Source organism: Agrobacterium burrii (genome assembly GCF_017313405.1).
GTDB classification, from domain to species: domain Bacteria; phylum Pseudomonadota; class Alphaproteobacteria; order Rhizobiales; family Rhizobiaceae; genus Agrobacterium; species Agrobacterium burrii.
On record NZ_JAFLNA010000001.1, the window covers coordinates 502,811 to 695,788 of the forward strand.

Annotated in this window: 172 protein-coding genes, 5 tRNA genes and 4 pseudogenes (1 of these 181 running past the window's edge); 83 read left to right on the top strand and 98 right to left on the bottom strand. The window is 58.6% G+C overall.

Annotated elements, in window-relative coordinates; all coding sequences use genetic code 11:
* Nucleotides 1–98, top strand: partial view of a flavin reductase gene (locus JZX89_RS02600; protein ID WP_207132973.1) — the 3' portion only. 403 nt of this gene lie to the left of the window's left edge; the window shows 98 of its 501 coding nt (coding positions 404–501); the start codon falls outside the window, past its left edge; it ends in the stop codon at nucleotides 96–98.
* A 226-nt stretch (nucleotides 99–324) separates the two neighbouring features.
* Entirely contained in the window at nucleotides 325–1,005 is a 681-nt protein-coding gene (locus JZX89_RS02605) for a DUF2161 domain-containing phosphodiesterase (RefSeq protein WP_207132974.1), read from the top strand.
* A 26-nt stretch (nucleotides 1,006–1,031) separates the two neighbouring features.
* Here the strand turns inward: JZX89_RS02605 and ggt are convergent, their stop codons facing one another.
* From ggt to JZX89_RS02625, 4 genes are all read right to left on the bottom strand, one after another.
* Nucleotides 1,032–2,789, bottom strand: a complete 1,758-nt coding sequence (gene ggt, locus JZX89_RS02610) for a gamma-glutamyltransferase (RefSeq protein ID WP_207132975.1) — start codon at nucleotides 2,787–2,789, stop codon at nucleotides 1,032–1,034.
* Between the two features lie 250 nt (nucleotides 2,790–3,039).
* Nucleotides 3,040–3,243 (bottom strand): cold-shock protein, encoded by a 204-nt coding sequence (locus JZX89_RS02615; RefSeq protein ID WP_149901364.1) that lies wholly within the window; start codon nucleotides 3,241–3,243, stop codon nucleotides 3,040–3,042.
* Nucleotides 3,244–3,416: 173 nt separating this feature from the next.
* Nucleotides 3,417–4,196, bottom strand: coding sequence for a porin family protein (locus JZX89_RS02620; RefSeq protein ID WP_236776557.1), 780 nt, complete (start codon nucleotides 4,194–4,196; stop codon nucleotides 3,417–3,419).
* 88 nt (nucleotides 4,197–4,284) lie between these two features.
* A complete protein-coding gene (locus tag JZX89_RS02625) occupies nucleotides 4,285–5,733 on the bottom strand; it encodes a metal-dependent hydrolase family protein (RefSeq protein ID WP_236776534.1) in 1,449 nt (482 codons plus the stop codon).
* 374 nt (nucleotides 5,734–6,107) lie between these two features.
* Between JZX89_RS02625 and JZX89_RS02630 the strand changes: the two are divergent.
* Nucleotides 6,108–6,476: pseudogene (locus tag JZX89_RS02630) on the top strand (ATPase domain-containing protein); the annotation flags it as partial.
* Between the two features lie 330 nt (nucleotides 6,477–6,806).
* Nucleotides 6,807–7,355 (top strand): annotated as a pseudogene (locus JZX89_RS28470) (PAS domain-containing protein); the annotation flags it as partial.
* Nucleotides 7,356–7,911: 556 nt separating this feature from the next.
* Here the strand turns inward: JZX89_RS28470 and JZX89_RS02640 are convergent.
* Genes JZX89_RS02640 through JZX89_RS02655 form a run of 4 tightly spaced genes read right to left on the bottom strand, consistent with a single transcriptional unit; the run spans nucleotide 7,912 to nucleotide 12,869 of the window.
* Complete coding sequence (locus JZX89_RS02640) at nucleotides 7,912–8,811, bottom strand: hypothetical protein (RefSeq protein WP_207132977.1); 900 nt, start codon at nucleotides 8,809–8,811, stop codon at nucleotides 7,912–7,914.
* Nucleotides 8,808–9,764, bottom strand: a complete 957-nt coding sequence (locus tag JZX89_RS02645; protein WP_207132978.1) for a TniB family NTP-binding protein — start codon at nucleotides 9,762–9,764, stop codon at nucleotides 8,808–8,810. Before JZX89_RS02645 ends, JZX89_RS02640 begins: the two co-directional genes overlap by 4 nt.
* A 12-nt stretch (nucleotides 9,765–9,776) precedes the next feature.
* The gene (locus JZX89_RS02650; RefSeq protein ID WP_207132979.1) at nucleotides 9,777–12,044 is read right to left on the bottom strand and encodes a TnsB C-terminal domain-containing protein; all 2,268 of its coding nucleotides are present in this window, start codon (nucleotides 12,042–12,044) and stop codon (nucleotides 9,777–9,779) included.
* A gap of 18 nt (nucleotides 12,045–12,062) precedes the next feature.
* A complete protein-coding gene (locus JZX89_RS02655; RefSeq protein WP_207132980.1) occupies nucleotides 12,063–12,869 on the bottom strand; it encodes a hypothetical protein in 807 nt (268 codons plus the stop codon).
* A gap of 856 nt (nucleotides 12,870–13,725) precedes the next feature.
* Between JZX89_RS02655 and JZX89_RS02660 the strand changes: the two genes are divergently transcribed.
* From JZX89_RS02660 to JZX89_RS02705, 10 genes are all read left to right on the top strand, one after another.
* Nucleotides 13,726–14,199, top strand: a complete 474-nt coding sequence (locus JZX89_RS02660; protein WP_207132981.1) for a ribonuclease H family protein — start codon at nucleotides 13,726–13,728, stop codon at nucleotides 14,197–14,199.
* Nucleotides 14,200–14,397: 198 nt separating this feature from the next.
* Complete coding sequence (locus JZX89_RS02665; protein WP_246746645.1) at nucleotides 14,398–16,023, top strand: Eco57I restriction-modification methylase domain-containing protein; 1,626 nt, start codon at nucleotides 14,398–14,400, stop codon at nucleotides 16,021–16,023.
* A complete protein-coding gene (locus tag JZX89_RS02670) occupies nucleotides 16,023–18,791 on the top strand; it encodes a hypothetical protein (RefSeq protein WP_207132982.1) in 2,769 nt (922 codons plus the stop codon). The genes JZX89_RS02665 and JZX89_RS02670 overlap by 1 nt, the downstream gene beginning before the upstream one ends.
* Nucleotides 18,788–23,122, top strand: a complete 4,335-nt coding sequence (locus JZX89_RS02675) for a DEAD/DEAH box helicase family protein (protein WP_207132983.1) — start codon at nucleotides 18,788–18,790, stop codon at nucleotides 23,120–23,122. Before JZX89_RS02670 ends, JZX89_RS02675 begins: the two co-directional genes overlap by 4 nt.
* A gap of 19 nt (nucleotides 23,123–23,141) precedes the next feature.
* Nucleotides 23,142–25,334: a DUF8724 domain-containing protein gene (locus JZX89_RS02680; protein WP_246746646.1), complete on the top strand. Its 2,193-nt coding sequence runs from the start codon at nucleotides 23,142–23,144 to the stop codon at nucleotides 25,332–25,334.
* Between the two features lie 47 nt (nucleotides 25,335–25,381).
* Complete coding sequence (locus JZX89_RS02685) at nucleotides 25,382–25,894, top strand: phospholipase D-like domain-containing protein (RefSeq protein ID WP_369809524.1); 513 nt, start codon at nucleotides 25,382–25,384, stop codon at nucleotides 25,892–25,894.
* 193 nt (nucleotides 25,895–26,087) lie between these two features.
* Complete coding sequence (locus JZX89_RS02690) at nucleotides 26,088–26,702, top strand: hypothetical protein (RefSeq protein ID WP_207132986.1); 615 nt, start codon at nucleotides 26,088–26,090, stop codon at nucleotides 26,700–26,702.
* A gap of 216 nt (nucleotides 26,703–26,918) precedes the next feature.
* Nucleotides 26,919–28,667, top strand: a complete 1,749-nt coding sequence (locus JZX89_RS02695) for an AAA family ATPase (RefSeq protein WP_246746648.1) — start codon at nucleotides 26,919–26,921, stop codon at nucleotides 28,665–28,667.
* A 151-nt stretch (nucleotides 28,668–28,818) separates the two neighbouring features.
* Nucleotides 28,819–29,802 carry a trypsin-like peptidase domain-containing protein gene (locus JZX89_RS02700; RefSeq protein ID WP_207132987.1) on the top strand — a complete coding sequence of 328 codons (984 nt, stop codon included), beginning with the start codon at nucleotides 28,819–28,821 and terminating at the stop codon, nucleotides 29,800–29,802.
* Nucleotides 29,803–30,029: 227 nt separating this feature from the next.
* Nucleotides 30,030–31,202, top strand: a complete 1,173-nt coding sequence (locus JZX89_RS02705) for a hypothetical protein (protein ID WP_207132988.1) — start codon at nucleotides 30,030–30,032, stop codon at nucleotides 31,200–31,202.
* A 51-nt stretch (nucleotides 31,203–31,253) separates the two neighbouring features.
* On the opposite strand, the gene JZX89_RS02710 is transcribed toward JZX89_RS02705, so the two are convergent.
* Entirely contained in the window at nucleotides 31,254–32,390 is a 1,137-nt protein-coding gene (locus JZX89_RS02710) for a hypothetical protein (protein WP_207132989.1), read from the bottom strand.
* A gap of 692 nt (nucleotides 32,391–33,082) precedes the next feature.
* Here JZX89_RS02710 and JZX89_RS28475 point away from each other — a divergent pair.
* From JZX89_RS28475 to arsK, 3 genes and pseudogenes are all read left to right on the top strand, one after another.
* A pseudogene (locus JZX89_RS28475) lies at nucleotides 33,083–33,298 on the top strand (hypothetical protein); the annotation flags it as partial.
* Nucleotides 33,299–34,153: 855 nt separating this feature from the next.
* A complete protein-coding gene (locus JZX89_RS02715; protein WP_174372613.1) occupies nucleotides 34,154–34,525 on the top strand; it encodes an ArsR/SmtB family transcription factor in 372 nt (123 codons plus the stop codon).
* A complete protein-coding gene (gene arsK, locus JZX89_RS02720; RefSeq protein ID WP_153513690.1) occupies nucleotides 34,518–35,726 on the top strand; it encodes an arsenite efflux MFS transporter ArsK in 1,209 nt (402 codons plus the stop codon). The genes JZX89_RS02715 and arsK overlap by 8 nt, the downstream gene beginning before the upstream one ends.
* Nucleotides 35,727–35,730: 4 nt before the next feature.
* Here the strand turns inward: arsK and arsH are convergent, their stop codons facing one another.
* The 9 genes from arsH to JZX89_RS02765 all read right to left on the bottom strand — a co-directional run bounded on the left by arsH (nucleotide 35,731) and on the right by JZX89_RS02765 (nucleotide 42,321).
* The gene (gene arsH, locus JZX89_RS02725; RefSeq protein ID WP_236776533.1) at nucleotides 35,731–36,507 is read right to left on the bottom strand and encodes an arsenical resistance protein ArsH; all 777 of its coding nucleotides are present in this window, start codon (nucleotides 36,505–36,507) and stop codon (nucleotides 35,731–35,733) included.
* Nucleotides 36,434–36,865, bottom strand: a complete 432-nt coding sequence (gene arsC, locus JZX89_RS02730; protein WP_153514199.1) for an arsenate reductase (glutaredoxin) — start codon at nucleotides 36,863–36,865, stop codon at nucleotides 36,434–36,436. Before arsC ends, arsH begins: the two co-directional genes overlap by 74 nt.
* On the bottom strand, nucleotides 36,862–37,920 hold the full coding sequence (arsB, locus tag JZX89_RS02735; protein ID WP_153513692.1) for an ACR3 family arsenite efflux transporter: 1,059 nt from the start codon (nucleotides 37,918–37,920) through the stop codon (nucleotides 36,862–36,864). The genes arsC and arsB overlap by 4 nt, the downstream gene beginning before the upstream one ends.
* Nucleotides 37,920–38,447 (bottom strand): arsenate reductase ArsC, encoded by a 528-nt coding sequence (locus JZX89_RS02740; RefSeq protein ID WP_153513693.1) that lies wholly within the window; start codon nucleotides 38,445–38,447, stop codon nucleotides 37,920–37,922. The genes arsB and JZX89_RS02740 overlap by 1 nt, the downstream gene beginning before the upstream one ends.
* Before the next feature lie 15 nt (nucleotides 38,448–38,462).
* The gene (gene arsN2 / locus JZX89_RS02745) at nucleotides 38,463–38,906 is read right to left on the bottom strand and encodes an arsenic resistance N-acetyltransferase ArsN2 (protein ID WP_207132990.1); all 444 of its coding nucleotides are present in this window, start codon (nucleotides 38,904–38,906) and stop codon (nucleotides 38,463–38,465) included.
* Nucleotides 38,900–39,253: an ArsR/SmtB family transcription factor gene (locus tag JZX89_RS02750; RefSeq protein ID WP_153513695.1), complete on the bottom strand. Its 354-nt coding sequence runs from the start codon at nucleotides 39,251–39,253 to the stop codon at nucleotides 38,900–38,902. The genes arsN2 and JZX89_RS02750 overlap by 7 nt, the downstream gene beginning before the upstream one ends.
* Nucleotides 39,254–39,311: 58 nt before the next feature.
* Nucleotides 39,312–39,494: a hypothetical protein gene (locus JZX89_RS02755; RefSeq protein WP_153513696.1), complete on the bottom strand. Its 183-nt coding sequence runs from the start codon at nucleotides 39,492–39,494 to the stop codon at nucleotides 39,312–39,314.
* Between the two features lie 707 nt (nucleotides 39,495–40,201).
* Nucleotides 40,202–40,675, bottom strand: coding sequence for an RNase H family protein (locus tag JZX89_RS02760; RefSeq protein WP_207132991.1), 474 nt, complete (start codon nucleotides 40,673–40,675; stop codon nucleotides 40,202–40,204).
* 152 nt (nucleotides 40,676–40,827) lie between these two features.
* The gene (locus JZX89_RS02765) at nucleotides 40,828–42,321 is read right to left on the bottom strand and encodes an MFS transporter (protein WP_207132992.1); all 1,494 of its coding nucleotides are present in this window, start codon (nucleotides 42,319–42,321) and stop codon (nucleotides 40,828–40,830) included.
* 102 nt (nucleotides 42,322–42,423) lie between these two features.
* Here JZX89_RS02765 and JZX89_RS02770 point away from each other — a divergent pair, with 102 nt between their 5' ends.
* The 3 genes from JZX89_RS02770 to JZX89_RS02780 are packed head-to-tail and all read left to right on the top strand — an operon-like array spanning nucleotide 42,424 to nucleotide 47,382.
* Nucleotides 42,424–42,978, top strand: coding sequence for a TetR family transcriptional regulator (locus JZX89_RS02770; RefSeq protein ID WP_174372611.1), 555 nt, complete (start codon nucleotides 42,424–42,426; stop codon nucleotides 42,976–42,978).
* Between the two features lie 44 nt (nucleotides 42,979–43,022).
* The gene (locus JZX89_RS02775; protein WP_207132993.1) at nucleotides 43,023–44,222 is read left to right on the top strand and encodes an efflux RND transporter periplasmic adaptor subunit; all 1,200 of its coding nucleotides are present in this window, start codon (nucleotides 43,023–43,025) and stop codon (nucleotides 44,220–44,222) included.
* A gap of 4 nt (nucleotides 44,223–44,226) precedes the next feature.
* Entirely contained in the window at nucleotides 44,227–47,382 is a 3,156-nt protein-coding gene (locus JZX89_RS02780) for a multidrug efflux RND transporter permease subunit (protein ID WP_207132994.1), read from the top strand.
* A 694-nt stretch (nucleotides 47,383–48,076) separates the two neighbouring features.
* Here JZX89_RS02780 and JZX89_RS02785 read toward each other — a convergent pair.
* The 8 genes from JZX89_RS02785 to JZX89_RS02820 all read right to left on the bottom strand — a co-directional run bounded on the left by JZX89_RS02785 (nucleotide 48,077) and on the right by JZX89_RS02820 (nucleotide 57,385).
* Complete coding sequence (locus JZX89_RS02785) at nucleotides 48,077–49,858, bottom strand: chloride channel protein (RefSeq protein ID WP_174372607.1); 1,782 nt, start codon at nucleotides 49,856–49,858, stop codon at nucleotides 48,077–48,079.
* A 100-nt stretch (nucleotides 49,859–49,958) separates the two neighbouring features.
* Nucleotides 49,959–50,783: an MBL fold metallo-hydrolase gene (locus tag JZX89_RS02790; protein ID WP_207132995.1), complete on the bottom strand. Its 825-nt coding sequence runs from the start codon at nucleotides 50,781–50,783 to the stop codon at nucleotides 49,959–49,961.
* A gap of 1 nt (nucleotide 50,784) precedes the next feature.
* Nucleotides 50,785–51,567 carry a TatD family hydrolase gene (locus tag JZX89_RS02795; RefSeq protein WP_149897616.1) on the bottom strand — a complete coding sequence of 261 codons (783 nt, stop codon included), beginning with the start codon at nucleotides 51,565–51,567 and terminating at the stop codon, nucleotides 50,785–50,787.
* 11 nt (nucleotides 51,568–51,578) lie between these two features.
* Nucleotides 51,579–53,129, bottom strand: coding sequence for a methionine--tRNA ligase (gene metG / locus JZX89_RS02800; RefSeq protein ID WP_207132996.1), 1,551 nt, complete (start codon nucleotides 53,127–53,129; stop codon nucleotides 51,579–51,581).
* 103 nt (nucleotides 53,130–53,232) lie between these two features.
* The gene (locus JZX89_RS02805) at nucleotides 53,233–54,258 is read right to left on the bottom strand and encodes a DNA polymerase III subunit delta' (protein ID WP_207132997.1); all 1,026 of its coding nucleotides are present in this window, start codon (nucleotides 54,256–54,258) and stop codon (nucleotides 53,233–53,235) included.
* On the bottom strand, nucleotides 54,251–54,925 hold the full coding sequence (gene tmk / locus JZX89_RS02810; RefSeq protein ID WP_207132998.1) for a dTMP kinase: 675 nt from the start codon (nucleotides 54,923–54,925) through the stop codon (nucleotides 54,251–54,253). The genes JZX89_RS02805 and tmk overlap by 8 nt, the downstream gene beginning before the upstream one ends.
* Before the next feature lie 137 nt (nucleotides 54,926–55,062).
* Complete coding sequence (locus JZX89_RS02815; RefSeq protein WP_207132999.1) at nucleotides 55,063–56,229, bottom strand: D-alanyl-D-alanine carboxypeptidase family protein; 1,167 nt, start codon at nucleotides 56,227–56,229, stop codon at nucleotides 55,063–55,065.
* Between the two features lie 67 nt (nucleotides 56,230–56,296).
* Nucleotides 56,297–57,385 carry a septal ring lytic transglycosylase RlpA family protein gene (locus tag JZX89_RS02820; RefSeq protein ID WP_207133000.1) on the bottom strand — a complete coding sequence of 363 codons (1,089 nt, stop codon included), beginning with the start codon at nucleotides 57,383–57,385 and terminating at the stop codon, nucleotides 56,297–56,299.
* A gap of 317 nt (nucleotides 57,386–57,702) precedes the next feature.
* Between JZX89_RS02820 and JZX89_RS02825 the strand changes: the two genes are divergently transcribed.
* Nucleotides 57,703–58,047, top strand: a complete 345-nt coding sequence (locus JZX89_RS02825; protein WP_174372600.1) for a hypothetical protein — start codon at nucleotides 57,703–57,705, stop codon at nucleotides 58,045–58,047.
* A 145-nt stretch (nucleotides 58,048–58,192) separates the two neighbouring features.
* On the opposite strand, the gene JZX89_RS02830 is transcribed toward JZX89_RS02825, so the two are convergent.
* The 4 genes from JZX89_RS02830 to JZX89_RS28480 form a co-directional block, all read right to left on the bottom strand.
* Nucleotides 58,193–58,282: transfer RNA gene (locus tag JZX89_RS02830), tRNA-Ser, on the bottom strand.
* A 100-nt stretch (nucleotides 58,283–58,382) separates the two neighbouring features.
* The gene (locus tag JZX89_RS02835; RefSeq protein ID WP_207133001.1) at nucleotides 58,383–58,535 is read right to left on the bottom strand and encodes a hypothetical protein; all 153 of its coding nucleotides are present in this window, start codon (nucleotides 58,533–58,535) and stop codon (nucleotides 58,383–58,385) included.
* Nucleotides 58,536–58,890: 355 nt separating this feature from the next.
* A complete protein-coding gene (locus tag JZX89_RS02840) occupies nucleotides 58,891–59,118 on the bottom strand; it encodes a hypothetical protein (protein ID WP_149897608.1) in 228 nt (75 codons plus the stop codon).
* Between the two features lie 14 nt (nucleotides 59,119–59,132).
* A complete protein-coding gene (locus JZX89_RS28480; RefSeq protein ID WP_149897607.1) occupies nucleotides 59,133–59,396 on the bottom strand; it encodes a hypothetical protein in 264 nt (87 codons plus the stop codon).
* A 137-nt stretch (nucleotides 59,397–59,533) separates the two neighbouring features.
* On the opposite strand from JZX89_RS28480, the gene JZX89_RS02850 reads away from it, so the two are divergent.
* The 3 genes from JZX89_RS02850 to JZX89_RS02860 all read left to right on the top strand — a co-directional run bounded on the left by JZX89_RS02850 (nucleotide 59,534) and on the right by JZX89_RS02860 (nucleotide 62,217).
* Nucleotides 59,534–60,253, top strand: a complete 720-nt coding sequence (locus JZX89_RS02850) for a hypothetical protein (RefSeq protein ID WP_207133003.1) — start codon at nucleotides 59,534–59,536, stop codon at nucleotides 60,251–60,253.
* Between the two features lie 139 nt (nucleotides 60,254–60,392).
* A complete protein-coding gene (locus JZX89_RS02855) occupies nucleotides 60,393–61,874 on the top strand; it encodes a D-alanyl-D-alanine carboxypeptidase (RefSeq protein ID WP_149897605.1) in 1,482 nt (493 codons plus the stop codon).
* Between the two features lie 82 nt (nucleotides 61,875–61,956).
* A complete protein-coding gene (locus JZX89_RS02860) occupies nucleotides 61,957–62,217 on the top strand; it encodes a hypothetical protein (RefSeq protein WP_153513713.1) in 261 nt (86 codons plus the stop codon).
* A gap of 93 nt (nucleotides 62,218–62,310) precedes the next feature.
* Here the strand turns inward: JZX89_RS02860 and gyrA are convergent, their stop codons facing one another.
* Complete coding sequence (gyrA, locus tag JZX89_RS02865; protein ID WP_207133004.1) at nucleotides 62,311–65,103, bottom strand: DNA gyrase subunit A; 2,793 nt, start codon at nucleotides 65,101–65,103, stop codon at nucleotides 62,311–62,313.
* A gap of 217 nt (nucleotides 65,104–65,320) precedes the next feature.
* Here gyrA and JZX89_RS02870 point away from each other — a divergent pair, with 217 nt between their 5' ends.
* Together JZX89_RS02870 and JZX89_RS02875 are read left to right on the top strand one after the other, a co-directional pair.
* Complete coding sequence (locus JZX89_RS02870; protein WP_174372593.1) at nucleotides 65,321–65,950, top strand: MarC family protein; 630 nt, start codon at nucleotides 65,321–65,323, stop codon at nucleotides 65,948–65,950.
* Between the two features lie 132 nt (nucleotides 65,951–66,082).
* Nucleotides 66,083–67,231 (top strand): CBS domain-containing protein, encoded by a 1,149-nt coding sequence (locus tag JZX89_RS02875; RefSeq protein ID WP_207133005.1) that lies wholly within the window; start codon nucleotides 66,083–66,085, stop codon nucleotides 67,229–67,231.
* A gap of 115 nt (nucleotides 67,232–67,346) precedes the next feature.
* On the opposite strand, the gene JZX89_RS02880 is transcribed toward JZX89_RS02875, so the two are convergent.
* Nucleotides 67,347–67,925 (bottom strand): single-stranded DNA-binding protein, encoded by a 579-nt coding sequence (locus JZX89_RS02880; protein ID WP_207133006.1) that lies wholly within the window; start codon nucleotides 67,923–67,925, stop codon nucleotides 67,347–67,349.
* Nucleotides 67,926–68,190: 265 nt separating this feature from the next.
* Between JZX89_RS02880 and uvrA the strand changes: the two genes are divergently transcribed.
* The 3 genes from uvrA (at nucleotide 68,191) to JZX89_RS02895 (ending at nucleotide 72,685) form a co-directional block, all read left to right on the top strand.
* On the top strand, nucleotides 68,191–71,112 hold the full coding sequence (uvrA, locus tag JZX89_RS02885; protein ID WP_207133007.1) for an excinuclease ABC subunit UvrA: 2,922 nt from the start codon (nucleotides 68,191–68,193) through the stop codon (nucleotides 71,110–71,112).
* A gap of 57 nt (nucleotides 71,113–71,169) precedes the next feature.
* Nucleotides 71,170–71,970: a DUF72 domain-containing protein gene (locus tag JZX89_RS02890; protein ID WP_207133008.1), complete on the top strand. Its 801-nt coding sequence runs from the start codon at nucleotides 71,170–71,172 to the stop codon at nucleotides 71,968–71,970.
* A gap of 190 nt (nucleotides 71,971–72,160) precedes the next feature.
* A complete protein-coding gene (locus tag JZX89_RS02895) occupies nucleotides 72,161–72,685 on the top strand; it encodes a GNAT family N-acetyltransferase (RefSeq protein WP_207133009.1) in 525 nt (174 codons plus the stop codon).
* Between the two features lie 87 nt (nucleotides 72,686–72,772).
* Here JZX89_RS02895 and dusA read toward each other — a convergent pair whose 3' ends face one another.
* Nucleotides 72,773–73,768: a tRNA dihydrouridine(20/20a) synthase DusA gene (gene dusA / locus JZX89_RS02900; protein ID WP_369809525.1), complete on the bottom strand. Its 996-nt coding sequence runs from the start codon at nucleotides 73,766–73,768 to the stop codon at nucleotides 72,773–72,775.
* A 144-nt stretch (nucleotides 73,769–73,912) separates the two neighbouring features.
* Between dusA and JZX89_RS28485 the strand changes: the two genes are divergently transcribed.
* Together JZX89_RS28485 and JZX89_RS02910 are read left to right on the top strand one after the other, a co-directional pair.
* On the top strand, nucleotides 73,913–74,251 hold the full coding sequence (locus JZX89_RS28485; RefSeq protein WP_246746650.1) for a hypothetical protein: 339 nt from the start codon (nucleotides 73,913–73,915) through the stop codon (nucleotides 74,249–74,251).
* A gap of 343 nt (nucleotides 74,252–74,594) precedes the next feature.
* The gene (locus tag JZX89_RS02910) at nucleotides 74,595–75,443 is read left to right on the top strand and encodes an IS1595 family transposase (RefSeq protein WP_246746651.1); all 849 of its coding nucleotides are present in this window, start codon (nucleotides 74,595–74,597) and stop codon (nucleotides 75,441–75,443) included.
* Between the two features lie 565 nt (nucleotides 75,444–76,008).
* Here the strand turns inward: JZX89_RS02910 and JZX89_RS02915 are convergent.
* From JZX89_RS02915 to JZX89_RS02925, 3 genes are all read right to left on the bottom strand, one after another.
* The gene (locus JZX89_RS02915; RefSeq protein WP_174372576.1) at nucleotides 76,009–76,470 is read right to left on the bottom strand and encodes a hypothetical protein; all 462 of its coding nucleotides are present in this window, start codon (nucleotides 76,468–76,470) and stop codon (nucleotides 76,009–76,011) included.
* Between the two features lie 143 nt (nucleotides 76,471–76,613).
* Nucleotides 76,614–77,639, bottom strand: coding sequence for an SAM-dependent methyltransferase (locus JZX89_RS02920; protein ID WP_207133012.1), 1,026 nt, complete (start codon nucleotides 77,637–77,639; stop codon nucleotides 76,614–76,616).
* Nucleotides 77,636–78,424: a DUF1295 domain-containing protein gene (locus JZX89_RS02925; RefSeq protein ID WP_207133013.1), complete on the bottom strand. Its 789-nt coding sequence runs from the start codon at nucleotides 78,422–78,424 to the stop codon at nucleotides 77,636–77,638. The genes JZX89_RS02920 and JZX89_RS02925 overlap by 4 nt, the downstream gene beginning before the upstream one ends.
* Before the next feature lie 188 nt (nucleotides 78,425–78,612).
* Here JZX89_RS02925 and JZX89_RS02930 point away from each other — a divergent pair, with 188 nt between their 5' ends.
* The 7 genes from JZX89_RS02930 to JZX89_RS02960 all read left to right on the top strand — a co-directional run bounded on the left by JZX89_RS02930 (nucleotide 78,613) and on the right by JZX89_RS02960 (nucleotide 84,332).
* Complete coding sequence (locus JZX89_RS02930; RefSeq protein WP_207133014.1) at nucleotides 78,613–79,986, top strand: NAD(P)/FAD-dependent oxidoreductase; 1,374 nt, start codon at nucleotides 78,613–78,615, stop codon at nucleotides 79,984–79,986.
* Nucleotides 79,983–80,801, top strand: coding sequence for a DUF1365 domain-containing protein (locus JZX89_RS02935; protein WP_207133015.1), 819 nt, complete (start codon nucleotides 79,983–79,985; stop codon nucleotides 80,799–80,801). Before JZX89_RS02930 ends, JZX89_RS02935 begins: the two co-directional genes overlap by 4 nt.
* Nucleotides 80,788–82,020, top strand: a complete 1,233-nt coding sequence (locus JZX89_RS02940; RefSeq protein WP_207133016.1) for an SAM-dependent methyltransferase — start codon at nucleotides 80,788–80,790, stop codon at nucleotides 82,018–82,020. The genes JZX89_RS02935 and JZX89_RS02940 overlap by 14 nt, the downstream gene beginning before the upstream one ends.
* 27 nt (nucleotides 82,021–82,047) lie before the next feature.
* Nucleotides 82,048–82,425 carry a DUF2147 domain-containing protein gene (locus JZX89_RS02945; protein WP_174372572.1) on the top strand — a complete coding sequence of 126 codons (378 nt, stop codon included), beginning with the start codon at nucleotides 82,048–82,050 and terminating at the stop codon, nucleotides 82,423–82,425.
* Nucleotides 82,426–82,519: 94 nt separating this feature from the next.
* A complete protein-coding gene (locus tag JZX89_RS02950) occupies nucleotides 82,520–82,951 on the top strand; it encodes a DUF2177 family protein (RefSeq protein ID WP_174372571.1) in 432 nt (143 codons plus the stop codon).
* A 131-nt stretch (nucleotides 82,952–83,082) separates the two neighbouring features.
* Complete coding sequence (locus tag JZX89_RS02955) at nucleotides 83,083–83,625, top strand: sigma-70 family RNA polymerase sigma factor (protein ID WP_149898502.1); 543 nt, start codon at nucleotides 83,083–83,085, stop codon at nucleotides 83,623–83,625.
* Nucleotides 83,622–84,332 carry an anti-sigma factor gene (locus JZX89_RS02960; protein WP_153513727.1) on the top strand — a complete coding sequence of 237 codons (711 nt, stop codon included), beginning with the start codon at nucleotides 83,622–83,624 and terminating at the stop codon, nucleotides 84,330–84,332. Before JZX89_RS02955 ends, JZX89_RS02960 begins: the two co-directional genes overlap by 4 nt.
* Before the next feature lie 173 nt (nucleotides 84,333–84,505).
* Here the strand turns inward: JZX89_RS02960 and JZX89_RS28490 are convergent.
* A pseudogene (locus JZX89_RS28490) lies at nucleotides 84,506–84,940 on the bottom strand (sensor histidine kinase); the annotation flags it as partial.
* Between the two features lie 101 nt (nucleotides 84,941–85,041).
* On the opposite strand from JZX89_RS28490, the gene JZX89_RS02970 reads away from it, so the two are divergent.
* Both JZX89_RS02970 and JZX89_RS02975 read left to right on the top strand, forming a co-directional pair.
* Nucleotides 85,042–85,731, top strand: coding sequence for a fumarylacetoacetate hydrolase family protein (locus tag JZX89_RS02970; RefSeq protein ID WP_207133017.1), 690 nt, complete (start codon nucleotides 85,042–85,044; stop codon nucleotides 85,729–85,731).
* 35 nt (nucleotides 85,732–85,766) lie between these two features.
* A complete protein-coding gene (locus JZX89_RS02975; protein ID WP_207133018.1) occupies nucleotides 85,767–86,300 on the top strand; it encodes a gamma carbonic anhydrase family protein in 534 nt (177 codons plus the stop codon).
* A gap of 32 nt (nucleotides 86,301–86,332) precedes the next feature.
* On the opposite strand, the gene zur is transcribed toward JZX89_RS02975, so the two are convergent.
* Genes zur through znuC form a run of 3 tightly spaced genes read right to left on the bottom strand, consistent with a single transcriptional unit; the run spans nucleotide 86,333 to nucleotide 88,444 of the window.
* Complete coding sequence (zur, locus tag JZX89_RS02980; protein ID WP_149897594.1) at nucleotides 86,333–86,746, bottom strand: zinc uptake transcriptional repressor Zur; 414 nt, start codon at nucleotides 86,744–86,746, stop codon at nucleotides 86,333–86,335.
* A complete protein-coding gene (gene znuB, locus JZX89_RS02985) occupies nucleotides 86,743–87,561 on the bottom strand; it encodes a zinc ABC transporter permease subunit ZnuB (protein ID WP_207133019.1) in 819 nt (272 codons plus the stop codon). The genes zur and znuB overlap by 4 nt, the downstream gene beginning before the upstream one ends.
* Nucleotides 87,554–88,444 (bottom strand): ATP-binding cassette domain-containing protein, encoded by an 891-nt coding sequence (gene znuC / locus JZX89_RS02990; protein WP_207133020.1) that lies wholly within the window; start codon nucleotides 88,442–88,444, stop codon nucleotides 87,554–87,556. The genes znuB and znuC overlap by 8 nt, the downstream gene beginning before the upstream one ends.
* Before the next feature lie 104 nt (nucleotides 88,445–88,548).
* Here znuC and znuA point away from each other — a divergent pair, with 104 nt between their 5' ends.
* The gene (gene znuA / locus JZX89_RS02995) at nucleotides 88,549–89,526 is read left to right on the top strand and encodes a zinc ABC transporter substrate-binding protein ZnuA (RefSeq protein ID WP_207133021.1); all 978 of its coding nucleotides are present in this window, start codon (nucleotides 88,549–88,551) and stop codon (nucleotides 89,524–89,526) included.
* A gap of 20 nt (nucleotides 89,527–89,546) precedes the next feature.
* Here the strand turns inward: znuA and JZX89_RS03000 are convergent, their stop codons facing one another.
* Entirely contained in the window at nucleotides 89,547–90,599 is a 1,053-nt protein-coding gene (locus tag JZX89_RS03000) for a LacI family transcriptional regulator (protein ID WP_207133022.1), read from the bottom strand.
* Nucleotides 90,600–91,087: 488 nt separating this feature from the next.
* On the opposite strand from JZX89_RS03000, the gene JZX89_RS03005 reads away from it, so the two are divergent.
* The 3 genes from JZX89_RS03005 (at nucleotide 91,088) to JZX89_RS03015 (ending at nucleotide 95,225) form a co-directional block, all read left to right on the top strand.
* Complete coding sequence (locus JZX89_RS03005) at nucleotides 91,088–93,586, top strand: beta-mannosidase (protein ID WP_207133023.1); 2,499 nt, start codon at nucleotides 91,088–91,090, stop codon at nucleotides 93,584–93,586.
* Nucleotides 93,587–93,689: 103 nt separating this feature from the next.
* Nucleotides 93,690–94,721 (top strand): L-glyceraldehyde 3-phosphate reductase, encoded by a 1,032-nt coding sequence (gene mgrA / locus JZX89_RS03010; protein WP_153513734.1) that lies wholly within the window; start codon nucleotides 93,690–93,692, stop codon nucleotides 94,719–94,721.
* Between the two features lie 177 nt (nucleotides 94,722–94,898).
* Entirely contained in the window at nucleotides 94,899–95,225 is a 327-nt protein-coding gene (locus JZX89_RS03015) for an RcnB family protein (RefSeq protein WP_149897588.1), read from the top strand.
* A gap of 69 nt (nucleotides 95,226–95,294) precedes the next feature.
* On the opposite strand, the gene gnd is transcribed toward JZX89_RS03015, so the two are convergent.
* The 5 genes from gnd to ccoG form a co-directional block, all read right to left on the bottom strand.
* Nucleotides 95,295–96,725: an NADP-dependent phosphogluconate dehydrogenase gene (gnd, locus tag JZX89_RS03020; RefSeq protein ID WP_207133024.1), complete on the bottom strand. Its 1,431-nt coding sequence runs from the start codon at nucleotides 96,723–96,725 to the stop codon at nucleotides 95,295–95,297.
* A gap of 164 nt (nucleotides 96,726–96,889) precedes the next feature.
* Nucleotides 96,890–97,048 carry a cbb3-type cytochrome oxidase assembly protein CcoS gene (gene ccoS / locus JZX89_RS03025; RefSeq protein WP_207133025.1) on the bottom strand — a complete coding sequence of 53 codons (159 nt, stop codon included), beginning with the start codon at nucleotides 97,046–97,048 and terminating at the stop codon, nucleotides 96,890–96,892.
* Complete coding sequence (locus JZX89_RS03030; RefSeq protein WP_207133026.1) at nucleotides 97,045–99,333, bottom strand: cation-translocating P-type ATPase; 2,289 nt, start codon at nucleotides 99,331–99,333, stop codon at nucleotides 97,045–97,047. Before JZX89_RS03030 ends, ccoS begins: the two co-directional genes overlap by 4 nt.
* Nucleotides 99,330–99,830 carry a FixH family protein gene (locus JZX89_RS03035; RefSeq protein ID WP_207133027.1) on the bottom strand — a complete coding sequence of 167 codons (501 nt, stop codon included), beginning with the start codon at nucleotides 99,828–99,830 and terminating at the stop codon, nucleotides 99,330–99,332. Before JZX89_RS03035 ends, JZX89_RS03030 begins: the two co-directional genes overlap by 4 nt.
* Entirely contained in the window at nucleotides 99,827–101,410 is a 1,584-nt protein-coding gene (gene ccoG / locus JZX89_RS03040; protein ID WP_207133028.1) for a cytochrome c oxidase accessory protein CcoG, read from the bottom strand. The genes JZX89_RS03035 and ccoG overlap by 4 nt, the downstream gene beginning before the upstream one ends.
* A 119-nt stretch (nucleotides 101,411–101,529) precedes the next feature.
* Between ccoG and JZX89_RS03045 the strand changes: the two genes are divergently transcribed.
* The 3 genes from JZX89_RS03045 to JZX89_RS03055 are packed head-to-tail and all read left to right on the top strand — an operon-like array spanning nucleotide 101,530 to nucleotide 102,777.
* The gene (locus tag JZX89_RS03045; protein WP_207133029.1) at nucleotides 101,530–101,934 is read left to right on the top strand and encodes an SRPBCC family protein; all 405 of its coding nucleotides are present in this window, start codon (nucleotides 101,530–101,532) and stop codon (nucleotides 101,932–101,934) included.
* An 11-nt stretch (nucleotides 101,935–101,945) separates the two neighbouring features.
* Nucleotides 101,946–102,302 carry a VOC family protein gene (locus tag JZX89_RS03050; protein WP_207133030.1) on the top strand — a complete coding sequence of 119 codons (357 nt, stop codon included), beginning with the start codon at nucleotides 101,946–101,948 and terminating at the stop codon, nucleotides 102,300–102,302.
* Between the two features lie 16 nt (nucleotides 102,303–102,318).
* Nucleotides 102,319–102,777, top strand: coding sequence for a VOC family protein (locus JZX89_RS03055; RefSeq protein ID WP_153513740.1), 459 nt, complete (start codon nucleotides 102,319–102,321; stop codon nucleotides 102,775–102,777).
* Nucleotides 102,778–102,815: 38 nt separating this feature from the next.
* Here the strand turns inward: JZX89_RS03055 and ccoP are convergent, their stop codons facing one another.
* From ccoP to cobU, 5 genes are all read right to left on the bottom strand, one after another.
* Entirely contained in the window at nucleotides 102,816–103,679 is an 864-nt protein-coding gene (gene ccoP / locus JZX89_RS03060; RefSeq protein ID WP_207133031.1) for a cytochrome-c oxidase, cbb3-type subunit III, read from the bottom strand.
* Nucleotides 103,680–103,682: 3 nt separating this feature from the next.
* Nucleotides 103,683–103,835: a CcoQ/FixQ family Cbb3-type cytochrome c oxidase assembly chaperone gene (locus JZX89_RS03065; protein WP_006316283.1), complete on the bottom strand. Its 153-nt coding sequence runs from the start codon at nucleotides 103,833–103,835 to the stop codon at nucleotides 103,683–103,685.
* A 12-nt stretch (nucleotides 103,836–103,847) separates the two neighbouring features.
* On the bottom strand, nucleotides 103,848–104,579 hold the full coding sequence (gene ccoO, locus JZX89_RS03070; protein ID WP_052818411.1) for a cytochrome-c oxidase, cbb3-type subunit II: 732 nt from the start codon (nucleotides 104,577–104,579) through the stop codon (nucleotides 103,848–103,850).
* Between the two features lie 10 nt (nucleotides 104,580–104,589).
* Nucleotides 104,590–106,212 (bottom strand): cytochrome-c oxidase, cbb3-type subunit I, encoded by a 1,623-nt coding sequence (gene ccoN, locus JZX89_RS03075; RefSeq protein WP_207133032.1) that lies wholly within the window; start codon nucleotides 106,210–106,212, stop codon nucleotides 104,590–104,592.
* A 240-nt stretch (nucleotides 106,213–106,452) separates the two neighbouring features.
* Entirely contained in the window at nucleotides 106,453–106,974 is a 522-nt protein-coding gene (gene cobU, locus JZX89_RS03080; protein WP_207133033.1) for a bifunctional adenosylcobinamide kinase/adenosylcobinamide-phosphate guanylyltransferase, read from the bottom strand.
* A 505-nt stretch (nucleotides 106,975–107,479) separates the two neighbouring features.
* Here cobU and JZX89_RS03085 point away from each other — a divergent pair.
* Together JZX89_RS03085 and JZX89_RS03090 are read left to right on the top strand one after the other, a co-directional pair.
* On the top strand, nucleotides 107,480–108,172 hold the full coding sequence (locus JZX89_RS03085; protein WP_153514204.1) for a DUF599 domain-containing protein: 693 nt from the start codon (nucleotides 107,480–107,482) through the stop codon (nucleotides 108,170–108,172).
* 60 nt (nucleotides 108,173–108,232) lie between these two features.
* Complete coding sequence (locus JZX89_RS03090; protein WP_153513745.1) at nucleotides 108,233–109,198, top strand: heparan-alpha-glucosaminide N-acetyltransferase; 966 nt, start codon at nucleotides 108,233–108,235, stop codon at nucleotides 109,196–109,198.
* A 296-nt stretch (nucleotides 109,199–109,494) separates the two neighbouring features.
* On the opposite strand, the gene JZX89_RS03095 is transcribed toward JZX89_RS03090, so the two are convergent.
* Nucleotides 109,495–109,881: a MerR family transcriptional regulator gene (locus JZX89_RS03095; RefSeq protein ID WP_149897573.1), complete on the bottom strand. Its 387-nt coding sequence runs from the start codon at nucleotides 109,879–109,881 to the stop codon at nucleotides 109,495–109,497.
* Between the two features lie 74 nt (nucleotides 109,882–109,955).
* Complete coding sequence (mgtE, locus tag JZX89_RS03100) at nucleotides 109,956–111,383, bottom strand: magnesium transporter (RefSeq protein ID WP_207133034.1); 1,428 nt, start codon at nucleotides 111,381–111,383, stop codon at nucleotides 109,956–109,958.
* A 362-nt stretch (nucleotides 111,384–111,745) separates the two neighbouring features.
* Here mgtE and JZX89_RS03105 point away from each other — a divergent pair, with 362 nt between their 5' ends.
* From JZX89_RS03105 to JZX89_RS03115, 3 genes are read left to right on the top strand one after another with little or no spacing between them, the layout of a single operon-like run.
* Nucleotides 111,746–114,046, top strand: a complete 2,301-nt coding sequence (locus JZX89_RS03105) for an FdhF/YdeP family oxidoreductase (RefSeq protein WP_207133035.1) — start codon at nucleotides 111,746–111,748, stop codon at nucleotides 114,044–114,046.
* Entirely contained in the window at nucleotides 114,046–114,348 is a 303-nt protein-coding gene (locus JZX89_RS03110; protein ID WP_207133036.1) for a hypothetical protein, read from the top strand. Before JZX89_RS03105 ends, JZX89_RS03110 begins: the two co-directional genes overlap by 1 nt.
* A 17-nt stretch (nucleotides 114,349–114,365) precedes the next feature.
* Nucleotides 114,366–114,860 carry a peptide deformylase gene (locus tag JZX89_RS03115; RefSeq protein WP_153513749.1) on the top strand — a complete coding sequence of 165 codons (495 nt, stop codon included), beginning with the start codon at nucleotides 114,366–114,368 and terminating at the stop codon, nucleotides 114,858–114,860.
* 3 nt (nucleotides 114,861–114,863) lie between these two features.
* On the opposite strand, the gene JZX89_RS03120 is transcribed toward JZX89_RS03115, so the two are convergent.
* Nucleotides 114,864–115,292 (bottom strand): OsmC family protein, encoded by a 429-nt coding sequence (locus tag JZX89_RS03120; RefSeq protein ID WP_207133037.1) that lies wholly within the window; start codon nucleotides 115,290–115,292, stop codon nucleotides 114,864–114,866.
* A gap of 123 nt (nucleotides 115,293–115,415) precedes the next feature.
* On the opposite strand from JZX89_RS03120, the gene JZX89_RS03125 reads away from it, so the two are divergent.
* On the top strand, nucleotides 115,416–115,583 hold the full coding sequence (locus JZX89_RS03125; protein WP_003495928.1) for a Thivi_2564 family membrane protein: 168 nt from the start codon (nucleotides 115,416–115,418) through the stop codon (nucleotides 115,581–115,583).
* A gap of 67 nt (nucleotides 115,584–115,650) precedes the next feature.
* Here the strand turns inward: JZX89_RS03125 and JZX89_RS03130 are convergent, their stop codons facing one another.
* Nucleotides 115,651–116,076, bottom strand: coding sequence for a PAS domain-containing protein (locus JZX89_RS03130; protein WP_207133038.1), 426 nt, complete (start codon nucleotides 116,074–116,076; stop codon nucleotides 115,651–115,653).
* A gap of 196 nt (nucleotides 116,077–116,272) precedes the next feature.
* Here JZX89_RS03130 and JZX89_RS03135 point away from each other — a divergent pair, with 196 nt between their 5' ends.
* On the top strand, nucleotides 116,273–116,434 hold the full coding sequence (locus tag JZX89_RS03135; protein ID WP_149897567.1) for a hypothetical protein: 162 nt from the start codon (nucleotides 116,273–116,275) through the stop codon (nucleotides 116,432–116,434).
* Between the two features lie 199 nt (nucleotides 116,435–116,633).
* Here JZX89_RS03135 and JZX89_RS03140 read toward each other — a convergent pair.
* A tRNA-Leu gene (locus JZX89_RS03140) sits at nucleotides 116,634–116,718 on the bottom strand.
* A gap of 189 nt (nucleotides 116,719–116,907) precedes the next feature.
* Between JZX89_RS03140 and lipB the strand changes: the two genes are divergently transcribed.
* From lipB to JZX89_RS03155, 3 genes are all read left to right on the top strand, one after another.
* A complete protein-coding gene (gene lipB / locus JZX89_RS03145) occupies nucleotides 116,908–117,639 on the top strand; it encodes a lipoyl(octanoyl) transferase LipB (protein WP_174372550.1) in 732 nt (243 codons plus the stop codon).
* 66 nt (nucleotides 117,640–117,705) lie between these two features.
* On the top strand, nucleotides 117,706–118,773 hold the full coding sequence (locus JZX89_RS03150; RefSeq protein ID WP_207133039.1) for an NAD(P)-dependent alcohol dehydrogenase: 1,068 nt from the start codon (nucleotides 117,706–117,708) through the stop codon (nucleotides 118,771–118,773).
* 71 nt (nucleotides 118,774–118,844) lie between these two features.
* Nucleotides 118,845–119,780, top strand: a complete 936-nt coding sequence (locus JZX89_RS03155) for a DMT family transporter (protein WP_207133040.1) — start codon at nucleotides 118,845–118,847, stop codon at nucleotides 119,778–119,780.
* Between the two features lie 19 nt (nucleotides 119,781–119,799).
* Here JZX89_RS03155 and JZX89_RS03160 read toward each other — a convergent pair whose 3' ends face one another.
* The 5 genes from JZX89_RS03160 to yajC all read right to left on the bottom strand — a co-directional run bounded on the left by JZX89_RS03160 (nucleotide 119,800) and on the right by yajC (nucleotide 124,643).
* Nucleotides 119,800–120,258 (bottom strand): hypothetical protein, encoded by a 459-nt coding sequence (locus JZX89_RS03160; protein ID WP_153513753.1) that lies wholly within the window; start codon nucleotides 120,256–120,258, stop codon nucleotides 119,800–119,802.
* 129 nt (nucleotides 120,259–120,387) lie between these two features.
* Nucleotides 120,388–121,233 (bottom strand): phytoene/squalene synthase family protein, encoded by an 846-nt coding sequence (locus JZX89_RS03165; RefSeq protein ID WP_153513754.1) that lies wholly within the window; start codon nucleotides 121,231–121,233, stop codon nucleotides 120,388–120,390.
* A 22-nt stretch (nucleotides 121,234–121,255) separates the two neighbouring features.
* On the bottom strand, nucleotides 121,256–121,648 hold the full coding sequence (locus tag JZX89_RS03170; RefSeq protein ID WP_207133041.1) for an Mth938-like domain-containing protein: 393 nt from the start codon (nucleotides 121,646–121,648) through the stop codon (nucleotides 121,256–121,258).
* Nucleotides 121,648–124,212, bottom strand: a complete 2,565-nt coding sequence (secDF, locus tag JZX89_RS03175) for a protein translocase subunit SecDF (RefSeq protein WP_149897561.1) — start codon at nucleotides 124,210–124,212, stop codon at nucleotides 121,648–121,650. Before secDF ends, JZX89_RS03170 begins: the two co-directional genes overlap by 1 nt.
* Before the next feature lie 83 nt (nucleotides 124,213–124,295).
* Complete coding sequence (yajC, locus tag JZX89_RS03180; RefSeq protein ID WP_149897560.1) at nucleotides 124,296–124,643, bottom strand: preprotein translocase subunit YajC; 348 nt, start codon at nucleotides 124,641–124,643, stop codon at nucleotides 124,296–124,298.
* 207 nt (nucleotides 124,644–124,850) lie between these two features.
* On the opposite strand from yajC, the gene JZX89_RS03185 reads away from it, so the two are divergent.
* Together JZX89_RS03185 and fdhA are read left to right on the top strand one after the other, a co-directional pair.
* A complete protein-coding gene (locus JZX89_RS03185) occupies nucleotides 124,851–125,723 on the top strand; it encodes an ATP-binding protein (RefSeq protein ID WP_153513756.1) in 873 nt (290 codons plus the stop codon).
* A gap of 165 nt (nucleotides 125,724–125,888) precedes the next feature.
* Nucleotides 125,889–127,079, top strand: a complete 1,191-nt coding sequence (gene fdhA / locus JZX89_RS03190; RefSeq protein ID WP_153513757.1) for a formaldehyde dehydrogenase, glutathione-independent — start codon at nucleotides 125,889–125,891, stop codon at nucleotides 127,077–127,079.
* A 93-nt stretch (nucleotides 127,080–127,172) separates the two neighbouring features.
* Here fdhA and JZX89_RS03195 read toward each other — a convergent pair whose 3' ends face one another.
* Nucleotides 127,173–127,832, bottom strand: a complete 660-nt coding sequence (locus tag JZX89_RS03195; RefSeq protein WP_207133042.1) for a TetR/AcrR family transcriptional regulator — start codon at nucleotides 127,830–127,832, stop codon at nucleotides 127,173–127,175.
* 111 nt (nucleotides 127,833–127,943) lie between these two features.
* Between JZX89_RS03195 and JZX89_RS03200 the strand changes: the two genes are divergently transcribed.
* The gene (locus JZX89_RS03200) at nucleotides 127,944–129,317 is read left to right on the top strand and encodes a cytochrome P450 (protein WP_207133043.1); all 1,374 of its coding nucleotides are present in this window, start codon (nucleotides 127,944–127,946) and stop codon (nucleotides 129,315–129,317) included.
* 70 nt (nucleotides 129,318–129,387) lie between these two features.
* Here the strand turns inward: JZX89_RS03200 and JZX89_RS03205 are convergent, their stop codons facing one another.
* The 3 genes from JZX89_RS03205 to JZX89_RS03215 all read right to left on the bottom strand — a co-directional run bounded on the left by JZX89_RS03205 (nucleotide 129,388) and on the right by JZX89_RS03215 (nucleotide 131,513).
* Complete coding sequence (locus JZX89_RS03205) at nucleotides 129,388–129,591, bottom strand: DUF3126 family protein (RefSeq protein WP_003502851.1); 204 nt, start codon at nucleotides 129,589–129,591, stop codon at nucleotides 129,388–129,390.
* A 120-nt stretch (nucleotides 129,592–129,711) separates the two neighbouring features.
* Nucleotides 129,712–130,536 carry a serine O-acetyltransferase gene (gene cysE, locus JZX89_RS03210; RefSeq protein WP_153513760.1) on the bottom strand — a complete coding sequence of 275 codons (825 nt, stop codon included), beginning with the start codon at nucleotides 130,534–130,536 and terminating at the stop codon, nucleotides 129,712–129,714.
* Between the two features lie 200 nt (nucleotides 130,537–130,736).
* Entirely contained in the window at nucleotides 130,737–131,513 is a 777-nt protein-coding gene (locus tag JZX89_RS03215) for an alpha/beta fold hydrolase (RefSeq protein ID WP_207133044.1), read from the bottom strand.
* 170 nt (nucleotides 131,514–131,683) lie between these two features.
* Between JZX89_RS03215 and JZX89_RS03220 the strand changes: the two genes are divergently transcribed.
* A complete protein-coding gene (locus JZX89_RS03220; protein WP_045016369.1) occupies nucleotides 131,684–131,929 on the top strand; it encodes a zinc-finger domain-containing protein in 246 nt (81 codons plus the stop codon).
* A gap of 28 nt (nucleotides 131,930–131,957) precedes the next feature.
* A complete protein-coding gene (locus JZX89_RS03225; protein ID WP_207133045.1) occupies nucleotides 131,958–133,139 on the top strand; it encodes an FAD-dependent monooxygenase in 1,182 nt (393 codons plus the stop codon).
* On the opposite strand, the gene JZX89_RS03230 is transcribed toward JZX89_RS03225, so the two are convergent.
* A complete protein-coding gene (locus JZX89_RS03230; protein ID WP_207133046.1) occupies nucleotides 133,140–134,327 on the bottom strand; it encodes a cystathionine beta-lyase in 1,188 nt (395 codons plus the stop codon).
* Nucleotides 134,328–134,702: 375 nt separating this feature from the next.
* Between JZX89_RS03230 and JZX89_RS03235 the strand changes: the two genes are divergently transcribed.
* The 6 genes from JZX89_RS03235 to JZX89_RS03260 all read left to right on the top strand — a co-directional run bounded on the left by JZX89_RS03235 (nucleotide 134,703) and on the right by JZX89_RS03260 (nucleotide 139,904).
* Nucleotides 134,703–135,725 carry an amino acid ABC transporter substrate-binding protein gene (locus tag JZX89_RS03235; RefSeq protein WP_174372539.1) on the top strand — a complete coding sequence of 341 codons (1,023 nt, stop codon included), beginning with the start codon at nucleotides 134,703–134,705 and terminating at the stop codon, nucleotides 135,723–135,725.
* Between the two features lie 108 nt (nucleotides 135,726–135,833).
* The gene (locus JZX89_RS03240) at nucleotides 135,834–137,030 is read left to right on the top strand and encodes an amino acid ABC transporter permease (RefSeq protein WP_174372538.1); all 1,197 of its coding nucleotides are present in this window, start codon (nucleotides 135,834–135,836) and stop codon (nucleotides 137,028–137,030) included.
* 3 nt (nucleotides 137,031–137,033) lie between these two features.
* Nucleotides 137,034–138,191: an amino acid ABC transporter permease gene (locus tag JZX89_RS03245; RefSeq protein WP_207133047.1), complete on the top strand. Its 1,158-nt coding sequence runs from the start codon at nucleotides 137,034–137,036 to the stop codon at nucleotides 138,189–138,191.
* Between the two features lie 11 nt (nucleotides 138,192–138,202).
* On the top strand, nucleotides 138,203–138,976 hold the full coding sequence (locus tag JZX89_RS03250; RefSeq protein ID WP_046800084.1) for an amino acid ABC transporter ATP-binding protein: 774 nt from the start codon (nucleotides 138,203–138,205) through the stop codon (nucleotides 138,974–138,976).
* A gap of 328 nt (nucleotides 138,977–139,304) precedes the next feature.
* A tRNA-Glu gene (locus JZX89_RS03255) sits at nucleotides 139,305–139,379 on the top strand.
* 450 nt (nucleotides 139,380–139,829) lie between these two features.
* Nucleotides 139,830–139,904, top strand: a tRNA-Glu gene (locus JZX89_RS03260).
* A gap of 128 nt (nucleotides 139,905–140,032) precedes the next feature.
* On the opposite strand, the gene recJ is transcribed toward JZX89_RS03260, so the two are convergent.
* The 5 genes from recJ to JZX89_RS03285 all read right to left on the bottom strand — a co-directional run bounded on the left by recJ (nucleotide 140,033) and on the right by JZX89_RS03285 (nucleotide 146,233).
* The gene (gene recJ / locus JZX89_RS03265) at nucleotides 140,033–141,841 is read right to left on the bottom strand and encodes a single-stranded-DNA-specific exonuclease RecJ (RefSeq protein ID WP_369809526.1); all 1,809 of its coding nucleotides are present in this window, start codon (nucleotides 141,839–141,841) and stop codon (nucleotides 140,033–140,035) included.
* Between the two features lie 101 nt (nucleotides 141,842–141,942).
* Nucleotides 141,943–142,167 carry a hypothetical protein gene (locus JZX89_RS03270; RefSeq protein WP_174372537.1) on the bottom strand — a complete coding sequence of 75 codons (225 nt, stop codon included), beginning with the start codon at nucleotides 142,165–142,167 and terminating at the stop codon, nucleotides 141,943–141,945.
* Between the two features lie 210 nt (nucleotides 142,168–142,377).
* Nucleotides 142,378–143,688, bottom strand: coding sequence for a homoserine dehydrogenase (locus JZX89_RS03275; protein ID WP_207133048.1), 1,311 nt, complete (start codon nucleotides 143,686–143,688; stop codon nucleotides 142,378–142,380).
* A 61-nt stretch (nucleotides 143,689–143,749) separates the two neighbouring features.
* The gene (locus JZX89_RS03280; RefSeq protein ID WP_153513768.1) at nucleotides 143,750–144,970 is read right to left on the bottom strand and encodes an LL-diaminopimelate aminotransferase; all 1,221 of its coding nucleotides are present in this window, start codon (nucleotides 144,968–144,970) and stop codon (nucleotides 143,750–143,752) included.
* Nucleotides 144,971–145,273: 303 nt separating this feature from the next.
* The gene (locus JZX89_RS03285) at nucleotides 145,274–146,233 is read right to left on the bottom strand and encodes a nucleoside hydrolase (protein ID WP_153514209.1); all 960 of its coding nucleotides are present in this window, start codon (nucleotides 146,231–146,233) and stop codon (nucleotides 145,274–145,276) included.
* A gap of 184 nt (nucleotides 146,234–146,417) precedes the next feature.
* Here JZX89_RS03285 and JZX89_RS03290 point away from each other — a divergent pair, with 184 nt between their 5' ends.
* A complete protein-coding gene (locus JZX89_RS03290; protein ID WP_207133049.1) occupies nucleotides 146,418–147,221 on the top strand; it encodes a TSUP family transporter in 804 nt (267 codons plus the stop codon).
* A gap of 56 nt (nucleotides 147,222–147,277) precedes the next feature.
* Here JZX89_RS03290 and JZX89_RS03295 read toward each other — a convergent pair whose 3' ends face one another.
* The 8 genes from JZX89_RS03295 to hemN form a co-directional block, all read right to left on the bottom strand.
* A complete protein-coding gene (locus JZX89_RS03295; RefSeq protein WP_149897546.1) occupies nucleotides 147,278–147,976 on the bottom strand; it encodes a nitrogen regulation protein NR(II) in 699 nt (232 codons plus the stop codon).
* A 279-nt stretch (nucleotides 147,977–148,255) separates the two neighbouring features.
* Nucleotides 148,256–149,185, bottom strand: coding sequence for a lipid A biosynthesis lauroyl acyltransferase (locus JZX89_RS03300; protein WP_369809522.1), 930 nt, complete (start codon nucleotides 149,183–149,185; stop codon nucleotides 148,256–148,258).
* Between the two features lie 5 nt (nucleotides 149,186–149,190).
* The gene (locus JZX89_RS03305; RefSeq protein ID WP_149897544.1) at nucleotides 149,191–150,219 is read right to left on the bottom strand and encodes a zinc-binding dehydrogenase; all 1,029 of its coding nucleotides are present in this window, start codon (nucleotides 150,217–150,219) and stop codon (nucleotides 149,191–149,193) included.
* A 152-nt stretch (nucleotides 150,220–150,371) separates the two neighbouring features.
* On the bottom strand, nucleotides 150,372–151,655 hold the full coding sequence (locus JZX89_RS03310; RefSeq protein ID WP_153513771.1) for a beta-ketoacyl-ACP synthase: 1,284 nt from the start codon (nucleotides 151,653–151,655) through the stop codon (nucleotides 150,372–150,374).
* Nucleotides 151,656–151,667: 12 nt separating this feature from the next.
* Entirely contained in the window at nucleotides 151,668–152,864 is a 1,197-nt protein-coding gene (locus JZX89_RS03315; RefSeq protein WP_207133050.1) for a beta-ketoacyl-ACP synthase, read from the bottom strand.
* A 209-nt stretch (nucleotides 152,865–153,073) separates the two neighbouring features.
* On the bottom strand, nucleotides 153,074–153,553 hold the full coding sequence (locus tag JZX89_RS03320) for a 3-hydroxyacyl-ACP dehydratase FabZ family protein (protein WP_207133051.1): 480 nt from the start codon (nucleotides 153,551–153,553) through the stop codon (nucleotides 153,074–153,076).
* Between the two features lie 152 nt (nucleotides 153,554–153,705).
* Entirely contained in the window at nucleotides 153,706–153,990 is a 285-nt protein-coding gene (locus JZX89_RS03325) for an acyl carrier protein (protein ID WP_003495848.1), read from the bottom strand.
* Between the two features lie 114 nt (nucleotides 153,991–154,104).
* Nucleotides 154,105–155,454 carry an oxygen-independent coproporphyrinogen III oxidase gene (gene hemN / locus JZX89_RS03330; protein WP_207133052.1) on the bottom strand — a complete coding sequence of 450 codons (1,350 nt, stop codon included), beginning with the start codon at nucleotides 155,452–155,454 and terminating at the stop codon, nucleotides 154,105–154,107.
* A 213-nt stretch (nucleotides 155,455–155,667) separates the two neighbouring features.
* On the opposite strand from hemN, the gene fnrN reads away from it, so the two are divergent.
* Nucleotides 155,668–156,393 (top strand): transcriptional regulator FnrN, encoded by a 726-nt coding sequence (fnrN, locus tag JZX89_RS03335; RefSeq protein ID WP_149897539.1) that lies wholly within the window; start codon nucleotides 155,668–155,670, stop codon nucleotides 156,391–156,393.
* A 564-nt stretch (nucleotides 156,394–156,957) separates the two neighbouring features.
* Here the strand turns inward: fnrN and JZX89_RS03340 are convergent.
* A complete protein-coding gene (locus tag JZX89_RS03340) occupies nucleotides 156,958–157,383 on the bottom strand; it encodes a hypothetical protein (RefSeq protein ID WP_236776530.1) in 426 nt (141 codons plus the stop codon).
* A gap of 139 nt (nucleotides 157,384–157,522) precedes the next feature.
* Here JZX89_RS03340 and JZX89_RS03345 point away from each other — a divergent pair, with 139 nt between their 5' ends.
* From JZX89_RS03345 to JZX89_RS03370, 6 genes are all read left to right on the top strand, one after another.
* Nucleotides 157,523–159,382: a PHA/PHB synthase family protein gene (locus JZX89_RS03345; protein ID WP_207133053.1), complete on the top strand. Its 1,860-nt coding sequence runs from the start codon at nucleotides 157,523–157,525 to the stop codon at nucleotides 159,380–159,382.
* A 32-nt stretch (nucleotides 159,383–159,414) separates the two neighbouring features.
* Nucleotides 159,415–160,134 (top strand): DNA/RNA nuclease SfsA, encoded by a 720-nt coding sequence (sfsA, locus tag JZX89_RS03350; protein ID WP_207133054.1) that lies wholly within the window; start codon nucleotides 159,415–159,417, stop codon nucleotides 160,132–160,134.
* A 31-nt stretch (nucleotides 160,135–160,165) separates the two neighbouring features.
* On the top strand, nucleotides 160,166–160,999 hold the full coding sequence (map, locus tag JZX89_RS03355) for a type I methionyl aminopeptidase (protein ID WP_153513776.1): 834 nt from the start codon (nucleotides 160,166–160,168) through the stop codon (nucleotides 160,997–160,999).
* A 13-nt stretch (nucleotides 161,000–161,012) separates the two neighbouring features.
* Nucleotides 161,013–161,849, top strand: a complete 837-nt coding sequence (gene radC / locus JZX89_RS03360) for a RadC family protein (protein WP_153513777.1) — start codon at nucleotides 161,013–161,015, stop codon at nucleotides 161,847–161,849.
* A 148-nt stretch (nucleotides 161,850–161,997) separates the two neighbouring features.
* Nucleotides 161,998–162,420 carry a TadE/TadG family type IV pilus assembly protein gene (locus JZX89_RS03365; protein ID WP_153513778.1) on the top strand — a complete coding sequence of 141 codons (423 nt, stop codon included), beginning with the start codon at nucleotides 161,998–162,000 and terminating at the stop codon, nucleotides 162,418–162,420.
* Between the two features lies 1 nt (nucleotide 162,421).
* Nucleotides 162,422–164,161 (top strand): TadG family pilus assembly protein, encoded by a 1,740-nt coding sequence (locus JZX89_RS03370; protein ID WP_207133055.1) that lies wholly within the window; start codon nucleotides 162,422–162,424, stop codon nucleotides 164,159–164,161.
* Nucleotides 164,162–164,229: 68 nt separating this feature from the next.
* On the opposite strand, the gene JZX89_RS03375 is transcribed toward JZX89_RS03370, so the two are convergent.
* The 4 genes from JZX89_RS03375 to rpiA form a co-directional block, all read right to left on the bottom strand.
* Complete coding sequence (locus tag JZX89_RS03375; RefSeq protein WP_207133056.1) at nucleotides 164,230–165,606, bottom strand: class II 3-deoxy-7-phosphoheptulonate synthase; 1,377 nt, start codon at nucleotides 165,604–165,606, stop codon at nucleotides 164,230–164,232.
* Nucleotides 165,607–165,856: 250 nt separating this feature from the next.
* Nucleotides 165,857–167,245 carry a glutathione-disulfide reductase gene (gene gor / locus JZX89_RS03380; protein WP_207133057.1) on the bottom strand — a complete coding sequence of 463 codons (1,389 nt, stop codon included), beginning with the start codon at nucleotides 167,243–167,245 and terminating at the stop codon, nucleotides 165,857–165,859.
* Nucleotides 167,246–167,392: 147 nt separating this feature from the next.
* Nucleotides 167,393–167,962, bottom strand: coding sequence for a DUF2059 domain-containing protein (locus JZX89_RS03385; RefSeq protein WP_149897529.1), 570 nt, complete (start codon nucleotides 167,960–167,962; stop codon nucleotides 167,393–167,395).
* Nucleotides 167,963–167,978: 16 nt separating this feature from the next.
* Nucleotides 167,979–168,674 carry a ribose-5-phosphate isomerase RpiA gene (gene rpiA, locus JZX89_RS03390; RefSeq protein WP_207133058.1) on the bottom strand — a complete coding sequence of 232 codons (696 nt, stop codon included), beginning with the start codon at nucleotides 168,672–168,674 and terminating at the stop codon, nucleotides 167,979–167,981.
* A gap of 190 nt (nucleotides 168,675–168,864) precedes the next feature.
* Between rpiA and JZX89_RS03395 the strand changes: the two genes are divergently transcribed.
* Nucleotides 168,865–169,566, top strand: a complete 702-nt coding sequence (locus tag JZX89_RS03395; protein ID WP_207133059.1) for an HAD family hydrolase — start codon at nucleotides 168,865–168,867, stop codon at nucleotides 169,564–169,566.
* Between the two features lie 73 nt (nucleotides 169,567–169,639).
* On the opposite strand, the gene JZX89_RS03400 is transcribed toward JZX89_RS03395, so the two are convergent.
* Nucleotides 169,640–171,586, bottom strand: a complete 1,947-nt coding sequence (locus JZX89_RS03400) for a L,D-transpeptidase family protein (protein WP_246746652.1) — start codon at nucleotides 171,584–171,586, stop codon at nucleotides 169,640–169,642.
* Between the two features lie 410 nt (nucleotides 171,587–171,996).
* On the opposite strand from JZX89_RS03400, the gene fumC reads away from it, so the two are divergent.
* Complete coding sequence (gene fumC / locus JZX89_RS03405) at nucleotides 171,997–173,388, top strand: class II fumarate hydratase (protein WP_153513783.1); 1,392 nt, start codon at nucleotides 171,997–171,999, stop codon at nucleotides 173,386–173,388.
* A gap of 220 nt (nucleotides 173,389–173,608) precedes the next feature.
* Here fumC and pyrG read toward each other — a convergent pair whose 3' ends face one another.
* From pyrG to JZX89_RS03425, 4 genes are all read right to left on the bottom strand, one after another.
* A complete protein-coding gene (gene pyrG / locus JZX89_RS03410) occupies nucleotides 173,609–175,246 on the bottom strand; it encodes a CTP synthase (RefSeq protein ID WP_369809523.1) in 1,638 nt (545 codons plus the stop codon).
* A gap of 150 nt (nucleotides 175,247–175,396) precedes the next feature.
* Nucleotides 175,397–175,855: a preprotein translocase subunit SecG gene (secG, locus tag JZX89_RS03415; RefSeq protein WP_207133061.1), complete on the bottom strand. Its 459-nt coding sequence runs from the start codon at nucleotides 175,853–175,855 to the stop codon at nucleotides 175,397–175,399.
* Nucleotides 175,856–175,970: 115 nt separating this feature from the next.
* A complete protein-coding gene (gene tpiA / locus JZX89_RS03420) occupies nucleotides 175,971–176,741 on the bottom strand; it encodes a triose-phosphate isomerase (protein WP_207133062.1) in 771 nt (256 codons plus the stop codon).
* A gap of 216 nt (nucleotides 176,742–176,957) precedes the next feature.
* A complete protein-coding gene (locus JZX89_RS03425) occupies nucleotides 176,958–177,839 on the bottom strand; it encodes an alpha/beta hydrolase (protein ID WP_207133063.1) in 882 nt (293 codons plus the stop codon).
* 208 nt (nucleotides 177,840–178,047) lie between these two features.
* On the opposite strand from JZX89_RS03425, the gene parE reads away from it, so the two are divergent.
* Nucleotides 178,048–180,168, top strand: a complete 2,121-nt coding sequence (parE, locus tag JZX89_RS03430) for a DNA topoisomerase IV subunit B (protein ID WP_207133064.1) — start codon at nucleotides 178,048–178,050, stop codon at nucleotides 180,166–180,168.
* 43 nt (nucleotides 180,169–180,211) lie between these two features.
* On the opposite strand, the gene JZX89_RS03435 is transcribed toward parE, so the two are convergent.
* From JZX89_RS03435 to JZX89_RS03445, 3 genes are read right to left on the bottom strand one after another with little or no spacing between them, the layout of a single operon-like run.
* Nucleotides 180,212–180,823, bottom strand: coding sequence for an ATP-dependent Clp protease proteolytic subunit (locus JZX89_RS03435; RefSeq protein WP_149897521.1), 612 nt, complete (start codon nucleotides 180,821–180,823; stop codon nucleotides 180,212–180,214).
* 38 nt (nucleotides 180,824–180,861) lie between these two features.
* Nucleotides 180,862–181,221 (bottom strand): SRPBCC family protein, encoded by a 360-nt coding sequence (locus JZX89_RS03440; protein WP_207133065.1) that lies wholly within the window; start codon nucleotides 181,219–181,221, stop codon nucleotides 180,862–180,864.
* A complete protein-coding gene (locus JZX89_RS03445) occupies nucleotides 181,218–181,532 on the bottom strand; it encodes an ArsR/SmtB family transcription factor (protein WP_153513813.1) in 315 nt (104 codons plus the stop codon). Before JZX89_RS03445 ends, JZX89_RS03440 begins: the two co-directional genes overlap by 4 nt.
* A gap of 167 nt (nucleotides 181,533–181,699) precedes the next feature.
* On the opposite strand from JZX89_RS03445, the gene JZX89_RS03450 reads away from it, so the two are divergent.
* Entirely contained in the window at nucleotides 181,700–183,256 is a 1,557-nt protein-coding gene (locus JZX89_RS03450) for a phospholipase D family protein (protein WP_207133066.1), read from the top strand.
* 15 nt (nucleotides 183,257–183,271) lie between these two features.
* Here JZX89_RS03450 and JZX89_RS03455 read toward each other — a convergent pair whose 3' ends face one another.
* The 5 genes from JZX89_RS03455 to JZX89_RS03475 form a co-directional block, all read right to left on the bottom strand.
* The gene (locus JZX89_RS03455) at nucleotides 183,272–184,105 is read right to left on the bottom strand and encodes a response regulator (protein ID WP_153513814.1); all 834 of its coding nucleotides are present in this window, start codon (nucleotides 184,103–184,105) and stop codon (nucleotides 183,272–183,274) included.
* 159 nt (nucleotides 184,106–184,264) lie between these two features.
* On the bottom strand, nucleotides 184,265–186,778 hold the full coding sequence (locus JZX89_RS03460) for a GcvT family protein (RefSeq protein ID WP_207133067.1): 2,514 nt from the start codon (nucleotides 186,776–186,778) through the stop codon (nucleotides 184,265–184,267).
* 252 nt (nucleotides 186,779–187,030) lie between these two features.
* Nucleotides 187,031–187,351 carry a hypothetical protein gene (locus JZX89_RS03465; protein WP_153513816.1) on the bottom strand — a complete coding sequence of 107 codons (321 nt, stop codon included), beginning with the start codon at nucleotides 187,349–187,351 and terminating at the stop codon, nucleotides 187,031–187,033.
* The gene (locus JZX89_RS03470; protein WP_246746653.1) at nucleotides 187,348–188,637 is read right to left on the bottom strand and encodes a hypothetical protein; all 1,290 of its coding nucleotides are present in this window, start codon (nucleotides 188,635–188,637) and stop codon (nucleotides 187,348–187,350) included. Before JZX89_RS03470 ends, JZX89_RS03465 begins: the two co-directional genes overlap by 4 nt.
* A gap of 237 nt (nucleotides 188,638–188,874) precedes the next feature.
* Entirely contained in the window at nucleotides 188,875–191,535 is a 2,661-nt protein-coding gene (locus tag JZX89_RS03475) for a mechanosensitive ion channel family protein (protein WP_207133068.1), read from the bottom strand.
* On the opposite strand from JZX89_RS03475, the gene JZX89_RS03480 reads away from it, so the two are divergent.
* The 3 genes from JZX89_RS03480 to JZX89_RS03490 all read left to right on the top strand — a co-directional run bounded on the left by JZX89_RS03480 (nucleotide 191,429) and on the right by JZX89_RS03490 (nucleotide 192,167).
* Nucleotides 191,429–191,656 carry a hypothetical protein gene (locus JZX89_RS03480; protein ID WP_207133091.1) on the top strand — a complete coding sequence of 76 codons (228 nt, stop codon included), beginning with the start codon at nucleotides 191,429–191,431 and terminating at the stop codon, nucleotides 191,654–191,656. The two genes, JZX89_RS03475 and JZX89_RS03480, sit on opposite strands and share 107 nt — an antisense overlap.
* Nucleotides 191,657–191,682: 26 nt before the next feature.
* Nucleotides 191,683–191,937, top strand: a complete 255-nt coding sequence (locus JZX89_RS03485) for a GlsB/YeaQ/YmgE family stress response membrane protein (protein ID WP_149897515.1) — start codon at nucleotides 191,683–191,685, stop codon at nucleotides 191,935–191,937.
* A gap of 154 nt (nucleotides 191,938–192,091) precedes the next feature.
* Nucleotides 192,092–192,167: transfer RNA gene (locus JZX89_RS03490), tRNA-Lys, on the top strand.
* Nucleotides 192,168–192,332: 165 nt separating this feature from the next.
* Here JZX89_RS03490 and tolA read toward each other — a convergent pair.
* The gene (gene tolA / locus JZX89_RS03495) at nucleotides 192,333–192,773 is read right to left on the bottom strand and encodes a cell envelope integrity protein TolA (RefSeq protein WP_207133069.1); all 441 of its coding nucleotides are present in this window, start codon (nucleotides 192,771–192,773) and stop codon (nucleotides 192,333–192,335) included.
* Nucleotides 192,774–192,978 lie beyond the last annotated feature (205 nt).

Here is a 192,978-nt window from a genome sequence, read left to right on the forward strand (position 1 = left end):
CCACTCATCGTATTCTCTTTGGGCGCGTGATCGACATTCATGAGAATGAAGAACGGGCAACGCTGCTCTATTGCATGCGCCGCTATCTCACCGGATAGGTAATCAAGGTGGCCTTCCTCCAACGATGGGCAAAGGACAGATCAGTTGACTCTGTGCTGGCATTTTCCCCGAATTTCGATCAAGGAACGGGGAAACAGGGCGCTCTTTTCCTCCTCTCTGGATATTCAGCGCCGATAACTTGAACAGCACCGGCGGCAAAATGCTTGTCTGGCGCAGGCGGATCGATGTATTCAGGGCTGGATTTTCACTTGAACCTGCAGGCACATGGAAACTTCGCTTTATCTGCCCGTTAAAGGCTTTCTTGAAACGGCGGGTTACACTGTCAAAGGCGAAGTTGGCGGTTGCGATCTCGTCGGCTTGAGCGACAATGATCCGCCTGTGGTCGTGATCTGCGAGCTAAAACTAAGCTTCAATCTGGAACTTATTTTGCAGGCTGTCGATCGCGCCGCTATCGCAGAAGAAGTCTGGATCGCGGCGCGCATCTCAGCCAAGGGCAAAGGACGCGAGGCTGACAAACGCTACCGGGATCTCTGTCGCAGGCTCGGGATCGGCATGCTTGGCATTTCCGATGCCGGCGACGTCAGCATTATCGTCAGTTCCATATCACCGATGCCGCGAACCAATCCGAAACGGCGCTCTCGGCTCATGCGTGAACACCAGAGGCGACGCGGCGATCCGGCAGTAGGCGGGAGCACGCGCGCGCCGATCATGACCGCATATCGTCAACAGGCGCTCGGCTGCGCATTGGCGCTGGCATCAGGACCGATGCGCGTGCGCCATATCAAATCCAGCGTACCTGATGCCGGGAAGATTTTGCTTGCGAATGTCTATGGCTGGTTTGAACGTCTCGATAGGGGAGTTTATGGCCTGACCCAGACCGGGCATGAAGCACTGCAGCGATGGCCGCAGCAAGATTTGCCAGCAACAATCACCGTGTCAGGCTGATTTTTATTCCATGGTGCGGGAACGTATCAGTCTCCTACAGCCGCTCCCTCGCGCCGTGGATCGGCGCTGCCGGCCAAACCTTGGGCAGTCATCTCGATAGCATGCAAACCCGAGTTCATCTCACCCGGTTTGACCTCGTAACCCAGTGCCTTGAGCGGCCCGATCAGATCTTCCGCGCTGGTGCCGGCCTCGATGTCGTAGGTGCCGAACCGGTTGATGAGATGCGGCTGGGCGACGATCGCTTCCACCGGCATGCCCCAGTCGATATAGGCGATCAGCGCCTGGGCCACATAGCCGATGATCTGGCTGCCGCCGGGCGAACCAATCGCAAGCAGCGGCTTGCCATCCTTCATGACAATGGTCGGGGCCATGGAGGAGCGCGGCCGTTTGCCGGGCTCGACGCGGTTGGCGATCGGTAGTCCGCCATCATGGGTCTTGAAGGAAAAGTCCGTCAACTCGTTATTGAGCAGGAAGCCGTTCGTCATCAGACGCGAGCCGAAGCCGTTTTCGATCGTCGTCGTCATCGAGACCACGTTGCCCTCTTTGTCGACAATGACAAAATGGCTTGTGGAGGGCAACTCGAGCGCGGCATCCCGGCCGAAAAGGAGCGCGTGGTCCCATTCCGGATCGCCGGCCTTGACGACATCATTGGTCAACGCCCTGTCACCGTCGAGCAGTTTCGCCCTTTCGCTGAGATAGGTCTTGTCCAACAGGCCCTTGATCGGTAGCGGCATGAAATCGGTGTCGGCGACGTAACGCTCCCGGTCGGCGAAGGCGAGGCGCTGCGCATCGCCGATAATGCGCCAACTGTCGACATTTTTCGGTCCCAGGGCCTTGAGGTCGAAATTCTCCGCCATGCCGAGCATCTGGCCGATGGCGATGCCGCCCGACGATGGCGGCCCCATGCCGCAAACGTCAAGAGCCCGATAGAGGAAGCACACCGGCTCGCGCTCGATGACGCGATAGCTGGAAAGATCGGCCAGCGACAGCACGCCGGGATTGTCGGCCGCCCCGCGCACGGTCTCGACGATCGCCTCGGCAATTCTCCCCTTATAGAAGGCATCCGCACCATCTTTGGCGATTGCAGCAAGCGTCTCAGCATAGGCCGGGTTCTTCAAGAGGGCGCCTGTTTGCAGGGCGGCCCCGGAGGTGTCAAAGAAATAGGACCGGGCCTGCGGATATTTCTTCAGCCGGTCGCCCTCGGACGCGATCAGCGAGGCAAGGCGCGGTGATACCTGAAAGCCTTCGGTCGCCAGCATTTGCGCCGGCTTCAGCAGGCTTGCCCATTCCGCCTTTCCATAGCGTTTGTGGGCTTCCTCCAGCAGGCGCACCGTTCCCGGTGTACCCACGGAGCGACCGCCGACTACTGCGTCCATGAATTTTAGCGGCTGCCCGTTACCATCCAGGAAGAGCTTTGGCGTGGCTTCCATCGGTGCCGTCTCGCGGCCGTCCAACGTCGTCAGCTTGCCGCTTTTCGCATTGTAGTAGACGAGGAAGGCGCCGCCGCCGAGACCAGAACTCTGCGGTTCAACGAGGCCAAGCGCGGCCTGCACCGCCACCATAGCATCTATGGCGTTGCCGCCCGCTGCGATCACGTCGCGCCCCGCCGCAGCCGCGAGCGGATTGGCCGCCGCCACCATGAAGCTTCGTGACTCGACACGTTTGGCGACCGCAACATCAGTCGCTTTCTCGGGTGCAACCGTGTCAGACGCCTGCTGGGCGGAGGCGATCGCGGTGGAAAGCACTAAGGCGAGAAAAGCCTCACCGAGAAATCTCGTTTTCATTAGCCTGATCCTCCAGAACGACACACCGTTAATCTGAGAAGGGCATCCCACTGAGCCAGCAGGCAGATCGACCCCCAACCTTTTCAGGGGGTGAAGCGTCACAGTCTCGGGCCATAAACCGTTTGATGCCTTGGGTCTGCCGTGATGAAAATGGCGGGCTGCTTGTTCACTGCCCCCAAGACCCACAGGTGCAGGGTTTTCAGTCCAGGTCAGTTTCGGCCCCGACAAGTCGCCGGGGCCGTTCGCGCTATCAGAGAACGGTAACATTCTCTGCTTTTGACTTCCCAGTCTTGCGGTCTTGTCCGACATCGTAGCTGACTTTTTGCCCGTCGGTCAGAGCGCCACCGAAGCCTACAGCGGAGATATGAACGAACACGTCCGGCCCGCCGTTGTCCGGAGTGATGAAGCCAAAGCCCTTGTCCTGCGCGAAAAATTTTACTGTACCAGTTGCCATAATGTCCTCGTTTGTTGGATGCGACCGTATCCCATTACCGATCGTTGCAGGGAACTTCAAGGTTGTCCAGACTGTGCGATCCTGATCAAGCTCGTCAGGATCGCTGGTTCGAGTCCGCTCAAGGGCGAAACGACGAGGATAGCCGCCTAAGGGTTACTCTCAGTGAAAGCCGATCAGAACCGCCAAGTCATCCCAAGGACAGGCCCACTCAACATCGTGTCGTAGACATGACCATCACGATCATAATCGACTTTCAACGCCTTGTAGCCGGCAGACACCGAGAGGTTATCCGTCACCAGATAGTTGGCCGTTGCAAGTACCGACCAGGTGATGTCAGATCCTGCTCCAAAGCCACCGACATCGGCCTGGGCCTGAACGGACAGTTTCTCAGTTAGTAGAAGGAACGCTCGCAGGCCCACCACCGGGTCGACCCATCCAAACTTCTCATCATGAGCGGCCGTGCGGCTTCCGATGGCGAAATGACTTGCGGTGACCGTGACATCATTCGAAATATGCCAGAAACGTGCTCCAGCAAGAGCGTCCAGCGTAAATTGCGACGTGTCGACAACCCGGTATCCACCCTGCAACGTTGCCATGAACTGTCTTGTGTCAACTTTTCCGTCAATTGTAGCTCCAGGCGGTATCGTGACACCCAGCCCGGGAATCTGAAACGCGGAGAGCGGCCCGGTGGCATGACTATCAGTGGTGTCGACATACATGATGTCGCCTGAGAGGACGAAACGGTCGTAACGCCCCCACAGATTTACAAATCCGCCGAAGTTGAGATCGTCCATCACATCGGAGAAAGATTTGTCCAAATCTATCGTCGGACCGCGCCTAAAAGGCGACAGGCTGCCGTCAAGACCTGCCGCCCAAAGGTAAGGCGTTACCTGAAACGCCCAGCCCGGGTGAGAGGTCGCTTCCGAAACTGGTTCCGATGGTAGGTCGCGCATTGTGTCAGCGGCATGTGCAACGGGCATCCCGCATAGAGACAACGCAATAAAAAGAGAAAATCGTTTCAATTTTTTTCCTTGCTCGGGCTTAGATCGTGTTTTTATGGATCCGACCATCCTTGATGATGAGTTTCATCGTGCGATCGGGATCAGCGATTAACGAGATGTCTTCAAGCGGATTGCCATCGATCAGCAGAAGGTCCGCATAAGCACCGGCTTCAATGCGCCCGAGCTTTGCCGGGTAGGGGTTGCGCGGTCCCGAGAGACCTGCAAGCTCTGCGTTTCCACTTGTCAGCATGCGTAGCACCTCGGCATTGTCATACCAGCGAGCGAATTTGGCGAGTTGCCGACCTTGTGTCGCGGTTCCCTTTGGATTGAACAGGATGTCGGTGCCGAGCGCCATTTTCACCCCGCACTTGCGTCCGAGTTCCACCGCGCGGGCTGTGCCCTCGGCAATACTTTTCTGCTGCGCCCGCTGTTCAGGCAAAGGATAGGTATTCGCGTCTTCATCGGCGAGAAAAGGTTGGATGCTCCACCAGGCGCCAGCGTCAGCCATAAGCCTGACCGTTTTATCGTCGGCGAGCTGGCCATGCTCAATCGATTTGACGCCGCAGGAAATCGCTCTTTGTATCGCTGCCGACGTGTAAGCGTGGATACATACGTATGTTCCCCAATCTGCCGCAGCAGATACCGCAGCTTTCATTTCTGCCTCTGAATATTGGAGAGCATCGACCGGATCGTAACTCGAGGCAACACCACCACCGCCCATGATCTTGATCTGGCTCGCACCAAGCATCAATTGCTCGCGCACGCGGCGAAGAACTTCCGCTTCTCCATCGGCTATTGCCGAAATCCCGGCCTGCTCTGCAACGCTAAGAGTGTTTTGTGATGTACGCGGCAGATCGGTGCGCATACGAAAATCGCCATGCCCTGATGTCTGCGAAATCATCGCGCCGGAAGGGTATATTCTCGGCCCTGCGATGCGCCCCTCATCTATGGCCCGCTTGAGCGCAAAAGAGGGTCCGCCGACATCTCTGACGGTTGTAAAGCCGCGCAATACCGTCCGTTCGGCTTCCTGGGCGGCAACCAGATGGACGTAGGGAATATCAGCAGTCATCGCTGTCATTTGCGAAATGCCTGCAAGGATCGAGTGCCAATGCGCATCTATCATGCCCGGCATCAGGGTCCGCCCACCACACTCAATAACGTCTGCATCGGTAACGTCGTCGGCCGATGCTACAAGGGCTTTAATGAATTTGCCGTCGATGAGAACACTTCGGCCTGTGATCAGCCTGGAGTTTATCCCATCGAAAACACTGACGTTCCGGAGCAAAGTCGGCTTTTCAGCTTTTTGTCCGAATGCGGGGCTCGCTATACCAAGCGCAGGGACGGCGAGCGTTGCCGCGATGCCCTTTAGAACCGAGCGGCGCGACATTTCTTTGCCGATCCTTGAAAAAAGTTGCTGTGCATCGGGACTATGACACGCGCAACCCGCAGCATGATTGAGATGCTGGTATTGACGACCGAGGCTAAACAATCCGCATACTCCTCGTTTCACGCAAGGATTGTACTAGGCGGCAGGCAAAATTCGCGCAACCCCTAATATTGTGTCGATGCAAACATACAATCGGAAGATAAGGCTATCCTTTCCATAATGAACCGCTCCGGCTTCTGAAGGAGAGACCGATCATGAGCGCGACAAAGAACAAGCTTTCACCTGAAGTTAGCGAACGTGTGATCCGTATGGTGCTGGATCACGAGGCGTCATCGCCACCTCGACAACCCAGTCGAGTGATGATTAGAATGAAACCGCTGGGAGGGTTAAGACGTTAAGGGAACTATACGTGTCAAATTGAATTGCGGGCAACTGCTGGATTGGCCTAGTGCCCAATGGAGCAGACGGTCGAAGGGATGGAGATGGTAGGAACTTTAAAGGCAAGAACGGGTGTTTCCGGGTTGGACGATATTCTCGGAGGAGGCCTGTCCAAAGGCCACGTGTTCCTTCTCGAAGGCAACCCTGGAACGGGAAAAACAACGATTGCCCTGCAGTTCCTACGTGATGGCGCAGCGGACGGAGAACGAGGTCTCTACATTACCATGTCCGAAACCGACAAAGAATTGCGAGAAGGGGCAGACTCGCATGGAATGGAAATTCCCGACCTCATCGACGTCTTCGAACTTGTGCCGCCGGAAAGCCTGTTCGACGCTGAACATCAGCAAAGCCTTCTTTATTCGGCAGATCTTGAGCTCGGCGAGACGACGAAGCTGATTTTCGAAGCTCGTCGGCTTCCAGGGCATTCTGCGCGGCATACCCCATTTTGTTGGTGAGCAGAAAACCATGCTCGACATCGGAGGCGATTCCGATTCCTGACCGTGACGGTATCGCCCTCATCTACGCCCCTAACGGTCGTGACAGTATTGTCGCAGCGTCCATGCTGCTTGAGCGGGGGATTGCCTCCCAGCCGATGGCAAACCTTGAGGCCTTGGCCGAGCGCCTTGGAGAAAATGTCCTTTTTGTCGTCGTTGTGGAGGAGGTCCTTCGCTTCAGCAATCTCGGTCCTATCAACGCCTGGGTTGACATCCCAGCCGGGCTGGTCGGATCTCCCGTTTATGGTCCTGACACACAAAGGAGCGGGACCGGATAGGAACCCTGCTGCCGCAAGGGTTGCCCAGGCACTTGGAAACGTCTCCTTTCTTGAACGACCGTTCCATCCGACAACCTTCATCAGCGTCGTCGAATCCGCAGGCAAAAACCGTCGGCGGCAACTCGAAGCTCGTAACCGCATTGTCGAGCTACGCGAAAGCGAGCTTAACCTCAAGACTGCGTTGCTCGCCGGAAATCTTGGTACATGGAGCCTCGACCTTTCGAGTTGGGTGCTTGGCTCCTCGCCAGAGTTTCGTCAAATATTCGGCCGTTGCGCAAACAAGGAGCTGACTTACGATGAACTGACGGCATCCGTGCATCCCGATGACAGGCAAGGCCGTGAAGAAGGTCCTCGACGCAGCCTCGATGCAGGCGAAGACTACGTTGCCGAATACCGTGTTATCTGGCCGGATCACAGCATGCATTGGGCGGAAGTTCGCGGCCGTCTTGTCCATGATCAGCGTGGCAAGCCCCAGCGTCTTATCGGTGTCGGTTCGGACATCACATCCCGCAAACATGCCGAGGCGCTGAAGGCGCAGATAGCCCAGCGGCAGGACACCGAGCAGAAGTTGCTTCAATCTCAAAAACTGGAGGCGATTGGCCAGTTGCTAAGGCCGAGCTGTTCGGCAGCTTGGACAACGCTCAGGCGTCCGTCACGGATCTTCTTGATAAGTTCGAGGCGATGCAATTCTTTCTGCGACATGGTGATCATAAAGGACATGACGACTCCGACCGCTCCTGACCGAAGTCAGGCTGAACATCGTCGCATCCTTGCTCCCAACGTTGACATTGACCAGCGACGTCATGCGAGGAGAGTGTCGCATTTCTATCCAGCCCAAGTGTTGAGCGTTGCCGGATAATCTTGGATTCGAGGCGATTGTTTTTACGGAGAAATTTCCTGCAGTCCCCCTGATCAGTTTGGATTGTGTATCCGACAATCCTGGATCAGCCAGATATCCGCATCGATAATATTGGACTGGAATCAGGGGTAGAATCAGCGGCTCGATAGCGCTGTCCACAATGAGACAACGCCACAAACGCTACGTCAATGATCTACAGGATTGAAGGCTTTCAGCGAGCCAGCAGGCGCCCGCATTCCGCTTTGATGATCGCGGAGACCTCAAGCATGAGGGGGTTCGGGGCATCGTGGAAATCGGATTCGAGATGCTCCTCGTGATCAAGGAGGTATTCTTCAACCCATCCGAAGACATCTCGAATCCGGTATGCGTAAGGCGACGGCGGATTGATGGAGAGCCACTCAGAAAGCAGAGCTTCAATCCGGGAGGTGCCACCCTTCAGGGCATGATATCCAACGGATAGATCCGCGTTCGAGAACGGAGGAACTGAGGGTTGCTTCCGGTTGTTCAAAAAGCGGCCGACGAATTCCGCGGCCGCGATGAAATCACCCAAGTGCCTGTCGTACGCAAGTAGGCCAGGATTCAACAAGTGACGGATGATGTAGGACTCGACCGTATCCTCGGTGTCGCCCAGTTCTACGTCGGGCATTCGCTCATCGACCACCCGGTCCAGACGCGGCCACCAACGCCCAGTGGAATTCAGGCCATGGCCGATGAGTTCGAGGTGACATTGATGCACCGGGCACCGTCGAAAGAATTCCAGATGCCACCAGACACGCTGGTATGGAACCTCGGCAATACACTGCCGGCATTCAAGCTTACGAGCCCAACGGAATTCATTCCGTCGAAACGTCTGCCCGGCAAGGTGGACATGGCCGTTCCGCTCGATAGGTGTCCAGTGAGCGAGCCGCTTCTTGTCTGTCGCCGAAATCGGCAGCAGAAAGATGCGATCAAGCAGCTCCTGCGGTTTGAAGATCGGAGCGACCCCCACCTCGGACGCATACACACCTGGAAGGTGATTGCACTCGTCCATTACCAGGCGACTGAAGTAGCTGTTGGCAGGTTCACCAACGAGAGGGAGAACGCGCCAGAACGTGAACGGGCGCGCCGTCACTTTTGTCTGCCCAGTTTATCGCGCAGGGGTTTCTTGTAGCCGAAATAATCAGTGTCATCTCCAGGGCTGACCATAGGGCGGACGGCCTCGCGAAGATGCTCAATCAGAATACAGGCCGAACGGGCAGCGAAAGCTAGATTGCCAGCTTCGACCACGAGGTTCATCACGAAGCCGATCTGACCACCACTGAATCGGTGAAAGTGTTCGGCATAAGATTTCAGATTGCTTGGTTCTCGAAATGGAAGTCGCCGGTCAATGCTCGTGAGTAGATCTCCGAAAGAAACGAGATCTTCAGGGCTGTCAGTGAGCGGATGAAGGGTATCAGATCGATAACCTCGCCTTTTGAAAGCAGGGATATCGTGGACATACTGGTCGATTGCAGTTTCGCCAACAAGCAGGACGGCTACCCTCCTGGTGTCGATGATATCTTTCACGAACCCATATAGCTCTGCAGCAATCTGGGATGTCCTCTGATTGAAAAACATGAAGTGGGCATCATCCAAGATCAAAAGTTCTGTCTTACATTTCAATACCCGGTCGACAGACCATTCACTCGGGTCTTCCCGAGACATGATCCTATGCGGCGATTCTGTCGCTTTCCGGATTTTGTTGCCAAGCCTCTGCCGGGATCCGCCGAGCGAGGAGGGAACGTACAATACCGGAAACTCCCTTCCGGTCTCTCCGTCACGCGGCGGGAATCTATCCAGGTAAGCTTCGCAAACTGCGCTTTTCCCAGCCCCCGGATCTCCGAGCAAGCCACCGATCACGCCGACGCTCGGAAGCCCGTCCTCCATTGGACGATGGAGGCGGGCGATCAGCGCGAGGCCGCGGTTATAGGTATTGTATGGTACTCGCATGTTCCGGATAAGGAGTTGTCGCTGACTGACAGGAAGACTGCTCGCGCGATTTCTCTCTTCGGGGGTATCGAAAATCATGTCTGTCTGCATGGGCATTACATTGGCCTCCTATACGAGCCAACCGCCGAATTCATCGAAGTCGATGTCGGAGGAGTTGTCGGTGTCGCTGGCTTTTTCGCCCTCGATTTCAAAGCCCACCTGGGGGTCGTGCTTCTTGGCGTTGGGGATATCGAACGGCGCAACAAGGCCGGCACGGCTGCTCAGGACAGGCGGCGCTTCCTGCATGGCCGGATCTGCAAGATCTACGTAATCCTCGCCATATTCGACTGTCGCCATTTTGTAGCGACGGGACATCGCGAACTTGCCAACAGTGCGCGCGTAGAGTGATGCGAGAGTGCGACCTGTCTTGATCGTGCCATGGGCCTTGTGCGCGGCAATGACAGCTTTCGCGAGTTCAATCTTCGCCAGAAGGAGATTGGCGGCGTTGACCGCTTTCTTCATCTTTTCGCGCAGGTACTTCTTGATCCATTTGTGCTCATAGTATCTCAGCCCGTTTGCATAAGGCTGATCGGCCGGGGCGGCCGGAACCTCAAGCCAGCGCTCGGTCTTCGCGTAGGGATCTTGGATCCACGCCACACCGAGATTCCAAGGCGAGCGACGCGCTTTGAACTTCCGTCCCTTGCTCGCCCGCTGCGTCGCGAGAAACAGGAGTTCAGGAGAGACATAGGTGATATCGTTCCAGACAAAGCCCTTTTTCGAGTCAAGTCCGACATCTGCGAATTGCCCTGCGATGCGGACAAAAATCTCCGGATCGATCAACGGCGGCTCGGGCGCACGCTTGATGCCTTCGGCCCAGACATCCGCGGGGATGCCTTGGAACGTGGCCAAGTCTCCTAGACCCTGTGTCGGCTTCATATGATGGATGTAAGCGAGGTAATACGTGAGGAAGCCGCGAATTTGCGGCAACGTCATCTTCGGCATTGCCTTCTGCATTTCCTTGTCGAACTTGATCCGTTCCGCAATGGAATGGCCAGTCGCCCCGGGCAGTCGATTTGCGACAGCACGGTCGAGGATATGGAATAGATGCTCCTCGGCGCCCTTTTCCCATCCACGCGCCGGGCGGTACGCAACGGTTTCAATGCCCAATTCTTGCAGGGATTCTTTAAGATTGAGGCCAATTAGGTGCTTCGCGTTGTCGGTGCCTAACTTCAGTGGCCGCCCCCACCAGGGGTATTCCGCACCTGAAAGCGGGTCGATCTGCTTCTCGAACAGCATGTGCTGCAAGCCCTCGAAGAAGCTCTCGTACGACGGTGGCTGGAAGGAGATGGAGAAGCCGACAACGACTCCCGAGTATCGATCCCGGAACGTGAGGATATGCGGCCGCCCATATGCAATCGCTAGATCGGGGTCGATGCCAACAATGTTCATGACAGCATGATCAACATCGACAATCTCGAGAGGCGCGTCCGGCCGCAACTGCCGAAGCCTGATCATGTGTTTGGTTTCGGCGTAGTCCCGACCTGACTCGAGGACATCTCTTTCATACTCGTTCAGGTCATGCAGTTTTCGTTGGATTGTACGGTCACTGAGACGGCAACTTCCATCCTCGTTGAGAAGCAAGTCCCTGATGTGATGGAAGTCGCCGTCCGGTTGGGCGAGTGCCATAAGGATCGCCTGCACCATTCCCCACTGGCCGCCCGCCTGAATAGCGAGATCGACCGCCTCCTGCATCGCTCGAGCGACTTCACTTCCTTCTCGGGGGCCGTAGTTTCCCGAGTTGCCCTGCCGGACGAAATTGAGCAATCGATCGAAGCGGCCACCGTTCTTGTCGCGGTTCTGCCAGTTATAGACTGAGTTGACGCACGGCGGCTTGGGGTCGTTGATCTCGTCAGCGACCTTCCTGATTACATCAGCTCGCTGGCTTCTGGTCAGCGTCCGTTCTCTCAGTTCGATCATTCTGAGGTAACAGGCATCGATGTATGCCATCCGACGATGTGCGGATTTGTGCTGATCATCAGTCACCGTCGCCGCTGCGCCTGGCAGGTTCCTTGCGGCAGCACCTTTGCCTGAGATAGGCCGAATGCGCCCCTGTCGGTTCAGCTCACCAATCTGCCAGATCGACAATGTAATGCCGACGTTTGTGACGAGCTGTTGGAACTGTGCGACTGCCGGAAACTCCGGTGCTGGCTGGAGCCAGCCGGTGAACCTGAACGTCGCATATCGTGTCTTCTCCGCGTTGAAGATAGAGAAGGTATCTCCGACGCGGATATCCGGGCATTGCATGTCGAAGCCGCGCCCTGGATCCGGCGGGATGGCAAGTTCGTGGAAGGTCTTGACGGGTTGCAGATATCGCCCGTCGCCGTATTCAACTGACATTGTGGATCTCCTCGAGCGTCAAGCGACCTTGCCGAAGCGCAGCTCCGTTGTGGCAGGTGCGACAAACGCGACTCGGGGCTGGGCGATCATGGTGAATTGCGAGAACGGCTTACGGAGGTCGATCCCGACCTTTCCCTCCATCGCCAACTGCATGATTGCGGTGAACGCCGGATTGACCTCTCCCACCACCTTCCAGTCGTCTTCGTCTCGCCATCGACCGAGCAAGGCGTTCTGCTTCACGGAGCGCATGACAGCACCGATCCGGCTTGGGAGCGGGAGCGTCAGGATTTCGGCGGCGACCTCATCGATCCAGGCGTGCTGGCACGCGATGCGCTTGTGCCTCCACATCAGGCGAAGGTTGTCGATGAGCGGTCTCATATGGAGCGTGCGTTCGTCGAGAAGGCGGTATTCAGCGCCAAGTTCGGCAAACACCTTCACCATCTGAAGGGTTCGATGCTCTGGCCATCCAAGATAACGCTGGACATAGAACGGCATCACGTCGATGACGACCACCGAGCCATCCCTGCGCCTCACGGCGAAATCGGGAACGTGTTCCCGATATTTGCCGGACGCAGTGGGATATCCTACCGCGACCGGGAACTCCGCGACTGCCACATTGAACGGATTTGTGTCGACATGGATCATCGCGTCGGCCATCAGCGGCTCGCGTGTGCGAACGATGCCTCTGACCGACTTTCTGGTGGGATGCCAACCGGGCAGGGTGATATAGCGGCTACCCGGCTTGATCTCCTTCTTCGGCTCGTTGGCCTCGCTGAAAACCTCATCCCAGTATTTCTGGTTCTTGTTTCGCTCACGCAGTTCCATGGCGGACCTCCGTGGCTCTCATGTAAAAAGCCGACAGCCCAGCGACGGGATGGAATAGACACGCTACAGGCCTGGGCGAATTTAGGACTGCAAGCTCACGGAGGATATGCGACGGCACCCCCAGAGCCATTACGTCTTCATGCGACAGAGGGGTGGGGAGGCTCTGCTCTCTTGGAAGATTACTCATGACAAAACTTCTCCGTTCGCGCTCCGGGTGATCCGGGGACGCGTGAGACACGATTTCGGTTTGAAATGGCACGTTGCCTTGACGGCCTCGCTTGAAGGACCCTGACTCATAAGAAGCAACGAATCAAGCGGGCCACATGCGCACCAACTTGCGGATGTCTCTTACAAATCAGTTACTTGAAGCGGCTTCTTCTTGGGGAATCCAAGTCATCTCGGGACATCGAATCCTGCCTGGCTCACTTGGTACGGGTTGGTACGGGTTGGTACGGTAGTATTACCGAAGCAACTCCACGCACCAACGGCCAAGATGTTCTTAGTGACCGATAGTAACGTATAAGGGTCATCAATGGGCGGGGCGGATTTCTGGCATGGGATGACAAGCGACGACAGGATTCGATATGAATCCTGTGTTTCGACCGGTCGGGCCACATCTAGTGGCGTATTCGTAGACTCATCGTCATCACGTCATGTCTCCGAGCGAGGGAAACCTAGTCTTGCCTAGACAGCGCTCATCGCTGCACTTGCACGGCGCATATGTTCCTGGTTTGTTCGTGACGTCAAGCGAATTATGCGGTCTAGGTTCTTCGGGGTGGTGCCAGGGCTTTACCCACCTATAGCCGCCAAACTTGAGGCTGGAGCAGAGCGCAATCTACATGATAACTTTCCTCATATGACCGACATTCTCCACATCTATGCCGATGGATCCTTCGATGCCGCCTCCGGATCAGGAGGCTGGGCATTTGTGGTCATGGACGGCGACCAACAGATTCACGCGGCCGCAGGCTCCACACCGAGACCTTCGAACAACACCTTCGAAGTCCTGGCCGTCATCCAAGCACTATCCTGGCTTGAGCGCGAGGCACCGACGGTGACCGCCGTGATCTGGACAGACTCCGCTCATGTCGTTGAAGGATTCGATAGATGGCGGCACATCTGGCGCGGCAACGGCTGGAAGCGGGTGAGGGCGAATTATCACGAGCGGCGGCGGCCGATCCCAGATGCGGAGCTTTGGCAAGAACTCGATGACCTGCTACTCAGACACCGCGGGGTCAGGATTCAATTATGCAAGGGTCACTCCGGGATCGCTGGTAACCTGATGGCTAATAAGGCGGCTCGGGCGGCTGTCGCAAACTCTTTTAAGTAGCTTCGAGTCTGGAAATGCCCCCACATTCTGGGTCAAAGGAAGAGTCGGCTTGCTGTCTACCCGTTTGACTTCACGCAATATTTGAAACAACCTGCGGGAATATTTGGTGGGTAGAAGACTCAACCATTGTGACGTCCTCAGCGGAATTCATGACGTAAACAGGTTGCGTCGAGTCCCGCCGGCGATGATCCTTGGTTTATGGCGCTTGGGGTAATCGAATTGAGGGACAGGAGACAGGTCGAGCTGCCGATGCTTGCGTTGGCAAAGGCGGCCGCGCGAGCGTTGTCGAAATCCATTCCAGATGGGATTGATCTCGGGAAAGTCTGCCTTGACCTACGCTCGTATGATCTCCCAGAAGTAATCAGTTTCTGGTCCCGTTTGTCTGCAATCCGCTCCAGCGAACGCAACTACTGGATTGGCACGCTGTACACGCTGATGATCTCGGCAGAGAGACGCCGCGCGCAAGCCACCTACTTTACACGGCCAGATCTCGCTGAAGCTGTCATCAACCTTGCCATTGAACATGGGTTCGAACTGGACAAACACAGCGTGCTGGATCCCGCAGCGGGCGGTGCTGCCTTTCTTTCTCTCATAGCACAAAGAATGTACGCAGAGGGTGTCAGTCCTGCGATTGCCGCGTCGAGGTTGAATGGAAACGAGATAGATGCCTGCCTAGCAGAGATGTCTGAATCCTTGATTTCCGAGGAACTCGATGGATTCCGAGACCGAAAGATCGTGACGATTGGCGACAGCCTTCGATCGGAGTTTCCTGCGGCCTACGATCTCGTCATCGCAAATCCACCCTATGGAAGAATTCGCCCCAAGGATCTGGACAACGATTATTGGACACGGGTCTCGCACAGCGGCCACATCAACAAGTATGCAGTCTTTACTGAGCTTTGTTTCCGCGCTGCGAAACCTGGCGGTCTTATAGCTCTCGTCATCCCATCAAGCTTTAAGGGCGGCCCGCTTTACAATCTGATGCGATCATTCATCGCGAGTCAGGGGCAGATTCTCGTTCTCGGCACCGTTATCAATCGTGAAGACGTGTTTGCGGACGTAACACAAGATATCAGCGTTATGTTGGTAAAGAAGGGGGCTTCGCATCGCCACACTGCCCCCGTGAAGTTTCCTTCGTTTGTAGCCGGAGGCATTTCTCATCCGGTCCCGCAGGGTAGTCTCCCGGAAGACATGTCCTCGCCTTGGCTTGCTCCATGGGACGCAGGGCGTGACCGAGGAGGTGCGACCATTGCAACATATGGTGGCTCCGCAAAGGCTGGATACTTCGTCTGGAACCGTTCGCAAGACAGGTTCTGCGAGGCGAGTGATCCACTGGCTATCCCGCTCTTCTGGGCGAAGAACGTCCGCCCAGGTAAAGCATGCAGCCCCATCAACAGACGAGGCGACGGAATTGATTTCGTCCAGGTCCCCTCAGGTAGCCCGGCGATTATCTATGGTCCTGCCATGATTATCCAGCGCACGACCAACAGCAGCCAGCCCCGGCGGATCGTTGCAGCCGTTGTCGATCAGGATTCGATTGCTGGAAGGCAAGGATTCGTGAGCGAGAACCACACGATCGTCATCACAGGGGGCACCTCGGAGACTATCGAACTACTCGCCGCGCTTCTGAATACGAAGGCTGTGGACGAACGCTATCGGGCAGTTTCCGGAACCGCGACCGTATCAGTCACTCTACTCAGACAACTTGATTTACCGTCCCCCGAATCCTTCCGAGCGGCATTTAACCATTACCGCGACGCAGAAGATGCCGCAGTGATCGCTTATGAGGCCACTGGCCGATGCCGTCTGTCGGAGGCATCTTGATGAGCGGCAATCGTAAGAGCTTCGGTAGCGCCCCAGGTACTACGCTTTCCGATCGACTCCGGCAGCAGCAGGAGCAGTTGCGCCGCCGCTCGGAGATCGCCGCCGCTCAAGCGGCAAAAGCGGCCGCGCGCCTCTCGAGCACCGAGGATCCGGCAACTGACAACCCGATCGGCGGTGTCAACGCCGATGTCTGGATTCAGTCACTACGAAAGGTACCGCTGAAGGCCGTGGGCGGAGACGCGCTTCCACTCTCCGAGGTCTATGACAATGTCCTGCGTGCGGTGATCGGATCGATGAACAGCCGCGAACCAGTTGTCCTGATGACATGGCCTGCGCGAGACATCTGTCTGTCTGCCGTTACATCGCTGCTTGCGCTAGCCGATGTTGCCGCTTGCGCGGAGATCGAGGTCGCAGCATTTGGGAGTCTGCATAGATCGTTTGATCGGCCGCGAGGCATGAAAACCCTGATTTATCCTTACGCCCGCACCACCCACGAACCTGCACGTGATATCCAGGTTGACCGCGACTATTTATACCGCACGCATCTAGCGCATCTGACGAGGCATGCGAGTGGTAGTGACACCGACGGCACCCTAAAAGACTACCACCAGACCCTCAGCCGTGTGCGCACACTCGATGGACGAGGCCGGGACGGAACGGTTCGTCCCGAATACGAACATCCAACACTCGATGAGATCCTGCCGCACGGCAACTGTGAGGGCGTCGTTCATCCGAATGGCAGTCTGCTCTGGAGGACCAGTTCCAGAACGGATCTCAAGGAACACAACACTGTTCGCACCGACGTCAATGATGGAGACGGCGCCAGCTATTACCTGTACGGCGCTCGACGAGGCGACGAGATTCTTTTCCGCAAGATTCGAGGGAGCCTCGACCTGATCATCTTCGACCTCACCAGAACCGGGAGAGGAAGACTTGGTGACGACTGGGCTGCCACTACAGCCCGAATGTATCGTCATCTGCGCAAGCTGTTTCCAACGGCGGGGGTGGTTGCGGTAACGGAGGACCCATGGTCTTTCGACAAGGCCCGCTTTGAAATATTCGCAGACGAACCGTCCGATGTAAGACGTCGCAACATTCGACCGTCGAAGTCACTGACTATCACCGCAATGTCGTCTTCGATCCTGGCCAACCCATGTGAAAGGCCGGCCTGGTCGGGCGGTGGTACCATTGATGCTAAGGGGTTTAACGGCGACGGGACGGCGCTCGTCGAAAAGCTTCGTGCTATTCTCAGTCGTCTGCATAGGGCGCGGGATAGGGACGGGGCCTCGGTCATCGTGGATATCATAGCCAAGCTGAGGCGCTCGTCATCGTTGCCCGGATCGCTGCGTGCTTACGCCGACCACCTCGTCGATGAGAAGGGCGAGAACGTCGCTATCGATGTGATGAGCAACTACCGGATCACGGAGCAGGTTCAGCACTTGCAGCAAACCTCTTCTGCTGCCTCAATGATTGGCGGTGAAGATCTTGCGGCTGCATTGCGAGACGCCACGTCCGCCATGAAGCGCCTGAACAAGGCCACCCCGATGTCATTCATGCTCGAGGCAGTGATAACATCGATAATTCAGTCCTCGTCCAAATCCCTATTCATGTTTCGGAGCCAGATGCTCGCCGAGTTCGCTCGGGAGGCTCTCTGCAAACGGATTCCTGAACTTGTGAACCGCCTCGACAAGGAGATGATCGTCTTCTCGGGCCCTGGAGGGCTGTCCGATGTCACTGGTCTCCCGGTATCGGAGCGGAACAAATTCAAGCGTATATATGTCGTAGCTCCAGCTCGCGACGGCGTGCTGACCTTTTTTTCAAAGGAGTGGCTACCTTCGGAGGTCTACGTTCTCGCAGACGGTGACACGCTGACCTACTCGTCTCGCGATGCCTTTCGGCTAGCCGACCAAGTCAAGGAACCCGAAATCGCATCCCGCCTTAAGAAGTACGCGACGGCGGCAGCCAAAGATCTCTCCGGGTTGGGGATGGCTCCAATAGAGATCACAAAAACACCCGATCTCCCCGAGGAACTGCAATTCCCCTCAGAGTCGATCATCAACCTTGCGGGAGACGTTCGTAACGCCAGTGGAGATCTCCTCGAGTTCACTATGGAAAGCGGTCAGAAGATCATCGCCCGTTCGGGGACCGGCCTGGTCCGCCAGGATGGATCGAAATCCATGGTGTCGTTCCGCCAGATTGAGGCGAAAGACGTGAAGGCAGGCGAGAACATCTGCGTAATCAGCTCAAGCTTCGTAGATCGCGCGCGTGTTTTCCTCAGCATCCAAGCGAACGCCTCTGAGGCAATTCGCGGATACCATGAAGATGTCGTCAGGAGGTTCGCCCTGGTTCCCGGTTTTAGCGAGACTGACAAGATCCGTGCTCTGATCGAACGGATTGGGGATCCTAGCTTGCAAGTTCAGACGGTTCGCCGCTGGATAGACCTTGAACGGCAATTGCAGGTGCCACTCCATGAGGTGGTGACACACGCACCGAGAGACTGGGATGCCTTCCTAAAGTTCACCGCGGCTCTCGGTATGAGCGTCGATCTTGCCGGGCGCTTCTGGCACTGGGGAGTCAAAGCTCAGAGGAGCTTCCGGATGAAGGCAGGGATGGAGTTTCACGATGCATATCGGAACATCCTGACCGACCCTTACGCGGCACTTGCGTTCGCGGGAAATGCGAAGCGAGTTTCGGAAATCGAAAGGCTGCAGCGCCTCGCCGAGGAGAACGTGAGCCAAGTTACATCGGTTAGGAGGTTCAAGCCATGATGACCCCAAAGAGCGTCGCTGAACTTGGGAAGATCGATGTCGAGCTTAAAGAGGCCGTCTGCGATGCTCTCGTCAACATGGTCACGTCGAGGGCCAGCGGCACGGACGAGCAGGGACGCATCGTCTACGGCAAGTCGCCGCAACGCAGCGTGTTTTCCGGACAACTTCTGCCCCGCATATCGAGCGCAGACGCAGATGAGACGTCGGACATCAAGATCGCCGCCATAGGCATAGATTTCAGCATGGACTCGGCCTCGACATGTGTTCTTGAGGCGAAACCCAATTTCTCCGTTTATGTCCGCGTACTACCCTCATGGGAAGAGATTTCGACCGATCGATTCGGAACCAAGATCGACTTCAAGCTCCGAAAGGAGAAGAAGCAGGAGATCGATCAGAAGATCCGGGAACGCCGAGAAGCGCTTTACGCGAGCGAGAACCTCACCCAGCCTGACTGGACCGCATTCGACTCTCAGGGAACGGAACGGATCAAGCGACGCCGAGACGAGATCCAGAGCGAGGTTCGTACCTCCGTATACGCGGAGTATGGCATTCATCTCGACATTGGCAGCGCATTGCTTTCAGAACCGTCAGTCGCGGACGAGGACGACGCGGAAAGCGTGGTCACTACGGCCGACGACACCAGCTCCTCCGAGCCGGAGCCTACGCCGGATATCGGGAGCCTTGTTACAAGCGGCATCAAGATTCCCGAAACACTCTATTCGCCAGCTCCGATCCCTTCCAAATGGATCAGGCTGGATTTGGAACTGCCACCGTGCTCATGGGCATCAAACATCTCCGACGAAGATCTTGAGCTGGTTCTGTCAGATTACGCCGCGGCGATGAACGCCGTGATTGTAAAGCATTTCAAAGACTGGCTGGCGGGCGACGGCGTGCAGTTGGCTTGGCGTGACCGCACAGTGACTCAAACCGACGCGGACAGCGAAGAACATTGGAATGCATTCATAGAGAGGGTTCGGAGCGAGAAGGCAGATCCGAAAGTCCTGCCTATTCTCACGGGAGTGGCGATACGCATCGAGCGGCAACGCGATTTCCTGGATCCTAGCCGCACCTCCTTGCGCGTCACGTTGGACAATTCATGCAAGGTTCTCAGCAGGACTGATGCCCGGTTTCAGTGTAACTCCATCTTCGGCACCGCGATCTCGATCCGGCTTGCAGCGACTGCACATCGCCTGGCGAAACTCGATCGCGTGGAGTCCTCGTATCGGTTCCGCGACTACCTGACCTACCCAGCGATCGGCCTGAATTGCGGCGTTGAACAGACCGACTTATCAGATGGCACCATCCAGCTTTCCACCACGTGGGCCCCGAGGTTCAATCAGCCACGAGTGGTCCCCAGGCACATCAATCTGGAACGTCGGTTTCGGGCGCTTGCCGATGGCTATGACGTTTCCGGACTGCATGTCCTCGCTGACGAATACAGAGCATGGATCGATGATCAGGAGTCTAAGCTCAAGGATTCAATCACGCGCGATCTCATTCCTGAAGATGGAGATAGGGAACGTGTTCGCTTTGCGGAGGATGTCGCGGGGCAGCGCACCGAGGCTCGCCACATCGAACAGGGCGTTAGAATCCTCATATCTTCACGTGAGGCCGCGCTGGCCGTAGGTGCCGCCACCGATTCGGATCGTGAACTCCTGATCCGCAAGTCGATACCCTGGCGTGCGTGGTTGATGATGAACGAGTCCTTCGCGCGACGTGATGAAAACGCTAAGCTCACAGGACGAGGCTGGAGGTTGTTCCAGCTTGCCTTCATTCTCGCTCATATTCCCACATTCGCATCGAGACTCGAAGAATTCAACGAGTTCTTCGACGCGGATCGGGATGAGATCTCCGCCAGCCTACTCTATTTTCCAACCGGGGGTGGTAAGTCAGAGGCGTTCTATGGCGCACTCGTGTTCGCAGTTTTCCTCGATCGGCTTCGTGGCAAGGATCGTGGCATTACCGCGATGATCCGCTACCCATTGCGGTTGCTGACCCTTCAACAGGCCCAGCGGCTCCTGAAGCTGCTCGTGTGGAGCGAGATCGTCCGGAAGGAGCGCCACGTCGGGTCCTGGCCGATCGAGATCGGCTTCTGGGTAGGATCGTCAAACACGCCAAATCGGTTCGACGTGATCGGACCTGATCTGCCAGATCTCGCCACTCAGGCAACCGGCGATGACTTCGCTCAAGGTAATGCCGATGAAAAACGGTATCAAAGCGCCAAGGCAGCTTTCAACAAGGTCCCTGCGTGTCCGTGCTGCGGGAAAGCCACGGGATTGCGTAGCTTCAGGGAAGGCGGAGGCAAAGCCCGAGCCGCCATCGTCTGCTTCAACGCAGGGTGCGATTGGAACAAGGCAAGCGGCGGCATCGCGCCGCTTCCATTCCTGCTCACGGATGACACGATCTATCAACGAGCGCCGGCTGTTCTGCTTGGGACGGTCGACAAGCTTGCAATGATTGGCCAGACCACGACGACCATTACGTCAATCCTGGGAATGTTCGGACTCGCGCGATGGATCGGCCCAGACGGTCATCTCGCAAATCCATTCGAAGACAAAGAGCTGGCGCGGGGGCCGGAGAAGAGTGGAGCATCTGCCGTCTTCCCAGCCTACGGGTGCGGTCGGAAGGTTTTCAAGGATCCATTTCCAAGCCTGATCATCCAGGACGAGGCCCATCTCCTTGAGGAGAGCCTTGGCACCTTCAGTGGTCTTTTCGACACACTCCTTGAAAAGGCCTTCAGCACCATCGACGAAATATCCGGTGGTGAGTTGGAGGTGGCTCGGTATCGGGATGCAACGGGAAGTCTCTCACCGCGCCTACCGAAGATCATCGCTGCGACCGCCACCATCAGTGACCCTGAGCGCCAGATTAAAACCCTCTATCAGCGCAGGCCCCTCAGGTATCCCTATCCCGGCCCGGACATATATCGATCGTTTTTCTCAGAACCTGAAGAGTCGCCTCAGTCCAACAACGAACGCTTTGCCCTTTCCAAAAGTCTGCCGCCCCATGTTGCTCCCGAAGCAACGGCCCCTCTCATGAGACTGTATGTTTCGCTCATGACCAACGGGGCCACACACACGGTGACGACAGTGGGCGTGCTCAGTTCGTTTCATACGATCATTACCGGACTATGGGCGGACCTGCTGGATCCGACAAGGACTGAGGCTGCGACCGCGACGCTGATGGCAGCAGTGTCGTCAGGGAGGGAAGGCGGCTGGCGGCGGAGCGCTATCGACCGTGCCGTCAATGAAGGTCGGCTGGACGAGATCATGGCGCTAATCGATCTTCATCGCATCGCCTTGGCGTACGTTACGAACAAGAAGGGCGGAGATCAGGTGATTGACGCGCTCCATACCACAGTCGCGCAGAAGCACGAGATTGCGGGATTGCCGCATGAACGCTTCCTAAGCCGTCTGATCTCCGGTGGTATAGACATGCAGGAAATCCAGGACGTTATGAAACTGGCAGAACGATCTTTTGCTGGCGGCACGTACCCGGATGTGGGAGACACGCTGCGCAACATTGTCGCCACGTCAGCCATCAGTCACGGCGTCGACGTGGATCGGTTCAACAGCATGTTTTTTGCTGGTCTCCCATCCGATATTGCCGAATACATTCAGGCCTCCAGCCGCGTGGGGCGCACCCATGTCGGATTCGTTATGCTTCTTCCGACCCCGCAGAGCCGCAGAGATCGCTATGTGGTCGAAACCCACGACATATTCCACCGTTTCCTAGAACGGATGATCTCGCCTCCAGCAGTCGAGCGATGGTCAGAAACAGCGATCGAGCGTGTCCGACCGTCCTATGTCCAAGCGTGGGCAATGCTCAAGGATGCCCGGGCCTTCAAGGAGCTTCCTGACAATAGGAAACCAGAGTTCAGGACACATGACTCCACCCGCATGCTGAGCAGACTTGCCCAGGCCGACAATGTCAGGTTTTCCGAAGACCTCGGTCGATTCATGCTGGACGCACTTGGTGTGGCGGGGCGTGGTCCAGAGAAGATCGGCGAGCCACCGGCTCTTGAGTTCTATCGAGGCAGCACTGAAACAGCCACCCGTACCCTTGGGAGGACACTGAAGGAACTCGAGATCACAGCCAGGCTTCGAACGTTCTGGAAGGAACAGGATTCAAAGCTCCGGATGCCAATGACATCGCTCCGTGATGTCGATGAAGCCGGCACAATTCAGGCATCCGACTTCGACCAAAGCTCCAGGGGAGGATCGCGAATACTAAGCCAAGACGATGTCGCCATCGCCATGAAGATCATCAGGCGACAGCGCGGCGATGCAGCGGAAACAGACACCGATTTTGACGATTTTGCGGGAGACTAAGATGCGGGGAGGCGGCGGCATGCGTCATATGGGACGCTCACCGGAAAGACAGTTCGATGAGGGGGCAGATAATAAGTCGGGTCCGCCGAAGATGCAGCGCTCACGGGCGCAGATTGCGACCTCTTACGCTCCAGGCGTTCTCATGACGTGGGAAGGTGGGCGAGGAATCTGCAAATCGGTGCCGATTCGGAAGCCGTTTCCCGAGAAGCTTCCACGAAACGTCACCGACACTATCTTCGAGGGGGTTCAGCAGTTTGCTCAAAGCTGGCATGTCCGGGCAAAGGAAGCATGTCCTGATGCGCCCGATGACTTCATTCTGGATGGCGCATTCTACAATACGGAAAAGAAGGAGGTCGAGGTCGATCAATCGCACTTCCTTCTAAACCAGCCCAACGTTGTTGGCTACGTACCGTACCCGTTGCTTTTCAGGTGCGGGGACTGCGGCAGAGTGCACGAGTTCAAGAGTGTCGCAGAGCTGGCAAAGAAGAAACTGCCCGCGATGTGCAAGGATCATCCGTCACGATGGTCACAGGTGGATGTCGTCTACGCCCACTGGTATGGCACGATCCAGCCACTCAGCCCGTACAATTACACGGTTAGCAGCGACGGGACGGATGTCTACCCGATCGAGCGTTGCACATGCGGATGGCAGCAATTCATTCTGAAGAACAAGGCTCCTGTGTTCTCCGAATGGAAGTACGTCTGCGAAAGCTGTGGTGCTCAGCGCGACCTCAAAAAGGCCGAGAAGGATGTCTTCAAGAAATTGAAGAGCGACAGCCTGAAACCGGGCGGCAAATCCTTCGAAATGATCCAAGTCGACATGCTTCCGGTCTCGTATCGCGCAAGCAGCACCTTCTATCCGCAAAGAGGCAGCTTCATCGAGGTACGGGAGACGAAGGTCGTCCAACTAATGAAACCAGGCAATGAGAGCGATCTCATTCAGAAGCTGGCTGCCATCCACCACATTCCATACGAGGAGCCATCGGATTCCGAAATCGAGGCAGCGCTTTTCCGTGAACGGCGACAGGACGAATGGAGTCAATACCAGTCATTCCTGCTCGTGATGAAAAATATGAAACCCGGTTCACCAGGTTTCATCGACTTCGAGAACGGGGTACGGAAGCTGCGAGAACAATGGTTCATCGACGGCATTATCGAGCGAGGAAGGCTAGATAGCGACGAGATCGCAGCCGCAGTGCACGCTCGCCAGAATTGGGCACAGAAGTTCGACCCAATCCGACTTACAGTCGAGCACGCGGCTTTTGTCGAAGAGCATATCCAAGACGGTCAGGATGGTCCTCGCAAGACAGCAGTCGACGTGACCAAACCCGATTTGACGTTATACCAGAAGGCCGGGATCGCCGAAGAACTAGAGCGGTATCAGGCCGCGGTTCTCCGCGTCCTCAATGCGACCGGGATCAAGGAAATGTTCCTCCTGCGCGGGCTACCAATCTGCGAGTACAGCTTTGGTTTCACCCGAGTTTCTGCGACGCCCGTCTACGAGCGAGAATCGAATAATCGCAAAGTACCAATGCCTGTTCGTCTCGTGGCATTTGACCGTATGAAAAGCGGGGAGCGCCCGATCTACGTCACGCAGCAGAAGAACGAGGCTCTTTATATCAAGCTCGACGAGCAACGAGTCCTGCGATGGCTTTTGATGAACGGTGTTTCCGACCTGCCGTCGGACGGCAAAGGTCTAGCCCGCCGATATCTCGAATCCTATCGTGACTTCGGTCAGTTTCTTGATCGGTTCAAGGACAGGGAAAGGCATGGCATGTCCCGGGAGCTTGCGCCTTATGTGTTCATGCTCCTGCATTCACTCTCTCATCAGCTTATCCACTCCCTTGCAGACGCATCAGGGCTGGATAGGGACGGGATAGGCGAATACATCTTCCCAGCGGATCTCGCCTTCACGATCTACCGCAAGGGAATGACCGCCGATCTTGGCAACATTTCTGCGATGTGGCGAAATCATGCAATGGACTTCCTGCGGCGGTCAATTGAGCCGCGCATGCTGCGATGCGGGTCTGGCAGCCTCTGCGACAGCCGCGGGGGCGCTTGCCCTGCCTGCATCATGGTCAGCGAGGTCACTTGCAGTGCGTCGAACCTGCTGTTGTCGAGATCCGTTCTCAAGGGTGGACCGGCACCGCAATGGGAGGCTCTCGGTTCTCCGAATATAATCGGCTACTTCGACACGGATCTCAACCGATGACATCTATTTCCCTAGCGCCCCAAGGAACCGCCCGCCTCGTCGTGACTATGCCGCCGTCCCCGAGCCGGATCGAACGTGTCCTTCAGGACAGTCCCGCGAGTTCTTTGCTCGCTTTCACGGTAACTGCGGACGCCTTCCGGCATCTCGCCTGCAAGGCTCAAAGGCGCCTTGTGGTAATGACGCCGTACCTTGACGCCACGGGATGCGCCTGGGTCCTCGATATGTTCGCATACACCCCGGCGGAAGAACGCATCCTGATCGTGCAGAGACCCGGCGAGTTGGACAACTCCGGCGTGGACAAGATCGCGCTACAGGAAAGCGCGACCAGCATACACTTTTACGGCGGGGGCGAGACAGACGAAACTTTCCACTCCAAGATCGTGCTCGCGGATGGCAGTGATGCCTATATCGGGTCGGCAAATTTCCTCTGGCGCTCGAAGAACGCAAACCTCGAGTGTGGGTTGCTTGTCGATGGGCCCGTGGTTTCCTCTATCACGATCCTTGTGGAGGCGGTCATGTCCACGTTCCTAGAGCGACCCAAGTTACCAGAACTGGCATGAGATAGGGTCGGCGTTGAGCCGAACCCTCTGCTGGCCGTGGTGTTCGCAGCAAACTGGTCCTTGACGCCGTTTTGCATGTTCTATATTCGTTCCCGCCCATGAACACCTTTGCGCACCACTCGATACGAATACGCTGACGCACTCCGGCTAGCCCGGTGTCGCCCTGTTCTGCGTTTCGATTAAGAGGGATGCCATGACGGTAGTCTCGACTGACCGGAGGGACGATGGTGTCCCGCACAAGGTCACGCTTTCACCGATTTACTCTCCGATGGCGACCATCAAATGCGATGGCCGTGCGCAATTCCGATCCCAACAGGCGAGGGACTTCGCATGCCTGTTGGATATTGACCCAGATGTCGCACGATGGAGCACGGCACCGCCGTTGTTCCGGAATGGCGACGATGAATACCAACTCGATTTCGTCGTTCTGACCGATGACGGATCCTTCCTGATGGATGTCGGGCAAGAAGAACCATCTCCGCCAATCTGGCTGTCCAGCGCGATCGAATCCATGGGGCACCGATACCGTCCTGTGGCGATGATTGATTTCGCGGACAGCTTCCGACTCCGGAATGCGAAGGACTTGCTCCGATACGGTTTCTATCGGCCGCCACTCGGCGATAGGATTCGTCTGCTGGCAGGACTCGAGGAAATGGGATCGCTCACCATCGCGGAATGTCTGTCGGCGATCCAGGAGGGGCGGCCGATGCCGACGCTGGCATCGCTGATCCTTCAAGGATTCCTGGAGGTCGATCTGGATGACGCGCTTATCAGCCCGGAGACGCAGGTGCGCCGGATACGAGGATGACGTGACGCGCGACTGAGCGCCAACCCCATTATCTTCAATTCGGGATCACACAATGAAAACGTTCTTCGCGACCGGGCGGGCTTCTCGCTGCCGGAATTCCTTGCCTATGCCAGCATTAGCCGGGCGATCCGCCCATACAGGCGCGTACCCCATTTCGCCATCGGCATCGTTCTCGAAAACTGGCAACGCAAGACCAGCTATGTGCAGGCCGCGGTCATGTTCATCGACACGAAGTCAGACTATCGCTACCAGCAACACGTCAAGATCTTCGATGAGAAGCAATCCGACGATCACCTCGAATCCGTCATGGACATGCTCGAGCATAAGCAGACGATCATCTTCTTCCGTTCCGAGGAGGCTATTCCGCCTGATCTTCGGAATGCGCTCGACATCGTCGTAAAGGTGGATCCTCCCGACATCCGCCAAGCGCGCGGCGTTGTCTGGTGGGGTTACGGAACCTCGCTGTCCGACACACAGGCGGAAGCCCTCATGATGTGTGACTGGCGGCGGCTCAAGTTGGCAATGACTTGGGGTCGTCCCATGGCGCGAGTCCTGTCGATCGTCGAAAAGATGTCGCAGATCAGCGAGCCACCTGAATCCAGTATCGTGATCAAGCCGCAGGATGTTCTAGTCGGGAGCCGATTGGAGGACATGGAAGGCTACGGCGAGGCGAAGGACTGGGGTCTCGATCTTGCCCGTGATCTCAATGATTGGCGGGCGGGTGACATCTCATGGGATGATGTCGACCGCGGCGTACTGCTATCGGGGCCGCCCGGCACTGGCAAGACCATCTTCGCCAAGACGCTTGCGGCCACCTGCAAGGCCGAACTCGTCGTCGCCTCCTACGCGAAGTGGCAAGCGAAAGGACATCTCGGCGACTTCCTGAAGGCAATGCAGAAGAGCTTCCAGGATGCGAAGCGCAACGCACCTGCCATCCTGTTTATCGACGAGATCGATGCGTTCGGATCCAGAGGTGGCACGAACTCGAGCAACGAGTCCTATGACATGAAGGCGATCACCGGGCTGCTCGAGCAGTTGGATGGCCTTGAAGGACGGGAAGGGGTCGTTGTTGTCGCGGCATCGAACTATCCAGACAAGATTGACGACGCCATCCTTCGCGCCGGCCGTCTTGACCGTCACGTCAGGATTCCGCTTCCGGATCTCCGCGCGAGAACGGCTATCTTCCGAATGCACCTTCGTGGTGAATTCGATGACGTCGGGTTTCACACCTTCGCCGAACTCAGCGACGGCGTGACTGGCGCCGACATCCAGAAGATTGCCCGCGATGCCCGGCGTATTGCCCGGAGGGATCGAAGGCGGATTGAGATGGCGGATGTCCTTTTACAGCTTCCGATCCCGGCGCTCATTCCTGCGGAGACGTTGAGGGTGAATGCTGTTCACGAAATCGGCCATGCTGTTGTCGGTGTGGCTTTGGGCATGGAACTCGTCCGCGTCGAGATCTCGCCGAAGATCCTTATGACGACAGCGAAACAGTCCGTGGGCAAGGCGACGTTCGGCCGCCGACCATGGGCAAGGCGGACGAAGGCTTACTACCTCGATGCGATCGCCATGGGACTCGGCGGGATGGCGGCAGAACAGATGCTGCTGGGATCCCATGACGATGGGGTGGCCGGAGGCCGAGGATCAGATCTGCACGATGCGACCCGCGCCGCGATCATGCTGGAGAGAGCATTTGGCATGGGCGACGGCCTGGCATCGCTCGGGGACATCTCCGACGCACCAATGATCGACATCAGCCGGATGGACCGAAGCATCCTCCTGCGGGCCGACAGGATCCTGCAGAGGCAGCTTGAGCGGGCGACGAAGATCCTGAAGCAACATCGGTCGGCATGCGAGCGTCTGGTCGATGGATTGGTGGCGGCACTGGAATTGTCGGGGCAGGAGGTGCTGGATGTATTGGATACCGACCCCGATGGTGAAGTTCACATCCGAAGTGCCGGATAGCGACTTAGGAACAAGTGGCCGCGCCAGGACTGAAATGATCAACGCTTATTTGCGCCGCCGCTGGTGAACTACCCGGGTTTTCGATATCGGGAGTGAGAACCCGTCATCTCGGTACAATTTACAGATGGCCAGAAGGAAATAGGAGTAACCGATGAGCTTTCCTGTTGAACCGGATTTTGTAGACGAGCGCGGGTTGTTCGTGGTGCAGGATCCGTTTCTGCGATCAACGATTCTCCCGCTGTTCTCATTTGATCCGAACGATCCGGAGCAACGCCCACAAGGCCACGGCACGGCATTCCGTGTGGATCCGTGGGGATGCTGCGCCACCGCGTTTCACGTCATTGAGGACCTCCTCATAGTGCGTGACGGTTCACTTGTCCTCAAAGCGGACTTCCGTCTTGCTGCACTCGCTGTCCCACCACTGACGTTCGGAACGATGCCGGTCACCCGAGACCATTGGAAGCCGTTCCTGGGCATGTCGTCTCTGGGAGGGATCCACAGTCCTCCGTTTCAGGAGCCGCGTGTCATGAACATGACCGAGCTTGCGTCTATCTGGCTAAGCAGCCCCGACAACGCACAGCGCGGAAGATCCTTCCTGCACCTTGACGGGCGCTGGCGACCACGCATCGGCGAACGTGTGATGGCACTTGGCTTCGCCGGACTTGATCTTGACACCAAGGAGGAGGGAGATGATCGCGCCATCCGCCAGTACCTCTATGGTTCTGTCGGCGAAATTTCCGAGGTGAATCCCGTTCAGCCAAACAGCAGTCGACCATGGCCGAACTTCCGCGTGGAGGCGAACTGGCCGGGCGGCATGAGCGGCGGTCCGGTGTTCAACGAAGCTGGCGATGTCGTCGGACTGGTCAGCACGGGACTCGTCGGTGGTGGCATCGGCACGGCGACGCCGTTTGCTGGTTGGAATGTTGCAGAACGCCAGTTTCCAACCGTCGATTTCATAAATCCCGGACGATTGAAGTGCTGGATTGGTTTGTCCGGGGACGAAGACATAGTCGCTTGCGGCCGTACACGGGAAGAGCTCATCGAGCAGCTTGGAGACCGACAGGTGTCGGAAGTGAAGTATGTTTCTCTCGCCGTCGGCTCCGAGGAATACATCTCGATTCCAAATGACAGTTAGGGCAGAGCGCGGCAGCGTGTCATCATACTTGGTTTTCTGGAGCTTGTTTCCTGTGATATTCGCTCAGTGAAACTCGACGCGGAGGAAACGATTGGCAAGAACACTCATCAGGCAGAGCGGTAGAACTGAGCGGATCCAGATTGCGGTCCACGTCGCTCGTGTCGTGAAATTTTCCAGGTGTAGTTTGGACTAGCGGCCCGTGTTTCGATTCCGCTATCATCCAAAGTATGAACCTTGAAGAATTCACTGCCCATCTCAACGCCACCACGTTCTGGAAGGAATTTACATTCTCCCAGACGAAGTTCATGCCGCGCCCTCGGGAAGAAGTCGAGCTTGCGGACGGTATTGTAAGGATCGGCTCACTTGCCTTTGTCTTTCAGCTAAAGGAGCGGACGGAAGAAACAACAGATCCCGAAGCGGAGCGGCAATGGTTCCGGAGAAAAGTGCTCCGTAAAGCGAAAGATCAGATCAAAGCTTCCTTGCGATATCTGTCGGAAACTGAGGAAATCGAACTGGCAAACGACCAAGGCCATGCAGTGGTTGTCAGAGGACGCGATCTCGAGGATATCAAGAAGGTCATTGTCTTCCTTCCTGGCCGCGCCCTCCCGGAGGATTGCTGGCAAACGAAGTATCTGGTGTCCGGCGATGCAGGATTCGTCCACATCGTGGCCGCAAACGATTATCTTGGAATTGTAGACAAGCTGCGAGTGCCCGACGACGTCCGTTTGTATTTCGAGTACAGAGAGTCGGTGCTGCCGCGTTTGAGAGCTACCGGAACCGCAGTCGAGGAGCCAGACATCATGGTTAGTTTCCTCGCAGAACGAGACCTGCCTGAGCCAGGATCGATGGAGGTCTTGCGCCAGTTCGTCCAGGATCTGGATGCATTCGATCTCTCGCACATCATGCGCAATCTGAGAGATCATATCGTTCACACCGGTAAAGGTAACGATTACTATCGGATCATGGAAGAGTTTGCCCGTGTTCCACGGTCGATCTGGCGCGAGTACAAGACGCGCCTCCTGATATGCCTTGAGGCCGCGCGCGCTGGAAAGTTTCGCAAGCCGTTCCGGTTCGGATTTCCGCGATCGGATTGCACCTTCATGATCACCGCCCTCGATCCAGATTGGCCCGTGACAGGCGCGGAGGGTATTGAAATGCGCTCAAAGGCGCTGTCGATGTTCACCGAGGCTGCCAAATACGACCTCAAGACGAAAATCGGGGTTGGCCTTCTGATTTCGAAGGACTGTGATTTCGTGAACCTTGACTGGTGTTTCATTGATGCGCCGTGGAGTTCCAATAGCGAAATGGACAAGCTCCTTCGAGAGGCTGAGATGTTCGGCCCGGCACGTGAGAGAATGGTGGACAGCTTTCTGTTTCAAGGCGATCCACCAGCTAGATAGCTGGTGGATGTCTCCCTGTATCGCAGCATGTTGATGCCGGCAAAGCCCATCTCAAATTGGCAGATCAATAGCTTTCAGCTCGTTGAGCCGCTGGTCGTAAACGGCGTTCAGGCATCGCGCATCACCGCCGCAATCATTGCGATCCTTGAGCCAACTGCGCTGAACCTCGAGGAGACGCTTGCGGACGGATTTCTCGACGTTATTTCGAACCCACATGTAGATGGAGTTCATGGCCCGATCCTTTGCCCAGAGTTCCGGCTGGCGGCACAACGACAATTCAGTGGGTGTCGCGGCCGCGGCGCACGAAAAGCTAGGCCCGCTCACCCCCGTATCCTGCCCCTGCTGTCGTAGTTGTGCTTCCGTCTCTATGCAGAGCAGGAGCGTGCCCTTCTTGTTCAGGCCGGACTTCACCTGGTCGAGAAGTGGGGTCCAGAGATCTATCCACTTGTCGGATCCGACCAGCTTGTTGCCTTCGGCAAAGGCCGCCTCGTGGGCGCGCTTCACCGTGGCCAGATCCGGCTGAAGGAATGGAGCACACCGGGATTGCAGTAGCGAGTACGAAACGAACCTGTCGGCGTAGATGTCCACGGTAGGTGCCGCTGAAGGTGTGGTGATGTTTTCGCCATCGACCTTGTAGGTCTCGATACCCAGAGCGCGCGCCTTGTCGGGCGTGAGCAGAAGGAAGTCGTTCGGCCCGGCGATGGTGAAGTAGCGTATGGCTTCGATGCGTAGACCCAGATGGGTGAGATAGGATCCAATCTCGGCATTCGCTACGCCACTCTCCCGGTATTCGCCGTTCTCCTCTCTATAGGCCGCATGGAAACCGATCAGCGATGTATCGGACATGTATCGGCGGACACCGGATACCCAGATAAGGCCACATGCGGAGAAGCACTGCTTGTCGGCGGGCACTATAGTCGCGAAGCCCTCCATCCGGATCGTCGCTCCGATATGCAGAGCCTCCTTCACGAGGCCTCCGGGGCTTTGAAGAATGACCGATGCCCGTTTCAGCCCTTCGACGGCGGTTTCGAACTTTTCGCCATCGCCCGCCTCGATCGGGCCTCGTATGCTCACGAACGGCACCGCAATCCCTGGAAGATCGAACTTCTCGATTTCTGCCGCGCTTACGGCACCGACACAACAAAGAAGCATTACAGCCGCGGCCGCCAGCAATCCCGTTTTGACCATCCCCGACACCCCCATGCCACCGTACTGGAACTCACCCTAACTATGAGCATACGGTAGGACAATTACCAATACGCTCTCACTGATCGAGACACGGAAACCGTGTCCCACAACGGTCCCCATCCTCACTGACCAACCTCTCGCATCCCATCGCCGCCATCCGACGTAGTCTCCCGAAGGTAACAGCGGCTCCGTGCTTCTTGACCAATGCGGCCCGGTCGAGAGTTCCTTGACGGCCGCATGTCCGGCATTCGACCGCGATGACGGGATCGCGCACTTGAAGCAGTGTCGCCGTCAGATCGAGCGGAGATGGCTTGCGGCTCATCGGCCAGCCTCATCATCCGCGATGGCGGAGCAGTCGTTCCCGATTGCGCCGTTCGTCGACGGCAATCCGTGCTGTGGTGGCTGGCCGAAACCCGGCTTTAGCGAGAGCCTCGGCAAGCGACGGCTTTTTCCGTCGGAATAGTGCGGCGATGCGCTTGAGTGAGATGACCATGTTGTTGCTCCAGGGCCGACGGTGCGATGAGGACGGATCTCAGTACGAGCGGCAGACAATATCCTGGTAGAGAACTCGTTCAAGGTCCTGATGCCTCTCATTTCCGCGTCAACGAAATTTCTTCAATAAAGCCGGTGACTTACCGGCACGTCCTAGCCGGCTGATTCAAAAAGAAAATCCGCGAAATCGCTAAAGGAAACAGCAGCTTCTCGATCTTTCTGGAGACCTGTCAGGTCTGGCCGACCGGGACATCGATTTCAAGCTCCCCACGGGCCGCGGTGACGAGTTCGCCCATGGTGGCGCGAGAGGAGGGGATGCTCGGGATCGACCGAAGACGATGCCAGAGGCGCGGGAAATCTACGTCAGGGATTTGCACATCGATACGCTGAAAGTTAAAGCGCGGAACTTTCACTGAGACATTAGATAGGCAGGCTGCTTCACTTGGTGCGCACCACGTGAAGAGATGGGTTGGTACGCCTGGACTTGGTACGCACTTGGTGCGCACCAAGTGGCGAAGCACGCAACCTAAAAACTACCTGATGAATCTCAACAGGATTCATCATCGCTTTCTCCAGAAAATCCGCGCCGAATCCTTGATCGACGCAGCCTAAAGCTGCCTCCGACAGCCTTCCGTAATTGTTGACAATGACGTTGCTTATCAAATCCGAATTTATACAATATTTTACTTCATCAATACACGCGCACCAACCCGTACCAACTCCATTTATACAGAGCCATAGAGCCGGAAAATATCTGAGATTTCTGCCAAAAAAGATCAGGGAGCAGGCTCCACTTGGCAAACCGCCGAATCCAAAATTGTGGGTGCACAGTCCAAAAATAGGTGACGCGAATCCAAAATTATCTGGCGACGCTCAAGTGTCGCACTACTAAATGGGCGCCACATACAATAATCGCATAAGATAGATTATGGAACGTCAGAGCGGTTTCGTTGCTGTTGCTTTTTGCGCCCAAACCGCATTTTCCACGGCTGTGGAAAACTCGGCACCCTGCGGTTTGAAGTGTTGCTTCGGTGCGAACCGATGGCATGGTTGCGTTCATTGAAGAACGCGAGTCACCATGCCGATCATCAATATAAGAGATGCAACGCTACCGCCATCCGCACTCGGACTTGTCAGTATACCAGCGGCGCATCCGGCGCGACCGCGAGGACATCAAGAAGATGGCCGAGAGTGATGTCGGAAGAATGTGTCTTGTCGATCGCGTTCATGTGGGTTATCCATATATCCAATAGTTCAAGGATTATTGAATAATGGAAGAACGTCAAGCCCTCTCTTCATTCGCCGCACTCTCGCAGGAAACGCGCCTTGCCATCGTTCGAGCGCTGGTTGTCGCTGGTCCCGAGGGGCTAGCCGCTGGCGTGATCGCCGAACGCATGGGCGTCTCGGCGACGAATGTGTCGTTCCATCTCAAGGAACTGGAGCGATCAGGTCTCATATCTCAGCGGCGGGTATCGCGTTCAATCCTCTACAGCGCCAACTACGAAGCTCTCGCCGATCTTGTGAAATTCCTGATGGAAGACTGCTGTGCCGGACATCCAGTGATCCGGGAAAATGTCGAGCGAAACGATGGATGCTGCAATCTGGCTGAAACCTTGACTGACGGGGATAACGTCATTGCATAATTCGAAAGTACCTGCGGGCATTGTCTCTGCGCTTGGCCTGACGCAGATCATCGGTTACGGCACTCTCTACTACAGCTTCAGTATCCTCGCATCTGGCATGGCGAAGGATCTCGGCCTTACGCTGGCCGAGATATTTGGCATCTTCTCAGCTTCCCTGCTTATCGGCGGCTTATCCGCAATGTATATCGGTAAACAGATGGACCGTATCGGCGCTGCGACGGTCATGACGGTCGGCTCGGCCCTGGCCGCATTTACCCTGGCAATCTGTGCGTGGTCGCCATCCGTTGCTGTCTTTGCGTTCGCCATCATCCTGCTCGAGATATCGTCCGGCATGGTGCAGTATCAAGCCGCATTCGCAACGCTGGTCGAAAGCGAACCCCGATCAGCATCCCGCAGCATCACCTATTTGACCTTGATCGGCGGTTTCGCCTCGACCATCTTCTGGCCGATCTCGGCAGCACTTGCTGCGTATCTGTCGTGGCGCGAGATCTATCTCGTCTTCGCGGGATTGAATCTCTTTCTGTGCATGCCGCTTCATTACTGGATCATGCGCGTCGCGAAAACAGAAGTTAACGCTGATTCCACGATCCGAACGCGTGAGACGGTGATCGGGACGCTTCCTGCCCATGCGCGCCGGCGCAGCATGATGCTCGTTTCGTTTGCCTTTGCCATGCTGGGCTTTACTCTCTCTGCCATGCTCGCGCATATGGTTCCAATGCTCGGGTCGATCGGGCTTGGCGCTGCTGCGGTGGTGATCGGATCGCTCTTCGGCCCAGCCCAGGTGCTGAGCCGACTGATCAACATGGTGTTTGGTAAAAGCCTTTTGCCGCCGGCGCTTGCAGCGCTTTCCGCAATCCTCATCGTCGCCGGGGTGTTCATCTTGATGATGACAGGTGACTGGTTGCCGGGAGCGGTTGCCTTCGCGATCTGCCTTGGTCTCGGTTCCGGCATCAACAGTATCGCGCAGGGAAGCCTGCCGCTCTATCTGTTTGGCTCCGACGGTTATGGAGCGATTACGGGCAAGATGGCCGCCGCGCGATTGGCAGTGAGTGCCGCCGCGCCATTCGTCTTTGCCGCAGCGATGGAGAATGTCGGCATCAGTTTTGCGCTCGCTGCCAACGCCTGTCTCGGGGCGATCAGCATTGCCGCATTCGTTGCTGTGGCGACCTCCTCACGGCAAACCGCCACAGCAATGGCCTGAACCTTCAGATCGACTTCAACGAAACACGCTTCTCGAGTTCGTCCGCCTCTTCCTTGCGTTCGCTATAGCGGTCGGTCAGGTAGCCAGACGCGTTACGGGTAAGCATGGTGAACTTCACCAGTTCCTCGCAGACATCCACCACCCGGTCGTAATAGGATGACGACTTCATCCGGCCATTGGCGTCGAACTCCTGATAGGCTCTGGCGACCGAGGACTGGTTGGGAATGGTGATCATCCGCATCCATCGCCCGAGGATCCGCATCTGGTTCACGGCGTTGAAGGACTGGCTGCCACCGGAAACCTCCATGACGGCGAGCGTCTTGCCCTGTGTCGGGCGGACCGATCCAACCGAAAGAGGAATCCAGTCGATCTGCGACTTCATGATGCCGGTCATTGCGCCGTGGCGCTCCGGGCTGACCCAGACCTGCCCCTCTGACCATTGCGAAAGTTCACGCAATTCATGCACCTTCGGGTGACTGACAGGCGCTTCGTCGGGCAAAGGCAGGCCTTTCGGATCGAATATCCGAACCTCGCATCCAAGCCGTTCCAGCAGCCTTCCCGCTTCGAACGCCAACAAACGGCTGTAGGACACCTCGCGAAGCGAACCGTAGAGGATCAGAATGCGGGGCTTATGTGTCGAGAAGGCCGGGCGGAGATCGTCGAGATCAATCGCGTGCAAGTGCTGGCCCTTGAGGGCGGGGAATGTCTCAGACAATGCGCTTTCCTTCTTCGTCGAGAACCTGTTCGCCGTCCTCCTTGGTGAAAGGCCCTTTGAAGGCATCCGCAGGAAGGATGTCGAGAACGACTTCAGAGGGGCGTGACAGCCGCGTTCCCATTGGAGTGATAACGAACGGCCGGTTGATCAGGATCGGCGTCGCGATCATGGCGTCGAGCAACTGGTCGTCGGTCAGGTCCGGATTGTCGAGACCGAGTTCGGCATAAGGTGTACCCTTCTCGCGGATCGCCTGACGGACGGTCAGTCCGGCGTCGGCGATCATCTGGACGAGTTGCTCGCGGCTCGGTGGGTTCTTCAGATATTCAATGACGGTTGGCTCTATGCCGGCGTGCTGGATGAGCTCGAGCGAATTCCGTGATGTGCCGCAGGCCGGGTTATGATAAATGGTGACGTCCACGTTCAGTTCCTTTCGGTGATGGTGGTTCGGGAAACTGCAGGCGATGCCTCGTACCAATCTTTCGAACGGTTCACGATCCAGACAACCGACAGCATGACCGGAACCTCGATGAGGACGCCGACAACGGTTGCCAGTGCCGCGCCCGACTGAAAGCCGAACAGGCTGATGGCGGCCGCGACCGCAAGTTCGAAGAAGTTGCTGGCACCAATCAGCGCCGAAGGCCCGGCGACGCAGTGGCGTTCACCTGTCATCCGGTTCAGAAGGTAGGCAAGTCCGGAGTTCAGATAGACCTGGATGAGGATCGGAACCGCCAGAAGCGCAATGATGGTCGGTTGTGCAATGATCTGCTCGCCCTGGAAGGCAAAGAGCAGCACAAGGGTTGCAAGCAGAGCCACGAGCGACATCGGCTGAAGTTTGGCAAGCAAGCCGTCGAGCGCACGGGTTGTTCCGTCAGCAGTCAGGCGGCTTCGCACCAATTGCGCGATGATGACTGGCACGACGATATAGAGAGCGACGGACAAGGTGAGTGTCGCCCATGGCACAGTGATCGCCGAAAGACCCAGCAGCAGACCAACGATGGGCGCGAAGGCCAGGATCATGATCGCGTCGTTGAGTGCGACCTGCGAGAGCGTGAACAGCGGTTCGCCGCGTGTCAGGTTGCTCCAAACGAACACCATGGCCGTGCAAGGTGCTGCGGCGAGAATGATCAGCCCGGCGATGTAGGAGTCGATCTGGTCTGCCGGAAGGTATGGCCGAAACAGCCAACCGACAAAGAGCCAGCCCAGCAACGCCATCGAGAACGGCTTCACTGCCCAATTGATGAACAGGGTGACACCGATCCCGCGCCAGTATGACCCAACCTTCGCCAGCGATCGAAAATCGATCTTCAGCAACATTGGAATGATCATCAACCAGATCAGGATCGCGACCGGGATATTCACTTTGGCGATCTCGGCGGCTCCGACTACCTGGAACAGACCTGGCATGACGTGACCCAAGGCCACGCCGACGGCGATGCAGAGGAAGACCCAAACGGTCAGATATCGTTCAAACGTGGACATCAGGCTGTCTTTCCTTCGGGGTTGGTGGTCCCTTCCAGCATACCGATCTGCCGGAGCCTCGTTTGGAGCGCCATGCGATCGATCGATTCCAGGGGAAGACTAAGGAATGCCACGATACGATTCTTCAGGAAGCGTGCCGCTTGAGCAAAGGCACGCTGGATCTCCACTTCGGAGCCAATAACGGCTGCCGGATCTTCAACACCCCAATGGGCAGTCATCGGGTGACCGATCCAGACCGGGCAAGCTTCACCGGCAGCGCTGTCGCAGACGGTGAAGATGAAATCCATCCGCGGTGCGTCCGATTCGGCGAATACATCCCAGCTCTTCGACGAGAAACCTGTCGACGGATAACCAAGCGCACTCAGTTCCTTCAGTGCGTGAGGATTGACCTCACCCTTTGGCTGGCTGCCGGCTGAATAGGCCTTGAACCGTCCAGCACCTTCCTTGTTCAGAATGGATTCGGCGAGGATAGAGCGAGCGGAATTACCCGTGCACAGGAAGAGCACGTTGTAGGTCTTGTCAGTCATGGTCGTGATCCGTAGTTAGGCCGGAGGCCTGTTGAGCTTCATGATGGTCGCCGACGATGGGCAGAGCCCCGATAGCTGTTGGGTCGAAAGGACTGCTTCTGTAATGTTGTCGCGCGCCACTTCAGAGAAACCGAGATTAGAGAAGAACGGCGCCGCGGTCGTGGTCGCAAGATAAACGTCGCCACTGCAATCGAGGCTTTGCAAGGTTGCCTCAACAATCGCTTGGCCGAGGCCATTGCCGCGATGCTCTGGAAGCACCACCACCGACCGCAGCAGCAAATCGTAGGCGCAGAGTTCGATACCGGAATACCCGCCGGTCTGGCCTTCATCCGAAATAGCCTTGAAGAAGGTTCGGCCTTCTTCTTCGATGTCTTCTGCCGGAAGATGCGCAGCAACAAGCGCGCTCCGAAAACCCGGATCGCTGCCTTGCACTTCGGTCAACAGGATCGAATTCAACATGGCTTCGCCTCCGGAGCGCAGCATGGCATGAGTTCTGCGATGAGTGGCGCGCAAAGTTCTGTCGAGCCGCCGCAGCAATCCTTCAGCAGGAAAAGTGTCAGATCGCGCAGACCGTCGAGATCAGCGCGGTAAATGATAGATCGGCTCTGCCGCTCACTCTTGACTAGTCCCGCTCTTGAGAGGGTTGCAAGGTGTGCCGACATGGTGTTCTGAGGGACATCAAGCAGTCGGGCGAGTTCACCCGCCGGAACTCCATCAGGTTCATGCCGCACAAGTAGACGGAACGTCTCGAGTCGAGTGTTCTGGGCCAAGGCCGCGAGGGCCGTTACCGCAATGTTGTTTTCCATGCATCCAGATTAATGGATATAATGATGCTGTCAATAGGGCTGCTACCCCTTAGTCACCCTATATCTCATCGGTGAACATCTTCATGTCGAAGGGTTCCGGGTTCGGTCCCAAAATACCCGCGACTTCATCTTGTAGTTTCCCCACCATGTCCCTTAGTGGTGAAGATTGCTCCGCGCAGACAGGTTCAAGTTTAAAGGCGCTGCAGTCGGCGTCAATTAAGTCCTTAGTAGTTTCACCCATTGTAACAGATCCTTTAGCTCAGCCAACCAGCGTCACCCCCCAAGTATCGCATACATTCGCACCCAAGCACTCGATATGGGATGTCGTATTGAGATCGGCTTGTCCGTCTCTCCCATATTCGCGAACAGGACTGCCGTTGGCAAGGATACTCTCTTTGGCGTGGAGACCGTCGTCATCGTAGGCGATCCGGAAGTTCTGCGGCGCACGATAGAAAAGCCACCACGGGCCCTTGAACGAGACACGGCCAAGGCCCCTCCTCCGAAAGATGCTGGAGCGTTGCGGGACATCATCACTGTGGCAGGTTCGGACATCGAGAATCCTTAGGGCGGCGTTATAGTTCGCGGAACCTATCGGGCAATGCGTCGAGCGTCGAGTGAAGATTCCGTCACTCAAACGTCACGATCAAAAAGCAACAAACCGGTGTTCTTGCGGGCGCAACAGCGTTGCCAAGTGTAGTGAAATCGCGGCTCTTCAAAAGCAACAAAGGGGGCGGAAGCAGCGGTGCAACACCCTTTTGTCGGAAGAAAGCGCTGCTTCCCCTGCCAACAAGGGGGAATACTTCACTCACTCATCCAGCTTCAAAGCCGAAACCGCACTCTTTGGAACTAAATGCCATATCAGAAGTGCTGCGTTTAGCGACATATGACCTCTATCAGGCATAGAATCGACACATCGTCCGGCTTCGGACGAAAACAAGCGGCGTCAGATTAATTGCGTTCTGCGATCGTTGCGGCGCGGGCCAAAGCATCCGCGAGATCGTTACCTTCTATACCGGAATGTCCCTTGCACCACTCTATGGTCACGTTTGGATTACCAAGGAGCAAACGATCCACATTCCGCCACAGGGCTTCATCCGGTATTTGCCGCTTCCGCGCTCGCGAATTGGGGTTGATGCGTTTCCAGCCGTTGGTTCGCCAAATTTTGCACCAGCGATGGCAACCCTCGACAACATGAGCGGAGTCCGTCCAAAGAATGGCTGTCCGGCCAGAAGCGTGGGCATCCAGCCATAAAAGTGCATTCATGACTGCCATGACTTCAAACGAATTATTTGTAGGCCCGATTTCCATCCCACGCGCAGAATGGAGTTGTTGCCCGGTTTCAAACACGACGAATGCCCAACTCCCCGATATTGCAACGGGGTCGTAGGAACCATCCGCGTAGATTTTGAGTGGAACAGTCATCGGGCTCGTTTCCTCGCGTCAAAGCCGCTTCAAAAAAAGACAGCTTTTAAGTCATTTCTGTAGATGGCGTGTACCACCGTCCTCTCCGAGGTAGAACCACCCGTTCTTTGGATCCGGGCAGAAAGCGCCAGCAGAGCCGGTCGCTCCCGGCCTCAGTGAGAGACATGGCCTCCGCGCTTCATGTCACGAAGCGCGAGGAACACGGCCACTGCCAGTACAGCAATCATCGTGCCCGTGATAATCAGAACCGATCCGTGCGCCTGACTGAAGGCGTTGCGTGCCGCCATCCGTATCGTCTCGCCCTCATCTCCACCCAACCGCGCTGCCGCCGTCATCGCCTCACCGATGGATCCGCCCGCTTCTGCGGCTGGCGAAAACGAGCGCGAAACTGCGGAAAAATAGATCGAGTTCACAAGCACTCCAAAGAAGGTGATCCCGATGCCCCCGCCAAGTTCGTAGCCGGTGCCTTCCAGTGCACCTGCGGCGCCCGCCTTGTCCGCGGGCGCGCTTCCCATGATGGCGATGGACGATGCCAGAAGACCGATGCCGAGGCAAAGGCCAAGCATCGCCAGAAGCCCCGCAGTTATCGGCGGCGAAGCGATCAGATCGATGGATGCGAGACCGAACAGTGCAGCCGCCGCTCCGGCCATCGACAGGGTTGCGATCGGTCGAAGACCGAATCGGTTCGCCAGGTTGCCACCGAGCGGACCACCCACGGCCGCCGCGATGACGAGCGGCAGCATGAACAGACCCGCATCGAGCGGCGACATGCCGAGCACGTATTGGAGTTCCTGCGCAAGCACCAGTTCAAATCCTGCCAATGCGCCGGAGGCGACAAACGCCATCAGCATCCCCGCAGCAATCGCTGGTTTGAGGAAGAGCGACAGGTCGAGCATCGGATTGCGCGACGAGACCTGTAGCCTGCCAAACCAGCCGAGCAGAATTATACCCGCACATAGCGATGCAGCGACCATACCGTTGATGCCGCCTTTCATCCCGGTCTTGATGCCATAAACGGTGAGAACCAGGCCTGCGACCAGCAACGCCGCCTGCCCGATGTTCCAGGCTCCGAGACCGGTGCCAACCCTCTTCGGAACAAGGAACCAGACAAGGGTAATGACGACAGCCAACACCGGGAGATTGACGAGGAAGACCGATCCCCACCAGAAGTGCTCAAGCAGGATGCCTCCGACAAGCGGACCGATCGCGGCGCCCGCCATGCCGACCACACTCCACAGACCGAGCGCCCTCGCCCGCTCGCCATCATCCTCGAATGTCGTGCGAATGATGGCAAGGACGCATGGCATGATCATCGAAGCGCCAACGCCAAGCACCGCACGGGAACCGATCAACATCGCCGGCGACGTCGAAAAGGCGGCCGCAGCCGATGCTACGCCAAACACGACAAGTCCGGTCAGAAGCATCCGCCGGTAGCCCATGCGGTCTGCCAGCGTCCCCATCGGCACCAGCAGACCGGCCATGACAAGCGCATAGATGTCGATAATCCAAAGCACTTCGGTGCCGGAAGCACCAAGAGCGATTGTCAGTGAAGGCACTGCGATATGGAGAATGGTGAGGTCGAGCACGACGGGCAGAAAGGCCATCATGACGGCGGAAAGAATGAGCCAGCGATTGGCGGAAGACATGCAATACACCTGCAATACGAATTTTTATCAGAACGATCGTTTCACTATTGCATTAATACACGATCGTTCGTAAAATAATCAAGTGACAAATTGGAGACTAACGTGGGTCGTATTCGCAGGATTCAGAAAGACGACATCTTGGATGCCGCCGAGCGCGTGGTGTTGAAGCTCGGCGCCGCCGGGCTTTCAATCGATGCCGTCGCCCAGGAAGCTGGTGTCAGCAAGTCGACGGTCGTTTACGATCACAAGTCGAAGAGTGCATTGCTAGAGGCTCTGATCGACCGCCGTCTCTCCCAGGAACTGGAGCGACAGGCAAAATCCGTCGAAGATGCTGCCGACACCCCTCACCCCGAGCTTTTCGGGCGGATCAAGCTTGCCGAACGGGTTGTGGATGATACCGAACGCGCGGTCGCCATGGCGATCAGCGCCTCCGTTTCTTCCGAGGAGAAGCTTCAGCAGCAGATGCGTGACTGGACGCGGGCAGACCTCAAGGCCATGGCCGACGGTGCCCGTCCCGAGGCGGCGCTGATGGCTTACCTCTCCCTGTCGGGCTTCTATTTCACCGAACTCTTCGGCTTCCACCAGTGGAGCCAGGATGATCAAGCCAGAATTCTCGAAGGTGTGCGAACAATCTATACGTCCTTTCCCGAGAAGTAATCGTCGCCCGTAGGGGCCAGTAACAGCCGATCCAAGGAAGAAATATGTACCGCTGCAGCCGACTGCCGCGCCTGAAGGCGTGCCTTATTGCAACCTCGCTTCTCGCTCTGACGGCGACGACCGCCTTTGCCCAGGAGGGCGGGGAGATGCCGCCTGCGGCCGTTGGCGTCATCGATCTCAAGGCGCATCCGATCCCGGTTATCAGTGAGCTTCCAGGCCGCGTGGCCGCTACCCGCACATCCGAAGTGCGCGCCCGCGTGTCCGGCATCTTGCAGGAGCGCGTTTTCGAACAGGGCGCGCTCGTGAAAGAAGGTGACGTCCTTTATCGGATCGATCCCCGTCTCTTCAAAGTCCGCGTTGCCAGCGCCGAGGCAACACTGCGCCGGGCAGAAGCCACGCGCGACAATGCCAGGGTCCAGCTCGAACGCCAGAGGACGCTGCGGGAACGCAACGTTGCCAGCGGGATCGACTATGACACCGCGGCCGTCAACCTTGCTCAGGCAGAGGCCGATGTGGCGCTTCAGCAGGCGGCTGTCGAGGAAGCAAAGATCAATCTCGAATATACCGAGGTTCGTGCTCCGATCACAGGCATCATCGGTGGCGCCCTCGTCACCGAAGGCGCGCTTGTGACCGCGGACGGTACATCGAACCTAGCGCTGATTCAGCAGATCAATCCTGTCTATGCCGACTTCACCCAGTCCGCGCAGGATCTTCTGGCGCTACGCCGCGCCGTTACCGACGGCAAGCTGGTAAGCCCTGCCCCCGGACAGGCAAGCGTAGAGCTTATTTTCGATGGCGGTGATGTCTATGGCGGGAAAGGCAAACTGCTGTTTTCCAGCGCCAACGTCGACTCCACAACCGGGCAGGTGACATTGCGTGCCGAGTTTCCCAACCCCAACGGCGATCTTTTGCCCGGCATGTATGTGCGCGTCCGCATCGAGCAGGCCGTCCGTCAAGGTGCGATCACCATTCCCCAGCGTTCCGTGCTGAGAACCCAGGACGGCAAGGCGCAGGTCTACGTCGTCGAGGCTGACGACACAGCAAAGCTCCGTGATGTCCAGCTTGGACAGGCACTTGGCCAGGAATGGGTGGTCGAGAACGGCCTCAAGGAGGGTGAGAAGGTCGTGGTCGACGGTGTGCAGAAGGTTCAGCCGGACACCAAGGTCGCTCCCGAGGTCTGGTCGGCGGACGAACACAAGCAATCCGGCGGCGCAGTTTCCGCCACCTCGGGAAATTCAAGGTAACATCATGGCACAGTTCTTTATCAGCAGGCCGATCCTTGCCTGGGTCTTCGCCCTGTTCATTTCCATAGCGGGCATCATCGCCCTGCCCTTTCTGCCGATTGCGCAATATCCCAAGGTTGCGCCGCCGCAGCTCACCATTTCCACCTCCTATCCCGGTGCTTCACCGCAGGAAATCTATCAGGGTGTGACGCGCCTGATCGAAGAGGAACTGAACGGCGTCGCCAACATGATGTATTTCGAATCGACGTCGGACACATCAGGCGCCGTCAGCATCAACGCCACCTTTGAGGCCGGCACCGACATCGATCAGGCATCGGTCAACGTACAGAACGCCATCCGGCGCATTGAATCCCGCCTTCCGTCCGCGGTCACCTCGCAGGGCGTCAACGTCGAAGAAGCCGCATCGGGCTTCCTGATGATGATCACGCTGACGTCCACCGACGGTCGCATGGACGAGGTCGCGCTTGGTGATTATCTGAACCGAAACGTTCTTGGTGAAATCCGCCGTCTTGATGGCGTCGGTCGCGCCCAGATGTTCGCGGCCCAGCGTGCCATGCGCGTCTGGATCGACCCGGACAAGATGGTCGGCCTCAATCTGACGGCAGCAGACATCAATGCCGCCATAACCGCCCAGAATGCCCAGGTTGCTGCCGGCCAGATTGGCGCCGCCCCAAACCCGGTATCGCAGGATCTGACCGCCACGGTTCTCGTGCAGGGCCAGCTTTCCGACCCCAGGGCGTTCGGCGAGATCATCCTGCGCGCAAATCCCGATGGCAGCGCCGTCCTTCTCAAGGATGTCGCCAGGATCGAACTCGGCGCGGAGAACTACAACTTCACCAGCCGCCTGAACGGGCAACCGAGTGCTGCGGTCGGTATCCAGCTTTCCTCGACGGGCAATGCGGTCGCAACTTCGAACGCCGTCAAGGCGAAGATGGACGAGCTGTCGCAGTTTTTCCCCCAAGGGGTTGAATACGCCACGCCATACGACACCAGCCCATTCGTCTCGGCCTCTATCGAGAAGGTGCTGAGCACGCTGATCGAAGCCGTCGTGCTCGTCTTCGTCGTGATGTTCGTGTTCCTGCAGAACTTCCGTTACACCGTCATCCCGACCCTGGTCGTTCCCGTTGCGCTGCTAGGCACATGCGCCATCATGTTCGCGACCGGTTTCTCCATCAACGTGCTGACCATGTTCGCCATGGTTCTCGCCATCGGCATTCTCGTCGATGATGCCATCGTCGTGGTGGAGAACGTCGAACGCATCATGGCAGAGGAAGGCCTTTCACCCAAGGCCGCAACCCGCAAGGCGATGGGGCAGATTACCGGCGCGATCCTCGGGATCACCCTTGTCCTCGCATGTGTCTTCATCCCGATGGCTTTCTTCCCAGGTTCGACTGGCATCATCTATCGCCAGTTCTCGCTGACGATGGTTGTCTCGATCGGCTTCTCCGCTTTCCTGGCGCTATCGCTTACCCCGGCGCTCTGCGCCACTTTCCTGAAGCCGATTGCCAAGGGGCATCACGAGAAAACGGGGCTGGCCGGCTGGTTCAACCGCAATTTTGACGGTCTGACAAACCGCTACGTCAAGGTGACCAACGGCATGGCAAAGCGCGCCGGTCGGATGATGGTGATCTATCTCGCCCTCGTCGTTGGTCTTGGCTACCTCTTCATCAACCTCCCCTCGGCATTCGTGCCTGCGGAAGACCAGGGAACATTGCTGGTCGACATTCAGGGACCGCCGGAAGCCAGCGCCAATCGTACACAGGCGTCAGTCAGGCAAATCGAAGAAATCCTGAAAGCGGAGTCCGGCGTCAAGGATGTCATTGCGATTCAGGGATTCAGTTTTTCGGGTAGCGGTGCCAACGCCGCGCTGATGTTCGTCACTCTCAAGGACTGGAGTGAACGTGATACCGACAACTCGGCGCAAGCCATTGCGGACCGCGTCAACATGTCCCTGTTCGGCCTTAAGGATGCGACCAGTTTTGCCCTTTCTCCTCCGGCTATCGAAGGTTTCGGCGCCACAGGCGGCTTCGCATTCCGCCTTCAGGACCGCAATGGGGTTGGTCAGGCAGCCCTGTCTGCTGCGGGAGCCGAATTGATGCAAAAGGCGGGCCACAGTCCGGTGCTGACCGGCATGCGTGTGGAAGGCCTTCCGGATGCGGCGCAGGTTCTGCTGGTGATCGACCGCGAAAAGGCGAACACGTTCGGTGTGACCTTCTCCGACATCAACAACACAATCACTGCCAACCTCGGATCGTCCTATATCAACGACTTCCCGAACGCCGGCCGCATGCAGCGCGTCATCGTGCAGGCCAAGGATCAGAGCCGTCTTCAGGTCGAGGATTTGCTCAAGCTGAACGTTCGCAATGCCAGTGGCGGCATGGTTCCACTGTCGTCTTTTGCAATTGCACAGTGGCAGAAAGGTTCGCCGCAGATTGTTGGTTACAACGGCTATCCGACGATACGCATCTCGGGTGAACCAGCTCCAGGCAACTCATCGGGCGCGGCCATCGCCGAGATGGAACGTCTGGCGGGCGAAATGCCTGAGGGCATCGGCTTCGAGTGGACGGGTCAGTCGCTGGAGGAAATCAAGTCCGGTTCACAGGCGCCTTTCCTGTTCGGCATCAGCCTTCTCTTCGTCTTCCTGCTTCTCGCAGGTCTCTATGAAAGCTGGTCGATCCCGTTCTCGGTCATGCTCGTGGTGCCGCTCGGTGTCATCGGTTGCGTGCTTGCGGTCATGCTCGCCGGAATGCCAAACGACATCTATTTCAAGGTGGGCCTGATCGCGATCATCGGCCTGTCGGCAAAGAACGCGATCCTGATCATCGAATTCGCCAAGGATAATTATGCCGAGGGCAAGCCATTGCTGGAATCGGCGATCGAGGCTGCGAAACTTCGCTTCCGCCCGATCATCATGACCTCACTCGCCTTCACGCTCGGCGTCGTACCTCTGGCAATCGCCTCGGGTGCCAGCGCCGCCAGCCAGAACGCCATCGGCACGGCTGTTTTGGGCGGCATGATCGCGGCGACAGTCCTTGGCGTGTTCTTCGTCCCGGCCTTCTTCGTCTTCGTGCTGAAACTGTTCAGAACCAAGCGGCCGGAGACGGACGGTGCCGAAGCGGGATCACAGGCAACACCAATCGTTCACGGCTCGCACCCGTAACCCCCAAACCGGTTCGGGCTGCGCCTCCCGGACTGCGAAGCTCCACCCTCATTTGTCCCCCGGGGGTGGAGCTGACTGTTCCCACCGAGTGAAGATCCCATTTTGCATCGTCGGTCAGGATACGAGCCTGCCGTGTCACCGTTCGAAGACTATGAAGTTTTCCCATGCGCGGATGCGCAGCAGTATCTTACGGATGAGCGCGAACTCCGGCCAGTGATCCGTGTAGATCGCAACTTCGGCTGTCGCTCCACCCGGAAGCTCGAAAGCCGAGAGGTCATCGATCGGCTCGAGAACACACGACCGGAGCCAAATGGCGCCTTTGGCGTAAGAAGGGTACCTGAGGGTTCGAGTTCGCCTTCCGCCATGAACTTCAGCACGGTCTGAACCTTCGCCCCGAAGACTCGCCCGGGCACGCCGGCGAACGGCAAAGTGGGATTGAAGGTCACCGGGTAGCCGGCTCACACACCCCAAGTATGTGGCCGTCAAGGCTCGCCATTAATGAATGGGCTCAGAAGCAGGCGGAGGTCGGTCAAGTCGAAGCGCATTCGTTCCCTCCAGTCCGGACCCTTCGGATAATCCGAAGGGTTTCCTTGTATCTTCCGCATTGTGCGAAGTCACGGATAACGACCATTGTCGCCGTAGTTTAAAATTATTTATATGTATCAATACATAAAGACATTTTTCTAATCTAATATTACAGCTCTCCAGACGCCTCCCGACGTCTCAATTCCAGCTCTTCGCTATAGCGCCTGAGCGTATGGCTTTCGGTGAGTAGACCAACCGGTCGGTTCTCTATCTTGTCATTAACGACGACCAGCGCTTCGCTTTCCGTGGCATCGAAGGCCGCCGCTGCCTGTCGCGCATTCATGGTCGGCAGCAGCACGTCGTTCTTGTATTGCAGATAGGTCTCAAGGCTGATCTTGCTCGGATCACGATCCATCGGGTCGGCATAAATTTCCGGTACTAGGACAATGCCGGCATAACGCCCGTCATCATGGGTCATGATCACCCGCTGCGTCGAACCGAGTGGGAACTTCTCCTTGAAGGCCGGAAGCCCCATGCTGACATTGGCCTTGCGAATATCGGCGCGCATCATCTTGCCAACCGTCAGGTCGCGGATCCAGCCAATATCGTGGGCGCTGCGAATACTCTCTCCACGCAGGTGAAACCGCCAGGTGGCGAAGGAATAACCGAAGGTCGTGCGCACCACCAGCGACGTGGTGATGACGGCGGCAAGCACCAGCGCGGTGATCTGGAAATCTCCCGTCAGCTCCAGCGCCAGGAACGTCATCGTCAAAGGACCACCGATGATGGCGGCGGCAAAGGCGCTCATACCGATGACGGCATAAACGATGGGCGCCGTCGAGCCATAGCCGATATAGGGGGCGCAAAGCGCGAAAACTTTACCCAGAAGCGAACCCATGAACAGCGAGGCGAAAAACAGGCCGCCACGAAAATTGGAACCGATGGAAATGGCGCTGGCCGCCGCTTTCAGCAGAAAGAGCCCGACCAGCCCGTAAATCGTCAGTTCGGCATCAATATTGAGATGCAGCGCGCCATGGCCGCTCGACAGCACCTGCGGTGAAATCAGCGCAAGCGCGCCGACCGCCACGCCACCAATGGCCGGACGCAGCCAGCCGGGAATGGCGCTTTTGCGGGCTGTCTCCTCGATGAAGGAAACCGTCTGCATCAGCACGATGCCGATCGCCGCACACACGACACCAAGAAATATGGCGGGCACATAATCCGCAGGCGTAACGCGGCTGGCATCGACAATATCGATAGACAGGCCATGACCGCCGATAATCCCGATGACGGTGGTGGCCACCAATGCGGAGACGATGAGCGGCGCAAGCGTCACGACGGTATAGGTGCCGATGATGAGCTCGATGGCGTAAAACGCCCCGGTCAGAGGCGCATTGAAGGCCGCCGCGATCGCACCCGCAGCACCGCAGCCCACGAGGATGCGCATGTCCCCTCGCCGCAGTTTCAGCTTGATGCCGATCTTCGATGCCACGCCGCTGGCGATCTGCGTATAACCCGCCTCAAGCCCGACGGACGCGCCGAAACCGTTCGAGACGATGTTCTGCACGCAGACGATGATGCTGTCCGTCAGCGACAGGCGGCCGCCATGCAGGGCATTGGCCTCGATCGGGTCGACCATCGGTTTCTTGCGGGTCTTTGAAAGAATGAAGATGATCAGGCCAAGCAAGATGCCGCCGACGATCGGTCCGGCAAGCACGACGGGGCCTGAGAGGTCGCTGCTGCTCAGCCGCTCGGTACCGAAGACCAGCACATGCAGGGCCGTGCTCAACGCGCCGATCAGCGCCACCAGAAGACCCGCTGCAATGCCGATGAGAGCGGCAAGAGCGACCAGCCCCAGTTCGCCGCGCCGGAACATCGCCCGCAACCGGCTGGCGCGCAGATTGTCGAAGAAGCTCGCCATACTGGGTGCACGGAAAGGCCGGGTCGACATGCTGTTCCTTCTCAGGCAACGTCAAAGCGCGATGCGCCTGTACTAGTGTTTCAAAGCACGCCTCTGTCCCAAAACCGGAGACCGATCTTGCGAGACATGCTCAGGCCGCTTCGAACTCGACTTCGAAACGCATCTGGTCGTAAGCCGGTTCGACATGATCCGGCGTTTCACGCATGACCGTCTCATAATCCAGCGGAATATGCATATGGGTCAAGATCGCCCGTTTGGGTGCAAATCTATCGATCCAGCCAAGCGCCTGTTCCAGCGAAAGATGGCTGGGGTGGTAACGGTGCTGCAGCGCGTCGATGACGAGAATATCAAGGCCTGCAAGCTTGGGCACGCTTTCGGCCGGAAAATCGCTGACGTCAGTGCAATAGGCAACGTCACCGATGCGAAAGCCGAGCGAATGCACGTCGCCATGCTGCTGCATATGCACGTTGAAAGGTATCGGCCCACCTGCCCCGTCGATAGTCACCGGCGCGTCGATGTCGGCGATGATCCGTGGCTCTACGATTGGCGGATAACTGCTGCCCGGCGGTGTTTCCAGGCAATAGGCGAAACCGTCCCATATGCGCGCCATGGTGACAGGATCGGCATAGATTGGAATGCGGTTTTGCTGGATGGCGAAATAGATGCGCAGATCGTCGATGCCATGCAGGTGATCGGCATGGGCGTGGGTGTAGAGAACCGCATCGACGGACTCCACCTTGGCGGAAATCATCTGCTCGCGAAAATCCGGACCTGTATCCACAACGACGGTGGTCTTGCCGCCATCCGGTGCGATCTGCTCAACCATGAAGGCCGTGCGCGTGCGCCGGTTCTTCGGATTTTCGGGGTCGCAGGCACCCCAGTCGCCGTTGATGCGCGGCACACCGGGCGAAGACGCGCATCCGAGAACCGTGAAGCGACGACGGTAGATTGCCACGCTACACCCTTGTCATCTTCGAAAAGCAGCGGAAGGCATTTTCGGTGGTGATTTCGGCCATGCGCTCGAAAGAAACACCATGCGCCTCGGCCAGAACTTCCGCCGTATTGACCACATAGGAAGGTTCGTTGCGTTTTCCCCGCCAGCGCTTCGGGGCAAGATAGGGCGCATCGGTTTCGACAAGCAGCCGGTCAAGCGGCACGGTGGCGGCGATATCGCGAATATCCTGCGATTTCGGGAAGGTGAGAATGCCCGAAAAGGAAACATAACCACCAAGCTCGACACCGGTTTTCGCCAGTTCAGGACCAGCGGAGAAGCAGTGAAGGATGAAGGGAAAGGCGCCCTTGTCGCTTTCCGAACGCAAAATAGCAGCCATGTCGTCGTCAGCGCTGCGGCTGTGGATGACGAGCGGCAGCTTCGTCCGTCTTGCCGCTTCGATATGGCGAATGAGGCCGGTCTTCTGGTCTTCCGGCTTCTGCGTATCGTAGAAATAATCCAGTCCCGCTTCGCCGATCGCCACGATCTTGTCGTGGCTCTCCGCCAGCCGCACCAGATCGTCAGCCGAGATATCCAGTTCCTCGGCTGCGCTGTTGGGATGCGTGCCGACCGAGCAGAAAACCGACGGGTATTTCTCCGTGATCTTCAAAAGCTCGGGCAGACGGCGCACCCGGGTCGAGATCGTCACCATCTGGCTGACACCGGAAGCATGCGCACGGGCGATGATATCGTCGCGCTCCGCCTCGAAATCGGGAAAATCCAGATGGCAATGGGTATCGATCAGCATCGGTCTCGCCTTCACGCTTCCGGTGCGACGTAACGCGGGAAGACCGGCTTCGGTGCTTCGAGCGGCGTGCCCGGAACCAGACGACCGGCCTCGCCAAGGGCCGCAAAATCGCGTTTGTCAGCGGCAGCAGCAACGAGATCGAGCAACTTGTCGCAGGATTCCGGCATGAAAGGCTGAAGGAGAATGCCGATCTGGCGCACCACCTCCGCCGTGACGTAAAGCACGGTGCCCATGCGCTCCGGATCGGTCTTCTTCAGAGCCCACGGCTCCTGCGAGGCGAAATAACGGTCTGTTTCCGAGACGACGGCGATGATGGCCGCGAGCGCACGGTGAATGAGCTGCTTGCCCATTTCCTCGCGGCAGATCGCCAGCAGCCCGTCCGCCGAAGCCAACATCGCCTTGTCTTCTTCATTGAACGCGCCAGGCGTCGGGATCTGGCCGTCACAATTCTTGACGATCATCGACAGCGAACGGCTGGCAAGATTGCCGATGCCATTGGCGAGATCGGCATTGATGCGGGTGGCGATGCCCTCTTCGCTGTAGCTGCCATCCTGACCGAAGGAGACTTCGCGCATGAAGAAATAACGGATCGGATCGAGACCGAAGTGAGCAACCAGATTGACGGGGTCGATGACGTTGCCGAGCGACTTCGACATCTTCTCGCCCTTGTTGAGCAGGAAGCCGTGGGCGAAAACGCGCTTGGGCAGTGGCAGCCCGGCGCTCATCAGGAAGGCCGGCCAATAGACCGCGTGGAAGCGGATGATGTCCTTGCCGATGATATGCACGTCGGCCGGCCAATATTTCGCACGCGGGCCGTTTTTGTCTTCGATGTAACCCGTGGCGGTGATGTAATTGGTCAAGGCATCGACCCAGACATACATGACGTGCTTGGGATCGTTCGGAACCTTGATGCCCCAGTCAAAGGTGGTGCGGGAAATCGACAGGTCTTTCAGACCGGATTTGACGAAGGAGATGATCTCGTTGCGGCGCTCGGCCGGACCGATGAAGTCAGGGTTCTCTTCGTAGAGCTTCAGCAGCTTGTCCTGATATTCGGAGAGCTTGAAGAAGTAGCTTTCCTCCTCCACCCATTCGACCGGTGTGCCCTGCGGCCCGTAACGAACGCCATCAGCGCGCACTTCCGTCTCGTCTTCGCCGTAATAGGCCTCATCGCGCACGGAATACCAGCCGGCATAGCTATCCTTGTAGATGTCGCCGCTATCGGCCATCAGGTTCCAGATATTGCGCGAGGTCTCGTGGTGACGCTCTTCCGTGGTGCGAATGAAATCATCGTTCGAGGCGTTGAGCAGCTTGCCCATTGCGCGGAACTGGTCGGAATTGCGCTGCGCCAGCTCTTCCGGCGAAATGCCCTCCGCCCGCGCCGTCTGCTGCATCTTCTGGCCATGTTCGTCGGTGCCGGTCAGGAAGAAAACATCCATCCCATCCAGGCGCTGGAAACGTGCCATGGCGTCCGTCGCAATCAGCTCATAGGCATGGCCGATATGCGGCTTGCCGTTGGGATAGGAGATCGCGGTGGTGATGTAGAATGGTGTCTTGTCTGTCATGACGGTCTATCGACTTTACAGGCTGTTTTTTGGATAGACCGCTCTTAAACCATTGTTCGCAGCAGCGAAAGCAAAGAGTACGATTTGTACGATCCCCGCGCCTTCAGACGCCGCGAATATCTTCCAGAATGGAAAGCACCATCTGCTTCTTGTCGAGATTATAGGCCTGCGCCACGCTGATCCGTTCCGAAAGCGTCGAAGATAGCCGCGCATGTTTTTCCGCCGCCGTGATATCGCCCGCCATCGCCGCCGCCCTGGCCCGCTCCATCAACTCTTCCGTTACATGCTCCATGAAGAAGCCGAGGACGATATCGCCATCCTTCTGCGCCAGAACTTCGGCCAACTTGTGCATCTTCTTTCGTGCGCCCGGCCCTTCCGCAGACATCACCTCGGCAAAGGCCTCGACGATGTCGGAGCCGCCGTAATTCATCAGCTTGAGCGCCTGCGCCACGCTGCCCTTCGAGGCCGCAATCAGCGCGTCGCGCTTTTCGCCGGCGGAGCCGATGCTGAGATGATCGAGCGATTGCACCATAGCCGCATCGGAAAGCGGCAGGAGCCGAAGCGGCATGCAGCGCGAGCGGATGGTCGGCAGCAACTTGCCCGGCGCATGGGAGAGAACAAGGAACATCGCCCGCTTCGGGGGCTCCTCCAGTATCTTCAGAATAGCATTCGCGGCATTGCGGTTAAGATCGTCGGCCGGGTCGATAATGACGATGCGCCAGTTGCCGGTGCCTGATGTCTGGGAAAAGAAGTGTCCTGCCCGTCGCACCTCGTCCACGGTGATGGCGGATTTCACGCGACCAGTCTTTTCATCGACGGGGCGCGTCAAGTGCATGAGATTATGCGATGCACCAGAGGTGATTTGCCGGCTGACGAGCGATTCCGGATCGGGATCAGCCAGATTTTCAGGCGCCATAGCCGGATCGGGATGGCTGAGCACATGATTGGCAAAACGGAACGCCAGCGTCGCCTTGCCGATCCCCTCCGGCCCTTCGATGAGAATGGCATGATGACCCTTGCCGGAGCGATAGGATTGCGCAAGAAACGCTTCGACTTCCTCATGCCCGAAAAGCTTCGTGTTCTGCTGCGGCGCAATCGCGCCGTCGAGAACGCCCTGAACTTCACTCATGCGCCGTGCCCGCCGCAGTTCCCAATTGTTCGAGCAAGGGCTCGACAAAGGACATCACGTCCTCCGCCACCTTCTCCTCCGTCTGGTCGGCATTGACGATACGGCAGCGACGCGGCTCAGCAAGCGCTATATCGAGATAGGCTTCCCGCCGCTTCTCGTGGGTTTCGATTTCCTCTTTCTCGAACCGGTCGGGCGCAGCCCCCTCATCCGCCCGTTTTCTGGCGCGGGCCAGCCCCTTTTCGGCGGCGATATCGAATATCAGCGTCAGTTCCGGCACGACACCATCGATCGCAATGCGTTGCAGCGTCTCGATGAAGTCAGGCTCCAGATTGCCGGTCGTGCCCTGATAGACACGGGAAGAGTCAAGAAATCGGTCGCAAAGCACGATCTCGCCGCGCGCGAGCGCCGGGCGAATGACCTCCTCGACATGGTCGTTTCGCGCCGCCGCAAACAGGATTGCTTCCATGCGCACGCCGAAGGATTCCGCCGCACCTGACAACAGCACATGCCGAACAGCCTCCGCCCCCGGCGAACCACCCGGCTCACGCGTCACGACCACCTCGAAGCCGCGGCCACGAAGTGCTTCGGCAAGCGTGCGAATCTGCGTCGACTTGCCGGCACCCTCGCCGCCTTCGAAGCTGATGAACAATCCAGTCTTTTCGGCCAATGTCACGTCCTGCGAGGAATTCCCGGAAATATTGAAATGCCTGTTTACAGCATCGAACCAAAAAGTGTGAAGCGCTTTTCAGAAAATCCGGTGCCTGAACAAAAGCATAGGGGGTAAGTGGCGCAAAGCGTGGATTTTCAGAGCCAGAACAGCAGCAGTTCCTTCAACGCACCCGCCGCATTCTGGGTCAGCGAGCCCTTGCCGACCGAACCCTTGGTATAAAGCGGCACTTCGCGCAGCAGCCGCTCACCTGAAAAGACCTTGAGCGTTCCGACATTCGCGCCACTGTCCAGCGGCGCATTCAGAGGCCAGCGATAGACGATCCGCCCCGAAATACGATCAGGATTGTTGACCGGCACCAGCACGCTGATGTCTTCCTTCGGCGAAAGATCGATATGTGAGACATCACCGCCATAAACACTGACGGAACCGACGGCTTCGTCCTTTCCGAAAAGATGACGTTTTTCGAAAGCCGTCAGCCCCCAGTCCACCACCCGGCGGGCTTCCTCCTGCCGCGTCTTGTCGTCGGTGATGCCGGCAAGCGCCAGATAGACCCGCCGTCCCTCCCGCTCGGCCGAAACGACGGCGGCAAAACCGCTGCCTTCCGCAAAGCCAAGCCCAAGACCATCGATGCCGCTGCCAAGCAGTGTGTTCTTGTTCCGCTGGAATATCCGGTTCCACTCAAAATCCGGCTTGGTGAAAAGCCCATATCGATCCGGATAATTGTCATGCAGATGCTGGGCGAGACGCACCATATCCCTGGCGCTCGTCTGGTTGCCCGGATCAGGAAGCCCGGTGGAATTGGTAAAGGTGCTGCGGTTCATGCCAAGTTCGCCTGCCCGCGCCGTCATGCGCTTGGCAAATGCGGAGTCGGATCCCGCCATGCCTTCCGCGATGATGATGCAGCCGTCATTGGCGTTCTGCACGATAATGCCGGTCAGGAGATCGTTGATGCTGACGGAAGATTTCAGCGCCGCGAACATGGTCGAGGTTCGCGACGGCGCGCCGCCCGTGCGCCAGGCATATTCCGAGACCGGATAGGGCGTCTCCGGCATCACCTGCCCCCTGGAGAGCGCGTCCAGCACCACTTCCACGGTCATCAGCTTGGCAAGCGAAGCCGGCGGAAAAGACTGATTTTCATTTTGCGAAAGAAGCACCGTGCCGGTCTCGGCATCGATCATGTAGGCCTGTTCGGCCTTGGCGATGAAGGGCGTGGTCTGTGATTGCGCCGTGCCTGCACTGAAAAACGCAAGCCCGGCCGCCACGACGACCGAACAACAGGAGCGATAAATGGCTTTGCGCATGAAACCGCCCAGTTCTGCCTGCCGCAACCGGCCGCCCGAAACGGATGCAGCCCTACTCTTCAATCCGTCAGCGCGACTTCGCCTGCTGACGCTTCACATGGGCGAGTATCGATTGCTCGTTGAGCGCGCCACGGTCGACCAGCACGCTGTCGAAGACACGCGCGGTCCGGGAAACCGTAGCAGATTCTTGCGAATAAGCCGCCGCATATTTGGAGGATGGCGTCGGCACGCGCAGATAATTGCCGCCGGGCGCCGCCGGCTCACGCATGAAGTTTCCTTCGGGACGCTCGGCCAGGAACGGACCGATTTCCGGCAGGATCGCAAATTGCTCGAATACCGGCGCCGGACCATTGACCAGCGGCATGGCCTGCAGAGCGGCATTCTTCCTGGAACCGACCAGCGCCGTCTGCGTCGAACCGCTATAATTCGGATTGGAGGCAGGAGCCGGCACGAAATTCGGAGAATTCGAAGCCACCATGACACCCGTTGCGATCTGCCCCTCGGGCGCAACGCCCGGCGAGCGCGAGCCCTTCGGAATATAAGACGCCATCAAATAAGGCATGTCGTGACCGTCAAGCGGAGCGCGGCCGGCATATTGCACCCGCACATTCGCCGTACCTGTCGCCTTCATGTCGAGAAGATCGGCCGTCTTGCTGGAAACGTCGATCAGGCGGCCCTCATGAAAAGGTCCGCGATCGTTGACGCGCACCAGAACCGAGGCGCCATTTTCCGTGTTGGTAATGCGCGCATAGCTCGGCAGGGGAAATGTCGGATGTGCGGCAGAAAGATGTTCTTTATCGTACACTTCGCCATTCGCCGTCAGGCGACCGTGGAAGGCGGAACCGTACCAGGAGGCAAGACCGGTCTTGTTGTAACCCGGCTCTTCTTTCGGAAAATAACGACGGCCTTTTACGGTATAGGCGTTGCCGACGAGCTCTCGCCCGCCGCCTTTTGGAATGCTCTTGCCATCCGCCACGCGCGGACTGGCCTTCACGCCATATTCCGACTCGGAAAAATATTCCTTGCTGCGCTTGGGCTTCGGCTTCGTTTCAGTCGTGGTGGAACACGACGCTGTCGCAGCGCAAAGCACGGAAATTGCAAGCCACTTCGCACCCGATCTGGTGCTGATGCCGAGTTTCTTGACCGTAGAATTCAAATCTTCTGCCCCACGCTGCTATTGGCTCGGAGAACCGCACCCTCACTTGCCTCGATTTGCCCCTGCCATCGAAGCACCTAACAGTCGCTTAATCTTGTGCATAACGTGGCGAAAATGCGAACGACTTCTGCAAATTCGATAAAATTGTAATGAACGTGGTTAATGATTTATCTCTTTTTTGGGCGCCTGAAATCTACCGTCGACACTCATCCGCGCCTTCTCCGGCATCCGACATAACGGAACAAAGGGAGTGCGGCCGCGTTTCTTCCCCGCAAACAAACAAGCTTCCGCCGGTTTTTCGGCTGAGGGAGGAAACCATGATCAAGTCAATAAAAGCTGCAGGTCTGGCGCTTGGCATCGCCCTGGTATCCATCGCTGCACCCATCCAGGCCGGCGCACAGGATATGGAGTTAAGGATCGGTCCCGATGGCGTCCGCCCGGTCATCCGCGATCGAGATCGCGACAGAGACGTTGACCGCCGTGGCTCGCCCCGCATGCGCGGCTGCAGCGAACGCGAAGCCCGCGCCGCCGCTCGTGAAGCAGGCCTGCGTGATCCCGAAGTCGTGCGTGTCACCCCCGGCCGCGTCGTCGTTCAGGGCTTCACCCGCCGCGGCCCGGATCGCATCACCTTCGCCAACGAACGGGGTTGCCCCGAAATCTGATGACGAAATCTGATTAAATGTGAATTTGGAGCCCGCCGAAAGGCGGGTTTCTTCATTGTTGGTCACATCAAAGCAGCTCCGGCCGAACGACGCGACACGGATCGGCAATCGTTCCACTTTTCAAAATGGTCATTTTTGAGCTTAATGGCAGATGGGGTGGGATTCGAACCCACGGTACGCTCACACGCACGCCGGTTTTCAAGACCGGTTCCTTAAACCACTCGGACACCCATCCTTCGGTGGTGAGGCTTTATAGCGGTTTGAAAAAGGCCGTCAATCCCGCTCGAGGCTTGCCCTGCCAAACGGTCGCCGTCCATCTGCTGTCGCGCCGCAAATCATTGTCCCGGCGTTGTTGCCGGCGGCAATAAAGACCCCTCACCCGCAGGAACCGACGGCATTTGCTGGGCCGAATCAAACAGCGTCAGGCTGAGTACGATTGCAACAAGCACCAGCAAAAGCGCCACGAAGAAGATTCCGGATTTATCCATGCGTCTGCTCATGTCTCGTTATGTTAGGAGCAAATATGTGCAATTCGAGGCGAGGCGAAGAATAGGACGGCTTGCTGTCAAGTTGCCTGACAGATTTAGCGAGTTCATCTCCTCAAAATCCTCCTCACCTGAGCAAAATTTATGCGCCGGCGTACTGTTTGGGACGGAAGTGGCCTATCGCGTCAGCAATATTGTCGCTTATATAGTCACATCGCTCCCGGGCATTGCCCAACTTTCCCCGAGCGATCAACCTGCCCCGCCCGTTTGCGGGGCTTTTTTCTTTAATGCACCTCTAAAAAACGTCTGTATGCGAGAGGCCGGTCTGCGGACAGTACCCTATTGTCGGTTTGACTATTCAGACCCCGATGCTGGGCCCGCCATCACCGTGTCGTCCGCCACCCCGAAGAATATCCTCGAACAGGTTCAGCACCGCTGGCGGCAAGGTGTCGGACAGGTCGGCCAGGATTTCGTTGGCGCGATTATAGGAGTAGATGGCGCAGAGCGTCAGCACCAAAAGCACGATCCACGGCCAGATTGGCTTGCGCCTTGGCGGCGCGCCGTTCGGTTGTTGCGGCATGGTCATCCGGCACCTCCCGTTCAGGCCTTCACGCGCGGTTCGCCTCCGGGCGCATAGGCGGTTTTTTGCAGGAAACGAAATATGTTGCCGCACTGGCCGCAGCGGATCATGAAATCGGTCGGATCACCCGAGGCGCGTTCGGTGCGAAAACCCCGCGGCATTTCATCGACGCGAAAATCGACATCTGCGCGACCCTTTTCGTCGGATTCCGACACTTCGGCAAAACCCTGGTGGCCACATTTGGAACATTCGAGTTTCCGGGAATATCTGTCGCGCGCTGCCATATGCCGTCCTTTGCTTGCGCCCTATCAGGTAGCAGCGGCAAAACAGCATTTCAATGGCGATCGCCGCAGGTTAAAGCTTTGTCAGCCTATTTCCGGCCCGAAACCCACGCCCGCGACAAGAACGAATCTGGAAGCCCATGCAGAACGGAACACCCCTGCTTTCATCGTCGCTGATGCGCCGCGCCGCCATCATTGCCGGAGTTCTTCTCGTTTTAGTCATCGCACTTAATATCGGCGTCAAATTGTATGGTGAGCGGGTCCTGAAGGCAGGCCATACGACAGCAACCGACGAGGTGCAGATATCAATCGGCAACGACCGGCTGAAGCTCGTGAAAAACACGCTGCGCTTACCCTCGGGTCGTGAGGGCGGTGAGCAGGAGCAGATCGATCTTTACCTGACCTGGCCCGGCCTCAACGGATATGAGGAAGGGAATCGCGCCATATTCGACGATCCCGCCCAGGCGACGGGACTGATTTATATACAGCTGTCGCAAAGCACCATGTCACAGGACATGTCCGGCCGTTTCGGACCAATTTATGCCCGGCTGACGGAAGGAGACCCCGTGCCGCTGAAACACGGATTGCTGCTGCACCGCCTGCGCGCCGATTCCGGTTACGGCAAGGAAGTCATATTGACCGGAGCGCGCAATGGTGAAAGCGACTACGTGGTGCGCTGCCTGCTGCCGCAGACACAGCAGGAAGCCACAGGCAGCGACTGCCAAAGGGATATCCACGTCGGGCAGGATCTCAGTCTTTTTTACCGCTTCTCCGCCGGCCTTTTGCCGCAATGGCAAAAACTCGACACCGATGTGAAACATTATGTCGAGCAGCGCCTCGCAAAAGACGGAAATCCGTGAAACAGCATGGCACAGATTGCGTGCGAAAAGTCGCATTTTATGGAAGGCAGACACCTTTCATAAACCACTTGGTAACGCCATCCCGATAAAGTTTATCCCCGGAGCTATCGGGCGGGGCGTGTCCGAGCGGAACAGAAATATGCGATTGAAGAGTTCAGCAGTGTTGAAAAGTGTATCTGGGGTACATTCGCGCAAAGCGGGTGCGGCGTCTTTTGTAAGGTTTGTTGCGTTGACCCTTGCTGCGGCGTTCATAACCGCAGCATCCGTGGGCACCGCACAGGCGGATCCGAAATATGCCGGCATCGTCATCGACGCCAAGACCGGCAAGGTTCTCTACGGCGAGGATCCGGACGGTCTGCGTTATCCTGCCTCTCTGACGAAGATGATGACGCTTTATCTGACGTTCGAGGCGCTTAATTCCGGACGCATCTCGCTTGATTCCAAGGTGCCGGTCTCGGCCAATGCCGCCAAGGAGCCGCCATCCAAGCTTGGTGTGCGCGCCGGCGGCGCCATCACGGTCGAACAGGCCATTCTGGCTCTCGTCACCCGTTCTGCCAACGACATGGCGACAGCGCTCGGTGAATATCTCGGCGGCTCGGAAGACCGTTTCGCCAGGATGATGACCGCCAAGGCCCGTGCACTCGGCATGACCCGCACGACCTATCGCAACGCCAACGGCCTGCCCAACACGGCGCAGATGACGACGGCGCGCGATCAGGCCCGTCTCGGCATCGCCCTTCGCCAGCATTTTCCGCAATATTACGGTTATTTCTCTACCCGCACCTTCAATTTCGGCAAGCAGGTCATTGGCAACCACAATCGTCTCGTCGGAACCGTGAAGGGCGTCGACGGCATCAAGACCGGTTACACCCGTGCGGCCGGCAGCAATCTTGCGACCTCGGCGCAGAACGATGGCCGCTCCATCGTCGCCGTCGTTCTCGGCGGTCGCTCCAGCGCCGCCCGTGACGCCACCATGCGCAAGCTTGTAGCGACCTATCTGCCGCAGGCATCGCGCGGTGGCAACAGCAACCTGATCGCCCAGACGCGGTCCGCGCCGATTGAAGAACCGGTCGCCGTGGCGGCAGCTGTTCCTTCCGTTGCGGTTGCGGCTACCAATGCCGGCCTGCCCAATGCCGGACCGGTACCGCAGGCCCGTTACGAAGAGGCGCCGATTACGGCCTTTGCAGGCTCTTCTTCCAATCCAGCCGTCAAGGCGATGGAAGCAGCAACCTGGCAGAAGGGCAAGGATCCCGTTTCTCAGGCACCCATCCCGCCGGACCGCAAGTTGATCACCAACTCGACCAAGGTGGACAATATCGTTACCGCCTCCGTCGCCCCTGCTCCTTCGGTCGCGGCTAAATCAGAAGCTCCGCAGGGCGGCTGGGTAATTCAGATCGGCGCATCGCCGGATGAAAACTCCGCTCGCGGCCTGCTGCAGAGCGCACAGGAAAAGGGTGGTTCCGCCCTTCGTTCGGCAAAACCCTTCACAGTCGCCTTTAGTCGGGACGGCTCACAGGTCTACCGCGCCCGTTTCGGCGGCTTTGATGGCCAGAACGCCGCGGTAAATGCATGCAATGCATTGAAAAAGAAAGGCGTCAGCTGCTGGGCGTCACTCCAGTAACTGACGTTTCCGCAGGCGGCGTTCATTGTCGGAACATCGCCTGTCTCCTCGAATTGTGTAATGTGTAGCGAGGCTTTCCAAGATGGCAGTTAACGAGAATTATTCGGACATTGCGTCTGGCAACGGGCAAAGCAGTCTGTCGGTTCTGCATCCCATTCATGAAGCGGCGATGCGTATCGCCGATCTCGGTCTCAACCGCTCCAAGGCAAAGACGCGCGATCTGGTCAGCCTGCTCCTGTCGCATGGTGCCCGCGCCTGGCGCGCCAACCAGCCGGAAGCCAGCATCCACCTTCACGTCGCAGGCCGCTCCGGACGGACACCGATCCATATCCGAATTCGGTAAAGAGCCGGACCAACCAATAGACCCAAAGAAAAACCCCGCGGTGCCTGAGCGCCGCGGGGTTTCTGTTGACTGACGGTAAAAAAACGAGGCGGCTTACGCCTCGCTCTCCGGTGCCTCAGGCATATCCGGCAGATTGTTATCGGCCTCTTCGCCATTGCCGTTTTCAGCCTCGTCATCGCCTTCCGGCTCGTTGATGCGCTCCACGGACACAACCTTCTCATCCTTGGCGGTAGAGAAGATCGTCACGCCCTTGGTGGCGCGGCTGGCGATGCGGATGCCGTTGACCGGCACGCGGATCAGCTGACCGCCGTCAGAAACCAGCATGATCTGGTCGCCTTCGTCCACGGGGAAGGCAGCGACGAGTTCGCCGATCTCTGATGTCTTCGAGGTGTCGGTGGCGCGGATGCCCTTGCCGCCACGGCCCGATGTGCGGAAGTCGTAGGAGGAGGAACGCTTGCCGTAGCCCTTCACGGAAACCGTCAGCACAAATTCCTCGCGTGCCTTCAGTTCCTGATAGCGCTCTTCGCTGAGCTCGCCCTCTTCCATCACTTCTTCACCGACGAGTGCGATATCGTCTTCATCGACACCTGCCGCACGCCGCTCGGCGGCAGAGCGCTTGAGGTAAGCGGCACGCTCCCACGGTTCGGCTTCCACATGGCCAACGATGGTCATGGAAATGATGCGGTCGCCTTCGGCCATGTTGATGCCGCGCACGCCGACGGAGTTGCGGCCGGCAAAGACGCGTACATCCTCCACGGGGAAGCGGATGCACTGGCCAAGCGCCGTCGTCAGCAACACATCATCACGGTCGGTACAGGTTTCGACGGAGAGGATTTCATCACCCTCCTCGTCGAGCTTCATGGCGATCTTGCCGTTGCGGTTGACCTGCACGAAATCGCCGAGCTTGTTACGGCGAACCGTGCCGCGCGTCGTCGAGAACATCACGTCAAGCGTTTCCCAGGTGGTTTCATCCTCGGGCAACGGCATGATGGTGGTGATGCGTTCGCCGGGTTCCAGCGGCAGCATGTTGATAAGGGCCTTGCCCTTGGACTGCGGCGTGCCGATGGGCAGGCGCCAGACCTTTTCCTTGTAGACGATGCCGCGCGAGGAGAAGAACAGCACCGGCGTATGGGTGTTCGCAACAAAGAGACGGTTGACGAAATCCTCGTCGCGCGTCGCCATGCCGGAACGACCCTTGCCGCCGCGACGCTGCGCCCGGTAGGTGGTCAGCGGCACACGCTTGATGTAACCGAGATGCGAAACGGTAACGACCATGTCTTCGCGGGCGATGAGGTCTTCATCTTCCATGTCAGGACCGCCTTCGACGATCTCGGACCGGCGTGGCGTGCCGAACTCGTCGCGGATGGCGATAAGCTCATCCTTGACGATCTGCTGGATGCGGACGCGCGACGAGAGAATATCGAGATATTCGCTGATTTCCGCGCCGATCTTATTCAGCTCGTCGCCGATTTCATCGCGGCCGAGCGCCGTCAGACGGGCAAGACGCAATTCGAGAATGGCGCGCGCCTGCTCTTCGGAAAGATTATAGGTGCGGTCTTCGTTGATACGGTGACGCGGATCGTCGATCAGCAGGATCAGGCTTTCCACATCCTGTGCCGGCCAGCGCCGCGTCATCAACTCTTCACGGGCCGTAGCCGGATCGGGAGCGCGACGGATGACGCGGATGACCTCGTCGATATTGGCAACCGCAATTGCCAGACCCACCAAAACATGCGCGCGGTCACGCGCCTTGCGCAGCAGGTACTTGGTGCGGCGGCTGACCACATCCTCGCGGAAGGAAACGAAAGCGCGCAGCATGTCCAGCAGCGTCATCTGTTCCGGCTTGCCGCCGTTCAGCGCCACCATGTTGCAGCCAAACGAGGTCTGCAGCGGCGTGTAGCGATAAATCTGGTTCAGGATGACATCGGCATTGGCGTCGCGCTTCAGCTCGACGACGACGCGATAACCCTGACGGTCGGACTCGTCACGCAGGTCGGAAATGCCCTCAATGCGCTTTTCCTTGACCAGTTCGGCCATCTTCTCGATCATCGAAGCCTTGTTCACCTGATAGGGAACCTCGGTGATGATGATCTGCTCGCGGTCGCCGCGCATCGGCTCGATGGTGGCGCGACCGCGCATGATGACCGATCCGCGACCTGTCTCGTAAGCCGAGCGGATGCCGGACCGGCCCATGATCAGCGCACCGGTCGGGAAATCCGGGCCGGGAATGATCTGCATCAGTTCCGGCAGCTCGATAGCCGGATTTTCGATCAGCGCGATACAGCCGTCGATGACCTCAGACAGATTGTGCGGCGGAATATTGGTGGCCATGCCGACAGCAATACCGCCTGCGCCATTGACCAGAAGGTTCGGGAATTTCGCGGGAACAACGACCGGCTCCTGAAGCGTGCCGTCATAGTTGTCACGGAAATCGACCGTTTCCTTGTCGAGATCGTCGAGCAGCGAATGGGCGGCCTTGTCCAGACGGCATTCGGTATAACGTTCGGCCGCCGGCGGATCGCCGTCGATCGAGCCGAAATTGCCCTGCCCGTCGATCAGCGGCAGGCGCAGCGACCAGTCCTGCGCCATTCGCGCCAATGCATCATAGATCGCCGAGTTGCCGTGCGGATGGAATTTACCCATCACGTCACCGGTGACGCGGGCGCATTTGACGTATTTTTTGTTCCAGTCGATACCAAGTTCGGACATGCCGTAAAGAATACGGCGATGAACCGGCTTCAAACCGTCACGGACATCAGGAAGCGCGCGGGACACGATAACGCTCATGGCGTAATCGAGATAGGACCGCTGCATTTCCTCAATGATGGAAATCGGTTCAATGCCTGGCGGAAGTTTTCCGCCGCCGGGGGGGCTCTGGTCAGTCAAAACGGATCACATTCTCTGTTAAGAATCGGATGGATTTTTATAGCGGAAACAGCCACGTTACGCCAATTTCCCGGCGAGTTTTGAACAGTCTTTTGCGTCATTTGCAAGACATACACCGCTTTTCGCCGTTTAGGTCGGCAAAAGCGCCGCCGCTCCCTTTTAAAGCGTGTATGACTTGCGTAGGCTCCGGCCTAAAAATAGAATAGGCGGGGAAAAAATGGCCAGCAGCGAAACGCTCATCAACGCGCTTACCACACTTCTGGTCACGCTCGATCCGCCGGGTCTGGCGCCTGTTTTCCTCGCACTTACCGTCGGCATGACGCGCGCCCAGCGTGCCCAGGTGGCACTGCGCGGCTCCATCATCGCCTTCGGCATTCTCGCCGTCTTCGCCCTATTCGGCCTTGCCATCCTCAATCTGCTCGGCATCTCGCTCGGCGCCTTCCGCATCGCCGGTGGTCTGTTGCTGTTCTGGATTTCCTTCGAGATGATTTTCGAAAAACGCCAGGAGCGTAAGGAGAAGACCTCCGAGATCGCCATCACCAAGGATCATCTGCACAATCTGGCGGTCTTTCCGCTGGCGCTGCCGTTGATCGCCGGGCCGGGCGCGATTTCCGCCACCGTGCTTCTGGCGGGAACGATGAAAACGACGCTCGAAATGGTCGTGCTTATTCTCATTCTCGCCTTCGCCATGGCCCTTGTCTACGCGGCCCTCATCGTTTCGGAGCGAATGGACCGTTTTCTCGGCAATACCGGCCGCGCCATCCTCACCCGGCTGCTCGGCGTTCTGCTCGCCGCCCTTTCCGTGCAATTCGTGGTCGACGGCATAAAATCGGCCTTTGCTTTCTGAGCGCCAGTCTATTGCGATGCTTACGCAATAAAATCCTGCGACCGGCAGACATTGCGAAAAATATGCCCTTTAAACCGGCGACCCGCTTCGGTTAAAAGACGCGCATCTTTTCCGGATCAGAAAGTTCTCTCCATGCGATCCACGCTGCGCCGCCTCATCCCGGATGCCGCTCCCGTCAGCAACAGGGAAAGGCTGCGCGCAGCCACCGGCGCCTTTGTCGGCATTCTGCTGACCGGACTTCTGGGCAGCCTTGCCTTCCGTTTCGACCCCACCCTGCCCGCCATGATCGCGCCAATGGGCGCATCGGCGGTGCTTTTATTCGCCGTGCCGTCCAGCCCTCTTGCGCAACCCTGGTCGATCATGTGCGGCAATCTGGTGTCGGCTTTCGTGGGCGTAACGGTGGCGCTGCTTGTTCCGGATATATTCTTCGCCAGCGCGCTCGCCATCAGTCTTGCCATCGCCGCCATGATGGCGTTGCGGTGCCTGCACCCGCCAAGCGGCGCGGTGGCGCTGACAGCCGTTCTCGGCGGCCCCGCCGTGCACGGCCTCGGCTATGGTTTCCTGCTCTGGCCGGTCGCCGGAAACTCGCTGATCCTGCTCGCTCTGGCGCTGGTCTATAACAATGCCACCGGCCGCGCCTATCCGCATGGTCTGAAGCTCGGAAAGGCCGCCCACGGCACGACGGATCCGACCCCCATCCAGAAAATCGGCTTCTCCTCCGCCGATCTCGACGAGGTGCTGAAGGAATACGACCAGGTTCTGGATATCGACCGCGACGAGCTGGAAACCATCCTGCGCAAGACAGAGCTGCGCTCCTGGCGTCGCCGTGCGCTGCATCTCGATTGCGCCAGCGTCATGTCGCGGGATGTGGTCGGCGTCGCCCCGGATGACAGCCTTCGCCATGCCCATGCGCTGATGCAGAGCCATCATTTCAAGGCGCTGCCCGTCACCAACGACAAAGCCGAAATCGTCGGCATCGTCACCCAGACGGATTTTCTGGAAAAGGCGAGCTGGAGAAACGGCCGACCCTCCATCGGCTTCCTGCAGCGGCTGCGCCTCATTCTGTCCGGCGCCAGCGCCCCCAACGATACCGTCAAGGACATCATGACCTCGCCGGTCAGAACCGTGCGGCCAGAAACGGCGATCGAGGAAGCAATTATCCGCTTTGCGGAAGAAGGACTGCACTACCTGCCTGTCATCGACGCCAACGGCAAGATGGTGGGCATAGTGTCGCAATCCGATGTCATGGTCGCGATGCTGGCGGACAAGGCCGCAGCATAAGAAGAACCTGCGATACCGTCACAATATGGGCTGCAAGCCCTTTGGTGAGCAGCCTGTGACAGGCAAAAACGATGGAAGCCGACACGCGCAGCCCGCTCCCACCATCGTCACGCGATCAGAACGGGATATCGTCGTCCATATCGTTGGAGAAGCCGCCGGAAGGCTGGCCACCGCCGCTGCGGGAAGAGCCGCCGCCACGTGCCGGCTGCTGGTCGTAACCGCCGCTGCTACCATAATCACCGCCGCCGCCGAAGTCGCCGCCGCCGCTGCGACCGCCACCGCCGCCGCCGCCGCCTTCACCGCGACCATCAAGCATCGTCAGCGTCGAGTTGAAGCCCTGCAATACGATTTCGGTCGAATAACGGTCGTTACCGGTCTGGTCCTGCCACTTTCGGGTCTGCAACTGGCCTTCGATATAGAGCTTGGCGCCCTTTTTGACATATTGCTCGACAACCTTGCACAGGCCTTCGTTGAAAACCACGACGGTGTGCCATTCGGTCTTTTCCTTGCGCTCGCCGCTGTTGCGGTCACGCCAGGTCTCCGAGGTGGCGATGCGCAGGTTGGCGATGGGGCGGCCATCCTGCGTCCGGCGAATTTCGGGATCGGCGCCGACGTTTCCGATCAGAATTACCTTGTTTACGCTACCAGCCATCTCGTCATCCTGTCCGCCGACCATCATGACCGGCAATTGCATTTCAAAAAATCCCGCACACAATAACCATCGTGGACGTCAAAAGGCACCGCAACGGCGGAACTATCCACAGCGAATAATCACGACCTTCGAAGGGCGAATATTGGCGCTTGCTATTTGTTCCTTTTTTGTTCTATTTAATCGCGAAATTCGAGTCAAGTGGGCTGAAAAGCTCCGACCGACAGGGAATAGACCTCGACACCCCCGGCTGCGTCACTACATAAGGACGCGCTGCCATCAAGCCCGTTAATTTTGTCCGAGCCTTGCCATGAGTGAACTGAAGACGATTTCCATCCGTGGTGCCCGCGAGCATAACCTCAAGGGTATCGATCTGGATCTGCCCCGCAACAAGCTGATCGTCATGACCGGACTTTCCGGCTCGGGCAAGTCGTCGCTTGCCTTCGATACGATTTATGCCGAGGGCCAGCGCCGTTATGTCGAAAGCCTTTCGGCCTATGCGCGCCAGTTCCTCGAAATGATGCAGAAGCCGGATGTCGACCGGATCGAGGGTCTGTCGCCGGCGATTTCCATCGAACAGAAGACCACCTCGAAGAACCCACGTTCCACGGTTGGCACGGTTACCGAAATCTACGACTATATGCGCCTGATGTTTGCGCGTGTCGGCGTGCCCTATTCGCCCGCTACGGGCCTGCCTATCGAGAGCCAGACCATCAGCCAGATGGTGGACCGCATCCTCGCCTTTGAGGAAGGCACCCGTCTTTATGTTCTCGCGCCGATCGTGCGCGGCCGCAAAGGCGAATATAAAAAGGAACTTGCCGAGCTGATGAAGAAGGGCTTCCAGCGCGTCAAGGTGGATGGCCAGTTCTACGAGATCGCTGACGTGCCTGCCCTCGACAAGAAATACAAACATGACATCGACGTGGTGGTTGACCGTGCGGTGGTGCGTCCGGACATGGCCGCGCGCCTTGCCGACAGTCTCGAGACCTGCCTCAAGCTCGCCGACGGGCTGGCTATCGCCGAATTCGCCGACAAGCCTTTGCCGCCGGAAGAAACCGCCGCCGGCGGCTCCGCCAACAAGTCGCTCAACGAAACCCATGAGCGGGTGCTGTTTTCAGAAAAATTCGCCTGCCCGGTCTCCGGCTTCACCATTCCGGAAATCGAGCCGCGGCTGTTTTCCTTCAACAATCCCTTCGGCGCCTGCCCCAGCTGCGATGGCCTCGGCTCGCAGCAGAAGGTCGATGAGAACCTGATTGTTCCCGAGCCGGCGCGCGCGCTGCGCGACGGTGCGATTGCCCCATGGGCCAAATCGTCTTCGCCCTATTACAATCAAACGCTGGAAGCGCTCGGCAAGGCCTTCGGTTTCAAGCTGTCGAGCAAGTGGTCGGACCTCTCCAAGGAGGCACAGCACGCCATTCTTCAGGGCACCGATGACAAGATCGAATTCAATTATCAGGACGGCGCGCGCTCTTATAAAACGTTGAAAAACTTCGAGGGCATCGTTCCCAATCTCGAGCGTCGGTGGAAAGAGACCGATAGCGCCTGGGCGCGCGAGGAAATCGAGCGTTATATGTCGGCAGCGCCCTGCCCGGCCTGCAACGGTTTTCGCCTCAAGCCGGAAGCGCTGGCCGTCAAGATCAATAAGCTGCATATCGGTGAAGTCACCCAGATGTCGATCCGCAAGGCGCGCGACTGGTTCGAGACGCTGCCGGAAAACCTCAACGCCAAGCAGAATGAGATCGCCGTCCGCATCCTCAAGGAGATCCGCGAACGCCTGCGCTTCCTCAATGATGTCGGACTGGATTATCTCAGCCTGTCGCGCAATTCCGGCACGCTTTCCGGCGGCGAAAGCCAGCGCATCCGGCTGGCCTCGCAGATCGGCTCGGGTCTTACCGGCGTTCTCTATGTTCTGGACGAGCCGTCGATCGGCCTGCACCAGCGCGACAATGCCCGCCTGCTCGAAACGCTGAAACACCTGCGCGATATTGGCAATACGGTGATCGTGGTCGAACATGACGAAGACGCCATTCTGACGGCGGATTATGTGGTCGATATCGGCCCGGCCGCCGGCATTCACGGCGGTCAGGTGATCGCCGAAGGCACACCGCAGGAGGTGATGGCCAATCCGAAATCACTAACCGGCAAATATCTCTCCGGCGAACTCGGCGTCGCCGTGCCGGCAGAGCGCCGCAAGCCCAAGAAGGGCCGCGAGATCAAGGTTTATGGCGCACGCGGCAATAATCTCCAGAATGTCACGGCGGCTATCCCGCTTGGCGTTTTCACCGCCGTGACCGGCGTTTCGGGTGGCGGCAAGTCCACTTTCCTGATCGAGACGCTTTATAAGTCGGCGGCACGCCGGGTGATGGGCGCGCGCGAAATCCCGGCCGAACACGACCGCATCGACGGTTTCGAATTCATCGACAAGGTGATCGATATCGACCAGTCGCCGATCGGCCGCACGCCGCGCTCCAACCCCGCCACCTATACCGGCGCCTTCACGCCGATCCGCGACTGGTTCGCCGGCCTGCCGGAGGCAAAGGCGCGCGGCTACGCGCCGGGCCGTTTCTCCTTCAACGTCAAGGGCGGCCGCTGCGAAGCCTGCCAGGGCGACGGCGTCATCAAGATCGAGATGCACTTCCTGCCCGACGTCTATGTCACCTGCGACGTCTGCCACGGCAAGCGTTACAATCGCGAGACGCTGGACGTGACTTTCAAGAGCAAGTCCATCGCCGACGTGCTGGATATGACGGTGGAAGAAGGCGTGGAATTCTTCGCCGCCGTGCCGGCAGTGCGCGACAAGCTGCAGGCTTTGTTCGATGTCGGCCTCGGTTACATCAAGGTCGGCCAGCAAGCCAACACGCTTTCCGGCGGCGAGGCGCAGCGCGTCAAGCTCGCCAAGGAACTGTCGAAACGCTCGACAGGCCGCACGCTCTACATTCTCGATGAACCAACGACGGGCCTGCACTTCCACGACGTCAACAAGCTGCTGGAAATGCTGCAGGCACTGGTGGACCAGGGCAATTCCGTCGTGGTGATCGAACACAACCTCGAAGTCATCAAGACAGCCGACTGGATCATCGACATCGGCCCCGAGGGCGGCACGGGTGGCGGCGAAATCGTGGCGACCGGCACGCCGGAAGATATTGTCAAGGTCGAGCGCTCCTACACCGGTCATTTCCTGAAGGAACTTCTGGAACGCCGGCCGGCCGGGAAACGCGAGGCTGCGGAGTAATCCGCAGTCTTTCACAGCAAAGGTCGAATGGGCCAAAGGCCGGAGGAGGAACAGCATATGTCGACATCAGGCACGATCCGCACCGGTATCGGCGGTTGGACCTTCGAGCCCTGGGAAGGCACGTTTTATCCGGAAAAACTGCCGAAGAAGCGCCAGCTCGAACATGCCAGCCGGCAAATGACGGCAATCGAGGTGAACGGCACCTACTACAGCAGTCAGAAACCCGCGACCTTCGCCAAATGGGCCTCCGAAGTGCCTGACGATTTCATCTTCTCCCTGAAGGCCAGCCGCTTTGTCACCAACCGCAAGGTTCTGGCCGAAGCGGGTGAATCGATGACGAAATTTTTGACTCAAGGGCTGACGGAGCTTGGCTCTCACCTCGGCCCGATCCTCTGGCAATTTGCGCCGACGAAGAAATTCGATGCGGAGGATTTCGGTGCCTTTCTGGCGCTCCTGCCGGAAAAGCAGGATGGTATCCGGCTTCGCCATGTGGTCGAAGTGCGCAACCCGACATTTCAGGTGCCGGAATTCATCGATCTTATCGCCAGACACAAGGTCGCCGTCGTCTGCGCCGATCACCACGATTATCCGATGCTGCCGGATGTGACGGCCGACTTCGTTTATTGCCGCCTGCAAAAAGGCGAAGACGACATCGCCACCTGCTATCCGAAGGCCGAGATCGGCCATTGGGCAAAACGGGTCAAGACCTATGCGGCGGGCGGTGTACCTGATGATCTGCCGCTGATCGCGCCCGAGCGGAAAGCGGAAAAGACACCGCGCGACGTTTTCGCCTTTTTCATCACCGGCGGCAAGGTCAATGCGCCCAACGGTGCGCAGGAATTGCAAAAGGCTGTCTGAGTGATGCGGTGACACTGAACACCGGATGTTGCAGCCTCACCCGGCAGGTCGTCATGTCGGAAAACATTCGATATCCGGAGAATGAATAGCCTGCGTCTCACTCCCGTCATCTCACCCCGGCAAGAATGCCGATGATCGCCCAAGACGTTTCGTCGGCAAAAGGCTGTCGTCTTTAGAAGATTGAGCGGGTATGGATATGATCGAGACGGAACGTTTACGCCTGCGCCATTGGCGGGACGATCATTTTGACGCCTTCGCTGCAATGCAGACCGATCCGCAGGTGATGGCCGATCAGGGCGGGCCGGCGGACGAGGCGCGGAGCAGGGAAAAATTCGAGCGTTATCGCAGGGCGCAGCGCGAACAGGGCATCGCCCGCTGGGCGGTTGAAAATCCCGATGGCCTGTTTCTCGGTTATGCCGGCGTCATGCCACGCCTCTCCGAAGACCATCCGCTCGGCCCGCACCACGAAATCGGCTGGCGTTTCATAAGGCAGGCGTGGGGAAAAGGTTATGCGACCGAAAGCGCAAAAGCCGCCTTGGCGCATGCGAACGATTTCAAAGGAATAGATGGGATCGTCGCTTATACAAGCTCCGATAATTTCCGCTCCCGGGCCGTCATGTCGCGCCTCGGCCTGATCCGCAAACCATCACTCGATTTCTGCATGACTGGCGATACCGGGAGGGAATGGCACGGGCTGGTCTGGGTCGTCCCCTGAGAGATTACCCGATCCCGGCTGCGGAATTTCTCGCGATACCCCGGTCGCTAAGCGGCATGAAAATCGTAAGAAGGCCGTTTCCAGCCTTCAGCCCGCCAGCTCCTTTGTCGGATTGAAATCGATCGCAGCAAAAGCCGCCTCGATCACCTCCGGCCCTGCCCCCGGCCGGGTGGCATCGCTGGAGAGAATTTGCCGGAAACGGCGCGCGCCCGGCATGCCCTGAAACAGACCGACCATGTGGCGGGTAACGTGATTGAGACGCCCGCCCGCGGCAATATAATCGACGGCATAGGCCATCATGGCGTCGCGCAACCCCATCCAGTCGTACTGCGGGGCCTCTTCGCCATAGATGCGGTGATCCACATCGGCGAGGATGGATGTGTTGTGGTAGGCAGCACGGCCGAGCATGACACCATCCATACGCTGCAGATGATCGCAAGCCTGATCGAGATCGGCGATGCCGCCATTGATACCGACGAAGACGTCAGGATTTTCCCGTTTCATGCGATAGACGAGATCATAATCGAGCGGCGGCACCTCGCGGTTTTCCTTCGGCGAGAGCCCTTGCAGCCAGGCTTTGCGCGCATGGATCCACACGGCATCCGCGCCGGCCGCGACAACACGCGCCAGAAAATCCGGCAACACGGATTCCGGCTCCTGATCATCCACCCCGATGCGGCATTTGACAGTCACCGGCACAGTCGCAACCGCCTTCATCGCCGAAACGCATTGCGCCACGACTTCGGGCTCGCGCATCAGGCAGGCGCCGAAAGTGCCGGATTGCACCCGGTCCGAAGGGCAGCCGACATTGAGGTTGATTTCATCATAGCCGTAATCGCCGGCAATCCGCACCGCCTCAGCAAGCTTGGCGGGGTCGGATCCGCCAAGCTGTAGCGCAACGGGATGTTCCTGTGGATGGTAACCGAGCAGCCTGTCGCGCTGGCCGTGGATGATGGCATCGGCAACGATCATTTCGGTAAACAGCAGCGCGCGCTTCGACAATTGCCGGTGCAGAAATCTGCACCTCGTGTCGGTCCAGTCGATCATGGGAGCCACGGAAAAAATCTTAGCCCCTGATTTTATTGATTTTTCGTATAAATTCAATATTTTATACCCGTTATATTGATGTCGTTTATCATCTTGTTTCGTCCTACTTTTTCCACGCTGTTCCACCCGATTTTATAGTTAAGTATGACGATGTCGTTCCGAGAGAGGAATATTGTACCGATGAGCACCATCACCGCGAGAAAACGAAAAGACGGATCGCTTGGTTATACCGCGCAGATCCTCAGAAAAAAAGGCGGCCGTATAGTTTTCAGGGAGGCCAAGACTTTCGATCGAAAGCGCGAGGCGGAGGCGTGGGTTCGATTTCGCGAGACCGATATCGACAAACCTGTCGCGCTGGAGCGGTCGAATGCGGACCGCTTCACCTTAGCGGACGCCATTGATCGGTACGTCAAAGAGAAAGGAATGATGGGAGCCACCAAGAGCAGGTGCTCAGAACGATCAAAACCTTCAAGATTGCCACGATGGATTGCGCAGATATCCGAAGCGATGATATCGTGACATTTGCCACCCAACTGGCCGAAGGCCGTAAGCCGCAGACGGTTGGCAATTACGTTTCGCATCTGTCCTCCATATTTTCGATCGCTCGGCCGGCGTGGGGTATGCCGCTTGATCCCGTCGCCATGCGGGATGCGCAGACGGTCCTTCGTAAGCTGAACGACATCGCCAATTCTGAGAGCCGGTCGCACCGCCCTACCCCCGCAGCTCGACAGGATCATGAATTACTTCACCACCCGAAATTTGGCGACGCTACATGTCTCACGCATGGATCGGGTGGTCGCGTTCGCAATCTACTCGACACGCAGGCAGGAAGAGATAGTCCGGATAGAATGGGAATATCTAGATGAGCCTCACAGCCGCATACTCGTCCGGGACCTCAGGCATCCTGGACAGAAAAAGGATAATGACGTGTGGTGCGAGCTTCCGCCAGAGGCAATGCAGATCATCAAAGCTATGCCGAAGACTGGGCCGCAGGCAGGCCGACCTGCGTCCGCTGCGCGCATTCGAACTGCTGGGAGATCCGACGTCGCCGTTTCAAGTGCCAGGCTTGTCGCCGCGAGTTCTTAGTCACGCCGGAACGGTCTTCGTGTTCCGGAAGATGAGCTTCCGGGACATTCTGCCGGGACTCTGGTTCTCGGTGAATTCGGTTAAAGGCAAGAGCGCTCTCCAGCTCTCCCGCGAGCTGGGCGTCCAGTACAAAACCGCATGGGTGCTGCTGATGAAGATGGGTGAGGCGATTTCGACGCGGCGCTTCCGAATGATACTGGAGAGCGAGATTCATATCGACGGCAAGTACGCGGGCGGCCACATTAAGCCGGAGAATCGAAAGGAGGATCGCGTCGATCGGCGTCGTGCCGAGAACCAGAACTTCAAGCGCCTGACCATCCTGACGTTGCGTGAGAAGACGCCTTTCGGCCGCGGGCGCGAGCAGACCCTATCGCGCGTCATCCGGAGTGAAGACTCCGACGAGGCGTGGGAGATGGTCAAGAAGCACGTTCGAAAGGGTTCACGGCTGCACGCGGACGAGCATTTCAGCTACGACGATCTTGAAGGCCTGCAGGAACTGCACCGGGTCAATCACAGCAAAGAATACCAGACAGAAGGCGGGGTCAACACGAACCACGTCGAGAGCTTCTTCAGCCGCATCCAGCGTGCCTATGTCGGCATCCACCATCGCTTCTCGGTACGCTAATTCGACTGGTACGCGGCCGAAATCGCCTGGCGCGAGGACAATCGTCGTGTCGACAACGGCCTTCAGCTCTGGGGCATGCTCTACAAGGCGCTCTCAAGGCCAACGTCGAGAAACCTATGCGGATATTGGCAGGGCAACCATCCACCCGACCTTGTTTGGGAGGGCGGGGAGAACCCGGAGCGCCAGTGGCGGTGACTACTGAGGGGCCGCTAGGCCGTAGGGCATGGTGAATCTAGTAGCCAATCAAAGCTGGCGATCGCTTCACTCTCGGCCAAGTCGGCGCTTCCGAATAGTCCGAAATCGCCATATATGGGCTTCCAACCTTCGGCGACGATCTCCCCTTCGAACACGTTTTGATACCATTCTTCCGGTCGGAGAACGTACACACCATAAGATCGTTCAACGATCCGAACGCGCCTCAGGGCGTCGCCGCCCTGGAGAACTTTTACTATCTGATCTGCATTGCTGGGTTCAGATCTCATCTTTTAATATTCTCCTCGGCAACGACATTTACATTTTACGCTTCGTCAGCATGAGGATCAATGCCGGGTGCGCTGTCCCCATGCTATGCGGCGACCTCCCATAAATGCCGCTGCCCGTCGATCTTCCCCGCCCGGCGCACCCGATCAGCCTTGGCAAGCTGATCCAGCATCTGGGAGAAACGGTTGCCGATGAGGCCAAGCCTTGCGTCGTCTTCGCCGAGGCCGTTCTCGCGGGCGAAGGCCACAGCGAAGTCCGCTGTCGTGATCGGCCGTCCCGCCTCTCGGAGTGTCCGCAAAACGAAACCACGGCGATCAAAGCCTTTGAAGAGCATGGAGATGCTCCCCTTGTCGACACCATCCAGCTTGCGTCGACGGCGGGCGGATCCCTTCTCGATCAAGGGCGCATGATCCGGATCATAGGACCGAATGACGACATCGAATGCTGCCTGCTGCTGCTCCAGCAAGATGATCTGCGCCCGCAATTCACCGATGCGAAGGCCGATCTCCCCCTGCTTTCTCTTCAGTTCATCAACGATAAGAACCATGCTCAATCGCTCCATAGGATCGCGGCGATCCTATGCGTTCAGCGGCAGGAAGTCTGGTGGCAGTTGCTACCTAATTCCGCAAATTTTGTCAGCTCAAACGTGGTCCAAATGGGTAAACTCTGTTTTCAGCTGATGTTTTAGTCTTAGTTGGGCATCAGAACGTAGTGCCCGACGCCCCAAACCTCACCATCCTGATGCCCGAAAAGCCCCGCCGTTGCCAGAAAGAACAATCGCCAACGCCGTTCCCACAATCGGGCATCAACGCCATAAACCCGCTGCAGGATCGGTCGTACAAGCACGATCTCCCGGTCGAAATTCGCCAGCCAGTCGAGCGCTGTCCGACGATAATGCGATCCCGACCAGCGCCATTCCCGTTCGACGGTGAAAAGCGTGTCGAAACGATGCGGAAGGTCGAAGGCGGGCATGATGCCGCCGGTGAAGAAATGCTGCGCGATCCAGTCTGCCGGATTATTGTGGTCAAAACGGTAAGACCGGCTACGATGATTGAAGACGTGCAGGAAAAACCGGCCGCCCGGCTTCAGCCATGAATGAACACGCTCGAACAATGCGCGCCAGTTGGACATGTGTTCGAACATTTCCACCGAGACGACGCGATCGAAACGCGCGCCGGAGGTGAAATCATTCATATCGGCGGTCACCACCGACAGGTTGGAGAACCCGCGCGCCTGGGCGCAGCCGATTATATATTCGCGTTGCGATGTGGAATTAGAAACGGACGTGATCCGCGCGTTGGGAAACCGGCCCGCCATATAAAGGGAAAGCGAGCCCCAGCCGCAGCCGAGTTCGAGAATGTCCATACCATCCTGCAATCCGGCATGGGCAACGGTCTCGGCCAGCGCAGCAGTTTCCGCCTCCTCGAGGGTTGTCGCGGCATCGGGATAATAGCAGCAGGAATATTTGCGCTGGGACCCAAGAACGAGGGCAAAAAATTCCGCCGGAACCTCATAGTGCTGCCTGTTCGCCTCGTTGGTGTGGCTGGCGATGGGAAATTTTGCCATATCGGCGGCGAAATGCAGCTCCGCCTCTGCGGGAATACGGGCAAGTCGCCGTTTCGTTCTGGCGCAGAGCATATCTATCCCGGCGAGTGTGACGCTGTCGTTGAGCGGCGTACGTTCCGCGGCATTGATGGCGAAGGCGAGCATGTTCATGGCGTTTCCTCATTCTTGCGCGGCCCTGGAAAGAAGGCGTTGACGCGACGTTGCAAGGCACGGAATTTTTCCCCGCGCGAGTTCAGCATGTGCTCTTCAAGCGGCGGAATGCCGGAGACGTGGACGAGCAGCCAGTACATCATGACCGGCGCGGCGAGCGAGGCCCATGACAAGGCGTTCGTCTGAACGGCCAGCAGCGGCAAACTGCACCAGAAAAGCCATTCGAAGAAATAATTGGGGTGGCGGGAATAACGCCAAAGACCGGTTTCGCAGACGCCGGTTTTTGCTTCAGGAGTTTTCCTGAATTTCGAAAGCTGAGCATCCGAGAGTGCTTCCCCTGCCAGCGCAGCGACGGCAATCATGGTGGCAAGGAGATCGATGACACGCGGAAAAACCTGGCCGTTGCCGGCGGCAAGATAAACCGCCAGAACAAGCACGAAGGCGGCGACGGCCTGTATCTGGAGGAAGATGAAAAGCCGAAAGGAGGCCGCGCTGCCCCATTTTTCGATGAGCTTTGCATAACGGGGATCTTCCCCGCCGCCCCGCGTGCGCAGTCCGATATGGCCGGCAAGCCGCAGGGACCAGACGGCAATAAGGAAGAATACGATGGCGCGCCGCACGCCGTCACCCTCCGCCAACAAAACAGCCAAAACGCCGCCAAACCCAACGCTCGCCGACCAGACGGTGTCGATCCAGCCGCTGGAACCGGTTGCTCTCTGCAATGCCCACGCTCCGGCCATCAGGAGCGACATGAGAATGGCAAGCATCAGGATCACAGAAAACATCACTACTTCGCTCACCGTTTTGAACAGATCGAGGCCGGGTGTCGTGATGGGAAATACGACCGGACCGGCAAAAGAGTTTCAGGGTTCAGAAAAAATCTAAAAACCGTCGGCCGCTGAAACTTATCAGAGGGTTGCCTCGTATCTGCGCTGTCCCAAGGCAAATTTCTGTAATGCGATAGTGAGGATAGATGACCGACACCGAAGCAACATCAAGAGAAAGCCGGCGCCGCATCGCCATCGTGGGAACGGGAATTTCCGGCCTGTCGGCAGCCTGGCTATTGTCGCAACGGCACGATGTCACGGTCTTCGAGGCGGCGGATCGCATCGGCGGTCACACCAACACGGTAACATTCGATACGCATAATGGGCCGGTTCATGTCGATACCGGCTTCATTGTCTATAACGAATGGACCTATCCCAATCTCACCGCGCTTCTTCAAACACTGGACGTGCCGACCGCAGCCTCCAACATGTCTTTCGCCGTTTCCCTTAACAAGGGCGGCTTTGAATATTCCGGCGGAACCGGTCTTGGCCTGCTGGCACAAAAGAGAAATGCGCTGCGACCACGTTTCTGGTCGATGCTGGCGGACCTGCTGCGGTTTTACCGCAACGCGCCGCGAGACCTGCATGTGATGGGAGACGTGTCTCTCGACGACTATCTCACGCGCAACCATTACGGGGCGGCGTTCCGCAACGATCATCTCTACCCCATGGCCGCGGCCATATGGTCCACGCCAGCCATGGAGGTCGGCCGTTATCCGGCAGCGCATTTCATCAAATTTTGCCGCAATCACGGTCTGCTGTTGCTGCGCAATCGGCCAGTCTGGCGCACGGTCGTCGGCGGCGCACGCGAATATGTAAAACGCATCACCGCGCCGTTTGCGGATCGGATTCGCCTCTCGACGCCGGTGGCGCGCATCCACCGCCTGCCGGACGGGATCGAAATCACCACTGTGGACGGCGAAGTCGCGCGCTTCGATGACGTGGTGATCGCAACCCATGCGGATCAGGCGCTCGATATGCTCGTGGATGCAACGCGCGCCGAACGGCGCATTCTCGGCGCTTTTACCTACACCCAAAACCGCGCTGTGCTTCACACCGACAGCAGTTTCATGCCGCGCCGGCGCGCTGCATGGTCAAGCTGGAACTATGTGGCGGACACGCGCATTGAAGCGGGCCAGCCGAGCATCACCTACTGGATGAACAGGCTTCAGCCGCTGGGCGAAACCCAGGACACTTTCGTAACGCTGAACCCGACGCGGGAACCGGATCAGGGAAGAATCATCGCCGAGGAAACCTATCACCACCCGGTTTTCGACGCTGGCACCGAACAGATGCGTCAGGAACTATGGGCCTTGCAGGGCCTGCGAAACACCTGGTTCTGCGGCGCCTATTTCGGCTCTGGTTTTCATGAAGACGGTCTTCAGGCAGGCCTTGCCGTCGCCGAAGATCTTGGCGGCGTATCCCGCCCCTGGAAGGTTGCCAACGACAGCGCCCGGATCATTCGCCTGGATTTGGCGACGATTGCGACAGGCACACAACTCATGGAGGCGACGGCATGACCCCTCCCCTTAACTCAGCGCTTTTCCCGGGCCACGTGACCCATGCGCGCTTCAAGCCGAAAACCCACAAGCTGGACTACCGGATTTATTCGGTGCTTCTCGATCTCGATGAGTTGGAGACGCTCGACCGGAAATTACGGTTTTTCTCCGTAGACCGTTTCAACCTGTTTTCATTTCATCGCAAGGATCGCGGCAACGGCAGCACGATCGGGCTGCGCCAGCAAATAGAGACCGCCATGGCGGCGGCTGGCATAGCCGTCGATGGAGGGCCCATTCGCCTGCTCACCATGCCGCGCCTGCTTGGCTGGGCCTTCAACCCGCTCAGCGTGTTCTTCTGCCATGGGCGCGACATGTCGCTCAAAGCCATTCTCTGGGAGGTCGATAACACCTTCGGCCAACGACACTCCTATCTGATCCCGGTGGAGGCCGGCACGGGGACAGAGATCGTCCAGCGATGCGACAAGGCCTTTTATGTTTCGCCCTTCATGGACATGGACCTCCACTATGTTTTCCGCGTCATCCCGCCGAGTGACAGGCTGAAGATCGTCATTGAAACTTTCGACGACGACGGTGCCGTCCTGACGGCCCAGCATCTTGCCCGAAGGGTCGAGCTGACCGATGGCGCGCTCCTGAAAGCCTTCGTCACCATCCCCTTCCTCACGCTGAAAGTCGTTCTCGGCATTCACTGGGAAGCCCTGCAAATCTGGCTGAAGGGCGTGCGGTTTAGAAAGCGTCCGCTGCCACCAGTCGATCCCATCTCTTTCGTTCCCCCTTCATCGTCGCAAATCGAGGCCAGAATTCATGACCCCGTTTGAAAATCTCTCCCAATTGCCGGCACAGAATACCCGCCTCAACGGCCGCATAGGCATGGGGATATGGCTCATCAACCGGCTGCTGAACAATATCGAGCGGGGCCAGCTGTGCGTCGTCCTTCCCGGCGGCGGAACCATCGAAAAATCGGGTGGGTCTGAAGGCAGTCACGCCGTTATCGTGCTGCATAACTGGCGGGCAATTCGCCGGATGCTCGTCAACGGCGATATCGGCTTCGCGGAAGGCTTCATCGAGAATGACTGGTCTACGCCTGATCTGACGGCGCTCATCCGTTTCGCCGCTCAAAATCGCGACGCATTTGCAAGGTCGATGCGCGGCAGCCTGCCCATGCGCCTCATCAACCGGCTTGCACACGGGCTGAATGCCAATACCAGACGCGGCAGCCGCCGCAACATCGAGGCGCATTACGATCTCGGCAACGAGTTCTACCGGCAATGGCTCGATCCTTCGATGCTCTATTCGTCGGCGATTTTTGACGGCACCACACCCAGCCTTGAGGCCGCTCAACGCAAGAAACTCGAATGCATTGCGGAGAAACTCCAACTAACCGACAACAAAAGCGTCCTGGAAATCGGCTGCGGCTGGGGTGCGCTCGCCATCCACCTCGCCACGCAGCACAATGCCAGCGTGACCGGCATCACCCTATCGCCCTCCCAGTTGAGCTGGGCGAAAAACGCGGCGGAAAAAGAAGGCAAGGCCGGCCGGATCGATCTCAGATTGCAGGATTACCGCGATGTGACCGGCCAATTCGACAATATCGTCTCCGTTGAAATGTTTGAAGCGGTCGGTGAAGCCTACTGGCCAAGTTATTTCGAAACGTTGAAACGCTGCCTGAAACCCGGCGGTCGTGCGGTGCTGCAAATCATCTCCATCGAGGAAAACCGCTTCGATACATATCGGCGCAAGGCAGATTTCATTCAGAAATACGTCTTTCCCGGTGGGTTCCTGCCCTCCGATTCAGCGCTCGAAAAAGCCGTCGGGCAAGCCGGCCTGAAGCTCACGGAGACAGAACTTTTTGGCCAGTCCTATGCGCTCACGCTTTCGGAATGGCGCCAGCGTTTTCATGCCCGATGGCAGACGATTTCCCTGCTTGGTTTCGACGACCGCTTCCGGCGGCTCTGGGATTATTACCTCTGCTATTGCGAAGCAGGTTTTGCCGAAGGGACCATAAATGTCGGCTTGTACACGATAGAACATCGATGAGGCGGGGCTAACAGGTGGAGAAAGACAATGATAATCATTAGATTGGCAATTGTATCTGCCCTGTCCCCGATGCTGGTCGGCGCCAGCGCGACAGCGGCGGAGATCGACGGTAACTGGGCGCGTGGCGACGGCAAGGCAAAAGTGCTGATCGCGCCGTGTGGTGAAAAAATATGCGCCACAAACACCTGGATCAAACCCGGCACGCCGAAGGAAAAGACCGGCGACCGCCTGATCATGGACATCAAGCAGAGCGAAGCGGGCATCTATTCCGGCACCGCCTTTGATCCTCAGCGGGACAAATCCTACAGGATAACGGTGACCCTTTCCGGCAATAACATGACCACGAAGGGCTGTATCGTCGCCGGCCTTCTGTGCAAGGGCATAAGCTGGACCCGGATCGACTAGCGCAGGTCACGCTCCGTTCCATCCATTAGTTCCATTGTCTTCCGAACGAAAAAACACTCGCCGTCTTCTCAATGCCCGGCAAAGGAAAACACCGATGAAGACCTATTTCGCAGCCTATTTTTTCACGCTCGTCGCCTTTCTGGTGATCGATTTCATCTGGCTGAGCACCATGGCGTCGCGTCTTTACCGCCCGGCCATCGGCGATCTTCTGGCGGAAAATTTCCGGCTCGCTCCAGCGGTCGTCTTCTATCTCATCTACGCTGGCGGCCTCACCTTTCTCGCCGTGCGCCCCGCCCTGCTTTCCGGTGAATGGACGACGGCGCTGCTTTACGGCGCGATTGTCGGCTTCATGGCCTACGCGACCTATGATCTGACCAATCAGGCCACGTTGAAGAACTGGCCAACCACCCTCACCATCGCCGATCTTCTTTGGGGAGCCTTCGTTTCCGCAGCTGCGGCCATCATCGGTTATATCGTCACGGTGCGCCTCCTCGGCCCACTGGAAAATTCGGCGGGCATATCATGACAACGCTTCCTCTCGGCTACGGCGTAAGTGCGGCCCTCCTGTGGCCCCCACATCATGAACTTCCTCTTCCTCATCCCTTGTCTTCGTGTGAAGGACGACCTTATAAAGGAAGCGCAGCAAGGAAGGTTCGAATGCAGGGCACAGAGATCGCAAGCCTAATCAACCGTGTCGGCATGGGTGATCGTTCAGCATTCGTCTCGCTCTATCAGGCAACCAGTCCGAAGCTTTTCGCGATCTGCCTGAAAATCCTGCGTGACAGGACCGAAGCCGAAGAGGCGCTGCAGGAAATCTACATCAAGGTCTGGCAGCGCGCCCGCACATTTGCCGCAAGCGCCGGCAAGCCCGCAACATGGCTTGCCGCCATCGCCCGCAACCATGCGATCGATACGATCAGGGCGCGCAAGCCCCTCAACGACGACATCGACGACGCCTATGACATCGCCGACGACAGCATCCGCAATCCGGAGCAGCAGATCGTGCTGGCCGACGAGGGTCGCCGGATCGACAATTGCATGCGGGAACTGGAAACGGTTCACGCGCAGGCGGTACGCCGGGCCTATGTGGAAGGCTTGAGCTATATCGAACTCGCCGAGGAATTGCGGGTGCCGCTCAACACGATCAGAACCTGGCTGAGACGCAGCCTTCTCAAACTCAGAGAGTGCATGCAACGATGACGACGGGCGAACACAGCGACGGCATGCATTCGCGCGACGAAATCCTCGCCGGCGAATATGTGCTTGGCGTGCTGTCGGTCGAAAAGCGTCGCGAACTCGAGCGGCGCATGGAGAACGACAAAGCCTTCGCCCAGCTCGTCCAGCGCTGGGAGGCGGAATTCTCCGACTTCAATGCCGATTACCAGGAACAGGTGCCGAGCGCGACCATTCTTGCCCGCATCGAGGAGCGTCTGTTCGGCGCCAGGCATATCAATACCAATGGCAGCCTGTGGAGTTCGGCATCCTTCTGGCGGTGGATATCGGTCGCCACCAGCGCGACTGCCGTAGCGGCGGTCGTCTACGCCGCATTTCCCGAGAGATGGCAGGAAACCACACCGCTGGTGGCCGAACTCGCGACAACCGACAGTCAGGTCAACCTGCTTGCCTCCTACGATGCGGAATCGGGACGGATGCGCATCGTTCCTGTCGCAACCGGCAAGACCGACGAGAAATCTCTGGAGTTGTGGCTCGTGATGGATGGCGGCAAGACCCGCTCGCTCGGCGTCTTCCAGCCCGGCGCAAATGGCGATCTGATCATTCCCGCCGATATGCGCGGCAATATCAGCGAAGGCACCACCTTTGCGATCAGCGTCGAGCCCTTTGGCGGCTCACCGACCGGTCAGGCGACCGGTCCCGTCATCGCCGTCGGCAGCGCGCGTCACCTGTGAGGTTATCAATCGATAGTTGGGAGTGATGCAGAAGAACCTGCCAGCCTCAATCCCATGCTGGGTTCTCATAGGCTGAAAGATCAGTCAGCTTCCTGCAGCCAACTAGCAACAGGAAAATAGAGGGGTCAATCAATCCCTTGCACCTACACCGCCAATATACGTGGCTCTACGAGTTACGACTTCTCATCCCACGTCATAGCGAAACGGGTTCCCTTCCCCAAATCCGGATGCGTACGCGTTTGCTCAACGCGAGCGCCGATATTCTGCGCCATCGCCATGATGAGCTTCGTGCCAAGGCCGGTGCCGCGGGGTTTTGATTCTGCCTTCGAACCGACGCCATCGTCTTCCACAACGAGAAAGAATTGTCCATTTTGTTCGGATAGACTGTCACGGACCGTACCCGTTTGACCGGGATAGGCATACTTAAGCGCATTGGTCAGAAGCTCGGTTATGATGACACCAAGCGCAACGGCATGGTCCGCATTCAGGTAAACCTCACATTGTTTCGACCGTTATGGAGGAAGATCCGGGCACGGCCTGAAACAGATCGCTGAAGATGGAGGTCAGATACGAACCGAGGGATACAGACCCACATTGGCTGTATTATACCGCAAAATGCCAGTTTTGCGCTCGACAGCATTTTCAACTGGAAATCGGCCCGGAATCGCGGGACAAGAATTGCACCTTAAAGAGACGACAGGAAATTCCCATGGCCGCCACCGTCATCCCCGCCCCGAAACCCGTTCTCCTGCCCGTTGAGGGCAAGGACGACATGTTCCCCGTGCGGCGGGTCTATTGCGTTGGTCGCAATTATGCCGATCATGCCATCGAGATGGGCCACGATCCCTCGCGCGAGCCGCCCTTTTATTTCCAGAAGAACCCGGACAATCTACTGCCCGCCGGCAGTGATTTCCCCTACCCGTCGCTGTCGTCGAACGTGCATTACGAGGTTGAATGTGTTGTGGTTCTGAAAAGCGGCGGCGCAGATATTCCGGCGGACGAGGCGCTGAACCATGTCTGGGGTTATGCCGTCGGCATCGATATGACCCGCCGTGACCTGCAGGACGGGCTGAAGAAGATGGGCCGTTCCTGGGAAGGCGCCAAGGCGTTTGAATATTCCGCACCGGTTTCGGCCATCGTGCCTGCGGACAAGATCGGCCATCCCGCCACCGGTGCGATCTGGCTTGATGTCAATGGTGAACGCAAGCAGACCGGCGATCTTGCGCAGATGATCTGGAAGGTGCCGGAAGTGATTGCCGAGCTCTCCAAGCTCTTCACGCTTGCCGCCGGCGATGTGATCATGACCGGCACCCCGGCCGGCGTCGGCCCGATCGTGCGCGGTGATCGCATCGAGTGTGGCGTTGATGGTGTTGGCAGGCTGTCGGTCACGGTCGCCTGATCGCTGCCGGCGCATAATCCAGAGGGAGAAACCGAATGCCGCTTTACCGCCTCGCCGACCGGGTGCCGCAAACCCCAGCAGCGGATCGTTACTGGGTCGCCCCCGATGCCAATGTCATCGGCTCGGTGACGCTCGCTGAAGATGTCGGCATCTGGTTCGGCGCGACATTGCGCGGCGATAACGAGCCGATCAGCGTCGGGCGCGGCACCAATATTCAGGAAGGGGCGATGGTGCACAGCGATCCCGGCTTTGCCGCAACCATCGGCGAAATGTGCACCATCGGCCACCACGCCATCGTGCATGGTTGCAGCATCGGCGACAATTCGCTGATCGGCATGGGCGCTACGATCCTGAATGGCGCAAGGATCGGCCGCAACTGCCTCGTCGGCGCCAATGCGCTGGTGACGGAAGGCAAGGAATTTCCCGACAATTCTCTAATCGTCGGATCGCCCGCGCGGGCCATCCGAACGCTGGATGACGAAGCCGTCGCCGGCCTGCGTCGTTCCGCGGAAAAGTACATTGAGAACTGGAAGCGTTTTTCGAAAGATCTGGCGATTATCGAAGGGTGATCAATGGCGGGCAGCGATGCTCGCCCCGCAAACTACGACGCGCAATTAGCGCAGAGACCGCGAATCTCGATGGTGGTCTTTTCCGCCTTGAACTTGTTGTCCTTCACCCAGCGCTCAAGGCGGTGGTCGATCTCATGATCGTGGAATTCCGTCACCTGCCCGCAGGATTCGCAGATGGCAAATGCCACCGTTCCATGGTGTTGCGAGCAGCATTCGGCTTGAGTGTGCGTGCAGGCAACGAAAGCGTTGAGGCTCTCAAGCCGGTGCACGAGACCGAATTCCACCAGCTTTTCCAGCGCCCGGTAAACCTGCAGCGGCGCACGGAAACCATCGTCCCGCAGCTTGTCGAGGATCATATAGGCGCTGAGCGGCTGATGCGCGTTTGACAGGGCGTTCATGACCAGCGACTGGTTTTTGGTAAGGTTCTGCTGGGTTTGCGCATTCATGGCTTGCCTCCTTCATCCGCGGAGCGGGAAAAACCCGGCGCCGGCAACAGGCTTATAACGAACAGGATCACCGCGGCAACCACGATGGAGGGGCCGGACGGCGTATCGTAAGTCAGCGAACCGAACAGGCCACCGATAACGGCGATAGCGCCGATCAGCGAAGCCACCACCGCCATCACCTCCGGCGTGGCGGAAAACCGTCTGGCGGTCGCCGCCGGTATGATCAGCAGCGAGGTGATCAGCATGATGCCAACCACTTTCATGGCAATGGCGATTACCAGCGCCATCAACAGTGTGAAGATGAACTTCGCACGTTCCGGGTTCAGCCCCTCGGCCTCGGCAAGCTCCGTATTGACGGTGGAAGCCAGCAACGACCGCCACAGGAAAACCATGGAGACGACGACTACCAGCCCGCCGCCCCATATCAGGGCGATATCGCTGCGGGTAACGGCCAGAATATCGCCGAACAGGAATGAGACGAGGTCGATACGCACCCAGCTCATGAAGGCGACAATGACGAGGCCAATGGCGAGAGCCGAATGGGACAGGATGCCAAGCAATGCGTCAGACGACAGTGCCTGCCGCCGCTGCAGAAAAATCAGCAGGATCGAAACTGCGGACGCCACCAGAAAAACGCTGACGATGAGGTTGAGCTGCAACAGCAGCGAGAGCGCGACGCCAAGCAGCGCCGAATGGGCCATCGTATCCCCGAAATATGCCATACGCCGCCAGACGACGAAACAGCCGAGAGGCCCGGCGGTGAGAGCAACGCCGATGCCAGCGACCATGGCGCGAACGAAGAAATCGTCAAACATGCCGTTCTCCCTGCCCGTGGTTCGAGGGTGCATGGTCCCCATGTTCATGACCGCAGCCGCATTCGCCATGGTGATCGTGATGGTGACCATCTTCAGGATGGCAATGATCGGTCACCGAACCATCCGCGTGCTGCACCCGGCCATCGGGCAAATGGGTGTGGTCGTGATGGTGGCTGTAGACGGCAAGCGCCTTGGCGGCAGACCCGCCGAACAGCCGCATATATTCCGGGCTCTGGCTCACCGCCTGCGGTGTTCCCCGGCAGCAGACATGGCCGTTCAGGCAGATCACGGTATCAGTTTCCGCCATCACCACATGCAGGTCATGCGAGATTAACAAAATTCCGCAATTACTTGAATTTCTGATATTTTTTATCAGATCATAGAGCGCGATCTCGCCGGAGAAATCCACGCCCTGCACGGGCTCGTCGAGAACCAGCAGATCGGGCTTGCGGGCGATGGCGCGAGCCAGAAGCGCGCGCTGGAACTCGCCGCCGGACAGATGCTGCACCTCGGCATTGGCAAGATGCGCAATGCCTGTCGCATTCAGCGCCGCGTCGATCTCGCGCGCGGGCAACGGCCCGGTCAGCGTCATCAGCCGGCGCACCGAAAGAGGCATGGTCCAGTCCACCGAAAGCTTCTGCGGCACATAACCGACGCGCAGGCCGGCAATGCGCGTGACCTCCCCTTCGCTCGGTTTCACCACGCCGATCGCCATTTTCGCGCTGGTGGATTTGCCCGAACCGTTCGGGCCGATCAACGTGACGATCTCACCTTTACTGACGGAAAACTCCACGCCGCGCACCAGCCAGCGGCCATTGCGCTGCACGCCGGCATTGGCAAGGGAAACCAGTATATCGTTACCCTGACGGGCGGAATGAAGCATGGGATTGTCCGTTCGGCGATGTTGCCTACCGCTATTGCATACGTTATAGAGTTACGCAATAAATGTAATAACATAACTATACTTCTTCAAGTGGAGTGCATTTCATGAAATCGATCCTGATCCCGCTCATGGCGTCGGTGGCAATAGCGGCTGCCTCCTCCGGTGCTACGGCTGCGCCGGATGTCGTGGTCTCGATCAAGCCCGTCCACTCCCTCGTCGCGGCCATCATGCGCGGCGTGGGTGAACCGCAGCTTATTGTCGAGGGTGCCGCCTCGCCGCATACCTATAATCTGCGGCCCTCCAATGCGCGCAAGCTGGAAAAGGCCGATCTGGTGTTCTGGGTCGGGCCGGGGTTGGAAGCTTTCCTGGAAAAGCCGCTGGAGGCACTGGCCAGCAAGGCGACGGTGGTGGAACTGGAAGATGCCAAGGGTCTGGAAAAGCTGCCTTTCCGTGAAGGCGGTCCCTTCGAGGCACACGACCATGGCGAAGAAGGCCACGAGGACCATGCGGATGGCGAGGCGGCACACGACCATGGCCATGACCACGGCGACCACGACCATGAGCACGGCGCTTATGATACCCATCTCTGGCTCGATCCGGCCAATGCCAAGGCCATGGCCCAGACTATCGAAACCGCGCTGATTGCCGCCGATGCCGGCAATGCCGCAACCTATCAGGCCAACACCAAAAAGCTGATCGACGATCTGGATGCACTCGACACGGAACTGGCTGAAACGGTCAAGCCAATTAAGGACAAGCCGTTCATCGTCTTTCACGATGCCTATCAGTATTTCGAGCATCGTTATGGCGTGAAGACGGCGGGGTCGATTACCGTTAGCCCCGAGACCCTGCCCGGAGCAGATCGCGTCAAGCAGATGCAGGAGAAGGTTCGTCAGCTGGGCGCGACATGCGTTTTCGCCGAACCGCAATTCGAGCCTAAACTGATCTCGGTCATCACTGAAGGCACGGCGGCGAAGTCTGCGACGCTCGATCCGGAAGCGGCAACGCTGGAGCCCGGTCCAGACCTCTATTTCAAGCTGATGCGCGGCATTGCCGGCTCGCTGAAGGATTGCCTGTCCTGATCCGGACGGCGCCGGGCTCCTTACGGCTTCGGCGCCATGGAAGACCAGACCGGCTCGCTGACGCTCTGCAGGGTTTCCGGCGGAGCGCCGTTGATGCGTGCCAGAAGGGCTTTCGCAAGCTCCCTGCCCGCCAGCTTGATATCCTCGTTGACGGTATGGATTTGCGGCTTGATCCAGTTCAGGAACTCGGCCGACTGTTTCGAGACAATATCGATATCCTCACCGATCTTGACACCTGCCGCTTCAAAGCCCGCCACCAGCGCGATGGTGCTGCTGCCGCTGATCGACACGATACCATCGGGGCGATCATCCGATTGCATCAGCCTCTCGCCGAAATCACGGATTTTTTCGAGCGGCGTCTCGATTGTGACGACATCGATGGGGAATTCGGCAAGGCCGAAATCCCTGATCCCCCGATTGAACCCCTTGCGCGCGTGATCGTGGTAGGAAAATCGCGATGGCGGCATGATCACGGCAATCCTTTTGCGCCCGCATTGCGCCAGCCGCTCGACTGCCTCGTAGGCGTAAGCCTCATTGTCGAAATCGTGAAAGGCATGTTCGATGCCCATATCCGAACGCCCATGGGTGACGAAGGGCATGTTGCGCTCCGTCATGAAACGCACGCGCGGATCGTTCGGCTCGATTTTCGAAATAATGACCCCATCCGCCGAGCCGGTCTCGAGAATATAGCGGATCGGCACCATGGAATCCTTGGCGTGGATATGTGGCGTGACGACGAGGTGATATTGCGTGGTGGAGAGTATCTCGGTGATGCCGAACACCATCTGGCTGGTGAAACCCATCAGCTCTTCGTCGACACTCAGCACCAGCGCAATGACATTGGTCTTGCCGGTACGAAGCCGCACGCCGGCGCGGTTCGGCTGGTAGCCGATTTGCCGGGCGATCAGCCGCACGCGCTCCTTGGTCTCGGCGCCGATATCGGGCGCATCCTTCAATGCACGCGACACGGTGGTGATGCCAAGACCCGTCATATAGGCAATGGTCTTCAAGGTCGGGCGCTCGCCCGTCGTCGCGGGGATGTCGCCTCCGCCGGATTTACCAGTATCGTTCATGTCATTTCGCCACGCTTTACCGAACGATAATCATAGATAGCTTTTGCGCTGTTGCAAAGGCAAACGTCCCTTCGCACAGTTCGGTCTCATCCGATCATGCCTCGATTCAGCTATAACGATGCAGGTGCAGAAAATATTTCCGCCCATGAGACCGCTCCCGCAGCCATGAAACCCATGTTTCTTCAACATACCAAACTTAATTATTTAAATTAAAAAACAAACACAATTAATTGATATATAAATAAAAAATATCTAAGTATAAAAACAAGACCACTTCCTCGCCGTGTAGCGTTGATGACGGACGCTTTTAACCTCACAAGTCGGCAATCAAAGGCATGACGGCACGTTTGTTTTACGGTAACGTTGCCGGAGGGAGGAAATTGTGAAGCGGAGCGAACCGGCAAAAGCCGTTTTGCCGGCATCCAGTTCCCCCAGATTCTGACACAAGCCTGCTTCATAATGCCGGCCTGTCTTCTTCGAATTCATATATGCAGGGTCCGAACATGATCTCTTCCTCCACGCCCGAAACCACCATCGATCTGGCTGGGCTCTGGCGCCTCACATCGGTGGACGGAGATCATGCCACCGAGCTTTCCGTTCCAGGCGATGTTCATACCGCGCTCAAAAACGCCGGCATCATTCCCGACCCCTATCACGGCGCCAATGAAAACGCGGTGCAATGGGTGGCGCAGCGGGACTGGATCATTGAGCGCATATTCATCCTCGATGAGGCCGATGCCAGCTGGTATCTCGATATCGATTATCTCGACACCGTCGCGATCATCTTCGTCAACGATATCCCGGTGCTCAGCGCCGACAATTGTTTCCGCCGTTACCGCCCCGATATTTCGCGCGCCGTGCGGCCAGGCGAGAACACCATCCGCATCCATTTCCATTCCAACATCGTGGCCGGCGCAGAGCGACAGGCGCGGCAGCCCTTTTATATTCCCTATCACCCGGGCAATTCGCCGATCGCCAATGGCAACATGCTGCGCAAGCCGCAATGCCATTTCGGCTGGGACTGGAACATCGCCATTGCGCCGCTCGGCCTTTACGGCAAAATCCTGCTGAAGCGGCTCGATACGGCCCGCATCGAGCATGTCGTCACCTCGCAGCACCATGTCGAAGGCGGCGTGGAGCTGCATGTGGCCGTCACGCTGTTTGCCGAAGGCCCGGCAAGCCTGCCGGTCTACCTTTCCCTCAATGATGAAAGGCTGCGGCTCGATTGCGGTGTTGGCGCAGGCGAGACGGTGGTACGCCACGTCTTCTTCGTGGAGAACCCCGCGCTATGGTGGCCAGCGGGCAGCGGCGAACAGACGCTCTATACGCTCGCGGTAGAATTGCCCGACGAAACCGTCACCCGTCAGATCGGCTTCAGGACCATCGAACTGCTGACGGACAAGGATGAGGCCGGCAGCCGCTTCGCCTTCCGCATCAATGGCCGGGAAATCTTCTGCCGTGGCGCCAACTGGATTCCATCAGATGCGCTCTATTCGCTGACCAGCCGGGAAAAGACCGAAGACCTCCTCTGCTCCGCCGTCGAGGCCAACATGAACATGATCCGTGTCTGGGGCGGCGGATTTTATGAGGAAGACTGGTTCTACGATCTCTGCGATCGTCTCGGCCTGCTGGTCTGGCAGGATTTCATGTTCGCCTGCAATCTTTATCCCTGCAGCGAAGACTTTCTCGACAATGTCGAACACGAGGTCGATTATCAGGTGAAACGCCTGTCCTCGCATGCCTCCATCGCGCTCTGGTGCGGCGATAATGAGCTGGTGGGGGCGCTGACCTGGTTCGATGAATCCCGCAACAATCGCGACCGTTATCTCGTCGCCTACGACCGCCTGAACCGCACTATCGAAAGAGCCCTGAAAAAAGCCGCCCCCGAAGCGCTCTGGTGGCCATCGAGCCCTGCGTCGGGTTATCTCGATTATGGCGATGCCTGGCACGCGGATGGTTCCGGCGACATGCATTACTGGTCCGTCTGGCACGAGAACAAGTCGTTCGACAATTACCGGTCGGTCAAACCGCGTTTCTGCTCCGAATTCGGTTTCCAGTCTTATACATCCATGCCCGTCATCCGCACCTATGCCGAAGACAAAGACATGAACATCGCTTCCCCGGTCATCGAGCTGCACCAGAAGAATGTCGGCGGCAATGAACGGATCGCCGGCACCATGTTCCGTTATTTCCGCTTCCCCGGGGATTTCGAGAACTTCGTCTATCTGAGCCAGGTCCAGCAGGCGCTGGCCATCCGCACGGCTGTCGACTACTGGCGCTCATTAAAGCCCCATTGCATGGGCACGCTTTATTGGCAGCTGAACGACACATGGCCGGTCGCCTCGTGGTCGAGCCTCGATTATGGCGGCGGCTGGAAGGCGCTGCATTATGCTGCCCGCCGCTTTTTCCAGCCGGTCACGGTGTCGGCCATTCCCTCCGCGGATGGGCGTCGGGTGAGCTTCTCCATGGTCAATGACACGGCGGAAGACGTCGAGATCGACATGAACATCGTTGCGCTGACCATGGACGGCAACCGCGTGCCGCTGAAATCCGCCAACGGCACATGCGCGACGGATAAGGCCGCGACGCTGACTGAAATCGACATGGACAGCCTGCCGGATGGCGCCATCCTTGCGTGGAGCTTCATTGCCTCCAACGGCATGACCGGCGAAGGCCATCATGTTCGCAACACCTACAAGGCGCTGGAGCTTCAGCCCGCCGGGTTGGAACTTTCCGTCGCCCCGTTGAAAAACGGCCAGTTTGAAATCGATGTCACCGCCGCCGGTCTCGCCCTCTTCGTCATGCTGGAGGCAGACCAGCCGGGAAGGTACTCCGACAACCTCTTCGATCTTTCCGCCGGCGAAACGCGTCGCATCATCTTCACACCGAAGGCGGACGGCCCCCAGCCGCATTTCCGCATCTTCGATCTTCATACCTGCCAATCATCGCCCAATCCCGGCATTGAAACCATGCGGCGAAAGGCATAACCATCCCTCTCGGGAATGACAGGTGCGCCCGCGCCTGTCTTCATCGGTTCAAAGGGTTGCCGGGTTCTCCGGCAGCCAGTCATCAGCAAGTGGAGGAAGACCCATGGTTTGGCAACCGGCCGAAAACCGATACGCGTCCATGAAATACAATCATTGCGGCAAGACCGGCCTGAAACTGCCGGCGATTTCGCTGGGGCTCTGGCACAATTTCGGCAACGACACGCCGCACCAGACGAAACAGGCCATCTGCCGCCGTGCCTTCGATCTCGGCATCACCCATTTCGATCTCGCCAATAATTATGGCCCGCCGCCCGGTAGCGCCGAAACCGCCTTCGGTGAAATCCTGAGGACCGATTTTGCCGGCTATCGCGACGAGATGATCATCTCCTCCAAGGCCGGTTACAACATGTGGCCCGGCCCCTATGGCGAATGGGGCAGCCGCAAATATCTGATCTCCTCCTGCGACCAGAGCCTGAAGCGCATGGGGCTGGATTACGTCGATATCTTCTATTCCCACCGTTTCGACCCCAACACACCGCTTGAGGAAACCTGCGGCGCGCTGGACCAGATCGTGCGCTCGGGCAAGGCGCTTTACGTCGGCATCTCGTCCTATAATTCGAAGCGCACCCGCGAGGCCGCCGCCATCCTGAAAGATCTCGGCACGCCCTGCATCATCCACCAGCCGAGCTATTCGATGATCAACCGCTGGATCGAGGAAGACGGTCTGGTCGATACGCTGGAAGAGCTGGGCATCGGCTCCATCGTCTTCTCACCACTGGCGCAGGGCATGCTGACGACGAAATATCTGGGCGGCGTGCCGGATGGCAGCCGAGCATCGCAGAGCAAGTCGCTGAACCCGGCCTTCCTCAACGAACGCAATGTCGAAAACATCCGCGCGCTCAACCGCATTGCCGAGCGACGCGGCCAGACGCTGGCGCAGATGGCGATTGCCTGGGTGCTGCGTGGCGGCCGCATCACCTCGGCGCTGATTGGCGCAAGCCGTGTCGAACAGGTCGAGGATTGCGTGAAGGCGCTCGACAATGCCGAGTTCTCCACCGAGGAGCTTGCGGAAATCGACGGTTACGCCAAGGATGCGGATATCAACCTCTGGGCAAAATCCGCCGAACGGGTCTGATACAGAAACGGTCGCCCGGTCCGCCGGGCGGCCTGCTCGCTCCGAAAATCTCAAAATAAAAGATTAACTTCCTCCCCTAACCATTAACAACCATTACATAAATGTAATTTTAAATTCAGTTTCCGTTCATTCGTTTATTCGTAAGTTCTTCTCATCGAAACCCGAGAGGAAACTTCCATGAAAAAGTTCGTCACCATTCTTCTGGCAGCCACCGTTCTTGCAGCTCCGATGGCTCAGGCGCAGAGCCGTCACGACGATCGCCACCGCGGCGTCACCGTCGAGCGTCAGATCACCACCAAGAAAGTCATCGTCAAGAAGCACCGCTGGGATCGTGGCCAGCGCCTGTCGGCACGCGAGCGCCGCCAGATGGTGGATCGCCGTGATTATCGCCGTTACCGTCTTGCCGAGCCGCGCCGTGACCAGCGCTGGGTACGCGTCGACAACCAGTTCCTGCTTATCAACGCTGTGAGCGGCCTCATCGTCGGCCTCGCCGCCGCCCGCTGATCCAAGGCACCGGATGGAATAAAAAAGGCCCGCTTGCGCGGGCCTTTTGTCGTTTATCGTCTCAGCCGATCAGAAACTGTCGGCGCCGCTACCCCATGGGCCGTGCGGCTTGTCGACACCATCGGTGCGTTCGAAACCATGCGCACCGAAGAAGTCGCGCTGTGCCTGGATGAGGTTGGCGCTGCCACGGGCGCGGCGATAGGCGTCGAAATAGCCGAGTGCCGAAGCCAGCGCCGAAACCGGCAGGCCCGACAGGACGGCGTAGGAAACGACGCGGCGCAGCGGTGCGTCGGTATCCTTGACGATGCCGGAGAAGGCAGGCGTCACGATGAGGTTGGCCACATGCGGGTCCTTCGTGAAGGCCGAGGTGATCTCATCGAGGAATTCCGAGCGGATGATGCAACCGGCGCGCCAGATGCGGGCGATCGTCGGCATCGGCAGGTTCCAGTTGAACTCCTTGGAAGCCGCCGACATGATGGCGAAGCCCTGCGCATAAGCGCCGACCTTGGCGGCCAGCAGCGCGCTTTCCAGATCGGCGATGAAGGCCTTTTTGTCGGCAGGTGTCGCTGCGAGGGTCGGCAGGCCGAAAATCTTTTCGGCAGCTTCACGCTCGTCCTTCTGCGACGACAGGATACGGGCAGCTACGGCAGCCTCGATCGCGGTTGCGGCGACGCCCATGTTCTGCGCCTCGATGACCGACCACTTGCCTGTGCCCTTCTGGCCGGCCTTGTCGAGGATCAGATCGACCATCGGCTTGCCGGTGATCGGATCGGCGGCGCGCAGAACCTTTTCGGTGATTTCGATCAGGTAGGAATTCAGGCGGCCCTTGTTCCATTCGGCGAACACATCGGCGATTTCGACGGCGCTCATGCCAAGGCCATCACGCAGGATGCCGTAGATTTCGGCGATCATCTGCATGTCGGCATATTCGATGCCGTTATGGATGGTCTTGACGAAATGGCCGGCGCCGTCATTGCCGAGCCATGCCACGCACGGATCGTCATTATACTTGGCGGAAATGGAGGTCAGCACCTTTTCGACGCGCTTCCAGCTGTCCTCGGTGCCGCCGACCATGATCGACGGTCCGTGACGCGCACCTTCTTCACCGCCGGAAACGCCCATGCCGATAAACGTCAGGCCGCTATCCTTCAGATTGTCAAAACGGCGGATCGTATCGCGGAAATTGGCATTGCCGGCGTCGATCATGATGTCGCCATTGGCGAGATGGGGTTTCAGGATTTCCATCTGCTGGTCGACCGGATCGCCGGCCTTGATCATGATGATGATCGGGCGCGGAGGGCGAATGGCGGCGACGAATTCCTCGATGGTTTCGCAGGGAATGATCTGGCCCTGCAGTTCGCCCGCATCGGCGTAGAATTTTCGTGTAACTTCCGGGGTTCGGTTGAATACGGCAATCTTGTTGCCCTTTTCCGCGATGTTCAACGCCAGGTTTGAGCCCATGACGCCGAGACCGATCAAACCGATTTCTGCCTGTTCCACGGATGTGCCTCCATCTTGCTTTTAGGTGGTCGTGTTGTGGCACTGTAATAGGCAAACGGCAAGGCTAGGGGCGACTGAAACGATTAAATTTTGATGACGCAAGTCAGCTTTGCATATTTGCGACAGGTCGAGGCCGGTCCAGGGCTGACATTTGCGCTTCCGGTTTAAGAAGGCCGGGGATGATCGTCGCCGTCCTCTATCGCCCGCCAGGCCGCCCCGTCCATATCGTCATATTGGCCAGAACGAACCGACCAGAGAAAGGCGAAAAGCCCGAGCGCGCCGAGGAACAATGCGACCGGAATGAGATAGATCAGCATGTTCATGCCAGTTGCGCCCCCTCGCCCGCAAATCCTGCCTTCGCTTCATTTTGAGGACGGACAGTGTCAACCGCACCGGCAAGGCGCAAGGCATTGGCGACGACGATCAGCGACGATGTCGACATGGCGATGGCCGCGATCATCGGCGTGGCATAGCCGGCAATCGCGATCGGCACGGCAACGAGATTATAGCCTATGGCGAGGGCGAAGTTCTGCCGGATAAGCTTTCCGGCCCGCCGCGATGTCTCGATCGCGAAGGGCACGGCATCGAGATCCTCCTGCATGAACACAAAATCGGCAGCCTGCCGGCCAATATCGGCGGCGGTGGCGGGCGCCATGGAAACATGCGCGGCGGCAAGCGCCGGCGCGTCGTTGATGCCGTCTCCCACCATCAGCACCCTCCGACCCTCAGCAGCCAGCTCGGCGCAGCGCGCCGCCTTGTCCTTCGGCGACAGGTCCGCACGCCAGTTGCCGATCCCCAGCCGCTGCGCCATGGCGCTGACGGCAGCAGCCCGGTCACCAGAGACGATTTCCTGCACGAGGCCCCGCGCAGACAGGCTGCGCAACGCCGTAACAGCGCCCGGGCGCGGATTGTCCTCGAAGCCGAAGCTCGCCAGGTGCCGACCATCAAGTGACAGCACCACTTCCGACCGCGCATCGCCATTGTCGATCCCCACCTCATCGGGGCACGCGAAACGGCGATTGCCGAGCCGGTAGGTTCCGGCTTCTGTCTCCGCCTCAACACCCGACCCCGGGATTTCCCGTAACACTTCATAGGCCGGCAAGGCACCATTATAGGCGGCATGCAGGGCTTTCGAGAGAGGATGGCGCGAATGGGCGGCAAGTCCCGCCGCAATCGCCATGGTGGCGGGCTTCACATCTGTCTCGACTAATCTGGGCTTGCCAACGGTCAGCGTGCCTGTCTTGTCGAACAGCACAGTATCAATTTCGGCCAGCCGTTCCATGGCCGAGCCTTCCTTGACCATGATGCCGTGCCGGAAGAGCCTTCCAGCGGCCACCACCTGCACGACGGGAACGGCAAGGCCGAGCGCACAGGGGCAGGTGATGATCAGCACCGCAATGGCGATCAGCATCGCCTGTTTCCAGTCGCCGCCGAAAATGCCCCAGCCGAGAAACGTCACCAGCGCAAGAAGATGCACGACGGGTGAATAATAGCTTGCGGCGCGGTCGGCGATACGGCGGTAACGCGCCCGCCCGCCTTCGGCCGCCTCCATCAATCCGATCACTTCCGACAGGAAGGAATCCTTGGCCGAAGCGGTCACACGTGCGGTGAGCGAACCGGTGAGGTTGAGCGTACCGGCCTGCAGGCTGTCGCCTGCCGTAACGCGGCGCGGCGCGCTTTCACCATTGACGATGGACATGTCGAGATCGCTGCTGCCACTTATGACCACGGCATCCACCGCCACCCGATCGCCTGCCGCAATCGCAATCGACATACCGGGCTGCACGTCACCGAGTTGGCGATACTCACGCGTTCCGTTCTCACCGATGACGGTCGCTCCGCGCGGTGAAAGTCGCGCAAGCCCGGCAATGGCAGACCGCGCCTTGTCGCGCATGATATGGTCAAGTGTGCGGCCGATCAGCAGGAAAAACAGCAGTGACACGGTTGCATCGAACCAGACGTGTTCGCCATGGTGTATGGTCTCCCACAGCGAAACGCCATAGGAGAGCGTGATGGCAAGCGCGATCGGCACGTCCATATTGGTGCGGCCGTGTTTCAGCGCATTCCAGGCCGACTGATAGAAGAAACGGCCGCCATAAATCAGCGCCGGCGCGGCGATCATCGCCGAAATCCAGTGGAACATGTCACGCGTCGCCGCATCGGCCCCGGACCAGACGGACACGGACAGCAGCATGATATTGGCGGATGCAAATCCGCACAGCGCCACCGCCCTTATCAGCTGCGAGCGCAACGCGTCCGAGGCATCCTGTCCGCTGGCGAAAAGATGTGTGCGGTATCCCGTCGACAGGATTGCACGGGCAATGTCGGCGGGATCGGTCCTGACACCATTGATCTCTTCCTTCCAGACAACCGCCACACGTTTGGACGACAGGTTCACCCGCGCCCGCTCCACTTGGCGGAGACGGGCGAGCGCTGTCTCGATGGTTGTGATGCAGGCGCCGCAATAAACATCCGGCACGCTGAGATCGGTCTGGCGCAACCCCTGCCCCAGATCGCGGCTCGCCAGCATCAGTTCCTCTGATGACGGCGGATTGACCGTCTCGCCGAGTTGCAGCGAACCCTCCGTTCCCGGTGCGCAGCAGCTCATAATCGCCCCCTGATAACGGCGATCCGCGTGCCCTCATGCACGATGATCCGGCCGTCCCTGACGGCCGTGACCTCAACGATCCACTGGCCCGGCAGGATGTCATGCGCGGCCGTAAACACACCGGTGGAAACCGGCTTCAGCTCCATGTCGAAATTCTGATGTTCGCCAACCGGCCGGCGGAAATGCATCGTCACAGTATCGGTCTCGACGGGGCCGCTCTCAGCATGAAACACCTCGTAACGCACGCTCTTTTCATCTATCACGAGCCTACCCTTGATGCCGGTTGCAGCCCTTGCCTTGGCGGCCTCGGCCTTGGCATTGAACTGCTGGCTGGCCACATAGGTGTTGGGCACGACAAGCCCGCTCCAGCTGGTAACCGCGTTCCAGGCCATGATCATGTTGACGGTGATGATGGTGCCGAAGAACAGCACCATGACACCGAGCATGTGCCAGCCGGTGAAAACAAAGCCGGATGCTTGGCGATTATTCACTGTCATTTTTTCACTCCCGGAGCATTAAAGACCGCATCGTAACGGGCCGTCTCGTGGCCGGCCGTATCGCTGACGATGAATTCGAAATTTTCCGCTGCCCGCGCGACGTCCTCGCCCGGCAGGGTGACGAACACCTTCAGCGTCGTCGCCTCGTCCGGCTCCACCGTCACCTCAAAGGCACGCGCCGCCGTATCCGCCATGCCGTTTATCTTCATCACCGCATTCGGAAGGCCTTCTATCGTCAGGCTCATGGTGCGCGGCTGCGGCACCATGTTGAGGATGCGGACGGTATAGCCGTTGCGGATCGAACCATTCGATTCCAGCACATATTGCGGATTGCGGTCATGCAGGACATTCAGCGCCAGCCGCTCGCGCGTCACCAGCGCTACCAGCAGGCCAATGCCGACGGCGGCCCAGATTACCGTGTAAAGCAGCGTGCGCGGCCGGAAGACGATGCGCCAGTTGAAGTGGCGGATGCTCCTCTTGAAGCTGCCGTCCTCCTCGCGCACATTGGCTGGGCGGATGGAGTGCTCACCGTTGCCGGTCGCCAGCGCCATGTTGGACTGGTATTCGGAGAGCGTCGCATAGGCGATCAGCCCGCGCGGCTTGCCGATCTTGTCCATCACCCCGTCACAGGCATCGATGCAGAGCGCACAGGTGATGCATTCCAGCTGCTGCCCGTCCCTGATGTCGATGCCCATGGGACAGACCGCGACGCAGGCGTTGCAATCGACGCAATCGCCGATGCTCTCCCCGGCTGCGACGGCCTTTTTGGCATGCCGCGAACGCGGTTCGCCGCGCCAGTCATTATAAGTGACGACAAGCGAATTCTCATCCAGCATCGCCGCCTGAATGCGCGGCCAGGGACACATATAGGTGCACACCTGTTCCCGCATCAGCCCGCCAAAGACATAGGTGGTGGCGGTGAGCGTGGCGACGGTCGAGTAGGCGATCATCGGCGCCTGCCCGGTCATGAACTGCATTGCCAGCGTCGGCGCATCGGCAAAATAGAAAATCCAGGCGCCGCCGGTCAGAACGCCGATCACCAGCCAGATTGCATGTTTCAGCACGCGCTTGCGCAATTTGCCGAATGTAAAGGGCGCTGCATCCAGTTTCATCCGGGCGTTCCTGTCGCCTTCGATTGCCCGTTCGACGACCAGAAACAAATCGACCCAGACGGTCTGCGGACAGGTATAACCGCACCATGCGCGCCCGATGGCTGATGTGACTAGAAACAGCCCCAGCCCCGCCATGACAAGCAGCCCGGCAACAAAGAAGAATTCCTGCGGCCAGATTTCGATGAAGAAGAAATAAAAGCGCCGGTTGGCGATATCGATCAGCACGGCCTGATCCGGGGCATAAGGTCCCCTGTCCCATCGCAAAAATGGCGTCAGATAATAAATGCCGAGCGTGACCAGCATCACCAGCCATTTGAACCGCCGGAACCGGCCTTCGGCGCGCTTGGGAAAAATCTTCTTGCGCGCTTCGTAGAGCGGTTTGCGCGTTTTTGCCGAATTGACGGCTTCCGCCTCCAGCCTTTCGACGGGCTGTTGCGGGCGATCCTGTCCGGCGCGATAGATGTTCATGATAGGAGTCCATTTTTATCTCCTTGCTTTCTCCCACCTCACCGGCAAAACATCCTTGACTTACATCAAGTGACGACAAAGTGGCGCAGGGAGGGACCGCGCCGCAGAGGGAGGACGAGATGCCTGTCATGCAATCGAGAATCATTCATCTGTCGGTCGAAAAACCATGGAGCCATGTCTATGATTTCGCCTCCGATCCGCAGAACATGCCGCTCTGGGCCACCGGTCTTGCCGGCGGCCTGAAACCAGACGGTGAAGACTGGATCGCGCAGGGCGGACCGCTCGGTGAGGTGCGCGTCAATTTCGCACCCGCCAATGAATTCGGCGTCATAGACCATGTCGTCACATTGCCTGACGGCGTGAAGGTCTATAACGCCTTGCGGGTGACCCCGAACGGCGGCGGCTCGGAAGTCAGCTTCACGCTGCTTCGCCTTCAGGGCATGACGGATGAGGCTTTCGAACAGGACGCGCGCGCGATCACGGCCGATCTCGAAACGCTGAAGTCTCTGCTCGAAGCGGATTGATGGAGTAAACGATGACAGAGAATACCAACGACCGACGCATCGACTATGTCGAATTCAACGTCGCCGATATCGAACGCAGCAAGGAATTTTACGGCGGCGCATTCGGCTGGACCTTCAAGGACTACGGTCCGCAATATTGCGAGTTTTCCGACGGCCGCCTGACGGGCGGCTTCACCACCACCGCACCGGTCTCGGCCAAGGGCGGACCGCTCGTTATTCTCTACGCCATCGATATCGGGGATGTGCAGCGTCGCGTCGAGGCGGCCGGTGGACAGATCAGCGTCGCGCTATTCGAATTTCCGGGCGGACGCCGCTTTCATTTCATAGATCCGGATGGATACGAACTGGCCGTCTGGTCGAAAAACTGATCGGCAGGAGCCCGCCATGACTTTGACAACGCCGCCTTTTTTGTTGGTCGGTATCGATCATATCGTCTTCATCGTCGACGACATGACGCGGGCGCTCGATTTTTACCGGAACGTGCTGGGGTGTAGGGATGGTTACTCTTACCCTGCTCTCGGGATGGAGCAAGTCTGGTGCGGAAACGCCTTGATCGTGCTTTGGGATGCCACGCACCCCGGTGGCACAAAGGCCGCTCCGCCTGTCGCCGGAGGACGTAATGTCGATCACATCTGCATAGCGACCGGTCCTCTGAACCATGATGCGCTTCGCGCGCACCTGGCGAAATTTAACGTCAAGATAGAGCAGGAAGCCTTTCACGGCGGCGCGAGAGGCATGGGACATTCGTTCTATTTCCGTGATCCCTTCGGCAACAAGATCGAGTTGAAGGGACCAGCCGAATATCCGGATGGACGGGCGGAAAACGCCTCATCTGAACAATAAAAAGGGCGCCCCGGCGCCCTTCTTAAATTCTGCTCGCTTCACTCGCCACCACCAAGTGAATGCACGAAGATCGCCAGCTGCTTGACGGTCGTATCGCCGAGACGCTCCCCCCAGGCGGGCATGACGCCGTGCTTGGGCGAACGGATTTGCGCAACGATCCCCTCTTCGCCATGGGACTTCAGCCAGATCGCATCGGCAAGATTGGGTGCGCCGAACTCGCGGTTACCCTTGGCGTCCTCGCCGTGGCAAGAGGCGCAATTATCGGCAAAAAGCTGCTTGCCGGGTTCCACCAAAGCCGGGTTGGAAGGGGTGCCGGTGAGGCTGACGACATAGGCGGCAACTTCGCGGATTTCATCCGATTTCAGAATGTCACCGAACGCCGGCATTTCCGAAGCGCGCGTATCCGCATCGTCGGCAAAACGAATGCCGTGTTTCACCGTCGTGTAGATGTCGTCAACGCTGCCGCCCCACATCCAGTCGTCATCGTTGAGGTTGGGATAGCCCTGCCCGCCTTCCGCACCAGAACCGTGACACTGAATGCAATTCACCTTGAAAGCGGCTGCACCGCCGGAAAGGGCAAATTGCATCAGGGTTTGATCGGCCTGAATGTCGGCAAGCGACGAATTGGCGATTTTATCGACATAAACGCTCTGCGCCTGTTTCGCATCCGCGATTTCGGCGGCGATTTCGCCACGGCTGCTCCAGCCGAGCAACCCTTTCGTGGCACCCGATATCAGCGGGTAAGCCGGATAGGCGATGGTGTAGCCGATTGCCCAGAGGATCGTGAAATAGAAGGTCCAGACCCACCAGCGCGGCATGGGGTTGTTCAGCTCGCGAATACCGTCCCATTCATGGCCGGTGGTTTCGACGCCGCTGATGTCATCAATGTGTTTGTCGGACATATCCTAGTCCTCCCTGAGCGGAATGCTGGCGGCATCGTCCGCGGCTTTCTTGGAGCCGGGGCGAAGGGTGAAAACAACGACACCGGCAAAGAACAGGGTCATGGCAAGCAGGCCCCAGCTATCGGCGAAGTGGCGCATGGCCGTGTAGGTTTCCATGGCTTTCTCTCCTCACCGGTATCCGGCGGCATCGTCATAGGTCGAGAAATCGACCAGCGTGCCGAGCATCTGCAGATAGGCGACCAGCGCATCCATTTCGGTGAGCTTGGCCGGATCGCCATCGAAATCGCCGACCTTTGCCTTGGGATAACGCGCCAGCAGTTCCGACGAATCCGCATTCGGGTCGGCCTGCGCGGCAAGATCGGCGGCAGACTTCTCAATCATCTCGTCGCTATAGGGCACGCCAACGGCACGGTTGGCCTTGAGCTCCATCGAAACATCGGTGATCTTCAGCGACGTGGTCTTCAGGAACGCATAGGACGGCATGATCGATTCCGGCACCACCGAGCGCGGATCGGCCAGATGCTGCACATGCCATTCGTTCGAATAGCGATCACCGACGCGCGCGAGGTCCGGCCCCGTGCGCTTGGAGCCCCACTGGAACGGATGGTCGTACATGGATTCCGCCGCCAGGCTGTAATGCCCGTAACGTTCCACCTCGTCGCGGAACGGCCGGATCATCTGGCTGTGGCAGACGTAACAGCCCTCGCGGATGTAGATGTTGCGCCCGGCCAGTTCCAGCGGCGTGTAGGGGCGCATGCCCTCCACCTTCTCGATGGTGTTTTCGAGGTAGAAGAGCGGTGCGATTTCCACGATGCCGCCGATAGAGACGACCAGCAGGGAGCCGACCAGAAGCAGCGTGGCATTGCGTTCGATGACGCCGTGTTTGTCGAGTATGGACATCGGCCTCTCCTTATTCTGCAGGCTGCAGCGAAGGCGCGGCATCCTTGCGGACGCCCTCCTCGCGTTGATGACCAAGGATGGTCATCGTGACGTTGTAGGCCATGATCAGCGCGCCGCTGAGGAACATCAGACCGCCCAGTGCGCGCATGACGTAATAGGGGAACAGGGCCGCGACCGATTCCGCGAAGGAATAGACGAGGAAGCCCTGGCTATCATATTCGCGCCACATCAACGCCTGCTGGATGCCGGCCACCCACATGACGGCGGCGTAAACGACGATGCCGAGCGTGGCGAGCCAGAAGTGCCAGTTGACCAGTTGCAGGCTGTAGAGACGGTCCCTGCCCCAGAGTTTCGGCGTCAGGTAATAGATCGCGCCGAAGGTGATCATGCCGTTCCAGCCAAGCGCGCCCGAATGCACGTGGCCGATGGTCCAGTCGGTATAATGGCTGAGCGAGTTGACGGCCTTGATCGACATCATCGGACCTTCGAAGGTCGCCATGCCGTAAAAGGCCACCGCCATCACCATCATGCGCACGACGGGGTCAGTGCGGATCTTGTCCCATGCGCCCGAAAGCGTCATCAGGCCGTTGATCATCCCGCCCCAGGACGGCATCCACAACATGATCGAAAACACCATGCCAAGCGTCTGCGCCCAGTCCGGCAGCGCCGTATAGTGCAGGTGGTGCGGGCCGGCCCAGATATACATGAAGATCAACGCCCAGAAGTGGATGATCGACAGGCGGTAGGAATAGACCGGGCGGTTCACCTGCTTGGGAATGAAATAATACATCATGCCGAGGAAGCCAGCCGTTAGGAAAAAGCCGACGGCATTATGGCCGTACCACCATTGCGTCAACGCATCCTGCACGCCCGAAAAGGCCGAGTAGCTCTTGACGCCGAGGAAGGACACCGGAACCGCCAGATTATTGACGATGTGCAACATGGCGATGGTGACGATGAAGCCGAGATAGAACCAGTTCGCCACATAGATATGCGGCTCCTTGCGCTTCAGGATGGTGCCGAGAAATACCAGCAGATAGGCAACCCAGACGATGGTCAGCCAGATATCGACATACCATTCCGGCTCGGCATATTCACGGCCCTGCGTGATGCCGAGCAGATAGCCGGTCGCGGCCATGACGATGAAGAGGTTGTAGCCCCAGAAAACGAACCAGCCGAGATTACCACCGAACAGGCGCGCGCGACAGGTTCTCTGCACCACGTAGAACGACGTCGCGATCAGCGCATTTCCGCCGAAAGCGAAGATCACCGCCGATGTGTGCAAGGGCCGCATCCGGCCGAAATTGAAATAGGGCGCAATGTTGAGATCGGGAAAGGCAAGCTGAAGCGCCACGACGACCCCGACCAGAAAGCCGACGACACCCCAGAAAACGGTGGCGATGACACCATATTTCACTACCTCATCGAAATATTCCGACTGGAGACGGGCGCGCGCCACCGGGTCGGCGGGCGCGAAGGAAACGCGGCGCAACAGAAGCACCGTGCTGACCAGCAGTGTAAAGAACAACACCCACATATGGGCGGCGAAAAGACTGTCATGGGCAAAGGCTGCCCCGAGCAACGCGAGAAAGGCCCCGAGGGCCACGATCGCGGTTTCTAACGTGTAATTCATTGTTGGTTTCCCCCAACGTGCAAGCCGACCGACGAAAGGCAGGTTATGCGCCTGGGAGAGCGTAAACGCGCCTTTGCGTCGGTTGCAGCATTGCCACCGGCGGGAGAACGCCACCTTGATCCAGATCAAGAAAGCAAAGCTGTCGCAGCCCCGACAAAACAGGCAGCGGCGTTGCCGGAAGAATTGCTTAAGCGCAAAAGGACTAACGAGTGACGGCGACCGTCTTTTGCAGGGCCAAACTCAGCCCTTCATCTTCAAGGGTAACCCGGCGGCGACGAAATAAACCTCACCGGCAATGGCGGCGATGCGCTGGTGCAGCCGCCCGGCATGGTCGCGGAACTCACGCGCCATACGGTTTTCCGGCACGATGCCGAGACCGACCTCGTTGGAAACGAGGATTACCTTCGCTTTAACCAATGCGATTGCCGCCACCAAAACGTCAAAGGCGGCCTCGATATCGGCATTTTCCATCATCAGATTGGTGAGCCACAATGTCAGGCAGTCGATGAGGATGACATTGTCCGGCCGGTCGAGGCGCTCCAGCACCGCGACAATATCGACCGGCGCTTCATGGGTGGTCCACTCGCCGCCGCGCCGCGCCCGATGATGGTCGATGCGGTCACGCATCTCCTCATCCCATGGCCTGCCGGTGGCCAGATAATGCAGGCTTCCGCCGGCCGTTACCGCAAGCTCTTCCGCAAAACGGGACTTGCCGGAGCGCGCGCCGCCAAGAATGAAAACGGAGCGATTTTTATCTGTCATCGGAAACCTGAATGAGGAAATGAAACGGACCGGCGTCTTTGCATTGTCGCAAGCCGGAGACAGGCGGCCATGAAGGGAACGATTCGTAGAAAAAGGCGTTCCCCGGTTGCTCATGCCGGACTGCCGCTGATACCGGACCGGAGGCGTCAAAACCTGTCCGCACGATGCGAGACATATCAGAGCTATGACAACTCCGGATGCCGGCAACACCGGTCCTTCGAAGAAGGCTAGGTGCGAACGGCCATCCTGTCAATCTGCCGGAGATGGTATCGGGATATCAGGCGGAACCGGTACGCAAAACCTGACCCGGAACCGGCAGACCTGTCGTCCGCGAGAGCGATTGATAAAGCCACATGGTTACCGGAACGTTAGCAGAAAACGAAATGGCGACACGGCAACGCGCGGTGAGAATATTTGCTCACGGAGGTCGTCGCCATTGCCTTGCCATGGCCTTCAAATCAATATGCTTTCGAAGATTCGCAAACAGCAAGGTGGCCTGCCCGTGATGACCATCATGGACTACATATCGATCGTCGTTTTCGTCGTGCTGTGGGCTGCCTATACCTATATCACGACGGGATCGCGGCTGTTTTCGCGCGCCAGCCTCAACCAGGCCATGGCCGGGCGCCGGCGCGACTGGATCATGAATTCGCTGAAGCGCGACCTGAAGATGATCGACACGCAGATCATGGCCGGTTTGCAGAACGGCACGGCCTTCTTCGCCTCCACCTCCATCTTCGCCATCGGCGGCTGTTTCGCTCTGCTGGGCGCGACGGAACAGGTCGAATCGGTGTTTCGTGACATGCCTTTCGTCCATTATTCCGGGCGCACGGCCTTCGAGCTGAAAGTTATCGGGCTGACCTGTCTGTTCGGTTATTCCTTCTTCAAATTCGGCTGGTCCTACCGCCTGTTCAACTATTGCACGATCCTGTTCGGCGCCATTCCCATGGTCCATGATGCCGGTGCCGACCGCGAAGCGGCCGAGCGTGCCGCCGAAAACGTCATAAAGATGAACATCATCGCTGCTAAGAACTTCAATGACGGCCTGCGGACGATCTTTCTGTCCATCGGTTATCTCGGCTGGTTCATCAGCCCCTATGTCTTCATCGCCAGCACCGTCATCATCATCGTGGCATTGCTGCGCCGCCAGTTCTTTTCCGAGGCTCGTCGCGCCATCATGGAAGATGACAGGCCTTGAAATAGCCGCACTTCAAGGGCCAAGCCCGAATGAATACCGGTCTCGTGAAAAGCGGAAAACATGGACACAAACGCAGCCGTCACCGAAACAAGCCGCAGGGGCCGCATAGGCGGTCTCGATACCCTGCGCGGACTGGCGCTCATCGCCATGGCGTCCTATCACTTCACGTGGAATCTGGAATATTTCGGTTATCTCGAACCCGGCACGGCAACCACGGGTCTCTGGAAACTCTATGCGCGTGGCATCGCCTCCTCATTCCTGTTTCTGGCCGGTTTCAGCCTGTTTCTCGCCCATGGCAAAAGCCTGAACTGGCCGTCCTTCGGCAAACGGTTCGCCATGGTGGCAGGCTCAGCGCTGTTGATCACCGCCGCCACGTATTTCGCCTTTCCCGACAGCTTTATCTTCTTCGGCATCCTGCATAATATCGCCGCCGCAAGCCTCGTCGGGCTGCTGTTCCTGCGTGCCCCCGCGGTCGTGACACTGCTTTTCGCCGTCGTCGCCTTCGCGTTGCCGCAATATCTGCAATCCGACCTGTTCAATACAAAATGGCTGGCCTGGATCGGCTTTGCCACCATGCCGCCCCGCTCCAACGACTATGTGCCGCTGCTACCCTGGCTGGCACCCTTCCTTGCCGGACTTGGCGTTTCGCAATTCGTCACTCCCCGCAACTGGCTGGATCGTTTTCGCAACCCCAGCTCACCGCGCAACCTGGTCGCCAGCGCCGGCCGTCACAGCCTTGCCTTTTACCTCATACACCAGCCGGCACTGATCGGCCTCGTCTACGTCCTGTCGCTCGTCGCTCCGCCTCCTCCCGTCGATCAGGTGGAGCTCTACAAATCAAGCTGTGAGAAAAGTTGCGTCGAACAGGCTAACGGGGTGGAACTGTGCCAGCGTTTCTGCGGCTGCACGCTGGAGAAACTGCAGGCGGAAAGCCTGTTTGACATCATGATGGAAGGCAAGCTCAGTGCCGATCAGCAGACGAAGGTCAGCGAATTGGCACAGCAGTGCACGGTTGAGGCGCAGTAAGGGGCAGGTCAGGGCTTACCTCCCCGTTGCCGGACGCTCGATAAGGGCGACGACATTGCCTCGTATTTCTTCTCCCCGCCGGGGAGAAGGTGGCCCGAAGGGTCGGATGAGGGGGAAACGTTGCCGGATTTCGGGAGCAAGCCCCCTCATCCCGCTGCCGCGGACTTCTCCCCGGCGGGGAGAAGAAACAAGCGGCGATCGGCCGCCAGATATCACCTCGCAATTTGCTGTCTCAGAAGCGAAACCAGAGGCGCAGATGTTTCATCTTTTATGAAACGCGAACTATCGAGCTATGCTCAAGTCCCGACGCCGATTTCGGCGAGCCGCGTGAGACAGGCCTCTTCGACATTGTCGAGTTCCGCCAGCGTCTCCTCGATGTCCTTACGCTTCTGCCTGAGATCGGCGCGCTTTTCATCGACCTTCTTCATCAGCAGAATAAGCTGCCCCGATTCGCCCGGCGGCTCCTTGTAGACGTGAATGATCTCGCGAATTTCGGCGATCGTGAAACCGATACGGCGGCCGCGCAGGATTTCCTGGATAAGGCGTCGGTCAGCAGACCTGAAAAGCCGTGTACGGCCACGACGCTCAGGGTGAATGAGGCCCTCATCCTCGTAAAATCTCAAGGTGCGGGTGGAAACACCGAATTCGCGTGTCAGTTCTGTTATGCTATAATACTTGTCCAAGGGCCTATCCGATTCATAACCGGATGATATTATTTGACCTTCACGTAAAAGTCAATTTTGCCCGCAGCCCTCTCCTAGCCGGAAATTCCATACCACCAGGTCGCGATGCCGAGAAAGCTGAAAAAGCCGACAATATCGGTCACCGCCGTCACGAAGACCGCCGAGGAGACAGCGGGATCAGCCCCGAACTTGTCGAGAACCAGCGGAATGAGAATACCGGCCAATGCAGCCGCCAGCATGTTGAGACACATGGCCGTGGCGATGATACCGCCAATATGCACATCCTGAAACCACACGCCGGCGACGATCCCGATGGCGCAGCCAAACAACATGCCGTTCAGGATGCCCACCCCCGCCTCACGCCGGATGATGCGGGCGGCGTTATGAATATCGAGGCTTTTGGTGGCGAGCGCCCGCACCGACACCGTCATGGTCTGTGATCCGGCATTGCCGCCCATGCCGGCGACGGTCGGCATCAGGATCGCCAGGGCGATGATCTGCTGGATCGTTGCATCGAACAGGCTGATGACCGAGGCGGACAGAAAGGCGGTAAGGAGGTTGACGGCAAGCCACGGCACGCGCGAGCGCGAGGTGCTGACGATACTATCCGACAGTTCCTCGTCGCCCACACCACCAAGGCGTAGCAAATCCTCTTCCGCTTCTTCCTGAATGACGTCCACCACGTCATCGATAGTTAGCACGCCGACCAGCCGGCCGTTATTGTCGACCACGGCGGCGGACAAAAGGTCATATTGCTCGAAAAGCTGCGCCGCCTCTTCCTGGTCCATTTCGGCCGGAATGGAGTGGTTGGTGTCGTGCATGATCGTTTCGATCTTCACCTGCCGCTTGGCGCGCAGCACCCTGTCGAGATCGAGCGCGCCGACCAGCTTGAAGGTGGGATCGATGACGAAAATCTGCGAGAAAGATTCCGGCAGCTCCTCCTCCTCGCGCAGATAATCGATGGTCTGGCCGACGGTCCAGAAAGGCGGCACGGCGACGAATTCCGTCTGCATGCGCCGGCCGGCCGAGCTTTCCGGATAGTCCAGCGCCCGCATAAGCCGCACGCGTTCGGTAAACGGCAGCTGCGAGAGAATGTCCTCGCGGTCGTCGTCATCGAGATCTTCGAGAATATAGACGGCGTCGTCCGAATCCAGTTCGCCGATACCGGCGGCGATCTGCTCGTTCGACATCTGGTCGACGATATCGAGGCGGATGCCCTCATCCACCTCGGTCAGCGCCGTCATGTCGAAATCGGAACCGAGAAGCCGCACGAGTGCGTGGCGCTGTTCCGGCAGGATGGATTCCAGCACGTCGCCGAGTTCGGACTCATGCAGCCGCGCTACATTCTTTCGCAGGAACAGCAGGTCGCGGTCGGCGATCGCCGCGCCCACCATCGCCAGAAAATCCGAACGGACGGAGCCGTCCTCGGCATAGATATCGGAAAGTGCCTCTTTCGGCTTCAACTCTTCGGGAGCGGCAAGATCGTCGTCACGGTCTGTCATCTGGCGTCCCCCTGTTTTCGAAATGCCGCAGTGCACGAATGCGCAGGCAGAATGGCGTTAAAAAGCATATTGTCAACAACCGGATAGCCGGAAAACAACAAGCCTCGCGACTGCGACGAAAATGTCATGAACCGCGCTTTCGTGAGACTATAATTCACGAATATCGCACCCGCGTTAACGCGTCCTGCCGGTTCGGCGTCGCACCTGGCACAACGCCCCGCAACGCCCGACTGTTCCGCAGAAAACGGCAAGTTAAAGATTGACATATGTCGCCTAAAGGCGATTCTGAAGAAGCTTTTTTACATATGATCGGCCCTGTTCACCACATGGCCAAGCACGTAGATTTCAGGAAAAACACAGCAATGAGCAAGACGGATTTCATCGGCAAGGCCTCTTCGGCTGCAGGCGGCTGGGGCGCGCTGAAAAGCGTGGGCAAGCGGCTTATGGAATCCGGTGCGCCGATTTCCGGCGCGCGTGCGCTGCTGAAAGCGAACCAGCCTGATGGCTTCGATTGCCCGGGCTGCGCATGGGGCGACCCCGAACATGGCTCTTCCTTCGAATTCTGCGAAAACGGCGTCAAGGCGGTCGCATGGGAAGCGACGGAAGCCCGCGTACCGCCGGATTTCTTCGCCACCCGCACCGTCTCCGAACTGCGCGGCTGGTCCGACTACGAGCTGGAAAAACAGGGCCGTCTGACGCACCCGATGCGCTACGATCGGGCAAGCGACAAATATCTGCCAGTTTCCTGGGACGATGCCTTTGCCGAAATCGGCCGGATTCTCAACAGCCTCGACAGTCCGAACCGGGCGGAATTCTACACATCCGGCCGTGCCTCAAACGAGGCCGCCTTCATTTATCAATTAATGGTCCGGATTTTCGGCACCAACAACTTCCCCGACTGTTCCAACATGTGCCACGAGGCCAGCGGCGTCGGCCTGAAAGCCTCGATCGGCGTCGGCAAGGGAACGGTGCTGCTCGAGGATTTCGAACAGACGGATGCGATCTTCGTCATCGGGCAGAACCCCGGCACCAACCATCCCCGCATGCTGGGCGATCTGCGCCGGGCAGCCCTTCGCGGCGCAAGGATCGCCGTCCTCAATCCCATCCGCGAAAAGGGTCTGGAGCGCTTCGCCGATCCGCAGGACAAGATCGAGATGATCACCGGCAGCAGCACCAGGATCGCCACCAATTATTACCAGCCGCGACAGGGCGGCGACATGGCGGCGGTGCGCGGCATGAGCAAGGCGGTCTTCGCCGCCGATGACGCCGCAAGGGCGGCGGGCGAGCCCGCCATCATCGACTACGACTTCCTCGCCGAACATGCCGTCGAATTCGAGGCCTATCGCGCCGCTGTCGAAGCGACGAGCTGGGAAAGCATCCTCGACCAGTCGGGCCTCACCCGTGCGGAAATCGAGGAAGCCGCCGGCATCTACATGAATGCCGGTTCCGTCATCGCCACATGGGCCATGGGGGTCACCCAGCACCGGCACTCCGTCATCATCGTGCGCGAAATCACCAATTTCATGCTGCTGCGCGGCAATATCGGCCGGCCCGGCGCCGGCCTTTGCCCGGTGCGCGGCCATTCCAATGTGCAGGGTGACCGCACCGTCGGCATCGATGAAAAAGCCCCGCCCGCCCTTCTCGATGCACTGGAAAAGGAACTCGGCGTTCCCATGCCGCGCAAGCCCGGCCACAACACCGTCGAGGCGGTGGCTGCCATGCTGGATGGCGAGGCTCAGACCTTCATCGCGCTCGGCGGCAACTTCATGCGCGCGACGCCCGACAGCCCGCTGATCGTCAAGGCGTTCGAGAAGCAGAAGCTGACCGTCAACATTGCCACCAAGCTCAACCATTCGCATCTGGTGCCGGGCGAAACCTCCTTCGTGTTGCCCTGTCTCGGGCGAACGGAAATCGACCGCAATTCGACGGGCCGGTCGCAGATTGTCACGGTCGAAGATTCCATGAGCATGGTCCATGGTTCCGGCGGCATCAACCCGCCCGCGTCAGACGAATTGCGCTCGGAAGTCGCCATCGTCGCCGGCATTGCACACGCGACGCTCGGCGATGCCCAGGTAAACTGGAAAGCGCTCGCCGATGACTACGATCTTATCCGCGACATGATCGAGCGGGTCATTCCCGGTTTCGACAATTTCAACGAGCGCGTCCGTGCGCCACGCGGTTTTCATCTGCGCAACGCCGCATCCGAACGGGAATGGAACACGCCAGCGAAAAAGGCCACATTCTACAGCGGCCCACTGCCCGAACAGACCGAACACCAGCAGGCGCTGACGCGCGACGACCTCTTCGTGTTGCAGACCTTCCGCAGCCACGATCAGTACAATACGACGATCTATGGCATGGATGACCGCTATCGCGGCGTCTATGGCGAGCGAAACGTCATCTTCATGAACCCTGCGGACATGGAGACGCTCGGTGCCCATTCCCGCCAACGTGTCGATGTCATCGGCGAATATGGCGACGGCGCGGAACGCATCGCGAAAAATTTCCGGCTGGTTCCCTATAATATCCCGCGCGGCAGCGTCGGCGGTTATTATCCGGAACTGAACGTGCTGGTGCCGCTGTCGAGTTATGGCGAGGAAAGCTTCACCCCCACGTCGAAATCCGTGCTGGTCTCCGTGCGCCTGCTCGCCGATGCCTCCTGATGAATGATGAGAAATCCGCAGCCTCCTTCATGGCGATGGTGGAGCAGATGCAACAAGGGTCTTCGCAGGCGCTGACGGCCACAGGTGCGTCGATCCTTCTGGCGATACATCTTGAAATAGCCACCGACAGCCGCAGCATTGCCAACCGGCTGGGGCTTGCACATGCCCTCGTTTTGCGCGAAATCGCTGCCCTGTCGCCCCGCTTCCTGCTGGTGACGAGACGCGATGCACGCACCCAGCGCAGCTTTCTGGAGGCGACGGCGGAAGGACAGGCACTCGCCGCGTCCTCCTCCCGGATTTGAAACAAACGGAGCATTCCTTGGCAATCAGGTCGATCCTGCCCTATCCCCATGCCGGCCTGTCCGAAATCTGCGCGCCGGTCACTGTCTTTGACGACCATCTGCGAGATCTGGTCACGGACCTGATCGACACCATGCTGGCCGCGCCCGGCGTCGGCATCACCGCCGCTCACATCGGCGTAAAACAACGTGTTTTTGTGCTGGAACTGACGCCGGGAACCGTCCTGACCTACATCAACCCCGAGATTCTCAGCCAATCCGCGCAAACGATGCGGCATGTGGAGGGCAGCGTCTCGATGCCGGGTTTTACCGACGAGGTGGAGCGGCCGTCCGAGATCGAGGTGAGGTTTCAGGATATATCGGGGATCGAACACCAGCAGACCGCCGAGGGATTTCACGCCATCTGCATCCAGCACGAAATCGACCAGCTGGACGGCATTTTCTGGCTGAAGCGTCTTTCGAAGCTGAAGCGCGACCGGCTGGTGAAAAAATGGGATAAGTCCCGCAAGCCCTGAGGATCAGCCAGCAATCGACAGCACGAACTCAGCGTCACCCTTCAATGTGTTGCTAACGGTGCAGATATTCTCCGCCGCATGGGCGAGCGCATCGCGGGTCGCATCGTCGAAATCCCCGGCAAACGCAATCTTGATATCGAAACGGATGATACGATAGGGCTCCCCGGCGGATTTTTTACCCGAGACCTCTACGACGACACCCTCTAAACGATCAAGCAACCCCATATGGCTTGCTGCGATTCGGGCGCTGAGCGCCAAACAGGCGGCAAGTGAGGAGTAAAGGAGATCGATCGGGTTGAATCCCGGTTCAGAGACACCGGTGACGATCTCCAGCGCACCGCCGGTTACCGTCGAAATAACCGGGCGACCAAGCCGCCCGAGTTTGGCGGTGGCGCCAACCGGTCTCGATCTCACTTTCGCGCCATCGGCCATTCAAACAAATCCTAATTTAATCGCGTGCAACTGAATGCATGGAACAAAAGTCTATCTGGCGCTTTTTACTCACACAACGGTGAACGACCGTTGAAATCTTTATTTTACAGGGAGCTGGGACATATGGTTACATCTACGCTCGTCAGCATTCTGATCACCTTCCTGGTGATTGTGCTCGTCTTGTGGCTCATCGCACGCCTGCCCGTCGGCGGCGGCGCAAAACAGATCGCGCAGATCATCGTTATCATCATCGGTATTATTTCGCTGCTGAAATATCTCGCGGTCTTCTGATGTCCCGGTGACGCGCGAACGGAAAAAAGGCGGCGAAAGCCGCCTCTTTTTGTTCGAAAATCGCGACCTACTGGCGAGGCTCAAACTGGTAGGGTTTCTTGAGCGTAATATCCCGAACGCTGCCAATACCGAGAAAAGGCGTATTGTCGGCATCAAAAATCGCCCTTCCCTTCGCCACGATCCAGCGCACTGAACCATCAGGCAAATTGACCTTGTAGCGCTGATCGAAGAACGCACCCGTGGTAATGCTGTCGAAAATGGCCTGAGCCACCCGATCGCGCATTTCCACATCAATTTTTTCAAGAACTTGTTCGATCGTCACACCACGCGACGCCACCGGTTCGGAAAACCCGTGGCATTCCGCAGTCACGGCATCCATGATCAGCCTGTTATCGGCAATGCTCCACATGTAATAACCGAGCACATTGTCCGAATCCGTCTTGTCTCCCAGCACGAAAACCCCCGGACATTTTTTTCTGACAAAAGCTAACACCAGACCTCTCATATTCCACCCCTCGTTTTGTAGGGGTAACCGCCTGGCTACTGCAGCGTGTATCGATATCCACCGAAATTTATAACGATCGAATCCAGATATCGTTCTCAAAGGAGCGATAAATTCTGAAGAGACATCGCAAAGCCCCCCGCCTGCACCTAAATAGCCTTGCGATGATATTTCGAAGGAGGTGAATATGCTGCGGACCGCTCTTACTTTTGGACTGCTGACGGTGACCGTCGTTCTTACCGGTTGCCAGACGTGGCACAGCCCATATCGTGGAAATGAGTGGCGGATGGATCAGGTCATGGATGGCGACCCCTACCGTGTCGGTGACGGACAGCGAAACCGGCGCTGAGACCGTCCCATTCAATTGATCCGGACGGCGGCAATTCGATGTTTTGCCGCCTCCAAATTATAGCACTGTGGTGACGGGGTAAAAAAATCTTACGCGACCGGGGTGCCCGCAATGTGTGCCGACGGACCTTCCTGTTGAACAGGGACGTGAAGCTAACCAATTGGCTAAAAAAGAAAAAACCCGCCGAAGCGGGTTTCTTTGGTGCGGTCGAGAAGACTCGAACTTCCACGGGTTGCCCCACAGCGACCTCAACGCTGCGCGTCTACCAATTCCGCCACGACCGCATCGTGGTAGATGTCAACTTGCGCCGACGGGGGTGCATGTAGCAAAAGGATTTTCGGTGCACAAGAGCGTCGTGACAGTTTTTTGAAATTAAAAATCGCCCCGACCCACCCTATATGCAGGAAGCCCGGAAATGCTGGGGTTGCCGCCTTGTCGCCATTTTGCGAGAAGGCTGTGGAAAGGACTTTTTCATGCTCACACGCACGGATATCGAGACAAATATGTTCCCTCTCGCCGGTTCGCCGCCCGTTCGCTGGCGAATCTCGGAAGGTCTCGTCCCTTACGGACAGGCGATCGAGGAAATGGAGCGCGAAGTTGCGGCCATTGCCAGCGGCGAGGCCGACGAACTCGTCTGGCTTCTGGAGCATCCGCCGCTCTACACCGCCGGCACCAGCGCCGATGCCGCCGATCTCATCGAGCCGGATCGTTTTCCTGTCTTCGCCACTGGTCGCGGCGGCGAATATACCTATCATGGTCCGGGACAGCGGGTCGTTTACGTCATGCTCGACCTGAAACGACGCCGACAGGATGTCCGCGCCTATGTGGCGGCGCTGGAAGACGTGATCATCCGCACGCTCGACAAGATGAATGTCCGCGGCGAGCGGCGCGAGGATCGGGTCGGCGTCTGGGTCAGGCGGCCTGAAAAACCGTTGCTGCCGGGTGGCGGCATGGCTGAGGACAAGATCGCCGCACTCGGCATCCGCTTGCGCAAATGGGTGAGCTTCCACGGGCTGTCGATCAACGTCGACCCCGACCTCGGGCATTTCTCCGGCATCGTTCCCTGCGGTATCAGCGCCTATGGCGTCACCAGCCTTGTCGATCTGGGATTGCCGGTTATGATCGGCGATGTCGACGTTCTGCTGCGCGAAGCCTTCGAGGAGGTTTTCGGCCCGGCAGTGCCCGAGGCCGGATCCGGCGGCTGATCTCACCGCAACCTTTGCCTCCGGCCGGCGTTTGCAGCATCGATCACCACAAGAGGAGGAACGACCATGTTCACAACGTCCGCCTATGCCTGCGATGACGGTTCTTCGCCGATGAAGCTCGCGACGATCAAACGTCGCGATCCCGGTCCGCACGATGTCGAAATCGAGATTGAATTCTGTGGCGTCTGCCACTCGGATATCCACACGGCCCGCAGCGAATGGCCGGGGTCTCTTTACCCTTGCGTTCCCGGCCATGAAATCATCGGCCGCGTCGGACGGGTGGGTTCAGACGTCACGAAGTTCAAGACAGGCGACCGTGTCGGCGTTGGCTGTATCGTCGATAGCTGCCGCGAATGCGCAAGCTGCGCCGAAGGGCTGCAGCAATATTGCGAAAACGGCATGACCGGCACCTATAATTCGCCTGACAAGGCCATGGGCGGCGGCGCGCATACCCTGGGTGGTTATTCCGCCCATGTGGTGGTGGATGACCGCTACGTGCTCAATATTCCCGAAGGGCTCGATCCGGCCGCCGCAGCACCCCTGCTCTGCGCCGGCATAACCACGTATTCCCCGCTGCGCCACTGGAATGCCGGCCCCGGCAAGCGCGTCGGCGTCGTCGGTCTCGGTGGCCTTGGCCATATGGCCGTCAAAATCGCCAATGCCATGGGCGCGACAGTGGTGATGATCACCACCTCTCCCGGAAAGGCGGCAGACGCTAAGAAACTCGGCGCACACGAGGTTATCGTTTCGCGCGACGCTGACCAGATGAAGAAAGCCGCTTCCAGCCTCGATCTCATCATCGACGCGGTCGCCGCCGACCACGACATCGATTCCTATCTCGCTCTGCTGAAACGCGATGGCGCCCTGGTACAGGTCGGCGCGCCGGAAAAGCCGCTCTCCGTTCACGCCTTCAGCCTCATCCCCGGCCGCAAGACCTTTGCCGGCTCGATGATCGGCGGCATTCCTGAAACGCAGGAAATGCTCAATTTCTGCGCCGAAAAGGGCATCGCCGCCGAAATCGAGATGATCGATATCGATCAGATCAATGACGCTTATGAACGCATGATAAAAAGCGATGTGCGTTATCGTTTCGTCATTGATATGAAGAGCCTGCCGCGCCGACAAGCCGCCTGACTTTTAGGAAGGGGCGATCTTACGACGCCCCTTTCCTCATTGGACCTTCGGGTCGAAAGCGCAGCCTGCCCATGACCAGCCAGACCGGTTTCAACGACGTCGCCAAGGGTATGATCATCATGGCGGGTTGCATGTTCGTGCTGCCGATCATGGACGCCATCGCCAAATATATGGCGGTCAGCGGCGGCATGTCGCCCGCGCAGGTGACCTTTTACCGGTTCTTTTTTCAGGTGCTGTGCACCCTGCCCCTGCTCATTCTGGTCTCACCGAAAGCGCTGTTCAGCGCCAAGCGGCCGTGGATGAACTGCCTGCGCGGTGTGCTGCACGCCTCCGCCAGCCTGATGTTCTTCGCCGCCGTCAAATACATGCCGCTTGCCGATGTCTTTGCGATCTATTTCGTCGAGCCGTTCATGCTGACGATGATGTCGGCCCTCTTCCTCGGTGACAAAGTCGGCTGGAAGCGCTGGACGGCGATCGTCGTCGGTTTCGGCGGCGCGCTGATCGTCATTCAGCCGAGTTTTGAAATCTTCGGCTGGACATCGCTGCTGCCCGTCGCCTGCGCTTTTCTTTATACGCTTTACCTGTTCCTCAACCGCGCCATCGGCGATGCCGACAGTCCGCTCGTGATGCAGACCATGTCCGGCATTGCCGGCACGATATTCATGGGTGCAGTGCTTCTGGCCGGCGATGCGCTGGGCGATAAGGATTTCACGATGTCGTTCCCGCAATCCGGCTTCGCGCTTGTCCTGCTCATCCTGCTGGGGTCGATATCCGGCTACATGCACCTGCTGATCGTCAGGGCTTTCAGGCTTGCGCCGTTGTCGCTTCTGGCGCCGTTCCAGTATTTCGAGATCATCTCGGCAACCATTCTCGGTTATGCGCTGTTTTCGGATTTTCCGACGCCGTCGAAATGGCTCGGCATCCTCATCATCGTTGCGTCCGGCCTGTTCATCATCTGGCGAGAAAGCAGGCAGGCCCACGCCACCCCGCCGCTTGACGGGCAATGACGGTCAAAAGCGGCGCGCGTCAGGTGCCCGAGGGCAGCGGTCCTTCATCGTGATGGTCCTGCGCCTCCACAAGGCTGCCAAGCAGCCAGAGGGAAACCTCAGCCGCTTCACCGGCGGATTTGAAGCGGTATGAGCCGCTATATTTCGGCATGTCAAAAAAGGTGACGACAAAACCATCGCCGCTTTCCAGACTTTCGACCCTGATCCGCTCGGGGTCGATCATCACGCAAACATAATGGGAGCCCATGTTGCGCATGAAGCCGGCCTTGTTGTCGTGCAGCCGCACGAAGGCCGCCCCGCCGTCAACTGTCATATGCAGGCTTCGGATTGCCTCGTTGGGAAAGGCACGGGCGAAATCCATGATCGCCTGCCCCACATCATGGCTGTTATCCTCATCCGTTGCCCGCGTCATGCGCCAGGCATAAACGGCAAAGACCGCAAGCAGCACGAAGACGATAATCCAGATCGCCATATTCATCGGGGACGCTCCCTCAGCACCGAAACATCACGACTCGCGAATCGAAACGACGCGAACCCGCTTCAGGTTCATAGAGATCGAGGCTTGTGTGAAGTTTGGCTTGTCGGAAGACAAGGCGTGAACGGAAAATCAGAAGCGCTTCAGGAACGACGCCTTTGCAAGCGCCCACTGCCGGCGAAGCTGCGACAGCTGCAACTCGCCCTCGAACACGCCAACCCCGGCCTTTCTGGCGGCAAGGATGACCGGCCCGGACAGGGCAACAGGCAGATAGGCCGCAAAGACGGCCCTGGGAACCTTCGCGCGTCTTGCCCTTTCAAGATGATCGAGCGCATGGGCGGCAAACAGCTCGATGGCGATGCCGATACGTTGCCTGTCGTCGCCTTCGAGAAAGGTCTCGCGATCCAGCCCGGCGGCCGAGAGCATGTCAGCGGGAATATAGACCTGCCCGCGGCGGCGATGCAGCGGCATCAGGAGCAGAATGCCGGCCATGGCCTGCGCCACACCCGCATGTCCAGCCGCTTCCGCGCTCGCAGGGGCGTCCTCCGTCGAAAGCACGAGGCTCGCCAGCTGGATCAGGGCCGAGGCGGTTTCCCCGGCATAACCTTCAAGCGCATTGCGATCCTCGAACAGATCGTCATAGAGATCGAAAATGCGCGCCTCGATCATATTGGCCAGCACCGGGCGCGGCAGGCGGTATTGCTCGATAGCGGTCAAAAGAGCGGCAGCAACGGGATGGGACAGACTATCGCCATGTGCATTGCCCTCAAGCAGATCGCGCCACCATTGCATGCGCACTTCGCCGGGCAGCGCCTCGCGCACGGAATCGCGGATACGGGCGATTTCGGCATTAAAAGCGTAAAGCGCCGCCAGAGAATTGCGTTTATCGGCAGGCGACAGAAGACAGGCGAGATAGCGGTCGCGATCGGTGTCGCGCAGCGTCGCAAGGCAGACGTCGAGATTTTCTGTGGGTGCCATGGTTCCCGCCCGAAACGTCCTGTCAGCCTTCGACGGCAATCAGCGCCGCAGCCACGGCGCGCGATTCCGAAAGCATGATATTATAAGTGCGCACGGCAGCACCCGTGCTCATCGGATCGACCGAAATACCCGCTTCCTTGAAGGCCGCGCGCAACTCCTTCGGCAAAACACGCATGTCATCACCGGTGCCGATCAGAAGCACCTCGATATCCTGCGCCTGCGACAGAACATGATCGAAATGTCCGATCGTCAGTCCTTTAAAATCGACGGGGCTCCATCCGTGAATGCCCGAAGGCAAAAGCAGCAGCGAGCCGCGATGCGACATGTCGGCAAAACGGAAACCGCCATTGCCATAGGCATCGATGGGCGCCCGGCCGGGAAAATGGGCCGGGCGTATTTCTATCCCGCCGACCATCAGACGGCAGGCTTGCCGCCAATGGCGTTGCCGGGCTTTTCATCCTTCTCGTCTTCCGCGTCCTTGTTGTCGGGACGCAGCTTGAAGGCGATCAGCACCGGTGCCGCGATATAGAGCGAGGAGAACACGCCGATACCGACACCGAACAGCATGGCGAAGGTGAAGGACCTGATAACCTCGCCACCGAAGAGATAGAGCGCCAGCAGTGCCAGAAGCACGGTCAGACCGGTGAGGATGGTACGCGACAACGTCTGGTTCAGCGACACGTCGATGACCATCGACAACGGCATCTTTTTATATCGCCTGAGGTTTTCGCGGATACGGTCGTAGATAACCACGGTATCGTTCAGCGAATAACCGATAATCGTCAGGATGGCCGCGATACTGGTGAGGTTGAACTCTATCCCCAGGAAGACGAAAAGGCCGATGGTAAAGACCACGTCATGCACCATCGAGATGACCGCGCCCAGCGCAAACTGCCACTCGAAGCGGAACCAGATGTAGATCATGATCCCCGTCATGGCGAGCAGGATGCCAATCGTGGAGGTGAAGGTCAGATCGCCCGAGACCGCAGGACCGACGACTTCGACGCGGCGGAAGTCGTATTTGTCCTCAAGCTCGCCGCGCACCAGGGTGATAGCCGACTGCTCGGCATTTTCGCCGCCGTCCTGCGCCTGAATGCGGATCAGAACATCCTGCGGCGTGCCGAAGTTCTGCGCCTGGATTTCACCGAGATTGAGCTGATTCAGACGCTCGCGAATATCGCTAAGGTCCGCCTCGCCCTGCTTGGCGCGCACTTCGATGACCGAGCCGCCCTGGAAATCGATGCCGAGGTTCAGGCCCTTGCCGACGAAGCCGCCGATGCAGGCGAGCATGACCGCGCCGGTGATCATGAACACGACGCGACGGTAACGCATGAAGGGAATGTCGCGGCCATCGAACATGGCGGTGCGGACACCCTTCGGCAGATGCTTCGGACGGCTGCGGCGCACCCAATAACCGAACATCCACGCCGTCAGCGTGTAGGCCGTGAAGACGGTGGTGATGATGCCGACCGCAAGCGTGACGGCAAAGCCCTTGACCGGACCGGTGCCCATGTAGAACAGCACGCTCGCCACGATCAGCGTCGTCAGGTTGGCGTCGACGATTGTCGCAAAGGCGCGCGTGAAACCGTTATCCAGTGCCTGGATCAGCGGTTTTCCACTTTTCACCTCTTCGCGTATGCGCTCGTAGATCAGAACGTTGGAATCCACCGCCATGCCGATCGTCAAGACGATACCGGCGATACCGGGCAAGGTCAGCGTCGATCCGATCACACTGAGGACCGCCAGCAGCATGACGATGTTGACGATGAGCGCGATGTTCGCCAGCAGGCCGAAGAAGCCGTAGAAAACGAACATGAAGATGAGGACGCCGACAGCGCCGATGGCGCTTGCCGTCAGGCCGGCGGTGATGGAGTCGTTACCAAGGCTCGGGCCGACGGTGCGTTCTTCAACCACGGTCAGCGTCGCCGGCAGAGCACCCGCACGCAGCAGAACCGCGAGATCGTTTGCACCCTGTACCGAGAAATTACCGGAAATCTGCCCCGAACCGCCGATGATCGGCTCGCGGATGACAGGCGCGGAAATCACCTGGTTGTCGAGCACGATGGCGAAAGGCTTGCCGACATTCTGCTGCGTCGCCTGCGCAAAGCGCTGCGCGCCGCGGCTGTCGAAGCGGAAGGTGACGACCGGCTCGTTGGTCTGCTGGTTGAAGCTGGCCTGCGAATCCACGAGGTTATCGCCGGAAACGAGGGCGCGACGTTCCACCAGATAAGGAACCGGCGGATCGTCCTGCGAATAAAGAACTTCTGATGTCGCGGGCGGACGGCCGTTCATGGCTTCCTGCACCGGCATTGTCGTGTCGACCATGCGGAAGGACAGCTTTGCCGTCTGGTTGAGAAGCGATTTCAGGCGCTGCGGATCCTGAAGACCCGGCACCTGCACGATGATGCGGTCGGAACCCTGACGCTGGATGAGCGGCTCGGTGGTGCCCACTTCGTCGACGCGGCGACGCACGACTTCGATGGACTGCGCCACGGCCGAAGACAGGCGGTAATCGACGCCTTCATCCGTGAGGTTGAGCCGCAGCAGATTGTCGCCGCCGTCGCTCATCGTCACTTCGGTGATGGAACCGCCGACCAGCGTTCCGGCGGATACCGGCTGCGTCAGGTCGCGAAGCGCCGTCTTGGCGGCTTCCAGCTGGGCCGGGTCGCTGATGCGAACCTGAATCTGCTGGCCGTTACCGGTCAGCCCCGAATATTTGATATTGGCGTCGCGAAGCTGTGTGCGCACATCGCCAACGATCGTCTCAAGCCGTTCCTTGACAATGTCGGAACGCTCGATCTTGAGCATGATGTGCGAGCCGCCCTGAAGGTCGAGACCGAGCGTTACCTTGTTGTCCTTGTACCAGGCAGGCATGCTCTCCAGCTGTTTTTCCGAAAACAGGTTGGGAGAGGCGATGAAGACGCTTGCCAGCACAAGCAGCCAGATGAAGACTGTTTTCCAACGGGAAAAATGAAGCATTTCGATCTCGGTCAGGGTTGGGGGTCGCGCGGACAGCGCAACCCGTCAAAATTCGCAATCAGGCGTCCGGTTGTCCGGCAGGATCAGGAAGCAGCTTCCGTCTTGACCACTTCGCCCTTCACGCGCACTTCGGCGATGTAGGCACGAGCAGCACGGATTTTCACGCCTTCGGCGATTTCGACTTCGAGTTCATTGTCATCGATGACCTTGACCACCTTGCCGACGATGCCGCCACCGAGAACGACCTGATCGCCACGGCGAATGCTGGTCAGCGTTTCCTGGCGCTTCTTCATCTGCGCGCGCTGCGGGCGGATGAGGAAAAAGTACCAGACCACCATAAGCGGCGCAAACAGGAACAGCATTTCCAGGCCGGAACCGAAACCCGATGCAGCGCCTGTCGCGTCTTGGGCAAAAGCTTGACTAATGAACATATAAAACTCCTCAACGATTACAGCACGACCTCGTATGCCGCCCCAGCTTTCAAGCCGCCGGAATATAGTGGGGAACGCCGGGATTGCAACAGATGCAGGGCCCTCGCCGTACCGATTCCGGACCTCTTAACCTTTATGGTGCGGAAACGCCATGCTAGGCCGGGTCGAAAACATTGTTTTGAACATTACATAAGCGGAAGAAACCCCATGATTCGAGAAGAGACGGCCACCCTGCTTCTTGCTGAACTGCGTCGACTGAACGTCGCCGTGGAACGATTGGCCGGCCCGGCGCCTGCCATAAATGACTGGAATGCGGCCGATTGTTTCGTGTGGACGCCAGTCAATTCCTTTCTGCAACCGGTCCCCCGCCCCAACCGCATCGCGCTGAAGCTCATTCGCGGCGTCGATCATGTGCGTGATATCCTGCATGAAAACACCCTGCGTTTCGCCGAGGGTTTTCCCGCCAACAACGTGCTGCTATGGGGTGCGCGCGGCATGGGCAAATCCTCGCTGGTCAAGGCGGTTCACGAAGATGTGCGCACCGCAAGCGGTGTTCCCCTGAAGCTGGTCGAGGTGCATCGCGAGGATATCCACACCCTGCCCGCTTTGCTCGACATTCTGAAAATCTCGGACCAGCGCGTCATCCTGTTCTGCGACGATCTCTCCTTCGATCACGACGACACGGCCTACAAGTCGCTGAAGGCGGCGCTCGACGGCGGCATTGAGGGGCGGCCGGACAATGTCCTCTTCTACGCCACTTCCAACCGCCGCCACCTTCTGCCGCGCCACATGATGGAAAACGAGCAATCGACCGCCATCAACCCGTCGGAAGCGGTCGAAGAAAAGGTCTCTCTGTCCGATCGCTTCGGCCTGTGGCTCGGCTTCCACAAATGCGGTCAGGAAGACTATCTGACGATGATCGACAGCTATGCCGAACACTTCGATCTGGGGCTGGACCGAGAAACCCTGCATCGCGAGGCGCTTGAATGGGCGACCACCCGCGGCGGCCGCTCGGGCCGCGTCGCGTGGCAATATATTCAGGACGCGGCCGGGCGTTTGAGAAAATCCATCGACCGATAACGCCACAGTGACTTCCGGAGAGAGCCGGTGTCGTTGCGGCTATAGGCGTTGTCGTATTCCCGACCGCCACATCGCCCGCCAAATGGTTTGCTGCACATCTATGGATTCACCCTGTCCGCGGAGGAGCGGGCGGGTGTTTGTGTTCAACCCGAGGAGGAGATGGATATGAGCAGGAACAGAGGCGTCGTTTACCTGAAGCCCGGACAGGTCGAGGTCCGCGACATCGATGACCCGAAGCTCGAGGCGCCGGATGGCCGCCGTATCGAGCACGGCGTGATTCTGAAAGTGATTTCGACGAATATCTGCGGCTCCGACCAGCATATGGTGCGCGGCCGCACGACGGCGATGCCGGGCCTCGTCCTTGGCCATGAAATCACCGGCGAAGTCATCGAAAAAGGCGTCGATGTCGAGATGCTGGAAATCGGCGACATCGTCTCGGTGCCCTTCAACGTCGCCTGCGGCCGCTGCCGCTGCTGCAAGTCGCAGGATACCGGCGTCTGCCTGACGGTGAACCCTTCACGCGCCGGCGGCGCTTACGGTTACGTCGATATGGGCGGGTGGATCGGCGGACAGGCCCGTTATGTCACCATCCCCTATGCCGACTTCAACCTTCTGAAATTCCCCGATCGCGACAGGGCGATGTCGAAAATCCGCGACCTCACCATGCTGTCTGACATCCTGCCGACCGGTTTCCACGGCGCGGTCAAGGCTGGCGTCGGTGTCGGCTCCACGGTTTATGTCGCAGGCGCCGGCCCGGTCGGTCTTGCCGCTGCCGCCTCAGCCCGCATTCTCGGCGCCGCCGTCGTCATGGTCGGCGATTTCAACAAGGAGCGTCTCGCTCACGCGGCACGCGTCGGTTTCGAGCCCGTCGATCTGTCCAAGGGTGACCGGCTGGGCGACATGATTGCCGAGATCGTCGGCACCAACGAAGTCGACAGCGCCATCGACGCCGTCGGTTTCGAAGCACGCGGCCATTCCGGCGGCGAACAGCCGGCCATCGTTCTCAACCAGATGATGGAAATCACCCGCGCCGCCGGCTCTATCGGCATCCCCGGTCTATACGTCACCGAAGATCCCGGCGCGGTTGACAATGCGGCGAAACAGGGCGCCCTGTCCCTGCGTTTCGGCCTCGGTTGGGCCAAGGCGCAGTCCTTCCACACCGGCCAGACGCCAGTGCTGAAATATAACCGTCAGCTCATGCAGGCGATCCTGCATGACCGCCTGCCCATCGCCGACATCGTCAATGCCAAGATCATCGCACTCGACGATGCCGTGCAGGGCTATGAAAGCTTCGATCAGGGCGCGGCAACCAAGTTCGTGCTCGACCCGCACGGCGATCTGTTGAAAGCGGCCTGACGCCTCGATCAACAGGCAAGAATGATAGAACGCCCGCAACGCATCCCGTCGCGGGCGTTTTTGCATGACCAAGCATGTCTCCGGCCGGAGATATTACGCTTCGCTCTCGGCAAGCGCTTCAAGCTCGGCCACCGCCTCAGCCGAAAGATAAGGCCTGAACAGGCTGGAGACCTGCTGCAGCCCCCAATCCAGCTGCTGCTGCCCGAATTCGCTGACGCCTTCCTGCAGATTGAGATAGGCCGCCCAATAGGTCGAGACGATCCACAGATTCGTCAGAACCGCGTCGCGCTCGCTCTCTGGAATAGTCACCAAACCCGCATTCTGCATGCGGCCGACAATGTCGCCAACCGCCAGCCGCATGGCGGCACTTATGGTTCTGACCGGTTCCACCAGTGACGGTGCAAGTGCGATCAGGCCGACCAGATCGCGAAACAGAAAGCGGTAGTTCCACACCAGCGAGAACCATTGCCGAAGAAAACCGGCATAGGTGGCCGCCGCCCCCTCGTCTACCCCGTCAACAGTTGCGACCAGCATCATCGCATCGGCTTCGAACCGCGCAAACAGCGCGAGAACCAGCGATTCCTTGGTGCGAAAATGATAATAAAGATTGCCCTCGTTAATATCGACCGCAAGGGCGATCTCGGCCGTCGTTACGCGATCAGGCCCGCCCCTGTTGAACAGCTCAAGGGCGGTATCCAGAATTCTGTCCCGCGTGCGCGCTCTGCGTGGTGGCTCTGCCTCATTGCTCTTCATCAAAATCTTGCCCCGCCATTGAAACCTAAGGCATGTACCTTAAATACCTAAAATAAGGTATGCACCTTAACAGCAAAATCCCGTTGTTCAAACGTGAATAAGGAGCTGTCGATGATCGGAACTGGCCTTCACACCCCGCCCATGGATGAGACCGGGGCAGAGCCCCTGTCAAAACTCGCCACGGCGCGTCTTGCAATCTCGCTTGTCCGCAATCCATTAAAGGCTTTACCACCGGATATTTTCAGCGAACCGGCGGTTTTCACCCGGCTTGGCGGCACGATGCGCGTGCACCTCGCCGATCCCGTACTGATCCACGAGGCTCTGGTGAAGAACGCTCATGTGCTTGGCAAGGGTGAAGATGTGCGCCGGGTGCTCGGCCCCGCGCTCGGACAGGGTCTTCTGACCGCCGATGGTGACCACTGGAAATGGCAAAGGCAATCCGTGGCCGCCGCCTTTCGGCATGAAAAGCTGCTGGAATTGCTGCCTGTCATGATCGAGACGGCGCGGCGCACGCAAGCGCGCTGGCACTCCCCTTCAATTGGCGACATCGATATCGGCCATGAAATGATGCGCACCACCTTCGACATTATCGTCGAAACCATGATGTCCGGTGGATATGGCATCGACATTGCGCGTGTCGAACAGAGCATTACCGATTATCTGAAGCCGACAGGCTGGACCTTCGCGCTCGCCATGCTGGGCGCACCGGAATGGCTGCCCCATCCCGGCCGACGCAAATCCCGCGCCGCCGTCGGTTATCTGCGCGCCAGCCTCGCAACGGTAATCGCCGGCCGGCGGCAAAACCCCAGCGACGGAACCGATCTTGTCTCCATGCTGCTGGAAGCCAAAGACCCTGAAACCGGACGCATGATGAGCGATGAGGAAATCATCGACAATCTTTTGACCTTCATAACCGCCGGCCATGAAACGACGGCGCTCGGTCTTGCCTGGACCTTCCACCTTCTGTCGCAGAACCCGGAAACGGAAAGAAAAGTTGTCGAGGAAATCGAGGCCGTCACCGGCGGAGAGCCTGTCGCGGCCGAACATATCGCCAATCTCACCTATACGAGACAGGTGTTTTCGGAAGCGATGCGGCTCTACCCGCCTGCCCCGGTCATCACGCGCACCGCGCTGCAGGATTTCAGGCTCGGAGAGCACGACATTGCAGCCGGAACGGTTCTTTATGTGCCAATCTATGCCGTGCACCGACACACCGCATTGTGGGATGAACCCGAACGCTTCGATCCGTCACGTTTCGAACCCGACAAGGTCAAGGCGCGCCACCGTTATGCCTATATGCCCTTCGGCGCCGGCCCACGCGTCTGCATCGGCAATGCGTTTGCCATGATGGAGGCCGTGGCGATCCTTGCGGTTCTTCTGCAGACCGCTCATCTCGAGAACAGGTCCGCTACTGCGGCGGAGCCGCTGATGCGGGTGACATTGCGGCCGCAGGACCGGCTGATGATGAAGATCACGCAGCGCTAAAACAAATCGCCCGCGGCGTGAACACCGCGGGCGACTATTGTTGTTGAAATATGTCACCTGAAGGTGACGATCACAGATCGACGTCGAGGATCGCCATGGAGAAGTTGTACGAGCGGTCGCCGTCTTCGTCATCGATGTAGACGACGCCGAGAAACTCTTCGCCAAGATACACTTCGGCGGAATCGTCTTTGCGCGGACGCGCCTTGACAATCATCTTCTCGTTGAAGGTGCGCTTGAAATAGGCGTCGAGTTTTTTGATTTCGTCGGCTTTCACCAGTATTCTCCTGTGCGGTTCGGGTTGGGCCGCTTTTGGCATGGGACAAAGGCCAAAGTAAAGTGAAAGCGGCGCATCATCCGTGTCTTCCACACGGACGAGCGCAATATTCACGACCTGTCAGATATCGGCCCCGATAACCTGGTCCATCAGACGCGAGGGTTCCGAACACCCTGCTTCTCCTACCACGCGCGCCGGCACGCCGGCCACGGTGGTCTTCGGCGGAACCGGTTTCAACACCACCGAACCCGCGGCGATGCGCGAGCAACTGCCAATCTCGATATTGCCAAGAATCTTGGCGCCCGCCCCGATCATCACGCCATTGCCGATCTTCGGATGGCGATCCGCCCCCTCCTTGCCGGTGCCGCCGAGCGTCACCCCATGCAGGATGGAAACATTGTCACCGATGACGGCGGTCTCACCAACCACCAGCCCGGTGGCATGGTCGAGGAAGATACCCCTGCCGATGCGCGCGGCCGGATTGATATCAGTCTGGAAAATGCTCGATGAGCGGCTTTGCAGGTAAAACGCAAAATCCCTGCGGCCCTTCGCAAGCAGCCAATGCGCAAGACGATGGGTCTGGATGGCATGGAAGCCCTTGAAATAGAGGAGCGGCTCCATGAAGCGCGTGCAGGCCGGATCGCGATCATAAACGGCCTGGATATCGACACGCAGCACACTGCCCCATTCCGGCCAGTCATCCAGCATGTCCTGAAAGGTCTGGCGCAGAAGCACGGCCTGCATATCGGGATGATCGAGGAGTTCGCAGATACGATAGATCACACATTCTTCGAGAGATCGGTGATTGAGGATCGTCGAATAAAGAAAAGCGGAAAGCAGCGGGTCCTGAGCTGCGGCGCTACGCGCTTCATGCAGCAGGCTGCCCCAGATCGGATCGACGATCGCCAGCTGTTCGGGCTGACGGGCCTCGGTACGTGCGACCATGAATGGTCTCCTCGTTTGCAGTGGTCGTTCTTTATACAGAAAAAGACGCGCATTAGAAATGGGATTCGAATGACGACTTTAAAGGCGGCAAGGCTTCAGTTTTTCTTCATGCAGCATGAAAAACCGTTTCTTGGCCGTCCTGAGCGTTGCCGCATTCCCGGACGGAAAACCCGGCTCACTTTTCCTGGAAATGCTCCAGATCAAAGGCTGCGGTAAAATTCCAGCACCGCTGCCTTGAACACCCGGTCGCCAACCGCCAGCATATGGTCGCGGCCGGGAATGTCGATCGCCCGCGCATGCGGCATGATCGCGGCAAGTTCTGCGCCGGATCCGGCGATATCGTCATTCGTTCCGACCGCAATCAGTGTCGGCGCATCGATCTTTGCCGCCTGTTCGCGGGTCACGAGAACCCGTGAGGTCTCGATACAGGCGGCAAGCGCCAGCCGGTCGCTTTTTGTCTGGTCGGCAAAGGCCCGGAACATGCGGCCGCGCTCATGGGTAACCACATCCAGCGAAGGTGCAAGAAGCGCCTCGGCGATCGGATCCCAGTCGCCCACACCTTCAACCATGCCGATGCCGAGCCCGCCGAAAACCAACGAGCGCACACGCTCGGGATGAGCCATAGCCAGAAAGGCGGAAATGCGGGCACCCATGGAATATCCCACCACATGTGCTTCCGCGATGCCGAGATGATTGAGCAGCGCCACCGCGTCACCAGCCATGACCGGCGGATAATAGGCGTCAGAATCATGCGGCTTGTCGCTCGCACCATGGCCGCGATTGTCGATGGCGATCACCCGGTAACCCGCATCGCCCAGCGTCTTCAGCCAGCCGGGATGCACCCAGTTGACATTGGCACTGGAGGCAAAGCCGTGGATCAGCAAAACCGGATCGCCCGCCGGATCGCCCTCGTCGAAATAGGCGAGGCGCAGGCCGTCATGGGAAAAATCGGAAAATTGCGGCACGTTGAGATTCATCAAGGACATCCTTTTTGCCGGACCATATGGCAGGAAAGCACAAGATTGAACATGTTTTCCTGACGATTTTTATGGAGATGCAATGCGTTTGAGGCTACATATCCGCAACGAAGAGCCGCTGCGCGACGACGGATTGCGGCTCGATAACGATATTGCATTTGGAGACGAACATGGCCGGGCATTCCATTCCCCACTTCCAAAACGATGGCGGACACAGCGTAATCGAGATCGGCGTCAAGGAATTCATGTGCACCGGCGCTTCCGTGCCTTTCGACCACCCGCATATCTTCATCGATATGGGCGACGACAACGAGAAGGTCTGTTCCTACTGCTCCACCCTTTTCCGTTACAATCCGTCGCTGAAGGCCGAGCAGACCAATCCTCCGGGCTGCGTCTTCCACGTGAAGGCCGCCTGACCTCCACTTTTGCTGATCGGGGCGCGATATGCCCATAAAATCCGTAGCCATTGTCGGTGCCGGCATCGCCGGTCTCACCGCTGCCCTTTCTTTTGCCCGGCACGGTATCGATTGTGACATCATCGAGCAGGCAGGCGAGCTGACGGAAGTCGGTGCCGGCCTGCAGCTCTCCCCCAACGCCGCCCGCATTCTCGCCGAACTCGGCGTGTTGCCCGAGATCGAGGCGCGCTGGACCGAACCGGTCAGCGTCGATCTCGCCTCTGGTAAATCGCTGGCCACGTTATTGTCGCTGCCGATGGGCTCGGTGGCCCGCACGCGCTGGGGCGCACCTTATGGCGTGCTGCATCGCTCGACGCTGCAAAGCGCACTTCTGAACGCGGTAAAGGATAATCCGCTCTGCCGCCTGCATCTCGGCAAGCGCATCGAAAACGCGACAGTCGATGTCATCGCCGCAACCACGTTCCGCGATCACGACCTGATCATTGGTGCCGACGGCGTCTGGTCGGCGGCCCGCTTTGCCGTGCCTTCCGCGCCGACAGCCACCTTTTCCGGCAATATCGCCTGGCGTTTCACCGTGGCTGAAAACGATGTGCCTTCCGCCATCAACAAAAGCGCCGTCACCGCCTATCTCGGTTCAGGCGGCCATATCGTCGCCTATCCGCTGAAGGAAGTCGGCGGTTTCAATATCGTCGCCATCGCGCTTGGTGCCGATCCCGGCGCGACATGGCGGGCCGAATCGAGCGGGCAGCAGAAAGCCATGCTGCTCGAACAGTTTCGCGGCTGGAGCCCGGAACTGCTGCGGCTGCTGGAAAAGGCTGAGAACCCCACCTTCTGGCCGCTTTATCAGGCCGGCCCCGGACGCTGGCACAATGGCCGCGATACCGTGCTGATCGGAGACGCGGCGCACGCGATGATGCCGTTCGCGGCACAAGGGGCGGCCATGGCAATTGAGGATGCATTTGAACTTGCGGGAACAATGGCAGGCAGCGGCGGCGGAGCCTCCCTGCCCGTGCCCCAAGCCCTTGCCGCCTTTGAGGCTCTGCGCCTGCCGCGCATAGAAAAGGCCCGCAAGCGGGCCTCTCTCAATCGTTTTGCCTATCATGCGAAAGGCCCGGTCCGTATTGCCAGAGACTTCGTATTTTCCACACGTCCCACGGAAGCCTTCATGAGCGACTTCGACTGGCTCTACGGCTATCACGCAAAGGGCTGATTAAACCTCAGCCGCGGCTGCGAAGCCGACCTCCAGGTCCTTCTTCAGATCGGTTATATCTTCAAGCCCGATCTGAAGCCGGATGACCGGACCTCCCGACGGCCCCTTGGCGACGGTCCTGTCGATGAGCGATACCGAAACCGCAAGCGATTCGTATCCGCCCCAGGAATAGCCAAGCCCGAAGAAGGTCAGCGCATCGAGAAACGCTGCCGCCACCTGCTTGTATTTGCCCTCTTCCGCCTTCAAGACGAAGGAGAAGACGCCGCTCGCGCCCTTGAAATCGCGCTTCCAGAGTTCGTGCCCGGCAAAGCTCGGCAAGGCCGGATGCAGAACACGCACCACGTCGTCACGGCTCTCCAGCCACCCAGCGATATCGAGCGCGCTTTTCTGGTGGTGTTCCAGCCTGACGCCCATGGTGCGCATGCCGCGCAGGATCTGATAGGCGTCATCAGAGGTGACGCAGATGCCGAGATTGGTGTTGGCCTGATAAAGCGCCTTCCAGTGTTTTTCATTGGCCGAGACGAAGCCCATCAAAACATCGGAATGCCCCGAGGGATATTTTGTGGCGGCGTGAATGGAAATATCGACGCCGAAATCGAGCGGCTTGAAATAGAGCGGCGTCGCCCAGGTATTGTCCATCGTGACCACACAGTCATGCCCGTGGGCGATCTCCGTGATCAGCCGGACGTCCTGAATCTCAAACGTATTGGAGCCCGGCGCTTCCAGATGCACCAGCTTGGTATTCGGCCGGATCAACGCCTCGATGCCCGTCCCGATCGCCGGATCGTAATATTCGATCTCCACACCGAGCTTCTTCAGCATCGTGTTGCAGAAGCGGCGTGTAGGGAAATAGACGGAATCGACGACAAGCGCATGATCGCCCGCCCCGAGATAGGCAAGGAACGGCACGGTGATCGCCGCAAGGCCCGACGGCACGAGGATAGTTCCGAACGAACCTTCCAGCTCGTTGACGAGATTGCACAGCGCATCCGTCGTCGGCGTGCCGTGGGTGCCATAGGTATATTTCTGATTCTCGGTCGAAAGCGTTTCCGCGTCGGGGAAAAGCACGGTCGAGCCGCGCACGATGGGTGGATTGACGAAACCGAAACAGTCCGCGGGATCGTTGCCGCCATGGGTCAGGCGCGTATTCACACCTGCGGCGGAAAGCAGGTCATTTGTCTTGGTCATTTCAGATCAGCTTTCGAAGGAATATTGACGCGTGCGACAATGCTGAGAGCAGAAGGCAAGGTCAACCCCCGGAAAGTCTCGCCGAATGGCTCGATTGATCCATCGCAAAGCAGAATACAAGAAGTATACAAAAATCGTGCAAGTGCAAATTTTCGCAAAAATATGCTTATATTTTCACCCTTTGCACACTTCCCGACCAAAATTTCGAAAATTCCGTTTTATAGGCACAATTATCGCCGGCATGTCTTGACCCCGCTGCCAATTGCGATTGTGATAGAAAAAGCGGATCGAAAAGGTCTTGCTGAAGGGGGAGCTGGGGTAAAACAAACATGCCGGTCCTCTTCCATCGACGATAACAAACAAAGGTTGGGAAAAATGAAAAAGGCAATTCTGTCAGCCGCTATCGGCGCAGCAGTTTTGGGAGGAGCCTCGGTCGCTTCGGCTGCGACGCTTCAGGATGTGAAGTCGAAAGGTTTCGTCACCTGCGGCGTAAGTGCCGGCATTCCGGGATTTTCCAATCCCGACGACAAGGGCGAATGGTCCGGTATCGACGTGGACTATTGCCGTGGTATTGCCACAGCGGTTTTCGGTGATCCGTCGAAGGCGAAGTTTGTTGCTCTTTCGAGCAAGGACCGCTTTCCGGCTCTCCAGTCCGGCGAAGTCGACGTTCTGACCCGTAACACCACCTGGACGATCAGCCGCGACACATCGCTCGGCTTCAACTTCCGTACCGTCAACTATTATGACGGTCAGGGCTTCATCGCCAAGAAGGGCCTCAACGTGAAGTCCGCGCTTGAGCTTTCCGGCGCCGCCGTCTGCGTTCAGACCGGCACCACCACCGAGCTCAATCTCGCCGACTATTTCAAGACCAACAATCTGCAATACAACCCGGTCGTCTTCGAAAAGGAAGCCGACGCGACATCCGCCTATGATTCGGGCCGTTGCGACGTCTACACCACCGACCAGTCCGGTCTTTATGCCATCCGCCTCAAGCTGAAGAACCCGGAAGACAACATTGTTCTGCCGGAAGTCATCTCCAAGGAGCCTCTTGGACCGGCCGTTCGTCAGGGCGACGACCAGTGGTTCGACATCGTGACCTGGGTTCACTACGCCATGGTCAATGCCGAGGAACTTGGCATCACTTCCAAGAACGTCGATGAGCAGAAGACCAGCGCCAACCCGGACATCAAGCGTCTGCTTGGCACCGAGGAAGGCACCAAGATCGGTACCGATCTCGGCGTCACCAACGACTGGGCTTACAACATCGTCAAGCTGGTGGGTAACTACGGCGAAGTCTTCGACCGCAACGTCGGCGCCGGTTCGCCGCTGAAGATCGAGCGTGGCCAGAACGCGCTGTGGACCAAGGGCGGCCTGCAATACGCACCGCCGGTCCGTTGATCGGCCCCATCATCGGCTAGATCATGACAGGAGGCTGGGCAACGCCCGGCCTCCATTTAAAATTATATAAATAAGCTCGCAAAGAGCATATAAAAGGGAAAGGTGCCTATGGCAGGCAACGCGGTCAGTTCGCAACGATCGCGCGCGCAAAGCGCGTCGTCACTTATCAACGATCCACGCATACGCGGAATTTTCTATCAGGTTCTGACAGTCGTCATCCTGACCGCCTTCGTCTGGATCATCGTGACGAATACGATCACCAATCTTCAACGGTCAAACATTTCATCCGGCTTCGGCTTCCTCAATGGAAGAGCCGGTTTCGATATCGGCCAGTCGCTGATCGCTTACACCAGCGATGCGACCTATGGCCGGGCATTGCTCGTTGGTATTCTCAACACGATCCAGGTTGCATTTTTTGGCATCATCGCCGCCTCGATCATCGGTTTCATCGTCGGCATCGCCCGGCTGTCCAGCAACTGGCTGATCTCGAAACTCGCGCAGGCCTATGTGGAAATCTTCCGCAACATCCCGCCGCTGCTCGTCATCTTCTTCTGGTACAAGGGCGTCATCTCCGTTCTGCCGCAGGCTCGCGATTCACTGGAGCTGCCGCTTGGAAGCTATCTCAACAATCGCGGCTTCTTCTTTCCCAAGCCCCTCTGGGGAGAAGGCACCTGGCTGATACCGCTCGCCTTTCTGGTCGCAGTCGTCATCAGCGTGCTTGTCTATCGCTGGGCGAAGGCGAGACAGGAACAAACCGGTCAGCAATTCCGCACCGGCATCACCGCCACACTTCTCATCATCGGCCTTCCGGCCGCGACATTTCTGGCGCTCGGCTCACCGCTGACATTCGACTTCCCGATTGCCGGGCGGTTCAACCTGTCGGGCGGCGCAGTCGTCGCACCTGAATTCATGTCGCTGTTCCTGGCGCTTTCCTTCTACACCGCCTCCTTCATCGCCGAAATCGTTCGCGGTGGCATCAAGGCCGTGGCAAAGGGCCAGACGGAAGCTGCGGAAGCCCTGGGGCTTCGCTCCAGCACGACGACGCGTCTGATCATCGTGCCGCAGGCGATGCGCATCATCATCCCGCCACTGACAAGCCAGTATCTCAACCTGACCAAGAACTCGTCGCTTGCGGTCGCGGTCGGTTTTGCCGACATCGTCTCCATCGGCGGCACGATCCTGAACCAGACGGGTCAGGCAGTCGAAGTCGTCGCGATCTGGCTCGTCATCTATCTCTCGCTGTCCCTGCTCACGGCCGTGGTCATGAACTGGTTCAACGCGAAAATGGCCCTGGTGGAGAGATAATCGATGACATTAAGCAACCACGCTTTTGTGCGAGAGACCATCGAGGATGCCAGACCCGCTCCATCGAGCGCCGTCGGCTTCGGTCACTGGCTGCGCACCAAACTTTTCGCCACGCCGAAGGACACCGTCCTGACGGTTCTCGCCCTCGCCTTTCTGGCCTACCTTCTGCCACCGGTGGTGAAGTGGCTGTTCATCGATGCCGTATGGACCGGCAGCGATCGTATTGCCTGCCTCACCGCCTCGCAGGGCGGCGCGCTTCCGGACGGTCAGTCCGGGGCATGCTGGGCATTCGTCTCGGCAAAGCTCGGGCAATTCATCTTTGGCCGTTATCCGCTTGACGAACGCTGGCGTCCCATCCTCGTGATGGTGACGTTCGCCATCCTGCTCGTGCCGATGCTCATCCCCAAGGCGCCGTTCAAAAAGCTCAACGCCCTGGTGCTTTTCATCATCCTGCCCTTCATTGCGTTTTTCCTCCTCATCGGCGGCGTCTTTGGCCTGCCGAAGGTGGAAACGCAGCTCTGGGGCGGCCTGATGGTCACCCTCATCCTGTCATTCTTCGGAATAACGGTGTCCCTGCCCTTCGGCATCCTTCTGGCACTCGGTCGCCGGTCGAACCTGCCGGTGATCAAGATGCTCTGCGTGCTCTTCATCGAAGTCATCAGAGGCATTCCGCTGATCACTGTCCTGTTCTTCGCCAGCATCATGCTGCCGCTGTTTCTGCCCGACGGCTGGACCTTCGACAAGTTCCTGCGCGCGCTCGTCGGCGTGTCGCTGTTCTCCTCGGCCTATATGGCGGAGGTGATCCGCGGCGGCCTGCAGGCCATTCCCAAGGGGCAATATGAAGGGGCGGATTCTCTCGGCCTGAACTACTGGCAGAAAACGCGGCTGATCGTGCTGCCGCAGGCGCTGAAGCTTGTCATTCCGGGAATCGTCAACACCTTCATCGGGCTGTTCAAGGATACGTCGCTGGTTTCGATCATCGGCATGTTCGACCTGCTCGGCATTGTCACACTCAACCAATCGGATGCGAACTGGGCGACACCCGTCACCGCCATGACTGGATATATTTTCGCAGGCTTCGTATTCTGGATATTCTGCTTCGGCATGTCGCGTTATTCGCTGTTCATGGAACGGCACCTCGACACCGGGCATAAACGATAAGGGACGCTCAAATGGCAGAAAACCAAGCAAAAAAACTGGCCGTCTCGACAACGGACGTGGCAATCGAAATCACTGGCATGAACAAGTGGTATGGCGATTTCCACGTGCTGCGCGATATCAATCTCAAGGTCATGAAGGGCGAGCGCATCGTCATCGCCGGTCCTTCGGGATCGGGCAAATCGACGATGATCCGCTGCATCAACCGGCTGGAAGAACACCAGTCGGGCTCAATCCAGGTCGATGGCATCGAACTGACCAACGACCTGAAGAAGATCGATGAAGTTCGTCGCGAAGTTGGCATGGTGTTCCAGCACTTCAACCTCTTCCCGCATCTGACCATTCTCGAAAACTGCACGCTGGCGCCGATCTGGGTTCGCAAGATGCCCAAGAAGGAAGCGGAAGAAGTGGCGATGCACTATCTGAAGCGCGTCAAGATCCCCGAGCAGGCACACAAGTATCCCGGTCAGCTTTCCGGCGGTCAGCAGCAGCGCGTGGCGATTGCCCGCTCGCTGTGCATGAAACCGAAGATCATGCTCTTCGACGAGCCGACATCGGCGCTCGATCCGGAAATGGTCAAGGAAGTGCTCGACACCATGGTCGGCCTTGCCGAAGACGGCATGACCATGCTGTGCGTGACCCACGAAATGGGCTTCGCCCGCCAAGTCGCCAACCGCGTCATCTTCATGGATCAGGGCCAGATCGTCGAACAGAATTCGCCCGCCGAATTCTTCGACAATCCGCAGCACGAGCGCACACGCCTGTTCCTCAGCCAGATTCTGCACTGAGAAATAGCAATCGGTGACAATAAAAGACGGGGCTGCAAAGCCCCGTTTTTTTTATGACGTAGAGACGCATGGCTGCGGCGACCCATCCCGCATGGGAGCAAAAAAATGACACCGCGAAACAAGACAGATACGGCGATTCTTACGAAACGCCGCCCGAGGAGACGCTGAAACAGCGCTCGCCCCGCTTCTTTAACCATCTGTTACGAAACAAGAATCCTTGTTTTACAGGGCTTCCGGCCGCCCATGTCATTTTTTTGTCAAATCATGCATTTTTCCGCTTGCAGACCTTCGGGAGCCTGACTATAAGGGCGCCACACCGCAAGTGTACGCGCCCTTCGTCTATCGGTTAGGACGTCAGATTTTCATTCTGAAAAGAGGGGTTCGACTCCCCTAGGGCGTACCACTTGCTGTCGTGTTCCCCTCCTTCAAAAATGCATCGATATCTTTCGAGTGTGCAAATTCACCACACGTGACTGATGCGTCGGAACCGATTTCCGCTCGGTACGTTAGATTGCTGTCCCCCCGATGGAAGGCAAGCCGGGTGAACCGCCAGCGAGCAGATCGACCGGCTTGCCTTTCCCCATCTTCCAGATGACAGCGCCTGTTCGATCCCGCCGGCAGAGGATGCCAGCTAAGGGATAAAAACGACATCTCCCACCTCCCACGACGAAAAAAAGCATTGCCGACGTGCGGTGATAGGGGCGATATTTCAAAGCTTTGGCCCGATGCGGCGCAGTTTTCCACAGCCCTTCGGACTTCCTCAAAAAAACTCGCCACGAAGGGAAAAAAATCAATTTTTCCGCTTGCGGACCAACGGGAGCCTGACTATAAGGGCGCCACACCGCAAGTGTACGCGCCCTTCGTCTATCGGTTAGGACGTCAGATTTTCATTCTGAAAAGAGGGGTTCGACTCCCCTAGGGCGTACCATTGCTTCTCCTTGAAAATTAGTGGTCTGTATAAAAAACTTCACGTGACGCGTGAACGTATGGACAATTGCCGTTTGCAGCTCGTCCTTCACTTTTCTCTGTAAAATTTTGGCTCGATCCACAAACCCGTCAGGGTGCGAAAGCCGCGTCCAGAACGCGCAGCTGCACACGCCTCTGGCCCTGCCAGAGATCGGCACCCACGGTGCCTGCAACATGGATGGACCTACCACGCGCATTCAGCAGCATCTGCCCCAGAGGAGCCTCCGCAGCGCGGAATGCGATACCGTCCAGCCGTGAGCCATCCATGGCCTCCAGCGTGATCTTGACGTGGGCAGTGCCGACAAGCCGCACATCGCGCAGGCGATGGGCCGGAACGGCAAAGATCGGCTGGGAGTGGCCCGACCCGTAAGGACCGGCCTGCTCCAGCTGGTCGACAAGCTGCAATGTCGCGCCCGACGCACCGATGGCGCCATCGATCTTCAGCACGCTGCTTTCCACCAATTCGCTCACCGTCTTGACGGCCGCTTCTTCAAAGAAAGTCCTAAGCTTGCCGAGATTGGCGCGCTCCACCGTCAGCCCGGCCGCCATGGCGTGACCGCCACCCTTGATCAGCAATCCCGCATCCACGGCGGCACGCACCATCCGGCCCATATCGAAACCATTGATCGAACGGCCGGAACCGGTGCCCTTACCGGAGGGATCGAAAGCAATTGCAAAGGCCGGACGACGGAAACGATCCTTCAAACGGGAAGCGAGCAAGCCGACGATCCCCGGGTGCCAGTTCTCCCGAGCCGTGACGATGACACCGGCCCCAGACCCGTCACCATATTCGAACAGCGCCTCCGCTTCAGCCTCCGCCAGCATCACTGCTTCCATCGCCTGCCGTTCGCGGTTCAGCTCATCCAGCCGTTCCGCAATCACTTCCGCCTGCGAAGAGTCCTCGATGGTCAGCAGACGGCTGCCGAGAGCGGCGTCGCCGATACGGCCGCCGGCATTGATGCGCGGCCCGATCAGGAACCCGAAATGATAAGGCGTCACCGGCCCGCCAAGCCCTGCCTTCTTGAACAGCGCAGCGAGGCCGGGATTGTTCATATGGCGCGCAGCAATCAACCCCTTCACCACATAGGCGCGGTTCAGCCCCTTCAGCGGCACCACATCGCATACCGTCGCGAGCGCGACTATATCGAGCAGCGACAGCAGATCGAGCGTAAAGGCCTGCCTGTTGCGTCTGTCCTTCAAAAGACGCAGCGTGGCGACCAGCACGAGAAACACCACGCCGGCGGCGCAGAGATGCCCCTGCCCCGAAAGATCGTCCTCCCGGTTGGGATTGACCAGCGCCACGGCCGGTGGCAATTCCGAACCAACCTGGTGGTGATCGATCACCACCACGTCGGTGCCCGCGTCCTTGGCGGCTTGCAGCGATTCATGGCTGGTGGAGCCGCAATCAACCGTCACGATCAGGGTTGCGCCATTGGCGGCAAGCTGCTGCATCGCTGCCGGGTTCGGCCCGTAACCTTCAAAAATCCGGTCAGGAATATAGATCTCTGGCGTCAGCCCGAAATGCGCGAAAAACCTATACATCAATGCGGAAGAAGCAGCCCCGTCGACATCGTAATCGCCAAAGATCGCCACCTTCTCACCGGTCTCGATGGCGCGTACCAGCCTCTCGGCCGCTTTCTCGCAATCGGTCAGCATATGCGGATCAGGCATCAGCGAGCGGATGGTGGGATCGAGAAATGCAAGCGCATCATCCACCCCTACTCCGCGCCCGGCGAGCACGCGGGCGATGAGTTCGGGAATGGCGTGGACCTGGGACATGGCCAGCGCACGGTTCTGTCCGGCCTGATCCAGCCGCGACACCCAGCGCTGCTCTGTCGCCGACCGCTCCACGCTTAAAAATGCGCGGGCCACGGTATCGGCCGGCTCCATCATTGCCATCCTGTCCATTCGTCCTGTCATGCGCGTATCGGCGCTTTAATACTTAGAACGGGCTAAATGGCGATGGCGCGTTTTTCAAGCAAAAACGCGCTTTGCGGGTTTCACACCGAGAAAATCGAGAAAAATGGGCTGACGATCGATACCGCACCAACCAGAAGCAGCAGCGAGAACACGGCAAGCGAACACCAGTTCCGCTCATATTCGGCCATATCGAATTCCATGCTGCGAATATTGTCGTTGGCAGTGTGAGGCCGCGCCCGATGATGGGCGACCGGAACGTCTGCGCGCTTATTGTCCTTGAACAGGATGATCGATGTCACGGCCACGCCTCCCTCGCTTGGTGAACAGGATTAATCATAGGACCGAATCGTGTCGTATTCCAGCGGTTCTGCGGCTGTTTTTCTTAAATTTTATGACAGCTGAAACGTTAAATCCCGGAACGGTTTTTTGAACATCACAGCTAGGCTTCCTAACGAAAAAAGACCGCGCTTCCATGCGGAAGCGCGGTCCTCAGATTCAAAAAAATCGTCAGCGTCTCAGGTCCGCTCGATGCGGATGACCTGCGGTTCGCTGACCAGATATTTCTCGTTCTTGATCGCCTTCACGGCCTTGCGGATCGCATCTTCCATCGTCGCATGGGTCACGAGGATGATTGTCTGCGGCGCGCCTTCCACATGCACGCGCTGACGCTGCACGATGGATTCCAGCGAGATATTGTTATCCGCCATGCGCGTGGCGATGGAGGCGAACACGCCCGCCTGATCCTTCACCGTCAGACGGATGAAATAACCGCCCTCATGGCTCTTCATCTTGGCGCGGCGATACTCGACCAGCGATTTCGCCGGGCGGCCAAGCACCGGCACCTGCTGGGCGCCGGGACGGCTCTTGGCGATATCGGCGATGTCACCGAGTACGGCGGATGCCGTGGCGTTGCCGCCGGCACCCGGACCGACCATCAGCAACTCGCCGAGAATATCGGATTCGATAGCCACGGCATTGGTGACGCCATCGACCTGCGCGATGACGGAATCGAGCGGCACCATGGTTGGATGCACCCGCTGTTCGATGCCGGATTCAGTCACCTGCGCCACGCCGAGAAGCTTGATGCGATAACCAAGTTCGGCCGCCGCCTGAATATCCTCGCTCGAAATATTGGTGATGCCTTCGAGATAGATGTCATCGGCCGAAATCTTGTTGCCGAAGGCAAGCGTCGTCAAAATGGCAAGCTTGTGGGCGGTGTCGTTGCCTTCGATATCGAAAGCCGGATCGGCTTCGGCATAACCCAGCCGCTGCGCTTCCTTCAGACAGGCCTCGAAGGACAGCCCTTCCTTCTCCATCTTGGTGAGGATGTAATTGCAGGTGCCGTTCATGATGCCGTAGATGCGCGACACATGGTTGCCGGTCAGCGATTCACGCAGCGCCTTGATAACGGGAATACCGCCGGCTACAGCCGCTTCGAAATTGAGGAGCGCGCCCTTGTCTTCGGCAAGCGTCGCCAATTCGACGCCGTGCTTTGCAAGCAGCGCCTTGTTGGCTGTCACCACATGCAGACCGCGTGCTAGTGCCGCACGCACGGCATTCTCCGCCTGACCGGAAGCACCGCCGACCAGTTCGACGAAGACGTCGATCTCGGCTTCGCTCGCCAGCTGCTCCGGCGTGTCGAACCAGGTAATACCCTTGAGGTCGATGCCGCGGTCGCGCGAACGGTCGCGCGCGCTCACCGCAATAATCTCAATCGCACGTCCGCAGGTAATCGCAAGTTCGTTGCTTCTCTGCTGGAGGATGCGCACGAGCGAAGCGCCGACAGTGCCGAGCCCCGCTATGCCGATTCTCAATGAATCTGCCATGGGTATGTTCCTGATTTGCTGATGATGGTGGCGGCCGAGGCCCGGCCGCCTTCGGTTGCCCTTATCTGTGGGCGTTAAGCGAAACGACATTGTGCATCGTTTCGTCTGCGCTCGACAGGAAACGCTTCAGATTGCGCGCTGCCTGACGAATTCGATGCTCGTTTTCCACGAGCGCGAGGCGGACGTAATCGTCGCCCATTTCGCCAAAGCCGATGCCGGGAGCAACGGCGATATCTGCCTTCTCGACCAGAAGCTTGGAAAACTCCAGACTGCCGAGATGGCGGAATTTTTCGGGAATTTTCGCCCAGGCGAACATCGTCGCCGCCGGCGGCGGGATCTCGAAACCGGCCTTGCCAAAAGTGTCTACCATGACGTCACGGCGGCGGCGATAGACGTTGCGCACTTCGGCAATGTCGGAGCCGTCACCATTCAGCGCATGCGTCGCCGCAACCTGGATCGGCGTGAACGCGCCGTAATCGAGATAGGATTTCACGCGGGTCAGCGCCGCAATCAGCCGCTCGTTGCCGACCGCAAAGCCCATGCGCCAGCCGGGCATGGAGAAGGTCTTCGACATTGAGGTGAATTCCACCGCGACATCAATGGCGCCGGGAACTTCAAGAACCGAAGGCGGCGGATTGTTGTCGTCGAAATAGATTTCCGAATAGGCAAGGTCGGAGAGCACGATGATCTCGTGCTTCTTCGCGAATGCGATGACGTCCTTGTAGAAATCGAGCGAGGCGACATGCGCCGTCGGGTTCGACGGATAGTTGACGATCAACGCCAGCGGCTTCGGAATGGAGTGGCGCACCGCGCGCTCCAAAGGTCCGAAGAAGCTTTCGTCCGGCTCGACATTCATCGAGCGGATAACACCGCCCGCCATCAGAAAGCCGAAGGCGTGGATCGGATAGGTCGGGTTCGGACACAGGATCACATCGCCAGGTGCCGTGATGGCCTGCGCCATATTGGCGAAACCTTCCTTGGAGCCGAGCGTAGCGACGACCTGCGTATCGGGGTTCAGCTTCACGCCGAAACGGCGGGCATAATAACCAGCCTGCGCGCGGCGAAGGCCGGGAATGCCCTTGGACGAGGAATAACGATGGGTGCGAGGGTCCTGGACGACCTCGCAAAGCTTGTCGACGATCGCCTTGGGGGTCGGAAGGTCCGGATTGCCCATGCCGAGGTCGATAATGTCGGCCCCACCCGCTCGCGCGCTCGCTTTCAAACGGTTGACCTGTTCGAAGACGTATTGCGGCAGACGCCGGACCTTATGAAACTCTTCCATCACTTTCCTCATGGGAATGGACCGGTTCTGCCGGCCCATAACGAAGGTTCGTTTTTGTTTTTAGACGCCGCCGACACGAACCGATCCGGCAGACGTTATTCATTGTAGCGCAAAGCCCGGGAAAACCTACAGGGCTTTTCTCGGGCAGCACGCGGCATCGCAATCATCCGCCTGTGCTTCGGGCACAGCCTTTTCGGCCCCTTTGGCAAGGCGGATCGCGCAATAGGATCAAGGAACTTGCATAACGCCAGATTCTTGGAAAATGCAAGGCAAGCCATGCTCAAGAACGGCCATTCCTGTCGTTCAGCCGCGCTCACCCGTCACAATTGCCGCGCGGATGACCGAAAGCACGCGCTCCGGCTTGATATCAGTGCAGACAAGCTGGCTTGGATGCCCATCCCAGTCGCCCGGCGGAAAGGCACGGCCATCCGGCTTCTGAATGGTCTGGCCATCGGCGAGGCCCCCGCAGACGACGCGCACCGGGCCGCTGCGGGTCTCAAACAGGTCAGGCGCAACGAGATAGACGCAGGCGCAGCTGTCATGCACCACCATGCCGTCGCCGGTGCGGGTCTTGTAGAAATCGATGTAGAATTGCGACAGGTCGGAAAGCAGCTGCACCGGCTTGCCGCCGGCCTTGGCCATGTCAGCCATGAAGGCGCTGGTCATCACCGTTTTTGTCGTCACATCGAGACCGACGACGACCACGCGCCAGGGCGCTGTAAACACCAGATCGGCGGCTTCCGGATCGCCGTGAATATTAGCCTCGGCCGCCGGCGAAATGTTGCCGTTAATATCGAAAGCGCCGCCCATGACGATGACTTCCTTCACCAGCGCGGCGAAGTCAGGCTCCTCACGCAGCGCCAGCGCCAGATTGGTCATGCGCCCGACAGCGATCAGCGTCACCTCGCCGGGATTGGCCTTGACCGTCTCGATGATGAAACGATGCGCCGGGCGCGGATCAAGCGGCAAATCGACAGTCTCGGGGATATCGATATCGCCGAGGCCGTTTTCGCCATGGATGAAGGTCGGCCAGTGGCCTTCCTTGCGGGCGGGATCGAAGGTTACGCCGGCGCCCTTCGCAACCGGCGCTGTCATCTGCCATTCCCGCTTCAGGAAAAGCGCATTGCGGGTGGTGATATCGATGGGCGCGTTGCCGAAAACCGTGGTGACGCCGATCAGATCGATATCGGGATGCCGATGCAGGAATAGAAGCGCCATGGCGTCATCTACACCGGGGTCCGTATCGAATATCACTTTATGCATCATGTCCTCATCCGTATGTCCTGAGCGTCGTCCGCCTCTCTAGGCGACACGCCACGGAAACATACCCATAAGCGGCAACACCGCAATCCCCCTGCCCGCCACAGATCGGAGAGAAAAATATTGCGCGGCGTTGTTTTCGGTGAAAGAAGAGGCCCTCTCCCTTCCGCCTGCCCGGACATCCCAAGTGCAAGACATCGCCCTCAACGTTTTCGTCGTTCTTTTCTGCGTCGCCATCTTTGCCGGATTTATCGATTCCATTGCCGGCGGCGGTGGTCTCATCACCATTCCGGCCATGCTGATCATGGGTATTGCGCCGCTCGACACGCTCGGCACCAACAAGCTGCAGGCGCAGTTCGGCTCGGCGTCGGCCACCCTTGCTTACGCCAGACGCGGCCACGTCAATCTGAAAGAGCAACTACCGATGGGATTGATGGCCATGGCCGGCGGAATGCTGGGGGCTGTTACCGCCGCTTTCGTGCCTGCCGATCTGCTGCGCACCATCATGCCGTTCCTGCTGATCGCCATCGCGCTTTATTTCGCCTTTAAACCGCGGCTCAGCGATATCGACAGCCATCGGCGCATCACTCCCTTCGTCTTCGGCCTGACGGTCGCGCCGCTGGTGGGCTTTTATGACGGGGTTTTCGGTCCCGGCGCGGGTTCGTTTTACATGCTGGCCTTCGTGGCGCTTGCCGGCTTCGGCATGTTGAAGGCAACCGCCCATACCAAACTTCTGAACCTCGGCTCGAACTTCGGCGGCTTCATCGTCTTCGCCATCGGCGGCGCGGTTCTGTGGAAGCTGGGGCTCGCCATGGGGCTTGGCCAGTTCGTCGGCGCGCAGATCGGCTCGCGTTTCGCGATGAAAAACGGCGCGAAGATCATCCGCCCGCTACTGGTGGTTTCCTGCCTGGCCATGGCGACGAAGCTTCTTGTCGATGCTTCATCCGCTTGGTCGATCGCCACGATCTGGGAAACCATCTTCCCGAAATAACGGGAAGGTAAAACATTCCGTTGAAAACGGAAACGTCGACAACGTTATCCGTTGACTCACCCGGTGGCGCGACCGCGCCTGCGATCGGCGATTTCCCTGATGACCACCATTGCACCGACCAGCTTGTAGCTGGACGAGTAACAGGGCGACATCTCGAGCGACTTAACGATCGTCTGTCCGTCGTGATCTTCGGCATAGGTATATTTCGACGTACCGCCCTTGAAGCAATTGTCGAGCCGTTCCCGCAGGTCGTTCTGGAAACGGTGCACCCCAACGAGCTCGGCGATATGGCATCCCATAAGCCCATCCGGGCTGTTGCGCGGAAAGGCATCCAGCCCATTCGCGAAGGACACCCGGTAGCCGGGTGAGACCACCATCACGGGTTCGTCGAGGTCGTTGAGCATATCCTCATCGAGGATCAGGTGGCGGTGATGCCACTCCAGACTATCCTCATCCTCGTCGCCAATGACTTTCGCCTTGAGCGGCATGCCGACATAACGATCGACAAGCGTTCGCAAAAGCTCGGAATTGCGCTGCACGCAGCCGAGATCTTCCGCCTCGTGGTTGAGGAGATCGATGGCGAAACGGAACTGCTCGCGAATGTCTTCGGAACTGCCGGTCTGACGCCCGATGACCCGGTCAAGCAGCTGCTCCAGTTCACGCTCCAGCACCGCGATCTTGTCGGTCTCGTTTTTACCAACGGCAGATTGCAGTTCCGTATAACGCAGCCAGAACAGCTCAACTAAATCTTTCAACCCAACTCTCCCTGAACGGGCAAACACCCCGCTCCAATCCGTAAGGATAGACCCTTTATCCCTTGATCATAGCGTCTGCGCATTTAAAAATGACGTAACGAAACGCAGGAGCGCCGCAAGGGCCGTACTCCAAAATATCACAGCCACCGCTATTTTTTCAATTTCGATAATCCATGAACGAAAAATGAGGTTCCACTAATATGGAAAAATATCGAAATTCACAAATTCACGGCCCAATTTCGTAAAAATCGACCGGAATCAGGTGGCGTGGAAAACGCCTCAGATCTGATGCTTCACGTCCCAGCGGTCGTGATACCACAGCCATTGTCCGGGATGTTCGCGCACCCAGCTTTCCACCTTGTCGTTCAACAACTGCGCCGTCGCCTGAATGTCGACATTGCCTTTTTCATCGCGCGGAATCTCGACCTTCGGTTCGATTTCCAGCCGGTAACGATTATCCGGCAGGCGCACGCAACGCGCTGGATAAACGTCGCAGTTGAACTGCCGCACCAGCTTGGCCAGAAGCGGATTGGTGCGAACCTCAAGCCCGAAGAACTTTGTCGTCAACCCCTTGCTGAACTTCTGGTCAACGAGAACGCCGACACCGCCGCCCCTTTCCAGCTGCCGCGCCAGCGCGAAGGACGAGCCGGCATGCGACGGCACCAGATTGCCCATGCGCTCCTTGCGGAAATTGAACACCTTGTCGGCGACATACGGATTGTTGGGCGGACGAAACAGCACGGTGACATCGAGGCCGAAGGCGGAACTCGCCACCGGCAGTAGTTCGAAATTGCCGCTATGGGCGGTAAAAACGATGAAGGGCCGCGGATTGTCGCGCAATTCGAGAAAGGTCGAAATACCCTCGACCTGAATCCGGCCGGGCTCGCTGTTTTCCGGATCGAAATCGAACAGCCGGTCGAGAAACACATATTCCGCCGCAAGCCGCCCCATATTGCCCCAGCTGTCCATGGCGATGGCGAGGCGCTCCTCCTCGGATTTTTCCGGAAAGGCGCGCGCCAGATTGTAAAGCATCAGCTTGTGGCGGCCGGTTTTCGGCCCCACGAAGCGCGCCAGCCGGTCAGCGGCGCGGATACCTGCATCGGCTGGAAAAATCTTCAGAAGATTGAGCAGACCGAAGGCGAATGTCGCAATCAGCCATTGCCGGAAGCGGTCCAGTTTCAGGACGATCCGCGTGATGAAAAGTTTCAATTGGGTCAGTCCATCCGCAACACGATCTTGCCGAACACCTGGCGCGTTTCCATGCGTTCCAGCGCCCGGTCGATATCCTCGAAGGTGACTTCGGTGTCGATGACCGGATGAACGATGCCGCGCGCCATCTTCTGCATGGCATTCGCCATGTTTTCCATGCGGCAGCCGAAGGAGCCGAGCAGTTTCAGCTGCTGCTGGAACAGCATCATCAGGTTGATATCGGTGGAGACACCTGACGTCGAGCCGCAGGTGACAAGGCGGCCGCCGCGCTTCAGCGTGAACATCGAAGCCGCAAAGGTGTCCTTGCCGACATGTTCGAACACCACGTCCACGCCCTTCTTTTTCGTCAGCTTGCGCACGACGCCTTCGAAACGGTCGGTCCGGTAGTTGATGACGTGATCGGCGCCCAGCGCCTTCGCCCGTTCGATCTTGTCGTCGGAACCAACGGTGGTGATGACGGTGCAGCCCATCTTCTTGGCAAGCTGGATCGCCGCCGTGCCGATGCCGGAACCGCCGGCATGCACAAGGATCGTTTCGCCCGGCTCAAGCTTGGCATTGTCGAACAGCATGTGCTCCACCGTGCCGAACGTCACCGGCGCAAGTGCCGCAGCGATCGCATCGATGCCATGCGGCGCGGGAACGAGCTGGCGGGCCGGAATATTGATCTTCTCCTGCGCAAAGCCGTCCAGGTGGAAACCGTGCACGCCCTGCACATGTTCGCACAGATTGTCACGGCCTTCGCGGCAGGGCTTGCAAATACCGCAGGTGCGCGCGCCATAAACCGCAACGAGCTGGCCCGGCAGTACATTCGAAACGCCCGGACCGATGGCTTCCACCACGCCGGAAGCCTCAGCACCGATGGTGAGCGGCATCTTGCGCTTGGCGAAAGCCATGCCGCGCCAGCCCCACACATCGATGTGGTTGAGCGCCACGGCCTTGACGCGCAGCGTCACCTCGCCCGGACCCGGTGCATCCGGTTCGGGCAGGTCCACTTTTTCGAGCTTCCGGTCGTCCACGAGTTGAAGAGCGCGCATATTTCAGTCCTTCGCCCGAGGGCGTTTATCTAAAAGGCTATTCCAGCAAACCTCTGTAACGGTTTTGCGGCCGGAATGCGTAATCAAAGAAGCGAGAGCGTTTCCGGAGTTCCGTTCAGGCCCGGAAACGCTTCTGTTTGTGGCGGAACCGGTTAAGCCGGTTCCCGCGTCATGACAAGGCTTGCATTCTGCCCACCGAAGCCGAAGGAGTTGGACAGAACCGCATTCACCTGCGCGTCCCGCTTCACATTCGGCACAACATCGAGCGAAATGGACGGGTCGGGATTGTTGTAATTGATCGTCGGCGGAAGCGTGCCGGTCAGCATCGTCTGCAGCGAGAACACCGCTTCGACCGCACCCGCAGCTGTCAAGGTATGGCCGATCATCGACTTGTTGGACGACAGCGGAATATTCTTCAGGCCCTCACCGAAGACGGCGAGCATCGAGCCATATTCCATCTTGTCGTTCTCAGGCGTCGAGGTGCCGTGGGCGTTGATATAGCCGATATCGCTTTCGGCCACACCCGCATCCGCCAGCGCCGCGCGGATCGTCGCAATCGCCGGGCCGCCATCGGGCGAGGAGCGCGTGCGGTGGAAGCTGTCGGCCTTTTCACCCGCACCCTTGATGATGCCGAGAATTTTCGCCCCGCGTGCGACGGCGGCTTCGAGCGATTCCAGCACCAGCGTCGCGGCACCTTCGGCGATCACGAAACCGTCGCGATCCTTGCTGAACGGCTTGGAGGCCTTTTCCGGCGGGTCGTTCTGGGTCGACAGCGCAGACAGCAGCGAGAAACGGATCAGCGCTTCGGCGCTGACTGAACCGTCGGTGGCAACCGTCAGCGCCCGCTCGGTGCGGCCCTGGCGGATCGCCTCAACGCCCAGCTGGATCGCGGTCGCGCCTGATGCACAGGCGGTGGACAGCGTGACAGGCAGGCCGCGCGTGCCAAAACGGTCGGAGAGACGCTCGGAAATCGCGCCGAACAGTGCTGCTTCCTGAAACGCCGGATCGGGACGCTGGCGCAACGCCGTCATGAACCGCTGATAAGCGTCGCCCGGCTGGGCAGCCGGCGGCGAACGGTCGGCAAGCTCGAAACGGGCGCTCCATTCCGGCTCGATCGGTGGTGCGGCCAGAAACAGTGGGCCGTCGAAATCACCGGAGATGCCGGCCTGCGCCAAGGCTTCGATGGTCGTCTCGCGCGCAAAGGCATAGGAGCGCTCGACGGAATTCGGCACCGGAATATCGATGAAATCCACCGTACCGCTGATGCGGGTGGAAAGCCCCTCGGTCGGGAAGCGGGTGATATTATGGATACCCGATTTGCCAGATGTCAGGGCCGACCAGTTGTCGTCAAGCCCCTGCCCCAGCGAGGTGATGATGCCCATGCCGGTGACGGCGACGATCGGGCGACCGAGATGATCCCTGAAATTGGAAGCCATGGTCTTTTCTCCTCAAACGTCGCGGGATAGAACGGCGACACCTTCGCCGCGCACATGGCCGACGGTGGTGACGACGGCCTCGGTGGCCGCCTCGCCCATCTGCTTTTCGGCAGCCACGTCGAAGGTAGGAACCTTCGCGCCGCTTTCAAGCGTCAGCGCCGCCAAAGCCAGCCCAAGCGGAAACTGCGCTTCAAGTCCATGGCCGGTGATACCGCCAAAGCCGCGAATGACGGCCTGCGGCAGCGCCTTTTCGAGAATATCCTTCTCGCGCCGGGTAACCTCGTCGTAACCGCTCGCGCCGGAAAACACGACGGTCGCTGCGCTATCCTTTGCAGGCGCAAGCAGGCGCTCCAGACGCTTTTCCATACGGCCTTCATCACGATTGCCGCGATCCCCTTCGATGGCGTCGATGCGGGCATAAATGCGCGCGCCGCGATCGCTGGCATGCTTGCGCGATTCCAGCACGAGGAATGCGCCGAGCGAACCGGAAATCATGCCGCCGCCGTCCTGATCGCCGCGCGACCACAGCGGCTGCCAGCCACCCTGCGCATGCGCGCCGATAGCCTCGAACAGCAGGATCATATCGGGACGTTCAGCCGAAAAGGCGCCGCCGACCAGCGCGTGGCTCGATTCGCCGGAACGGATGCGGTGAAATGCGGTTTCGACAGCGGAGATACCAGCGGCTTCTTCGCCCATGAAGGTGCGCGACGAGCCGGTGACCTTGTGCACGATGGAGATATTGCCGGCCATCAGGTTGGAAAGCTGGGCGAGAAACAGCGTCGGACGCAATTCGGTCGTCAGCTTCTCGTTCAGCAGCTTTTCACGATCATTACGCTTCAGTGCTTCATCGACGATCAGCGTATCGACATTGATGTCGCGCTCGCCGCCACCGGCCGCCACGATCATGTCCATGGTGGCACAGGCTTCAGTATTTTCCTTCAGCCCGGCATCGTCGAGCGCAAGGCCGGCCGCGAACACGCCGAGGCGCTGCCAGTTTTCCATCTGGCGCTGGTCGCCGCGCTTGGCGATCTGCGCGGACCAGTCGATTTCCGGCATGGGATGGACCGGGTAGGGTTTGAATTTTTCGGTCTCGACAATCGTCGCCGGCGCAGCGGTTCCAGAAAGAAGCGCCACATGCGCCTGGCTGCCGACGCCGTGACAGGTCACGATGCCGACCCCTGTTATCACCACATCATTGTCAGATTTCATCGTCTGTCATCCTTTGCAGCCGGCCCCATCGAAATGGTCACGGCTATCCAACAACGGTCGCAAACGACCGCTCCATGCGTTGCGGAATAAAGCGCGCAGTGCGGATTGGCAATGGTGAAGGCCCGATCAGCCGTCGCCAGCCCACGTTTTTCATGCATCGAAACCGGGCCGACGGGAAAAACGCCCTCATTCGAGATGCGCCGAAGCGCTTATTTCTGCGCATCCGCGGCAATCGCCGCCATCAGGCCGACTTCCTCAGCCCGCTTCTTGACGATGGGACCAAGCGGGATTTCGCTGAACGGGATGGTGCGCAGTTTCAGCTGTGCGTCGCAGACCTTCTTGCCATCGCTGGTAATTTTCGCCTTGGTGACCGCAAAGCCCGAACCGTCATGCTCCAGCACGGCCTCGATGTCGAGAACGGCACCCGGCTCCACGAAGGTCCGCATCTTGGCGCCGTCGACCGACATCAGGAACGGCATGGACGCAAAATCGCTGAACGCCAGAACCATCATGCCGGAGGCCTGCGCCATGGTCTCGATCAGAAGCACACCCGGAACGAGCGGCATGCCGGGGAAGTGGCCTTCGAAAACCGGGCTTTTGTCGGGAACGACCGACCGCGCCTTCAATGTGCGCGTCGCCATATCCACGGCTTCGACCTTGTCGATCATCTGAAAATATTCAAGCAGCATCCGCCCGGCCCCGTCTCTGGTCGGTTGCGACCCGCCCAATAAGGCCGGGTCCAGAAAGAGAAATGCCCGCTCTGTCTTTTGTTCGAGCATCGGATTATCCGAAAACCGCAATACACTTTTCGGTCCGATGCTCCAAGGCGGGCATCGTCGTCTCAGCCCTTGGCCGCGCGCAATTCGTCGATCTTGGCGCAGAGGTTCTTCAGCACGAAGTATTCTTCGGTGGAAACTTTGCCTTCGTTGACTTCCTGCGTCCACTGCTCGAGCGGAATCTTGATGCCGAATTCCTTGTCGATGGCGAAAACGATATCCAGAAAGTCCAGGCTGTCGATGCCCAGATCGTCGATCGTGTGGCTTTCCGGCGTAATGGTTTCGCGGTCGATTTCGCTGGTTTCGGCGATAATGTCGGCAACCTTGTCGAATGTAGCTGTCACGCCCATAATCCTTATTGTCGTTCGTATGAATTATCCTGTCTGACGCACCACATAGGCAAGTCGCACAAAAAAGCCAATGGTTTCGTGACGTAACTTTGAAATTTGCCCTGAAACTGTTGCCTAAACAGCAACCGAATGGCGGCCGCGTCCATTACCGAGATAGGTGTCGAAGATTGCCGCGATATTACGGGCAAAGGGTCTGCCCAGCTCCGTGAGCGCAAAAATATCGGCATCCATACGCACCACGCCATCGCTGTTGCCGGCGGCAAAATGCTGTGCCTGCGTCCGCACGGAATGGCTGGCCTTGCCGAAACGCTGGTCTAGATCCGCGAAATCGAGCGCGAAATCGCACATCAGCCGCTCGATGACATGCGAGCGCAGATGATCCTCTTCCGACAATTCTATTCCCTTGACGATGGCAAGGCCGCCCTCGCCCACTATGCGCTGATATTCCCCGGTCGCCACCATGTTCTGCACATAACCCTGCGGCAGCCTGCCAATCGAAGAGGCGCCAAGCCCGATCAACGCATCGGCCGTATCGGTGGTATAGCCCTGGAAATTACGCCGCAGTTCCCCCGCTTCGGCCGCCTGGCATAAGGTATCGGCCGGCTTGGCGAAATGATCGATGCCGATCGCTTGGTAACCCGCTTGCTTCAGCATCTCTCCCGCCATCGTCATCTGGCGATAACGCTCGGCAATATCCGGAAGCGCGTGTTCCGGGATCAGCGACTGGTGCTTCTTCATCCACGGAACATGGGCATAACCGAAAAGCGCGACCCGGTCCGGATCGAGCGAGACGATCTGATCTACCGTCTTCTTCAGCGTCTCGCAGGTCTGGAACGGCAGACCATAAAGAATGTCGCAATTGACCGAGTGGACGCCCCTCGTCCGCACCGCATCGACGACCGATTTCGTCTGTTCGAAAGACTGGATGCGGTTGATGGTTTTTTGCACTTTGTCATCGAAGTCCTGCACACCAAGGCTCGCCCGCGACATGCCGACGGCGGCAAGCGCGTCGTAACGGCTGTCATCCAGATCGTTCGGATCCATTTCCACGCTGATTTCAGGCGTAAGCCCAAAGGTGAAATGGCGCCGCAGACAGTCCATCAGGCTGACCATATCCTCAGGCTTCAGCATGGTGGGAGAACCACCGCCGAAATGCACCGCGCTCACCACCGCGTCAGGTGAAACAAGTGCGCCGACCGCTTCAATTTCCTGCTTAAGTGCTTCCAGATAAACGGCAATCGGCTCGTATTTCAGCGTGTGCTTGGTGTGACAGGCACAGAACCAGCACAACCTGTCGCAATAGGGAATGTGCAGGTACAGCGATATCCGGTTGCGATGGTTCAGCTCGCCTAGCCATTGCCGATAGGTCGCATTATCGATTCCCTCGTGGAAATGCGGCGCGGTCGGATAGCTCGTGTAACGTGGCACGGCACCCGAATATTTGCGAAGAAGTTCGGTATTCATCACCGGTTTTGCCTTTTATCAAGAAAATGTCGATTTCCTCTCTTTCAGTAACGGCTGCGACAGTTTGCAACTTTGACTTCAATCAAATTGCGCCATAAGTTCTTCCTAAAGTAGACGCGGGGACGACGGCTACGTGGCGCAAGCCTTCAAAGAGACCGGATTTGATACCCATGGTCGTAATCGTCCCGAAAAAGCCAGCATTGGAAGAGGCTTATGGACACGCTGCAGAAGACCATCCACAATTCGGAAGTGCCCGTCGTGTGCCGCTCCTGCGAGGCACGTCACGGTGGTCTTTGCAGTGCGTTGACGCCGCAGCAGCTCTGTGACCTCAGCCGTTATTCCAGCCGCAAAAAACTCGAGGCCGGCAATGAGTTGCTGGGCCAGGGCGAACTCGTCACCTCTTACGGCAACATCCTCAACGGCGTGGTGAAGCTTTCGAAAATGATGTCGGACGGCCGCCAGCAGATCGTCGGCCTGCAATTTGCCCCGGATTTTCTTGGCCGGCCATTCATGGCAGAAAGCAGGATGACGGCGGAAGCCGCAACGGATGTCGAAATCTGCCTTTTCCCACGCCGCATCGTCGACCGCATGGTTTCCGAAGTGCCTGACATGGAGCGCAAGCTTCACAGCCAGTCGCTGAAGGAACTGGATGAGGCGCGTGACTGGATGCTGACGCTCGGCCGCAAATCGGCGCAGGAAAAGGTTGCCAGCTTCCTTTATATGATCGCCACGCATATCGATCCGGAAAACGACGACAAATCGGCTTTCGACCTGCCGCTTTCACGCGCCGACATCGCCGATTTCCTCGGCCTCACCATCGAAACGGTGAGCCGGCAAATGACCAAGCTGCGCAAGGAAAGCATTATCCGCATCGAGAACAACCGCCATATCACGGTGCCCGATCTCGACGCACTGAACGATGCCGCCGGCAACGACTGACCGGCGGTCGCAATTCTTCATCGACCCTGAAGCGCGGGTGTTCCAATATTGATGTGCGGCGCCCGCGCCTGAGCCGGGGCGAGCGCAAAACCGGCAAGAACCAGCAAAGCGGCGATGCATTTCATGATATTTCACCCTGTATGCCGCCTTTTCAGCGGCCTGTTTGTTATGGCTGCATCATAAGCGCCAAACCGCATCCATCCGCTTAAAATCTTCGGTAAGCGGATGGTTCAAAGGCAGGGTAAAGAAGGGGTTATGATGGGTGCATCTGCCACAAACGGCACTGTCACAACCTCGGCATAGCCGCTTGTTTCTTCTCCCCGCCGGGGAGAAGGTGGCCCGAAGGGTCGGATGAGGGGGTAACGTTGCCGGATTTTCGGAGAGCTTGCCCCCTCATCCCGCTGCCGCGACCTTCTCCCCGGCGGGGAGAAGAAACAAGCGGCACTCGCTCGCTCCATATCAAGCATCATGGCACGTAAGGGCCTGCCCGGTTTCAGGGTGTGTTTCGTCACTCAAAGATGCTAGGTTCGGTCCGTTAGACCGTGCATGACGCGCGATATAATCTCACTGCGAAGCAGCAGGTGTCGCAACCGGCTTCTGGTTTTCGCCAAGCGCCCGCAGTTCGGCAACCCGGCGCTTATATTCGGCTTCCGAAATCTGGCCATTGCGGCGGGCAGCGCCAAGACGCGAGAGGCTCGATTCCATGGTGGAAGCCTCATCGTCGCCCATCTGGGTGCCGGCCGCCGTCATGGGCGCCGAAAAGGTTGGATAGGTGCCGGTATCACGCCTCTGGCTCACTGCATTGTCGCTAACGGGGCGCGGGCCGACGATTTCGGCTGTCGGGCGGCGCATATGGGCCGGCGCCACGATCGGTTCGGGAGCCTTGCAAGCGACGAGCCCGGTAACAGCCACGACGCCGGACAGGGAAAGCACAGCGATTCTCGCAGCATTTTCCGCATATGTTCCCCAGGTGCCCATCTGCTTGCCCATCGTCATGTTCCGCCTGTAAGGATATCTGCAGATATCGAATTCGACTGCGGTTCGGCGCTTTGCGGCCTCCCCTTGCTGGTGGAACTTGTATTCGTTTTCATGCAGAATGTGCAAACACAAATTTGGCGGAGGACAGCGCATGGCAGGTGTTGACGGTGGGCAGAAGAAAAAGGGCGGCAAAACGCCCGGTTTCGACGCCGGATCCGCCGAAGCCTACCTGATCCGCGATCCTGAAGCCTTCGCGGTCAACATTGCCCGCGCGCTTGAAAATCTCGGCAAGGCCGCCTCCGAATGGCTGGCGCCGCGCGAACGCGGTGAAATCCCCGAAAACAGCGCCGACCCCATGACCGACCTCGTCAAGACGCTGTCCGATGTCGCGGAATACTGGATGGCCGAACCGAAGCGTTCGCTGGAAGCACAGACCCATCTTCTCTCCAGCTATTATGACCTTTGGGCAAAATCGGTAGCGCAATTTTCCGACGCGGCCGATTCGGCCCCGGAAAAACCCACTGAGACCGGCCCTGCGGAACGCCGCAACCGGCGTTTTGCCGATGCCGACTGGCAGGCCAATCCGTTTTTTGATTTTCTCCTGAAAGCCTACCAGACCACCGTGGGCTTCGCCGACCGGATGGTGACAGAAGCCGAAGGGCTGGATGAACACACCCGCACCAAGGCGCTGTTCTACATGCGGCAGGTAACGGAGGCGCTCTCCCCGGCCAATTTCGTCTTCACCAATCCGCAGGTTTTCCGCGAGACGGTCGCCTCCAGCGGCACCAACCTCGTCAAGGGCATGGCGCAGCTGGCGGAAGATGTCGCGGCCGGCAATGGCCACCTGAAACTGCGCCAGACGGATTACAGCAAATTCGTCATCGGCCAGAATATCGCGGTGACATCAGGCAAGGTAGTCGCGAGAAGCCCGCTCTGCGAAATCATCCATTATGCGCCGACAACACAGAAGGCCTTCAAACGGCCGCTGCTGATCGTGCCGCCATGGATCAACAAATTCTACATTCTCGATCTCAATCCGCAAAAATCCTTCGTTGGCTGGTGCCTGGAGCAAGGTCACAGCGTCTTCATGGTCTCCTGGATCAACCCGGATGCCCGCCTCGCCGACAAGGGCTGGGACGACTACATCCGCGAAGGCATCGATTTCGCCCTCGACACCATCGAGGAAAGAACCGGCGAGAAACAAATCAACGCCATCGGCTACTGCGTCGGCGGCACGCTTTTATCCTCGGCGCTGGCACTGCATGCGCAGCAAGGCGACGAGCGTATCCGCAGCGCCACGCTGCTCGCCGCGCAGACCGATTTTATCCATGCGGGCGATCTCAAGGTCTTCATCGATGAAGGCCAGCTGGCGGCTCTCGACAGGCACATGCAGGCGGTCGGCTATCTCGATGGCTCGATCATGGCCACCGTCTTCAACATGCTGCGCGCTTCCGATCTCATCTGGCCCTATATGGTCGATAATTACCTGCGCGGCACCGAGCCCCTGCCCTTCGATCTGCTCTACTGGAATTCCGATTCGACCCGGGTGACGGCCGCCAGCCACTCCTTCTATCTGCGCAATTGTTACCTCGAGAACAACCTCGCCCGCGGGCTGATGCGTGTTGCCGACAAGCGGATCAATCTCGGCGACATCAATATCCCCGTCTATGATCTCGCCACCCGCGACGACCATATCGCGCCTGCGAAATCGGTCTTCACGGGTGCTGCGCTGTTCGGCGGGCCGGTAGAATTCGTGCTTGGCGCTTCCGGCCACATCGCCGGCGTCGTCAATCCGCCGCAGCTTGAAAAATACCAATATTGGACGGGGCCGTCACCGGCTGGAGACTTTGATGCCTGGCAGGCTGCCGCCACCGCCCATAAGGGCTCATGGTGGGTGCACTGGCAGAACTGGATCGAAAGCCAGAATGGCGAGAAGGTGAAGGCGCGAAACCCGGAAGACGGCAAACACGCCGTGCTCGGCGATGCGCCGGGAACCTACGTCCTTTCCTGATCACGCCGACCGTCTCTCACCCTTCAGGCCACATGTTCTTCACGCCCCCACTCGTTCCCGCCACGCTGATTTCCCGCTACAAGCGTTTCCTCTTCGATGCCGTTCTCGACGACGGCACGGCGATTACCGGCTCCTGTCCCAATACCGGCTCCATGCGCGGGCTGACGACGCCGGGTTCGCGCATCTGGCTCTCCGAACATGACAGCCCGACCCGCAAATACCGGCACATGTTTGAAATGGTCGAGGCCGATGGCACCGTGGTCGGCATCAATACCGGCATGCCGAACCGGCTGGCGGAAGAGGCGATCCTGTACGGCCGTATCCCTGAACTTGGCGGCTATTCGACGATCCGGCGCGAACAGAAATACGGCCGCAATTCCCGCATCGATTTCCTGCTATCGGAACCCGGCCGGCCGGATGCCTATGTGGAAGTGAAGAACGTGCATTTCATGCGCGAAAAGGGGCTCGCCGAATTTCCTGACACCGCCACCAAGCGCGGTGCCAAGCATCTGGAGGAATTGGGTGACGCAGCGGAAGCTGGTTACCGCTCGGTGATGCTCTATCTCATCCAGCGCGACGATTGCGAGCGGATGCGCATCTGCGACGATCTGGACCCGGTCTATGCGCTGGCATTTCAACGGGCGATGGCGCGTGGTGTGGAGGCTTATGCGGTGAAATGCGCGGTCTCCCCGGCACAAATTTCGGTCAGCGGAACGGTTAAGATGGACGAATGGCGTCCGGCTGTTTTATGAACAGGGACGTAAAGACACAGAAAGCACCAAGATGGTCACCTATATCGACGCAGCCTCCGCCCCCCTCAAGAACACGGGCGTCATCCGCCTTTATACGCCTGAGGATTTTGACGGGATGCGCAAGGCGTGCCAGCTGACGGCGCGTTGCCTCGATGAACTGGCGGCCATCGTCAAGCCGGGCGTGACGACCGACGCCATCGACCGTTTTGTCTTCGAATTCGGTGCCGACCACGGTGCGCTGCCGGCGACGCTGAATTATCGCGGTTACACGAAATCCGTCTGCACCTCGATCAACCATGTGGTCTGCCATGGCATTCCGGATGAAAAGCCGCTGCGCGACGGCGATATCGTCAATATCGACGTGACCTATGTGCTGGACGGCTGGCATGGCGACTCGAGCCGCATGTACCCGGTCGGCCAGATCAAGCGCGCCGCCGAGCGGTTGATGGAAGTGACCTATGAATGCCTGATGCGTGGCATCGCGGCGGTGAAGCCCGGTGTGCGCACCGGTGCGATCGGTGCTGCAATCCAGGCCTATGCCGAGGCCGAGCGCTGCTCCGTCGTGCGCGATTTCTGCGGCCATGGCGTCGGACGCCTGTTCCACGACACACCCAACATCCTGCATTACGGCCAGCCGGAGGAAGGGCCGGAAATTCGCGAGGGCATGATCTTCACCATCGAGCCGATGATCAATCTCGGCAAGCCGCATGTGAAGGTGCTCTCCGATGGCTGGACGGCGGTGACACGTGACCGTTCTCTCTCCGCGCAATATGAACATGCCGTCGGCGTCACGACCACCGGCTGCGAAATCTTCACGCTGTCACCGGGCGGCTTTGATCGCCCGGGCCTGCCGCCACTCGCATAAGGCCAGACCGCCTATGTCAAAACGCCCTGCCCCGCCTCCCGCCGATCTTTCCCCGACGTCAGGCTTTGAGGCGGGCGAAGGCGACCTGTTCGACGCGGCGGATGAGCGCGGCTTTTTTGCCGAACCGCGAAGTGCACCGAAGAATCCTGCCGCGGCCCTTGTGGAGCCCGAAGCGGAAATCGCCCATTATCATGGCCACCGGGAGCGGCTGCGGGCGCGTTACCGCGATGGCGGCGATGCCGCACTTGCCGATTACGAGTTGCTGGAACTCCTGCTGTTCCGGCTGATCCCGAGGCGCGATACCAAACCCATCGCCAAGGCGCTGATCGCCCGCTTCGGAACGCTTGGCGGCGTGCTCGGCGCACCTTTGCCGCTGTTACAGGAGGTGAAGGGTGTAGGCGAGGCTGTGGCGCTCGATCTCAAGCTCGTCGCTTCGGTTTCCCAGCGCATGCTGAAAAGCGAAATCCGCAACAAGCAGGTTCTCGGCTCTTGGTCTTCGGTCATCGATTATTGTCATGCCGTCATGGCCCATGAAACCCGCGAACAGTTCCGCATCCTGTTCCTCGACAAGCGCAATGTCCTGATCGCCGACGAGGTGCAGGGCCAGGGAACCGTGGACCACACACCGGTCTACCCGCGCGAGGTGGTGCGCCGCGCCCTTGAACTATCCTCTACTGCATTGATTTTAATACATAATCACCCAAGTGGAGACCCCACACCTTCGCGGGCCGATATCGAGATGACCAAAACCATCATCGATACAGCCAAGCCGCTCGGCATCGCCGTTCACGACCACATCATCATCGGCAAGGATGGGCATGCCAGCTTCAAAGGGCTTCGGCTTATTTGAAAATCAACTGGTACTGACGCGAAGGCTCTAACGCGCATGCAACCCATAAGGGCGGCATCAACAAAAAATTAACACCTATAAATTAGCATTTCCGAAAATAATAAAACAAGGCATCGAACCTTGGTGCCTTGAAGAACGGGGGTGCTTTATGCGTAATGCAGTGCGTTTCCTTCGCGATCGGTCCGGCTCGAACGCTGTCGAGTTCGCCATCGTCGCGCCGATCTTCTTTCTCGTCCTTTTGACCATGATCGCCTACGGGATCTACCTGATGGCGGCCTATTCGGTGCAGCAGATCGCCGCAGATGCGGCGAGAACGGCGGTTGCCGGCCTCAATACAACCGAGCGCCAGCAGCTTGCCCGGGATTTCGTCACCAAAAGCGATCTCAGCTACGCCTTCATGGACAAGAAGCGTTTCACCGTCGATGTCGCCACCGATCCTGCCAATGCCAACCAGTTCACGGTCAAGGTCGAATATGACGCCAGCGATCTGCCGATCTGGAGCCTCTACAGCTACACCATGCCAGAGCCGGTCATCCGGCGTTTTTCCACCATCCGGATCGGAGGAGCGTGACATGCGAACTATCCATTCCCTGCTCCCCGCTTTCCTCAAAGATCGAACGGGCAACATCGCCATCTCGGCAGGGCTTACCGCGCCGCTTTTCATCGGCGTCCTGGCGCTTGGCGTCGATTACGGTTATCTGACCCTGCAGAAACGGCAGTTGCAGCAAACCGCCGATCTCGCAGCCATATCGGCGGCCGCCAATGCCGCCGATCCGGAAAGGGCGGTGCAGCAATATTTCGCCCTCAACGGCATGGATCTCGGCGTCAAGACGCCGCAGGGCCTGCTCACTCCAAACGGTCTTCAGCCCTTCGATCCCGCAAACGAGTTTGCAGGCAGCAAGGGTTACGCCGAGGTCATCAAGGGCCATTATGAACCAGACGCAACCGTTCCTGTCGGCGAGCGGTTCGTCGACAACGCCCTGCCCACCAATGCGGTGAAAGTGAACATCGTTGAAAAGGGCCAGATATTCTTCGCCGCCGCCTTCACCACGCCGCCCAAGATTTCCGCGGTTGGAACGGCCTCATCCCAGAGGATCGCGGCATTTTCAGTGGGATCGCGACTTGCAAGTCTCGACGAAGGTATTTTGAACAGCCTGCTCGGCGGCCTGCTCGGCACCACGGTTTCGCTCAAACTCATGGATTACCAAGGGCTGGTTGCCGCCGATGTCAACGCGCTGCATGTCGTCGAGGCGCTCGCCATCGATCTCAAGCTCACCGCCGGCACCTACAAGGATGTTTTGAAGACGGAAATCACCTACGGCCAATTCCTCAATGCGTTGACCAAAACCACCGGCCTGCAGCCGGCTGTCGCCAACATTCTGAAGACACTGGAAAAAACCGCCAACAAGAGCAACATCAAACTTAAACTCGAAGAGATCCTCAATCTCGGGCCGTTCTCGGACAAGCTGATCGGTAGTGGTGAAAACCTCAAGGTCACCGCCGGCGTCTTCGATCTCCTCAATGCCGCAGCCGTTGCCGGCAATGGCGGCGATCAGCTGGCGCTCAATCTCAACGCCAATGTTCTCGGTCTCGCCTCCGTCAAGGCGACGCTTGCCATCGGTGAACCGCCGGTCGAAACCCCGTCGCTCGCCGTTGGTGGCCAGGGCACCATCGTGCGCACCGCACAGACCCGGCTGGCCGTCAGTGTTGTGGTGGACGGGCTTCAGGCCATTGCCGGCCTCAAGGTCAATATCCCGCTTTATGTGGAAGTCGCCCATGCCGAAGCACGGCTTGCCGATATTCGCTGCACCGGCGGCGGACAGGGAACAGTCGATGTAGAGGTCGTTCCCGGCGTCGCGGAAATCGCGCTCGGCAACGTCGATACCTCCGCTTTTGCCAATTTCGGCAAGGACCCGCGTGTCACCAAGGCGGCAATCGTCGATTCAGCGCTGCTTGCCATCAATGGCAGCGCCCTCATCAATGCCACCAACATGACGAAGACCAAGCTGACCTTCACGCAGTCGGATATCACGCAGGCCAAGATCAAGAGCGTATCCACCAAGGACACCGTCACCACTCTTGTCAGCTCGCTGCTGAAGAACCTCAATCTGGATATCAGACTGCTCTTCCTCAACCTCGATCTGGGAGGCCTGGCGGGCATTCAGGCAGCGCTTGCCAACACGCTTGCGGTGGTTACCACGCCGGTCGATCAGTTGCTCTACAACGTGCTTCTGGTTCTCGGCGTCAAGATCGGCGAAGCCGATGTGCGCGTCACCGATGTGCGCTGCCAGCAGCCGGCGCTGGTGCAATAACCCCGCAGATAGACACAAAAAGCCGCCGGGAAATATCCCGGCGGCTTTTCATTTGATCGCTCTTTATATCAGACGTTGGCAATCGCCAGACGCTTCTCGTCCCGGCCGCTCTTCATGCGCTCGGAGAGAAGGAACGCCAGCTCCAGTGCCTGATCGGCGTTGAGGCGCGGATCGCAATGGGTGTGGTAACGGTCCGACAGCGAATCCGCCGTCACGGCCCGTGCACCACCCGTGCATTCCGTCACGTCCTTGCCGGTCATCTCAATGTGGATGCCGCCCGGATGTGTGCCTTCTGCGCGGTGGATCTGGAAGAAGCTTTCGACTTCCGACAGGATGCGCTCGAACGGACGCGTCTTGTAGTGGTTGAGCGTGATCGTGTTGCCATGCATCGGATCGCAGGACCAGACGACCTTGCGCCCTTCCTTCTCGACTGCACGAATGAGCTTCGGCAGGCTGTCGGCAACCTTGTCATGGCCGAAACGGCAAATCAGCGTCAGACGGCCGGCCTCGTTCGCCGGGTTCAGCGCATCGATCAGCTCGATCAGATTATCAGGCGTCAGCGACGGACCGCATTTCAGGCCAATCGGGTTCTTGATGCCGCGGAAATATTCCACATGCGCATGGTCGAGCTGGCGCGTGCGGTCGCCGATCCAGATCATGTGGCCGGACGTCGCGTACCAATCGCCGGAGGTGGAATCGACGCGGGTCAGCGCCTCTTCGTAACCGAGCAGCAGAGCCTCATGGCTGGTGAAGAAATCGGTTTCGCGCAGGCTCGGATTGTTTTCCGCGCTGATACCGATCGCCTGCATGAAGTTCATGGTTTCGGAAATCCGGTCGGCCAGCTTGCGGTAGCGGTCCGCCTGCGGGCTGTCCTTGATGAAGCCAAGCATCCACTGGTGAACGTTTTCAAGGTTGGCATAACCGCCCATTGCGAAAGCGCGCAGCAGGTTCAGCGTCGCCGCCGACTGGCGGTAGGCATCGAGCTGGCGCTCCGGGCTCGGTATGCGCGAGCCCTCGTTGAATTCAATGCCGTTGATGATGTCACCGCGGTAAGACGGCAGCGTCACGCCATCGAGCACTTCCACGTTGGAAGAGCGCGGCTTGGCGAACTGGCCGGCGATACGCCCAACCTTCACGACAGGCAGCTGCGCGCCATAAGTCAGGACGACAGCCATCTGCAGGAAGGCGCGGAAGAAGTCGCGGATATTGTCCGCGCCATGCTCGAGGAAGCTTTCGGCGCAATCACCGCCCTGCAGCAGGAAGGCGTTGCCTTCAGCCACATTGGCAAGCTGCTTCTTCAGGCGGCGGGCCTCACCGGCAAAAACCAGCGGCGGATAGGTCGCGAGCGTGGCTTCCGTTGCCGCAAGCGCTGCTGCGTCAGGATATTCGGGAACCTGCTGGATCGGTTTTTGACGCCAGCTGCCGGGTGTCCAATTCTGTGCCATGTTCTTACCCTTTTTTCGCCCGCGCAATAGCGACGCGGCCGCCTCCAAAATTTGAGCGGCTTATAGCTCCAAGCATCGACTTTGCATAGCCGATCTCCCGACCAACAGGCTCGTTCTGCCCGTTTTGAGCGCTTGAGACGCACAAAAGTCAATTCAAACGATTTAACAAACCCACCGCCATCCGAAAAACACCGGTTTCGAAGGGCGACAGGCAGATTTGGACGGCGATTATATCACGCTCGTATCAGCGCTACACGCGCTCGCCATTCACCACCCGGTAGCTCGGCGTATACATCGTCACCAGTTCCTCGGACGCCGTCGGATGAACCGCCATGGTGCGGTCGAAATCATCCTTGGTGCAGCCGGCTTTCAGCGTGATGCCCAAAAGCTGCGCCATCTCACCCGCCTCGTGGCCGAGAATATGCACGCCGACAACCTTGCGGTCAGCGGCATTGACGATCAGCTTCATGATCGTCTTTTCCTGACGGCCGGAAAGCGTCGCCTTCATCGGCCGGAACTGGGCGCGATAGACTTCCAGTTCCGGATATTTCTTGCCCGCTTCCTCTTCCGAAAGCCCGACGGTACCGATTTCCGGCTGCGAGAACACCGCAGTCGCGATCAGCTCGTGATCCGGCTTGGTCGGGTTGTTTTTGTATTCGGTTTCGATGAAGCACATGGCCTCATGGATCGCCACTGGTGTCAGCTGTACCCGATCGGTGACGTCACCCAGCGCGAAGATGTTTGGCACATTGGTGCGCGAATAATCGTCGACGATGATTGCGCCACGCGCATCCACCTTCACACCCGCATTTTCAAGGCCGAGACCCTTGGAATTGGGGTCGCGCCCCAGCGCCAGCATGACGAGACCCACATGCAGAGACTGGCCCTGCAACGTGCGCGCCACGAAGCCGCCGGAACCGTCACTGCTGACCTCCTGGATGACGTCTTCGAGAATAATCTTGATGCCCTTGGCCACCATCGCTTCATGCAGGCCCTTGCGCATGTCGTGATCGAATCGCGACAGGATTTCCTTGCCGCGATAGATCAGCGTCGTTTCGACACCGAGCCCGTGGAAGATATTGGCGAATTCCACGGCGATGTAACCGCCGCCGGCAATCAGGATCGATTTCGGCAATTCTTCGAGATCGAAAGCCTCGTTGGAGGAGATCGTCAGCTCATGGCCCGGCAGCGCCTTGTGCTCGTTCGGCGTGCCGCCGACGGCAATAACGATACGCTCGGCCGTGAAGGTCTCACCGGTTTTTGTAAGCTTCACGGTATGGGCATCTACCAGTTCAGCGCGGCTGTCGAAAATATCGGCCTTGGCGTTTTCCAGCCCCTTGCGATACAGCCCCTCCAGACGGGTAATTTCCTTGTCCTTGGCCGCGATCAGCTTCTTCCAGTCGAAACGGCGCTCACCAACGCTCCAGCCGAAACCTTCGGCATCCTCGAAATGTTCGGGGAATTGCGAGGCGTAGACGAACAGCTTCTTCGGCACGCAGCCGCGAATGACGCAGGTGCCGCCATAACGATATTCTTCAGCAATCCCCACGCGCTTGCCGAGCGAGGCCGCCACGCGGCCGCTGCGCACGCCGCCCGAGCCGCCACCGATGACGAAAAGATCGTAGTCATAAGCTGTCATAGTCAAAACCCCTGATCAAAACCACGCCATCAGCCTTCAAGGCGAACGGTGGCGTCTTCACGGCACATATAGGTGCTGCGACGCACAAATGAAAAGCCCGGTCTTGCGACCGGGCTTTGAATATTTCTGAACTGTCTGTTCATTTAATCAGGGCTTGGGAGCAGCCGGAGCGCCGCCCGTGGCGTTCTGATCGGCCGGAAGCGGCTTCAGATCTGCGCCGGCAACCTTCTGCAGTTCCGACATGCTGGACGCGTTGAGATCGCGGTTGATGCCGGCGGCCCAGATATCGGCGGCCTTCATCAGTTCGCGCGTGGCGATCGGGCCGTCCTTCAGGAGCTTCTTGCCCGCTTCGCTGCTGTAGAAGGCGGAAATGGCGTTCAGCTCTTCAACGCTGAAGGCGCGCGCATAAGTGAGTGCAGCCTCGCGTTCCAGATCGGCGCGGCGCGGCGCAAGCTCGAGAGCCTTGGCATCGACGGTCTCGGTGATGGCGTCTTCGACGTTCGGCGAGGCCTGAATGAGTTCGGCCTTCAGACGCTCTGCCAGTCCAGGCAGAATGTCGTCAAAACGGTCGGTAACGCCAAGAGAGGCGATTGCCTGCCGTGCGGCAGTAACATGCGCTTCCGAAATTTCCTGAGCGCGTGCGGCAGTACCGAACACAACGCCGGAAATGAGGATCGAAGCAGCGGCAGCTTTGCCCAGTCCCGCTAGTTTGATCATGAAAATCTCGCTCCTGTTATACTGCCTGCATCACGCGGGCGCCTTCAGGACCCGCGATGATGGCAAGCGATGCCAAATTTATGAAAAGTCCGTGCTCGACAACACCGGGAATAGCGTTCAGCTCGCGTGCTAGCGCTTCTGCATCAGGAATACGGCCAAAAGATGCGTCGAGGATCAGGTGTCCGCCATCCGTCATGAACACGCCGTCACCGGACGAACGCATCGTCAGCGTGCCGGAAAGACCGGACCGCGCCGCCAGTTTCTCGATGGCGATGCGCGTCGCCACCTGGCCGAAAGGGTTGATTTCGATGGGAAGCGGAAAGGCGCCCAGCGTCTCCACCACCTTCGTCTGGTCGGCGATGACGATCATACGGGCGGATGCCGCCGCGACGACCTTTTCGCGCAGAAGCGCGCCGCCGCCGCCCTTGACGAGCCGCAATGCATGATCCACCTCGTCCGCGCCGTCGATGGTCAGATCCAGTTCAGGCAATTCATCGAGAGATTTCAGCGGCACGCCAAGCTCGACGCACAGACGTGCTGTGCGTTCGGATGTCGGCACGCCCTCGACTTTCAGACCAGCGGCGACCTTCTCGGCCAGAAGCCTGACGAATTCCTCGGCCGTCGAACCCGTGCCGATACCAAGCCTCATCCCGTCTTGCACATGGGACAATGCGGCCTCGGCGGCCTTGATCTTCATCTGGCGGGCATCCATGTGCCTGAAACTCCGGTAGCTTTGTCGTCGCCGTGCTGTTTACACGGGTCGAAAGCCAAACGAAAGCCTTTTTCAAGCCAACGAACAGAACGTTGTGACGCGGTTGCAAAGACAGGCCCGTTTGCCTAGGCTTGGCAGGAATAAAAGCACCGACACCTCGACACCCGCATTCTCCAAGAGGCCCGTTCCCGTGACATCCCGCCCGCTCTCTCCGCTCGCCATTTTCGATCTCGACGGCACGCTCGTCGATACCGCCGCCGACCTGGTCTCGAGCCTCAACCACACCATCGCCGTTGCTGGCCTTGCCCCCGTCACCTATGACGACCTGACCCACCTCGTCGGCCAGGGTGCGCGGGTGATGATCAAGCGGGCTTTCGCATTGCGCCAGACGGAACTACCGGAAGCCGAGATCGATCCGCTTTACGAGCGTTTCATCACCCATTATCGCGCCGAAATGCCGGGTGAAAGCCGCCCCTATCCCGGCATTGTCAACACGCTGGATGCGCTCTCGGAAGCCGGCATCACACTTGCCGTCTGCACCAACAAGACCGAAATCCTCGCTTTGCCGCTGCTCGAAAAACTCGGGCTCACGCCCTATTTCGCGGCCATCACCTGCGGCGACACCTTCGCCTTCCGCAAGCCGGATGCCCGCCATATTCTCGGCACCATCGAAAAGGCCGGCGGCGATAGCAGGCGTTCCATCATGGTCGGTGACAGCATCAACGATATTCTCGCCGCAAAGAACGCCGCAGTGCCGTCAATCGGCGTGACCTTCGGTTATACGGATGTGCCGATGGCCGAGCTTGAACCTGACGTCGTGATCGATGATTTTGCAGCACTGACGCCGGCACTCTTCAAGAAGCTCATCGCCAAGGGCGCCGCTGCGGCCTGAAAAGCCGAACCGTCCAGCCGCTATCAAACAAAAAAGCGCCCTTTCCGGCGCTTTTTTTTCGAGATTGTCCTAATCAGATAGACGCGGCCCGCGCCTTCGTCGTCACGGCAAACGCCTTCTGCACATAGCTGTCACGATCATAGACGTCGTCGAAGAACTGCACCTTGCCATCCTTGTCCGGCCAGGCGGTGAAATAAGCAACGTAGACCGGGATTTTCACCGGCACCTGCACGGCGCGGTTCTTGCCCGAAGCAATCTGCTCGCCCACCTTGTCGACGCTGGTGCCGAGAACCGCAGCCGCCATACGGCGCGGATCGACCAGACGGATACAGCCGTGGCTCAGCGCCCGCATGTCGCGGTTGAAGAAGCTCTTGGCCGGTGTGTCATGCATGTAGATGGCATGCGCATTGGGGAACAGGATCTTCAGGTCGCCCAACGCATTGTCACTGCTTGGCGGCTGGCGCACGGAAACGGCATTGGTCGATCCGTACCAGTTGACGCTGGTGGAGGAGACCGCACGGCCGCCAACCTGCACTTCGTAACCCAGCCGGTCGAGATAGGACGGATCGCGACGCAGCTTCGGCAGCATCTCGTTGACGATGATCGACTGCGGCACGCCCCAATAGGGATTGAACTCGACGGTCTGGATTTCGTCCTGGAAGAAATAAGTCTGGTTGGCCTTGGAGCCGACGACCACCTTCATGCCGAACTGTTCCACGCCATCATTATGGTAATAGGCCATGAAGGCGGGCTGATTGATGAGGACGTAACGCTGGCCGAGATCGGCCGGCAGCCAGCGGATCTGCTCCATGGCCACCTGCAGCTTGGCGATCTTCGCCTCGTTGCTTTCGCCAACCATGGCGCGAACGGTGGCGCGGCCGATGACGCCATCCGGCTTCAGGCCGTTTTCGCTCTGGAACGCCTTCACCAGATCGACGAGATCAGGCGTATAATCCTGCGTCTGCAGGTAGCCCGAAATGATCGCCGCATGCTGCGCCTTGAAGGCGGGCGAAGCGCGATGTTCGATCGCCTTGACCACATTGGCCATATCAGCGCTGCTATTGCCGGGCTTCAGCACCAGATCGGCGGGAACGCGGACGGTGTGAGCCGCATCACCCTCACCACGCAGGCGGGCAAGGTCAGCCTTCAGTGCCTGATATTCGGCACTCGATGGTTCGCGGCTGCGCAGATAGGCGCCGACATCCGGGCTGAGGCCGGCAAGCTTCAGCACGGGGGTAAGGTTCACCGTCTTGCGCTTGAAATCATGGTAGCCGGAGAGCCGGTTCGGATCGACACGGCCGCGGGTCGTATCCTGCACATAGGCCAGAACCTTGGCAGACAGCGCCAGTTCGAACCGCATCTGCGCCCGCTGATAGGCGTCGGAGGTCGATGCCGATGCCGTTTCCACCGGCGTACCGGTTGCCGTCGTGCCGGAAGCATTGCTGCTGATGCTGGCGGTCACATCCTTTGCCGGTGCGGAAATGCTGTAATCAGCCGGATCGAGGCCGCTTTCGCCAACGGTCTCGAAGAAGGCGATGACGGCCTTGGCACGTTCGGTCAACTCACCTTCCGAAACCCATAGCGTCTTGCCGCCGGCGCCATAATAGGCTTCCAGCGCCTTGGCGATTTCCGGCGTGGCGCTGAACTTCAGATTGGCGAGATCGTCACTGAAATTGGCCGTGTTCACAGCGCGGGCGGTATCCGCCTTGTAGTCGTAATAACGCGGGCCGGAAACGCGCGGCAGGGGCTCGGGATCGGAAGCATCGGCGCTCGGTCCTGAAACCGACGGCGAGGTGACGACACCGGCCGGCGGCAATTCACCGCGGTCACGCGCAACCTTGCCCGGGCCGCCGCGCAGAAGGTCCATCAGCGTTACCGCACCGGCGCTGCCGGGAAGAGCGGTGGAAACGGAAAGACCGAGAACCAGCACCAGCGCTGCCGATGTTTTTCCAGATGTGACTTGCAATTTGATCCTCGTAGCACCCAGCACAGCCAGAAAAACGGCTTGCATCAGTTTCATGCCTGTCTAGCCGATAGACGGCCCGTTGAAAAGAAACGCCCAAAGTTCACAACCGTGCCGAAATGAACCTTATGATACAGCCAAAGCCATAAAAACGTAATTTCCAGAATTGGCGAGAATGGTTAAATTTCTATTTATTTCATTCACTTTGCCGTGGTTTGCCACACCGCTCGCATGCCACGGAAAGCCCGGTTTTCCGGACACTTCGGGACGTAGTAAAAATGCCACGCCGGTCCGTTTTTCACCCCGGCCCTGCCCTGATGTCGAAATCGCTTTAACACGGCGGGAAATATCTGCCCCTGCCGCATTGCAGCGCTTTCATTGCCGGCGCGATGATTCTATATATCGGCCGCGCAAGGCGGGCGAAGGCGCCGTTTTGGCGGAGGAACACGAGTAAAAAGGCAAGATTGATGACAGCCACACGGACGGAAACCGATACATTTGGACCCATTGAAGTTCAGGCCGATCGCTATTGGGGCGCGCAGGCGCAGCGCTCGCTCGGCAACTTCAAGATCGGCTGGGAAAAGCAGCCCGCCTCTGTCGTTCGTGCGCTGGGCATCGTCAAGCAGGCAGCCGCCCGCGCCAACATGGCGCTGGCCGGTCTCGACCCCAAGGTTGGCGACGCCATCATTGCCGCTGCGCAGGAAGTCATCGACGGCAAGCTGACCGAGCATTTCCCGCTGGTCGTCTGGCAGACCGGTTCCGGCACGCAGTCCAACATGAATGCCAATGAGGTGATTTCCAACCGCGCAATCGAAATGCTCGGCGGCGAAATGGGCACCAAGAAGCCCGTTCACCCCAATGACCACGTCAATATGAGCCAGTCCTCGAACGACACTTACCCCACCGCGATGCACATCGCCTGCGTGGAAGAGATCGTTCACCACCTGCTGCCGGCGCTCAAGCACCTGCACACGGCGCTGGAAGCCAAGGTCAAGCAGTTCGAGAAGATCATCAAGATCGGCCGTACCCACACGCAGGATGCGACCCCGCTGACGCTCGGCCAGGAATTCTCCGGTTATGCCGCGCAGGTCGCCTCGGCGATTGCCAATATCGAACTGACGCTGCCGGCAATTTCCAAGCTCGCCCAGGGCGGCACGGCTGTCGGCACGGGCCTCAACGCCCCGGTGGGTTTCGCCGAAAAGGTCGCCGACGAGATTTCCAAGATCACCGGCCTGCCCTTCGTCACCGCGCCGAACAAGTTCGAGGCGCTCGCCTCGCATGATTCCATGGTCTTCTCGCATGGCGCAATCAATGCCGCTGCCGCTGCACTCTTCAAGATCGCCAACGACATCCGCTTCCTTGGCTCCGGCCCGCGCGCCGGTCTTGGCGAATTGTCGCTGCCGGAAAACGAACCCGGCTCATCGATCATGCCGGGCAAGGTCAACCCCACCCAGTCCGAAGCACTGACGCAGGTTTGCGCCCACATCTTCGGCAACAATGCCGCCCTCTCCTTTGCCGGCTCGCAAGGCCACTTCGAGCTCAACGTCTATAACCCGATGATGGCCTACAACTTCCTGCAGTCGGTCCAGCTTCTGGGCGACGCCGCCGTCTCCTTCACCGACAATTGCGTCGTCGGTATCGAGGCACGCGAAGACAATATCCGCAAGGGTGTCGAAAATTCGCTGATGCTGGTGACAGCGCTGAACGGCAAGCTCGGCTACGACATCTGCGCCAAGATCGCCAAGACCGCCCACAAGAACGGCACGACCCTGCGCGAAGAAACCGTCGGCGGCGGATACCTCACCAACGAGGAATTCGACCAGTTCGTGCGTCCGGAAAACATGATCGGACCGAAGTGATCGGTTTGGATTTTGGTGAAATGCAGAACGGGCCTTCTGGCCCGTTTTTTTGTTTAAACATACATCGCTGCGCGACGTCATCCTCGGTCTTGTGCCGAGGATCTGCAAACGTATCGCCAATCGCAACGTAGCAGATGCTCGGGACAGGCCCGAGCATGACGACAGAGAGCGCATACAAAAAGGGCCGCAAAAGCGGCCCTCTTCGTAATCATTCAAACCGTCAAACCAGCCGGCTCTGCTCCACCGCCGCCTCGACGAAGCTGGCAAACAGCGGATGCGGGTCGAGCGGGCGGCTCTTCAGTTCCGGGTGGTACTGCACTCCGATGAACCAGGGATGGTCAGGATATTCCACCGTTTCCGGCAGGACACCGTCCGGAGACATGCCCGAAAAGACCAGGCCGCAATTTTCCAGACGGTCCTTGTAGTCCACATTCACCTCGTAACGGTGGCGGTGGCGCTCGGAAATCTCGGTGGAACCGTAGATGTCGGCGATCTTGGTGTCTTTCTTCAGCGCCGCCTTGTAAGCGCCGAGACGCATGGTGCCGCCGAGATCGCCCTTGTTGGAGCGCTTTTCCAGTTCGTTGCCCTTTACCCATTCCGTCATCAGGCCGACGACAGGCTCAGCGGTCGGACCGAACTCGGTGGACGAGGCATTTTCAATGCCGGCGAGATGACGGGCCGCTTCTACGACCGCCATCTGCATGCCGAAGCAGATGCCGAAATAGGGCACCTTGCGCTCACGGGCGAACTGCGCCGCCATGATCTTGCCTTCCGAACCGCGTTCGCCGAAACCGCCCGGCACGAGGATACCATTGACCTTTTCGAGATAGGGCGTCGGATCTTCCTTTTCGAAGACTTCCGACTCGATCCACTCCAGCTTCACCTTGACGCGGTTGGAGATGCCGCCGTGGTGCAGCGCCTCGATCAACGACTTATAGGCATCCTTGAGGCCGGTATATTTGCCGACGATCGCAATCGTTACCTCGCCTTCCGGCGTGCGGATGCGGTTGCAAACTTCTTCCCACTGTTCCAGACGCGGCTTCGGCGCAGGCTCTATGCCGAAAGCGGCCAACACTTCCGAATCGAGGCCTTCCTTGTGGTAAGCCATCGGCACGTCATAGATGTTCGCCGCATCCAGCGCCTGAATGACGGCGGACTGACGCACGTTGCAGAACAGCGAGAGCTTGCGGCGTTCCGCTTCCGGGATTTCCCGGTCGGCGCGCACCAAAAGAATGTCGGGGTGAATACCGAGCGCCTGCAGTTCCTTTACGGAATGCTGGGTCGGCTTGGTCTTCAGTTCGCCTGCCGCCGGAATATAGGGCATCAGCGTCAGGTGAAGATAAATCGCTGTACCGCGCGGCAGGTCGTTGCCGAGTTGGCGGATCGCCTCCATGAACGGCATCGCCTCGATGTCACCCACCGTGCCGCCGATCTCGCAGATGACGAAATCGTAATCGTCATTGCCTTCGATCACGAAATCCTTGATCTCGTTGGTAACGTGCGGAATGACCTGAACGGTTGCGCCGAGATAGTCGCCGCGGCGTTCCTTGTCGATGATGTTCTTGTAGATGCGACCGGTCGTAATGTTGTCGGTCTTGGTGGCCGAACGCCCTGTGAAGCGCTCATAGTGGCCAAGGTCGAGGTCCGTCTCGGCACCGTCATCCGTCACGAACACTTCGCCGTGCTGTGTCGGGCTCATGGTGCCGGGATCGACGTTCAGATAGGGGTCGAGTTTGCGAAGCCGCACCCGATAACCACGGGATTGCAACAAAGCTCCGAGTGCTGCTGCGGCGATGCCCTTACCTAAAGAGGAGACCACGCCGCCTGTGATGAATACATATCGCGCCATGGGATTCACCGGATACCTTTTTACCTCTGATTCCGCCAGCCCAAATTTCATGCTTTCGAAAATTCGCTGTTGACGAATTTACGATGGGACGCGGCGGAATGCGAACAAAAGAAAACCGGCAGGCTTTTGGCCTGCCGGAGTGTTAAATCAGAACCGGGCTTATTGACCGGTCGGAACTGCGTTCGGATCGGCGGGCTGCGCCGGTGCCGGGGCGGCCGTACCGGAAGCGGCAGGAGCCGGAGCCGTCTGGGCGGGCGCTGCTGCGCCATTGTTGGTCGGAACGCCATTTCCAGCCGGAGCCGGCGTTGCGGGCGTCGTTGCTGGGCCGAGCGTGTCGAGAATGCCGTTGCCCTGACCTTGCGTGGCCGGAATACGGTTCAGAATATCGGTCGGGCGCGCTTCGTAACGGGTCATAAGACCAAGGCCGAGCGACGTCAGGAAGAACAGCGCGGCGAGGATACCCGTGGTGCGGGTCAACGCATTGGCCGTTCCGCGCGCGGACATGAAGCCCGAACCGCCGCCGATACCGAGGCCGCCGCCTTCGGAACGCTGGATCAGGACCACGCCGACGAGCGCCAGCACGATCATGAGGTGTATAACAATCAAAACGGTCTGCATGACAATCCATTCCATGCCCCGCGCGGAGCACTACAAAGAAGGTTTCGCGGCTCTTTACATGAGGCGAAGGTTTATTCCAAGCCCCTTTCCAACCCCTGTGACAGGAAAGCTGGTCTCAGGCCGTCAGTTGCTCATATGCCGCATAGATGGAAAGGAAGTCCGAGGCTTTCAAGCTGGCGCCGCCGATCAGCGCGCCATCGACGTTCTCGACGCCCATCAGTTCCAGCGCATTGGCGGGCTTCACCGAACCGCCATAGAGAATACGCATGGTCTTGCCGGCATCACCGAAGCGCTTGACGAGTTCGTCGCGCATGAAGGCATGGGCCTCGCGCACATCCTGCGTGGTGGGGGTGAGACCGGTGCCGATCGCCCAGACAGGCTCATAGGCGATGACGGTGTTTTCAGCGGTCGCTTCATCCGGCAAGGAGCCGGCCAGCTGGCGCTTGAGGATGTCGAGCGTCTGGCCCGCCTTGCGCTCATCCGCCGTCTCGCCAATGCAGACGATGGCGATAAGATCGGCCTGATGGGCCGCAACAGCCTTGGCGCGCACCAGATGATCCGTCTCGGCGTGGTCAGTGCGGCGCTCGGAATGGCCGACGATGACATGGGTGCCGAAGCAGTCGGCGATCATCTCGGCGGAAATATCGCCGGTATGCGCGCCGGCAGCGTTCTGGTGGCAATCCTGCGCGCCGATCAGCAGCGGGCTGTCATCGCACAGCGCCGTCGCCACATAAAGCAGCGTGGAGGGCGGGCAGATCAGCGCATCCACCTTCTCCGACAGCGCGCCCTTGACGCCCTCTGCCATGGCCTTGATCTGATCGAGCGAGGCACGCGTGCCGTTCATCTTCCAGTTTCCGGCAACAAGCGGTCGAACATTCGGCGTCATGCGTATCCCATTCCCTTTGTCTCGAGGCCGCCGCCTGTGGCAGCACCCCTTCCCTCAGCCGTCTCACGGCCCATAATCGCGACAGAAACACTGCCGGAAATCCCGGGATATTCCTTTAAACGGCCCCGGCAACAAATGGTACAAAAAAGCGGCCCGAAGGTTCAAAACGACGGTCAATTTCTGGAAATTCGCCGCCGCTGACCCAAAATAGAGGCCTCAGCGGCTTAAAATCCAGTTCAAAACCGCCCGCCAGTCGGTCATGCGCACCGGCGTTCCGTGGCTACCTGTCTCGAACCGGGTAAACCGCGCCGGCTCGCCGGCCTTCAGCAATGCACGAAAGATCGTCGCCTGCTGATCCGCCGAATAGACCTTGTCAGCGCTGCCATGGGTGAACCAGACCGGTTTTTTCGCCCTGGCAAAGGCGCTCTTCGGAAAATCGGGATCGACCGCGCCGCCGAGGATCGCTATGCCCTTGAGATCGGCAACAGCAACCTTGTCGCGGCTGATGCCATAACAGATGAAACTGCCCATCGAGGCACAGGCCAGCACTACGGGCTTTCCACCCGATTTCTGAGCCGCATCGGCAATCAGCGCCGCAACATCGGCAACGCCGTTTTCATCGAAGGAGCGCACGCTCGGCACATAATAGGTGCCGCCATTGGCAACAGCGAGATTTTTCAGCCGGTTGAAATTGCCGCCGAACGTATAGTCGTTCATGCCCAGCCGCCGGTCGCCGCCGCGCCCGTGAATGAAAACCACCGTGAAGGCCTGCCCCGATGCTGGCCCGACGCGCCCGACCTCAAGCGCCCTGCCCGCCACCGATACGGTTTCCAGCGCCTGCGCCTTCTTCGGCGTCATATCGACATATTGTCGCTTCACCCGGCGCTCCGGCACCTCGTCGCGGCCGTTAATGTCGCGCATTTCCTGATAATCGATCACCTCGGATGCACCACCATCCCCGGTGGAAAGCACCGTCTGGCTGGAAAACAGCTCGTCCTTGAAGGGCCGCAGCGGCCCATCGGCAGCGGAAGCAGCGCCCGGCATCACCGCAACAGTCAGGCAGAAAAGAGTACAAAACGTGAAATGAGCTGTGGACATGACTTGGCTAACCGTTCATTCGTGGCTGCGAGACTTGCCATCACAAGGGCGGCGGCGCAATCCTCCTGTTGCGAAACCCTGACATGGTCTCTGCAAGTGGCACGCCGCATTCGGCCACATGCCTTACATCTTTGGCGTTATAATCGCCCCCATATACAAAATGATTCGCCTGGCGAAATTCTGACGACACTATTTTTGAACCTTGGACATGATGGACGACAGCAACGATCTCTTCTCCGGTCTTCCGGCGGCACAAAACAGCGAAACGGCAACGAACGAGGACGCGGGCAAACCCGCGAAGGCCCCGGCGACCGCAGCTGCGAATGTAAACGTGCAGCCGAAACCCGCAGCCGTTGCGGCCGCCAACCCGCCTGCTCCACCCGCGCCCGTGTCTCCTTCCGGTGACGACTATGGCGCATCATCGATCCGCGTGCTCGAAGGGCTGGAGCCGGTGCGCATGCGGCCCGGCATGTATATTGGCGGCACCGACGAAAAGGCGCTGCACCACCTCTTTGCCGAAGTCATCGACAACTCCATGGACGAGGCCGTCGCCGGCCACGCCAATTTCATCGAGGTCCATCTCGATGCCGAAGGCTTCCTGACCGTCACCGACAACGGTCGTGGTATCCCGGTGGAAAACCACCCGCAGGTTCCCGGCAAATCGACGCTCGAAGTCATCATGACCAAGCTGCATGCCGGCGGCAAGTTCGACGGCAAGGCCTATGAGACGTCAGGCGGCCTGCACGGCGTCGGCGTGTCCGTGGTCAATGCGCTGTCCGATCTCTTGGAAGTGGAAGTCGCCCGTAACCGCAAGCTCTACCGCCAGCGTTTTTCGCGCGGCGCGCCGATCGGCGGGCTCGAGGAACTGGGCGATGTGCACAACCGCCGCGGCACCCGTGTGCGTTTCCATCCCGATCCGCAGATTTTCGGCGATCACGCCAAATTCGAACCGGCCCGCATCTTCCGCATGGCCCGCTCCAAGGCCTATCTGTTCGGCGGCGTTGAAATCCGCTGGAGCTGCGACCCCGGCATGGTGCCGGCCGATGGCGAAATCCCCGAAAAGGCCGTGTTCCATTTTCCGGGCGGCCTGAAGGATTATCTGGCCGCCACTCTCGGCAAGGAATTCACAGTCACCCGCGAGATTTTCTCAGGCCGCACCGAAAAGACCGGCGGCCACGGCGCGCTGGAATGGGCGGTCACCTGGTATGGCGGCGATACGCAGATCCATTCCTATTGCAACACCATTCCGACCCCCGAAGGCGGCACGCATGAGGCCGGTTTCCGCATCGCGCTGACCAAGGGCCTGAAGAACTACGCCGAGCTGACGCAGAACAAGCGCGCCAAGGAAATCACCACCGATGACGTGATGATTTCGGCAGCCGGCATGCTCTCGGTCTTCATCCGCGAGCCGGAATTCGTCGGCCAGACCAAGGACAAGCTCGCCACCGTCGAGGCCCAGCGCATCGTTGAAAATGCGCTCCGCGATCCCTTCGACCATTACCTCGCCGGTAATCCGGGCGAAGCGGACAAGCTGCTCGACTGGGTGATCGAGCGTGCCGAGGACCGCCTGCGCCGCCGCAAGGAAAAGGAAGTCAACCGCAAGACGGCGGTGCGCAAGCTGCGCCTGCCCGGCAAGCTGGCGGACTGCTCGCAGAACACGGCCGAAAATGCCGAACTCTTCATCGTCGAGGGTGATTCGGCTGGCGGCTCGGCCAAGCAGGCGCGCAACCGCGCCAATCAGGCCATCCTGCCGCTGCGCGGTAAAATCCTCAACGTCGGCAGTGCCAGCCGCGAAAAACTCTCCGCCAACCAGCAGATCGCCGATCTCATTCAGGCGCTCGGTTGCGGCACACGCACCAAATACCGCGAAGAGGATTTGCGCTACGAGCGCATCATCATCATGACCGATGCCGATGTCGATGGCGCGCATATCGCCTCGCTGCTCATCACCTTCTTCTATCAGGAAATGCCGGAACTCATTCGCGGCAACCACCTCTATCTGGCCGTGCCGCCGCTTTACGTCATCCGTCAGGGCGCAAAGAGCGCCTATGCCCGCGACGACGCCCATCGCGCCGAATTGATGGAGACCATGTTCAAGGGCAAGAAGGTCGAAATCGGCCGCTTCAAAGGCCTCGGCGAGATGATGGCCGCGCAGCTGAAGGAAACCACCATGGATCCCGGCAAGCGCACCCTGCTGCGCGTCGAGATCGATGACGTGGATTTTGAAGGCACCCGCGAGGCTGTCGACAATCTGATGGGCACGAAAGCGGACGCCCGCTTCCGCTTCATTCAGGAACGCGCGGCATTTGCGGATAATCTGGATATCTGATCATCCGTCCCGGCCAGCCATGCGCAGGCCGGGACGCTTTGAGTCATGCTGCCGCAACATCCTCGCGAACGTCCAGAATGCGGTCGATCAATCCCCATTCCTGTGCCTCTTCCACCGTCATGAAACGGTCGCGATCCATGGCCGCTTCGAACTCGTCGTAGCTGCGCTTGCAATGCTCGGCATAAAGCCGCGTCATGCGGTGCTTTGTCTGCCTGATTTCTTCAGCATGGATGAGCATATCCGACGCCTGCCCCTGAAAACCGCCGGACGGCTGGTGAATGAGGATGCTGGCGTTGGGCAATGCCGCCCGCGCCCCCGGTTCGCCGGCCATAAGCAGGAACGAGCCCATCGAGCGGGCAGTCCCCATGCACAGAGTATGAACCGGCGCGCGGATGTAGCGCATGGTGTCATACATTGCGAGACCGCTGGTCACGACGCCACCCGGTGAGTTGATGTAGAGATGGATCGGCTTCTTCGGGTTTTCCGCCTCCAGAAATAGCAATTGCGCGCAGACCAGCGCGGAAACAGCATCGTTGACCTCACCGTTGAGAAAGATGATCCTTTCCCGCAACAGGCGGGAATAGATGTCGAAAGACCGTTCTCCCCTTGCGGATTGTTCGACTACCATAGGGACGAGTTGCATCGCTTCGCGCATTGGCGAACTCCTGTCGTTTGAAAATGTCGGGAAATGGATCAGGCGGCGAGCTTGATCGGCGAACCGTTGTGGTTTGCGGCGGCCTTTGTCATCCGGCTGGGCTTGGTGACCGGCAACTCATGAATGACCCGCAGGCTGGTGCCGCCCCGGTCGTTTGAGGCGATCCTGAAGGTGACGGTGCTTTCCAGAAATGGCGGGTGATCCTCCCGCAGCCTGTAGCAGACTTCCTGACCGGGCTTGATATCGATCGCCTCGGGTTCCGCCAGCGCCTCCTTCGGCAACCAGTGTTCGCGAAACGCCGGAATGCTGATCGCACGCCAGACCTTCTGTGGCGGCTCGTCCAGATCATATTCAAGCTCAAGACCGTTTTTCGGCGCTGCGGGCGTTTGCCTGTTCATTGATCCATATCCTTCAGCAGGAGCTTGAGAGCCTCTATGCGTTGCGGCCAGTAGGCGCGGTATTTTCCGAGCCAGGTCGCAATCCGTGTCAGCCCGTCCGGATCGACCTCGTAATTGACGAAACGGCCCTGCCGCCGTTCAACCACAAGCCCGGCGCCGCGCAGGACCGACAGGTGCTGCGACATGGCCGGCTGGCTGATCTCGATCCCTTCGCGCAGGGCGGAAGCGTTCATGGCGCCATCCGCCAGTTTTTCGAAAATGGCGCGGCGGGTCGGATCGGCCAACGCCCGGAAAATATCGTTCTCTGTCATGACAACACATAAGCATAGACTTATGTGATTCACAAGCCCCCATCGCGTATCGGTTCCACCAGCCAGCTTTATGGGAAACCAAAATTCTCTTATGCCGTGAACGCTTTAGGCCCTCGCGCGTTTTCACCCGGCCTGATAATCTTCAGGCTGGGGAGCGATCAAACCAAGTGACTGCATTTACGGTCTTCATTGCCATTCTTCTGCTGGTCCTCGGATCGGGCCTGTTCGTCGTCATCGGCAAACAGCGGGAAAAGGCCATTCCCAAGCGCCCTTCCACCGCCCTGCCCGTGGCGGAGGATGAAACCGGGCTTGACCGGCACTGGCAGTCGATAAAAAACGGCTGGAACGAGAAAAACGCGCTCTGCCTGCTGCATTCCAATCTTGATGCCTTTGCGGTGCGCATGGCGGCGGCACGGGCGGCGGGGCGCAGCCTCGATCTCATGTATTACATGTGGAATGCCGATCTGACCGGGCGGCTGATGATGCGCGAAGTCATCGCCGCCGCCGACCGCGGCGTGCGCGTGCGGCTGCTTCTCGACGATCTCGGCGTCTCCATCTCCGACCGAATATTCCACGCCATCGACAGCCATCCGAATATCGAGCTGCGGCTTTTCAATCCCACAAGGGCGCGGGAAAACATCCTGTATCGAGGACTGGAGCTGGTGCTACGCTTCCGAAGCGTCAACCGGCGCATGCACAACAAGGCGTGGATTGCCGACGGACGGGCCGTGATCGTCGGCGGCCGCAATATTGGCGACGCCTATTTCGATGCCGCCGAACGGGCGAATTTCCACGATTTCGATATTCTCGGCTTCGGCAGGATCGTTGCCGACGCCACTGAAATTTTCGATGATTACTGGAACAGCGCCGTTTCCGTGCCGGTACGCTCGCTTCTGGCCAGACGACCGAGCAAGCTTGCCAGATTACGGCGTGAGCTTGATGCTCTGCCGAAAAGCGAGGCGGCAAAACCCTATCTGGAGCGCGTCGAAAGCCAATATGGCCGCGATCACTTCCTGATGTCGGACCGCCTGCACTGGGTCGACACGGCGGATGTGCTTGCCGACCCGCCGGAGAAAGCGGCGGGAAAACGCCGCAAGGGCCATAATTTCCTGATGGAAAGCCTGCTGCCGCTGATGCAGGCGGCGGCAGAGAGCCTGCACATCACCTCGCCCTATTTCATTCCCGGCAAACATGGCGTCGATATTTTCCTGAACCTTGCCGAGCGCGGCGTGTCGCTCGCCATCCTCACCAATTCGCTGGCCGCAACCGATGTCGCCGCCGTTCACGCCGGGTACGCCCGTTATCGAAAGCCGCTGCTATTGGGTGGGGTGCATCTGCATGAATTGCGCTCGCAGGCCGATCAGGGCGGCTTCACCCTGCGCGGTTCGGGACAGGCGAGCCTGCACACCAAGGCTTTCACCCGCGATGGCAAGACCGGCTATATCGGCTCGCTCAATTTCGATCCGCGCTCCGCCTCGCTCAACACGGAAATGGGCGTCGTTTTCAACTCGGCCCCGCTGGTTGCCCGCATGGATGAAATCTTCACCGAAGAAATCCGCCGCACCATGAGCTTCGAGCTAGATATTGACGATAGAAAGCGCATCGTCTGGATGACCGAAGAACAGGGCCAACCAACCATATACCGGCGTGAACCAGACGCGGCCATCAGCCGCCGGATCATCGCCGGCATCATGCGTTTCCTGCCGCTTGAATCGCAGCTTTGAGGAAGAGAGGCCCTGTCAGGCCGCCGGTCTCACACCGGCCTTGGCCAGCTGGATCTGCACCAGCGTGTCAAGGTTCTGGTTAACGCGGCAGTAGAATTCCTCGTCGATGAACGGTCGCAACATGAAATCATTGCCGCCCGCCTTCAGGAACCGCGCCGATAGCAGCCGGTTGGTGGAGGAAGACACGCCAATGATGCGCAACTCGTGCGATCCGCGCACGGTGCGGATGCGCCGCGTCAGTTCGAAACCATCAATGTCAGGCATGTTGTAGTCGGTTACCACAAGGCCGATATCTGGATTGGCTTTCAGGATTTCCAGCGCCTTCGCACCGCTGTCAGCAAGACTGACCCGGAAATTATAGCGCTTGAGACGGCTCGACAGCAGCGCCCGCGCCGTCGGGCTGTCATCGACGATCAGCACATGGTGGCGGTGGTTGGTGAGGAACCGGCAGACCGATTCCGTCAGCATGTCCACGGCGAAAATATTGTCCTTCAAAATGTAATCGACCACATCCTTGGCGATCAGCGTTTCGCGCGTCGCCTCATGGAAGGTGCTGGTGAAAACGATGGTCGGGATCGAAAGATCGATCAGATATTCCAGCGCCTCGCCCTTTTCCGCCCCCGGCAGGTTGATGTTGGAAATCGCCAACGTCACCGGCTCGGACGAATGTTCGTAACAGGCCTGCAACTCCTCGAAAGAGCGACACGCCTCCACGGAAACGCCCAACATTTCATTCAGGCGCCTGCTCACCATCTGGGTGAACACATTGCTATCTTCCGCCAGCAGAATGCGGTTGTTGGTGAAAGGCACACCCGAATATTGCATGCCCGTAATGCCGAGAAAATTCATCCTGTCCCAGTCCCCCATCGTCCTTCAGGGGAAAATAGCAGCGGTATTTTTCAGAATAATTAATAACACTTTTGCCGGCAAACCAGTCGGCACATATGCTTACCTAAAAGAAAATACGGCCCCGAAGGGCCGTATTTGGGTTGTTGGCATAAAGGCGCATCAGGCGCGCAGCAGCGCGTTTTCGGTATCGAACGGGCTCTCCTCCACCACCTCGGCATCGTAAAGCGTGCCGAGAATGCGGATTTTCAGCTTGGTGCCAACCGCTGCATATTCCGGCTTGAGCATGGCAAGCGCGATCGACTTGCCGATGCGCCAGCCGAAACCGCCGCTGGTGACACGGCCGGCAAGAGCGCCGTTTTCGTCGGAAATCGCTTCCGAACCGCGTGCATCGACATCCGTATTGCCCGACACGGTCAGCGTCGAAAACACCGATTTCAGGCCGGCTTCCTTGTAAGCCACCAGCGCATCACGGCCGATGAAGGATTTTTCCGGCCGCAGGAAGCGGTCGAGACCGGATTCATAGGCGTTATATTCCACCGAAAGTTCGCGGCCCATGTTGCGGTAGGATTTTTCGAGCGACATCGACACCATGGCCCGGATGCCGAACGGCTTGATGCCGAATTCCGCACCGGCTTCCATCAGCCGGTCGAAGATGTAATTCTGCATCTCGATCGGATGGTGCAGTTCCCAGCCGAGTTCGCCGACGAAGTTGACGCGCAGCGCATGCGCCGTCGCCACGCCGACGGAAATCTGCTTTGCCGTCAGCCAGGGGAAATCCTTGTTCTCCAGGCTGGTGCGGGTCAGCTTCTTCAACAGATCGCGAGACTTCGGGCCGGCAAGCACCAGCACGCCGTATTTCTGGGTGATCGGCTGCAGCACCACGGAACCGTCGGTCGGCGCAAGGCGGCGCAGCACGTCATGATCGTGGGCCTCAAGACCACCCGCCGAAACCATATAGAACCGGCCCGGCGCCCATTCATAAACGGTGAACTCCACCTTCACCCCGCCATTCGGCGTCAGAAGATGCGTGAGCGCGATGCGGCCGCGCTTCTTCGGCACGATATTGGCCAGAATGCTGTCCAGCCAGGCACGCGCACCGGGGCCGGAAACCTCCATCTTGGCGAAGGCCGACATATCAAGCACGCCAACATTCTGCGTAACGTTCTTCACCTCGTTGCCGACATGTTCGAAATAATTCGAACGGCGGAACGACCATTTTTCGACGATGCGGCCATCGTCCAACGGTGGTGCGTGGTTATGGCTGGTGATGACATCGGCGCCGACGCCGAGGTCTTCTTCGCGCAGCGCATAACCTTCCGGCGCATACCAGTTGGCGCGCTCCCAGCCGTAGACGGAACCGAACACGCCGCCGAGCTTCTTCAGACGGTCATAAACCGGCGTCGTCTTCAGCGGGCGGGCAGCGGAACGCTCCTCATCCGGATAATGCATGGTGAAGACGTTGGCATAGGCCTCTTCGTTCTTGGCGATGAGGTAGCCTTCCGTTGCGTGAGGCCCAAAGCGACGCGGATCGACGCCCATCAGATCGAGCGTCGGCTCGCCATCGACGATCCATTCGGCCAGCTGCCAGCCAGCGCCGCCGGCAGCGGTGATGCCGAAGGAATGGCCCTCATTCAGCCAGAAATTCTTCAGGCCCGGCGCGGGGCCGACGATTGGGTTGCCGTCAGGCGTATAGGCGATCGCGCCGTTATAAACCTTCTTGATGCCCACCTCCCCGAAGGCCGGAACGCGCACCATCGCGGTTTCGATATGTGGCATCAGGCGGTCGAGTTCTTCCTGGAACAGCTCATATTCGCTGTCGTCAGAGGGACCGTCGACATAACAGACCGGCGCGCCGACTTCGTAAGGGCCGAGGATCAGGCCGCCCGCTTCTTCGCGCATGTACCAGGCCGAGTCCGACTCCCGCAGAACGCCCATTTCCGGCAGGCCCTGACGGCGACGCTCCAGAATGGCCGGATGCGGCTCGGTGACGATATATTGATGCTCGACCGGAATGACCGGAATATCGATACCGACCATCTCACCGGTCTTGCGGGCAAAGGAGCCGGTGCAGGAAATAATATGTTCGGCGATGATCTCGCCCTTATCCGTCGTCACCTTCCAGTGACCGTCTTCCAGCTGCTCAATGGCGGTGACGGTGGTGTTGCGATAGATGGTGGCGCCGTAGTCACGCGCGCCCTTGGCCAGCGCCTGCGTCAGATCCGCCGGCTGGATATAACCGTCATCAGGATGCTGGATGGCGCCGAGCAGCCCGTCGGTCTCACAGAGCGGCCAGATTTCCTTCACCTGCTCCGGCGTCAGCATGTTGACGCGCACGCCAATGGTTTCGGCAATGCCGGCATAATACATATATTCGTCCCAGCGATCCTTGGTACGGGCGAGACGAATGTTCGAAACCTTGGAAAAGCCGACATTCATGCCGGTTTCTTCCTGGAGCTCCTCATAAAACTTCACGGAATATTTGTGGATCTGGCCAACCGAGTAGCTCATGTTGAACAGCGGCAGAAGACCGGCCGCATGCCAGGTGGAGCCGGATGTCAGCTCCTTGCGCTCGATGAGGACGCTGTCGCTCCAGCCCTTTTTGGCCAGGTGATAAAGCGTCGAGACGCCAACGACGCCGCCACCGATCACCACCGCCCGTGCATGTGTCTTCATTTACAGAACCCCTAAAAAGCGCCGGCATTGCCTGTCGTGCTGCCAAATCGATGAGGGGAATATGAAGCGCTTGGCAAACGTTCAGCCGCCTGATTGCGACATGGCCATAGGGTGCTGCGACAGGGAAGAAAATGCCGCCGTCAGGCAGGCTTCAGACCGCCATCGCCCCATGAGGAGACGAAGGCAGCGTAGATGTCGGAAGTGCCAACCGGAACAGATCGAGTTTCGCCGCCATAACGGGCCAGAGCCCGGCTACCTGTTCTGAAGCTGCATTTGCAGCCCCCTGATATCCGGGCCATCCAGTTTCAGGCCTTTGAGCACGTCATTACCGGGCACGATGATCGAGTTATTGAAGCCGGGACCGCCCGGCAGATTGTGTATCCCACCGCCGCCGCCCGGCGGCGGAGGAGGAGGCGGAAAACCCCCACCACCATCCTTGCAAGGTGGAATGCGATAGATGCAATCACTGTTGAATTGCGCTATATCGCCAACGGTCACGGACGGAACGACCGCCTCCTGCGCATTTGCCAGAAAAGGAAAAACCATGCCGAAGAGAAAAACTGTCCGTCTCATTTCGCAACCTCCTGCGAAGACGCACAAATCTTGACGCCGTCTTTCACGTCCTTGCCGGCGGCGGCTTTTGCCGCTGCGTCCAGCCAGGCGGGCGTGCTGTTGCGCATACCGATGGAAACACTGTTGAAACCTATGACGAGCGGCCTCGCGAACTGGCGATCGGAAAAGAGGCCGGAACTGTTCGTGCTGCGAATGGTGCTGTCATTGCCGGCCATGTTTTCGGCCTCCGGCTGTTGGCCCTGCGGGCCTGTGGTCGCGGCAGCAGCCGTGCCATCGATATTCTTCTGGACGTCGCCCTTGTTTCCTCCCGCATCGAGGAAAGTCGAGCGGCCCCGGCCGTTGGTGACCTTCACCCCGCGAGTGAGAAACGCCTGACGCACGACCAGCAGGCGGATGTCGTAAATATAACGCAGACCACAATCCTGCGTCTCCGCGGTCCTCAAAATATCGCGGCTGAGAATATAGGACAGTTTTTCGCGAAGATACTCGTCGGCGCAATAGACCTTTGTGTCGTCATCACCGCAAAACGCCATCAACGCGTTTTGCGCGTGAAAAGGGTTGATCGAATAAGTCTGGACATTTTGAAGCTCGATCTCCTCGACATCGGCCCGCGCGCCGCCGAAGGCAATATTGCGCAGAACCCCCGCCATGCCCTCTTTCCGTTCTATCTTGATGACCGGAAAAAGCGCGTCCTTCACTTGCAGGCCGGATGTGGTCCCATCGGATGCGACTTCCATGCGGGGCTGAGATACCGTCAGCGTCTTCTTGTCTTCCAGCCAAGTGCTGTCGCCGAAATAAGGCGCCTCCGACTTGACACCCAAATATCCCCGCAAATTCGGTATCTGGGTAATCTTGACGTAGCGGCCGATGAAGGATTCGCTTTCGAGATCGGTGGGCAGAGACTTGAACCTGTGCCCTGAATCCACGACCTCGGCGATGATGTCCCCCACATAAATATCCTCCTGCGGCGGATAGACCGGCTCGATACCTAAACTGCGGATAGATTCATTCCAGCGTTTCGGCAGGTAATCATCCGTCACGTCAGTCTCGCCCATCAGGAAAAACAAACCCGCCGCGCCGACAACGATACCTGCGGTCAATAGAGACGCTCTGGCGGCATGGGGCTTAACCCACCACCAGAATCCCCTCAGTTTTTCCCGCAGAGATGTTTTTACAGGAAGCTGGCCGAGAGGCTGGGCAGGCTGGGCAGGCTGGGCAGGCTGGGCAGGCTGGGCAGGCTGGGCAGGCTGGGCAGGCTGGGCATTTCCATTGACTGGATTCGTCATGTGAGCCCCGACAACAAGAAAAATAAACTAAAGAATAGCCATAATATATCAACTTAAAGTTTACTTATCAATGCAGTCTCTACGGGTATTTTGAATATATTTTCACGACGAGAACCGGCATACGCCCGCTCCCGGTGAACAGAAAGCCACGGCCAGATCCGCATAGCCGCGCCAGGGCATTTCCCAGCCCCGCCAGGCCTGATACGGGCAGCATAGCGGCGGAGATGGCCGCACCGATCAATTATCTCTGCCAGCCATCTTTGCCGCCGGCTTCGTTTCCACAGCGGTCTTATCGACAGACTTGTCGCCCGCTTTCCCGGCATCCTTTTCCGCTGTGACTTCCGCCGCAGGCGCTGCCGCACCCGTATGGGCCACCGCCGCCTTGTCGCCCTCTTCCGAAAGCAGCGCCGCCAGCATTTGCGGGTTGGCGTCGCCCTCCACATGGATGTTGAGATTGCGCTGCGGGAACGGGATGGCGATCCCCTCCTCGCGGAAGCGCTGCAGGATGGCGATCCTCAGCGCATTCTTCACGCCAAGCCCGGTCGACAGATCGGCAAGGTGGAACCGCAATTCGAAATCCAGCGAGAAATCGCCGAACCGCAGGAACTCCACATGCGGCTCGGGGTTGCGCAGCACCGGCGGCTGGGCGCGCACCAGTTCCAGCAGAATATCCATGACTTGCTGCGGATCGGAATCATAGGAAACGGAAACCGGAATTTCCGCACGCATGATGCGGTTGCGGTGCGTCCAGTTGCCGACCGAGGAGTTGATGAACTCGGAATTCGGCACAATGATCGACTGACCACGGAAGGTTTCGATTTCTGTGGCGCGCACGGAAAGCCGCTTGACGGTGCCTTCCGTCGTGCCGGTCACCACCCAGTCGCCCACCTTGAAGGGACGCTCGACCAGAAGGATGAGGCCGGACACGAAGTTCGAGACGATGTTCTGCAGGCCAAAACCGATACCGACCGAAAGAGCCGACGCGACGAGCGCGAGACTGGAGAGGTTAAGACCGGCGGAAGACACGCCGAAGATCGCCGCAACCGCAATGCCGAGATAACCGATGCCGGTCTTGACCGAGTTGCGCACCCCGGCATCCACCTGGCCCCGCGCCATGACGTTATTATCAAGCCACTTCTGGAACCAGCGGGTGATAATATAACCGATGGCAAAGACAAGAACGCCGCCGAAGAGGCCGATCAGCGAGATCGAGGCATTGCCGACGGTAATGCCTGTCAGCAGGCGATAGGCCCAGCTTTCGATATCACCCGGCTGGAAGCCCCAGGAAAACAGGATGAGCGGCACGCCGAAGGCAAGCGCTATGGCATAGATGCCAAGCCCGGCGGCAAGACCGGCCTGATCGAGCGCAACCGGACCGAGCCCGAAACGCCGCGCCAGATAACGCCCGGCAAGGGATTCTGAAAACGCACCCTGTCTGGAAATCGCCTTGCCGGACAGAATGCCGATATACATCGTCGCCAGCACCGCACCCGTGGCGACGATCTGCGTGGCAAGGAAGCGCGCAAGACCGACATAACCCGTCAGACACGCGCCGATGAGAATGAGACCGCCGACCCTCAGCAGAATGACCAGCCAGCGGGGCAGCCGCTGGTTGCCGGTCTCATAATCCTGCCCCTCGCCGATCATCGGCCGCAGGAAAGACACGGTGAGCAGGATGATGCCGATAATGATCGAGGCGACGAAGCTCTTGGCGACGGTGACGATCAGCGGCGAATAAAGCGTTTCGCTGATCGTTCCAAACAGATAGTCGAGACCATTGACGAGCGCCATCAGCAGCACCGCAGACGACAGCGTATGCGCGCCGCGATTGGACACTTTCAGCAAACGCCATTCCGGCTGGGTGGGTGCAAAGATCGCGTAGCTCAGCCGCGATACGAAATACACGAAACCGAGGATGGCCATGGCCCCGAACAGGATCGGCGCTATATCGGATCGCAGCACGTTGAAATTATCGAGGAAAAACGCCGAGGTGACCAGAAACAGGAACAGCGACAGCGATTGCACCATGGTCGACCAGAAGGCCACCGAAAGTCGCCGCAGATAGGAAGGCTCGCCGGTAAAGGCCCGCCGGTCCATGCGGCTGCCGAAAAACCGGTAACCACCGACCAGAAACAGCAGCCCCGCCATGATCGACAGCATCACGGCGCCGAACATCGGCAACCGCTTGTAGCTCCACACGAAACCCGCCCAGCTGCTGAAGGCGTTGCTGAGGTTGGTCACCTCGGTAACGAAGGCTGAAGAGGCGTCGCCCAGCGTCTGGGCAGAAACTTCCGTGCGCTTGAACAGGGTGGCGGCGAAAAGCGCCCGGCGAACCGCCGTGATATTGTTGGAAATCTGCGCGGCGTTGGTGGCGGTGCTCTCCACCTCACCGGCAATCGCATTCACCTCGGCACGCTCCGCCGTCAGCCGGGCGCGCTCTTCCGTCACCATGCTGGCTTCCGGCGGCTGGCCATCGGCCGGCGGCTCGCCAAGCGCCTCGAGACGAGTCTTGATCTGGTCCAGCCGGGTGCGCAGCTTGGTGTTGGCCGCCGCGGCATCGGCAGCAATGCCATCGACGCGACCCTTCATATCCACCAGATGCACATCGTCGCTGCCGCCCGCCTCCACCTGTCCGGTGATGGTTGCAACATCGGCTTTCCATTTTTCCAGTTCCGCTCGCGCCTGCTCCACCGTGGTGGCCTGGATCACGGCAGGCGCCGGCGGCGTTGTCTCCCCTTGCGCGGATGCCGGCATTGCGGGCAACAGAAACCCGCCGAGAAGCGAAAACATCATGACCATTATCATGGCCACGGCACTGCTTCGCACCCGACCAGGTGCCGGTTCGCCGAACACCCGCCTACCGTCAATCAATCCGCCGAACATCAACCGCACATCCATGCCTTTCGTCTCTTCACGCCGTCTCAGGCTATTTAACGCCTGCGCCGGGGAAAACCACCCGCATGAAGCGAGGTTTTCCGGAGTTTACCTTGCTTTTCACCACGAGAATCATCACCTTTGATAGTGCAGCAAACATGGGAGGAAATCATGGAATCTGCTGGTATTGGCTGGATCGCAGCTATCATCATCGGTGGTGTCGCCGGGTGGCTCGCCGAACAATTCATGAAAAGCAATATGGGTGTTTTCATGAACATCCTTCTTGGAATCGTCGGCGCGATCGTCGCCAACGCCATATTGTCTGTTTTTGGAATCGTTCTGGCCGGCTGGCTCGGTTATCTCATCGCCGGCTTCATCGGCGCCTGTATCCTTATCCTTATCGGGCGGGCATTCAGACGCGGCTAAGCAAAAGGAAAATCCGTAAAACCCCGGATTTTCAGCCTTTTCCAGCGCGACTGAAATTTTTTCGTCACAAAAATCGAAGAAATTTCATTTCCGCGCTGGACAAGCCCAAACTTCCCCTTTATAGCCCCCCTCACACCGCCACACGGTGTCGGTCGGGTGATTAGCTCAGTTGGTAGAGCAGCTGACTCTTAATCAGCGGGTCGTAGGTTCGAGCCCTACATCACCCACCAAATCTCTTTAAATGACAAGATGTTGCGATGCTTACTTAAAGCATCGCCCAAGCGATTGAGCTTGTGAATTCGTCCCTTTCCGACAATACCTGCGAAAGAAACGGTACTTGTCACCGACGATCCCGAGCTACACAGCCCCGTCAGCGTAAAAGCTCGCCAGAAATTCTACAACTTCGTTTCCGATGCGCTTTTTGCCCCGATGAAGCGCGGCTCCAATGGTCGCCCGGCAATACGGCTTCCAAATTCCTCCGTAAAACGAACGGGCGCCGCCTGCTTTACCGCATCGATGGCGGAATCGATAAATGCCTGCCGTCTCGGGCTCTCCTCTTGAGGTCGCGAGGCTATGACGACCACCTTGCCGCGTATTTGCCCGTCCTTATGCAGAATGAACCGCAGCGTCACCACCAGTCCCTCGGTGTCTTCCGGCGGCACCCAGCAGGCGTAGATTGCATCGAACATTTCGTTGAGATTACTTGCAGGCGTCGGATCCTTGCAGATCCGCGACTGGCCCGAAACCGGCGTCAGAATGCCTTCAGCCAGGATGCTCAACACCGCGAGACCGGGCAGCCTGAAACGACGGGACACCAAAGAAGTACGATTGGTCAAATCCAATATCCTCTATCAGGAAGCTGATCTGCCGCTCTGGCCAGCCAGTCACAACTTTTTTAAAAAAAATCGATTTTGTCAGTAAAAATTCCTGAAAGCTCTACGCGCTTGGATCTTAACCACTAAGAAATACAGCATAAATACGCAGATAAAAATACATTCCAATCAATACGAATAGATGATTACTACTTCCAAAATAAAATAA

Coding starts and splice junctions, on each gene's coding strand:
- JZX89_RS02605 (WP_207132974.1), top strand. CDS start 325: ATGGAAACTTCGCTTTATCTGCCCGTTAAAGGCTTTCTTGAAACGGCG.
- ggt (WP_207132975.1), bottom strand. CDS start 2,789: ATGAAAACGAGATTTCTCGGTGAGGCTTTTCTCGCCTTAGTGCTTTCC.
- JZX89_RS02615 (WP_149901364.1), bottom strand. CDS start 3,243: ATGGCAACTGGTACAGTAAAATTTTTCGCGCAGGACAAGGGCTTTGGC.
- JZX89_RS02620 (WP_236776557.1), bottom strand. CDS start 4,196: ATGCGCGACCTACCATCGGAACCAGTTTCGGAAGCGACCTCTCACCCG.
- JZX89_RS02645 (WP_207132978.1), bottom strand. CDS start 9,764: ATGCCCATGCAGACAGACATGATTTTCGATACCCCCGAAGAGAGAAAT.
- JZX89_RS02650 (WP_207132979.1), bottom strand. CDS start 12,044: ATGTCAGTTGAATACGGCGACGGGCGATATCTGCAACCCGTCAAGACC.
- JZX89_RS02655 (WP_207132980.1), bottom strand. CDS start 12,869: ATGGAACTGCGTGAGCGAAACAAGAACCAGAAATACTGGGATGAGGTT.
- JZX89_RS02660 (WP_207132981.1), top strand. CDS start 13,726: ATGACCGACATTCTCCACATCTATGCCGATGGATCCTTCGATGCCGCC.
- JZX89_RS02665 (WP_246746645.1), top strand. CDS start 14,398: ATGGCGCTTGGGGTAATCGAATTGAGGGACAGGAGACAGGTCGAGCTG.
- JZX89_RS02670 (WP_207132982.1), top strand. CDS start 16,023: ATGAGCGGCAATCGTAAGAGCTTCGGTAGCGCCCCAGGTACTACGCTT.
- JZX89_RS02675 (WP_207132983.1), top strand. CDS start 18,788: ATGATGACCCCAAAGAGCGTCGCTGAACTTGGGAAGATCGATGTCGAG.
- JZX89_RS02680 (WP_246746646.1), top strand. CDS start 23,142: ATGCGTCATATGGGACGCTCACCGGAAAGACAGTTCGATGAGGGGGCA.
- JZX89_RS02685 (WP_369809524.1), top strand. CDS start 25,382: ATGCCGCCGTCCCCGAGCCGGATCGAACGTGTCCTTCAGGACAGTCCC.
- JZX89_RS02690 (WP_207132986.1), top strand. CDS start 26,088: ATGACGGTAGTCTCGACTGACCGGAGGGACGATGGTGTCCCGCACAAG.
- JZX89_RS02695 (WP_246746648.1), top strand. CDS start 26,919: ATGTTCATCGACACGAAGTCAGACTATCGCTACCAGCAACACGTCAAG.
- JZX89_RS02700 (WP_207132987.1), top strand. CDS start 28,819: ATGAGCTTTCCTGTTGAACCGGATTTTGTAGACGAGCGCGGGTTGTTC.
- JZX89_RS02705 (WP_207132988.1), top strand. CDS start 30,030: ATGAACCTTGAAGAATTCACTGCCCATCTCAACGCCACCACGTTCTGG.
- JZX89_RS02710 (WP_207132989.1), bottom strand. CDS start 32,390: ATGGTCAAAACGGGATTGCTGGCGGCCGCGGCTGTAATGCTTCTTTGT.
- JZX89_RS02715 (WP_174372613.1), top strand. CDS start 34,154: ATGGAAGAACGTCAAGCCCTCTCTTCATTCGCCGCACTCTCGCAGGAA.
- arsH (WP_236776533.1), bottom strand. CDS start 36,507: ATGCCTTCAAAGGGCCTTTCACCAAGGAGGACGGCGAACAGGTTCTCG.
- arsB (WP_153513692.1), bottom strand. CDS start 37,920: ATGTCCACGTTTGAACGATATCTGACCGTTTGGGTCTTCCTCTGCATC.
- JZX89_RS02740 (WP_153513693.1), bottom strand. CDS start 38,447: ATGACTGACAAGACCTACAACGTGCTCTTCCTGTGCACGGGTAATTCC.
- arsN2 (WP_207132990.1), bottom strand. CDS start 38,906: ATGTTGAATTCGATCCTGTTGACCGAAGTGCAAGGCAGCGATCCGGGT.
- JZX89_RS02750 (WP_153513695.1), bottom strand. CDS start 39,253: ATGGAAAACAACATTGCGGTAACGGCCCTCGCGGCCTTGGCCCAGAAC.
- JZX89_RS02755 (WP_153513696.1), bottom strand. CDS start 39,494: ATGGGTGAAACTACTAAGGACTTAATTGACGCCGACTGCAGCGCCTTT.
- JZX89_RS02760 (WP_207132991.1), bottom strand. CDS start 40,675: ATGACTGTTCCACTCAAAATCTACGCGGATGGTTCCTACGACCCCGTT.
- JZX89_RS02765 (WP_207132992.1), bottom strand. CDS start 42,321: ATGTCTTCCGCCAATCGCTGGCTCATTCTTTCCGCCGTCATGATGGCC.
- JZX89_RS02775 (WP_207132993.1), top strand. CDS start 43,023: ATGTACCGCTGCAGCCGACTGCCGCGCCTGAAGGCGTGCCTTATTGCA.
- JZX89_RS02780 (WP_207132994.1), top strand. CDS start 44,227: ATGGCACAGTTCTTTATCAGCAGGCCGATCCTTGCCTGGGTCTTCGCC.
- JZX89_RS02785 (WP_174372607.1), bottom strand. CDS start 49,858: ATGTCGACCCGGCCTTTCCGTGCACCCAGTATGGCGAGCTTCTTCGAC.
- JZX89_RS02795 (WP_149897616.1), bottom strand. CDS start 51,567: ATGCTGATCGATACCCATTGCCATCTGGATTTTCCCGATTTCGAGGCG.
- metG (WP_207132996.1), bottom strand. CDS start 53,129: ATGACAGACAAGACACCATTCTACATCACCACCGCGATCTCCTATCCC.
- JZX89_RS02805 (WP_207132997.1), bottom strand. CDS start 54,258: ATGAGTGAAGTTCAGGGCGTTCTCGACGGCGCGATTGCGCCGCAGCAG.
- JZX89_RS02815 (WP_207132999.1), bottom strand. CDS start 56,229: ATGCGCAAAGCCATTTATCGCTCCTGTTGTTCGGTCGTCGTGGCGGCC.
- JZX89_RS02825 (WP_174372600.1), top strand. CDS start 57,703: ATGATCAAGTCAATAAAAGCTGCAGGTCTGGCGCTTGGCATCGCCCTG.
- JZX89_RS02835 (WP_207133001.1), bottom strand. CDS start 58,535: ATGGATAAATCCGGAATCTTCTTCGTGGCGCTTTTGCTGGTGCTTGTT.
- JZX89_RS02840 (WP_149897608.1), bottom strand. CDS start 59,118: ATGACCATGCCGCAACAACCGAACGGCGCGCCGCCAAGGCGCAAGCCA.
- JZX89_RS28480 (WP_149897607.1), bottom strand. CDS start 59,396: ATGGCAGCGCGCGACAGATATTCCCGGAAACTCGAATGTTCCAAATGT.
- JZX89_RS02850 (WP_207133003.1), top strand. CDS start 59,534: ATGCAGAACGGAACACCCCTGCTTTCATCGTCGCTGATGCGCCGCGCC.
- JZX89_RS02855 (WP_149897605.1), top strand. CDS start 60,393: ATGCGATTGAAGAGTTCAGCAGTGTTGAAAAGTGTATCTGGGGTACAT.
- JZX89_RS02860 (WP_153513713.1), top strand. CDS start 61,957: ATGGCAGTTAACGAGAATTATTCGGACATTGCGTCTGGCAACGGGCAA.
- JZX89_RS02870 (WP_174372593.1), top strand. CDS start 65,321: ATGGCCAGCAGCGAAACGCTCATCAACGCGCTTACCACACTTCTGGTC.
- JZX89_RS02875 (WP_207133005.1), top strand. CDS start 66,083: ATGCGATCCACGCTGCGCCGCCTCATCCCGGATGCCGCTCCCGTCAGC.
- JZX89_RS02880 (WP_207133006.1), bottom strand. CDS start 67,925: ATGCAATTGCCGGTCATGATGGTCGGCGGACAGGATGACGAGATGGCT.
- uvrA (WP_207133007.1), top strand. CDS start 68,191: ATGAGTGAACTGAAGACGATTTCCATCCGTGGTGCCCGCGAGCATAAC.
- JZX89_RS02890 (WP_207133008.1), top strand. CDS start 71,170: ATGTCGACATCAGGCACGATCCGCACCGGTATCGGCGGTTGGACCTTC.
- JZX89_RS02895 (WP_207133009.1), top strand. CDS start 72,161: ATGGATATGATCGAGACGGAACGTTTACGCCTGCGCCATTGGCGGGAC.
- JZX89_RS28485 (WP_246746650.1), top strand. CDS start 73,913: ATGAGCACCATCACCGCGAGAAAACGAAAAGACGGATCGCTTGGTTAT.
- JZX89_RS02910 (WP_246746651.1), top strand. CDS start 74,595: ATGAGCCTCACAGCCGCATACTCGTCCGGGACCTCAGGCATCCTGGAC.
- JZX89_RS02915 (WP_174372576.1), bottom strand. CDS start 76,470: ATGGTTCTTATCGTTGATGAACTGAAGAGAAAGCAGGGGGAGATCGGC.
- JZX89_RS02920 (WP_207133012.1), bottom strand. CDS start 77,639: ATGAACATGCTCGCCTTCGCCATCAATGCCGCGGAACGTACGCCGCTC.
- JZX89_RS02925 (WP_207133013.1), bottom strand. CDS start 78,424: ATGTTTTCTGTGATCCTGATGCTTGCCATTCTCATGTCGCTCCTGATG.
- JZX89_RS02930 (WP_207133014.1), top strand. CDS start 78,613: ATGACCGACACCGAAGCAACATCAAGAGAAAGCCGGCGCCGCATCGCC.
- JZX89_RS02935 (WP_207133015.1), top strand. CDS start 79,983: ATGACCCCTCCCCTTAACTCAGCGCTTTTCCCGGGCCACGTGACCCAT.
- JZX89_RS02940 (WP_207133016.1), top strand. CDS start 80,788: ATGACCCCGTTTGAAAATCTCTCCCAATTGCCGGCACAGAATACCCGC.
- JZX89_RS02945 (WP_174372572.1), top strand. CDS start 82,048: ATGATAATCATTAGATTGGCAATTGTATCTGCCCTGTCCCCGATGCTG.
- JZX89_RS02950 (WP_174372571.1), top strand. CDS start 82,520: ATGAAGACCTATTTCGCAGCCTATTTTTTCACGCTCGTCGCCTTTCTG.
- JZX89_RS02955 (WP_149898502.1), top strand. CDS start 83,083: ATGCAGGGCACAGAGATCGCAAGCCTAATCAACCGTGTCGGCATGGGT.
- JZX89_RS02960 (WP_153513727.1), top strand. CDS start 83,622: ATGACGACGGGCGAACACAGCGACGGCATGCATTCGCGCGACGAAATC.
- JZX89_RS02970 (WP_207133017.1), top strand. CDS start 85,042: ATGGCCGCCACCGTCATCCCCGCCCCGAAACCCGTTCTCCTGCCCGTT.
- JZX89_RS02975 (WP_207133018.1), top strand. CDS start 85,767: ATGCCGCTTTACCGCCTCGCCGACCGGGTGCCGCAAACCCCAGCAGCG.
- zur (WP_149897594.1), bottom strand. CDS start 86,746: ATGAATGCGCAAACCCAGCAGAACCTTACCAAAAACCAGTCGCTGGTC.
- znuB (WP_207133019.1), bottom strand. CDS start 87,561: ATGTTTGACGATTTCTTCGTTCGCGCCATGGTCGCTGGCATCGGCGTT.
- znuC (WP_207133020.1), bottom strand. CDS start 88,444: ATGCTTCATTCCGCCCGTCAGGGTAACGATATACTGGTTTCCCTTGCC.
- znuA (WP_207133021.1), top strand. CDS start 88,549: ATGAAATCGATCCTGATCCCGCTCATGGCGTCGGTGGCAATAGCGGCT.
- JZX89_RS03000 (WP_207133022.1), bottom strand. CDS start 90,599: ATGAACGATACTGGTAAATCCGGCGGAGGCGACATCCCCGCGACGACG.
- JZX89_RS03005 (WP_207133023.1), top strand. CDS start 91,088: ATGCAGGGTCCGAACATGATCTCTTCCTCCACGCCCGAAACCACCATC.
- mgrA (WP_153513734.1), top strand. CDS start 93,690: ATGGTTTGGCAACCGGCCGAAAACCGATACGCGTCCATGAAATACAAT.
- JZX89_RS03015 (WP_149897588.1), top strand. CDS start 94,899: ATGAAAAAGTTCGTCACCATTCTTCTGGCAGCCACCGTTCTTGCAGCT.
- ccoS (WP_207133025.1), bottom strand. CDS start 97,048: ATGAACATGCTGATCTATCTCATTCCGGTCGCATTGTTCCTCGGCGCG.
- JZX89_RS03030 (WP_207133026.1), bottom strand. CDS start 99,333: ATGAGCTGCTGCGCACCGGGAACGGAGGGTTCGCTGCAACTCGGCGAG.
- JZX89_RS03035 (WP_207133027.1), bottom strand. CDS start 99,830: ATGACAGTGAATAATCGCCAAGCATCCGGCTTTGTTTTCACCGGCTGG.
- ccoG (WP_207133028.1), bottom strand. CDS start 101,410: ATGAACATCTATCGCGCCGGACAGGATCGCCCGCAACAGCCCGTCGAA.
- JZX89_RS03045 (WP_207133029.1), top strand. CDS start 101,530: ATGCCTGTCATGCAATCGAGAATCATTCATCTGTCGGTCGAAAAACCA.
- JZX89_RS03050 (WP_207133030.1), top strand. CDS start 101,946: ATGACAGAGAATACCAACGACCGACGCATCGACTATGTCGAATTCAAC.
- JZX89_RS03055 (WP_153513740.1), top strand. CDS start 102,319: ATGACTTTGACAACGCCGCCTTTTTTGTTGGTCGGTATCGATCATATC.
- ccoP (WP_207133031.1), bottom strand. CDS start 103,679: ATGTCCGACAAACACATTGATGACATCAGCGGCGTCGAAACCACCGGC.
- JZX89_RS03065 (WP_006316283.1), bottom strand. CDS start 103,835: ATGGAAACCTACACGGCCATGCGCCACTTCGCCGATAGCTGGGGCCTG.
- ccoO (WP_052818411.1), bottom strand. CDS start 104,579: ATGTCCATACTCGACAAACACGGCGTCATCGAACGCAATGCCACGCTG.
- ccoN (WP_207133032.1), bottom strand. CDS start 106,212: ATGAATTACACGTTAGAAACCGCGATCGTGGCCCTCGGGGCCTTTCTC.
- cobU (WP_207133033.1), bottom strand. CDS start 106,974: ATGACAGATAAAAATCGCTCCGTTTTCATTCTTGGCGGCGCGCGCTCC.
- JZX89_RS03085 (WP_153514204.1), top strand. CDS start 107,480: ATGACCATCATGGACTACATATCGATCGTCGTTTTCGTCGTGCTGTGG.
- JZX89_RS03090 (WP_153513745.1), top strand. CDS start 108,233: ATGGACACAAACGCAGCCGTCACCGAAACAAGCCGCAGGGGCCGCATA.
- mgtE (WP_207133034.1), bottom strand. CDS start 111,383: ATGACAGACCGTGACGACGATCTTGCCGCTCCCGAAGAGTTGAAGCCG.
- JZX89_RS03105 (WP_207133035.1), top strand. CDS start 111,746: ATGAGCAAGACGGATTTCATCGGCAAGGCCTCTTCGGCTGCAGGCGGC.
- JZX89_RS03110 (WP_207133036.1), top strand. CDS start 114,046: ATGAATGATGAGAAATCCGCAGCCTCCTTCATGGCGATGGTGGAGCAG.
- JZX89_RS03120 (WP_207133037.1), bottom strand. CDS start 115,292: ATGGCCGATGGCGCGAAAGTGAGATCGAGACCGGTTGGCGCCACCGCC.
- JZX89_RS03125 (WP_003495928.1), top strand. CDS start 115,416: ATGGTTACATCTACGCTCGTCAGCATTCTGATCACCTTCCTGGTGATT.
- JZX89_RS03135 (WP_149897567.1), top strand. CDS start 116,273: ATGCTGCGGACCGCTCTTACTTTTGGACTGCTGACGGTGACCGTCGTT.
- lipB (WP_174372550.1), top strand. CDS start 116,908: ATGCTCACACGCACGGATATCGAGACAAATATGTTCCCTCTCGCCGGT.
- JZX89_RS03150 (WP_207133039.1), top strand. CDS start 117,706: ATGTTCACAACGTCCGCCTATGCCTGCGATGACGGTTCTTCGCCGATG.
- JZX89_RS03155 (WP_207133040.1), top strand. CDS start 118,845: ATGACCAGCCAGACCGGTTTCAACGACGTCGCCAAGGGTATGATCATC.
- JZX89_RS03160 (WP_153513753.1), bottom strand. CDS start 120,258: ATGAATATGGCGATCTGGATTATCGTCTTCGTGCTGCTTGCGGTCTTT.
- JZX89_RS03165 (WP_153513754.1), bottom strand. CDS start 121,233: ATGGCACCCACAGAAAATCTCGACGTCTGCCTTGCGACGCTGCGCGAC.
- JZX89_RS03170 (WP_207133041.1), bottom strand. CDS start 121,648: ATGGTCGGCGGGATAGAAATACGCCCGGCCCATTTTCCCGGCCGGGCG.
- secDF (WP_149897561.1), bottom strand. CDS start 124,212: ATGCTTCATTTTTCCCGTTGGAAAACAGTCTTCATCTGGCTGCTTGTG.
- yajC (WP_149897560.1), bottom strand. CDS start 124,643: ATGTTCATTAGTCAAGCTTTTGCCCAAGACGCGACAGGCGCTGCATCG.
- JZX89_RS03185 (WP_153513756.1), top strand. CDS start 124,851: ATGATTCGAGAAGAGACGGCCACCCTGCTTCTTGCTGAACTGCGTCGA.
- fdhA (WP_153513757.1), top strand. CDS start 125,889: ATGAGCAGGAACAGAGGCGTCGTTTACCTGAAGCCCGGACAGGTCGAG.
- JZX89_RS03195 (WP_207133042.1), bottom strand. CDS start 127,832: ATGAAGAGCAATGAGGCAGAGCCACCACGCAGAGCGCGCACGCGGGAC.
- JZX89_RS03200 (WP_207133043.1), top strand. CDS start 127,944: ATGATCGGAACTGGCCTTCACACCCCGCCCATGGATGAGACCGGGGCA.
- cysE (WP_153513760.1), bottom strand. CDS start 130,536: ATGGTCGCACGTACCGAGGCCCGTCAGCCCGAACAGCTGGCGATCGTC.
- JZX89_RS03215 (WP_207133044.1), bottom strand. CDS start 131,513: ATGAATCTCAACGTGCCGCAATTTTCCGATTTTTCCCATGACGGCCTG.
- JZX89_RS03220 (WP_045016369.1), top strand. CDS start 131,684: ATGGCCGGGCATTCCATTCCCCACTTCCAAAACGATGGCGGACACAGC.
- JZX89_RS03225 (WP_207133045.1), top strand. CDS start 131,958: ATGCCCATAAAATCCGTAGCCATTGTCGGTGCCGGCATCGCCGGTCTC.
- JZX89_RS03230 (WP_207133046.1), bottom strand. CDS start 134,327: ATGACCAAGACAAATGACCTGCTTTCCGCCGCAGGTGTGAATACGCGC.
- JZX89_RS03235 (WP_174372539.1), top strand. CDS start 134,703: ATGAAAAAGGCAATTCTGTCAGCCGCTATCGGCGCAGCAGTTTTGGGA.
- JZX89_RS03240 (WP_174372538.1), top strand. CDS start 135,834: ATGGCAGGCAACGCGGTCAGTTCGCAACGATCGCGCGCGCAAAGCGCG.
- JZX89_RS03245 (WP_207133047.1), top strand. CDS start 137,034: ATGACATTAAGCAACCACGCTTTTGTGCGAGAGACCATCGAGGATGCC.
- JZX89_RS03250 (WP_046800084.1), top strand. CDS start 138,203: ATGGCAGAAAACCAAGCAAAAAAACTGGCCGTCTCGACAACGGACGTG.
- recJ (WP_369809526.1), bottom strand. CDS start 141,841: ATGGCAATGATGGAGCCGGCCGATACCGTGGCCCGCGCATTTTTAAGC.
- JZX89_RS03275 (WP_207133048.1), bottom strand. CDS start 143,688: ATGGCAGATTCATTGAGAATCGGCATAGCGGGGCTCGGCACTGTCGGC.
- JZX89_RS03280 (WP_153513768.1), bottom strand. CDS start 144,970: ATGGAAGAGTTTCATAAGGTCCGGCGTCTGCCGCAATACGTCTTCGAA.
- JZX89_RS03285 (WP_153514209.1), bottom strand. CDS start 146,233: ATGCATAAAGTGATATTCGATACGGACCCCGGTGTAGATGACGCCATG.
- JZX89_RS03305 (WP_149897544.1), bottom strand. CDS start 150,219: ATGCGCGCTCTTCAACTCGTGGACGACCGGAAGCTCGAAAAAGTGGAC.
- JZX89_RS03310 (WP_153513771.1), bottom strand. CDS start 151,655: ATGGCTTCCAATTTCAGGGATCATCTCGGTCGCCCGATCGTCGCCGTC.
- JZX89_RS03315 (WP_207133050.1), bottom strand. CDS start 152,864: ATGAAATCTGACAATGATGTGGTGATAACAGGGGTCGGCATCGTGACC.
- JZX89_RS03320 (WP_207133051.1), bottom strand. CDS start 153,553: ATGCTGCTTGAATATTTTCAGATGATCGACAAGGTCGAAGCCGTGGAT.
- JZX89_RS03325 (WP_003495848.1), bottom strand. CDS start 153,990: ATGGGCGTGACAGCTACATTCGACAAGGTTGCCGACATTATCGCCGAA.
- hemN (WP_207133052.1), bottom strand. CDS start 155,454: ATGAATACCGAACTTCTTCGCAAATATTCGGGTGCCGTGCCACGTTAC.
- fnrN (WP_149897539.1), top strand. CDS start 155,668: ATGGACACGCTGCAGAAGACCATCCACAATTCGGAAGTGCCCGTCGTG.
- JZX89_RS03340 (WP_236776530.1), bottom strand. CDS start 157,383: ATGGGCAAGCAGATGGGCACCTGGGGAACATATGCGGAAAATGCTGCG.
- JZX89_RS03345 (WP_207133053.1), top strand. CDS start 157,523: ATGGCAGGTGTTGACGGTGGGCAGAAGAAAAAGGGCGGCAAAACGCCC.
- sfsA (WP_207133054.1), top strand. CDS start 159,415: ATGTTCTTCACGCCCCCACTCGTTCCCGCCACGCTGATTTCCCGCTAC.
- map (WP_153513776.1), top strand. CDS start 160,166: ATGGTCACCTATATCGACGCAGCCTCCGCCCCCCTCAAGAACACGGGC.
- radC (WP_153513777.1), top strand. CDS start 161,013: ATGTCAAAACGCCCTGCCCCGCCTCCCGCCGATCTTTCCCCGACGTCA.
- JZX89_RS03365 (WP_153513778.1), top strand. CDS start 161,998: ATGCGTAATGCAGTGCGTTTCCTTCGCGATCGGTCCGGCTCGAACGCT.
- JZX89_RS03370 (WP_207133055.1), top strand. CDS start 162,422: ATGCGAACTATCCATTCCCTGCTCCCCGCTTTCCTCAAAGATCGAACG.
- JZX89_RS03375 (WP_207133056.1), bottom strand. CDS start 165,606: ATGGCACAGAATTGGACACCCGGCAGCTGGCGTCAAAAACCGATCCAG.
- gor (WP_207133057.1), bottom strand. CDS start 167,245: ATGACAGCTTATGACTACGATCTTTTCGTCATCGGTGGCGGCTCGGGC.
- JZX89_RS03385 (WP_149897529.1), bottom strand. CDS start 167,962: ATGATCAAACTAGCGGGACTGGGCAAAGCTGCCGCTGCTTCGATCCTC.
- rpiA (WP_207133058.1), bottom strand. CDS start 168,674: ATGGATGCCCGCCAGATGAAGATCAAGGCCGCCGAGGCCGCATTGTCC.
- JZX89_RS03400 (WP_246746652.1), bottom strand. CDS start 171,586: ATGAAACTGATGCAAGCCGTTTTTCTGGCTGTGCTGGGTGCTACGAGG.
- fumC (WP_153513783.1), top strand. CDS start 171,997: ATGACAGCCACACGGACGGAAACCGATACATTTGGACCCATTGAAGTT.
- secG (WP_207133061.1), bottom strand. CDS start 175,855: ATGCAGACCGTTTTGATTGTTATACACCTCATGATCGTGCTGGCGCTC.
- tpiA (WP_207133062.1), bottom strand. CDS start 176,741: ATGACGCCGAATGTTCGACCGCTTGTTGCCGGAAACTGGAAGATGAAC.
- JZX89_RS03425 (WP_207133063.1), bottom strand. CDS start 177,839: ATGTCCACAGCTCATTTCACGTTTTGTACTCTTTTCTGCCTGACTGTT.
- parE (WP_207133064.1), top strand. CDS start 178,048: ATGATGGACGACAGCAACGATCTCTTCTCCGGTCTTCCGGCGGCACAA.
- JZX89_RS03435 (WP_149897521.1), bottom strand. CDS start 180,823: ATGCGCGAAGCGATGCAACTCGTCCCTATGGTAGTCGAACAATCCGCA.
- JZX89_RS03440 (WP_207133065.1), bottom strand. CDS start 181,221: ATGAACAGGCAAACGCCCGCAGCGCCGAAAAACGGTCTTGAGCTTGAA.
- JZX89_RS03445 (WP_153513813.1), bottom strand. CDS start 181,532: ATGACAGAGAACGATATTTTCCGGGCGTTGGCCGATCCGACCCGCCGC.
- JZX89_RS03455 (WP_153513814.1), bottom strand. CDS start 184,105: ATGAATTTTCTCGGCATTACGGGCATGCAATATTCGGGTGTGCCTTTC.
- JZX89_RS03460 (WP_207133067.1), bottom strand. CDS start 186,778: ATGAAGACACATGCACGGGCGGTGGTGATCGGTGGCGGCGTCGTTGGC.
- JZX89_RS03465 (WP_153513816.1), bottom strand. CDS start 187,351: ATGAGACGGACAGTTTTTCTCTTCGGCATGGTTTTTCCTTTTCTGGCA.
- JZX89_RS03470 (WP_246746653.1), bottom strand. CDS start 188,637: ATGACGAATCCAGTCAATGGAAATGCCCAGCCTGCCCAGCCTGCCCAG.
- JZX89_RS03480 (WP_207133091.1), top strand. CDS start 191,429: ATGACCATTATCATGGCCACGGCACTGCTTCGCACCCGACCAGGTGCC.
- JZX89_RS03475 (WP_207133068.1), bottom strand. CDS start 191,535: ATGGATGTGCGGTTGATGTTCGGCGGATTGATTGACGGTAGGCGGGTG.
- JZX89_RS03485 (WP_149897515.1), top strand. CDS start 191,683: ATGGAATCTGCTGGTATTGGCTGGATCGCAGCTATCATCATCGGTGGT.